Origin of the sequence: Paenibacillus glucanolyticus NBRC 15330, from assembly GCF_004000885.1 — a bacterium.
Lineage (GTDB): Bacteria > Bacillota > Bacilli > Paenibacillales > Paenibacillaceae > Paenibacillus_AQ > Paenibacillus_AQ glucanolyticus.
In genome coordinates, this window is the sequence record NZ_BIMC01000001.1 from 1 (window position 1) to 230,686 (window position 230,686).

The 230,686-nt window shown below is 47.9% G+C and carries 208 protein-coding genes, 2 pseudogenes and 4 riboswitches (1 of these 214 cut by a window edge); of the genes and pseudogenes, 149 read left to right on the plus strand and 61 right to left on the minus strand.

Going from position 1 to position 230,686, the window contains the following annotated elements:
• Positions 1 to 217: 217 nt before the first annotated feature.
• From PGL02S_RS00005 to PGL02S_RS00030, 6 genes are all read left to right on the plus strand, one after another.
• The gene (locus PGL02S_RS00005; RefSeq protein ID WP_157659630.1) at positions 218 to 1,558 is read left to right on the plus strand and encodes a phytoene desaturase family protein; all 1,341 of its coding nucleotides are present in this window, start codon (positions 218 to 220) and stop codon (positions 1,556 to 1,558) included.
• Between the two features lie 37 nt (positions 1,559 to 1,595).
• Positions 1,596 to 2,396: an RNA polymerase sigma factor SigJ gene (gene sigJ, locus PGL02S_RS00010; protein ID WP_235187349.1), complete on the plus strand. Its 801-nt coding sequence runs from the start codon at positions 1,596 to 1,598 to the stop codon at positions 2,394 to 2,396.
• Positions 2,397 to 2,756: 360 nt separating this feature from the next.
• Complete coding sequence (locus PGL02S_RS00015; protein WP_244892263.1) at positions 2,757 to 3,434, plus strand: amidase domain-containing protein; 678 nt, start codon at positions 2,757 to 2,759, stop codon at positions 3,432 to 3,434.
• Between the two features lie 15 nt (positions 3,435 to 3,449).
• The gene (locus tag PGL02S_RS00020; protein WP_036639511.1) at positions 3,450 to 3,974 is read left to right on the plus strand and encodes a hypothetical protein; all 525 of its coding nucleotides are present in this window, start codon (positions 3,450 to 3,452) and stop codon (positions 3,972 to 3,974) included.
• A 93-nt stretch (positions 3,975 to 4,067) separates the two neighbouring features.
• Positions 4,068 to 4,541, plus strand: a complete 474-nt coding sequence (locus tag PGL02S_RS00025) for a DUF4181 domain-containing protein (RefSeq protein WP_231888060.1) — start codon at positions 4,068 to 4,070, stop codon at positions 4,539 to 4,541.
• A gap of 25 nt (positions 4,542 to 4,566) precedes the next feature.
• Positions 4,567 to 5,016, plus strand: a complete 450-nt coding sequence (locus PGL02S_RS00030) for a DUF1569 domain-containing protein (RefSeq protein ID WP_036639508.1) — start codon at positions 4,567 to 4,569, stop codon at positions 5,014 to 5,016.
• 15 nt (positions 5,017 to 5,031) lie between these two features.
• Here PGL02S_RS00030 and PGL02S_RS28470 read toward each other — a convergent pair whose 3' ends face one another.
• Positions 5,032 to 5,313 carry a hypothetical protein gene (locus PGL02S_RS28470; RefSeq protein ID WP_174806169.1) on the minus strand — a complete coding sequence of 94 codons (282 nt, stop codon included), beginning with the start codon at positions 5,311 to 5,313 and terminating at the stop codon, positions 5,032 to 5,034.
• Positions 5,314 to 5,689: 376 nt separating this feature from the next.
• On the opposite strand from PGL02S_RS28470, the gene PGL02S_RS00040 reads away from it, so the two are divergent.
• The 5 genes from PGL02S_RS00040 to PGL02S_RS00060 all read left to right on the plus strand — a co-directional run bounded on the left by PGL02S_RS00040 (position 5,690) and on the right by PGL02S_RS00060 (position 10,065).
• Positions 5,690 to 6,847 (plus strand): type III polyketide synthase, encoded by a 1,158-nt coding sequence (locus tag PGL02S_RS00040; RefSeq protein ID WP_036639506.1) that lies wholly within the window; start codon positions 5,690 to 5,692, stop codon positions 6,845 to 6,847.
• Positions 6,834 to 7,547: a methyltransferase domain-containing protein gene (locus tag PGL02S_RS00045; RefSeq protein ID WP_036639503.1), complete on the plus strand. Its 714-nt coding sequence runs from the start codon at positions 6,834 to 6,836 to the stop codon at positions 7,545 to 7,547. Before PGL02S_RS00040 ends, PGL02S_RS00045 begins: the two co-directional genes overlap by 14 nt.
• A gap of 68 nt (positions 7,548 to 7,615) precedes the next feature.
• Positions 7,616 to 8,767 (plus strand): NAD(P)/FAD-dependent oxidoreductase, encoded by a 1,152-nt coding sequence (locus tag PGL02S_RS00050; RefSeq protein WP_036639501.1) that lies wholly within the window; start codon positions 7,616 to 7,618, stop codon positions 8,765 to 8,767.
• A 116-nt stretch (positions 8,768 to 8,883) separates the two neighbouring features.
• Positions 8,884 to 9,168, plus strand: a complete 285-nt coding sequence (locus tag PGL02S_RS00055) for a DinB family protein (RefSeq protein ID WP_235187348.1) — start codon at positions 8,884 to 8,886, stop codon at positions 9,166 to 9,168.
• 99 nt (positions 9,169 to 9,267) lie between these two features.
• Positions 9,268 to 10,065 carry a polysaccharide deacetylase family protein gene (locus PGL02S_RS00060; protein ID WP_036639499.1) on the plus strand — a complete coding sequence of 266 codons (798 nt, stop codon included), beginning with the start codon at positions 9,268 to 9,270 and terminating at the stop codon, positions 10,063 to 10,065.
• Between the two features lie 61 nt (positions 10,066 to 10,126).
• On the opposite strand, the gene PGL02S_RS00065 is transcribed toward PGL02S_RS00060, so the two are convergent.
• The 3 genes from PGL02S_RS00065 to PGL02S_RS00075 form a co-directional block, all read right to left on the minus strand.
• Positions 10,127 to 10,573, minus strand: coding sequence for an OsmC family protein (locus PGL02S_RS00065; RefSeq protein WP_036639497.1), 447 nt, complete (start codon positions 10,571 to 10,573; stop codon positions 10,127 to 10,129).
• A 208-nt stretch (positions 10,574 to 10,781) separates the two neighbouring features.
• Entirely contained in the window at positions 10,782 to 11,177 is a 396-nt protein-coding gene (gene mscL, locus PGL02S_RS00070) for a large conductance mechanosensitive channel protein MscL (protein ID WP_006210093.1), read from the minus strand.
• A gap of 251 nt (positions 11,178 to 11,428) precedes the next feature.
• Positions 11,429 to 12,124 (minus strand): DUF1796 family putative cysteine peptidase, encoded by a 696-nt coding sequence (locus PGL02S_RS00075; RefSeq protein WP_306085055.1) that lies wholly within the window; start codon positions 12,122 to 12,124, stop codon positions 11,429 to 11,431.
• A gap of 380 nt (positions 12,125 to 12,504) precedes the next feature.
• Here PGL02S_RS00075 and PGL02S_RS00080 point away from each other — a divergent pair, with 380 nt between their 5' ends.
• Positions 12,505 to 12,879, plus strand: coding sequence for a VOC family protein (locus PGL02S_RS00080; RefSeq protein WP_172964053.1), 375 nt, complete (start codon positions 12,505 to 12,507; stop codon positions 12,877 to 12,879).
• A gap of 199 nt (positions 12,880 to 13,078) precedes the next feature.
• Entirely contained in the window at positions 13,079 to 14,200 is a 1,122-nt protein-coding gene (locus PGL02S_RS00085) for an NAD(P)/FAD-dependent oxidoreductase (RefSeq protein WP_036639488.1), read from the plus strand.
• 247 nt (positions 14,201 to 14,447) lie between these two features.
• Here the strand turns inward: PGL02S_RS00085 and PGL02S_RS00090 are convergent, their stop codons facing one another.
• The gene (locus PGL02S_RS00090; RefSeq protein ID WP_036639563.1) at positions 14,448 to 14,939 is read right to left on the minus strand and encodes a DUF2798 domain-containing protein; all 492 of its coding nucleotides are present in this window, start codon (positions 14,937 to 14,939) and stop codon (positions 14,448 to 14,450) included.
• A gap of 477 nt (positions 14,940 to 15,416) precedes the next feature.
• Here PGL02S_RS00090 and PGL02S_RS00095 point away from each other — a divergent pair, with 477 nt between their 5' ends.
• Together PGL02S_RS00095 and PGL02S_RS00100 are read left to right on the plus strand one after the other, a co-directional pair.
• The gene (locus PGL02S_RS00095) at positions 15,417 to 18,596 is read left to right on the plus strand and encodes a bifunctional cytochrome P450/NADPH--P450 reductase (protein ID WP_036639484.1); all 3,180 of its coding nucleotides are present in this window, start codon (positions 15,417 to 15,419) and stop codon (positions 18,594 to 18,596) included.
• 273 nt (positions 18,597 to 18,869) lie between these two features.
• Positions 18,870 to 19,247 carry a winged helix-turn-helix transcriptional regulator gene (locus tag PGL02S_RS00100; protein WP_036639479.1) on the plus strand — a complete coding sequence of 126 codons (378 nt, stop codon included), beginning with the start codon at positions 18,870 to 18,872 and terminating at the stop codon, positions 19,245 to 19,247.
• A gap of 25 nt (positions 19,248 to 19,272) precedes the next feature.
• Here the strand turns inward: PGL02S_RS00100 and PGL02S_RS00105 are convergent, their stop codons facing one another.
• Positions 19,273 to 19,821 (minus strand): NAD(P)H-dependent oxidoreductase, encoded by a 549-nt coding sequence (locus PGL02S_RS00105; protein ID WP_036639477.1) that lies wholly within the window; start codon positions 19,819 to 19,821, stop codon positions 19,273 to 19,275.
• Positions 19,822 to 20,032: 211 nt separating this feature from the next.
• Here PGL02S_RS00105 and PGL02S_RS00110 point away from each other — a divergent pair, with 211 nt between their 5' ends.
• The 9 genes from PGL02S_RS00110 (at position 20,033) to PGL02S_RS00150 (ending at position 29,925) form a co-directional block, all read left to right on the plus strand.
• Positions 20,033 to 20,707 (plus strand): response regulator transcription factor, encoded by a 675-nt coding sequence (locus PGL02S_RS00110; RefSeq protein WP_036639475.1) that lies wholly within the window; start codon positions 20,033 to 20,035, stop codon positions 20,705 to 20,707.
• On the plus strand, positions 20,704 to 22,077 hold the full coding sequence (locus PGL02S_RS00115; RefSeq protein ID WP_036639473.1) for a sensor histidine kinase: 1,374 nt from the start codon (positions 20,704 to 20,706) through the stop codon (positions 22,075 to 22,077). The genes PGL02S_RS00110 and PGL02S_RS00115 overlap by 4 nt, the downstream gene beginning before the upstream one ends.
• 315 nt (positions 22,078 to 22,392) lie before the next feature.
• Positions 22,393 to 23,373 (plus strand): alpha/beta hydrolase, encoded by a 981-nt coding sequence (locus tag PGL02S_RS00120; RefSeq protein WP_036639471.1) that lies wholly within the window; start codon positions 22,393 to 22,395, stop codon positions 23,371 to 23,373.
• 127 nt (positions 23,374 to 23,500) lie between these two features.
• Positions 23,501 to 24,973, plus strand: coding sequence for an alpha/beta hydrolase family protein (locus PGL02S_RS00125; RefSeq protein WP_036639469.1), 1,473 nt, complete (start codon positions 23,501 to 23,503; stop codon positions 24,971 to 24,973).
• Positions 24,970 to 25,143 carry a hypothetical protein gene (locus tag PGL02S_RS27970; RefSeq protein ID WP_155984599.1) on the plus strand — a complete coding sequence of 58 codons (174 nt, stop codon included), beginning with the start codon at positions 24,970 to 24,972 and terminating at the stop codon, positions 25,141 to 25,143. Before PGL02S_RS00125 ends, PGL02S_RS27970 begins: the two co-directional genes overlap by 4 nt.
• 213 nt (positions 25,144 to 25,356) lie before the next feature.
• Positions 25,357 to 26,322 carry a DUF4097 family beta strand repeat-containing protein gene (locus PGL02S_RS00130; RefSeq protein ID WP_036639466.1) on the plus strand — a complete coding sequence of 322 codons (966 nt, stop codon included), beginning with the start codon at positions 25,357 to 25,359 and terminating at the stop codon, positions 26,320 to 26,322.
• A gap of 385 nt (positions 26,323 to 26,707) precedes the next feature.
• A complete protein-coding gene (locus PGL02S_RS00140; RefSeq protein WP_036639464.1) occupies positions 26,708 to 27,859 on the plus strand; it encodes an AI-2E family transporter in 1,152 nt (383 codons plus the stop codon).
• Positions 27,860 to 28,069: 210 nt separating this feature from the next.
• Positions 28,070 to 28,900, plus strand: coding sequence for a MerR family transcriptional regulator (locus tag PGL02S_RS00145; RefSeq protein WP_036639461.1), 831 nt, complete (start codon positions 28,070 to 28,072; stop codon positions 28,898 to 28,900).
• 2 nt (positions 28,901 to 28,902) lie between these two features.
• Positions 28,903 to 29,925, plus strand: a complete 1,023-nt coding sequence (locus tag PGL02S_RS00150) for a serine hydrolase domain-containing protein (RefSeq protein WP_036639460.1) — start codon at positions 28,903 to 28,905, stop codon at positions 29,923 to 29,925.
• Between the two features lie 62 nt (positions 29,926 to 29,987).
• Here the strand turns inward: PGL02S_RS00150 and PGL02S_RS00155 are convergent, their stop codons facing one another.
• From PGL02S_RS00155 to PGL02S_RS00165, 3 genes are all read right to left on the minus strand, one after another.
• Positions 29,988 to 30,533 (minus strand): DinB family protein, encoded by a 546-nt coding sequence (locus PGL02S_RS00155; RefSeq protein WP_081742760.1) that lies wholly within the window; start codon positions 30,531 to 30,533, stop codon positions 29,988 to 29,990.
• Positions 30,534 to 30,598: 65 nt separating this feature from the next.
• Entirely contained in the window at positions 30,599 to 31,546 is a 948-nt protein-coding gene (locus PGL02S_RS00160) for a helix-turn-helix transcriptional regulator (RefSeq protein ID WP_036639458.1), read from the minus strand.
• 287 nt (positions 31,547 to 31,833) lie between these two features.
• Positions 31,834 to 33,063, minus strand: a complete 1,230-nt coding sequence (locus tag PGL02S_RS00165; protein ID WP_036639456.1) for a cytochrome P450 — start codon at positions 33,061 to 33,063, stop codon at positions 31,834 to 31,836.
• A gap of 215 nt (positions 33,064 to 33,278) precedes the next feature.
• On the opposite strand from PGL02S_RS00165, the gene PGL02S_RS00170 reads away from it, so the two are divergent.
• Both PGL02S_RS00170 and PGL02S_RS00175 read left to right on the plus strand, forming a co-directional pair.
• Positions 33,279 to 33,791 carry a PadR family transcriptional regulator gene (locus PGL02S_RS00170; protein ID WP_006210113.1) on the plus strand — a complete coding sequence of 171 codons (513 nt, stop codon included), beginning with the start codon at positions 33,279 to 33,281 and terminating at the stop codon, positions 33,789 to 33,791.
• A 106-nt stretch (positions 33,792 to 33,897) separates the two neighbouring features.
• A complete protein-coding gene (locus tag PGL02S_RS00175; RefSeq protein WP_036639455.1) occupies positions 33,898 to 34,428 on the plus strand; it encodes a hypothetical protein in 531 nt (176 codons plus the stop codon).
• 25 nt (positions 34,429 to 34,453) lie between these two features.
• On the opposite strand, the gene PGL02S_RS00180 is transcribed toward PGL02S_RS00175, so the two are convergent.
• Positions 34,454 to 35,041 carry a YdeI/OmpD-associated family protein gene (locus tag PGL02S_RS00180; protein WP_036639454.1) on the minus strand — a complete coding sequence of 196 codons (588 nt, stop codon included), beginning with the start codon at positions 35,039 to 35,041 and terminating at the stop codon, positions 34,454 to 34,456.
• A gap of 219 nt (positions 35,042 to 35,260) precedes the next feature.
• Between PGL02S_RS00180 and PGL02S_RS00185 the strand changes: the two genes are divergently transcribed.
• On the plus strand, positions 35,261 to 35,632 hold the full coding sequence (locus PGL02S_RS00185; protein WP_006210116.1) for an iron chaperone: 372 nt from the start codon (positions 35,261 to 35,263) through the stop codon (positions 35,630 to 35,632).
• A 142-nt stretch (positions 35,633 to 35,774) separates the two neighbouring features.
• On the opposite strand, the gene PGL02S_RS00190 is transcribed toward PGL02S_RS00185, so the two are convergent.
• The gene (locus PGL02S_RS00190; protein ID WP_036639452.1) at positions 35,775 to 37,757 is read right to left on the minus strand and encodes a DUF4832 domain-containing protein; all 1,983 of its coding nucleotides are present in this window, start codon (positions 37,755 to 37,757) and stop codon (positions 35,775 to 35,777) included.
• A gap of 209 nt (positions 37,758 to 37,966) precedes the next feature.
• Entirely contained in the window at positions 37,967 to 38,989 is a 1,023-nt protein-coding gene (locus PGL02S_RS00195; protein WP_006210118.1) for a LacI family DNA-binding transcriptional regulator, read from the minus strand.
• A gap of 335 nt (positions 38,990 to 39,324) precedes the next feature.
• On the opposite strand from PGL02S_RS00195, the gene PGL02S_RS00200 reads away from it, so the two are divergent.
• The 7 genes from PGL02S_RS00200 to PGL02S_RS00230 all read left to right on the plus strand — a co-directional run bounded on the left by PGL02S_RS00200 (position 39,325) and on the right by PGL02S_RS00230 (position 47,755).
• Positions 39,325 to 40,680: a DUF4832 domain-containing protein gene (locus PGL02S_RS00200; RefSeq protein WP_244892265.1), complete on the plus strand. Its 1,356-nt coding sequence runs from the start codon at positions 39,325 to 39,327 to the stop codon at positions 40,678 to 40,680.
• Positions 40,674 to 41,981 carry an acyltransferase domain-containing protein gene (locus PGL02S_RS00205; RefSeq protein WP_036639449.1) on the plus strand — a complete coding sequence of 436 codons (1,308 nt, stop codon included), beginning with the start codon at positions 40,674 to 40,676 and terminating at the stop codon, positions 41,979 to 41,981. Before PGL02S_RS00200 ends, PGL02S_RS00205 begins: the two co-directional genes overlap by 7 nt.
• Positions 41,978 to 43,069 (plus strand): DUF4832 domain-containing protein, encoded by a 1,092-nt coding sequence (locus PGL02S_RS00210; protein WP_036639448.1) that lies wholly within the window; start codon positions 41,978 to 41,980, stop codon positions 43,067 to 43,069. Before PGL02S_RS00205 ends, PGL02S_RS00210 begins: the two co-directional genes overlap by 4 nt.
• 40 nt (positions 43,070 to 43,109) lie before the next feature.
• Positions 43,110 to 44,369, plus strand: coding sequence for a Gfo/Idh/MocA family protein (locus tag PGL02S_RS00215; RefSeq protein WP_036639559.1), 1,260 nt, complete (start codon positions 43,110 to 43,112; stop codon positions 44,367 to 44,369).
• A gap of 32 nt (positions 44,370 to 44,401) precedes the next feature.
• On the plus strand, positions 44,402 to 45,328 hold the full coding sequence (locus PGL02S_RS00220) for an ABC transporter permease (protein ID WP_006210123.1): 927 nt from the start codon (positions 44,402 to 44,404) through the stop codon (positions 45,326 to 45,328).
• The gene (locus tag PGL02S_RS00225; protein ID WP_006210124.1) at positions 45,328 to 46,224 is read left to right on the plus strand and encodes a carbohydrate ABC transporter permease; all 897 of its coding nucleotides are present in this window, start codon (positions 45,328 to 45,330) and stop codon (positions 46,222 to 46,224) included. Before PGL02S_RS00220 ends, PGL02S_RS00225 begins: the two co-directional genes overlap by 1 nt.
• 70 nt (positions 46,225 to 46,294) lie before the next feature.
• Positions 46,295 to 47,755 carry an ABC transporter substrate-binding protein gene (locus PGL02S_RS00230; protein WP_036639445.1) on the plus strand — a complete coding sequence of 487 codons (1,461 nt, stop codon included), beginning with the start codon at positions 46,295 to 46,297 and terminating at the stop codon, positions 47,753 to 47,755.
• Between the two features lie 198 nt (positions 47,756 to 47,953).
• Here the strand turns inward: PGL02S_RS00230 and PGL02S_RS27975 are convergent, their stop codons facing one another.
• The 5 genes from PGL02S_RS27975 to PGL02S_RS00250 form a co-directional block, all read right to left on the minus strand.
• The gene (locus PGL02S_RS27975) at positions 47,954 to 48,094 is read right to left on the minus strand and encodes a hypothetical protein (RefSeq protein WP_155984598.1); all 141 of its coding nucleotides are present in this window, start codon (positions 48,092 to 48,094) and stop codon (positions 47,954 to 47,956) included.
• Positions 48,095 to 48,197: 103 nt separating this feature from the next.
• Positions 48,198 to 49,256 (minus strand): sensor histidine kinase, encoded by a 1,059-nt coding sequence (locus tag PGL02S_RS00235; protein WP_081742758.1) that lies wholly within the window; start codon positions 49,254 to 49,256, stop codon positions 48,198 to 48,200.
• The gene (locus PGL02S_RS00240) at positions 49,246 to 49,941 is read right to left on the minus strand and encodes a response regulator transcription factor (RefSeq protein ID WP_409347450.1); all 696 of its coding nucleotides are present in this window, start codon (positions 49,939 to 49,941) and stop codon (positions 49,246 to 49,248) included. Before PGL02S_RS00240 ends, PGL02S_RS00235 begins: the two co-directional genes overlap by 11 nt.
• Positions 49,942 to 50,074: 133 nt before the next feature.
• Complete coding sequence (locus tag PGL02S_RS00245; protein WP_036639440.1) at positions 50,075 to 50,647, minus strand: class I SAM-dependent methyltransferase; 573 nt, start codon at positions 50,645 to 50,647, stop codon at positions 50,075 to 50,077.
• A 180-nt stretch (positions 50,648 to 50,827) separates the two neighbouring features.
• Complete coding sequence (locus tag PGL02S_RS00250) at positions 50,828 to 51,139, minus strand: ribosomal protein L7/L12 (RefSeq protein WP_255308597.1); 312 nt, start codon at positions 51,137 to 51,139, stop codon at positions 50,828 to 50,830.
• Between the two features lie 474 nt (positions 51,140 to 51,613).
• Here PGL02S_RS00250 and PGL02S_RS00255 point away from each other — a divergent pair, with 474 nt between their 5' ends.
• From PGL02S_RS00255 to PGL02S_RS00270, 4 genes are all read left to right on the plus strand, one after another.
• On the plus strand, positions 51,614 to 52,255 hold the full coding sequence (locus PGL02S_RS00255; RefSeq protein ID WP_036639436.1) for a helix-turn-helix transcriptional regulator: 642 nt from the start codon (positions 51,614 to 51,616) through the stop codon (positions 52,253 to 52,255).
• A gap of 581 nt (positions 52,256 to 52,836) precedes the next feature.
• A complete protein-coding gene (locus PGL02S_RS00260) occupies positions 52,837 to 53,829 on the plus strand; it encodes a phage baseplate protein (RefSeq protein WP_036639432.1) in 993 nt (330 codons plus the stop codon).
• A gap of 217 nt (positions 53,830 to 54,046) precedes the next feature.
• On the plus strand, positions 54,047 to 54,196 hold the full coding sequence (locus PGL02S_RS27985) for a hypothetical protein (protein WP_155984597.1): 150 nt from the start codon (positions 54,047 to 54,049) through the stop codon (positions 54,194 to 54,196).
• A 147-nt stretch (positions 54,197 to 54,343) separates the two neighbouring features.
• Positions 54,344 to 55,597, plus strand: a complete 1,254-nt coding sequence (locus tag PGL02S_RS00270; RefSeq protein ID WP_036639431.1) for an MFS transporter — start codon at positions 54,344 to 54,346, stop codon at positions 55,595 to 55,597.
• Positions 55,598 to 55,768: 171 nt separating this feature from the next.
• On the opposite strand, the gene PGL02S_RS00275 is transcribed toward PGL02S_RS00270, so the two are convergent.
• Positions 55,769 to 56,695, minus strand: coding sequence for an AraC family transcriptional regulator (locus tag PGL02S_RS00275; protein ID WP_036639430.1), 927 nt, complete (start codon positions 56,693 to 56,695; stop codon positions 55,769 to 55,771).
• Between the two features lie 183 nt (positions 56,696 to 56,878).
• On the opposite strand from PGL02S_RS00275, the gene PGL02S_RS00280 reads away from it, so the two are divergent.
• A complete protein-coding gene (locus PGL02S_RS00280) occupies positions 56,879 to 57,862 on the plus strand; it encodes an aldo/keto reductase (protein WP_107338789.1) in 984 nt (327 codons plus the stop codon).
• Between the two features lie 51 nt (positions 57,863 to 57,913).
• Here PGL02S_RS00280 and PGL02S_RS00285 read toward each other — a convergent pair whose 3' ends face one another.
• Positions 57,914 to 58,141: a TetR-like C-terminal domain-containing protein gene (locus PGL02S_RS00285; protein WP_255308609.1), complete on the minus strand. Its 228-nt coding sequence runs from the start codon at positions 58,139 to 58,141 to the stop codon at positions 57,914 to 57,916.
• A 163-nt stretch (positions 58,142 to 58,304) separates the two neighbouring features.
• Here PGL02S_RS00285 and PGL02S_RS00290 point away from each other — a divergent pair, with 163 nt between their 5' ends.
• Together PGL02S_RS00290 and PGL02S_RS00295 are read left to right on the plus strand one after the other, a co-directional pair.
• Entirely contained in the window at positions 58,305 to 59,276 is a 972-nt protein-coding gene (locus PGL02S_RS00290; RefSeq protein ID WP_036639425.1) for an alpha/beta hydrolase, read from the plus strand.
• 54 nt (positions 59,277 to 59,330) lie between these two features.
• Complete coding sequence (locus tag PGL02S_RS00295; protein WP_006210139.1) at positions 59,331 to 60,311, plus strand: aldo/keto reductase; 981 nt, start codon at positions 59,331 to 59,333, stop codon at positions 60,309 to 60,311.
• 123 nt (positions 60,312 to 60,434) lie between these two features.
• Here PGL02S_RS00295 and PGL02S_RS00300 read toward each other — a convergent pair.
• A protein-coding gene (locus PGL02S_RS00300) for an IS3 family transposase (RefSeq protein WP_107338749.1) occupies positions 60,435 to 61,579 on the minus strand; the annotation gives its coding sequence in 2 pieces (ribosomal slippage) (positions 60,435 to 61,285 and positions 61,285 to 61,579; 1,146 coding nt in all).
• A gap of 274 nt (positions 61,580 to 61,853) precedes the next feature.
• On the opposite strand from PGL02S_RS00300, the gene PGL02S_RS00305 reads away from it, so the two are divergent.
• The 3 genes from PGL02S_RS00305 to PGL02S_RS00315 all read left to right on the plus strand — a co-directional run bounded on the left by PGL02S_RS00305 (position 61,854) and on the right by PGL02S_RS00315 (position 65,215).
• Complete coding sequence (locus PGL02S_RS00305) at positions 61,854 to 63,308, plus strand: aldehyde dehydrogenase family protein (RefSeq protein WP_006210843.1); 1,455 nt, start codon at positions 61,854 to 61,856, stop codon at positions 63,306 to 63,308.
• 18 nt (positions 63,309 to 63,326) lie between these two features.
• Positions 63,327 to 64,202, plus strand: coding sequence for a methyl-accepting chemotaxis protein (locus PGL02S_RS29010; protein ID WP_006210842.1), 876 nt, complete (start codon positions 63,327 to 63,329; stop codon positions 64,200 to 64,202).
• Between the two features lie 197 nt (positions 64,203 to 64,399).
• Positions 64,400 to 65,215, plus strand: a complete 816-nt coding sequence (locus tag PGL02S_RS00315; protein WP_036639419.1) for a ZIP family metal transporter — start codon at positions 64,400 to 64,402, stop codon at positions 65,213 to 65,215.
• A 109-nt stretch (positions 65,216 to 65,324) separates the two neighbouring features.
• Here PGL02S_RS00315 and PGL02S_RS00320 read toward each other — a convergent pair whose 3' ends face one another.
• The gene (locus PGL02S_RS00320) at positions 65,325 to 65,438 is read right to left on the minus strand and encodes a hypothetical protein (protein ID WP_006210840.1); all 114 of its coding nucleotides are present in this window, start codon (positions 65,436 to 65,438) and stop codon (positions 65,325 to 65,327) included.
• Between the two features lie 184 nt (positions 65,439 to 65,622).
• Here PGL02S_RS00320 and PGL02S_RS00325 point away from each other — a divergent pair, with 184 nt between their 5' ends.
• Positions 65,623 to 66,276: a M48 family metallopeptidase gene (locus PGL02S_RS00325; protein ID WP_036639418.1), complete on the plus strand. Its 654-nt coding sequence runs from the start codon at positions 65,623 to 65,625 to the stop codon at positions 66,274 to 66,276.
• A gap of 312 nt (positions 66,277 to 66,588) precedes the next feature.
• Here the strand turns inward: PGL02S_RS00325 and PGL02S_RS00330 are convergent, their stop codons facing one another.
• Positions 66,589 to 67,242 carry a GntR family transcriptional regulator gene (locus tag PGL02S_RS00330; protein WP_006210838.1) on the minus strand — a complete coding sequence of 218 codons (654 nt, stop codon included), beginning with the start codon at positions 67,240 to 67,242 and terminating at the stop codon, positions 66,589 to 66,591.
• A 225-nt stretch (positions 67,243 to 67,467) separates the two neighbouring features.
• On the opposite strand from PGL02S_RS00330, the gene PGL02S_RS00335 reads away from it, so the two are divergent.
• The 5 genes from PGL02S_RS00335 to PGL02S_RS00355 are packed head-to-tail and all read left to right on the plus strand — an operon-like array spanning position 67,468 to position 71,860.
• Complete coding sequence (locus PGL02S_RS00335; RefSeq protein ID WP_036639415.1) at positions 67,468 to 68,391, plus strand: phosphate/phosphite/phosphonate ABC transporter substrate-binding protein; 924 nt, start codon at positions 67,468 to 67,470, stop codon at positions 68,389 to 68,391.
• Positions 68,392 to 68,415: 24 nt separating this feature from the next.
• Complete coding sequence (gene phnC / locus PGL02S_RS00340; protein ID WP_036639413.1) at positions 68,416 to 69,183, plus strand: phosphonate ABC transporter ATP-binding protein; 768 nt, start codon at positions 68,416 to 68,418, stop codon at positions 69,181 to 69,183.
• A 1-nt stretch (position 69,184) separates the two neighbouring features.
• On the plus strand, positions 69,185 to 69,976 hold the full coding sequence (gene phnE / locus PGL02S_RS00345) for a phosphonate ABC transporter, permease protein PhnE (RefSeq protein WP_006210835.1): 792 nt from the start codon (positions 69,185 to 69,187) through the stop codon (positions 69,974 to 69,976).
• Positions 69,973 to 70,812, plus strand: coding sequence for a phosphonate ABC transporter, permease protein PhnE (gene phnE / locus PGL02S_RS00350; RefSeq protein ID WP_036639410.1), 840 nt, complete (start codon positions 69,973 to 69,975; stop codon positions 70,810 to 70,812). The genes phnE (PGL02S_RS00345) and phnE (PGL02S_RS00350) overlap by 4 nt, the downstream gene beginning before the upstream one ends.
• A gap of 40 nt (positions 70,813 to 70,852) precedes the next feature.
• Complete coding sequence (locus PGL02S_RS00355) at positions 70,853 to 71,860, plus strand: tyrosine-protein phosphatase (RefSeq protein WP_036639408.1); 1,008 nt, start codon at positions 70,853 to 70,855, stop codon at positions 71,858 to 71,860.
• A 188-nt stretch (positions 71,861 to 72,048) separates the two neighbouring features.
• Here PGL02S_RS00355 and PGL02S_RS00360 read toward each other — a convergent pair whose 3' ends face one another.
• Entirely contained in the window at positions 72,049 to 73,398 is a 1,350-nt protein-coding gene (locus tag PGL02S_RS00360; RefSeq protein WP_036639407.1) for a glycoside hydrolase family 64 protein, read from the minus strand.
• A 396-nt stretch (positions 73,399 to 73,794) separates the two neighbouring features.
• On the opposite strand from PGL02S_RS00360, the gene PGL02S_RS00365 reads away from it, so the two are divergent.
• From PGL02S_RS00365 to PGL02S_RS00375, 3 genes are all read left to right on the plus strand, one after another.
• Positions 73,795 to 75,135 carry an alpha/beta hydrolase-fold protein gene (locus PGL02S_RS00365; RefSeq protein ID WP_036639403.1) on the plus strand — a complete coding sequence of 447 codons (1,341 nt, stop codon included), beginning with the start codon at positions 73,795 to 73,797 and terminating at the stop codon, positions 75,133 to 75,135.
• Positions 75,135 to 76,466 (plus strand): alpha/beta hydrolase, encoded by a 1,332-nt coding sequence (locus PGL02S_RS00370; protein ID WP_051449178.1) that lies wholly within the window; start codon positions 75,135 to 75,137, stop codon positions 76,464 to 76,466. Before PGL02S_RS00365 ends, PGL02S_RS00370 begins: the two co-directional genes overlap by 1 nt.
• Before the next feature lie 158 nt (positions 76,467 to 76,624).
• A complete protein-coding gene (locus PGL02S_RS00375) occupies positions 76,625 to 77,560 on the plus strand; it encodes a LacI family DNA-binding transcriptional regulator (RefSeq protein WP_051449177.1) in 936 nt (311 codons plus the stop codon).
• 134 nt (positions 77,561 to 77,694) lie between these two features.
• Here the strand turns inward: PGL02S_RS00375 and PGL02S_RS00380 are convergent, their stop codons facing one another.
• Positions 77,695 to 78,531 carry an AraC family transcriptional regulator gene (locus PGL02S_RS00380; RefSeq protein ID WP_036639401.1) on the minus strand — a complete coding sequence of 279 codons (837 nt, stop codon included), beginning with the start codon at positions 78,529 to 78,531 and terminating at the stop codon, positions 77,695 to 77,697.
• A gap of 196 nt (positions 78,532 to 78,727) precedes the next feature.
• Between PGL02S_RS00380 and PGL02S_RS00385 the strand changes: the two genes are divergently transcribed.
• The gene (locus tag PGL02S_RS00385; protein ID WP_036639399.1) at positions 78,728 to 80,410 is read left to right on the plus strand and encodes a glycoside hydrolase family 2 protein; all 1,683 of its coding nucleotides are present in this window, start codon (positions 78,728 to 78,730) and stop codon (positions 80,408 to 80,410) included.
• Between the two features lie 316 nt (positions 80,411 to 80,726).
• Here the strand turns inward: PGL02S_RS00385 and PGL02S_RS00390 are convergent, their stop codons facing one another.
• Positions 80,727 to 81,185, minus strand: a complete 459-nt coding sequence (locus PGL02S_RS00390) for an oxidoreductase (RefSeq protein WP_244892268.1) — start codon at positions 81,183 to 81,185, stop codon at positions 80,727 to 80,729.
• Between the two features lie 49 nt (positions 81,186 to 81,234).
• On the opposite strand from PGL02S_RS00390, the gene PGL02S_RS00395 reads away from it, so the two are divergent.
• Entirely contained in the window at positions 81,235 to 81,990 is a 756-nt protein-coding gene (locus PGL02S_RS00395) for an SDR family NAD(P)-dependent oxidoreductase (protein ID WP_036639397.1), read from the plus strand.
• Between the two features lie 99 nt (positions 81,991 to 82,089).
• On the opposite strand, the gene PGL02S_RS00400 is transcribed toward PGL02S_RS00395, so the two are convergent.
• On the minus strand, positions 82,090 to 82,698 hold the full coding sequence (locus tag PGL02S_RS00400) for a TetR/AcrR family transcriptional regulator (protein ID WP_036639393.1): 609 nt from the start codon (positions 82,696 to 82,698) through the stop codon (positions 82,090 to 82,092).
• A gap of 223 nt (positions 82,699 to 82,921) precedes the next feature.
• On the opposite strand from PGL02S_RS00400, the gene PGL02S_RS00405 reads away from it, so the two are divergent.
• The 4 genes from PGL02S_RS00405 (at position 82,922) to PGL02S_RS00420 (ending at position 87,220) form a co-directional block, all read left to right on the plus strand.
• Positions 82,922 to 83,680 (plus strand): SDR family oxidoreductase, encoded by a 759-nt coding sequence (locus PGL02S_RS00405; RefSeq protein WP_036639390.1) that lies wholly within the window; start codon positions 82,922 to 82,924, stop codon positions 83,678 to 83,680.
• A 200-nt stretch (positions 83,681 to 83,880) separates the two neighbouring features.
• A complete protein-coding gene (locus PGL02S_RS00410) occupies positions 83,881 to 85,884 on the plus strand; it encodes a Na+/H+ antiporter (protein WP_036639387.1) in 2,004 nt (667 codons plus the stop codon).
• Between the two features lie 126 nt (positions 85,885 to 86,010).
• A complete protein-coding gene (locus tag PGL02S_RS00415) occupies positions 86,011 to 86,469 on the plus strand; it encodes an RrF2 family transcriptional regulator (RefSeq protein ID WP_036639384.1) in 459 nt (152 codons plus the stop codon).
• Between the two features lie 115 nt (positions 86,470 to 86,584).
• Complete coding sequence (locus PGL02S_RS00420; protein ID WP_036639381.1) at positions 86,585 to 87,220, plus strand: nitroreductase family protein; 636 nt, start codon at positions 86,585 to 86,587, stop codon at positions 87,218 to 87,220.
• Positions 87,221 to 87,294: 74 nt separating this feature from the next.
• Here the strand turns inward: PGL02S_RS00420 and PGL02S_RS00425 are convergent, their stop codons facing one another.
• On the minus strand, positions 87,295 to 87,918 hold the full coding sequence (locus PGL02S_RS00425) for a TetR/AcrR family transcriptional regulator (RefSeq protein WP_036639378.1): 624 nt from the start codon (positions 87,916 to 87,918) through the stop codon (positions 87,295 to 87,297).
• Between the two features lie 169 nt (positions 87,919 to 88,087).
• Here PGL02S_RS00425 and PGL02S_RS00430 point away from each other — a divergent pair, with 169 nt between their 5' ends.
• From PGL02S_RS00430 to PGL02S_RS00455, 6 genes are all read left to right on the plus strand, one after another.
• Complete coding sequence (locus tag PGL02S_RS00430; RefSeq protein WP_036639375.1) at positions 88,088 to 90,325, plus strand: MMPL family transporter; 2,238 nt, start codon at positions 88,088 to 88,090, stop codon at positions 90,323 to 90,325.
• 256 nt (positions 90,326 to 90,581) lie between these two features.
• Positions 90,582 to 91,064 carry a tetratricopeptide repeat protein gene (locus tag PGL02S_RS00435; protein ID WP_006210816.1) on the plus strand — a complete coding sequence of 161 codons (483 nt, stop codon included), beginning with the start codon at positions 90,582 to 90,584 and terminating at the stop codon, positions 91,062 to 91,064.
• Between the two features lie 181 nt (positions 91,065 to 91,245).
• Positions 91,246 to 91,491: a hypothetical protein gene (locus tag PGL02S_RS00440; protein ID WP_006210815.1), complete on the plus strand. Its 246-nt coding sequence runs from the start codon at positions 91,246 to 91,248 to the stop codon at positions 91,489 to 91,491.
• 395 nt (positions 91,492 to 91,886) lie between these two features.
• On the plus strand, positions 91,887 to 94,778 hold the full coding sequence (locus PGL02S_RS00445; protein WP_036639547.1) for a discoidin domain-containing protein: 2,892 nt from the start codon (positions 91,887 to 91,889) through the stop codon (positions 94,776 to 94,778).
• A gap of 459 nt (positions 94,779 to 95,237) precedes the next feature.
• Positions 95,238 to 97,010 (plus strand): ABC transporter ATP-binding protein, encoded by a 1,773-nt coding sequence (locus PGL02S_RS00450; protein WP_036639544.1) that lies wholly within the window; start codon positions 95,238 to 95,240, stop codon positions 97,008 to 97,010.
• On the plus strand, positions 97,007 to 98,869 hold the full coding sequence (locus PGL02S_RS00455) for an ABC transporter ATP-binding protein (protein ID WP_006210811.1): 1,863 nt from the start codon (positions 97,007 to 97,009) through the stop codon (positions 98,867 to 98,869). The genes PGL02S_RS00450 and PGL02S_RS00455 overlap by 4 nt, the downstream gene beginning before the upstream one ends.
• Positions 98,870 to 98,963: 94 nt before the next feature.
• Here the strand turns inward: PGL02S_RS00455 and PGL02S_RS00460 are convergent, their stop codons facing one another.
• Positions 98,964 to 99,806 (minus strand): hypothetical protein, encoded by an 843-nt coding sequence (locus tag PGL02S_RS00460; RefSeq protein ID WP_036639372.1) that lies wholly within the window; start codon positions 99,804 to 99,806, stop codon positions 98,964 to 98,966.
• Between the two features lie 310 nt (positions 99,807 to 100,116).
• Between PGL02S_RS00460 and PGL02S_RS00465 the strand changes: the two genes are divergently transcribed.
• From PGL02S_RS00465 to PGL02S_RS00480, 4 genes are read left to right on the plus strand one after another with little or no spacing between them, the layout of a single operon-like run.
• Positions 100,117 to 101,496, plus strand: coding sequence for a right-handed parallel beta-helix repeat-containing protein (locus PGL02S_RS00465; RefSeq protein WP_036639370.1), 1,380 nt, complete (start codon positions 100,117 to 100,119; stop codon positions 101,494 to 101,496).
• Positions 101,496 to 102,071, plus strand: a complete 576-nt coding sequence (locus tag PGL02S_RS00470; RefSeq protein WP_006210808.1) for a nitrous oxide reductase accessory protein NosL — start codon at positions 101,496 to 101,498, stop codon at positions 102,069 to 102,071. Before PGL02S_RS00465 ends, PGL02S_RS00470 begins: the two co-directional genes overlap by 1 nt.
• A complete protein-coding gene (locus tag PGL02S_RS00475; RefSeq protein WP_006210807.1) occupies positions 102,061 to 102,882 on the plus strand; it encodes an ABC transporter permease in 822 nt (273 codons plus the stop codon). The genes PGL02S_RS00470 and PGL02S_RS00475 overlap by 11 nt, the downstream gene beginning before the upstream one ends.
• Positions 102,879 to 103,610 carry an ABC transporter ATP-binding protein gene (locus PGL02S_RS00480; RefSeq protein ID WP_006210806.1) on the plus strand — a complete coding sequence of 244 codons (732 nt, stop codon included), beginning with the start codon at positions 102,879 to 102,881 and terminating at the stop codon, positions 103,608 to 103,610. The genes PGL02S_RS00475 and PGL02S_RS00480 overlap by 4 nt, the downstream gene beginning before the upstream one ends.
• Before the next feature lie 60 nt (positions 103,611 to 103,670).
• Here the strand turns inward: PGL02S_RS00480 and PGL02S_RS00485 are convergent, their stop codons facing one another.
• Positions 103,671 to 104,159, minus strand: coding sequence for a FixH family protein (locus tag PGL02S_RS00485; RefSeq protein WP_006210805.1), 489 nt, complete (start codon positions 104,157 to 104,159; stop codon positions 103,671 to 103,673).
• Between the two features lie 14 nt (positions 104,160 to 104,173).
• A complete protein-coding gene (locus PGL02S_RS00490; protein WP_036639367.1) occupies positions 104,174 to 105,586 on the minus strand; it encodes a PepSY-associated TM helix domain-containing protein in 1,413 nt (470 codons plus the stop codon).
• 138 nt (positions 105,587 to 105,724) lie between these two features.
• Here PGL02S_RS00490 and PGL02S_RS00495 point away from each other — a divergent pair, with 138 nt between their 5' ends.
• The 3 genes from PGL02S_RS00495 to PGL02S_RS00505 all read left to right on the plus strand — a co-directional run bounded on the left by PGL02S_RS00495 (position 105,725) and on the right by PGL02S_RS00505 (position 107,875).
• On the plus strand, positions 105,725 to 106,285 hold the full coding sequence (locus tag PGL02S_RS00495; RefSeq protein ID WP_006210803.1) for a redoxin domain-containing protein: 561 nt from the start codon (positions 105,725 to 105,727) through the stop codon (positions 106,283 to 106,285).
• A 109-nt stretch (positions 106,286 to 106,394) separates the two neighbouring features.
• Positions 106,395 to 107,219, plus strand: a complete 825-nt coding sequence (locus PGL02S_RS00500) for a sensor histidine kinase (protein WP_006210802.1) — start codon at positions 106,395 to 106,397, stop codon at positions 107,217 to 107,219.
• A complete protein-coding gene (locus tag PGL02S_RS00505) occupies positions 107,219 to 107,875 on the plus strand; it encodes a response regulator (protein WP_036639363.1) in 657 nt (218 codons plus the stop codon). Before PGL02S_RS00500 ends, PGL02S_RS00505 begins: the two co-directional genes overlap by 1 nt.
• Before the next feature lie 97 nt (positions 107,876 to 107,972).
• Here PGL02S_RS00505 and PGL02S_RS00510 read toward each other — a convergent pair whose 3' ends face one another.
• The 3 genes from PGL02S_RS00510 to PGL02S_RS00520 form a co-directional block, all read right to left on the minus strand.
• Positions 107,973 to 108,320, minus strand: a complete 348-nt coding sequence (locus tag PGL02S_RS00510) for a hypothetical protein (protein ID WP_006210800.1) — start codon at positions 108,318 to 108,320, stop codon at positions 107,973 to 107,975.
• A gap of 204 nt (positions 108,321 to 108,524) precedes the next feature.
• A complete protein-coding gene (locus PGL02S_RS00515) occupies positions 108,525 to 110,231 on the minus strand; it encodes an ABC transporter ATP-binding protein (protein ID WP_036639361.1) in 1,707 nt (568 codons plus the stop codon).
• A 68-nt stretch (positions 110,232 to 110,299) separates the two neighbouring features.
• On the minus strand, positions 110,300 to 110,641 hold the full coding sequence (locus tag PGL02S_RS00520; RefSeq protein ID WP_006210797.1) for a hypothetical protein: 342 nt from the start codon (positions 110,639 to 110,641) through the stop codon (positions 110,300 to 110,302).
• A gap of 227 nt (positions 110,642 to 110,868) precedes the next feature.
• On the opposite strand from PGL02S_RS00520, the gene PGL02S_RS00525 reads away from it, so the two are divergent.
• A complete protein-coding gene (locus tag PGL02S_RS00525) occupies positions 110,869 to 111,348 on the plus strand; it encodes a nucleoside deaminase (protein WP_036639359.1) in 480 nt (159 codons plus the stop codon).
• A gap of 42 nt (positions 111,349 to 111,390) precedes the next feature.
• On the opposite strand, the gene PGL02S_RS00530 is transcribed toward PGL02S_RS00525, so the two are convergent.
• On the minus strand, positions 111,391 to 112,176 hold the full coding sequence (locus PGL02S_RS00530; RefSeq protein ID WP_036639357.1) for an arylamine N-acetyltransferase family protein: 786 nt from the start codon (positions 112,174 to 112,176) through the stop codon (positions 111,391 to 111,393).
• Positions 112,177 to 112,291: 115 nt separating this feature from the next.
• On the opposite strand from PGL02S_RS00530, the gene PGL02S_RS00535 reads away from it, so the two are divergent.
• Complete coding sequence (locus tag PGL02S_RS00535) at positions 112,292 to 113,950, plus strand: YcdB/YcdC domain-containing protein (protein WP_036639533.1); 1,659 nt, start codon at positions 112,292 to 112,294, stop codon at positions 113,948 to 113,950.
• 103 nt (positions 113,951 to 114,053) lie between these two features.
• Here the strand turns inward: PGL02S_RS00535 and gcvPB are convergent, their stop codons facing one another.
• Genes gcvPB through gcvT form a run of 3 tightly spaced genes read right to left on the minus strand, consistent with a single transcriptional unit; the run spans position 114,054 to position 117,966 of the window.
• A complete protein-coding gene (gcvPB, locus tag PGL02S_RS00540) occupies positions 114,054 to 115,511 on the minus strand; it encodes an aminomethyl-transferring glycine dehydrogenase subunit GcvPB (protein WP_036639355.1) in 1,458 nt (485 codons plus the stop codon).
• Positions 115,508 to 116,857, minus strand: a complete 1,350-nt coding sequence (gene gcvPA / locus PGL02S_RS00545; protein WP_036639353.1) for an aminomethyl-transferring glycine dehydrogenase subunit GcvPA — start codon at positions 116,855 to 116,857, stop codon at positions 115,508 to 115,510. The genes gcvPB and gcvPA overlap by 4 nt, the downstream gene beginning before the upstream one ends.
• On the minus strand, positions 116,854 to 117,966 hold the full coding sequence (gene gcvT, locus PGL02S_RS00550) for a glycine cleavage system aminomethyltransferase GcvT (protein WP_036639351.1): 1,113 nt from the start codon (positions 117,964 to 117,966) through the stop codon (positions 116,854 to 116,856). The genes gcvPA and gcvT overlap by 4 nt, the downstream gene beginning before the upstream one ends.
• Before the next feature lie 113 nt (positions 117,967 to 118,079).
• Positions 118,080 to 118,185, minus strand: a riboswitch (glycine riboswitch).
• A 3-nt stretch (positions 118,186 to 118,188) separates the two neighbouring features.
• A riboswitch (glycine riboswitch) is annotated at positions 118,189 to 118,290 on the minus strand.
• Between the two features lie 188 nt (positions 118,291 to 118,478).
• Positions 118,479 to 118,600: riboswitch (glycine riboswitch) on the plus strand.
• Positions 118,601 to 118,776: 176 nt separating this feature from the next.
• Here gcvT and gcvH point away from each other — a divergent pair.
• Complete coding sequence (gene gcvH, locus PGL02S_RS00555; RefSeq protein ID WP_036639348.1) at positions 118,777 to 119,166, plus strand: glycine cleavage system protein GcvH; 390 nt, start codon at positions 118,777 to 118,779, stop codon at positions 119,164 to 119,166.
• A gap of 100 nt (positions 119,167 to 119,266) precedes the next feature.
• Here the strand turns inward: gcvH and PGL02S_RS00560 are convergent, their stop codons facing one another.
• Positions 119,267 to 120,184, minus strand: coding sequence for a DMT family transporter (locus PGL02S_RS00560; protein ID WP_036639345.1), 918 nt, complete (start codon positions 120,182 to 120,184; stop codon positions 119,267 to 119,269).
• 100 nt (positions 120,185 to 120,284) lie between these two features.
• Between PGL02S_RS00560 and PGL02S_RS00565 the strand changes: the two genes are divergently transcribed.
• The 3 genes from PGL02S_RS00565 to PGL02S_RS00575 all read left to right on the plus strand — a co-directional run bounded on the left by PGL02S_RS00565 (position 120,285) and on the right by PGL02S_RS00575 (position 125,772).
• A complete protein-coding gene (locus tag PGL02S_RS00565; RefSeq protein WP_036639343.1) occupies positions 120,285 to 121,739 on the plus strand; it encodes an aminotransferase-like domain-containing protein in 1,455 nt (484 codons plus the stop codon).
• A gap of 432 nt (positions 121,740 to 122,171) precedes the next feature.
• Positions 122,172 to 124,238 (plus strand): catalase, encoded by a 2,067-nt coding sequence (locus tag PGL02S_RS00570; RefSeq protein WP_036639341.1) that lies wholly within the window; start codon positions 122,172 to 122,174, stop codon positions 124,236 to 124,238.
• A 253-nt stretch (positions 124,239 to 124,491) separates the two neighbouring features.
• Positions 124,492 to 125,772: a histidine--tRNA ligase gene (locus PGL02S_RS00575; protein ID WP_036639339.1), complete on the plus strand. Its 1,281-nt coding sequence runs from the start codon at positions 124,492 to 124,494 to the stop codon at positions 125,770 to 125,772.
• A 102-nt stretch (positions 125,773 to 125,874) separates the two neighbouring features.
• On the opposite strand, the gene PGL02S_RS00580 is transcribed toward PGL02S_RS00575, so the two are convergent.
• From PGL02S_RS00580 to PGL02S_RS00595, 4 genes are read right to left on the minus strand one after another with little or no spacing between them, the layout of a single operon-like run.
• Entirely contained in the window at positions 125,875 to 126,075 is a 201-nt protein-coding gene (locus PGL02S_RS00580) for a CLC_0170 family protein (protein WP_006210782.1), read from the minus strand.
• A gap of 12 nt (positions 126,076 to 126,087) precedes the next feature.
• Positions 126,088 to 127,281, minus strand: a complete 1,194-nt coding sequence (locus PGL02S_RS00585) for a Ger(x)C family spore germination protein (protein WP_086936518.1) — start codon at positions 127,279 to 127,281, stop codon at positions 126,088 to 126,090.
• 4 nt (positions 127,282 to 127,285) lie between these two features.
• Positions 127,286 to 128,410, minus strand: a complete 1,125-nt coding sequence (locus PGL02S_RS00590) for a GerAB/ArcD/ProY family transporter (protein ID WP_036639335.1) — start codon at positions 128,408 to 128,410, stop codon at positions 127,286 to 127,288.
• Positions 128,411 to 128,413: 3 nt separating this feature from the next.
• Complete coding sequence (locus PGL02S_RS00595) at positions 128,414 to 130,012, minus strand: spore germination protein (RefSeq protein WP_376167126.1); 1,599 nt, start codon at positions 130,010 to 130,012, stop codon at positions 128,414 to 128,416.
• A gap of 289 nt (positions 130,013 to 130,301) precedes the next feature.
• Here PGL02S_RS00595 and PGL02S_RS00600 point away from each other — a divergent pair, with 289 nt between their 5' ends.
• Entirely contained in the window at positions 130,302 to 132,083 is a 1,782-nt protein-coding gene (locus tag PGL02S_RS00600) for an ABC transporter substrate-binding protein (protein WP_036639331.1), read from the plus strand.
• Positions 132,084 to 132,497: 414 nt separating this feature from the next.
• Here PGL02S_RS00600 and PGL02S_RS00610 read toward each other — a convergent pair whose 3' ends face one another.
• A complete protein-coding gene (locus PGL02S_RS00610) occupies positions 132,498 to 133,421 on the minus strand; it encodes a cation diffusion facilitator family transporter (RefSeq protein WP_006210776.1) in 924 nt (307 codons plus the stop codon).
• 261 nt (positions 133,422 to 133,682) lie between these two features.
• On the opposite strand from PGL02S_RS00610, the gene PGL02S_RS00615 reads away from it, so the two are divergent.
• The 13 genes from PGL02S_RS00615 (at position 133,683) to PGL02S_RS00675 (ending at position 145,454) form a co-directional block, all read left to right on the plus strand.
• A complete protein-coding gene (locus PGL02S_RS00615; protein WP_036639327.1) occupies positions 133,683 to 134,786 on the plus strand; it encodes a threonine aldolase family protein in 1,104 nt (367 codons plus the stop codon).
• 32 nt (positions 134,787 to 134,818) lie between these two features.
• Positions 134,819 to 135,055: an N-acetyltransferase gene (locus PGL02S_RS00620; RefSeq protein ID WP_006210774.1), complete on the plus strand. Its 237-nt coding sequence runs from the start codon at positions 134,819 to 134,821 to the stop codon at positions 135,053 to 135,055.
• A gap of 328 nt (positions 135,056 to 135,383) precedes the next feature.
• Positions 135,384 to 136,898: a serine hydrolase gene (locus PGL02S_RS00625; RefSeq protein WP_036639323.1), complete on the plus strand. Its 1,515-nt coding sequence runs from the start codon at positions 135,384 to 135,386 to the stop codon at positions 136,896 to 136,898.
• A gap of 168 nt (positions 136,899 to 137,066) precedes the next feature.
• On the plus strand, positions 137,067 to 137,342 hold the full coding sequence (locus PGL02S_RS00630; RefSeq protein WP_036639321.1) for a CD3324 family protein: 276 nt from the start codon (positions 137,067 to 137,069) through the stop codon (positions 137,340 to 137,342).
• Between the two features lie 165 nt (positions 137,343 to 137,507).
• Entirely contained in the window at positions 137,508 to 138,236 is a 729-nt protein-coding gene (locus tag PGL02S_RS00635) for a class I SAM-dependent methyltransferase (protein ID WP_036639531.1), read from the plus strand.
• A gap of 343 nt (positions 138,237 to 138,579) precedes the next feature.
• Entirely contained in the window at positions 138,580 to 139,134 is a 555-nt protein-coding gene (locus PGL02S_RS00640; RefSeq protein ID WP_036639319.1) for a GrpB family protein, read from the plus strand.
• A gap of 25 nt (positions 139,135 to 139,159) precedes the next feature.
• On the plus strand, positions 139,160 to 139,672 hold the full coding sequence (locus tag PGL02S_RS00645; RefSeq protein ID WP_006210769.1) for a GNAT family N-acetyltransferase: 513 nt from the start codon (positions 139,160 to 139,162) through the stop codon (positions 139,670 to 139,672).
• Between the two features lie 180 nt (positions 139,673 to 139,852).
• The gene (locus tag PGL02S_RS00650; RefSeq protein ID WP_235187346.1) at positions 139,853 to 140,152 is read left to right on the plus strand and encodes a hypothetical protein; all 300 of its coding nucleotides are present in this window, start codon (positions 139,853 to 139,855) and stop codon (positions 140,150 to 140,152) included.
• Positions 140,153 to 140,261: 109 nt separating this feature from the next.
• Positions 140,262 to 140,642, plus strand: coding sequence for a VOC family protein (locus PGL02S_RS00655; protein WP_006210767.1), 381 nt, complete (start codon positions 140,262 to 140,264; stop codon positions 140,640 to 140,642).
• A gap of 27 nt (positions 140,643 to 140,669) precedes the next feature.
• Positions 140,670 to 141,290 (plus strand): histidine phosphatase family protein, encoded by a 621-nt coding sequence (locus PGL02S_RS00660; RefSeq protein WP_036639314.1) that lies wholly within the window; start codon positions 140,670 to 140,672, stop codon positions 141,288 to 141,290.
• Between the two features lie 178 nt (positions 141,291 to 141,468).
• Complete coding sequence (locus PGL02S_RS00665; RefSeq protein ID WP_036639311.1) at positions 141,469 to 143,685, plus strand: stalk domain-containing protein; 2,217 nt, start codon at positions 141,469 to 141,471, stop codon at positions 143,683 to 143,685.
• Positions 143,686 to 143,918: 233 nt separating this feature from the next.
• Positions 143,919 to 144,569: a type A chloramphenicol O-acetyltransferase gene (catA, locus tag PGL02S_RS00670; protein WP_036639309.1), complete on the plus strand. Its 651-nt coding sequence runs from the start codon at positions 143,919 to 143,921 to the stop codon at positions 144,567 to 144,569.
• A gap of 249 nt (positions 144,570 to 144,818) precedes the next feature.
• Positions 144,819 to 145,454, plus strand: coding sequence for a flavodoxin family protein (locus PGL02S_RS00675; RefSeq protein WP_200870094.1), 636 nt, complete (start codon positions 144,819 to 144,821; stop codon positions 145,452 to 145,454).
• Between the two features lie 62 nt (positions 145,455 to 145,516).
• Here PGL02S_RS00675 and PGL02S_RS00680 read toward each other — a convergent pair whose 3' ends face one another.
• On the minus strand, positions 145,517 to 147,349 hold the full coding sequence (locus tag PGL02S_RS00680; RefSeq protein ID WP_051449174.1) for a glycoside hydrolase family 30 beta sandwich domain-containing protein: 1,833 nt from the start codon (positions 147,347 to 147,349) through the stop codon (positions 145,517 to 145,519).
• Positions 147,350 to 147,689: 340 nt separating this feature from the next.
• Between PGL02S_RS00680 and PGL02S_RS00685 the strand changes: the two genes are divergently transcribed.
• From PGL02S_RS00685 to PGL02S_RS00725, 10 genes are all read left to right on the plus strand, one after another.
• Complete coding sequence (locus PGL02S_RS00685) at positions 147,690 to 148,925, plus strand: aminotransferase class I/II-fold pyridoxal phosphate-dependent enzyme (protein WP_036639524.1); 1,236 nt, start codon at positions 147,690 to 147,692, stop codon at positions 148,923 to 148,925.
• A gap of 62 nt (positions 148,926 to 148,987) precedes the next feature.
• Complete coding sequence (locus PGL02S_RS28605; RefSeq protein WP_063479499.1) at positions 148,988 to 149,284, plus strand: DUF6597 domain-containing transcriptional factor; 297 nt, start codon at positions 148,988 to 148,990, stop codon at positions 149,282 to 149,284.
• Positions 149,285 to 149,294: 10 nt separating this feature from the next.
• The gene (locus PGL02S_RS28610; RefSeq protein ID WP_228029974.1) at positions 149,295 to 149,639 is read left to right on the plus strand and encodes a helix-turn-helix transcriptional regulator; all 345 of its coding nucleotides are present in this window, start codon (positions 149,295 to 149,297) and stop codon (positions 149,637 to 149,639) included.
• A 118-nt stretch (positions 149,640 to 149,757) separates the two neighbouring features.
• A complete protein-coding gene (locus PGL02S_RS00695) occupies positions 149,758 to 150,171 on the plus strand; it encodes a VOC family protein (protein WP_036639306.1) in 414 nt (137 codons plus the stop codon).
• A gap of 49 nt (positions 150,172 to 150,220) precedes the next feature.
• A riboswitch (purine riboswitch) is annotated at positions 150,221 to 150,320 on the plus strand.
• 73 nt (positions 150,321 to 150,393) lie between these two features.
• Complete coding sequence (locus PGL02S_RS00700) at positions 150,394 to 151,557, plus strand: MFS transporter (protein ID WP_036639305.1); 1,164 nt, start codon at positions 150,394 to 150,396, stop codon at positions 151,555 to 151,557.
• A gap of 455 nt (positions 151,558 to 152,012) precedes the next feature.
• A complete protein-coding gene (locus PGL02S_RS00705; RefSeq protein WP_036639304.1) occupies positions 152,013 to 152,555 on the plus strand; it encodes a MarR family winged helix-turn-helix transcriptional regulator in 543 nt (180 codons plus the stop codon).
• Between the two features lie 36 nt (positions 152,556 to 152,591).
• A complete protein-coding gene (locus PGL02S_RS00710) occupies positions 152,592 to 154,046 on the plus strand; it encodes an aryl-sulfate sulfotransferase (RefSeq protein ID WP_036639301.1) in 1,455 nt (484 codons plus the stop codon).
• Positions 154,039 to 155,055 carry an ABC transporter substrate-binding protein gene (locus PGL02S_RS00715; RefSeq protein WP_036639299.1) on the plus strand — a complete coding sequence of 339 codons (1,017 nt, stop codon included), beginning with the start codon at positions 154,039 to 154,041 and terminating at the stop codon, positions 155,053 to 155,055. The genes PGL02S_RS00710 and PGL02S_RS00715 overlap by 8 nt, the downstream gene beginning before the upstream one ends.
• Positions 155,056 to 155,068: 13 nt before the next feature.
• Positions 155,069 to 155,845, plus strand: coding sequence for an ABC transporter ATP-binding protein (locus PGL02S_RS00720; RefSeq protein WP_036639297.1), 777 nt, complete (start codon positions 155,069 to 155,071; stop codon positions 155,843 to 155,845).
• Between the two features lie 18 nt (positions 155,846 to 155,863).
• Positions 155,864 to 156,640 (plus strand): ABC transporter permease, encoded by a 777-nt coding sequence (locus PGL02S_RS00725; RefSeq protein ID WP_036639294.1) that lies wholly within the window; start codon positions 155,864 to 155,866, stop codon positions 156,638 to 156,640.
• A gap of 77 nt (positions 156,641 to 156,717) precedes the next feature.
• Here PGL02S_RS00725 and PGL02S_RS00730 read toward each other — a convergent pair whose 3' ends face one another.
• Positions 156,718 to 157,272 carry a helix-turn-helix domain-containing protein gene (locus PGL02S_RS00730; protein ID WP_173937142.1) on the minus strand — a complete coding sequence of 185 codons (555 nt, stop codon included), beginning with the start codon at positions 157,270 to 157,272 and terminating at the stop codon, positions 156,718 to 156,720.
• Between the two features lie 125 nt (positions 157,273 to 157,397).
• On the opposite strand from PGL02S_RS00730, the gene PGL02S_RS00735 reads away from it, so the two are divergent.
• Positions 157,398 to 157,985: a LysE family transporter gene (locus PGL02S_RS00735; protein ID WP_036639290.1), complete on the plus strand. Its 588-nt coding sequence runs from the start codon at positions 157,398 to 157,400 to the stop codon at positions 157,983 to 157,985.
• An 83-nt stretch (positions 157,986 to 158,068) separates the two neighbouring features.
• Here PGL02S_RS00735 and PGL02S_RS00740 read toward each other — a convergent pair whose 3' ends face one another.
• From PGL02S_RS00740 to PGL02S_RS00760, 5 genes are all read right to left on the minus strand, one after another.
• Positions 158,069 to 159,001 carry an L-lactate dehydrogenase gene (locus PGL02S_RS00740; RefSeq protein ID WP_036639287.1) on the minus strand — a complete coding sequence of 311 codons (933 nt, stop codon included), beginning with the start codon at positions 158,999 to 159,001 and terminating at the stop codon, positions 158,069 to 158,071.
• A gap of 204 nt (positions 159,002 to 159,205) precedes the next feature.
• Entirely contained in the window at positions 159,206 to 159,391 is a 186-nt protein-coding gene (locus tag PGL02S_RS00745) for a hypothetical protein (RefSeq protein ID WP_006210750.1), read from the minus strand.
• Positions 159,388 to 160,698 (minus strand): Ger(x)C family spore germination protein, encoded by a 1,311-nt coding sequence (locus tag PGL02S_RS00750; RefSeq protein WP_036639285.1) that lies wholly within the window; start codon positions 160,696 to 160,698, stop codon positions 159,388 to 159,390. The genes PGL02S_RS00745 and PGL02S_RS00750 overlap by 4 nt, the downstream gene beginning before the upstream one ends.
• Positions 160,695 to 161,795 (minus strand): GerAB/ArcD/ProY family transporter, encoded by a 1,101-nt coding sequence (locus tag PGL02S_RS00755; RefSeq protein ID WP_036639284.1) that lies wholly within the window; start codon positions 161,793 to 161,795, stop codon positions 160,695 to 160,697. The genes PGL02S_RS00750 and PGL02S_RS00755 overlap by 4 nt, the downstream gene beginning before the upstream one ends.
• Positions 161,795 to 163,474, minus strand: a complete 1,680-nt coding sequence (locus PGL02S_RS00760; protein WP_051449171.1) for a spore germination protein — start codon at positions 163,472 to 163,474, stop codon at positions 161,795 to 161,797. The genes PGL02S_RS00755 and PGL02S_RS00760 overlap by 1 nt, the downstream gene beginning before the upstream one ends.
• Positions 163,475 to 163,802: 328 nt before the next feature.
• Between PGL02S_RS00760 and csaA the strand changes: the two genes are divergently transcribed.
• From csaA to PGL02S_RS00825, 14 genes and pseudogenes are all read left to right on the plus strand, one after another.
• Positions 163,803 to 164,132 (plus strand): chaperone CsaA, encoded by a 330-nt coding sequence (gene csaA, locus PGL02S_RS00765; protein WP_036639280.1) that lies wholly within the window; start codon positions 163,803 to 163,805, stop codon positions 164,130 to 164,132.
• A 122-nt stretch (positions 164,133 to 164,254) separates the two neighbouring features.
• Positions 164,255 to 164,647 carry a VOC family protein gene (locus tag PGL02S_RS00770; RefSeq protein ID WP_036639279.1) on the plus strand — a complete coding sequence of 131 codons (393 nt, stop codon included), beginning with the start codon at positions 164,255 to 164,257 and terminating at the stop codon, positions 164,645 to 164,647.
• A gap of 6 nt (positions 164,648 to 164,653) precedes the next feature.
• Positions 164,654 to 165,082 (plus strand): GNAT family N-acetyltransferase, encoded by a 429-nt coding sequence (locus PGL02S_RS00775; protein ID WP_036639277.1) that lies wholly within the window; start codon positions 164,654 to 164,656, stop codon positions 165,080 to 165,082.
• Positions 165,083 to 165,168: 86 nt separating this feature from the next.
• A pseudogene (locus PGL02S_RS00780) lies at positions 165,169 to 165,766 on the plus strand (AAA family ATPase).
• A gap of 471 nt (positions 165,767 to 166,237) precedes the next feature.
• Positions 166,238 to 166,381 carry a hypothetical protein gene (locus PGL02S_RS27990; RefSeq protein ID WP_157659632.1) on the plus strand — a complete coding sequence of 48 codons (144 nt, stop codon included), beginning with the start codon at positions 166,238 to 166,240 and terminating at the stop codon, positions 166,379 to 166,381.
• A complete protein-coding gene (locus PGL02S_RS00785; protein ID WP_036639274.1) occupies positions 166,362 to 167,333 on the plus strand; it encodes a metal ABC transporter solute-binding protein, Zn/Mn family in 972 nt (323 codons plus the stop codon). The genes PGL02S_RS27990 and PGL02S_RS00785 overlap by 20 nt, the downstream gene beginning before the upstream one ends.
• A 1-nt stretch (position 167,334) precedes the next feature.
• Positions 167,335 to 168,063, plus strand: coding sequence for a metal ABC transporter ATP-binding protein (locus PGL02S_RS00790; protein ID WP_036639273.1), 729 nt, complete (start codon positions 167,335 to 167,337; stop codon positions 168,061 to 168,063).
• Between the two features lie 3 nt (positions 168,064 to 168,066).
• Positions 168,067 to 169,005 (plus strand): metal ABC transporter permease, encoded by a 939-nt coding sequence (locus PGL02S_RS00795; protein WP_036639271.1) that lies wholly within the window; start codon positions 168,067 to 168,069, stop codon positions 169,003 to 169,005.
• On the plus strand, positions 169,002 to 169,904 hold the full coding sequence (locus PGL02S_RS00800; RefSeq protein ID WP_036639269.1) for a metal ABC transporter permease: 903 nt from the start codon (positions 169,002 to 169,004) through the stop codon (positions 169,902 to 169,904). The genes PGL02S_RS00795 and PGL02S_RS00800 overlap by 4 nt, the downstream gene beginning before the upstream one ends.
• A 141-nt stretch (positions 169,905 to 170,045) precedes the next feature.
• A complete protein-coding gene (locus PGL02S_RS00805; protein ID WP_036639267.1) occupies positions 170,046 to 170,582 on the plus strand; it encodes a GNAT family N-acetyltransferase in 537 nt (178 codons plus the stop codon).
• 24 nt (positions 170,583 to 170,606) lie between these two features.
• Positions 170,607 to 171,155 carry an NUDIX hydrolase gene (locus PGL02S_RS00810; protein ID WP_036639265.1) on the plus strand — a complete coding sequence of 183 codons (549 nt, stop codon included), beginning with the start codon at positions 170,607 to 170,609 and terminating at the stop codon, positions 171,153 to 171,155.
• A 184-nt stretch (positions 171,156 to 171,339) separates the two neighbouring features.
• Positions 171,340 to 172,293, plus strand: coding sequence for a glycosyltransferase family 4 protein (locus tag PGL02S_RS00815; protein WP_063456007.1), 954 nt, complete (start codon positions 171,340 to 171,342; stop codon positions 172,291 to 172,293).
• A gap of 29 nt (positions 172,294 to 172,322) precedes the next feature.
• A complete protein-coding gene (locus PGL02S_RS00820) occupies positions 172,323 to 173,018 on the plus strand; it encodes a galactosyltransferase-related protein (RefSeq protein ID WP_006210732.1) in 696 nt (231 codons plus the stop codon).
• An 18-nt stretch (positions 173,019 to 173,036) separates the two neighbouring features.
• On the plus strand, positions 173,037 to 173,786 hold the full coding sequence (locus PGL02S_RS00825; protein WP_036639260.1) for a glycosyltransferase family 2 protein: 750 nt from the start codon (positions 173,037 to 173,039) through the stop codon (positions 173,784 to 173,786).
• Between the two features lie 121 nt (positions 173,787 to 173,907).
• Here PGL02S_RS00825 and PGL02S_RS00830 read toward each other — a convergent pair whose 3' ends face one another.
• Positions 173,908 to 176,517: a glycosyltransferase gene (locus PGL02S_RS00830; protein ID WP_036639258.1), complete on the minus strand. Its 2,610-nt coding sequence runs from the start codon at positions 176,515 to 176,517 to the stop codon at positions 173,908 to 173,910.
• Between the two features lie 347 nt (positions 176,518 to 176,864).
• On the opposite strand from PGL02S_RS00830, the gene PGL02S_RS00835 reads away from it, so the two are divergent.
• Positions 176,865 to 177,155, plus strand: a complete 291-nt coding sequence (locus PGL02S_RS00835; RefSeq protein ID WP_006210729.1) for a DUF2642 domain-containing protein — start codon at positions 176,865 to 176,867, stop codon at positions 177,153 to 177,155.
• A 24-nt stretch (positions 177,156 to 177,179) separates the two neighbouring features.
• On the plus strand, positions 177,180 to 177,383 hold the full coding sequence (locus PGL02S_RS00840; protein WP_006210728.1) for a hypothetical protein: 204 nt from the start codon (positions 177,180 to 177,182) through the stop codon (positions 177,381 to 177,383).
• Between the two features lie 9 nt (positions 177,384 to 177,392).
• Here PGL02S_RS00840 and PGL02S_RS00845 read toward each other — a convergent pair whose 3' ends face one another.
• Positions 177,393 to 178,715, minus strand: a complete 1,323-nt coding sequence (locus tag PGL02S_RS00845; protein WP_081742752.1) for a glycosyltransferase family 2 protein — start codon at positions 178,713 to 178,715, stop codon at positions 177,393 to 177,395.
• A 212-nt stretch (positions 178,716 to 178,927) separates the two neighbouring features.
• Here PGL02S_RS00845 and PGL02S_RS00850 point away from each other — a divergent pair, with 212 nt between their 5' ends.
• Together PGL02S_RS00850 and PGL02S_RS00855 are read left to right on the plus strand one after the other, a co-directional pair.
• Positions 178,928 to 180,739: a DUF3658 domain-containing protein gene (locus tag PGL02S_RS00850; RefSeq protein ID WP_036639253.1), complete on the plus strand. Its 1,812-nt coding sequence runs from the start codon at positions 178,928 to 178,930 to the stop codon at positions 180,737 to 180,739.
• A 46-nt stretch (positions 180,740 to 180,785) separates the two neighbouring features.
• Positions 180,786 to 181,877, plus strand: a complete 1,092-nt coding sequence (locus PGL02S_RS00855; protein WP_255308599.1) for an acyl-CoA dehydrogenase family protein — start codon at positions 180,786 to 180,788, stop codon at positions 181,875 to 181,877.
• 80 nt (positions 181,878 to 181,957) lie between these two features.
• Here PGL02S_RS00855 and ureC read toward each other — a convergent pair whose 3' ends face one another.
• Complete coding sequence (gene ureC / locus PGL02S_RS00860) at positions 181,958 to 183,670, minus strand: urease subunit alpha (RefSeq protein WP_063456008.1); 1,713 nt, start codon at positions 183,668 to 183,670, stop codon at positions 181,958 to 181,960.
• Entirely contained in the window at positions 183,667 to 184,311 is a 645-nt protein-coding gene (gene ureA / locus PGL02S_RS00865; protein WP_051449167.1) for an urease subunit gamma, read from the minus strand. The genes ureC and ureA overlap by 4 nt, the downstream gene beginning before the upstream one ends.
• Before the next feature lie 290 nt (positions 184,312 to 184,601).
• Here ureA and PGL02S_RS00870 point away from each other — a divergent pair, with 290 nt between their 5' ends.
• The 4 genes from PGL02S_RS00870 (at position 184,602) to PGL02S_RS00885 (ending at position 189,616) form a co-directional block, all read left to right on the plus strand.
• Complete coding sequence (locus PGL02S_RS00870; RefSeq protein ID WP_036639181.1) at positions 184,602 to 185,384, plus strand: DUF3889 domain-containing protein; 783 nt, start codon at positions 184,602 to 184,604, stop codon at positions 185,382 to 185,384.
• Positions 185,385 to 185,567: 183 nt separating this feature from the next.
• Entirely contained in the window at positions 185,568 to 187,130 is a 1,563-nt protein-coding gene (locus PGL02S_RS00875; protein ID WP_036639178.1) for an ATP-binding protein, read from the plus strand.
• Positions 187,131 to 187,258: 128 nt separating this feature from the next.
• Complete coding sequence (locus PGL02S_RS00880; RefSeq protein ID WP_036639176.1) at positions 187,259 to 188,509, plus strand: multidrug effflux MFS transporter; 1,251 nt, start codon at positions 187,259 to 187,261, stop codon at positions 188,507 to 188,509.
• 183 nt (positions 188,510 to 188,692) lie between these two features.
• Positions 188,693 to 189,616, plus strand: a complete 924-nt coding sequence (locus PGL02S_RS00885) for a VanW family protein (protein ID WP_036639174.1) — start codon at positions 188,693 to 188,695, stop codon at positions 189,614 to 189,616.
• On the opposite strand, the gene PGL02S_RS00890 is transcribed toward PGL02S_RS00885, so the two are convergent.
• Positions 189,603 to 190,214 carry a styrene monooxygenase/indole monooxygenase family protein gene (locus PGL02S_RS00890; RefSeq protein ID WP_159063516.1) on the minus strand — a complete coding sequence of 204 codons (612 nt, stop codon included), beginning with the start codon at positions 190,212 to 190,214 and terminating at the stop codon, positions 189,603 to 189,605. The two genes, PGL02S_RS00885 and PGL02S_RS00890, sit on opposite strands and share 14 nt — an antisense overlap.
• Positions 190,215 to 190,522: 308 nt before the next feature.
• Complete coding sequence (locus PGL02S_RS00895; protein WP_036639171.1) at positions 190,523 to 191,722, minus strand: cytochrome P450 family protein; 1,200 nt, start codon at positions 191,720 to 191,722, stop codon at positions 190,523 to 190,525.
• Positions 191,723 to 192,198: 476 nt separating this feature from the next.
• Between PGL02S_RS00895 and PGL02S_RS29070 the strand changes: the two genes are divergently transcribed.
• The 8 genes from PGL02S_RS29070 (at position 192,199) to PGL02S_RS28000 (ending at position 200,272) form a co-directional block, all read left to right on the plus strand.
• Positions 192,199 to 192,387, plus strand: coding sequence for a hypothetical protein (locus PGL02S_RS29070; protein WP_164762846.1), 189 nt, complete (start codon positions 192,199 to 192,201; stop codon positions 192,385 to 192,387).
• Positions 192,388 to 192,597: 210 nt separating this feature from the next.
• Positions 192,598 to 193,227, plus strand: a complete 630-nt coding sequence (locus PGL02S_RS00905; RefSeq protein ID WP_006210712.1) for a C40 family peptidase — start codon at positions 192,598 to 192,600, stop codon at positions 193,225 to 193,227.
• Positions 193,228 to 193,276: 49 nt separating this feature from the next.
• Positions 193,277 to 196,369: an ATP-binding protein gene (locus PGL02S_RS00910; protein WP_051449165.1), complete on the plus strand. Its 3,093-nt coding sequence runs from the start codon at positions 193,277 to 193,279 to the stop codon at positions 196,367 to 196,369.
• A gap of 6 nt (positions 196,370 to 196,375) precedes the next feature.
• Complete coding sequence (locus PGL02S_RS00915) at positions 196,376 to 197,026, plus strand: response regulator transcription factor (RefSeq protein ID WP_006210710.1); 651 nt, start codon at positions 196,376 to 196,378, stop codon at positions 197,024 to 197,026.
• A gap of 416 nt (positions 197,027 to 197,442) precedes the next feature.
• Positions 197,443 to 197,925 (plus strand): RrF2 family transcriptional regulator, encoded by a 483-nt coding sequence (locus PGL02S_RS00920; protein WP_036639169.1) that lies wholly within the window; start codon positions 197,443 to 197,445, stop codon positions 197,923 to 197,925.
• 23 nt (positions 197,926 to 197,948) lie between these two features.
• Positions 197,949 to 198,947: an LLM class flavin-dependent oxidoreductase gene (locus tag PGL02S_RS00925; RefSeq protein WP_036639168.1), complete on the plus strand. Its 999-nt coding sequence runs from the start codon at positions 197,949 to 197,951 to the stop codon at positions 198,945 to 198,947.
• 155 nt (positions 198,948 to 199,102) lie between these two features.
• On the plus strand, positions 199,103 to 199,861 hold the full coding sequence (locus tag PGL02S_RS00930) for a DUF4184 family protein (protein WP_244892270.1): 759 nt from the start codon (positions 199,103 to 199,105) through the stop codon (positions 199,859 to 199,861).
• Between the two features lie 234 nt (positions 199,862 to 200,095).
• Positions 200,096 to 200,272, plus strand: a complete 177-nt coding sequence (locus PGL02S_RS28000) for a hypothetical protein (RefSeq protein WP_164481455.1) — start codon at positions 200,096 to 200,098, stop codon at positions 200,270 to 200,272.
• Positions 200,273 to 200,588: 316 nt separating this feature from the next.
• Here PGL02S_RS28000 and PGL02S_RS00935 read toward each other — a convergent pair whose 3' ends face one another.
• The 4 genes from PGL02S_RS00935 to PGL02S_RS00950 form a co-directional block, all read right to left on the minus strand.
• Positions 200,589 to 201,716, minus strand: coding sequence for a Ger(x)C family spore germination protein (locus tag PGL02S_RS00935; protein ID WP_235187344.1), 1,128 nt, complete (start codon positions 201,714 to 201,716; stop codon positions 200,589 to 200,591).
• 34 nt (positions 201,717 to 201,750) lie between these two features.
• Positions 201,751 to 203,307: a spore germination protein gene (locus PGL02S_RS00940; protein ID WP_036639165.1), complete on the minus strand. Its 1,557-nt coding sequence runs from the start codon at positions 203,305 to 203,307 to the stop codon at positions 201,751 to 201,753.
• A complete protein-coding gene (locus PGL02S_RS00945) occupies positions 203,294 to 204,397 on the minus strand; it encodes a GerAB/ArcD/ProY family transporter (protein WP_036639163.1) in 1,104 nt (367 codons plus the stop codon). Before PGL02S_RS00945 ends, PGL02S_RS00940 begins: the two co-directional genes overlap by 14 nt.
• A gap of 611 nt (positions 204,398 to 205,008) precedes the next feature.
• The gene (locus PGL02S_RS00950; RefSeq protein ID WP_036639161.1) at positions 205,009 to 207,063 is read right to left on the minus strand and encodes a GxGYxYP domain-containing protein; all 2,055 of its coding nucleotides are present in this window, start codon (positions 207,061 to 207,063) and stop codon (positions 205,009 to 205,011) included.
• A 312-nt stretch (positions 207,064 to 207,375) separates the two neighbouring features.
• On the opposite strand from PGL02S_RS00950, the gene PGL02S_RS00955 reads away from it, so the two are divergent.
• The 11 genes from PGL02S_RS00955 to PGL02S_RS01005 all read left to right on the plus strand — a co-directional run bounded on the left by PGL02S_RS00955 (position 207,376) and on the right by PGL02S_RS01005 (position 226,249).
• Complete coding sequence (locus tag PGL02S_RS00955; RefSeq protein WP_036639158.1) at positions 207,376 to 208,521, plus strand: GntR family transcriptional regulator; 1,146 nt, start codon at positions 207,376 to 207,378, stop codon at positions 208,519 to 208,521.
• A 165-nt stretch (positions 208,522 to 208,686) separates the two neighbouring features.
• On the plus strand, positions 208,687 to 210,906 hold the full coding sequence (locus PGL02S_RS00960; protein WP_036639156.1) for a hypothetical protein: 2,220 nt from the start codon (positions 208,687 to 208,689) through the stop codon (positions 210,904 to 210,906).
• Between the two features lie 40 nt (positions 210,907 to 210,946).
• Entirely contained in the window at positions 210,947 to 214,024 is a 3,078-nt protein-coding gene (locus tag PGL02S_RS00965; protein WP_036639154.1) for an alpha-mannosidase, read from the plus strand.
• 45 nt (positions 214,025 to 214,069) lie between these two features.
• Positions 214,070 to 214,996: an ABC transporter permease gene (locus PGL02S_RS00970; RefSeq protein WP_006210614.1), complete on the plus strand. Its 927-nt coding sequence runs from the start codon at positions 214,070 to 214,072 to the stop codon at positions 214,994 to 214,996.
• A gap of 12 nt (positions 214,997 to 215,008) precedes the next feature.
• Complete coding sequence (locus tag PGL02S_RS00975) at positions 215,009 to 215,905, plus strand: carbohydrate ABC transporter permease (RefSeq protein ID WP_006210615.1); 897 nt, start codon at positions 215,009 to 215,011, stop codon at positions 215,903 to 215,905.
• A gap of 72 nt (positions 215,906 to 215,977) precedes the next feature.
• The gene (locus PGL02S_RS00980) at positions 215,978 to 217,636 is read left to right on the plus strand and encodes an extracellular solute-binding protein (protein ID WP_036639152.1); all 1,659 of its coding nucleotides are present in this window, start codon (positions 215,978 to 215,980) and stop codon (positions 217,634 to 217,636) included.
• Positions 217,637 to 217,796: 160 nt separating this feature from the next.
• Complete coding sequence (locus PGL02S_RS00985) at positions 217,797 to 219,842, plus strand: glutaminase family protein (RefSeq protein ID WP_036639151.1); 2,046 nt, start codon at positions 217,797 to 217,799, stop codon at positions 219,840 to 219,842.
• A gap of 32 nt (positions 219,843 to 219,874) precedes the next feature.
• Entirely contained in the window at positions 219,875 to 223,201 is a 3,327-nt protein-coding gene (locus PGL02S_RS00990) for a glycosyl hydrolase (RefSeq protein WP_244892271.1), read from the plus strand.
• A 266-nt stretch (positions 223,202 to 223,467) separates the two neighbouring features.
• On the plus strand, positions 223,468 to 225,069 hold the full coding sequence (locus tag PGL02S_RS00995; protein WP_036639147.1) for a CehA/McbA family metallohydrolase domain-containing protein: 1,602 nt from the start codon (positions 223,468 to 223,470) through the stop codon (positions 225,067 to 225,069).
• A gap of 308 nt (positions 225,070 to 225,377) precedes the next feature.
• A complete protein-coding gene (locus PGL02S_RS01000; RefSeq protein ID WP_076151955.1) occupies positions 225,378 to 225,716 on the plus strand; it encodes an ArsR/SmtB family transcription factor in 339 nt (112 codons plus the stop codon).
• Positions 225,717 to 225,766: 50 nt separating this feature from the next.
• Positions 225,767 to 226,249: an SRPBCC family protein gene (locus tag PGL02S_RS01005; protein ID WP_036639145.1), complete on the plus strand. Its 483-nt coding sequence runs from the start codon at positions 225,767 to 225,769 to the stop codon at positions 226,247 to 226,249.
• A 319-nt stretch (positions 226,250 to 226,568) separates the two neighbouring features.
• Here PGL02S_RS01005 and PGL02S_RS01010 read toward each other — a convergent pair whose 3' ends face one another.
• Positions 226,569 to 227,099: a GNAT family N-acetyltransferase gene (locus PGL02S_RS01010; protein ID WP_218029246.1), complete on the minus strand. Its 531-nt coding sequence runs from the start codon at positions 227,097 to 227,099 to the stop codon at positions 226,569 to 226,571.
• Between the two features lie 229 nt (positions 227,100 to 227,328).
• Between PGL02S_RS01010 and PGL02S_RS01015 the strand changes: the two are divergent.
• From PGL02S_RS01015 to PGL02S_RS01035, 5 genes and pseudogenes are all read left to right on the plus strand, one after another.
• Positions 227,329 to 227,816: pseudogene (locus PGL02S_RS01015) on the plus strand (recombinase family protein).
• 137 nt (positions 227,817 to 227,953) lie between these two features.
• Entirely contained in the window at positions 227,954 to 228,178 is a 225-nt protein-coding gene (locus PGL02S_RS01020) for a DUF554 family protein (RefSeq protein WP_081742749.1), read from the plus strand.
• A 295-nt stretch (positions 228,179 to 228,473) separates the two neighbouring features.
• Entirely contained in the window at positions 228,474 to 229,424 is a 951-nt protein-coding gene (locus PGL02S_RS01025) for a carbohydrate ABC transporter permease (protein ID WP_036639140.1), read from the plus strand.
• A gap of 64 nt (positions 229,425 to 229,488) precedes the next feature.
• On the plus strand, positions 229,489 to 230,358 hold the full coding sequence (locus tag PGL02S_RS01030; RefSeq protein WP_006210627.1) for a carbohydrate ABC transporter permease: 870 nt from the start codon (positions 229,489 to 229,491) through the stop codon (positions 230,356 to 230,358).
• A 48-nt stretch (positions 230,359 to 230,406) separates the two neighbouring features.
• A protein-coding gene (locus tag PGL02S_RS01035) for an extracellular solute-binding protein (protein ID WP_036639136.1) crosses the window boundary here: on the plus strand, positions 230,407 to 230,686 show its 5' portion. Its footprint extends 1,100 nt past the window's final position; only the first 280 of its 1,380 coding nucleotides appear in the window; its start codon is at positions 230,407 to 230,409; the stop codon falls past the right edge of the window.

The window sequence follows — 230,686 nt, forward strand, 5'->3', positions numbered from 1 at the left end:
TTATATCAGGAACGTTTTCAAAGAATGAGGTGTTCATCATGTAATTCCAGCATGCATTACAATATGTCAGACGAATGAGAATACATAGACCTGGAGCTGCCGTGTAAATCGGGGCTTTTTTGGCTTTATGCTAAAATTTTTCGTGATTTTAAGAATTGGTTTGTAACAAATGATCGCCTCCAATTGTCTTAACTATAAAATTGAAGAGGTGATGAAGGTGGATCAATGGGATAAAACCTTTGACGTTGTCATTATAGGCGGTGGGCTGGCAGGTCTAACTGCCTCTATTTATTTAGCGCGGTCAGGTCTCTCCGTTCTTCTGGCCGAGAAATCGAATCGGCTTGGGGGACGCGCGATGACGGTGAAGAAGAAAGGGGCGGCCTTGAATCTGGGCGTGCATGCTTTTTACCAGGATGGGGAAGGGGAGGCGGTGTTGAATGAGTTAGGGGTGAAGCTGATTGGAGCCAACCCTCCTCCGCGCGTTGCGGGCATCTGGAATCGTAAAGTGTATGACATTCCTACGGGCCCTGTAAAGCTGCTTACCTCACGTTTACTCTCGTTATCCGGCAAGGCCGAGCTCGTTCGGTTCATGATAAAGCTTGGGAGAATCAAAACGGGGCAGTTGGAACGTCTGACGTTAAGAGAGTGGGCGGAGCGGGAAATTAACGACCCGATGATCCGGCACATCGTCTACTCGATCTGCCGATCCAATTCCTTCGTGCCCGATCCCAGCCTTCATGGGGCAAGAGAGGCTGTACGTCAACTGCAGCGTACGTTTGCGGGTAAAGCGTTTTATCTCGATGGGGGATGGGTATCGCTCATCAACGAACTGGAAGCGCAGGCTTCACGAGCAGGCGTTGTCATGGCAACCGGACTGGGTGTTGCTGAGGTTGTTCAACACGAGTCGGCGTGGATCGTTCATTTTTCAGACAACCGAACGACTACTGTTCCAAACGTGATGATGACAGGAAGTCCTGAACAAGCATGCAAGCTGGTAAGGGGCGCGGAGAAGACGAGTCTGCTCCGTTGGAAGAACGAGACTCGGCCCATGGCAGCTGCCTGCCTGGATTTAGTGCTTCGCCGGCTTCCGAATCCAAAAAACCGATCTTACATTGCCGGTTTCTGGCTGGATGCGCCAATTTTTTATAACAGTCCTTCATCTGTAGCCAGATTGAATGATGATGGAAGCTTTATCATTCATCTCGTTAAGCAGCTTGGTGAACACGCTGGGAATCCGCAGGATAATGAGCAGCAGCTTGAGGCAGCGATGGATTTAATGCATCCGGGATGGCGAAGCGAGGAGATTGCGCGGCAGTATCTGCCAAGAATTACGGTCGTTCATGATTTTCGTTCCACCGACAAGAGTGATCCCCCTCCGGGTCCGGCAGTACCGGAAGTGGAAGGGTTATATGTGGCAGGAGATTGGGTCAGCCATGGAGAAGTATTGGCAGACGCCGCGTTCGCAAGCGCCAAACGAGCGGCACATGCTATTATTAAACGCAATGATGATGAACGCAGGACTGGGGTGAGCCGCAATAGAAACCGAACATTGGTATAACGAATGGAGGCATCTGCTATTTTCTTTGTCATATCAGATGATGGGCAGTGTTATGGATGCTGAGGACATCGTGCAGGACGTATTTCTTTCGCTTGAAGAAGGGGACGGTACGCAAATTCGTAATGCCAAATCCTATTTGTGCAAAATGACGGTCAATCGATGTCTCAACAAGCTGAAGTCGGCCAGCAGGCAGCGTGAGACGTATGTTGGTCCCTGGCTTCCAGAGCCTTATGCAGCAGTTAGCGATGATCCTATGGATCAGTACATTATTAAGGAGTCACTAACAACCGCCTATTTGCTCCTTCTGCATCAGCTTTCAGATATGGAACGAATCGTATTTCTGCTCCGAGAGGTATTCACCCTGCCGTTTAGCGAGATCGCCATGATTGTTGACAAGAGCGAAGGAAATTGCAGACAGATTGATTACCGGGCACGCCGAAGTTTGGCGCAGCAACCGGAAACGCGGTCTGAGGTGAGAGCTGTGGGTGTGCGTCATGTCGAGACCTTCATTCAGGCACTTGCAACGGGCAATATGAATCTACTTCTGGATATTCTGAAGGTCGATGCCACTCTATACACCGACGGCGGTGGAAAAGCGCAAGCCGCTCTCCGGCCGATTGTCGGTTCCAAAATCGTCGCTCGCTATTTCGAGGCGATTCGGCCTAAAGTACCGCAGGATTTCGTATGCGAGCTTCGTGAAGTGAACGCTCTTCCGGGTATTGTTATCAAGACGGGTCCCTTTACATTTTCGGTTATTTCGATACAGATTGAGAATGATCTTATCTCCAATGTTTATATTGTCATGAATCCCGAGAAGCTGCTTCATTTTAATCTGTAAGATGCAATCCCCAAAAAACTGGTTGAAGAGGCCCTCAGCGATTTTGCTGCAAGGGTCTCTTATTTCATAATATCTATCTATTAATGGGAGAGGAATAAATATTTAGTAAAAAATTACAATTCAGTATAACTTTTCTCTGTTTATAAGCGTCTATATTACAAGAAGGTCAGTTGTGCCAGGTTTCAGCGGGAACATCTTAAATGTGAGAATTCCAGTTGTCCTGTTACAATATAAAAATTTTAGCACTCTTTGCTTAAGCTAAGGGTAAGGCGGACAACTCGTGATTACATAATCGGATTAGCTTTACAATTAGCTAGACTGAGAGTCACGGGAGGGGCTGGATTTTAGTTGAAACGAAAGTTGAAGTCAGCATTTGTTGCCACTGTTGTTGCCTGTTCCACGTTATTAATGTCTACACAAGCTTTCGGAGCAGAAGTCATGTTCACGAATTCCACAAGTACCAATAGCTCGTTTGACCGCGGCGGCGCCGCCGACTATGCAGAAACATGGGCAACACAAGCGAATCCTAGTTATGCTAATTATGGGAGTAACAGCGATGGAGGAGATTGCACTAACTTTGTATCCCAAGCATTGTATGAAGGAGGCGGACTGCCATTTAATGGAACCAAAGGACAGAATAGAAATACGGTGGATTGGTACTATTATGGCCCTCATGTTCCGCCGTCTACAAATCCAAGAACTTCTTCTTGGACGGGGGCACATCAATTCAGAGAGCATTTTGCAGTTATAAACGACCAAGGTGGAAAGAAGGCCTACAGGGCAACCAAATACACGTCGCAGGAATTAAGCAATAACTTCCAACCCATCTACAATGAGTTGTTTCGGGGAGATATTGTCCAACACGTGAATTCAGCCGGACATACGATCCATTCACAAATGGTAAACGGTTATGGACCTGGAAACGATCTCAAGGTTGCACAACATTCTGTTAGCAATGGAACATGGAACAAGGATATCTCGTTAAAATCTTATGTCGCTTACGGTTCGTGGATCGTATCCATCAAAATCAAAAGCTAAAGGAGCTGAGAAAAGTTGAAGAAAAACACGTGGATCATTCTGTCTGTCTGCAGCGTTTTGGCCATTGGAGGTTTTACATGGGCTAACATGAACGCAAATAAGGTTGATGCAAACAGTCCGAACCTGCAAGAGAAGGTTTCCTATGCACACGAAAGCTATGAAGCACAGAAAAAAATTGCGGATGCACCTGGAGCCACAACAGAGGATGAACAGAAGCTTAAGGAGCTGGAGAGCAGGGCTGGTGAATTAGACAATGAACTCCATCCACAAAGCGCCCTTGATGAATTTAACGAAGTTTTTGCAGGTTATAAAGACCTGTACGCAATTGAAAGTGCTTATTATGCGGACCAGCAGAATTCTGAAGACCCGCTCGTGCAGCGAGTTTTGAAAGAGCTGGAGAAAAAAGGAGAACTGATAACTCAATTTGAAAACCTGGCCACAAACCAGGCATTGAACAAATCTGATGCTGGCGAATCCCTATTGAATCAGTTCATGGCAGCAACAAGTGAACTGAATCAAGAGTTGTACCCGGAACAATAACTTGCCTGCAGATTTACAGGCCTTTCTGCGCGATTCGCAGTAGATGCAATATCTAGTGGTTCTGGTTCCATTATGCTAAGATGAGAGTTGCTCATGTTGGGTTCTGCTGTACAATGGGTGTGTGATAACTCCCATTGTACACCAATCCAGCATGGGCCTTTTGTTTTCTTACGTGTCGCAGCGTTTTTTTTGAAATTGAAAAGAGGGATGGCGTTAATGGAAGGCTTGTATTCATTCATGCTTCTTACGATTATGGTGGTTCAATGGATCCAGTATAAGGTCACGGATGTTGGGGAAGAAGAAATGCGTGATACACCTGGGTATAAACGGTATCTTATTGGTTCTTGGATTTTAATGATTGTAATCATAGCATTAATATGGATGATCGATCGAAGCGAACCTTATCCGTTATGGCCGTTCTTAGTGACCTTGGCCTTCTGCTTTCGTGGTTACATGGAATGGAAGCATATTCCGGAAGCGAGGCGCCACCGGGTTTCCATGATATTGGCAACAATCTCATTTTCGTTCACAGGGTTGATGATATTAATCCTTTTGTTAAAATATTAATTCTGGATTATAGGGGCAGGGAACCATGAAAAATATATTCAATCCTACGGATATGACCGAAATACTGAACCGAATAGATCGTTTAAGCCCGCTGTCACAGCCGCTATGGGGAAAAATGAATGTAACGCAAATGCTGGCTCACAACTCCGCGTTCCAAGACATAGCCAGCGGCATCACGAACCTGCCAAGAGGCTGGTTGGGTATGGTCGTTGGAAGGTTTGCGAGGCCTGTTTTATATAATGAGAAGCCAGTACCCCGTAATATGTCCAGCATTCCGGAAATATTGATTGCAGATCCAAGAGATTTTGAAACGGAAAGAGAACAATTGAAGGAGAAAATTATATTATTCCAACAAAATGGACCTGAGAAATGCACATCGCATCCCCATCCATTTTTCGGTAAACTGACCCCGGAGCAGTGGGGAAAAGGAATATACAAGCACCTGGACCATCATCTGAAACAATTTGGTGTGTAATACATAAAAAAACGCTTACTCGCGAGGTGATTTGGAGTGCTGGTCTGGATCATTCTTCGCCAGCTTCTCCACTTGATCGAGCACGAATATCGCATCCCCCACCCAGACCTTATTCAATTGATCCAAATACTCGTAGCCGCTATCAATAAGCGGAGAGAAATAAACCACGCGTCCATCAGGGATCAATACCGATAACAATATACCCGTGACTTGCCAGCTGCTCGATTTGGAAGGTGTTCTGGTTCTTGACGCCGTATCCGAGAGTTCAGCTCCTTCTACGGCACGCGTTTTGATCAAGCCAAATGTTTTTGAATAACATTTTAGGCATATGAAGCGCTTGGCTGTATCCATCTTCAAAAATATCGGGGTAAGCGTCGTAAGGTGCCTTGTTGCCTTTGGCCGATGGGCTGGCCGGATACCAGATCTGTACCATTAACTCACGCTTATCGTCAGGTTCCGCGGTGTTCAATTCCTCTCGCATCTCATCCTTCCAGTCATAGAGGAAGCAGGAGTTGGGGCGCTAGTTATCCTTGAGAGGTTATAGCGCATGGTTTGAATTGGATATAATTCGCCAAGTTCGGGTTATCCTAACCTCAATGAGTCTTGAACGCGTTCAAAATGCCCGGGGAAGGGTAATCATGAATAATTCCAAGACAATGCAGGAGGTTTGAGCATGAAACAAACAAACGGTATGTCCGATGCTGCGATTCTCGGGATGGGTACGGCATTGCCGAAACATTCCGTAGCACAGTCGGATATTGCAGAATTAATTGCATCTACGCTGCAGAACAGATCCGATCTGGCGCGCTTCGCCCGAAGAGTATTCAGATCCTGCGGTGTCGAGACACGCTATACTTGCGAATCGAACTATCTGGATCCATTGGAAGCATGCCGTTATCTGCCTTCCCATGACGAGTCAGCCGTTCCGACAACAGAGGAAAGAATGGATAAGTACAAGAGAGAGGCACTCCCGCTTGGCTTAACAGCAGCCGAGAAGGCTCTGAAAGATGCCGACATGGCACCGAATCGGATTACACATCTCATTACAGTCAGCTGCACAGGTCAATATCAGCCGGGCTTGGATGTTATGCTGATTCGGCATTTGGGACTGTCTCCGCGCGTCAATCGTCTGCCGCTGATATTTCAAGGATGCGCCGCTGGACTTAAAGCGATCCAAATGGCGCGAGATGTCGTTCAAGGAGCTCCAGGGTCGCAAGTACTGGTCGTATGCGTGGAGCTTTGTACTCTTCATTTTCAGCCGGTGAAGGAGAGAGAAGCGTTATTTGCAGCCTCTTTTTTCGGAGACGGCGCCTCCTCCTGTGTCATCGGCCCTCCTGAATCTCATCACCAGCATTATCTGAAGCTGGGTTCAGGTTATTCTGTTCTGCTGCCGGATTCAACGGAGGATATGACATGGGAGGTGGGCAATACCGGTTTTGATCTCTTTTTATCTCCCCGTATTCCGAAGCTGCTCGGTGCTCACCTGGAAGAAGAGCTGCGTGTATTGCTGGAGGGGGACAAGCTCCCTGAACTCTGGGCCATCCATCCCGGCGGACGGGGCATTGTGGATTCCGTGCAGGAAGTTATGCACTTAAGCGATGAGCAGACCCAATACAGCAGAGAGATTTTAAGAACCGCGGGCAATTTGTCATCGGTCACCATTATGTTTGTATTGAATGCCATGCGCCAGGACATGAAGGCGCAGGATCAGACGTTCACGGAAGGTGTAGCCATGGCCTTCGGACCCGGCCTGACAGCAGAGCTCATGCGTTTTAACTATGTAAAGGCTTACTCGTCATCGGTTAAGGAGCAGGACCATGTCCTTCTTTAGAGCTTTGTCCTCGCGGGCACAGGAAGAAGAGCTTATGGATGATTTCTCCATGGGAGGGGAAGAGCTGAGCGAAGCACTTCAGCATTTAAGGCGGCTGAACAAAATATTCGCGGCACCGGGACCCACCCTGGCCGGTGTGGAAAAGTTATGGAAAACGATGGGTAGTCCTGGAACCCTTAGTGTTTTGGATGTGGGTGCGGGATCGGGCGATGTTAATCAGAAGCTGCTGCAATGGTCGGATCAACAGGGCATCGAGCTAAAAATAACGCTTGTCGATATGACAGAGGAGGCATGCGACGAGGCCAAGCAGCTATTCCGGGATGAGCCGAGGGTTGATGTACGGCGTGCTGATGTCAAGGAACTGCCGGCTGCATCGGCAGATATCGTGACCGGTTCCCAGTTCGTCCACCATTTTATCGGGCAGCAGCTGATTGATATCGTGTCGCATATGCTGAGAGCCTCGGTTCATGGAGTCGTTATCAGTGATATCCATCGCCACCTGGTACCCTACACGGCCGTATGGATTACTACGCGGATGATTTCGCGCAATCGTTACATTCGGCACGATGGTCCGCTTTCGGTTGCCAAGGGCTTCAAAGGAAGGGATTGGAGAGAGTTAAAGAAGCAGCTTAACCACGAAACGATGACCTACGAATGGAAGCCTTTGTTCCGTTATTCCGTCGTGATTCCAAAATCATAAGACGAAATTGTCACCTAATGAGTAAAAGGCAACGTGCTAATGAAAGAGTGAAAAGGTGGTGTTCATACATGTCGAAGGAAATGGATGTCATCGTCATCGGAGCAGGAATTGCAGGCAGCAGTTGTGCGCTGCAGCTTGCCAAGCAAGGTCACCGTACTCTGCTGCTGGATCGTCAAGAATTTCCACGCCATAAGACCTGCGGTGAATTCATGTCACCCGAGACCAGGGAAATGCTTGAATACTTGGGTATCCATCTGCTCGGACATGAGGTTAACCCCGGCACCATGGAGCATGCCAGAATCATCATGCCTCAAGGCGGCGAGATAACAGCTCCATTACCCGGGCAAGCCTATGGTATCAGTCGTTATGTTTTGGATGCTCTATTGCATGAGAAGGCATTGGAAGCGGGTACGCATATTGCCACCAAAACAACCGTAATGAATATTCAGAAGGTGGAGCATCAGATGTATGAAGTAGAAACGAGGCAGGGGAATGAGCGTTTTCGATATCAGGCTAAAGCTGTAATCGGCGCATATGGTACAAAAAAGCCTCGTGGCGTTACGGCTTCCGATGATAATCGGGATGATACCGTATATGTTGGTGTGAAATCCCACTACAGCGGAATTACGCTGCCTCCTCGGGTCGAACTGTATTTTTGCGAGGGTGGTTATGTCGGGATGTCGCCGATCGAGAATGGAGCGGTCAATGTTGCCGCATTGCTGACACTGGACGCAGTACAAGGGAGCGGGAAATCGGTTCCGGAAATTCTGCACGCTGCTTCCCTGACGAACGGAAGACTAGCCCAGGGAATCGCCGCTGGGACGCCTGTTCCAGGAACCCAGGTATCGATTGCACCGCTCCACTTGTCGGACACGCCAGAGCCATGGTCTGAGTATCCGCATATCGGGGATGCACTGCTTATGCTTCCGCCTCTGTGCGGGGACGGGATGTCCGTTGCACTGCGATCTTCGCTGTTGTGTTCTCACTGGACCGACAAGTACCTCAGGGGAGAACTCAGCTATCTTGATTGGCAGAAGGAGTATACCAAGGAGGCCAATGATACCTTTACGCAGTTGCTTCGAAGGGCGAGAAGAATTCAGAAGTTCGCTTTTGCCAAAACCAATCGGTTCTACCCTGGCATTACACGGATGATTCCTGGACTGGCATCCTATTTAGTGAAAGCAACCAGGTTATCCGAATCAGGCATGAGTACACGGTAAAAGCCGCGTTTTAGCGGCTTTTTTATTTTTTTATTTTCATTTGCCGCCGAAGAGTTTCACTCGCGACCTGCTATGAAGGGACTTCACGTGCATCACGACTCTGGAGTTGGTGGTCCATGGTTTTGGATCATTCGTTTGGCAATGGATCCTTGACTCGTGAAGAGGTCCTGTCTATGGGGAACATACAAGAGACCAGGGATAGGATTAACCGGTTAAAGGACGAATGGGAGCGTGAAGTGGCTGGGTTACCGGGGGAAGCGCTGCTTTCCATGGAACGAACACGATGGCCCTTCGAAGATAGGCCATTCCATGAGCTGCTCGCATGGCTCAATATTGAACTTATGAAAAATGCGGCCGAGATCGGTTACTGCCGGTTCCTGTATGCTGTTAGCAAAAAATGATACAATTCATGGACCCATTACATCGTATAATGAAAATGAAATCGGTGCGAATGGAGATGCCTCGTGCCAATAAGAATTGATTTTTAGGGAGGTTCTTGAATGCGCATACAATATGATCGGTTTCCGGGCGGCGCAAAAAAAGCATTGACGCTTAGTTTTGATGATGGGCGTGAATATGATCGGAGATTGGTAGAAAAGCTGAATGATTACGGGATACGCGGTACGTTTCATTTAAACAGCGGAACACTCGGGAAGGAGGGGTATATCGATGAATCGGAGGTGGAGTCTCTTTATCGTGGACATGAAGTGGCTGCGCATACGGTGGATCATCCCTTCCTGGACCAGACGCCTTTGGAGCAAGCGATAGAACAGGTTGTGGAGGACCGGAAAAGGCTGGAATCGCTGGTCCATTATCCGGTAAAGGGAATTAGCTATCCGTTTGGCACTTACAACGATCAATTGGTCGGCCTGCTGCGTTCCCTTGGCATCGAATATGCCCGCATAGTAAACAGCCACGGCTTATTCCATAAGCCGGATGAGTGGCTTCGCTGGCATCCGACTTGTCATCATATAGAGATGGTGGATTATGCCGAGAAGTTTGTACATATGGAGCAGAGATTTTCACGGATGGCGATTCTGTACGTTTGGGGTCATAGTTATGAATTCGAGAATGATCGGAATTGGGATCTGGTTGATCGATTCGGAGAGAAGATTGCCGGTCGGGACGATATCTGGTATGCCACGAATGCTGAAATTTTTGCTTATTGCCGCGTACTGGAACAGCTTCGCTTCTCAGCGGATAGCCGTATGATCCATAACCCTTGTGCTCAGACCGTCTGGGTTAGTGTAGAAGGAGAGTCGCTGGAAATAAAAGCGGGTGAGATCACGCGGTTTTAAATGTAGCGAATAAGGGCTGTCATGTTGCTTCGTGCAACTCTGCAGCCCTTTATGTATTCTTCTAATTTTCAATAACGACGCGATTCCGTTTGAGCTTCACCGGTTCGGCAATCGTATCGCCCACAGGGCATTTGCTCTCCAGAAATTCCACAAAGGCCTCGACCTTTTCAACTGGCGAAGGAGTCTTGATGTAAAAAGTGTATCGAATATCGGAGTATCCGGGGCGTACCTCGGATCGGTTGAAAAATCCGTCAAGATCCAGGTCACCTTCCACATCTACCCTGAAATCCTCCAGAACTACATCGAATTTAGAAGCATAAACCCGGGCGACAATGGATTGGCATGCCCCAAGGGAGGCAAGCAATGCTTCGACAGGATTCATTCCGGTGTCAGTTCCTCCAAGGCTTTTTGGCTCGTCAATAACCAATTCAAATTGTCTTACTTGGGTCACAACTCGAACGCCTTCTTCTAAATGGGCAGTTGCTTTGAATGTTTGAACATTTGGCATGCTTTTACACTCCTCTTTGTGAGAACAGTCTCAGTACGGATAGGCAGGTTCTCCATTATTTTAATATATACTATTTAACTAGGTATAGTGAGGATTATAGGTTTGGAATCATCAACTGTCAACACCAATCATGGGTGAGGGAGAGTGAAGCCATAAAAAAAGAGAGTGCTCTCGTAGTTAACGAAAACACTCTCAGCAGTTGCAGAGCTTAATTACCCGTTTGGTTCTGCTGCTTCAGTAAATCGCGGATCTCGGCCAACAACAACTCTTCCTTGGAGGGAGCTGGAGGCTCTTCGGGCTTTTCCTCTTCTTTCTGTTTAAAACGGTTGAGCATACGAATGAACAAGAAGATCGAGAAGGAGACAATCAGGAAGTCCACAACCGTTTGAAGAAATACGCCATATGTCAGCGTTGCATCTCCGATCGTAGCCTTAAGCCCGGAGAAATCCACTCCGCCAAGCAGCAGCCCGATTACCGGCATAATGATATCACTCACCAACGAGGATACGATTTTGCCGAAGGCAGCACCAATAATAACCCCGATGGCTAAATCAAGCACATTTCCCTTGAGCGCAAAGGTTTTAAATTCTTTTAACAAATTCATTTTATTCACCTGCTTTTTAATCCATAATGTGAGGCATGTACCATTTCGCCACTCGAATTATCCTATCAGCAACTTGCCAATTGCGCAAGATCAAAATGGCAGAAAACTGTAACGTTATCAGGCAAATTCAAAGCCTTTTCTTGAATGATGAACTTAAAAAAGCTGTCCGCTATTCGGGGGTCAGTCCCGTCCCCCCCCATTCAGCGGCAGCTTTTTATCTTTCCGGTAACCTTCTTATTATAGTTCCGCTGTTACATCCCCCAGCGATTGGTCAAACGGAGGCCATCAAGCGCATAATTCCAAATGGATATATCATTCGGGCGGCTGTCCGGGACCTGCAGCGTGCAAATACCGTCCATTCCCCAATCGATTTCTTGTACATTCTCCAAATCGAGAAGAGTTTGAAGGAAGAGAACATTACATGTGCCGCGAACTAACGAAGATAACACCGCATGCAGCTCGGCTGCTTCGTCGGCGGTCACTTCCCCCCACCTGACAAATAAAACGGAGTCGCTATGTTCAAGAATTCTGAAGAATCGATCGATGCGATGATTGAGTCTTCCTCTGTAAACATCGTACGAATGCATCCAATCCTGGTTAGGCAATACGGGGAAATCATGCACGGATATGATGTTATACCGGGTATCCAGAATAAAATGGGCATCTTGATACACCTGATTTCCTTCAGACAAAACAGCGACTCCATCTTCCAACAAAGCCGAAGTACCCTTGGTCTTCTGCAGCTGTTCCAGATCCATAAATCCAACGAAGCGATTGTCCAATAATCGGCTGACATCCGAAATCGAGTTGGATATCATCCAGTCCAGCGGGAAGGCAAACCTTCTCAGTCCACGTTGCCGCAAATAAAGCGAAGGTCCGCACCAACTGCCCAAGCCGATAATTACATCGTAAGCACCCTTGACGTTTTGCAGTTTCAAATTCGTCACCACACTCTCTTGAACATCTAATCTATCCTATGCGGCTTGCTATCACTTCGCTTAGATGTTCACAGGTAAGAGGGAGCCCATTCTTATAGGGATTTCTGTTATTTTTGGTCAAGTACGGATGCGTGAACTCTAATTTTGTAGAAATTTATAAAATGCGCAATTCATAAGAAACTATGACGTTCTGTACATGCTATAATATTCAGGTAGTGACACAGGCGAGTTAGAAAGGGTAGACTGCCTGGCGTATGCGGGCTTGGCATTTATGAGGAATGATACTATAGAACCGAACTATCACAACAGGTATCAGAAACCACTACGATGGAGAGAATTAGGAGCATTGGATATTGGATATTCATTTTACATAAGGGAGTGGAAAGATGATGATTAGCCAACTTGGACAAATTATGTTGTATGTGAATAACCAGGATGAGGCAGTGAAGTTCTGGACAGAGAAGGTAGGATTTCATGTCATTTCCGAAGAAAGCAACGATCAGATGAAATGGATTGAAATTGCTCCTGCAAAGGGCTCGGAAACCAGCATCGTGCTGCATGATAAGGAACTTGTCGCTAAATTCTCGCCTGGCGTAAATCTGGGGACGCCTTCTTTAATGTTTTACACGGAAAATTTCGATGGATTAATGAGTGACTTGTCGAATAAGAATGTCAAGGTCGGTGAAATTGTAAATTTGCCTTCCGGCAGAGTCTTCAATTTTGCTGATGAGGAAGATAACTATTTTGCCGTAATGGAAAAGTAAGAGGTTGAAAAAATATAACGGGTATCTGTATAAGAGGCTCGTCCGAGTTCAAGAGTATAGAAGTATGAAGAAGTCGCCGGGATCGGCGACTTCTTTTATGTTCAACGATAATGGTGGTGCGCAGGAGCACACGCTGCCATTATACTTTCAGACTGTATTCGCTATAATGGATACAGTGATTTAGGAAAGGGATGTAATTATGAAGAAAGTCATCATCATCGGATCAGGGATCCTGGGGGCATCAACAGCATATCAGTTAGCGAGAATGGGAGCAGAGGTCCTAATCATAGATCGTCAGGATCAAGGGCAGGCGACGGATGCTGCGGCTGGCATTATCTGTCCCTGGCTATCGCAAAGGCGCAATCAAGCTTGGTACCAGCTGGCTAAGGCCGGTGCGCGTTTCTATCCCGGGTTGATCCATGAGCTGGAAAGCGAAGGAGAGACAGATACCGGCTATGCTCAGGTTGGTGCTCTTAGCATTCATGCGGATTTGGACAATATCAGAAAGATGGAGGAGCGGGCACATCAACGAAAAGCAGATGCTCCGGAAATCGGTGAAATCACCCGGTTGAATGAAACAGAAACCCATGAGCGGTTTCCCTTGCTGGCAGAAGGTTATCAATCGGTTCATATTAGCGGTGCTGCAAGGATAGATGGTCGTGCGCTGCGTGATGCGTTAATCCGATCCGCGCAGAGAAACGGGGCTGTCCTGATCAGCGGGGATGCCTCACTGGAGTATCAGGCAAACCGAGTAACGGGAGTAACGGTCGGGACGGATCGTTTCGCGGCTGACCAAGTCATTGTTTGTGCAGGCGCTTGGGCAAACCAACTGCTCCAGCCCCTAGGTATTCATTTTAAGGTGAGTTATCAAAAAGCTCAGATCATGCACGTGAAAATTCAGGGTGAGCAAGAGACAGGCAGCTGGCCTGTAGTCATACCGCCTACAGATCAATATCTGCTCTCTTTTGATAAACAGAAAATCGTGATAGGCGCGACCCATGAAAATGAAATTGAAGGTTATGATACTAGAGTAACGGCAGGCGGTATGCAGGAAATCCTCAATAAAGGGCTTGAATTAGCACCGGGTTTAGCCGACAGCACTTTTCAAGAGGTCAGGGTGGGTTTTCGTCCGTTTACGCCCGGATTCCTTCCTGTGATAGGCGTTGTTCCGGGCTGGAAAGGGCTTATAACGGCAAACGGACTTGGAGCGTCCGGACTCACCATGGGACCCTTTATAGGAAGCCAACTGGCAAGGTTAGCACTAGGAGACACGCTCGATATTGATCTACATGACTATGATCTGCGAAAAGCGATGGATTGATAGACTAAGGCATCAGACAGCTACTGGCATTGGGCCAGCGCTTCCTTCTCATATCGGCTCTGTAGTGTAGGAAGAGGATTTAGCTCGTGTTTATCGAATGGATATAGGTAGATGATAACGAATTAAGGAGGCTGACGCTATTTTTCTTCTATTAGCTCTCATTGGGGTAATCCAATTTGTGAGCAGTGGTTAGTAGCCGCCCAACTGGGCGGCTTTTTACTATTAAGGAGCGTTAGTGACAGTCAGCCTAGACGGTAGTCAAAGATTGCTTCAGCCGACTCGTTTTAATTTTACCGAATAAGAACCGTACGAGCGGTCCCATGATCAGGAGCTGAAGCGGGAAAGCAAAAACAAAATTTTTCAAGAATATGGCGAAATAACTTCCAAGCAAAGGCTCTCCTGCGAGGTGATGGGAAAGGTAAGCTGAAACTAATCCATACATAGACATAAAGAAAACCATCCCCGTCACCATACAGAATGACATTGCCAATATCGTAATCATTTTACCGGACTTATGGCGCGTTATCGAAAACACGATTCTCTGTGCTGTTGGACCGACTATAAACAGTTCTAGTAAGAAGGCAATGATAAAGCCCAGTACGAATTGACTGATTATGGCGATGAATGAAACTTCACCAATTAATCCGTTCGTGATTACATTGTAGGAGGTCATCACGATGACCATCCCGATGCACATCATCAACCCAAAATAAAAATGCTCTTTCTTTGTTGCTGGCAATTTCATCATCCTCTCTCATTTACCTTTGTAATTATAGAGATGAGGGAAAGTCTCTCGTAAGTGACAGATTTGTGAACATTTTCTGTAGCCGGATACCAGGTGCGCACTATGAGGGCGATCATCAAGGTGTCTTTTTTTGTGTTTTCCTATAGAACAGCGGATGAATTAATGGGTATTGAATAGTCCTAAAGTTTCAATAATGGAGCATATTCTGGTTGAAAAGTAATATAAAGGAGGAGCAGAAGCCTCATGGAATTATGGACCTGCGGCTGATGTGCGGGACAATCATATCGTGATAGGGTAAGAGGCAGGATAAGACCACCATTGTAAGTGAAAACAGCGATGCGCGTCGGATCCTCCTTTTTTATCAAAAAATGACCGAATTACGATTATGGTCAATCAGTATTGTCTGTGCTTCATTCAGCCCTATCCAAGGGCAAATACAAAGAGAATTATGGGATAATGGAGGGAAAAACCATGACACAAACGACACCGGTGCCTCAACCTAAAACCTACGGACCGCTGGGTAATCTGCCCCTGCTGGATTCAGCGGCTCCGATCCAATCGCTTGTAAAGGTCGCCTCGGAATTCGGGCCGATCTTCCAATTTCAGTATCCCGGGGGGCGCAAGGAACTGTACGTCTCCGGCCATGAGTATGTTAAGGACGCGTGTGACGAGAAGCGTTTTGATAAACGAATCTGGGCACCACTGCAGAATGTCCGCCCCTTTGCGGGGGATGGATTGTTTACGAGCGCGACGCAGGAGCCCAATTGGAAAAAAGCGCATAACATCCTGTTATCCAGCTTCAGCCAGCGTGCGATGCAGGGATATCATACGAAGATGATTGATATTGCCATGCAGCTTATCCAGAAATGGGCACGGCTCAATCCGGATGAAATAGTGGATATTCCTACCGATATGACACGCCTGACACTCGATACAATCGGCCTGTGCGGATTTAATTATAGGTTTAACAGCTTTTATCGCGAAGACAATCATCCATTTATCGACAGCATGGTGCGTTCACTTGATGAAGGCATGAACCAGCTTCACCGGCTGGGCATTCAGGACATGTTCATGATTAAGAAGAAACGTCAGTTTCAGGAGGACATTCAGTCGATGTTCTCGCTTGTGGATGAGCTTATTCAAGAGCGCAAGGCGCATGGCGGCGAGGAGGGAGATTTGCTGGCGCACATGCTGGAGGGCGTGGATCCTGATACAGGCGAGCGGCTGGATCATGAGAATATCCGTTATCAGATGATCACATTTCTGATCGCGGGGCACGAGACCACAAGCGGGCTGCTTTCCTTCGCGATCTATTTTCTGATGAAAAACCCGGATAAGCTGCGCAAGGCGGTAAGTGAGGTGGACCGCGTGCTGAAGGATCCAGTTCCTTCGTATAACCAGGTGCGGGAACTCAAATACGTCCGCATGGTTCTGAGCGAGTCACTTCGGTTATGGCCGACTGCGCCTGCCTTTTCGTTATCTGCAAAAGAGGATACCCGTATCGGTGGAACCTATCCCATTAAGAAAGGGGATAGTGTGACGGTGCTGATTCCCGGACTCCATAGAGACGCGCGCGTATGGGGAGACGATGTGGAGGCATTCGAACCGGAGCGCTTTGAAGATCCGAGCAAGGTGCCGCATGACGCGTACAAACCGTTTGGCAACGGACAGCGTGCTTGTATCGGCCAACAGTTTGCACTCCAGGAGGCCACCTTGGTGCTCGGGTTGGTTCTCAAATATTTTGAACTGGTCGATACCCAGCATTATGAGCTGAAAGTCAAGGAGACACTGACCCTGAAGCCGGATGCATTCCACATTAAAGTCCGTAACCGTAAGGGAGGGGCAGCCCTCTTGATTCCAGGAAGTGTTGCTGTGCCCGAACAGGAACAGAGGGAATACGCCCAGTCCGACAGGATTGCGGATAACGCTCATCATACGCCGCTGCTCGCGCTGTACGGGTCCAACTTAGGCACGGCTGAAGGCATTGCCAGAGAAGTGGCTGATGCAGCCAAGTACCATGGATTCGACAGTCAGGTAGGTGCACTGGACGACTTCGCTGGAAATCTTCCGAAGGAAGGCGCCGTTGTGATTGTAACCGCCTCTTATAACGGTCAGCCGCCTTCCAATGCCAAGGCTTTTATGGAATGGCTGGAGAATGCGGATGAATCCGAAATACAAGGCGTTCGGTATACGGTCTTCGGCTGCGGGGACCACAACTGGGCCAGCACCTACCAACGGATTCCGCGCCAAATTGACGAGCTGCTGGCAGCTAAAGGGGCACAGCGCTTGCTTGCGCGCGGTGAGAGTGATGCGAGCGGCGATTTTGAACGTGAAGTTGATGAATGGACGGAACATGTATGGCCCGATCTGATGCAGGCGCTGGGACTGCCAGTCACGGCCAGCAGCAAGCCGAAGCGCAGCGCCTTGTCTGTCGAGTTCGTCCAGGGAGGGGCAGCCGTTCCACTGGCAGCAACCTATCATGCCGTCACTGGACACATCGCGCACAGCCGCAACTTGCAGCATGCCGATAGCGGACGCATCACGCAGCATATCGAAATATCGCTGCCGGAAGGAACGAACTATGCAGAAGGCGATCACATGGGCATACTCCCAGTTAATCCGGAGAGTCTGGTGAAGCGTGTACTCCGCAGATTCCACTTGGATGCCGCGGCACATCTGGTCTTGTCCGTTCAAGGAAGAAGCAGCGCCCATTTGCCGGCAGGGGTTCCCGTGCGTCTGGACGATCTGCTGCATCGCAGCATCGAGCTGCAGGAGCCGGCCACAAGGGCTCAGATTCGGGAGATGGCAGCCTGTACGGTATGCCCGCCGCATGCCAAAGAGCTGCAGAGCCTGCTTGCGGAAGACACTTATCAGACCGAGGTACGGGCTAAACGTCTCACCATGCTGGAGCTGCTGGAACGGTATGAAGCCTGTGAGTTGCCTTTTGAACGCTTTCTCGAGCTGCTGCCAGCACTCAAACCGAGATATTATTCGATTTCCAGCTCTCCGAGGGTCAGCTGGACCCAAGCGAGTATCACAGTCAGTGTCGTGCGGGAAAGCGCTTGGAGCGGTTATGGGGAATACCGGGGCATTGCCTCCAATTATTTGAGCCAGTTGGAGACGGGGGCAGAGGTGTTGATGTTTATCCGTTCGCCTGAATCGGGCTTTGAACTCCCGAACAACCCAGCCACCCCGCTCATTATGGTCGGGCCCGGCACCGGTGTGGCACCGTTCCGGGGATTCATTCAAGCCAGACAAATCCTTCGGGCAGAAGGACAGAAGCTGGGTCCCGCGCATTTGTACTTCGGCTGCCGGAATCCGGAGCACGACTACCTCTACCGAGAGGAGTTTGAACAGGCAGCCAGAGAAAACCTGGTAGCTCTTCATACTGCCTTCTCGAGAGTGGAGGGTACGGAGAAATGCTATGTCCAGCATTTGTTGAGACAGGATGGGGAAATGCTGCTGTCACTGCTGGAGGATGGAGCGAGAATGTACATCTGCGGTGACGGCTCCCGGATGGCGCCTGAAGTTGAACAAACGCTGATTGCATCCTATCAGGATAAATACGGCGTGGACGCGGATGAAGCTGCCTCCTGGTTATCCAGGCTGGAAGCGGAGGGCCAATATGTAAAGGATGTTTGGGCAGGTTGATCTCCGCTGCGAAGGGCAATGGCTCTTGACTACGAGACGAGGCAGCCGAATGCGGTTAGTCAAGGACAACAACGAACAGGTATATGAAGCCGCGATATTCGCGGCTTTTTTTGCTAAACTGAAAAGGAGGAAAAAAGTTCGGAAGAATAAGGGATGCTGCAATTTCTCGGTTATTTTTGTGATAAGATTAATTCTCGACAGGGACCCGTGCTTTGCGGTTAGTGCCAGTTCATCTTGTCGATATCGAAACGATTCAGAAGGAGAGTGTAACTTGTGAGCGAAACCTGTGTACCGACGGGCGTGGGTGTAAAAGAGACCGGCTTTGGATATACGTTGTCCTTAATCGGCGGTAAGTACAAAATGATCATTATGTACTGGCTGTCTGAAAATAAAGTGATGCGTCATAATGAGCTGAAACGAAAAATCGGCACCATATCATATAAAACGCTAAGTGTCATGCTAAAAGAGCTGGAGGCGGATCATTTAATCGTTCGCACGGAATATCCCCAGGTCCCGCCCAAAGTGGAATACACATTATCAGAACGCGGACTTACGCTCATTCCGCTGTTAAACATGATGTGTGAGTGGGGAGAGAAAAACAGCAGCCTGCCACTGGATGCTGCGCAGCGGCAGGCTGCAAATTTGTGTTGAACATACGGCTGGATGAGAGCGATCTTTACAGGCTGTCAATAAAATTTAAGTACTCTCGCACATTTGTCTCCAGATCGCTTGAAGCCGACTCATCATTTACACCAGGCTCCGTTTCTTTACCATAATACGCAAAGAACGAGCGATAATTCGCACGGCAGTATAGGAAGGTTGTTTCGAATGGTGTCAGTAACTGTTCGAGTGTATAGCGATATTTTCCCTCTTCACGGTAATCCTCTTCTTTGATCCCGGCTGTTACAGCCAAAGCCGTTTTGCGATCCTTTAATTTATCTCCTCCACCTGAACCATAAGCCCAGCCGTAAGCAAAAACATCGTCAAGCCATTTCTTAAGAAGTGGCGGACAATTGAACCAATAGACAGGGAACTGCAGGACGAGGCTGCCATGCGTTTCAATTAATTGCTGCTCTTTCTCTGCATCAATGTTTCCGTCAGGGTACGCCTTATGCAGTTCGTGTACCGTATATTTGTCCGGATATTTTTGGAGTTCCTCCACCCACCGCTGATTAATGATGGATGTTTCTATGCTTGGGTGTGTGACGATTACAAGTGTTTTCAATGATTTGTCCTCCTTCAGGATGATTACTTCCTGAGTATAATGGGTGGACTTCGAATACGTAAGTATGCACTTTTACTACAGGTACTTACCAAAAGGTGAGTGTTACTCTAAACTCTAGTATTTATCAATGATCCACGCTTTTAGGTTTTAAATTTATTTATAGTATAATGGTGATTACTCTACAGGATGGATAAAGGAAAAGAGGGACTAGATGCCTACGATACTGGTTGCTGACGATGATCCGAACATTCGCGAGCTCGTCTGTTTATTTCTGAGAAACGACGGCTTCACAACGGTTGAAGCACGGGACGGCAAGGAAGCACTGGCCGTTTACGGTTCAACACCCGTCGATTTGGTCGTGCTCGATATTATGATGCCAATTATGGATGGCTGGACGCTGTGCAAGGAGCTGCGAAGAGCCAATCTGGATCTTCCGCTGCTTATGCTGACTGCAAGAGGTGAGACATGGGAGAAAGTGAAAGGATTCGAACTGGGAACGGATGATTATTTAACGAAACCGTTTGATCCGTTGGAGCTCACGGTTCGTGTCAGAGCATTACTGAAGCGATACAAGATTGGATCCACCCAGACGGTCCACTTTGGCAACATCATCCTGGATCGGCAGACATACAAGGTGACGAGAGGGACAGAGTCGCTCACGCTGCCGCTGAAGGAATTCGAGCTGCTCTATAAGCTCGCTGGAACACCCGGACAAGTCTATACGCGCGAGCAGCTGATTGATCAAATCTGGGGAATTGATTATGCCGGAGATGATCGAACGGTAGACGTACATATTAAACGCCTGCGTGAACGGTTCGCGGAAACGCCCGATTTTCGGATCGAGACGGTGCGCGGTTTGGGGTACCGGCTTGAGGTTTACGAATGATCAAAACGTTATATATTCGTGTGGTCCTGACATTTTTGGTCTCTGTCATCGCCGGCACGGTCATTTCTTTTTTTATGTCTACTTTAATATTCGAGGATAAACTGAACGAAAATGCTCGGATCAATTTGCGTAACTTCGCCCAAGACATCGTGCAGATTTACAAGATCCTTCCATTACATGAAGCGGATTCATTCGTAAGCGGAATGAAGCAGCTCGATTCCTATCATATTCGAATTTACGAAGCATCGGGACAGTTCCAGTCCTATGGTAAGTATCATGAAGATCAGCCTGCCGCTGTGTCGACGGAGCAGCTGCAGAAGGTATTGGGAGGAGGCGTTGTTCAGGACACTCCGAATGGTATTGCTACGGTCCTCTTAGGGCTGCCCTTGAAAACGGAAATGGGAACGAAAGCGATGTTTCTGGAAACGCTCGCCCCACCATCCTCCTCTTTTGTTGTCAAGTGGGCATTGATCTTTGCATCTTGTTCGTTGATTGTAGGGAGCATCTTGATTTTGATTGCTTCTATATTCCTAGTTAGACCCATCAAAAAACTGACAAAAGCGACCAAGCGAATCGCCGCTGGAGATTTTAACGTCAAGCTTAATATCAAGCAAACAGGGGAGCTCGGGACGCTGGCCCGCAGCTTCGAGGACATGATGCGTGATCTGCAGCAGTTGGAGCAGATGCGCAGGGAATTTGTGACAAACGTGTCGCACGAGGTTCAATCTCCGCTCACCTCGATATCGGGGTATGCTCAAGCGCTGAAGCAAGTCAATCTCGCCGATCACGAACGAAGTCGTTATCTTGATATTATCATCGCTGAGACAAAGCGGATATCCAAAATGAGTGATAGCTTGCTCAAGCTGAGTGTGCTTGAATCGCAGTCACAGCAGCCCCGGCTGGTCACACTCAGTCTGGATGAACAGATCAGAAGGGTCATTGTGGCCCTCCAGCCGCAGTGGTCTGCCCGCAATATTCATTTTGAGCTTGAGCTGCAGAATGTGAAAGTAACGGCTGATCATGACCAATTGAATCAGGTGTGGACAAATATCCTAAGCAATGGCATCAAATTTTCCAAGGATGGCGGCGGCGTGATTCACGTCAGCATCAAGCTGGATGTCAAAAATGTAATCGTCCGAATCTCCGATACAGGCATTGGGATTCCTCTCGAAGACCAGAAGCGCATATTTGAGCGTTTTTTCAAGGCGGATCGTTCTCACAGCCGCAAGTATGATGGCAGTGGTATGGGACTTGCTATCGTTAAACAGATTGTATCGCTTCATCAAGGTGATATCGTTGTGGAAAGCGAAGTTGGTCAGGGAACGACCTTCATCGTTTCATTGCCAATCACTCCACCCACCGATATTTAGACATACAGGAGAGATGAATGTACAGAACAGAATATACACTGGATTATGGTTTAAACCGAATTTTCAGGCCACGTTTCACATACAAGCTTCCTTGTATGTGAAACGTGGCCTTTTTGTTGTTAGTTCATACTCCGTTCATATTGTCGTCATGGTGAGGACATCTTGGTTGGTTAGGCTTGCATTAACGGCTTGTTACGGCCATTAAACAGATGAGCATAGGAGCAGACACACAATCGTTATAGCCATGGAAATCCAATGAGCCGCAGCAGCAATGAATGATTCACGACAAACAGTTCAAGACAGGAGAAGATGAGAGTGACGCAACCAGAGGAAAAGAAAGCGAAGAATGGATCGAGGGCCAAGAAAGTACGTAACATTATACTTAAAATATTAGGAGCAATCGTAATCGCCATTGTTCTGTTTCTAGGTATTGTTTATATCACGAATGTGATCAGTAGCAACTCAGAGGCGAAGAAGATAGAGCCATACGGCCAGCACGTGTCTGTAGACGGGAAAAATATGAATGTGTACATTCAAGGAGAAGGCAAGGAAACAATCGTGCTTCTTCCCGGTTATGGAACAGCAGCACCAGCGCTAGATTTTAAGCTGCTTATTGATGAATTATCTCCATTTTACAAAGTTGTTGCAGTTGAGCCTTTCGGCTATGGATTGAGTGATGGAACTGAAAAAGAACGAACCGCAGAAAATATCGTAAGTGAAGTTCATGAAGCTCTACAGCAGCTTAATATTAACAAATATATGCTTATGGGCCACTCCATTGCAGGCATTTACGGCATTGATTATGTGAACAAATATCCGGATGAGGTAACTGCATTCGTCGGAATTGACAGCAGTGTTCCAACACAACCGGGTATTGATGCCAAATTACCTACAAAAATGTTCGGATTTATTAAAAAATCAGGTCTCCAAAGATTAGTGGTTAAATTTGGTGGTGACCCTTATGCTGGACTCCCATTTGATGATCACACCGTCGAGCAGATGAAAATGCTGTCAAATAAAAACTCAAACAGTTCCACGATGTTGAATGAGATGGATCATATTTCTTCTAATTTTAAAGGGGCTCAAGGTTTAACCTTCCCCAAAGATCTTCCTCTTCTTCTCTTTGTACAAGGGAATAATGAAGACGTACAAGGATGGATACCTCTGCATGAAGGGCAGATCAAAGACTCGGTACATGGAAAAGTAATCATCATGGATGGATCCCATTATTTGCACCATACCAAATTCAAGGAAATCGCTGAAAACGTGAAAACTTTTATGAAAGAAGCAAAATAAGTGTACGGGGTAAGCTTCATCCGCGATTTTGCAGATGTCAATTAGTGATATGAAAAACGTCCTTTGGGACGGTTTTCCACAGTTTGTCCAATTCGGCTGATATCCGTAATGAAAGAGAGGGTTACATATGAGATTATTTGAAATACTTTTAGTTCTATCCTGTTTCGCTTTACTCGTAGATCTATTGTTTATTAAAAGAAGTGCAAAGAAAACAGGATTGGGTTTGGCTATAGGAAGTAGCGTGATATTTGTAGTTCAATTGTTGGTTGAAGGATACAGATGGCAATTACTTTTGGTATATATCATGACAGCTCTATTCATACTCATCGTTTCATTCAGGCATTCAGGTAAGATGGTGAATCTAAAAATAGGAAAGCTGTTGAAATATAGTTTATCTTCCCTAATCGTCATTCTGCTTGTTGGTTCTACCGTCTTGTCTGCATACTTACCTGTTTTTGATTTGCCGAAGCCTGATGGCCCAGAGAAAGTGGGTACTCAAACCTTTCATTTTACGGATCAAAACAGAGATGAAGTCTTAACTGAAGATCAAAGCGATAAGAGGGAGCTAATGGCTCAAGTTTGGTACCCTACTGAAAATAGGAATAACAACAAGCGTGGAACTCTTTTTCCAAGTGATACAGAAATGTTCAAAAAGTATATTCAGAGCTTCTCTACTTCTTTAAAGCTGCCCGCCTTTGTGCTCGACTACTGGAAGTATAATAGAACCAACTCTTATGAAAATGTAGAAATATTGCCTTCTACAAGCCCTTATCCCTTGGTACTGCTATCTCATGGCATGGGAACCAGTAGAGTTTTACAGGCATCACAGGCCGAGAATCTGGCCAGTCATGGTTTTGTCGTAGTCACAATCGATCATACGTACAGCACCTTTGCTACCATTTTTCCGGATGGCCGTGTAACGGATTATAAAACAAAGATGACAACCATAGATGATCGTACAAAAATCGGGAATATATGGACAGAAGACGTAGAGTTTATACTAGATGAAATCGAAAAGCTGAATTCAGGTGCAATTGAAAGTCAATTTAAAGGGAAGATCGATTTAAAAAACATAGGCGTGATGGGGCATTCTTTTGGGGGTGCAACGGCGTTTAATACAACTTATTTAGATCAAAGAGTCAAGGCCGGGGTCAATATGGACGGGTCACTAAATGAAGTGGAAAATAGAGATGATATAAACAAGCCGTTTATGTTCATCAGATCGGGAGGTTTTAAAGACTGGTTAGTCAATTTTGAAAATGATAGAAATTCGGATAATGAAGTCAATAAATTTCTCTCAGATGAGCTGCACATTATGAAAAATGTTATCGAACATGGGGGAAATGTGATTTATGTAGAAGGAACGCAGCACTTCAATTTCACGGACCTTCAATTCTATTCGGAGTTAATTAAACTGTCGGGGATAACAGGAGATATCAATGGTAAAAGAGGATCAAGCATTGTTAATCAATATGTACTCGATTTCTTTAATAAACAACTAAAAGGAACGGGTGGAAATCTGATTCAGGGACCGAGCGACATGTATCCAGAGGTGAAATTTATAGACCCGGAAGAACTAAAACATTTAAACTCAGAATGAGAAATACACTTCAGGTCTATCTCAATGCCTTTGCAGTATATGACCAGACGGGTATTTGTAATTATCACACCGTGGTCAGCGGTAAGAATGAGGTCATCTTGCCAGAGAACGGACGTATTGTATTTGCAGGTGAGGCTGGCTCCCAATTTGAAATTTCATTAAACGAGTAAGAATATGGGAAAACACAAGTGAAGATATCTTTACATTAGAAGTCGCGAGAAATCGCGGCTTTTTTCCGTTTGCCTGCGGAACTGGACTAAAGTCGGGGCTCCAATCTCATTCCCAGGCCTAATGTTAGCACTCTTTCAGGGTGATATACTGAACAGGACTTCGGATTTGCAGCGGAAGTGGAATCGTAAAGATGGAAGGACTGGAGATACGTTATGCAGAAAAAAACAGGTTTGTTGATCGTTGCGGTGGGTGTGCTGCTGCTGATTATTACGATGAACCCGATAAAAATCTTTTCGGGTATCAACTTCGGCTTTTCATTGGATACTCAAGAAATCAGCGAAGGGCAGACCTTCGACGCGAACGATTTCCGTCACTTGAACCTTCACACAGGAAGCAGTGATATCCATTTCGTTCAAGGGAATACCGATCAGATTAAGGTTAGCCTAGACGGAAAAGTAAGTCCAAAGTGGGCGGATCAAGTGAAGCTGAAGGCAGAACCAAACGGTGATACGCTGGAGCTTGGGATAGATGTACCCCAAGGTATCGACGTGGGCGTACGGATCATGCATCTGGATCTGACGGTGGAGCTGCCGGAGAAACAATGGGCATCCGCCGAGATTGACAGCAGCAGCGGCGATATCGAAATCGCGCGATTGCAGGGAGATTCGGTTACGATCAAGGCAAGCAGCGGTGATGTCGACGTGCAGCAAGTGAAGGGCGGCGAATGGGTCGTACACACCGGCAGCGGTGACATTAAAGCCGAGGAGATTGCTGCTGATTCGATCCTGTTGGAGTCAAGCTCCGGCGATATATCGGCCGAACGCTATGAGGCTTCGGAGTTAAGCTTTCAGAGTGGCAGCGGCAAGGTCGAACTGAAGGACGGAGAATCAGCGATACAAGGAAAAACGGGATCCGGAAGTATACTTCTTGAAGCGGACGGGATCATGCATGAAACCGATCTTCGATCAGGCAGCGGCCGTGTGACCATCGATCTCGCTAAAGAGCCTTCCTCGCTGGAAGTTGATTTTGAAGGAAGCTCCGGCAATTGGGATTTGAAGTGGGACGGAATCCGTTATGAGGGTAATGACCAAGACGAGAACCGATTAAAGGGAATGTTCGGCAATGGCGGCGTGATATTAAAGGTTCGCACAGGGTCCGGAAATTTCATATTGAAATAACGAATGAGTGCTCATTTGGTTTGCAAAAAAGTAGAGACATCCGGGATCGGATGTCTTTTTTGCTCGCATGGAATCGACAGCAGCCCGTATAATGGAGAGGGTTTCGCCCTAAGCCTGACGCCATCGAAACTCCATCCGAGAAGAATACATTCTTTGAAGGATATGGAAAAAGGATAATAAATGAGCAGGAATACACGTACTTTGAAGAAGGACTGTATGCATTTTTCTAGCTTAAACCTGGTGAACTGGACATGGGAGCAGGTTCAATATTATAGTTAAAAGAATGAAGTTAACGAACGTTAGTTTTAATAGCAGCTGCTGAATTTCTTCTGTATGAAGTGGCGCAACATTTTACTAAACGTTACATAAGTGAGGGAGGACATATATGGAACAACCCCGCATTTGGCCGGATCGGTTCAAGCGATTTTTTCTGAACAACAAGTTTGTACTTCTGCTGCTCATTCTGCTTCTGGGGGGAGTCAACATACTGGTGCTGAGCAAGATTTCATTTGTGCTGCACCCGCTCGCCGTGCTGATCAAGACGATCGTATTGCCGATCATACTGTCCGGAATACTGTATTATCTGCTTAATCCCCTTGTGGATATCATGGAAAAGAGGAATATCAAACGCGGATGGTCCATACTTATCCTGTATTTGGCTATTGCGGGTATACTGACGGTGGTCGTGCTTGCGGTCATTCCGGTGTTGCGCAATCAGATTACGGGACTGATTGACAATTTCCCGAGATATAGCGAGAATGTTAGGCTGCAATTCGAGGAGCTTACAGGCAGTCAGTTGTTTAGTCAGCTTCAGGATGCAGTGAGCATTAACTCTCAGGATTGGTGGAATACCCTTACTCAGAAAGCTACGGAAATATTCAACCATACATGGGCCAGAGTGGGCGGGTTCCTGGGGGCTTTTACCGAGATTGTGTTGTCGATCGTGACGGTGCCATTCGTTCTGTTTTATATGCTGAAAGACGGCAAAAAGCTGCCGCAGAAGATTTTGTCTTTCTTGCCAACGAAGAGCCGTTCCGGCATATTCCACGTACTTCAAGACATTAATCACCAGATCAGCTCGTTCATCCGTGGACAGATTATCGTCAGCTTTTGTATCGGTATTCTGCTCTATATCGGTTACATGATCATTGGTCTGGACTATGCACTTATATTAGCCATCATTGCCTCGTTTACGAGTATCGTACCTTATCTGGGGCCAGCGATCGCGATTACACCAGCGCTGATTGTGGCTCTGGTTACTTCTCCCGTGATGCTGCTGAAGATGGTGGCAGTCTGGACCATCGTACAGTTAATTGAAGGCAAATTTATCTCACCACAGATTATGGGCAAAACGCTTAAAATTCACCCGATCACGATTATCTTCGTTATTCTCACATCGGGTAATCTGTTTGGTGTCGTCGGCATTCTTCTGGCCGTTCCCGGGTATGCGGTGCTTAAGGTTTGCGCAACCCACATCTTTAAATGGTTTAAAGACACATCAGGGCTATATGATTCACCGCCAAACCATCTGAAGTAATTGAACTCCCGTCCAACGGCGATCAGCCGGAAGGCGGGAGTTTCTGCTTCATGAACAATGATCATAGTATCAACGTTCTCGTAAATATCTCAGCACAGCCAGATCTGAACCGTTGACTTTGTCCTTAGGGCAACGTGTACATTGTAATGGAACAAAGATTCGGACTTGAAGCGTTCATCCGTATACCAACAAAAAGAATGAGGTGATCCCATGCTGTCCATCGGAGAATTCTCGAAAATATGCGAAGTATCTACCAAAACGCTTCGATATTATGCGGAGATCGGATTAATTCTTCCCGATGAGATTAACCCGGAGAACGGTTACAGGTATTATTCCATCAGTCAGCTCAAAAAGATGCTTTTTATCAACCGTTTGAAATCCTATCATTTCTCCCTGGAAGAAATTAAAGCTATTCTGGAACGGGAAGAAGATCCATCTGAAGAACTGCTCTGTGCAGATCTATGTCGTAAGAGAAGGGAGATGCTGGAGAAGCTGAATGCTATAGAACACACTTTGAAATTAATGAGTCTTGATATCTCAAATTTAGAGAAAGGCGTCCCCCTGATGTCGTACCTCGACAGCATTGAAGTAGAACTCGTTGAAACCCCGTCCATCCGAATTCTTAGTATGCGTCAGATGATAAGAGGTGATGACTACGCTCTAGGATATGGAACGTATTTCGGAAGTTTGTACGAACAGATTGCAACTGAAAAACTCACCTTGCTGGGTACGCCCATGACGATTTATCACAGCTCTGAATACAAGCCTGACGGCAATGATACCGAGTTTGCCATCCCGATCGAGGAGACGGTAGAGGGGACGCGAGATTTGTCTGGAGGTCTATGTGCGAAGTCTGTCCTAAAGGGCTCATATTCGGAGCTGACGTCGGTATATGCAACCCTTATGGAATGGGTTGAACGCGAGGGATACGAATTGGAGAATTCGCCATATGAAGTTTATATAACCGACCCTAAACGAGCCACGGGTTCTGAGGACTGCGTGACCGAGGTGTATTTTCCAGTGAAGAGAAGGAGGGGCTGATGATGCAGCATTATGAATGGCCAACCGGAGAATGGCAAACTGAGGATCCTGCAGTTTTGGGAATGGATGGAGAGAAGCTGTCAGAGCTTGAGTCTGCCATTAATTCCGGGTACAGCAATATAAACGGAATCGTGGTTGTGAGGCATGGGCATATTGCTTATGAGCGATATTACAATGGCTATGGCCCGGATGATGCGATTCATGTCGCATCCGTAACAAAAAGCATATTGTCTGCCCTTATTGGTATAGCCATTGATGAAGGATGCATTCAAACGGTGAACCAGAAGGTGCTGGATTTTTTCCCTGAGTATGCTCCTGATGCTATTGATCCGCAGAAGCAGGAAATCACAATACGCCATCTGCTGACAATGACGGCTCCTTATCCATTCGAGGACTGGCATGAACCCCTCGATAAGCTGTGCATGCAGCCTGACTGGGTGAAGTATACGCTGGATATGCTGGGGAAGGGCGGAGATATTGGTGCATTTAAGTATTCAACCGCTGGGGCGCATCTGCTGTCAGCCATTCTTACTCGCAGTACGGGACAAAATGCTCGCGCTTATGCGAACGAGAGATTGTTTAAGCCTATCGGCATGAACGTAATTCCGGATTACGGGATGACATCATTCGGGTTTGAGGATCTGTTTGGGAAGAACGTGAAAGGATGGGTTGAAGATCCCCATCGTCATTCCACGGGAGGATGGGGGCTTACGCTTCGTCCCCGCGATATGGCACGAGTGGGTCTCCTCTATTTGAACCGCGGCTTATGGGATAACCGCCAGATCATATCGGGGTCCTGGATTGACGAATCTACAACGATGAATCCCCATAACTACGGTTATTTATGGTGGCTGCGCGAAGAAGACGGCGTACGTGCCAACCTGGCGTTAGGCGATGGCGGCAATGTGATTTGCTGTATTCCGGAAATGGAGCTGGTCGTAGCCATTGCCTCCGAGTTCATCATGAACCCCCGGGACAGGTGGGCACTGATTAAGGAATACATCATCCCGGCTGTTATAGACTAAAGGTAAGCGACAAATGGCCCCTATCTTGTTAAAAGCGAGGGCCATTTGTCGCTTATATTTGTTTATGTTGCTTCCCGTACCAATCCTTGTTTTAAGCGGTCCAGCTGAAGAAGATGATGCCGGTAGTGCATTTCAACAAGCAAAAACCATTCCTCCGCACACAGTCCACCGAATGACGGATGGGGCATTGTATTCTCTTTGGACGTTTTTTTAAGGCTCGGTTCGATCTCCTTCATTCTCTGGATAACCGTGTGTAACCCTTGAATGAGCTGCTCCTTGTTTGCTGGCTGCTCCGGCGTATATTGTGGGGAAGGCGGAACATGAATTCGAATGGGCGGGAAGCTTCCTTGAGCAAATACAGCCGCACCAAGCTCGGTTTTTTCCGTTCGAGGAACCAAGGGATCTTGGTTTGGCATCAAGCATTGATCCAGATTACGAAGCTGCATATCAAGCGCCGAACTGATGAGATGTTGAACCATCTGTCCGATAGACCACTCGTTGTCACTTGGCACTTCCTTCAACTGCTCTATATTGAATTGATCTAGTTCGTGAATATAATGTGTCGCAGTTTCTTCAAAACGTTGTAATGCTTCTTTTGTTGTAATCATCATGGATCAGCTCCTTTAGTCTTCTTCTTATCTAAATATACAAAAACGCTACTGACACCATTATGTCAGTAGCGTTTTAACGTTTTTTCCAGTTCGTTTCTAACCCGATGTCGGAAGGATTCCGGCTCCAGCACAACCACTCCGGCTCCCCAGCCAAGCACCCAATGCAGCAATTCCTCTGGCTGCCGAACGCGAAGGGTCACCAGCAAACCTTCCGCTTGTTCCTCTATGGTGTCTATATAGTAGTTGTTCGATTCCCTTACCTTATCGGCAATGTCAGGTTGGACCCAGATGCGCACTCTGACATTACGATCGTCTGGAGGCTGGTATACATCTAAATGAAAATCTGCTGGCAGCATAAATCTATCATCCAGTTCGATCAGCTCCGTCATTCGGGACAACCGGAAATGACGGATATCTTGACGCAATTCACACCATGCAATGAGTACCCATGATCCTTGATGAAGCACAAGTCCATAAGGAGCAACCGTACGAACACTTTGGCGGTTCCCATTAGCTTCAGCGATTCTTTTGGAATAGTGAAAACTTATTTTCCTCTCCTCCAGTATCGTCCGGCGAATCACTTCCAAGTATGTCTTCTCTTGTATTCGTGTTTTATCTTCAGCGGTTGCTAGCAAACGAAAGCTCTTGCGAATCCGGGTTGCCTCACTGCGGATCGGTTCCGGAAGAATGGCTTCAATCTTCTTTCTAGAAGTGCGAGACTTACTGCTGTAGTGGGTATCGAACCACTGCTCGATAAAATCTGTCCCAATGAGTAACGTCACTGCTTCTTCCACCGTGAAACTGACAGGCGGCAGGAAATACCCCTCCATTAAGGAGTATCCCTGACCTGGAGCCCCTATCACGGATACGCCAGCTTCACTCAAAGCCTGAATATCCCTGTAGATCGTCCTCACGCTTGTTTCAAATATAGCGGCCAAATCCTCGGCACGTAACACTTCGTTACGCTGCAGCTCAAGCACTATGGCTAATAAACGATCCGTTTTGTTCATTGCAATGCATCCTTTACCGAGAGATTCGCTACCTTTTAAAACTCAAGATCCTCCTAATTAATAGAGTACCTTAAAAGATTGTTTATATGACATCACTTCTCATTATTCTACTACAAATAGGCAAAAACTATAAATTAGCTGTTGATATTTCCAGATAGACAATTGGTGCGGATTGCATTTACAGGTGGGTAGTATTTTACGCTTATGACTAAAACGAGGCAGCCGCCCTTACACTTGGGTGGCTGCCTCGTTTTATGATGTAAGGTGTTTCTTTTTACTGAATGACTCTATCGGTATACACGAACGGGCAGGGAGGAGAGCATTTGTCCCGCTGCGGATGGAGTCAAGTTATCTTCAAGCTTAAAGCCTGGCACAGCTTCAATCCGAGAGAATTTATCCATGAAGAGGCCAATCCCGGTATTAGCCTCTAATCGGGCAAGCGGAGCACCCAGGCAAAAATGGGGTCCGTTGCCAAAGGTCAAATGTTGTTTGTTGTTGGGACGATGAATATCCAATGTGAAGGGGTTATCAAATACCTCCTCGTCCATGTTTGCAGCGCTCATCCACGCAACAACCACATCGCCTTTTTTCAAATCAACCCCAAGTAAGTTATTGTCCTGTTTGACGGTCCGATCCATTTTGGCAATATTAAACCGATAACGGAGCATCTCCTCCATGGTGTTAGGGAGCAGCTCGCGGTTATTTCGAACTTCCGCATAGATTTGGTTATTATCATACAGGAATGCATAGAATGTATTGGCTAACAGATGGCTTGTCGTTTCAATACCGGCACCTAAGATAAACATCGTGGTTCTTACGATTTCGTCATCGGTCAATCGGTCACCATCCACCTCGGCTTGAATCAAATCTGAAATAATATCGTCTGATAGGTTTGCTCTTTTCTGAACGATATGAGGGTAGAGATAACTGTAATACTCTTTAGCTGCGCGGCGTTTCAGCTCATTTACGCTTTCTGTATTTTCTTTGGGGATGGGAAGGAATAAATCGTATACCCATTGTTGAAACAATTGTCTATCCTGTGAAGGAACGCCGAGCAAGTCTGCGATCACGATCGTAGGCAGAGCGCTGGCAAAATCCTTAACAACATCAATGACCTCGACTTCTTCCATCTCATGGATAAGTTCGTTCACGATCTCCTGAATCCGGGGCTCCCACAGCTTCAAGCTGCGAGGAGTAAATGCGGCAGAGAGCAGGGAGCGGCTTTTTCTGTGTTCCGGAGGATCTGTCATCAGGTTAAACTTGCCCATATGTTTACCCTCATCATTATCTGCGCCTACGCTGATGGTTGTGCGCATCCTCACATTGGAGAAGTGATCGTAGTCGCTAAGCACTCGCTTGACGTCTTGGTAACGGAAGACATTCCAGGTATCGGTTGCCTGATTATAGCTTACCGGTTCATTTTGCAGTTTGTGTTTGTACCACACATAAGGGTTGAATTCCTCGGTTGGCGATTGAAATTGAGTAATTTCCTCTAAAGAGATAATTTCATTATTCATATCTGTCCTCCCAACTGCTAAATTTTACTAAAGTTAATTTAACACATGTTATTTTAACATATATAAACAAGGGGAGAATCTTGCTAATGGCCTAAGACAAAAGGACCCTAATCGTCTTTATTTGTCGAGTTATGATTGAAGAACGAATTCGTAGGCTGTAAGCTTACTATATTCGTACAAAAAGAACATTGAATCTAATGGAGAGGTAAGAATACATGTACATTGAACTACTTATATTGATCCAGATCGAAATGGCTCCTAAGCATGGATATGAGATCAAGAAGGAAATACAACGGGATTTGGGTTATTTAACAGATGTTAACCACAATATGTTATATCCCACTTTGCGCCGATTTACGGAACAGGGTTTGATTACTAAAAAAATAAACGAACAGGATGGTAAACCCAATCAATTCGTTTATGAAATAACCGAGGCGGGTAAAACCAAAATTACGGATCTTATCAACGCATTTTCGGAGAAAGACGCCAAGCATCAAATCGAATTTCTCATCCGAGTGTCGCTATTTCAGCGCATTTCTCGGGATAATCAACTCCGAATATTAAACATGAGAAAAAAAGACCTGGAAGCGCTTTGGGAAGATCTTAAGAAACGGGAAGGCAAACACGTGGACGATGGGTACAGAAATGAAGTTCTGCAAGTTTCCATATCCCAAGTAAAGGGAGAAATGCTGTGGATTGATGAGTTGATTCGTAAGACGGACAGCTAGAGAGGCATCTTGAAGGCTTTTTGTATGAGAGGATAGAGGTTATGACTCAAAATGTATTCGTACGATAACGATAAGAGCAGAACAGCAGCAGGGAGGATTCAACATCATGGTAAAACACAAAAAAGCAGCCATCCTCATTTTCTTATTCCTTGTATTGATATCTATCGTCTTACTTATTAACAACAAGACAAACCGGGTTAATCAAGAAACGAATGCAAAATACTACAGCGGTTTTATGTCCAATGTCATGACATTGAAGACAGTCATGGATCAAGCGGTCGATACAGACTCCGATCCTGAATCAACCGCAATCGCTATGTTTGACGTATTGTCCAATATCGCGTTCATTCATGATCGATTGAATCTGATGATGAATGAGACGACCCACGGGAATGAATATGCTTCCCTGAAGGATCAATTTTTGAGATTAAGATATTCATATGAATCTCTTGTACGGAGTCAGCTAATGAAAAGGGACAGATCCGATTCCGAAGAAAAATTAAGCTTCACGCAGCAGCAGCTTCAACTCTTCATCAATGATCTGCCCAAAGAATACGAGAATTCTAAAGCGTTTTTCATTCTTCTTCATAAAGCGGAAGCGCATATTAAGCCATTAGAATACATGAACTTCTCTTAATGGATCTGACTCTAGTGATAGGAATCTAATCATTCAATCCTTTGCCATCAAGGATGTTCTGCACATGTTTCTCGACTCTTGACTCCCGCGTCTTGGCTTGTTTGGCTTGATTAATATAATGTACGTAAGCACGCTTGCGACCAGGGGTCAAGGCTTCAAAAGCCGTTTGCAGGCCTGGGACTTCATCGAATTTATGTTGAAGCTCTTCAGGAATGACAAGCTCATCATTCTTTTTGAAATCCACGGTCAAGCCGGCTTTTTCAATTTCGATGGCTTCATGAATATAGGCTTCCAAGACAGTTTCCATTTCGATGATCTGTTCAACATGGGTGAACCGAATTTGACGACCTGCTTGTACGTTTTCTGTCTGTTGAATAAGAATGCCGTGTGGATCCTTTAACAAAGCACCTTTGATAAACAGAACCGCACAATATTCCTTGAAGCCATGGATCAATATGATGTTCTTGTTCTGAAACGTGTAACAAGGATGCATCCACTTAAAGTCTTCGGTCAGCTGACAGTCCAGAATAATCTCCCTCAGCTTCTCGGATTCTGCCTTCCATTTCTTGATTTTACGCAGATATCCATCCACCTTAGGATTAGTATTCGTCATTAAGAAGCACTCCTTCATTTATCTCGCATCAACGTTCTATATGGCTTAATTGTAATGATTTTTAATGGATTGTACAGTTTCTGTCTCTATATATCAATATGGCCACGCCCTCTCCCTTATATAAGGGGGGCTATGCATTGTGATCAGAAGAAGCGGGGAATATAGTATAATGTACGCAATACGATGAAAATATCGTTTGGATTTTAGGAGGGAAGCCACATGGACGTTTTTGCAGATTATTTGAAGGGCATCGACAACCCGGACCATCGAGCGCGAATGGAGGAAATCTTCGCCTGGATTGTTGGGAAGTTTCCGAATTTAAAGCCGAAAATCGCGTGGAACCAGCCGATGTTTACCGATCACGATACCTTTATTATCGGCTTCAGCGCATCCAAGCAACATATGGCCGTTGCCCCTGAAAAGGCAGGGATTGTCCGTTTCTCGGAGGACATAGTGCAGGCAGGTTATGACCACACGAAGGAACTGGTCCGTATCCGATGGGACGGCCCGGTGGACTATTCGTTACTTGAGAAGATGATCGAGTACAATATAGAAGATAAGGCAGACTGTTCTACTTTTTGGCGAAAATAGAGTAGTTTGGATGTCCGATGTAAGAAGCCCAATACCCGGCAAGACGTCTGGGCTATAGTGAAAAATAGTGATCATAGAAGAGCAGCAGACCTGCCCGTCTCTAACGGGTGGCAGGTCTGCTGCTCGTTGCATTATAGCGTTATTATTTGGTCCATGTACCGAGCTTATAAGCTCCATCAGCAAGCCTGTCGGTGTTCGCAAAATCAACCCCCGGACGGTTGGTTGAAGGGTCCAGGATGGCGATGGCCAGTTCATAGGTGCCGCTTGGCAGTGTGCTGGTAGAGATTGAGCCTGAGACTGTGTGCATTCCCGTTCTCCAGGTTCTCAAGTCCGCTGACGTGGATTGACGTGCCACGATGGTGCCCCCACTGCGAAGCTGAATTTCAACAGGCCAGTTGAACGGGAAGTGCTGAACGCCCTTGTTCTCTACGTGGATGGATACATCCAGTGTGCTTCCGTTATTCGCTTGCGGGTACGCTGCTTTGTTCACAACAAAGTGATAACCCATTCGTTTCTTAAGTATGTTCATATTGCCTTGCAATGGATTGCCCAGGGACAAGGAAGCTGGAGCATTCGGTCCCAGCCAGCTCGGTTTGCTGAGCTCCGTTTGCCGGAGCGTCTCATTAAAGCCGCTGCCTGTCGTAAGTGCAGCATTCATGCCATTGGCACCACCGTAAAATTCACCGCCAGAAACACGGGTGTCCCAGAAGTTGGCGTGATTGGGCTGCTGCTGACCGATATCGTCCCAATATCCGTTCTGTGTGCCCGTATACCAGCCCCATTCGGAATCGAAGCTCGGCTGATCGCCGAACACATCGTTGTACATGCCGAGAATGAGGCCTTTGTTATTATTCTTGGCCAATTCCACGCTCCGTCTGATCAATAACTGCGTATGATCCTCCTGAGCGGCAAAGGCATCAATATAGTGTTGAATGTACTGGTTGGATATGGAGTTTGGAGGGAATGCGCCTGTGTAGTTGCTTTCCCCGTTCGGCCCTACGTAGGGCCAAGTGTGAAATTCTGCCCAATGGCCCAGCGAACCGATCTGCACAAACGCAATCGGGCTGTCAGGCGTGTTGTAATGTGCAGCAATGGCCTCAATGGCAAGTTTGTGTCTCGCAATCAGATAGTCAGAGCTGTAATTCGGGGAGAAGCCCGTATTGTTGCCAGCTCCCATACCTCCGGTTGCATCTTGATAAGCGGTGCCGGGCGACTGTCCCAGACTGACCATATCGTTATACAGCCAATCGGGAATATCCCGGTGAGGCACGCCGGTAGGACTATCGAGAATAAAGCGCAGCACGACCTTGACGCCGCGGCTTTGCCAATAGCTGAAATGATTGGCCGCTTCGATGGCATCGAAATCATAGCTGCCTTTGGTCGGCTCCAGCTCCTTCCAGGTGACACCGACATAAACCAGACGGTGGTCCTGGGGATAGCTGGTGGATTTCGCTGAAGGAGCCCAGCCCTTGAACGGGTTGTTAAGCGGATCATTCAGCTCAGGCGGATAAAATTCGATCATATTTCCTCCGGGACTTCTCTCATTAATGGTATAGACGGGGAGTGATTGGTTCTGCGCCGGCAGCCGATTCACATTCGAATTGTTGTCGAGATACCCGATATTTACGGTACTGCCTACTGTGAGTCCAAGCGTGGAGAGTGGAATGGCTGCCTCGATTGTTGATGAGGTCCGTACATATTGCGAAGAAGACAGCGTGGATGACCAATCCCAATTCCAGCTGCTTCCGTCACCTGAATAACGGTATAGCGATTGATTCTCAAGCAGCCATTCAATCCCGGTTGTGCCCCAACCGTAGGCTTGATAACCAGTGGAAGCATTCCCGTCTGTATTTAGCCAGAAACTCCCCATGGTGGTGCTGAGACCTGAGCCTTCGACAAGTAAATAAAGGTTCACGTCATCGTGGGAAGCCTTTAAGACTCTGGCTGTCCCGGAATTGGTGGAGATTGCCGGAATACCTGCCCAATCGCTTGAGTCACCGTCTACGACGATAGATGCAGCTTCCGCATTCGAAATAAAGGGTGAAACAGGGAACAAGGTAAGAAGAATAGCCGTCATCGTAACAAGAATAAATGTCAATTTCATTGAATTACCGCGTGTTTTCATCAAGAACCTCCTTACAATATGATGGGTTGCCTGTACAGCCGCATATCCAGCATTCTTCCAGCTTGGAAAATCAGTCTATTGGATTCGAAGCGCTCACCCCCTTTCATAAGCAGAATGTTCATGTACTATGAAAAAAAGAGCACCGTGTCAGGGTGCTTGATCCTTGATTTGGCGCAGGTTGTTAAACCTGTACGTGTGTCGCCCCATACCTAAGTAGAGCTGCGTACGACCAAGCGGTTGGGCAGAATAACCTTCTTAGGCAGGAGAACGTTTCCGTTGATTCGGTCTAGTAAGTTATCGACAGCGACCATACCAATTTCTTTGGTTGGGATATCGATCGTGGATAGCGGAGGATTGGAATACTTGGAAACCTCGATATTGGAAAGTCCTATAACAGCCACTTCATGAGGAACAGAGATGCCGTTGTTGTACAAGCCATTGAGGGCCGCCATCGCCATCAGATCGCTGGCGGCGAAGAAGGCGGTAGGGTAATTCCTGGTTTTGCATAAATGATTGACTTTCTCGATACAGACCGCTTCATCCCACATGCAATCAATAACCCAATCTGAATTTACTGACAATCCGGCAGCATGCATGGTGGAATAGTAACCTCGATAGCGGCGGCTGTCTTTTAAGTTGCTTGTTAATCCGCTTCCCCCGATATAACCAATACGGGTATGTCCCTTCTCAATGAGATGGTTTACTGCCATAGAAGCTACATGGTAATGATCATAGCCCACATTGTCGATATCTCCGCGTTCCGTGTCAATGCCCACGATATAGGGGACCTGCTTGCGTATATACTCGTAAGTCTCGCTGTTCAAGGATTCCATAAGGATAAGGCCGGTAATCGGTTCACTGAAGGTGTTGAATAGAACCTTATTATCATTCAGCTCTATTCCTGTGCGAATAAAGGCAATGTTATATCCTGCACTGAGCAACCGCTCTTCCACACCCGATAGAATCGACATGAAATAAGGGTCGTTATATTTATCTTTTGTCACGCTCAGGATGCATCCGATTTTGATATGGGACTTGCTCTCGGCATCATCCTTGGGGGTAACCTTTCGCTTGGGGCTTGCGCTGATTTTATAGTTGAGCTGAGTAACGGCTTGCCATACCCTTTCTCGGGTTTCGTCGGTGATTTTATATTTCGTATCATTGTTTAGAACTCTGGATACGGTGGCAGTGGATACCTTGGCTAATTTAGCGACATCCCGAATCGTACTCATAAATAAACACATTCTCCTTTTAAAGTTACTAATGATCACCATTTAGAGTTTATAGGAATGTTACATTCCAGACAATGATTACTCAAATCAGGATATTTGTTACGTAATATTGTTACGTTGATTAATTTTGAGAATGTCTGCTATTTATAACTCATCATAACACATCTGTGCCGCGCTATGTTACATGAAATTTTAAAAAAACGTAAATTTATATTGCAAGGTTAGGGGTGGGTGATATAACATAAGATTACTAAACAAAATGATAAAAATCGCAACAATAACGTAACAAATAACGTAACAAAATGCAAATTCGTTTAGCACATGGTGGGGAGGTGATGCACGTGAACAGAGCAGTGACGGTTTATCCGGTGATATCCGATGACATCTTAAGCAATCCAGGCATCGGTTTTACAGCGGCACCGGGGTTAATGGGGGAGCCGGACCGAATCTATGATAATCGGGGCGAAGAACATAGCAAATATAAGTTCACCGAAAACGGCAGAACCTTCAATCATCCCGACAGCAAAGTGTATTTCTGCAGTGCACGCTGGAGGGACCTGGAAATCAGCAAAGGGGTTTTTCATTGGGAAGTGCTGGAGGAGAAGCTGGACTACGCCAAATCGATGGGCTGTACCGCCGTCGTTCGTTGTTCGCCATACGCGTTAAGTGACGAAGAAGATATTCCGGCATGGTTTCGGGCGGAATATCCGGAGGAACCCGAATTTCCATTCTGGAGAGTAGATCCACAGACGACCCCATACATAGCTTATTGGTCTGATTTTATCAAGGCGTTCGCGGCACGGTTTGACGGGCATCCGGTCATAAGTTCGGTGGATATGACGATTGTAGGGGCATGGGGAGAAGGCGGAGGAACCGAGTTTTTGAAGCCGGAGGCCATTTCGCGCATAACGGATGCCTATCTGGACGGTTTTAAAATAACGCCTCTCCAGGCACTCCTGCATGACCCGTTGTCAATCCGGATCATAAAGGAACGTAAAGCTAAAGTAGGCTTTCGTGTTGATTGCTTGGGCGATATGGGCGGGTTCCATGGCGACCAATGGTCCCATATGACGGACTTCTATCCTCAAAATATACAGAATTTTCAGATGGCCGATGCCTGGGAGAAGGCGCCGATTTTATTTGAAGCCTGTTGGCACATGAATGATTGGTATCTGCAGGGCTGGGATATTGATTATATCATTCAAGAAACGCTGAAGTGGCATATCTCTTCATTTAACAATAAAGGAACGGTCGTTCCGGAGCCGTGGAAAGAGAACATCAAGGCATGGCTGAACAAGATGGGATACCGCTTTGAACTGAGGAAATTCACATACGACTCGGAAGTGAGTGCGGGCGCAGAGCTCGGTATTGCTGCTCTGTGGGCGAATGTGGGAGTCGCTCCGATCTACAATCATTATTCACTTGTGGTAAGGCTTACAGGCAATAGTCAGACGTATACCCTTCGAAGTAGGGAAGACATTCGGGATTGGCTGCCTGATGTGGATATTGCTTGGGAAGAAAGTTTTACTTTACCGGAGGATATGCCGGAAGGAGAGTACAGCTTGGAGGTTGGCATCGAAACCGGGGTAGCCGAAATCGGCAATATCCAGCTTGCGATCGAGGGAAACCAGGACGGCTATTACCCGATGGGCAAACTATTCATTGAACGGGGGAAAGAAGCGAAATGCTGAATGTGTTGAGTTATAACGAATGTACGGCAAGCTGCAATTTTGATGATCTGCCGGATGGATTGGAAGCAAAATATAACCGCTATGAACCGAATCGTAATCCGTTTCTCATTCCGCGCGAGTTTCTGCACGAACTCTTCGATCTGTATCAAATTCCAGAACATACACAGCAATGGCTCATTCATGGGATTGAGGCGATCGAACAAGATGCCGTGTTGTTTCACTTCACCAAATTCTTAGTAGATGATATGTGCTCTGCGCGAAATCGATGCGATGAAACCCATTATACGAACATGACGCCTGGATGCATGAAGGAATACGGGGAGTTGTATTCATTTTTATTGCTGCTGGCTTGCGTTAACCCTTCCATGCAAAGGCTGCAGGAGCGCTCCGTGCCCAAAGCGTATTACGAGCAGATTCCTCATCAACCGCTGAAAGTTCAGTTAGAGAAACTGGTTTTGCATGGTGATGCGAAGGTACATGATTTTCCGTGGGTGATGAATTTCTATACCTGTTCCATCTTTCTGTTAGATCGGTTTTACTTTATTCCCTACCGATTCGGGGATTCTTTCACGATGTTTCGTCATGTGGAGACACATGAAGTGATCGCCCTTGCGCATGCGGGGGAAGAGTTCCGCAGCGATGGACAAAGGAACGGAATCAATGACGTTTACGACCCTGAAGGCAGCTTCACTACGGAATGGCAGGAGAATGACATTTTTGTTATAGCTAACCGGATCAATCCCATGGGATTCGTGGAAAGAGAACCGACTCCCATCTTAAAGGCGGAATGGGTGCCTGTTCTGGAGCAGGGAGACATGCTCTTGGCGCTTCACATTCCAGCCGGACCCGGGTACACACCGGACAGATTGAAGAATTCAATGGCAATGGCGATAGCATTCTATGATCAATATTTTCCGGAATTAGCCATTAGAGGCTTCTGGAGTGCAAGCTGGCTTTATGATACGCGGTTAGGGCTTGTTTTGGACAACGAGAGCAGCAACATCGTGCATATCCAACGGCAATTTTATAATTATCCGACGATGGAGGGAGACGGTATGCTGCGTTATGAGGTCTTTGGGGATTGGAAGGCTGATCCGGTCCTAAATCCCGGGGAATGGACTACATCACTGCAAAAAGCAGCGGCGGCATACATGAAGACGGGAGCCCGGTTTAATACACTAAGCATGGTGGTGCTAAGCGAAGAAATCGAGAAGATTGGGCTTAATCCCTACATCAAAGCCTCCGACATTGAAGAATTCCTCCAAACCGTTGACAGCCATATAAAGGGGAGTATCGGATGACTCCATACTCGCTTGAAAACTATGAAAAATATAAAACCGTAAAAATTCGGCCGGTTCCCTTACCGAATAAAAATCACGATCCAGGCCACGGACAGTTTCAATATGTCCGATTGTCATGGAGGGAGTTGGAGCCGGCAAGAGGAGAATTTAGGCTCGAAGGGATAGAGGAAGCCCTGCGTGCTGCCCTTAATCCAATTCTAGTCCTGATGCCGGATTTGCCTGTGTGGGTGAAGAATGATGCCGATGATTGCTTTGCGGCCTTGATCCGCAAAGTCGGGAGTTATATCGGCTCGGACAGGCGCCTTACAGCCGTTCTGATATCCACCCTGTCTGACAGCAAGGAAGAATGGAACGCCTATATAGAGGCGTTTGACTCACAGACAATGCTGGCTGAGCTGCAGAATGATCGATTAATCCAATATGTAAAGGAACGCAGTTGTGGATTTGGCCTGCTGGTGAGGTGCAGCGAAGCGAATTGGATCGAATGCTGCGAGGCGTTTGCCGTGCAAAAGCTGCAGCATGTATGGAAGAGCCACCCGGTTGTCCTCCATGTGACTGATCTAGCGTGTGGTCCGAATATCAGACGGGAAGCATTGCGATGGCATGCAAGCCTCTCGAATGTGAATGCAGGGCTTGGGTATGATCTTGCTCTGCGCAGGCTGACTTATCCGGAAACCGTGTCCAGCCATGGGAGCCTGCCACTGCGATTCTGGTTTGCCAACACGGGCAGTTCGAGGATTTATCGGGATTTTCAAATCTGCGTTCAGTTAAGGCAGGGAGAAGTATCCTATGAACTACCGCTGCACGCGGCTACCCATACATGGCTGACCGGGGACCATGTCCATAACGAGATGGTTCCATTGCCGGACATGTCGCCGGGAAGTTATACGCTGAGTATAGCCCTCTATTTCGAAGACCGTTCCTATGTCGCGCTGAATATACAAAACCGGCAGCAGAACGGATATTATGAGACAGGTTCAATACAAGTCGAAATCACCCATGAAGATCCACTGACGAATATATGGGATACGTATTATCCGGAAGGATATTATCCCTTGGAAGACCCTGTAGTTCCGGAGCAGGAATAGCTTGTTTGGCACAAATACGAGAACGCTGGAGGTCATAGATTTGAAGTTAGCATTAATCGGCGCAGGACAAAGAGGCATGATTTACACAAGATACGCTTACCAAAGCGAAGACATCGTTGCGGTGATCGAACCAAATGACGACAGAAGAAAGGCTGCTGCGGATGAGTTCCAGATCCCGCTGGACCGACAGTTTGAATCCGTAGATGCATTTTACCGGCTCGGAAAAATTTGCGATGCCGTCATTATCTCTTCCATGGATAGAGACCATTATGAGCAGACGATGCAGGCGCTCGATCTGGGATATGACATTTTGCTTGAAAAGCCCATTTCCCCAAGTCCTGAAGAATGCTTGAGAATCCAGCAGAAGGCCAATGAAAAAGGGCGCAAAGTGATTGTATGTCATGTGCTCCGTTACACTCATTTTTTTGCCGAGATTAAGAGAATCATTGATAGCCAGGAGCTTGGCAAGGTGATCACGATTCAGCATAACGAGAACGTTGGCAATTTCCATATGGCTCATTCCTTCGTAAGAGGCAATTGGAGAAGAAGTGATCTGGCGAGTCCGATCATTATGCAGAAGTCCTGCCATGACATGGATATTCTTTCCTGGCTGGTGGACAGCGGGGCTAAACGAATCTCTTCTTATGGCAACCTGACTTATTTTAAGGAAGAGAATGCGCCGGCCGGCAGTGCCGAGCGATGCCTGGACTGCAAGGTGGCCGCAGACTGCCGGTTCGATGCCAGAAAGGCCTATCTGCCGATGAGAGGGCAGTGGCCGGCAACGGCCATATCGGTCGATCAGAGTGAAGAGGGGCTGTTAAACGTATTGGCAACGAGTCCTTACGGACGCTGTGTATATCGGACGGACAACGATGTGTGTGATCATCAGGTGACACTGATCGAGTTCAAGAACGGGGTAACGGCCACATTTAATTTAAGCGCGTTTACCAACAAGATGTACCGCACGATTAAAATTATGTGCGAGCATGGAGAAATTCGAGGGGACGATAACCTGAACGTCATCGAAGTGACCCGCTTTAACTCCAATATGGCAGAACCCGTTGAGCAGACCGTCGTTCGGCCAGCCATGATGAGCGGCGGACATAATGGCGGCGATACCGGTCTGATGATCGATTTCCTGGATAATTTGGGGAACGCCGGCTTCAGCAGCCGATCCTCCATCGACATGTCCGTCGAAAGCCACATGATGGCCTATGCAGCAGAAGAGGCAAGGCTCACCGGCACCGTCATTGATCTGGATCAACTGAAGGAGAAGCTGCAGCACAGCATTACAGCATAATCGTTTAATCACAATGCAAAGGTAGTGATGGAATGGGTTCGGGTGTTAAGGGCTTTCTATATGAAATCAAGAAGAACAGAATACTGTATCTCATGTGCGTGCCTGCTCTGATCGTGCTGATCATGTTCTCTTACATCCCTTTTGCGGGAGTATGGATGGCATTTACCGATTTTAATGTCGTGGATGGCATCTTTGGCAGCAAGTTTGTGGGCCTGGACAATTTCAAATACTTTTTTTCGGCAAACAGCATGGGGTGGAAGGTTACTTACAATACACTGTACATCAACTTTTTCGGTCTTATCCTAGGCATTATCATCCCTGTTACGATTGCCATCATGATTAATGAGATCCGGCATAAAACCTACAAAAAGATAGCTCAAAGCATGATGTTTTTTCCGTACTTCATATCCTGGGTCGTCGTTGGGGCGATCCTGTACGGCATTTTCTCCACGGATGTGGGCGTTGCCAATCATGTCTTGGAGTTCTTTGGCGCAGAACCCATTCGGTGGTACTCGGAGCCTAAATATTGGAAATGGATCATCATTCTGTCAAGCGTCTGGAAGTGGAGCGGGTACAGCTCCATTATCTATATGGCGGCGATGTCCAATTTCGATGGGAGTTTATATGAAGCAGCCAAAGTTGATGGCGCGAACAAACTGCAGCGCATTCTTTTCTTGACTGTGCCCATGCTGAAACCAACCATTATCGTCTTAAGCTTGCTGAGTGTCGGACGAATCTTCTATGGCGACTTTGGGATGATTTATGGTATCGTCGGCAACAATCCGGTCCTGGCTGAGGAAGTAACGGTCATTGATACCTATGTGTATCAGTCGATGCGTACGCTTGGCTTTTCCTATTCGACGGCCATCGGGTTATTCCAGTCCTTGATGGGACTGATCCTGATTACGGCTGCGAACAAATCCGCTAAGAAAATAAATGACGGAGAGGGTCTATTTTAATGAAGGAAAAGAACAGATTGCTAGGCGATAAATTGGTGATCGGCGTTGCCTATGGTTTCATTGGCGTATTTGCACTCATTTGTCTGTATCCCCTTGTTCTAACCCTAAGCGTGTCCTTTTCTTCGGAACAGGCCGTGGCGAGAAACGGATATTCGATTCTTCCCTTGAGCCCAAGCCTGGATACGTATAAATATATCTTCGTTAATAGCGGAACGAAAATACTCAAGTCCTACGGCGTGACTTTATTTGTAACCTTTGTGGGTACAATGGGGGCTTTGCTGATTACCAGCATGATTGCATTTTCCCTATCGATCAAAAAGCTGAAATATCGCAATGTACTCGCTTTTATCAGTAATTTCACCATCATCTTCTCGGCCGGCTTGATTCCGTGGTACATGGTCAGTGTCAATTATTACGGACTGAAGAACAGCATTCTGGCCTTGATCCTGCCTTCGATCTTTAGCGTATGGAACATGTTCCTCATGCGGACGTATTTTGCAAGCATCTCTTCATCCCTATATGAGGCGGCGGAGATGGATGGCGCTAATTATTTTACGATTTATGTGAAAATAGCGCTCCCGTTAAGCAAAACGGCACTGTTGACGGTAGGTTTAATGTATGCGCTTCAATATTGGAACGATTGGTGGCATGCTCTGATTTTTATTAATGAACGCGATTTGTTCCCGCTGCAGTATTATCTCTACAACATTCTGTCCAACGTCAATGCGATAAGCTCCGGGCGCATTCCATCAGGGGCCTCCGGCAACATCACATTGCCTGCGGAGACCGTGAAGATGGCCATTACGGTCATTACGATCGGGCCGATCATTTTCCTGTACCCGTACATTCAGAAATACTTCGTGCATGGAATTATGGCCGGTGCGGTCAAAGAATAGACACCTAAGTGGTTACTGGCCGATACAGGCTTTTAACATAGATTAACCATTTGATTAGGGAGGGTCTTTCATGAGAACAAAGAAAATGCTGATCTTTATGGTGTTACTGATTGCGGCTGTTTCCGTTATGGCAGGCTGCAGCGGCAAAAAAGAAGGGGGAGCTGCTGCGCTGGAAACGGTTACGATTCTGTACCCGGGAGATCGAAGCGATCGGATGAGCGAATTTCTGGACAATGAATTTGCCGAGAAAATGGCTGCCGATCTTGGCTTGAAGGTAGAAGTTGTATTTGTGCCGTGGGCGCAGTATTGGGAACAAAAAGATATCATGCTGGCTGCCAACGAACCGATTGATTTATATTGGGATGGTCTCCCGGACCTCTCAACAATCGTGAACAAGAAACAAGCCATGGTTTTGGATGATTTGATTCAGGAACATGGCCAGGATATGCTCAAAGTCCTGCCGAAGGAGCAGCTTCAGGGCGCAACCATCGACGGGAAGATTTACGGTATTCCTTCAGCTTATGCGCCGTCCTCTGCCATGTATCAGTTAGTTGCCGTGCGTCAGGATATCCTCGAAGCCGTGGGGATGACGGATCTGAAGACTGCCGACGATTTGAAAGAGTTTGCGACAAGGGCGGCCAAGGATTTTCCTGATATGAAGGGGCCTGCTGACATTATCTTTAAACCGTTAACCCGGTATTTTGCCGAAGAACAATATAACTGGATTGCTGTAGAAGATCTGGTTGTGTTTGGGGAAGACAGCAAAAAAGCATATAGCTACTATGAAACGGAAGCTTTCCAGGAAGTAGCGAAATTCAACCGCGGCATGTATGATGCGGGGTTATATACGGAGGATCTGACCATTAAGTACAATGAAAGAGACTCCCGGATGCAGACCGGCTTGTACTTATGGGTTGAAGGGTCTTTGGGCAAGGAAATGGAGATTGTTGATGCGATTAAGGCAAATGCACCGGATGCTGAGGTCAAAACCTATCTGTTAGCGGCGGAGAAGCCGCGTTATATTACGGCCACAGGCGGAGAAGTGCTAGGTATCCCTGTGAATGCTCCAAATCCGGAAGGGGCCATGAAGTTTGTCAACTGGCTTTATAAATCCCAGGAAAATTACCTGTTTGCTCTCTATGGCGTTGAAGGCAAGGACTACGAGATTGTAGACGGAAGAATCAACAAGCTGACTCCTAACGAATTTTTCTATGAATGGATGTTCAGAAACCAGAACTATCAATTGTTCGGGCCGAATGTAGCACAAGAGTCCATAGATACTTATGAGAGCTGGGATGATCAGGCCGTACGATCGGCTTCACTCGGTTTCCGGTTTAATAATGAGAAGGTTAAGTTAATCGAAACGGCATTGAAGGAAGTGGCAGGCAAGGATTTAGCTGCCATACGTTCCGGCTTTGTAAATTTTGAGACCGAATATCCGAAGGCCATCCAGAAACTGAAGGCGGCAGGCATTGATGATTACGTAGCGGAAATCCAGCGTCAGTTGGATGAATATTTGGCTGGGCAATAAGCGAGAAGCTGCAAGCCGCTGAATTTATATTTAAATAGAAAAAGGAACAGGATGAGACGATTGGGGCAGTAAGAGCCGATATCGTCTCATCCTGTTCTGTTAGAGTAACTTTACGTATGGGTATATTGTCGTGAATTTAATAGAGTCAAGATAGGAATTTGTTTAAGCAGGGGATGCGGCAAGCAGAATCCTTTGTCCTCAAGGTTTTACCGTACCTGTCTGGCGATCGGAGAATACCGTGTACTCTGTTCCGTCTGCAGAGACAGCGGTGGGTGAATAGGCTGATAGAGAGACGGTGACAAATAAGGCCGCAAGCAATACAACGAATCTTCTTTTCATGGACAAACCTCTTTTCCATTGGGATTAGGTACTGCTACTACCATTTTAATCCATGTCCATTGCGCTTGAAAAGAGCCTTGGAGGTCGTTTGGGATGGATTCATTCATAAAGGAAGTATTATGCTGAACGTAAAATGTCCGTCTTGATGATGAAATTGAAGCGCTCCGCTGTGCAGCTCCATAATGCTGCGGGCTATGGAAAGCCCAAGACCGGAACCAGACTGGATTCTCTGAAAGGTACGGGCATCGTCAGCTTTGTAAAAGCGGTCGAATAGCCGGGACGCCTGCTCTTTCGTAATCGGCATTCCTTTATTTTCGATGGAGAGCTCCATATGATCATCGCTGTGGAGTAATGTTATGCGAATAACACCGGGCCTCACCGAGAACTTCAGTGCATTCATCAGCAGATTATCGATGGCTCTGCGGATCATCTCCGGATCTGCCTCGCGAACAAGGGGGGCTTCATGGATGTTCATCTCCAATCGAAGCTGGTTTTCTTTGGCAATCGGTTCAAGCTCAACCAAGAGTTGAACCAACAGTTCCCTCAGATCAATCCTCTCCATCTCCGGGCTTACTTCATTCGAAGCCAGCCGGGTGTACGCAAACAAGTCATCGATGAGCTGCTTGAGCTGCAGCGCTTTGTTGTAGGTATTGCTTACAAAACGGTCATGTTCCTTCAAGTCCTGGTACGCCTTGTCTTTCAATAAATCCAGATAGCCGATAATGCTTGTGAGAGGGGTGCGCAGGTCATGAGATACGCCCGTGATCAGTTCCAGCTTGGCTTTCTCCATCTGTCGCTCCCGGCCAATCTGCGTTTCGAGCTTTTCAGCCATGGCATTGATATTCAGCGCAATATCCCCCAGTTCATCCTTTCTTTTTACCATAACTCGGTAATCCAGCTGGCCTTGAGCGATAGTGTCAAGACCAGAGGCCATTTCCGACACGTACCGGATGATATGACGCGTCAGGAAAAAGAAGGTGAAGAAAAAGGGGAGGATGAACGACACCAGCACAACCAGCAAATTCACATAATAGACTTCTGTGAACCTAGGCGTTACCAGTGAGACAAGCAAGCCCACAAGTATACTGATGACAAAAGACCAGAGCATTCGCATCCGTAAGCTGCCGGCGCCCGTCAGCAAGGAATACCGTTTATTTTTCAATTTTATACCCTACTCCCCATACGGTTTTGATGTACTGCGGCTTGCGGGGGACCAGCTCTATCTTTTCTCGGATATTACGGATATGGACCATCACCGTATTGTCAGAGAAAAAGGGGGTCTGTTCTTTCCAAACGCACTCGTGAATCTTGCCTACGCTGAAAATCTGACCGCGATTCGCCGCAAGAAGCTCAAGAATGGAAAACTCAATAGGTGTCAGGGAAACCGCAGCACCGCGAACCTTCACCAGATGCTGTTTTTTATGAATGGACAGGTCGCCGATATGAATTTCGGAAGGTTCCTCTTCCCGAAGACTCAGGAAATTTTGCCGCCGCAACTGGGCCTTTACCCTCGCCATAAGCTCCACCGGATGGAACGGCTTCGTGACATAATCGTCCGCCCCGGTTGACAGTCCCGTAATCTTATCCAGAGATTCTACTTTGGCCGAGAGCATAATGATGGGAATCGCTGATCGCTCACGTATTTGAAGACAGGCCGCGATCCCATCCAGTTTCGGCAGCATCACGTCGAGAATGATGAGCTGAACTTCATGTTGTTGAAGAAGCTGGAGGGCATGAAGCCCATCTTCCGCCTCCAATACGTGATAGCCTTCATTGCGAAGATAGACGTGCAGGACGTCGCGGATTTCCTTATCATCATCGACGATCAGAACGTTAATGTTTTTCAAGGACATGCTCTCCTTTGCTAGTAGGCTCCCAGGCCAAGATCAAGCTTGAATGTCGGCGCAATCTAATGAAAGAGTAACATAGCGGATAAGCAATAATAAAGTATTCAACGATGAGGCTCCTCAGCACTCAAATTTACTTTTTTCGACACACGTAAACGAAGGCTGGAGGGAAGTTCTTCGGAACGAAATGAATGTTGATGATGTCAAAATGCTCCATGAGCTGCTTCTTCATCTGTTGTGAATATTGAAATGCAATAAAGAGCCCGTCCTTGTTCAAGGCTGCAACAATTTCGGTTATGATGCGGTCCCGAACGTATTGTGAAAAATTAAAAAAAGGAAGTCCGCTGATGATGCAGTCCAGTGACTCCAGGCCTTCCTGTTTAAGGAATAGACGAAGGTGACTGCCATCGGTGTAACAGGAATAGTGCGGATATCGCTCTTTCAGCTTACGGCGAAGATAAGGGTCTTTCTCAAATAACAGCACTTTTGTATCCACTCCGGCAGCGGATTGTATGTGTCTTGTAATCGCACCTGTACCTGCGCCAAGCTCTGCAATGGTCCTTATATGCTCCCAAGCTACCGGTTTCACCATGGTCTCTGCAAGTTCTCTGGAGCTTGGTGCTACACTTCCGATCTGCCCCGGCGATATAAGAAATCTGCTTAAAAAAACAGCCTGCTCGTGCAGCCAATCCATCAGCCTTGTCATTGTGTAAATCCCCCCGTAATCATGTTATGGATTCTATTCTAAGGGGGAAATCTTGGGATAAAACGAGGGGAATTCTGAATTAATTCTGAAGAACTTCTGAAGAAGCATTTCTAGCTTAGTGAAGGGGCACCACAAAAAAAGAGTGCCTCATGATCAAGAGGCACTCTTTGTACGTATAGCCTAGCGCTGATCCATGGCGTCCACGTAATTCTTCGCATCTTTCAGGGAGAGATGCATAGCCTCACGTAATTCTTTGATCGCCTTAATCTTATTTCCTTCAGCCAGCAGTTGTCGCAGGCGTTGCTCCAGCTCTGGTGAAAGCTCTGAGCTCCCCGAGCTTATGAAATGAGCATCAACAACAGCCGGCTGCTGTGGGCGGGGAGGAGGATAAACCTCCGATCGGCCCTCCAGGCGTGCAAGATCGGATGTAAGCTCATTGATTCGGGATTGCATTCTAAAGTGCTTAAGCAGAAGGAAGATGGATATTAACAATGATACTATTGCTATAATTTCAGTTCTTTCCATATCATACCCCCATCTCTTTTACTTACATATTAAACCTAATGACAGGGAAGTCAAAAGGAAACAACGGCACACGGATGGAACAAGGCATGATGATCAAGAAAACAACGGATAAAATGCTGCCTTCAATCAACACACGCATAAAATCCAATTGGATTCACCTCATTTCAACATTTTCACACCCAGTATAATCCACACATGTTTACTTAACGACAAATTGTTTCTAAATATAAACAAAATTGAGTGTATACAAATATGTTTTAATCGTATAAACTGTACTTGTGTTTACTTCATTGCTTCTGGAGGAGGGCATTACAAAAATAGAGCTTGTACTGGACTCCCCATGAGTCCTCCCTCCGTGAAGGAAATCCGGACGGATGCTGCGAAAGAGCTGCCAAGTTTTTGCCTGCATCGATGTTCTTGTTCAGAAAGGAAGGTAATTAAATGAATACACTTACAGCTCCTTTGCGGGAATCATCGACGAAACGAGAAATATTGTTGTTGCTCAAAAAATTAGGATCAACCACCATTCAAGAAATGTCAGAACATCTAGGAGTGACAGGAATGGCTGTTCGTAAACATGTAAATGCATTGAAAAAGGATAACTATATCCAAAGCTCGACGATTCGTCAGCATATCGGTAGACCAACTTATATATATAGTCTGACTGATTTAGCGGAACAGTTATTTCCTACTCAATATGATGTCCTGTCTTTAGAGCTGATGGAAGAGATTAACCATATGTTCGGTGAATTATTCGTTGACGAACTATTTAAGCGAAGAAGGAAAAGGCTTGAACAAAAATACCGATTAGCCATGACTGGACAAAATTTCGAGGAAAAAATAGTAACACTCGCCAAAATCCAGGATAATGCAGGATACATGACCTCACTAGTGAAGATTCACGATGACAAGTATTCCTTAGAGGAAGGAAACTGTCCCATTTTTCAAGTGGCTAGCCGATATCGGCAAGCGTGTCAATGCGAGCTGGCTATGTTTGAATCTTTACTGGACAGTCGCGTCGAACGTAAGGAGTGTATAGCAGATGGGGGAACAAAATGCAGTTTTACATTCGAGAATATCTGATGTCGGGGATAAGTTTAAGAACGTTCAGTTTATCGGTTTCCCAGCCAATAGCGACTTCCAGTTCTGCCGCTCGAACACCTGGATTCTTTTCGATGATATGTAAAAAATCACCCGTCCACAAACCAGCAGGGCTGGCCTGATCCAATCGCTCAAGACGCTTGTGAAGCGAGGTCAATTGTTCCTCGTCCAGCTCATCGTTTTCCCTTAATGCTTTCCGGGGATCATCCCCGACCCGAATAAACTTAATTCGGTAGACCGTGCCCTCTTGCTGTACGAGTTTAGCTCTCTCCGTAGCTGCCCTAAAGAGTCATTCCCTGCATGAGTGGCATCTGTTTCAGTGATCTCCGGTTCGGGAGCGATCGTTGGATATTCTTTTTACTGGAACGAGAGATGGTGGCGACATGTGATGACATTATCATCATCATGGCATTGGAAATCCAATCCATTTTTTGGTATGGTATTTAGTGTATGATGGTTTGCCAATCATTTTTTTGAAATACAAGATAAAGGAGGTTATACACACACGGAGTTCGATATTAGTCCCATGAATTATCATTTCGAATTCGAATGGAGGTATTGTTATGTTTCAAGCTCAAGCGCTGCGTCTTATGAGAAGGCCAATGAAATGGATGGTTTCCGCCATGCTCGCCGTTCTGGTTTTTGCCGTGTCCGTTATGCCGGTATTTGCGGCAAGTCCTGAGAAAACCGTAAATGCTTCCGCCACACTTGCTTACAATCTCAAGGGACTTAACCACAACGTGGCCGTTCAGAAAGCCTATATCGCAGACAAGTATCTTTACGTCACCCAACGCTCGGGGGGAACATGCTATCTGTCAAGACTGCTTATGAGCGGGAATGATGCCACATATGTTGATGAAATGACCATCACCAATTCAGGCCATTGCCAAACGCTTGACATGTATACCTATAATGGAGAAAACTACTTTTATTTTAGCTCAAAAGCAGATCCTTCCACCACGTATTACTGGTCTCTTCAGGTAGCCAGGCTTCAATATTCGGCCGGAACGACAGTGGATTATACGGACCTGCATCGGTTCACATATATGAATTATGCCAATACAACAGGTGCAAGATTAGGTGAGACTTATCGCGTGGATGGCGGGGGCAACAGCACCCACACGGTTTTCCGCGTACAAACATCAGAAGGAACCGTAACGTGGTCCATTTATGACACGGTAGCATTAAACAAGCTGCTAGACAGTAATGAGCAGGTGAGGATGGACAGTGCAGCAGCTGTCAACGCCGCGGTCAGCAGCTTTACGCAGTCGGGGAGTAATATCATCAGACCTAACGGTTCTTTCCAAGGTGCTGATATGCTGGGAAAAACAGAAATCTATACCTCAGGCGGCGCGGATGGCGACACTCCGCAGATCGCATTCATATCCAGCACAGGAGCTTACAAAACCCTTGTGAATATTACCAATGTGGGAAAGCGCGAGATCGAGGGAGTACAGACTAAAAATGGAAACGTATATTTCACCATAGTTACAGATCCGGTAAACAAAAAAGATACGCAGAAAGTTTACTACGTCCCTGATAGCGTATTTAAATAATCGCCAAAATGAATTAGCCTTTGCAAAATATGAAAGCCGCAGATTTGCGGCTTTTTTATTTCAGGTCTTTTTTACAGCTATCCCAAATCCCCTCTAAAGTGTACTGAACAGCGTAGTTAGCATTCGCCGTCATTTCCATCGCCAGATTAACATTCGGCGGCGCAGCAACGCTGCTGCAAACAGCGCTTGCAGAGCAGCAGGTGATAGCAAAGTGGATATGGTCATTCCAATGCGCACAACGGTATGGAATTTGGCTAACGTTGGCGGGGGAGTAACAGGAGGCGTTTTACTTGAAGTCTTTGGTGCCAGCTCTTTTCCGTGGGGATTGTTCACGCTCTTAATCCTCGCACTCCTCGTGGCCTGGTGAGGGAAACAGCATTCATTCCCTGCGAAATAAGGAGCTTTCGAGTATCGTCATAGGGAAGATCAACATGAGCAATCAAGAAGAAATATGCTCGTCAGGTTTGTGATAGAGTTAGCGTAATCGAGATGAAGGAGGTAGGAGCAGGTAACGATGTCACAATCTGAAGCAGATGAGAAAAAGCATTGGAAAAGGAATATTGTTCTCTTTTTAAGCAGCCAGACCATCTCGCTGTTTGGTTCGGCCTTGGTGCAGTATTCCATCATGTGGTATATTACGCTGACTACACAGTCAGGTATTATGATGACGTTATATATCATTTGCGGATTTATTCCGACTTTTTTACTTTCACCTTTTGCTGGGGTGTGGGCTGACCGTTTCAACCGCAAATGGCTAATTATGATCGCGGATGCCATGATCGCAGTGGTTACGCTTATTCTGGCCATCGTTTTTTTGCTGGGCTATGAAGCGTTATGGCTGCTGTTTGTCATAGCTGCTGTACGCGCACTTGGGGCAGGCATTCAGACACCTGCGGTCGGGGCGATTTTACCACAAATCGTGCCGCAAGATCAGCTAACAAGAGTAAACGGCATCAATGGCACCTTGCAGGCGCTCATTATGTTCGTTGCGCCTATCGCCAGCGCGGCATTACTCACCATGGCGACAATCGAAATAATTTTTTTCATAGACGTCATCACAGCGGCAATCGCGATCCTGACGTTACTGTTCTTTCTCAAAATTCCGCTCCACCAAAAGGCAGCCAGTGCCCAAACGACAGGTTACCTTGATGATTTCAAGAAGGGTTTGGACTATATTGGCCAGCATGCCTTTTTAAAAACATTTTTTATCTTTTTCGCCTTTTTCTTCGTGCTCATGGCCCCTGCGGCCTTTTTGACACCGCTGCAAGTGACGCGTACCTTCGGTGACGACGTATGGCGCTTGACTGCCATCGAGATCGCGTTCTCCATCGGCATGATGGTTGGCGGGGGCATTATCGCTTCATGGGGCGGTTTCAAAAATAAAGTGTACACCATGACGCTCGCCAGCATCATCATGGGCGTGTGCACCTTCGCGCTCGGCATTGTGCCGATCTTCTGGATTTACTTGGCCGTTATGGGTGTGTTTGGAGTGGCAATGCCTATTTTCAACACGCCTACGACTGTTTTGCTTCAGGAGAGAGTGGACGACAATTATTTAGGGCGCATATTCGGGGTCTTCGGCATGATCTCGACTTCCATGATGCCCCTCGGGATGTTGGTCTTCGGACCGCTTGCCGATGTCATTGAGATTGAATGGCTGCTCATGGGAACGGGGCTGTTCATGCTTGTACTTGCGTTATTTTTCATTCGCAACAAGCGATTAGTTGAAGCTGGCATGCCGCTGGTGAAGGAAGCCACGCAGGAGTGATCATCCGACACCTTCTAGTCCCATACGATTCTGATCTTTCTGTTGTAGTCCGAAGCATATCCCACTAATGAAGTGCCCTTGGAGTCTACACTCCGGGGGTGCTTTTTTTGCGATAATAGCATAGTCGTGCGGTTTACGTCGTTCGCCAAGCTATTATGCCAGATCCGTTCCTTAAAAGGTGTTGGCATCTCGCAAAACATCATACTTTTCCTTCAATTGCTTGATATCTGTTCTAGGCGGGCAACCGAATAGACGCGCATATTCCCGACTGAATTGGGATGGACTCTCATAACCAACCCGGAAGGCAACATCGGCGGCATCGGCTGATTCCGACAATAATAATCTCCTTGCTTCCTGTAATCTGAGCTGCTTTTGAAATTGCAGCGGACTCATGGCGGTTACCTCTTTAAAATGCCTATGGAACGAAGATACACTCATTCTCGCGGTCTCAGCTAAACTTTCGATACGGAGCGGTTGATCACGATGCCGGATAATTTGCTCAATAGTCTCTCTTATTCGATAAGTGCTGCTGTCTTCCATAGCGATTTGAGCCAATGCAACACCGTAAGGCCCTTGCAAGAGTCTAAACAAGATTTCTTTAGTATAAAGCGGCGCAAGGAATGATATTTCTGCAGGATGATCCAGCAAGCGTGCCAACCTAACCATGGCTTCCAGAAGTGATGCCTCCATCTGACCAACAAACAAAGCTCTTCTCGCGTTTTCCTTAGTCAGGATCGGAAGTTCGTATTCGTTGAGTACCTCAAGGATTTGATTCTGCGTAAACTCTAGCTTCAGGCTCAAAAAAGGAACTTCGTTCGAAGCATGTATGACCTGACCCACCACCGGCACATTCATGGAGGAAATCAGATAATCAGCGGGTCCGTACACATATCGTTCCTGCGCCAACAATACCTCTTTTGAACCTTGTGCAATAAAACATAGGGAAGGATTGTAGACCCGATGAACCGGCTCCGTAACTTGCAAGTGACGAATGAAAAATAATGATGGAATATCCGTCTTGTGAACCCCGCTTTGATTCGCATGTCGCTCCAATAGTTGTACCAGCACATTCCGGTGTTTGCGTATTTCCTCGGACATAAGCTCCTCCTTGTTATTTCACTTCTTTCAGTATAAGGCATGTTTCTCTACAGCGATAATGTAATGAGAGGATTAGGCAATCATTTAAGACAAATGAGATATCGATCTCCTTATAATCTATAGCATAATGAAATCATGTTATGTATGTAATCTAAACATGAATCAATGGGAGGGAAGATGATGATGCAAATGCGCGAATTAGGAACAAGCGGATTAAAGGTTACCGCCATTGGGCTTGGCTGCATGGGCATGAGTTATGGCTATGGCCCCGCAGCTGACAAGAAGGAAATGATATCGGTGATTCATGCTGCCATTGATCGAGGCGTTACTTTTTTTGACACAGCCGAAATATACGGTCCTTTCATCAACGAGGAACTGGTAGGAGAAGCGCTTGCGCCGTTCAAGGACAAGGTTGTATTGGCGACTAAATTTGGCATTAGGATGGTGGATGGCAAACAGGTCCAGGATAGTCGACCTCAATGCATCCGGCAATCCGTAGAAGGCTCGCTCAAACGGCTTGGCGTGGAAGCCATTGATCTCTATTATCAACATCGCGTGGATCCCAAGGTACCCATTGAGGAAGTGGCGGGCGTCGTGAAGGATCTTATCCAGGAGGGGAAGGTGAAGCATTGGGGTCTCTCGGAAGCAGGAGTCAAAACCATTCGTCGTGCGCATACCGTCCATCCCCTGACTGCGGTTCAGAGTGAATACTCCTTGTGGTGGAGACGTCCGGAGGAGGAATTATTGCCTGTTCTGGAGGAACTGGGTATAGGTTTTGTTCCATTCAGTCCTTTAGGTAAGGGATACTTAACCGGAAAAGTGAGTGCAGATACTGCCTTCGATGAAAATGATACGCGCCGTATCCTTCCACGATTTACGGCAGAGGCGATTCAAGCCAATCAAACATTGATTCGAGTACTTCAACAAGTATCTGAACCCAGAAACGTGTCTCTGGCTCAGGTAGCACTTGCATGGCTGCTTGCTCGGAAGCCCTGGATCGTTCCAATACCAGGTACACGAAAATTACATCGGTTGGAGGAGAATTTGGGAGCAGCCCAAGTGGAGTTGACGCCCGAAGATCTGCTTGCGATCAACTCGGCTACATCTCGAATCACGCTTACGGGTGACCGTTATCCCGAGGAACTGGAGAGAAGAACGGGTTTGTGATGGAAGAACGGGCTTTCAAGCACTTATGGCTGCTCGTATGTCAATTGGCTTTCATTCCAAAAAAGACCGTTCCACAGAACGAGTGGCTTTATCGATGAACGCTGCTACTTCTTCAGGGCTCTGGGTCATTCCGTTCTGAACCCACTCCTTAATCGCTGCTGCGCTGCCGCTGGATATAAATGAATATAAGGCTTCAGGCGTATGGACATCGATCTGCGGTGCTTGTTCCCTCCAAGTCTCGATACTGCGATCGTGCAAAATATAGATCACACGTTTCAGATAATCTCCATCTTGGTATAGCGGATTCTGCGGTCAACTTTCATGTTTTTGATTTTTTCGTTCGATAAGCGGCAATATTTATCGAACTGGCTGTTGATTATCTTACACAGTGTTACTATATTGTAAACACATTTTCAGATCAATATGTACTTGGAGGGAACTCATGAAAGTAACTTATACCATGATGGATAGGGAATTAAGATGGAGAGGAAAGCTTCTAGGTCTCTTATTGGGCACCTCCAGCGAAGCTAAATTTGTCAAAACGATGTTAAATCGAAAGAAACAAAGCGATAAACGGAAAGGCAGTCACATGGAAGGTTTAAATGTCCGTGAAGAATGGATTACACGTAAAGATGGCTCCAAACTGCGCATTCTAATTTATGAACCCCATCATACGAATGAAGAGGTTCCCGGTATCTTGTGGCTGCATGGAGGGGGGTATGCGATGGGTGTACCCGAAATGTTCGAGAATACGTACAAAAAATTAATGGACACCAGCAGCTGTGTCATCATCGCTCCCGATTATCGTCTATCCATCGAAGCACCCTATCCAGCAGCATTGGAGGATAGCTATGACGCTCTTCTATGGATGAAGAATCATGCCAGGGAGCTGAGCATCCGAAGTAATCAATTGATGGTAGGAGGGGAAAGCGCGGGGGGAGGACTAACGGCTGCCCTTACGCTTTATGCAAGGGATAAAAGAGAAGTGAACATCGCTTTTCAAATGCCGTTGTATCCAATGATTGATGATCGAATGATGACGGAATCGGCCAAGGAGAATAACGCTCCTATATGGAACTCCGACATGAACCAATGGGCTTGGAAGTTATACCTTGGGGACCGCTACGGAAAAGAGGTGTCTCCCTATGCCGCGGCTGCCAGAGCCACCGATTACACCCATCTTCCGCCTACCGTCACTTATGTCGGTGATCTCGAACCATTCCGGGATGAAACCATTCATTACGTGGAGAAATTAAAGCAAGCAGGCGTTCCGGTTGATTTCGAGTTGTACCAGGGCTGTTATCATGGTTTTGATATCATTAACCCTAAAGCGGCGGTAAGCCAAAAGGCAGTCGCGTTTTTCTTGCAATCGTATCAATATGCGGTGTCGCATTATTTTGCAGAACAAAAATAGAGAAGAAGAGTGAATGGCGTCTATAGTAACTATGGGAAAGCGAGGAGTAATCATATGAATTATGCGAAGCTTGGAAATACAGGCTTGGATGTGTCCCGGCTGTGCCTTGGCTGCATGGGCTTTGGATCGGCAGAGGGCTGGGTTCATCCATGGGTACTTGATGAAGAGAACAGCCGCCCCATTATTAAGAAAGCCTTGGAATTGGGCATCAATTTTTTTGATACGGCAAATGTCTACTCACTTGGACATAGCGAGGAAATCGTGGGGCGTGCTCTGAAGGATTATGCCAATCGCGATGAAATCGTGCTAGCCACGAAGATTAACGGACGCATGCACGAAGGTCCGAACGGCGCCGGACTTTCCCGAAAGGCCATCATGAGTGAGATAGATAAAAGTTTAAAACGACTGGAAACCGATTATGTGGATTTGTACCAGATTCACCGCTGGGATTACAACACGCCCATTGAAGAGACAATGGAAGCCTTGCATGATGTGGTGAAGGCCGGTAAGGCCAGATATATTGGAGCTTCAGCCATGTATGCATGGCAGTTCCAAAAGGCATTGTTTGTTGCCGAGAGTAATGGTTGGACTCGATTTGTATCCATGCAGAACCATCTAAACCTCATCTACCGTGAGGAAGAGAGAGAAATGCTGCCTCTTTGCAAGGAGGAGAAGATCGGCGTGATTCCATATAGTCCGCTTGCCGGTGGGAGATTGACAAGAGATCCGCAGGAATCCACGCTTCGTTCCGAAACCGATCAAATCGCAAAACAGAAATACGATGGGACCGCAGCATCTGATCGCTTGATTGTTGATCAGGTTGCAGCTATAGCGAAAAAACACGGCGTTCCGCGCGTTCAAATCGCACTTGCCTGGCTGCTGCAGAAAGAGCCGGTCACGGCTCCCATTGTTGGCGCTACGAAGCTATCCCATCTTGAGGATGCGGTCGCGGCTCTTAGCATAACATTAACAGCTGAAGAAATTGCATCATTGGAAGAACCGTATGTACCTCATCGGATCGTGGGACATCAGTAATGGGTGCGAGTTGAACAGGGGCGAAACCTATACGTTGGAGACGAGACAAAAATATATATGCTTTATAAGTCGCCATGGGACTGACCCCCGTTTGTGAGACAGGGATCAAAACACCTTGCAAGTTTAAGCAGCCAGTTGGCGGAAATGAACCGGCGACTGGTTGTTTAGTTTTGTTTGAATGCGAATTGAGTTATAGTATGTTATGTAGTCTCGAACGGTCTGCTCGACGATGGCCGTCGTCGTACAGGTTAAACCTTCGAGATAGAACGTTTCAGACTTTAGCGTGGAATGAAACGATTCGATGGGGGCATTATCAGCGGGCGTACCCTTGCGGGACATGCTCATGGTAATGCCTTTTCCCTTTACAGCTTCTTGATAAGCCTGAGAGGTGTAGACGCTGCCCTGATCGCTATGGAGCATGGCGCCCGACAGCGTGGGCAGCTGATCCAGCGTGTCCAGGACAAACCCAGTGTCTTGCTTGTCAGATATACTGTATGCCACAATCTCTCCGTTAAACAAGTCCAAGATGCTCGACAGGTATAACGTTTTTCCGCCAAACGGCAAATACGTAATGTCTGTCACGAGTTTTTGCATGGGAGCATCGGCCTCAAACTGACGCTTTAACAAGTGTTCTGCGATGTAAGTTGGCTGCCCTGTAGGTTTGCGTTTCTTCACTTTGACACGACATTGGAGCCCCTCTCGCTGCATAATCCGCTGCACGCGTTTATGGTTAATCTTGTGCTCCATCCGAAGCAGTGCCGTGATCTTCCGATATCCGTAACGAAATTTATGCTGACTACAGAGTTCACGAATCTTCTCTACCATGTGATCTTTATATGGGCTCCCGTAGGCGGCTTTCCAACGATAGTAAGTGGAGCGAGAAAGCCCGATCCATGCACACGCTTGAGCCACACTGACTTCCCCTCGAACGGACTCAACCCACTCTACTACAGTCTTTGGCGACACCTCCTTTGCATTTCCGCGAACTTTTTTAGCGGATCTAATTGTTGCTTTAGAAACCGATTTTCCGCCTGCACCTTCTCCAGCTCTGACGTATATTCAGGCCCTTTACCATAGCTGTATTGTTTACCGACAGGCTGCTCCAACCGGTTCCATTGGCCGCTGCGATACCATCTCATCCAGGTCTCTACTTGTGTCTTATTTCGTATGTTCAGTTGGTCCATGACTTCTTTCACTGGAATGCCATCTAGTCTCATTTCAATGGCTTTTTTCTTCACTTCTACCGGATAGCTAACTCTTGTTGCCAACGCAAAAACACCTCCAAGGTTGTCTCCATATCTTACGACATGGTTGCATTCTCTTGAAGGTGTTTTAATTTGTCTCACGCTATGGGGTCAGTCCCCCATATTGGCGGCTTTTTTATTTTGTACCATTCACTTGAATGTACGAGAAGAGGTTGAAGAACATTCTGGGGTGCAGAATTTTGGCAATATGAAAAAATTTACCTTAACAAACAATGGATATTTTGTCGATAAATATATGGGGTAGTAACAACAAATTTATCGACATAGGAGGCAGAATATGGACTATTTACAGTTAGGAAAGCAATTCATAGACGGGGAATGGAGAGATGGTAGTAGCAGTATAACGCTGCCTGATATCAATCCTTATAATGATGAGGTAATCACCGCATTTCAAATCGCCAGTGTTGCTGACATTGATGCTGCTTATCAAGCGGCCTGTAAAGCTCAGCTGGAATGGGACAAGGTTAATCCTTACAATAAACGCGATATCCTTGAGAATGCCGTTAAATATATTGAAGTGAATGAGGAAGAGATTACGTCCATTATTGTTCAGGAGCTGGGCGGAACGCGGCTGAAGGCCGCATTTGAAATCGGTCTTGTGAAAAATATCATAAAGGAAGCAGCTACATTCCCTCTTAGAATGGAGGGTAAGATTCTGCCTTCTGTAGAGAACGGCAAGGAGAACCGGCTGTACCGTATGCCCGCTGGCGTAGTTGGGGTGATCAGTCCGTTTAACTTCCCTTTCTTCCTGTCCATGAAATCAGTTGCACCGGCGCTGGGTGCTGGCAATGGAGTGGTACTGAAACCGCACGAGGATTCACCTATTACGGGTGGAACTCTGATTGGCAAGATTTTTGAGGAAGCCGGTGTACCGAAGGGCCTGTTGAACGTAGTGGTGACAGATATCAAGGAGATCGGCGATGCGTTTGTTGAGCATCCGATCCCGAGAATTATTTCCTTTACGGGTTCCACTAAGGTTGGGAGCTATATTGGACAATTGGCTGTCAAGAATTTCAAAAAACCGCTGCTGGAGCTTGGGGGAAATAGCGCGTTCATTATTATGGAGGATGCGGATATCGACTACGCGGTGCAAGCGGCGACATTCAGCAGATTCACGCACCAAGGTCAGATTTGCATGTCGGCCAACCGAATTCTGGTACAGAAGACGATCTATCAGGAATTTATCGATAAATTCGGAGCGAAGGTCTCTACGCTTACAACAGGTGACCCGAGTGATCCTCAGACCATCCTTGGACCCGTCATCAACAACCGTCAGGCAGAGACACTGCAGCAGCTGATTGCACAGGGCATTGAGCAAGGGGCGGTTCCGCTGTTGAAAGGTCAGATTACGGGCAGAATGGTGGAGCCTACCATCCTCATAGACGTCAAACCGGATATGGTGGTAGCGCAAGAGGAGCTGTTTGGCCCGGTTGTGTGTATCATTCCGTTCGAAACAGAAGCAGAAGCTATTGAAATTGCCAACCATTCACGTTTTGGGCTTAGCGGGGCTATTCATACCTCCAATCTGGAGCGTGGGGTAGAGATGGCGAAGAAAATCCACACCGGTATGATCCATGTGAATGATGTCACGATTAACGACGAGCCGATTGTTGCTTTTGGGGGAGAGAAACAGTCCGGGCTGGGCCGCTTGAATGGGGCATGGAGCCTGGATGAATTCACCACGATGAAGTGGATATCGGTTCATTACGGACAAAGGAAATTCCCGTACTAAGGGCTGGGGGGAGATAGGATGGTAAATGTGACTGAAGTTCAAACACAGCATGAGCTGATCCGAGCTTTTGTAAGGATAGCTCCACTGCTGAATAATCTTACGAATGATGACATCACCATTGGCATATATGATACGGAGAAACTGATCATCAACTATCCGGGCAAAACGTTCTCATTGAATGTGAGCCCAGGCGACCCTTTAATGGAAGGGGATATCGTCACTAACGCGATCAGGAATAATACGGCTCTATCCGCGGTCGTTCCGAAAGAGCTGTTTGGTTTCCCGCTTGCTGCACGCGCGATCCCGCTGCATGACGAGCAGGGCCGCGTTATTGGCGGCGTAGGCATGGGGACCAGCCTCGAGAAAGCGAATAAGCTTTTTGAGATGGCCGAAAGCTTCTCTGCTATTGTCGAACAGACAACGGCGTCCATTGAAGATATAAGCCAATCGGTTTCTCACCTCACCGAGCGTGTAACCAACGTAACGACTCAAATGAAGGACGTCAGCTCAAGTGCTCAGCAGATCGGTAAGATTTCCACCGTGGTTAAGGAGATTTCGGAGCAGAGTAACATGCTGGGGCTGAATGCTTCCATCGAAGCAGCAAGAGCAGGTGAAGCGGGAAGAGGTTTCTCCGTCGTTGCCGATGAGATCCGGAAGCTGGCGACCATCTCCAAAGAGAATGTGGATCGGATTAATGGAATTACGAAGAATATTCAGGAACTGCTGCTGGGATTAAATCATGCTTTTTCTGATATTCACACGTTAACTGACAGCCAGTCAGGGGCGATTCGAGAATTCTCGGTAACGATCCAGGAAATAAGCAATAAAGCCGAGGAATTAGCCCAGGTGGCAGAAGAAACTCTTTTCTCAAAAGAAAGCAAGCCCATTGTTTAGTATCGAAGAAGCCGCGATCATCGCGGCTTTTTTTGTTGGAAACCGACGCGGGTGAGATACAGTCACGTTAATATGGTTAATAAGTTCATAGAAGATCAGTCAGCCCGATGATAGGATATAAATACATGTAGGGCTCTTATTTAGGGGATACTATTTGTCGATTCATTTTAATATTTTGAAGAAGGAGCTCTTGCACAGTGGTAGACTTCCTAATGAAATTCAATCCGATTACGCAAGCATTCATTGCGACTTTGTTTACATGGGGAATGACTGCATTAGGGGCAGCCCTTGTGTTTATGACAAAAACATTAAACCAGCGACTATTGGACAGCATGTTAGGTTTCGCCGGTGGTGTCATGATTGCCGCTAGTTATTGGTCTTTATTAGCGCCAGCTATAACCATGTCGGAAGGAAATCCCATAGGGAACTGGTTTCCGGCAGCCTTTGGATTCTTATTAGGCGGGGTGTTTCTGTGGGGAATTGATAAAATATTACCTCACCTTCATCCCAATTCTTCGATTGCTGGTGCGGAAGGATATCTTCCAAAACGAAGAAAAAGAAGTACATTGCTGGTGCTCGCCATTACGCTTCATAATATTCCGGAAGGCTTGGCAGTAGGGATAGCCTTTGGTGCGCTCGCCCATGGGGGAACCGAAGCTTCCCTGGCTGGTGCTCTGACGCTGGCCCTCGGCATTGGCATACAAAACTTCCCGGAAGGCGTGGCGGTTTCCATGCCTCTAAGAGGAGAAGGGATGTCTCGAAGAAAGAGCTTTTTCTATGGACAGTTTTCGGGTATGGTCGAGCCCATCGCTGCCGTAATCGGTGCAGTGGCTGTCTCATTTATTGAACCTTTATTACCTTACGCATTAAGCTTTGCAGCTGGAGCTATGATCTTTGTAGTAGCCGAAGAGGTTATACCCAGTTCGCAAGAAAAAGGCAATAAGGATCTAGCGTCAATGAGTTTAATGTTCGGCTTCACATTGATGATGATTCTTGATGTTGCATTAGGATAAATGACAGGAACATGTATGTATAGAGAATTCAATTTTCTTAGAGAAGAAGGCCATGAAGGATGATTCCTTTCATGGCCTTTTACTGAGCTAGGCTGATGATTGGTTCTTATTAGATAAAAGCACTTGTGATGATAACCAGCAAGATGAACAATACCAAGATTGCTCCTACACCGTTACCATATCCACCATATCCACCATATCCACCTTCTACTACTTCTCCCATGGCTCATTCCCTCCTCCTTGTAAAGCATATGATATTCTATGATGATCTGATGGAAAGGACAGGGTGTTCCGGCAATGAAGTTTTGAAGTGGGTAGAATCAGAGCTAGAGAGCGATAATGAAGCAGCTTAATCCAGCTCGATTCTGTTACAATAGATATACTATCTTATAGAAATGATGTTGATCATGAAAATTGAACTGGGACACCAACAAATCGAAATTCATGTGGAATACGGTCCACGGAAAAAACTCTCGATCCATATCCATCCCTCAGGGCTGGTTACGGTGAAGGCACCGAATTATACGAGTGATGATGTGGTGATACATACCGTAAGGCAGTATGAGAACAAGATATTGAAGCAATTGCAAGCCATCGAAGCAGCACGTACCTCACCGAAGGTCAGGGAATACGAAGAGGAAGGCAAGTTCCTTCATCTCGGTCAATATTGTTCGCTTCATGAGTTAATCGAGACGAAGGGGCGTACGGAAGAAGAGCTTCAGAACGATTTGAAGAAGTTCTATTTTGCAAGCTGCAAGAAGGTAGTCGGTGAACGCATCAAAATCTATCAGAAGCTGCTGAAAGTCACGCCTAAATCCTTCATCATCGAGGAGTCCCGAACAAAATGGGGCAGCTGCAGCTCGGCTAAACATCTCACCTTCAACTATCGTCTTGCGATGGCGCCCATCGAGGTCATTGACTACGTGGTCATTCATGAGCTTTGTCATCTCTTGCATATGAACCACGATCGATCCTTTTGGCGGCTTGTCGGAAGTGTAATGAAGGATTACAAGGAAAAGGAAGCATTCCTCGCCAGGTATGGTCACGCCATGACATTGTAACGCTTCAAGAAGCTCCGTGGAGATGCTTGTGGACAAAACACCTCTACTCGGGGTGAATCTGTCACCCTGTATGATCTATCCGTCTACATCAATGCCATACGAAGTGGATGGGATTACACGCTTGTGAACAATATAATGGGCATAATAAACGCCGATTTTCTTAAGGATGAATTGCATTTAGATAAGCAGCTGAACAAAAATCAAGATAGAACTTCATGTGGACGATAACTCAAGTTATCACAAGAAGAGAACGCCTGAATCAGGCGTTCTCTTTATATTCTTTTCAAGCCTGTTTTGTTCCAGGACGGTCTTTTAAAACCGCCCTGTAGCCAGCATACGCTCTCTGGATATGCGGCTGAGAGAGAGGACGACCGCCTGCGCTGCTCCATAATCATGGCTTGATAGAGCTTGAAGTGTATCCCGGTTGATTCCGATCGCGCTGTAATGCTTGATATGTGGAGTTTGCTTGAAGCGGACGATCGCATACATGCATAATTTATCCCGAAATGAGTCAAACGTGCTCAGCATTACGCCGTTGCCCAAGGATTCTACAATTTCTCGCATTAATAGGAAATGATGCTTGGTGTATAACGGATAATCATCCATCTGCTCGGCGATTCGCTGTGCCTCAACATGAGCTGCAAGCGACTCCAAGTTTAGGCGAATCTCCCGCTTCGGGTCTTTCATGATTTCGAAACAATAGAAGAGCATGGACTGAATTTGTTCAATTAAATCGAGAAACTCCTTGCTGCTCACTTCCTTGACCAACACGCCGCGATTTTTGAGAGAGGTAACATAGCCTTCCGACTCCAGACGGGCAATCGCATGGCGGACCGGTGTACGGCTCATTTGATACTCCTCGGCTAATTCATTCTCCGATAGCAGGGTGCCCGGCATGAGTTCTCCGAGAACCATCCGCTCACGCAGCAGCAGGTATGCTGTGTCGACAAGCGATATTTTGTTCATATAAGTAGTTCCTTTCTGCCCACGACCAGTGTTTCTTGAGATGGTCTCTTTCGACACTCCACGTTATTTTAACATTTTACCCTATATTAACAGTCTTCTAAGAAGGTGCGCAACCAATTCGGAAATTTAACAAACCTGTTCATCTGCGAAGATATCCTTCTTACATTCAACTTGTATCCTACTTGTGTACCACAGAATATGAGATCTATTTCAGGAGGATATAGGATGCTAAAAAACAAAAGACACACAGGTCGCCAAAGTTTGATTCTAACGCTTGTCATGATGATGGTTATTCTCTCCGGCTGCGGAACTGCCGCAAGTTCCGAATCCGGGAGCGAAGGAATTCCGGAAGTCATCCGCGTGGGCATGATGCCAAGTGAAGAGGGGGAGATGAATCGTTCCCAGGAGCAGCTGGCCAAAGACATTACAGATGCAACAGGCATTCCTGCCGAAATATTTGTAGCTGAGGATTACAATATGGTTATTGAAGCGCTTCGTGCAGGTAAAATCGAGATTGGACTCATTGGTCCGTTTGGCTACATCATCGCAACGGAGCGGGCGAACGCCAAGCTGCTTGTCCGTTCTGAAAGTGGACAATCATCCAACACCGTCATTCTCGTTCGTGAAGACTCCCCTTATCAAAGTGTAAAAGATTTGAAAGGCAAAGATTTTCTATTCGTCGATCCGGCATCGACTTCAGGTAACTTGTATCCCCGTGCCACGCTGATGAATGAACTCGGCCTGGCAAACAATGAGCTGGAATCCTTTTTCGGCAGCGTCGCCTTCTCGGGCGGACATGACAAATCGCTCCTTGCCCTGGCAAATAACAATGCCGACGCAATCGGAACGTCCAGTTTGATGCTGCCGATGCTGGCAGAATCGGGTCTTGTTAAAGAAGAAGATTTCCGCGTGATCGCCGAGTCCGAGCCCATCGTTGGCGGTGCTCCGCTGCTGTATCGGCAAGATCTGCCTGAAGAGCTGGTAACCAAGCTTCGAGAGCTTATGCTGGATTATCACACTAAAAATCCTGAGTTTATGGAAAGCGTAGGCGCTTCTTCATTTGTAGAGGGGAGCGACAGTGATTTTGATCCGATTCGTAAAGTCGCTAAAGCGCTTGAAATGTCCCCTGAGGAATTGCTGAGCAAATAGAGATAAACAAGGGAGGATTTAAACATGACACTATTGCAAGTGGAAGGCCTGTCTAAAATATATCCGGATGGAACCAAAGCACTTGACAACCTGAATTTAGAGATTCGTCCGGGAGAGTTCGTTGTTGTTATCGGACCCAGTGGTGCCGGCAAGAGCACATTGCTGCGCAGCTTGAACCGTATGATCGAGCCGACAAACGGGAAGATACGTTTTAAAGGCGAGGAGACAATGGGGATCAAGGGGAAAAAGCTGCGCGAAATGCGCCGCCATATGGGCATGATTTTTCAGGGATATAATCTTGTCACCCGCGTAACGGTAATCAAAAATGTGCTTCATGGCCGCCTCGGTTATATGAGTCCGTTCAAGGGCGCGCTTGGCCTCTACTCCAAATCGGATACGGAAGCTGCCAAGAGCATGCTGCAGCGTGTCGGGTTATATGAGCAAATGTACAAACGCGCCGATGAGCTTAGTGGAGGCCAGCAGCAGCGAGTAGGGATTGCGCGAGCCTTATCCCAGAAGCCGGACTTGATATTAGCGGATGAACCGATTGCGAGCCTGGATCCGGCTTCCTCCGAGACGATCATGCATTATCTGTACACGATCTGCAAGGAAGAGGGCATCGCCTGCCTGTGCAATCTTCATCAGGTTGAAATCGCCAAGAAGTATGCCACCCGCATCATTGGTATCCACAAAGGTTCCAAAGTGTTTGACGGGTCCCCCGAGGAGCTCACAGACGATATGATCCAGCTCATCTACAACCAGAGCCATGCTAGAGTGAAGGAGACCGCCTGACATGAATGCGGCACAAATGCAATCCGCTCGTAAAATGAAACGGACCCAGACGATACTGTTCCTCATCGTGCTGCTGGCTCTTGTTATCTGGTCTTCAATCGGCGCCGAATTTTCGCTTCCCGCGCTGTTTGCAGGGGTGGGGGAAAGCTTTCGCTTTATCTTTCTCGATTTTCTGCCGCCGGATTTCTCTTCACTGCCGAAGCTCCTCGAGCCTGCGATGCAGACCATATACATGAGCGTCGTGGCGATGGTTATCGGTTCGATTGTAGCCGGACTCCTGTCCTTCTTAGCGGCAGCCACGACAAGTCCGCATCCTTATCTGCAGGTGTTTGTCCGAGCGGCTACGTCGTTGTTCCGGAACATTCCGGTTGTCATCTGGACTATCCTGCTGGTCGCAGCTTTCGGGCTCGGCACTATCGTTGGCACGATGTCGCTCATATTGATCTCGATTGGCATGCTGACCCGATCCTTTGCGGAGGTGCTTGAGGAAATCGACATGGGCCAGGTGGAAGCGGTTCGCGCGGCTGGAGGTAGTTATTTTCAAGTATTGTCTCAAGCGGTCATCCCGCAATTCATGCCTGGATTTATCGGCTGGAGCCTGTACAATTTCGAAATTAATGTGCGCGCTTCGACGATTGTCGGGATGGTTGGCGGGGGAGGCCTCGGTTTTATTCTGCAATCCAATCTGAAATTGTTTCAGTACCAGAAAGCCAGCATGGCTGTACTTCTCGTGCTTGTCATTGTTCTTGTAGTTGAAACGATCACCAATCGTGTAAGGGAGCGGATCATATGAGGGCGCAATGGAATGAGCCAAAACCATCCCTGACGGTGCTTACGTCTATGGCGGAGCCCAAAAAACCCAAAAAGAACCGCCTTCTTGTGGTGGGAATGCCTCTTGTTGCCTTGCTGTTTGTGTTCAGCTTAATTCAGCTGCAATTCGACTATTCTCGGATCGCCGCAGGTTTCATGAAGCTCATGGGCATTGTCCAAGTCATGTTTCCTCCCGACTTTACGGCGTGGCGGCATGTGCTTCTGGCAGCGATGGAATCGTTGCAGGTCGCCATTCTGGGAACCGTGCTGGGTATCCTGATTGCTTTTTTTCTCTCCTTTTTGGCAGCAAGCAATCTGACGCCCCATCCGTTCATTGCGTGGATCATCCAAAGTGCCGCTTCGCTGCTGCGTGCGATACCGACTGTCGTGTGGGCGCTTATTTTTATCGTGTCTGTCGGGCTTGGATCGCTTCCAGGCGTGCTGGCTATTACCGTGTCTGCGGCAGGCATGCTCATTAAAGTATTCGCGCAATCGCTGGAAGAGGTCGACAAAGGCGTGCTGGAAGCGATGCAGGCCACCGGCGCCAGCTGGCTTGCCATCGTCATGCAGGGTATTTTGCCAACGGTAAAGACGGCCTTTATTGCCTGGTGCGTACTGCGGTTCGAGGGGGACCTTGGAGAATCTACGATTCTTGGCGCAGTCGGTGCAGGCGGTATCGGATATGAGCTGACCCATGCGATGAAATCGTATAATTTTGCCGGGGCTTTGTTTGTCGGTCTCGTTATCTTTATCATGGTATTCAGCGTAGAGCTTGTGGCGAATCGATATAAAATGAATCTGAAAGTTCGTAAACACTAACCACTTGTTAAATAAAAATAGGAAATGAGGAGTTCTGATCATGTCTATATCAATATCAAACAACCTAGTAAAGCAGGGCCCCTTAGTTCAAGCCAAATACAGCGTCGGCAACCGGATTACGATGTCCTGGAATACGGCTGCACATGTTGAAGTCGAGGGCATCTACCTTTCATATCAACTGGAATTTGACGAGTCCCAAAGCGCGCGGCTTGAAGCTCATATCGATCTGGAGGCTGCTTCTGTAACAAGAACACAGTCCCCGGGTCGCAATTACTATCACCTAAAGTTCAACGATGGCTCTGTCTCAACAATATATGACCGTATGATCAATACAGACGGAGTGATCAATTTCCGTGATATGGGCGGATACCTTACAGAGGATGGACGGACCACTCGCTGGGGAGCACTGCTTCGCTCCGCCGATCTGCATGAACTGAGTGAGCAGGATCTGCATATTGCGGGTACACTCGACATTGACTGGATATGCGACTTGCGCAGCGATTTCGAGGTAGCGAAACGTCCGAGCCCCGCAATGGGCAAGGCAATCAATACGAATATCCCCTTTATGGCGGAAGCTAATCCGGAGGATATGCAGAAGATCGGACTTGACCTGAACGCAGGTTACAAAGCCATGATGATGAATACGGAGAAGTGTTCGCTCATTCTTCATGAGCTGTTACAGGAAGGTCGGCACACGTCTTTGTTCCACTGTGCTGCCGGCAAGGACCGCACAGGGGTGGTATGCGCGCTTATTCTTCTCACGCTGGGTGTGCCGCGCGATGTGGTCATCGAGGATTACGAATTGACCAATCTGGCGGTGGATGAACTCATGAAGCGTTTCCTGGCAGACAGCAAGGATTACATGGACCATATGCCTGAGTTAATGGGAAAGACAGGAGAGATCCCGGAAATGATGAAAGCTAACTTTATACAGGCTTCGCTCGAAGCAATTGATGAGAATTACGGATCCTTTGATCGGTATCTTCATGAAGGGCTTGGCGTTACTGAGGAAGAAAGAACGGTACTTAAAAACAAGTACTTGGTATAGATGGACGTCTTACTCGTAGAATAATGATCAGCTCAACCGTACCCATACGTTCACGTACATTCCATCCTCATAGTCTGCGGATTGTTAAACTATACGGTTGGTTTGTCTTGAATGTTCAAACACCCTCTTTAAACAAGAGGGTGTCTGGATTTTTATTCATACATGTTGGCTATAAAGCCGCAAGCTGGTTACCAGCCAACGCGGATAATGAGTCCTTTTGGATCACCCACCTCTAAATAAGCGGCTTGACCGTTGACATCATCATAGGCAAAACCGTATGCCAAACGGTCGATACTATGATCATGCCAGAATTTCGCATAAAAATTCGCTGGTGCAGCTTTATAATAGTTGGATACCGTATTCCAGTCGCTCGTTGTGTATACATGACGGTTAATGGCTGCGCAAGTGGCAGCATCTGTAAGCGCACCATCACATCTTAGAATGTCCTGCGTGCTGTAGCTTGAGTATCCGCTAAAATAATTGGCATTGGCTCCGCCTGGAGCAAAGGAGCCATGAATCGGTGCTACAATCCGGTACGGAGCCTGTATCGTTGCAAGTGATTTGAAAGCGGCAGGCACCTCATTCTGATATTTGGTGAATATCCCGGCACGGGTTTCCGATTCAAGCTCGCCAACGGTCTTATCGTAGGAGCCCGATTGGTTTACGAGACGATGTTGAATGGGGAAACCAAAACCATCAACACGGGTCGTATTTCCATGATACCCTGCGTTGTCAATCGTAAATTCCACAAAATCGAAGTAAATATTCCGGTTCGGATCGGTGGGATTGTTGATATCAGGTCCGGCAAATCCATCGTTGTAAGTCTTAATATAGAGCGGTGTGCCTACGCTTAGAAACATTCGGCCGGATGTAATTTTGGGCAGATTCACCCACGATGCGTCACTCACGGTATGATAGATATTGGCATAATGGATCCCATTTTTAGTCAGATGTCCGGGCGCATCATTCAGAGCCGTAGAAATCGGCACCAAATTTCCGCTTAAATCCAGATAACTCCACTTATTGTTGGCAGGGTTTATGCCGAGAACGCCCCAGTATACTTGGTTGTCAGCGTATGCGCCTCCTGTGCCGTTTAATATTTTCATGGATATGGAGCCGCCTGGTGCAACGGGAATGGTGGACGGATTGATGTCGTAGATGGAACCGGAAGAATTGGATGGTGGAGGAGTATTGCCAGCAGTATATGTGAATGTGCCGGTATCGTAAGCGGGAGTTCCATTGTTGTAAGTGAAGAAATAAGTAATAACGGAGCCACTGTTTATGCCTGAGATGGCCTGTTCATATCGGGATTTGCCGCTATTATTGGCCATTCGATAATTTTGCTGGGGGCCGCCATTAATTTGATAATGAACATCCACCCAGCTCGTATTCACGGTTGATTTGAACCAGACCGTCGCCACAGCCCCGGATAGTTCAACCCCTTGGGTGTAGTCAGCAGCCTCTGCTCTGGAATTAAACAAGGAAAAGGATGTAACCAGCATGAACAAGACTAGCAGGGAAGACAAGCATTTTCTCATCATTGTTCCTCCTAAGTATGAAATTAGATTACAAGATGCATCCTGCTGGGCAGGGGGGCTCAGCGACCCATTTTACACACATCACCCTCTTCATCAAAAATAATATATATAAACCAATAAATGCGCTTACAATCAGTATTATAATGACATCTCCGAAGCAATTACAGGAGCGAGATTTCGGATGAGGGATTCAAAATTCGGGTCAAATAGGATTGACAGTTCAAGAGAAAAGCAATTATACTCTGGATGAACTTAATCGTTTAAGTTAAACTTGAGTGGCCATCATAAACGTTATTTTAGTAAGGATTTACACATCATCAATGAGACAAGAAAAAGGACTATATATCACTTTCACTTAATCGATTAAGTGTTGAAATGAAAGGTGGAAAAGAACGAATGGAATCCCGGATTCTTAGCTTATCTGGTCTTAATGCAAGTCGATTGAACAACGAAAGAGATGCTTGGATCTATTTGCCTCCAAGCTACGATGACTTGCAAAGCCTAAGGTACCCCGTGCTTTACATGCATGTTGGACAGCACGTATTTCAATCCCGCAAGCGATCGGGAGAAACCTGGGGGCTTCGGGAGACGCTGGACGGTTTGATTCGAAACGGTGAGATCCAGGAGATTATAGTGGTTGCGGTTGAACATAAGCAAAACGAGGGAGCGAGTGAGTATTTCCACGATCAATGTGCGTATCCGATTCAAATGCTGGGTGAGCAATATGAATTTTTCCTGATTTACGAGTTGAAGCCGATCATCGATCGAATGTTTCGGACGCTGTCGGACGCTTCCCATACAGCACTGATGGGTTCCTCAGCCGCAGGACTTGCGACTTACAACATCGGTATGCGGAATCCTGATGTATTCGGTTTGCTCGGGATTCTGTCCCCGTTCTTTGTCCATCTGGATGAAGAGACGTTTGTCGAACAGAAGCAGTATCGGCCGCATAAGCCAAATCCCGGTCAAAAGCTATGGCTCGACATCGGTGGAGCCGAAGGTTTCTTCATGCCGATTCACGTTCGTTCGGTGGCGGAAGAACTGTTAAGCAGCGGTTGCGTACAAGGGGAGACGTTGTATTTCTACGAGGAACCTGACGCCGCGCATGCTGAGACCGATTGGGGAAGACGTGCGCAGCTTCCGCTGCGATTCTTTTTTGGCAGGGAGGGCGTCTCCCAACGAGTTGACTTGTTCGGACCTGACACGGTCGGAATGGAGGGGGCTTCCGCAACGCTAAACGCAGTTGTAACGCTGGACAACGGGTTGATGTACACCGACTTAGAAGGAGGCTATACCGTCGATCATCCCGCAATTCTGGAGGTGACGCCTGAAGGAAGGCTGCATCCTAGGAAGCCGGGAGAAACGATCGTTCGATATCAGAACCGCAATTCGCAAGCAAGCGTAAAAATCGCGGTCGTAGAGAAACTCTCGGCTACCGTCACGGTGGAAGTAGAGGTGAGTGTACCGGACACGACACCTGAGGATGCATCCATTCATGCGGTATTTAAGCTATCGAAGGTCCGAAAGGGTCTCTACAGGGGTACTGCCCGCCTTCCGAGGGGAGTCTGTTTCCAATTCAAGGTTTCACGGGGGTATGAGAAGGAAGAAGCGGATGATCAGAACCGCCCGGTACCGTACCGAAGATTAGACGCTGACAGAGATCAGAAAGTTTCGTATATAGTGGACAATTGGATTGATTTGCCTGCAGGAGAACATACGAAAGGGGAGTTATCGTAATGAGTTGTGCCAGAATCATTACGTTTCAATCGTTCTATTCAACGGTTCTGAATAACGTCCGCGACATTCACATTTACTTGCCGCCAAGTTACGACCGTGATACACAGACGCGGTACCCGGTTCTATATGTCCATGACGGGCAGAATGTATTTCATTCTGGCTTTAATGGTCAGTCCTGGCGTCTGGATCATGTGTGCAACCGGCTGATTTCGGAAGGCCGGATGGAGGAGATTATCATTGTTGCCATAGGCAATGCGGGCTTGCTCCGAAACGAGGAATACGCGCATGAAGGCTCATTTGCAGAGTTGTTGCCATATCCATGCCGTGGAGAAGCATACGAACGCTTTTTAATCAGAGAGCTGAAGCCATTCGTAGACCGATCCTTCCGAACGAAACGTGAAAGCCGTGATACGGGACTGATGGGTTCCTCCAGAGGAGGGCTGGTCACGTATCATCTTGGTTTCAATCGACCCGACGTTTTCGGCAAGGTGGCTATGTTGTCGCCCTATTTCTATCAATATCATGAGAGTTCTTTAAGCCATGAACCCATATTCAATCAATATGAGGAGAAAGGACCTCTTAAGCTCTGGATCGATACCGGGGGCATGGAGGGGATGACAGTGCTGGCGGACCACGTCCGGGAGATGGCCGCACGCCTCTTGCGTCTAGGCTATCGTTATGGAGAGGAGCTGGCTTTCGGGTATTTTCCGGAAGCAGTACATAACGAAGAGGCTTGGGCGGATCGGGTTCATGGACCGCTACTATTCTTGTTCGGTCATCTGGGGGAACCAGAAGGAGTGGAGCTCACAGGCAGCCGGGTGGCAGGGATGGAGGGTAAGCCGACCTATGTGCACCCGTTGCTCCGGTACGCAGGAGGCCTGACCATCGTGGACGGAGAAGCCGAACTCGTATTGGATCCAGAAGACAGTGCGCATATCGATGAGCATGGTTTGATCGTACCACGGTCAACAGGTGATTGCTGTGTGCGGTATGAGAAGGGCCGACTCGGCAGCGCCCTTCATCCGTTGACCGTGCTGCCTCATCTGCGGGAGAAGGCGAACGTTGCGATCCGAGTGCGCGTGCCGGCGGATACGCCAGAAGACGCCAGAATTCATGCGGGGATTCCGCTGGTGAAGAAGGGGGTTGGCATTTATGAAGCCGAGGCCGAACTTCCGTTAAATGCAGGATTCTCTTTTCATATCACCGAGGAATCAGGCCTTATGGAAGCGGATCATGAGGGAAAAGTTTCTGTACAACGACACTTCGTTGTGAATGGTGATTTAAAATTACAATACGAGGTAATCCAATGGACGCGGGGACAGGCATTCTAATCCTAAGGTAGCACCGCTTGATTGATGTTTAAATGAGCATAAACCTTGTCCGCTTCGTTCGTTGACGTACGAATGAGCATTCTTTATGATTAACCTAGCAAACACGGCTTCTGATGCGAAAGCCGCCGATTGAGATTGAGTAAAGGATGCTGAAACACATGAAAAAAGTAACTATGAAGGTGATTGCCGAGGAAGCGGGCGTATCGGTGGCGACCGTTTCCTATATTCTGAACAACGTGAATAATCAATCGATCTCTGCCGAAACACGGGAAAGAGTAATGAAAGCTGCCCAAAGGCTCAATTATAAACGAAACTTAACAGCACTGGCGCTGAAAAGCGGCAAGTCGGAGCTGATCGGCGTTCTGTTACCCGATCAGACGGGTGAACCTTACTGGGCGCGTTATCGGTATTCACAGGCATTGTATCATCTAGGGAAGCATTTGAACGACGCTGGATACCAGCTGGTCGTTTCCTATATCGACCCGCAATTTTCCAAACTTCCGATTCTGTTGGAGAGGGAGCTGGACGGGGTCTTCATTCTGAATGCTTCTTCCTCCATTTTTCATCGCATCTCCAAGCATTACGGTGTCGGGATTCCCATCATCGGGATCGATACATCGCTGGATGACCCTCTCTTCCATACGATTGTCCCAGATTTTGAGGCGGGCATCAAGGAAGCTGCAAGGCGACTTGGAGCCGAGCCGCAATTTCTTCTGGTCGACCATTATGTCGATCACGGCATGACGGAGCAGATTAGGGAAATGGCCGGCATGGACGAGAAGCGGATGCATGTTTATTCCAGTGCTTCGGAGCTTGAAAAGTTTCTCGCTCAATACTCAGGTCTACCGGGCGTTGTCATCAATGAATTCTTGTGCGAACAGGCACTCCGTTTTGACACCGCAGGCAGGCTCGCCGCTTTGTGTACAAGCGGTTGCCCAGAACTAATCTCCGGGAGGGCGAAGACCGTTGTTTTTGATGCTGACGCTTATCGGGAAGCGGCCGAAGTTATGATTCAGTACATTGCCCGCCCACAGGATAATTATCCGAACAACCATATTTTACAGAAGATCGTTCATGGGGAGACGCTAGCATAACAAGTGTAAAAAACGGCAGTCGGTTAACATCGGCTGCCGTTTTTTCGTGCTTGATGCTGCAGCTGCACACCATCAACTTTTTAGATATTGCTCTTATAAACGAGTGTGGTGCTAGGGTAGAGAGCGGTTCATTGTCAACATTTGCCCAACACCTGCGCAACACCGTTTCGAAATACCGTTGGTGCGACTCCTTTCCACTTACGAAAGGCTTTGCTGAAATGAAATTCGTCGCTGTAGCCGCAGGCTTGAGCGATTACGCGCAACGTATGATTTGTATAGGTCAGGTAGCGTTCGGCGTGCTGCATCCGGATGGCGGTCAAATAGTCTTTGGGCGGGAGGTGGATGTGCTTCAGGAATAGTTTTCGCAGATACGAGACCGAAATGGCGTGCTCCCGAGCCATCTGCTCGATATGAAGAGGCTCCGCGAAATGATTCTCGATCTCCTTCTTAATGCGAGCGTATCGTTCAAAAGCCTGCTCTTCTTGCACAGGAGCCTGTTCCTGCTGATGCAGCTTTGCGATCAATCGGAGAAGAATGGCGCTGCTCTCCAGCTCACTGTCGGGATTAGTCGGTACCCACGTATGCGTAACGTCCCTGAAAGTAGAATCCAGTTTTAGAGCAATATCCCCATTGAATTTCTTGACGAACGGCAAATCCAGTCGAGGAACAGCTGCCGGCATCTGCCATTGACCCGTGGAAAAATGCACAGCGCAGCATTCAAACAACACCATGCTCATGAGCAGGGGGGATTCGGTAGAGCTTGCCATGCGCATACGCAGCCCAGGCTCCATGTAAAACAGCATACCCGGTTCGACTTGATACGTTTGATCCGTATGAAAAACACCGCTGCCTTCGTGAATCCAATAAAAACTGTGCAGCGTGGTGTTGTTTCGTATGTCCGACCAGTTGGAGGAGGTCATCTTTTGGAAACACCAATTAATTCGCACAACCAAGTCCTGCATCTGATACATAGCAACTCACCTTCTGAAGTCGATTTTTTTGGTAAATTGATTAGAGCGTGGTTCTTTCTTAAGCTTATCCTAACCACGGGTTGAATTCCAATTTTCAAAAGAGCGATTTTGACATGTAAATGCCCTTCTTGGCTATGGTGTTCGGGAAGGGGTTCTTTTATGTTTATTAAAAAGGACGATTAAAAGGAGGCCTACTATGATTCGACTATTCAGCACGCACCAGATTCGTAAGAGCACGGAACTTGAGGGACTTTGGGATTTCACGCCTGCTGCTCATATGGGGGAAAAGGTAGGAGCGTATCGATATCGATTACCGGTACCGGGCTGTTGGGAGATGCATCCCGAGTTTGGTAACTACCGGGGGATTGGCGTCTATAGGCAGAAGGTAACCCTTCATCAACGAAGTAATCTCCGCTTGGAATTCAAAGGCGTTAGCCATACGGCTCATGTTTATTTCGATGGCGTAATGAAAGCCTGTCATTATAACGCATATACTGCTTTTGAGTGTGTCATCCCTCAGGTAGAAGCTGGTACTCATGATTTGGTGGTCTACGTTGATAATTCATTTCATGAGGATTCCGCTCTCCATGTACCCAATGATTATTACACCTATGGAGGGATTATACGGCCGGTTGCCGTAGAGGAAATAAGCGATTTATACATTCAAAATGTCATGTTTACACCCGTCAGGCAGGGTCTTGGTTGGCATGGTTCATGGAAAGCGGTCGTCCGAAACATGGGTCAGGTAGAGAGAATGGTATCGATCCGAGGGATACTTGCAGGAATAGACGCGGAGCTGGGCAGGTCCCTGGTGAAGTCGGGAGAAACTGTGGAGATTTCTTCGTGGGTGGCATATCCGGATGTGAAGGAATGGTCATTGGAAAATCCCAACCTCTATGCACTGACAGCCATCCTTACGACAGAGGAAGGCTACGATTGCGATGATTGGCTGGATCGCGTAGGTTTCCGGACGATTACGACGGATAACGGAAAAATCCAGTTGAACGGCAAGGATGTCGTTCTTCAAGGAGTCAATCGGCATGAGGATCATCCCATGGCCGGATCAGCGCTTCCTCTTCATCTGATGGTGAGAGACTTGGAACTTATCACGGATCTGGGATGTAACGCCGTTCGGACGAGCCATTATCCCTACGATGAGCGTTTTCTCGATTTATGTGATGAACGCGGTATTGCGGTGTGGGAAGAGAATCATGCCAGAGGCTTGAGTCTGGAGCAAATGCTGAATCCGAATTTTGGCTGGCAGAGCGAGCAGGTGACACGTGAAATGGTGCAGCAGCATTATAACCATCCGTCCATTCTTATATGGGCCATTCTTAATGAATGTGCAAGTCATACCGAAGAGGGGAGAGCCCATTATGAGAAACAGCTGACGATCATCGGCGAGCTTGATCCAAGCAGGCCCCGTTCCTTCGCTTCCCATCACAGGGATCAAGAGAAGTGTTTTGACTTGGCGGAGATTGTGTCTTTCAATCTTTACCCCGGTTGGTATACCGATGAGGATCCGGGAGAACTGGCGGATCAGGCAAGGCTTTGGGCAGATGCGTTAGGCGGAAAGGGGAAACCCATGATCATGAGCGAGTTCGGGGGGGACGGGTTTTACGGATTCCGCAGTCCGAATCGGGAGAAGGGCTCGGAGGAGAGGCAGGCCGATATTATCGACAGCAATTTAAGGGCTTACCTGGAACGGGATTATATATCCGGCATTTTCATATGGCAATTCAGCGATTGTCGTGTGACGGAAGGCCTTGGCTGGCTGCTGGCCCGTTCATGTACACGTAACAGTAAAGGCATTGTGGATGAATATCGACGTCCCAAGCTGGCCTATGAAACCGTTAAGCGATATTTTCGGGGACGATGATGTTAGGTGAAGCGGCACATTAAAGCGCAACTTCTACCGATGCTATAGGAAAACAGCCTGTCATGGATACGCCAGGGAAAATGCTCAGCACGAGGGGGTTTGAAGGCGTTTGATTATATCGCGTGATGGCCGGGCTGATAGTCGAACATGCGTTGGATGCGGATTTCTATAAAAGATTATGGCTGTCCCCCAAGATTGCTTCTAATTTTGGGGGACAGCCATTTGCAGGAGTATACCAAAGCGCTCCTCTTACAGCGAGGAATCCCTCTCGTGCAGGCGCTGCAAGTCCCTCACTAATTCCCTATCGGTAAAACATTTAAGCCAGCGCCAACATCTTTTCCCCGTAATTTGCATCTTCCAGCAGCGGTCGGCCAATGGCTATTAAATCCGCCATTTGATCTGCTAGAATGAAATTGGCGAGCGCTTGGGTACGGATATTGCCCACTGCAATGACGGGGATTTGTACATATTGTTTGATCATGGCAGCATAAGGGGTTTGGTAGCCTTCCGGCGTGGCTAACGGAGCAGTAGGGACTAGGCCGCCAGAGGATACATGCACCGCATCAAGCTTAGCTTCCAGGTAGGTCAAGGCTAGCGCAACCTCGGCAGGGGTCAAACCGCCATCGGAAAAATCGGAGGCGGATACCCGCAACTGCACCGGGTAGTCGATTCCCACTTCGGCACGGATGGCTCCCAGCACTTCTTGGATGAACCGAAGTCCTCGCCAATAGAGAAACAGGAATAAGATTTCATTCGGGGGATAAGAATAGTTCACGATAGAACTAAGGTAGAACTACTTATGAACCTTGTGGAGGATATGAAGCATGAGCAGATTAGCTGGAAAAGTAGCCGTCATTACGGGCGGAGCGGGTGGGATCGGCAAGATTACAGCCGAGAGATTCCTGAAAGAGGGAGCCAAGGTTGTCATCGTAGACCTCATGCAGGATGCCCTCGATAAGGCGAAGAGTGAGCTTGATGGTCATGGCGAGGTTATCGCCATTAAAGCGGATGTTACGAACGCTTCCGAGGTCGAGAGTTATGTGAAGAGGGCCATCGAGCACTTTGGCCGGATTGATGTATTCTTCAACAATGCGGGCATTGAAGGGAAAGTGGCTCCACTTGTCGATCAGAAAGTAGAGGATTTCGATCAAGTCCTCAGCGTTAATGTTCGCGGCGTGTTTCTGGGGTTGAAATATGTGCTTCCACACCTGATCCAACAAGGCAGCGGCAGTGTAATCAATACTTCATCGGTTGCAGGACTTGACGGCAGCCCTGGCGTAGCTCCCTATATCGCTTCCAAGCATGCGGTCGTCGGTTTGACCAAAACGGCGGCGATTGAGGTAGCGGGATCGAACGTACGGGTAAACTCGATTCATCCATCTCCGGTGAATACCAGAATGATGCGTTCACTCGAAAGCGGCATGAAAGTGGATGAGCACACGCTTGCCAAAACCATTCCGCTCGGGCGTTACGGAGAAACCAGCGATATCGCAAATCTGGTTCTGTTCCTGGCATCTGACGAAAGCACCTTTATTACAGGTGCTCAATATCGGATTGATGGCGGTATGGGAGCTCTTTAACTGGTTTGCAGGATCTAGCACGTTAAAAAACCATCCAATCGTTCGTTAAATCCCTGAACGGTAGATGGTTTTTTTCAGTGGCAGCCCTGCTCCAATATTTCACGGTTTATCTGTGCGTTTGATTTGGGTTTTTACGCTTCTCGGACGCCAGTTGATCATAAGAATCAGCTGATCTCTCATGTGAGTGACCGGATATTGGAAGCCGCTCTCAATCCAGTGAGACACAAGGCCAATCAAGGCATGCATGTTGTAGATGACCAGAAGCTCATGGTTGAGCTCACCGCTGGGATAGTCCAGATCCTCCATGGCGATATGCTTTAATGCCGAGAACATTTTATCCCGCACAAGCGGTAAAACATCGCTTTTGAACAGGGCGGTATACACATCTGCATTTAGATGGATATGATCGAATATTTTCACTGCATTGGCGGGCAGCTCATCGATATGAAACACATCGACTTCACCGTAAGGAGCCCTGTAGGAAGCGACCAGTTCTTCCATTAGCGGGGTGAGAATATCATCCAGCAGAGCTTCTTTGTTGTCATAGTGGGTGTAGAAGGTTCCACGATTATAATTGGCCAGCTCAACAATCTCCGTGATGGAAATGCTGGAGAAGCTTTTCTGGGACAGCAGGGATAGCAGCGCTTGTTTCAATGCTTCTTTACTGCGGATGATCCGCCGATCCGTCATGTTTTTCGAGGTTTGCATAGATTCGACTCCTTTCGGTTAAATATAAAACGAATTTAAATATATAAAAAATAAACAATTCCGTTCTTTTTGTTCATTATCGCACAGTTTCGCTTTTTTTAATGATTGTGAGTTATATCATACTATAGTTATACTAGAATTGACATATGTCGTATATTGAACAGTTGTTGAATGATGTTCGTCATTTCCATCGATTTCACAACCACTAATGGAGGTATGAAACATGAGATTATCTGGTAAAGTTGCGATTGTTACAGGTGCTGCTTCCGGCATGGGAAAAGCAATAGCTGAACTGTTTGCTGCCGAAGGGGCAAAGGTTGTTGTGTCTGACCTCCGTCTGGAAACGGCACAAGTTGTTGTTGACGGCATTGTAGCCAAGGGAGGCACAGCTCTTGCTCAGGCAGCAAATGTTGCCAAGGAGGAAGAGGTACAGCAATTGGTTGACGCTACCGTGAATGAATATGGAACACTGGATATCTTGATCAACAATGCGGGAATTATGGACAACTTTGTTCCGGCCGCGGATGTGACCGATGAATTGTGGGACCGCGTATTTGCCATCAATACAACCGGACCGATGAGAACCATCCGAAAATCGTTGCCGATTTTCCTGGAGAAGAATAGCGGAGTTATCGTGAACATCGCATCGGCTGGCGGACTTATGGGTTCCAGAGCCGGTGCAGCCTATACAGCCGCTAAACATGCTGTTGTCGGCTTGACCAAGAATGTTGGATTCCAGTACGCCACGAAGGGCATTCGCTGTAACGCGGTTGCTCCAGGCGGGGTTAGCACGAATATCAACACAACCATCAACGATCCGAATCCGTTCGGCATGGAAAGAGCAATGGCCGGTATGAACTTGAATCCCCGGGCAGGCGAACCGGAAGAGATTGCAAAAGTTGTATTGTTCCTCGCATCGGATGAAGCCAGCTTTGTAAATGGTACTGTCGTGACCGCCGACGCAGGCTGGACAGCCTATTAATAAATTATTGTTCCCCACGGGCTTTCTAAAGGATAACTCCTTTAGGGAGCCCTGTTTATTTTTTATCCAATGCGACGGATGTAACTAAACTTATCATCGGATAAATAAACCGCTATTCTTCTACGCAACCTATTGATGAGTTCATGGCTGTACATGATGAAGATACATAGAGGATCCAAATAGAGAGGAGCAGGCGGACTATGGAAATATTTCTGATGGTGCTAACATTTCTGGTCCTGGTCGGCATTTCCAACATCATTCATCGTTTTCTGCCATTCATCCCCGTTCCGCTGATCCAGATTGCACTGGGTATCGTTGCCGCCTATATCCGCGGATTTCATCATGTTCCGTTAAATCCGGAATTGTTCATGGTGCTGTTTATCGCTCCGCTCTTGTTCAACGATGGTAAGCTTACACCGCGTGACGAGTTATGGAAGCTACGATCCTATATCCTGCTGCTTGCTCTTGGGCTTGTGTTTGCTACCGTCCTGATTGCGGGGCCTTTCATTCACTGGCTTATTCCTGCCATACCGTTATCGGCAGCCTTTGCGCTGGCCGCGATACTTTCTCCTACCGACGCGGTTGCGGTGGGCTCCTTATCGGGAAGAGTCAAGCTGCCTGGGAAAATCATGCATTTGCTTGAAGGCGAAGCGCTTATGAATGATGCATCCGGACTTGTTGCGTTCAATTTTGCCATCGCAGCTACGGTAACGGGGTACTTCTCCTTAACCAATGCGATCGGAAGCTTCTTTGTCATTGCGGTTGGAGGAATCGTGGTTGGCGCTCTGTTAGGATTTCTTGTGATATGGTTCAGAATGCTGCTGCGTCGTCTTGGTATGGAGGACGTTACGCTGCATATGCTGATTATCATACTGACACCCTTCATCATTTACCTGATCGCAGAGGAATTCCATGTATCCGGAATCCTGGCTGTTGTTGCAGCGGGTGTCACCCATGCGGTGGAGAGGGATCGCATGCGATCGGCATCCATTAAGCTCCGCGTCGTATCGGACAGCACCTGGTCCGTCATTCTCTATACGCTAAACGGGTTGGTGTTTATCCTGCTGGGGCATGAAATTCCGGGAGTTATTAATCAGATATGGAGTGATCCGGCCTATAACAACGGACAAGTGGTCGGCTACATTGTACTGATAACGGCGGTGCTGATCCTGCTGCGTTTCGGTTGGGTGTGGGCTTCAACGAACCGGCAGTTTAAAACTTCTCTGTTGACAGCCCTGTCGGGAGTTCGAGGTGCCTTGACATTGGCGGCGGCTTTCTCCATTCCCTTGACACTTGCGGATCACAGCCCTTTTCCAGAGCGGAGTTTAATGCTGTTTATCTGTGCGGGTGTCATTCTGTTAACTTTGATTATCGCCAGTGTTCTGCTGCCGCTGCTTACCCGTGAGAAGAATACCGAGACGGTTTCAACAAAAGATCATGAGCGTGAAGCGCGGATGCATATGCTGCAAGCGGGTCTTCGGGCTGTGCGGGAAGAAATGACGGATGAGAACAAAGAGCAGGCCCTTCAGCTCATCTACGTATATACCAAGCGTCTTCAGCAATCTCAAATTTCGGATAAGGCCGACATGCGGGAGTTTTGGGAAGCTGCGATTGCGATTCGGCAGAAGGCGCTGGAAGCAGAACGTAACGTTGCGGAGGTTTGGCTTAAGGAAAAAAGAGTATCCCCTGACATAGCGGAGCTATTCCAATCTTCGCTCAACAGGGTAGAAATGCTGCTTAGCAGCCGTTATAAGTTTAAACTTCTGTTGAAAGCATCATGGCGGCATCTGAGAGGTCTGCTGCAAAAACCGGAGCATAAAGAGGCCCCCATGTCTCCCGGTCATCCGGATTGGGAGATGTATAAAGATCTGAAGCTGGAGGCGATCCGCGCAGCGATACATGAGATCGAAGCCATGCAGCCTATAGAGAACCTGGAAATTGCCCATGCCGTTATCGCAGATTATCGCGCGATGGAGCATCACATCGAGAACGATCGAATATGGAGCCGAATGGAACCCGAGCTGAGCAGCGAGCGCAGAGAGCTTGAGCTGAAAGCAATTCAAGCGGAGCGTAACGAGATTCAGCGAATGTTTGAACAGGGAGAGGTGGATCGTGCGCTGGCAAACCATCTGAGGATGGATGTAAATTATCGCGAGGCGAACTTATTCGAGTCTCAAGAACTGGTTGAGAACGAGGGTCATTAAGGGAGAGCCCTCGTTCTGCTTGATGGAGTGACAGGTTTACGTTACAATAATGAGAAGCATGGGGTCAGCATCTTTTGCTGCCCACTTGCCATCAGGAACAGCTAATTCTTAACGAGGGGGAGGAACATGAGCATCCATAAAGAAGCGGCCTCCAAGAAACCTGCAACGGCCTGCCCGTCCACCTTCAAAACATTCAGTCTCGCAGTACAAGCATTGGTAGCTCTCGAACGTCACTCCGGCAAATGCTCAAGCGGTGATATTGCTTCGTATTTGCACTTGGAATCCACCTTGATTCGTCGTATTCTGAAAACACTCGCCCATGCTGATATGATTGAGTCGCGTGAAGGCAGGGACGGCGGTTACCGCCTGAAGAAGAATGCCAGCGATATCACACTGGCTGAAGTATATTCGATACTCCAGGTTCATAACTCCATAAGCGACGGCATGCTGGATGCCACGACAGGGCATTGCTTTGCAGCGGAAATCAGGGAGTCCTTTGCCGGAATTTTATCCGAGATTGAGGAAAGCACGCTGAAAATATTGGAATCCCGTACCATTGCCGACATGGTAGAACAGACGATATAAAATGTGTTGACAACGAATTTATGTCTGCTATATACTGTGCATTAAACAACACAGTTAACTCGCGATATAAACTGTGCAGAAAAATGCACAATATAAAATGTGGAGGGAATAAACCATGTCTACTGTAACCAAACCTGATTTCCAAACTGTAATTCAGGAACGTCATTCTGTTCGTCAATACGATCCGTCGGTGAAAATTCCGAGAGAAGAGATGGAAGCGATTCTGAAGGATGCTACATTGGCACCTTCTTCAAGCAACCTGCAGCCTTGGCGCTTTCTGGTGATTGATGATGCTGAGCTGTTGAAGAAGCTGCACCCGATTGCCAACAATCAGGAGCATGTACTTCAAGCGTCCGCAGTCATTGCTGTTTTGGGAGACTTGAAATGGTATGAGAAGGGCGAGAAAATCTATTCAATGTCTGAAGAAGCAGGTTATATGACCGAAGAGGTGAAGCAGCGCTTTATCTATGCAGCGGAGAATATCTACGCCGGTATGGATAATGACGTGAAAGAAAGCATTATCGACGTGGATGCGGGACTGATTTCCATGCAGCTAATGCTGAGTGCACGCTCCAGAGGGTATGACACCGTGCCGATGGGCGGATATAACAAAGTCAAATTTGTGGAAGAGTTCCATATTCCTTCCCACTACCGCAGTGTGATGTTGATTGCAATCGGAAAAGCAGCCGCTCCGGGACGGCAGACGGTAAGACTACCGCTCGAAGACGTTGCTTTCTGGAATGAAATATAAATCGTTATACAAAAAAGAAGGGGATCATCATGATGATCTCCTTCTTTTTTGTGTATGGCCTGAAAAGTGAAGAATCAATGGGAAAGTTTCACGGCTCCATGCATGAACAGATCCACAATCTCAATAGCCATCTCATGGGGGCCAGCATAACCGCTGCGGGTATCTTCGCGATTACCGAGCATCAGCATAGCTGAGAAAGCCTGCGCCATCAGCATTGTGTTGCCTTTCCGAAGTTCACCGGCGAGCATCGCTTGATTGAAGCGCTCAGAGAGAACCTCATGAATACGCTGTTCTGCTTCACGGATCGCAGCCATTTGCTCCTTGGATAAGAAGGGCTCTGCTTCCCGCATCATGGTCTCCATCTCAGCGTGGGGCTTTGCAATCTTCGCTTCAGCCACCCGGATTAATCCGGATTCCAGGGTATCCGCTTCATCCAGGAACCTGCGTGTTGAAGCATATGCTTTATTAAGGATCGTGGTTACCGCTATTTTAAACAGCTCAGGTTTACTTGTGAAATGATAATAGATGGAAGCCTTGGTCACTTGGCAAGCCTTCGCGATTTGTTGCAAGGATACGGACTCGTACCCGTTCTCCATAAATAGCTTGGAGGCAGTCCAAAGAATAGTATCCTGGACTGGCGCCTGATCGGCAGCAGCTTTGGGACGTCCGGGATTTCGGGGGTTGCGTATTTTTGTCATGATGACCTCCTGTCTATAGTGTAAGACATGCGGAGTGCTTTTTCAAAATAAATATTGATAATTAACCTTTCGGTATATATAATTAATTTTGCGCTGTTATGTTCCCAGATTTATTAAGAGAGAATCATGATATGTATGAAGAATAACACCGATTGGAGAGGATCTACATATGCACGGAACAGGACCGAGCTATGGGAAATGGGTTGCTGGAAAGAGAAGCAAATGGGTCACGCTCTTGGTATGGGTGCTCATCGCATTGGCTTTGAATTTGTTATGGCCTGCTGTAGGAGATAAAGAGGATAACCATGCAGCCAATCTGAAGGAGAATGTCCCTTCCGTAATGGCAGAGGCGATTGCAGATCAAGAATTTCCCAGCAATGGGGGAATTCCGGCGTTAATCGTATGGCACAAGGAGAATGGCTTGAATGAAGGCGATCTGGCCCAGCTCCAAGAGCTGACAGCGAGTCTTGAGTCAGACCCGCTGCCTTATCAGAGCTTCGTTGTTCCCTTTCATAAACTTCCGCCGCAAGCGTTGACCGCGCAGCTGTCAGAGGATCAGAGCACACTGGTAATGCCGGTGTTGTTTGATGAGGATCAGGAAACGGATCAGCTCAAGGAAGGGACGGGAGAGCTCGAGCTCCGGACGGAACAGCTGCTTGGCAGCAATCCGTTTCAGGCACCTATTCAGAGCGGGGACGGAATCAGTGCACGAATAACAGGGCCTGTTGGAATCTCCATCGATGCAACGGGATTGTTTGCAGACGCAGACGTGTCACTGATGATCGCTACCGTGCTGCTGGTTCTTATATTACTGCTGCTCATTTACCGTTCACCAATACTCTCCTTGATCCCGCTGGTCGCAGTTGGTTTTGCTTATATGGTAACAAGCCCGATCCTCGGCTTTATGGCCGATCAAGGAGTGATAACAGTGGATTCCCAATCCATTGCGATTATGACGGTGCTGCTCTTTGGGGCGGGGACGGATTACTGCCTGTTCCTGATCTCACGATTCCGTCAGCTGTTATGGCATGAACCTGATAAACGCAAAGCCTTGTTCCAGGCAATTACAAGTTCATCGGGCGCCATTGCCATGAGCGGCTTCACGGTGGTGCTCTCGCTGTTTGCACTTCTTCTGGCCCAGTACGGGGCCTATCAGCGTTTTGCCGTACCCTTCAGCTTATCGATTCTAATTATGTTCATAGCCAGTCTGACATTGGTTCCGGCATTATTGGCCATTTTCGGCAGAGGATCGTTTTATCCGTTCATCCCGAGAACCCCGGAGATGCAAGCCGAACACGCTCAGAAAAAAGGAAAACCCGTCAAAGCTCCGCATAAAGAGAAGGAGAGCTGGATCGGTCGCGTGGTGACAACGAAACCATGGACCGTTGTTTTGGTTGCATTGGTATTACTTGGCGGGCTTGCGACATTCTCATCCCATATCAAGTTTACCTATGATCTGCTCTCGTCTTTCCCGGAAGATGTTCCTTCGCGTGAGGGCTTCGCCATCATGGGGGAACAATTCTCGGAAGGAGAGCTTGCACCCGTTCGATTGATGGTTAACAGCAACGGGCAAACTTTGGATTTGGGGGAACGGCTGCAGTCACTCGAATACGTGGATCGGGTGTCGGAACCGCAGAACGGTGCGGAGAATAACAACATTATCGGTTATGACATTGAGCTTGCCATGAATCCATACTCTATGGAAGCGATGCAGCATATTCCGGATTTGCGTGAAGTCGCAGAAGCTTCTCTTCGGGAGGCAGGCGTTTCAAACCCCGGTGAAGCGGTGTGGATTAGTGGTCAAACGGCTACGCAGTATGACACGGAAATTGCGGGAGAACATGATGCCAAATTGATTATTCCGGTTGTCATTGGACTGATCACATTGCTGCTGCTGGTCTACTTGAGATCCGTTGTTGCGACTGTGTATCTGATAGCCACCGTAATTTTATCGTACTTCTCGGCACTGGGCCTTGGCTGGATCATTATTCACTACGGCCTCGGAGCGGAAGCCATCCAGGGAGCGATACCGCTGTACTCCTTCGTATTCCTGGTTGCTCTGGGGGAGGATTACAACATATTTATGATCTCAAGCATATGGCAAAAGAGGAAGCAGATGCCGCTGAAGCAAGCGATTAAGGAAGGCGTTGGCGAGACCAGCTCGGTGATTACATCAGCCGGATTAATCCTGGCAGGAACGTTTGCCGTATTGGCAACTCTTCCGATTCAGGTATTGGTGCAGTTTGGGATTATCACGGCAATCGGAGTCATGCTGGATACGTTTATCGTCAGACCATTCCTGGTGCCTGCAATAACAACGCTATTGGGCAAGTGGGCGTTCTGGCCAAGTAAATCTCACATGGCAACAGAAGAGAAACAACCACTGCAAGTCGAGAACAACGCATAAGTTAGATGCAGCGCATCGTATAGGAATGCAACTTCTGTCTGGTCAAGTAGAAGCGAAGGGATTAGCCGTTAGTATTCGAACAGATTTGTGCCGTGACGATTAGATAAATACAACAATTCAGTAGGCAGCCACCTCTATTTCTTAGGATGGACTAGGGAATCGAGGGTGGCTGTCTTCTGTTTTGACTTGTACGGAGGAGCGCTGGTAAGATAAGGAAGAGAATGTTTTGAAAAAGGAATCGAGAGGGATGTGACCTATGTCGACGATACAAACGGCAATCGAGCTTCGGTCAGCAGGCAAGTCGGAGGAAGCCAAGCAAATTCTTCTGGGTCTGCTGGAGCAATCGCCCGAAGATCCCGACATTCTGTATCAACTGGCCTGGGTACATGATCTAATGGGGCTCGAAGGTGAAGCAGTACCTTATTATGAGAAGGCGATTTCTTCCGGGTTGAAAGATCCCGAGCGGCGCGGCGCTTTGCTTGGTCTTGGAAGTACTTACCGTACACTAGGCTTGTACAATAAATCCAAGGAGATTTTTGAACGGGGAAGGCAGGATTACCCTCAGGCGAGGGAGTTTAACGTATTCTATGCCATGACATTGCATAATCTCGGTCAATACGATAAAGCGATGGAGTTTCTGCTGAAGGAGCTTGGCGAAACGAGCAGCGATGAGGGAATCCATCGTTACCAGAGAGCTATTGTCTTCTATTCCGACAAACTAAATCAAGTTTGGGAATAAATTTTTGCAAAAGAAACATAAATTATATTATGTAAACTAATTGTTTGGGTGGGTTGGTTTGACGGATAAATCATCATTGCCGTCTTTAAAATTAATTTGTTTTTAGGTTGTCTTCATCTCTCGCTAAGGTTCGGACCTTATACTAAGTATGTCACTAAGAGTGATGGAAGGAGCAACGCAGATGAACAAGAAGAATAAAATGAATATGTGGTCTATTGGGCTGGGAAGTGCTTTCCTGATGATGATGCTTGCCAGCAATGATCATGTCCAGGACGGACAAGCCCAATCCGGCATGGCTTCAAGCGCAGTCAGACCCAACGTGGCCATTCAATCCGTGAATAAGAATTCAACAGCCCAATCGCATGAAGACCAACAGATTACAACAGAAATGATTGATCAATTCTTAAAAATCGTAGCAGAGACATAAGTAAGTTCGCCTTGCGTCCCAATACGTAACCTTTATGAAGACCAGTCCCGATGTAAGGGGCTGGTCTTTTTGACACGTTGCTGTGCAGTTCCGGATCATGATCATAAAAATAATACCTCACATCTAAAAATCAATACATTCCATAAAATGTTATTTGGCCCGATAATTGTTTCAAATGCACTGGGGGGACATTCTCATGGACGACGTAGAGAAATACGTAAACAATGAGTGTCTGGTGGAAGTACCTCAGAGAAAGAAGGTGAAACGAACGCCCGTTATGCAAGCGCTTACCTTGGAGAGGAGCCTGTGATTAAGAATATAACAGCTAGCTGTTAAAGACACCGTCGGAATCAGGAATATTTTAAGGACAAACAAGGAGGTAGCAAATCTTGAACATGAAACGGTTCGTTTCATCGATATCCATTCTGGCTATCGTACTCGGTTTATATTCAGTGAACCCCGCCGCCACGGAAGCGGCAGATGTCGAAGTAACCGCTGCGAATTCAAGTATTTTTGGACCGAATGTATATGTATTTGATCCTTCAACTCCTGTCGCCGAAATAAACAATATCACAAACACCGTGTTCAGTCAGATGGAATCGAATGAGTTCAGCAGCAACCGGTACGCTTTCCTGTTTAAGCCGGGATCGTATAACGTTAATTTTAATGTCGGATTTTATACGCATGTAGCCGGTTTGGGACAGAATCCATCGGACGTTAATATTACCGGGGGATTGAATGTCAATGCGGACTGGGACAACGGGAATGCAACGCGTAACTTCTGGCGTGCCATCGAGAATCTGAGTATTACTCCATCCAGCGGCAAAACGCAAATTGCGGTCTCTCAGGCAGCTCCCCTGCGGCGTCTCCATATTAAGGGCGAGCTGGATCTGTTTGATTTTGATAACAATTGGAATGCAGGCTGGGCCAGCGGGGGATTCTTGGCAGATTCCATGGTTGACGGCATTGTGGTACCCGCCTCCCAGCAGCAATGGTTCTCGCGGAACAGTCAGTGGGCCAACTGGAACAATGGAGTCTGGAATATGGTGTTCGTGGGCAGCAACAATACACCGACCGGGCAATTTCCTGATCCTCCGTATACCGTGGTTGACAGAACGCCGGTAATTCGCGAGAAACCATACCTCTACGTTAATCAGGCCGGACAGTATCAGGTGTTTGTTCCCTCGCTTCAAACTAACAGCAAAGGGGTCAGCTGGGCGAATGGTTCGACACCGGGCCAATCGATATCCATCGATCAATTCTATATTGCGCAGCCTGGAACAGCAACAGCAGCCAGCATTAACAGTGCGCTAAGCCAAGGCAAACATCTGCTGTTTACACCGGGAAATTATCATCTGAACGATACGATTCGGGTCAATAACCCGAACACGGTTGTACTGGGGATTGGACTCCCTACGCTCATCCCGGACAATGGAAAAGCGGCGATGTCGGTTGCGGACGTGGACGGTGTAAAAATAGCGGGTCTGGTCCTTGATGCAGGGCCTCAGGAATCTCCCGTCATGCTCGAAATTGGCCCGAATGGAAGCTCGGGATTGCATGCTGCTAATCCGACATCGCTCCATGATATTACAGTAAGAACCGGAGGAGCCACTAGCGGGAAATACGATAAAGGCATTGTCATCAACAGCCACAACGTGATTGGCGATCACTTCTGGATCTGGCGCGCAGACCACGGTGCCGGGGCAGCCTGGAACACCAATGTGTCCAAGAATGGTCTTGTCGTTAACGGCAACAACGTGACGTTGTACGGACTGTTTAACGAACACCATAACGAATATCAGACGGTATGGAACGGAAACGGGGGTCGACTATATTTCTATCAGTCGGAAATCCCTTACGATGTTCCTAACCAACCCTCTTGGATGAGCAAGAACGGAAGCGTTAACGGGTTTGCCTCGTATAAGGTGGCTGATCACGTCACCAGCCATGAAGCGTGGGGGCTTGGCGTGTACTCGTATTTCAGAGACGCCGCTGTGAAACTTCAAAGCGCCATTGAAGTGCCGAATGTGCCCGGCGTCAAAATTCACCATGCCACCACCATCTGGCTTAACGGAGTACCAGGCAGTGAAATCACGCATGTCATTAATAATACAGGCGGAAAAGTGTATGCGAACTCGCCTGCTGAAGCCATGCGGCAAACGGTAGTCGAATACGCTGGCAGCGGTTCCGGTGATACAACAGCGCCAACGGTACCCGGGAACTTAGCGGCAGCGGCTGTCAGCAGCAGCCAAATCAATCTGAGCTGGACCGCTGCGACGGATAATATGGGTGTAACCGGGTATGACATTTACCGTAATGGAGTCCTGGTTGGCAGCGCAGCACAAACCTCTTACGCCGATTACGGATTAGCTGCCGCAACGACATATCAATATGCTGTAAGGGCTAAGGACGCAGCAGGCAATCTATCGGATTACAGCAGCACGGTAACAGCCGTAACGGCTCCAGACAGTGGCGGTGGCAGCTTGCCGCTGAACCGAAGCGGCTGGACCGTCATCTCCTCTCCAACGAGCGGGGATGTGCCTGAGTATATGCTCGATGGCAATATGTCGACACGCTGGAGCACTGGAGCCGCGATGGCACCTGGACAATACATTGTCATGGATATGAAGGCCGCAAAAAGCTTTGGCAAAATCGTGATGGATTCCACGGGCAGCAATGAGGATTATGCCCGTGGGTATGAAGTCTTTGTATCCAATGACGGCACGAATTGGGGCAATGCGGTTTCCAGCGGCAGCGGAAACGGACCTGTGATTACGGTGAATTTTGCGAATCAAAATGCACGGTATATTAAGATAGTACAGACCGGTACGGCCTCCAGCTGGTGGTCGATTACCGAGTTGAATGTGTACGGTTCGGAGAATACGGGGGGAGGCGCTGCGCTTGACCGTACCACTTGGACCGCAGCGTCTACACCTTCCAGTGGAGATATACCAGCCAACCTCCTGGATGGCAATATGTCGACACGCTGGAGCACGGGTGCAGCCATGGCGCCGGGCCAATACTTTGTCGTTGATATGAAAAGCGCGAAGAGCTTTAGCAAGATTGTGATGGATTCCACGGGCAGCGATGAGGATTATGCCCGCGGTTATGAAGTCTATGTATCCAATGACGGAACGAGTTGGGGAAATGCAGTTTCCAGCGGCAGCGGAAACGGACCTGTGATTACGGTGAATTTTGCGAGTCAAAATGCACGCTACATCAAAGTTGTACAGACGGGCACCGCATCAAACTGGTGGTCGGTTCGCGAGTTCAATGTATTCCAATAGCAATTAAAGCGTCAGCAGTCCTGGATCCGCCATTCGGAGCCAGGGCTTTTTTATATGATTGGATAAAGGCTGGGGGAGGGGGGCTTTCAATTGCAATTTAATTTACATCATTAAATATTAATTAGATGAATTCAAGATTGCTGTGATTTTTTTGAAAAACGGGAACCCACGTTCTTGTCATATCTTCCCAGTAAGCTTATTATTATCAATAGGGTTGTTTAAACGTTGACTTCAAGTGATGGGGGCGGAGGAATGAACGATAAGGATCGGAAATGAACCAGCTATTAGAAAAGGCAGCATAGCGATGTTCCTGATGGATTACGGAAGGTAATGGCATGATCTTATTCAATCTTCTGTCGCTGTGTAATCCGAATAGTTTGAACGGGATTGCTGTGAAGCAGCTTCCTACGACGTGTTACTCGAAGCGGGAGGGATTATGTACGAATGCAAAGCGATCAAATGTTAAAAAGCAAGCGAAGGACCGCGGGTGTTGGTGTCTACCGGGACATGCTTGTCCGATATGTATTCCCTCACAAAAGGCTGCTGGCAGCTTTAACGGGGCTGCTGTTATTTTCCATTGGACTGCAGCTGATTAATCCGCAGATCATCCGGTATTTTATCGATACGGCACAAGGAGAGGGCAGCATGGCCTCCCTTTATTACGCGGCCGGTTTTTTTATCGTATTTTCATTGCTTCAGCAAGGCGTATCCATTGCGGCGGCCTACTACAGCGAGAACCTGGGCTGGACGACAACTAACAAGCTGCGTGCTGAATTGGCGGAGCATTGTCTCTCTTTGGATATGAGTTTTCACAAAACGAAAACGTCAGGCTCGTTAATCGAGCGGGTGGACGGCGACGTCAACGCACTTGCTAATTTTTTCTCCAGTTTCATTATCCATTTGTTCGGCAATCTGATCCTCATGATCGGGATATTGGCACTTTTGTACCGGGAGAACTTCTGGATCGGATTTGTGATGACGGTGTTTGTTATCGGAAGCATCTACGTTATTCAACGGATACGGCAGTTTGCCATACCGGTATGGAAGCGGTGGCGCGAGCTGAATGCGGACTTCTATGGATTCATTGGAGAGCACCTCGAAGGTACGGAGGATACGCGAGCCAATGGAGCCGCAGGATATGTCATGAACCGATTCTATGAGATGGCCAGACGCATGCTGCCGGTTCGCGTTCGGGCGTTCATTGGATTTTTTCTGATGTGGAGTACAACGATATTGGTGTTTGCGCTCGGAAATGCCGCCGCTTTTATTGTGTGCTTCATTCTGTGGAAGAATGGACAGAGCGGCTTGACGATCGGTTCCATTTATCTTGTCTTCTATTACACGGAACTCCTTGCGAAGCCGATCGAGAAGATCCGTACCCAGCTGGAGGATCTGCAAAAGGCAGATGCCAGTTTGATGCGGGTCCGGGAACTGCTCGCGACCGAATCACTGATTAAAGACGGCCCGGGAGCTCAGCTTCCGTCTGGTCCGTTGTCAGTGGAATTCCGCAATCTGAAGTTTGCGTATGAAGAAGGTGGGAAAGCGACGCTTGAAGATCTGCAGCTGCGTCTGGAGCCTGGGCAGACGTTAGGATTGTTAGGGCGTACAGGCAGCGGTAAAACAACGATTGCACGCCTGCTGCTGCGATTCTATGATCCCCAGGAGGGGAGCATCGAGCTTGCAGGAATGGATATCCGGGGCTGCAAGCTCCATGAATTGCGTCGAAAAGTTGCCATGGTCACGCAAAATATTGAGATTCTTGAAGGGACGGTCCGTGACAATCTGACTTTGTTTGATGAGGGAATCGCTGACAGCGATATCGTGTCCGTTCTGGAAGAACTCGGTCTCGGGGATTGGTATGCCTCCCTTCCGAATGGATTAGATACGAACCTCGCCTCAGGCGGTGGCAGCCTGTCTGCAGGCGAGGCCCAGCTGCTGGCATTCGCACGCGTGTTCCTGACGGATCCAGGCCTCGTTATCCTTGATGAGGCATCATCGCGACTCGATCCGTTAACCGAATACCGGATTGAAGCAGCCATTACGCGTTTGCTGCAGGAGAAGACGTGCATCATCATTGCACATCGTCTGGCTACCGTCCAACGTGCCGACCGCATTCTCATTCTGGAGAATGGAAGAACGCTTGAGAGCGGACGCCGGGATGAGCTTGCTTCAGATCCGCAGTCGCGGTTTAGCCGCATGCTTGCCGTTGGAATGGAGGAGGTGCTGGCATGAAAACAAGACATTTTTTCTGGCGGCTGATTCTTTACCGCCCCGGTCTATATCTTTTGAACCTGCTGGCATGGTCCCTCATTCATATGGCACCGCTGGTTCCCGGACTGCTGACCAAGGCCTTCTTCGATCATCTGGAGGGTACATATACTTTCCCTTACGGAGTCTGGGCGATTGCGGTGCTTCTGATTGGTGCAGCTTTAGCCCGGATCGCACTTATCTACGGCGGATTTATGACAGACGTGCATTTTCGGTTCCGTATCAGCACCTTGCTGCGCCGCAATATGCTGTCCCATGTTATGAAAGAACCGGGAGCACGGGCAATTCCATGTTCCCCCGGGGAAGCAATTAGCAATTTCCGAGATGATGTTGATCAGGCCGAAGAAGCCACCAGCTGGTCGGTGGATACTCTGGGACTGATCGGTTTTGTTATGGTTGCCAGCTGGATTCTCATCTCCATTGATCTGCAGCTTACGATTCTCGTATTTGTCCCGTTAATTCTGGTGGTAACCGCAGCACAAATCGCAACGGCACGCATTCAGAAATACAGGGCGGCAAGCCGGGAATCAACGGCTAAGGTAACCGGGGCGATCAGTGAAATGTTTGCCAATGTCCAGGCCATTCAGGTGGCTGGCGCCGAGAAACGCGTAGTCGACCGGTTCGTAAGCCTTAGTGAGAAACGGCGTCAATCGATGGTTAAGGATAAGCTGTTAACGGAAACCTTGTCCTCCATATTCACCAACTCTGTCAATTTGGGTACAGGGCTGATTCTTGTCCTTGCCAGCTTCAAGATGCGGAATGGCGATTTTACGGTCGGTGACCTGTCTCTCTTTGTATATTATTTAACTTTTGTTACCCAGCTCATATCCAACGTAGGCAACTTCATGACCTATTACAAACAGATGGCGGTCAGCTTTCAGCGGATTAAAACGATGCTGCAAGGGGCGCCTGCGTCACTGCTTACAGCAGCCAACTATATCGGTATCGGTCGAGTTAAGGGCAAACGCAGGAGCCATGGCGAAGAAACCGGAAGTCGTGTGGCTGAACGGGATTCAGAGGCTATGGGGATGATGGAGAACTCAGCCATCTCCATGGCTGAAGACGGAGGGGAGAGCACTTATATTCAGGCACCTCCCCTCTCGATATTGGAAGTACGGGGACTCTCCTATCAATATCCTGAAACCGGACGCGGCATCTCGGACATTGACTTCACGCTGAAACGCGGTTCCTTTACCGTTGTTACGGGGATGATTGGCAGCGGCAAAACGACACTGGTTCGCACACTGCTGGGCTTGCTGCCGGCTGAAGCCGGTGAAATTCGGTGGAACGGCGAGAAGGTTGCAGAGCCAGCGGATTTCTTCATTCCACCTCAAAGTGCTTACACCGCTCAGATACCCAGGCTGTATAGCGACAAACTGCGCAACAACATCCTGCTTGGAATATCCGAACAGCCGGGAAGCCTGGATCGCGCGCTTTATGCAGCCGTTATGGAAGATGATATGAAGCATCTGGAATATGGTCTGGAGACGATGGTCGGTCCGCGCGGGGTGAAGCTGTCCGGCGGTCAGGCGCAGCGGACTGCTGCCGCCAGAATGCTGGTGCGGGACGCACAGTTGTATGTGTTCGATGACTTGTCCAGCGCACTCGATGTGGAGACAGAGCGGAAGTTATGGGAGCGGCTCTTCCGCGATCGAGACGGCGCGACATGTCTTGTTGTGTCTCATCGGAAGGCGGCGCTTCATCATGCCGACCATATCATAGTATTAAACGGTGGAGTAATCGAAGCTGAAGGTACAGCAGAGCAGCTGCTGCGTTCAAGCGAGAGCTTCCGTCAGCTGTGGTACGGTGAAGAAACAGGGTGAGAAGAGCAAGCTCATAACGGGTAGCGTTCATTGTCCCGCATCATAGCAATGCCGCAAAGACCTTTCGTCTTTGCGGCATTGCTTATTTATCTTGTTAAAGTTGATTGATTCCACGCCAAGTAGCTTCTAAATTAGAGGCGATATATTCCAGTATCGGTTTGCTGTAGAAATAACCGCTGTGAGCGAGCGGATTCCAGCTTGTCAACCAGTTTCCAACATTAACGGCCACATCTTTACGCACGGTGCGATCATATTCTTCATTTACGTTTTTGAGGGGGTATGCGAGGATATCGTCTGCATCATAGAAATTAACCCATTCGCCGAGAAGCTGGTGATGGTAGTTCTTCAACTGCTCGGAAGGAACCTCGATCGGTCTGTCAAAGTCACGGTAGCGCATGCTCCACAGGGGCAAGGTAGTACCCAGAGTGTAGAACAACGTCAGCAGTTCGCCTCGCTCCAAGGGAGATTTCGGGTCAATGACCAGACGGTGTCCGCGGGAGGAGAATTGCAGATCATAGAAGAAATTGCTTGCGATCACGCTCCCCAGGCTATGCGAGATGACACATAACGGAGCATGGGGACCGGCGGATAAGGTTAGTCTGTGGAGGGCTTCACTGATGGTCCGATGGACGGCTTCGTAGTTCTGGTCTTCGGATTCCACGGGCTGATAAGCTACCGCATCCGCCAGATTATGAATGACGTACTGCCTGAGCTGCTGGTAACGCAAACGATAAGGCTTTATGCTGCTGCGGATTAACTCATCTTCACGAGACGCAAAAACATCGGCCCAATGCACGGCTTCCATTGCCAATTGATCATGCGGAATTCCGGATGTTCGAGAGAAGGTTTCTTTTAATTTCTGCATAAATTTATCCGCATAATCTTTTTTCTGTGTTCCCAATCCGTGTATAATGATCACTGCAATTTTTTGCTCCATGCAACGGCAGCCCCCTTCATCGGAAATGGAATGAATGGATACCTTTACCTCTTTATAAGCGATATGTACTCCGATTGTAAATAGGTTATTACAGTGCATAGCACTGTGAGGGAATATCTCAGGGCTGAAGATGACCCCATAATTGTGAAAAATCTGTCCATAAATCAGAGACGATTTCGTTAGCATATAGCTCGATATGGTCATAGGACAAATTCAATTCCATTGATATAATCAGTTCATTCCAATACGAGCAGGGAGGGAAATGAGTGATGGTCTTTGGCATTCGTCCAGTTCATGGTGTCGATGCGATATGTTGACAAGAAGGCGAAATAAAACCGCAATCCTCTGTTTCACAATGGTTGCAGCCGTCTTGATAGGACAGGCAATCATCTCTGTCTCAACTGCCGAAGCAGAACTGGCCAATACAACTTCGAGCACTGGCGAGCTGCAAGCCCTGATAGATCAGGCGCACCCAGGGGAGCGCATCCGGGTTCCATCCGGGGTTTATGAAGGGTCATTAATACTATCGAAGAAGATTACGCTGGAAGCGGAGACGGAAGGAAGCGTATCCATCGTAAACGCCAACCCTAACACGAGGTCAGTCATACATATTGCAGCAGATGATGTGAAAATTTCGGGTATTCAGATCATTAACGAGTCTCCATCTAAAATTCCTGCGCTTCTCATAACAGGGGACCGCACCGTTGTGGAGAACATGAATATTCAGACAGCATCACAAGGCATAGTCCTCGAGGATGCGAATGATGGGCAATTCAGGAGCAATATCATTCAGTGGAGTGACTCGGCGGCAGACCGGGCCGTGAAGCTGTTTGATAAGGGAAACGGGATCGACTTGTATAATTCGCATCGGAACATCATTCGCGATAATACGATTCAGCGAGTGCATGATGGGATCTATATGGAGAATAGTGATGACAATCGACTGACCTTTAATGTGATTGAACATTCCCGTTACGGGATTCACAGCATGTATTCAAAAGGAGCCGTTATTCAGAATAACCAAGGGAATTTCAATTATACCGGGGCGATGATCATGGCGAGCCGTGAGGTAGAGTTAACCGGGAACGTGTTCAGAAAACAAAGCGAGAACGTAAACTCGCAAGGAATCCTGATCTTTCAGGTACAGGACTCTCTATTTAAGGACAATAAGGTGATTGGAAACCGGGTGGGTCTGTATCTGGAACAATCCGAGAACAATCGGATGGAGAATAATGAGATTGCGAATAATTTTATCGGCATTCAGCTCTTGGGTGCACGGGACAACCTCATCACGGGCAATACCCTGTCCGGGAATGTTACCGAAACATTGGCCCAGGACAGCGCCAACAATTCACTTGATCGTAATTATTGGGACTCGTTCCAAGGGATTGACACGGACGGCGACGGCATCAGCAACATTGCGTATGCGATCAATCCTTTTTTTCAGGGGCTTATTAAAGAACGACCGGCATTCCAGCTTTTCTTCCAATCACCGAGCATGGTATTTCTGGAAGGGCTGTACCAGGCTGACCAGAATACCTGGACCTCCGATGAGGAACCGCTCATGGTTCCGTTGACCTCTGATCAAACTTCCGGCCAAAAAGCTTCGTCTACCGCAAGCGGACTTATCGGAGCAGCTTTATTGATCTTAACGTTATCTATTTTACAATGGGCAAGGAGAAGAGAATGATGAAATGGACAAGAAGTTCCAAATCGTACCGGGTTTCGCTAACTGCGCTGTGTATATTGGCCGTTTGGCTGATGACCGCTTGTGGGAGCAAGGACTATAAACCGCAGGCTATTAATGAAGAAACCGATCGCTGCGTTATTTGTAACATGGCGATAAAAGATGACGTATTTGCGACTCAAATCATCACGACTGACGGTCAGTCGCTAAAATTTGATGATATTGGCTGCATGAATGAATGGATCACGCAAAATGGTACCGATACGGTAGGCGCTACGTTTGTCAGGGATTATAACAGCAGCCAATGGCTGAAATACGAAAAAGCCTATTACGTTTATGATGCATCCATCAAAACACCGATGGCATACGGTCTGGTTTCGTTTGAACAAAAAACGGAGGCCGAGGCGTTCATGAAGGAACAAGGCGCAGGCAAACTCATGACAGCCGAACAATTGGAGGACCATTCCTGGGAAGTCAACCGAGACATGATGGATATGGGATCACATGACCATTCCCACACTGAAGAAACAGCTGATGCGGAAGAGACCCACAAGGAAGAAGAACATCATGGTAAATGATGCGGTGCATATTGCCGTCAGAGAAATGAAGATGGGGTTTCGCAATCCGTGGTCCTATTCATTCATGGGACTGTTTGGATTGTTTATGTTATGTTTGCTGCTTATTAATAACGGCGGCTATGTGGAGGGATACTCCAGCATAACGGGTACCATGCTGAATTTGATATTGTACCTGCTTCCGCTGATGACGTTGATGCTGGGCGCGTTCTCCCTGACAGGCGATAAGGAGGACGGAAGCTGGGAGCTTCTATCGTCTTATCCGCTCCGAACGTTGTCTTTTATATTAGGGAAGTTTGCGGGGCTTGCTGTCGTTCTGTTTGTTCTTGTTTCCTTCGGCTTTGGCCTGTCGGCCGTTATGGGGTGGATCACGGGCAGAGGTCTGGACGCACATACTTACATTCTGTTATATGGCTATTCGATCAGTCTGGCGCTTATGTTTCTGGCGGTATCCTTTCTGATCGGCACCGTGGCTGTCAATCGCTGGCAAGCATTGACCGTTGCTGTTGCGGTATGGTTTTTCGCCATTATCGCATGGTCACCTCTGCTTATTGCGGTGCTTGGCATGATGCCTTACGGTTGGATAAAACCCAGCATTTCTGTGTTTACCTTGTTTAATCCTGCAGAATTGTCGCGGATATTTGCTGTGGTGAAACTAGGCGGCGGCTCCGTTCTCGGACCGCAGTATTACGATTGGGTCCGATGGATTCGGCAGCCGATGGGTTCGGCGGGTTATATCATAGCCATTCTGGTCTGGGTAGGGGCATCAACCGGTTTGACTCACTGGCTGTGGGAGAGGGGGAGAGCGCGATGAGTGAAACATTTGTACAAATGACTGATGTAGGCAAAACGATCAAGGGTCAGATCATCGTCAACCAGCTAAACCTGAAGATTCCAAGGGGACAGGTTGTGGCTCTCCTGGGAGGAAACGGCGCCGGCAAGAGTACGATTCTCCGGATGCTGGCCGGAATCATCCAGCCCACCCGCGGGGACATCCGGGTAGGGGATTGGAGCTGGAAGGAGAACCGCAGAGGATATGCGGAACTTATCGGTTATATGCCTGACGATTACAGATTCAGTCCTGGACTGACGGCAAGGGAGACGATGGCCTTCTGGGCTAAACTTAAGGGACTGACGGCAAAGCACGGCGATGATATGCTTGCCCGGGTCGGATTGGAGCATACCGGAAACAAAACGGTCTCCTCCTTCTCCAAGGGGATGCGGCAGCGCGTTTTGTTTGCGCAAGTATTGTTGGGGCAGTCCCCTCTTATCATCATGGATGAGCCCACGAACGGTATGGATCCCTATTGGATGCAAAGCTTTGTGGAAATGGTTCGCGAAGCGGCGTACCGAGGTCAGACGGTGTTGTTCTCAACACACCAGCTCCACATCGCGGAGGCTTTGGCAGATCGAATATTATTTCTCAAGGAAGGCGCGATTCGTTTCGAAGGGTCCGGTGAAGATATTCGGCAGCAGTTGGGTTCATCAGGCATGGAGAAAGCATTCGATTATTTATTCGGTATAGCCGATGGTCCCAGATGAGTAAGAGCCGTAAGTGACAGTTGACCTGCTCACGACGGCTCTTTTGCTTATCGTATGTACTTAATGATGGTGGTGTCCTCCTCCGTCAGGAGTCTGGACAGCGTCACCCTTAAGGGACTGTTCGATTAGAGCTAGCTTCTCGACTGCTTCATTGCCAATCGCAAAATACCGGGAAGGCATCACCTGATAATCCTTCGAATGGACTCGGCACGTTACAACATAGAGTCCCTTATCCAGTTTCTGGCTGGCTTCATAGAGTCCCGGTTTCGTTTGGTGACCCTCAACCATTTGTACAGCTTCCGGATCGTTCTCAGGGAAAATTTCAAATTGCACCCGATCGGCATCCTGGAACGGTTGTTCATTGTGCTCGATGGCAACGGAGAAGGTTTTGTTGTTGTCCGAATCCGCCCTTGTTGTGATCTGTAAGTCAACCGACAGGTGAGGGAGAAGGCCGTCTGCCGATGGGGACGGATCATGGGAAGTGCATCCGCACAGCAAGAGCATCATGAGCAACAAACCGAATACAGCTGTTTTTATTTTAGATGGCATTTGCGCAACTCCTCCTAGGCTGTAAACCAGTGTTTTAGTTGTTTAATATGACGAATGATCAGTACATCGAGCAGCAAGACAACCAGAATGGATACACCGACCAGCGGCATGATCACCCCAAAGCACAGCATAATCGCCAGCACCCCTATGGTCAGTCGTTTGTCCTTCGCTCGGCCCGGTGCTCCAAGCTTCCCTGAAGGCTTGCGTTTACGCCACATGAAGTAGGAGCTGATCGCGATAAGCATGATGCCGATGCAGGTCAAGAGGCCAAGAATCTGATTCGCAACCCCGAACAATCGTCCTTCATGGAAGGCAATGCCGAGCGTGATCGCTTTGGCCATGATGCCATAATCCTGAAACCGAACATCGGTCAGGATGGCTCCACTATACTGATCGACATGCAGCGTAGCATTAAGACCTGGCTTCTTATGGTCGGTAGAGATGGTATACACCCCGCTGTTTCCATTCGGCATGGAGATGGTGTAAGGCTTCTGAACGTTTTTCTGGTCTGCGATTCCGGTCATTTCATTAACATCCAAACGGATATAGCTGCCGCTCATCGATGCAGGTACCGGAATGTTCTCGGCGGCCCATGGAATGTCTTCGGCAACATCTTTTGCGACCGTAACCGATTGGGGCTTGTCCATAAAACCTAATGCATACGGGGGATAATTGGTATGCGTGGCATTGGCAAACCGATCGATTTGTTTACCCAGTACGCCTGACCACGGAAGTCCGCTGAGGATGAGAATCACGATGCTGATGGACAGCCAAAAAGCAGGGACGGCATGGAGATCACGCCAGAATGTGCGGCTGCCTCGTTTGCCTAATCGGGGGAGCAGCGTACCCCATATCGCTGATTTATTGCGCGGCCACCATAAATAGAGACCTGTAATGACAAGGATGACGGCCCAGCAGGCTGATAGCTCGACGAGCCGGTTCGGCCATGTTCCGCTCATCAGCAATTGGCTGTGCATTTTTTTGAAGAAAGCGGAGAAGGTTTGGTCGCTGTTCTGAATCCCGCGGATCGTGCCTGAATAGGGATCGGCATACAGGATAACGGATTGTTCATTGCGTATGGCCGACATTCTGAACGTGGACTCCGGGTGATCAGGCAGGGTGATCGAGGATATCTTGGTACCCGGATAAGCACCCTCTGTCTTGGCAATGATCTCGGATGGACGGAGTGCCTGCGAGCCCACTTCGCGTACAGTGAGCATGTCCTTGTACAAGTACCCTTCAATCTGCGGCTTGAACAGATACATGGACCCGCTGAACGCCAGAATAATCAGAAACGGTGCGAAAATAATACCAGCATAAAAATGCCATCTCCATACCGACTGATAAAGGGAAGTCGTCCAACGGACACGCGGTTTTTTGGATCTTGTTGCTGGGGTGATAGCATCCTCTTCTAACATACTTTTCATCAATCATTACTCCCTGTTAAACTGGAATTTTTCTTACAATTGTTATTATAGATGCGACTCTATCTAGCACCTATGGCTCGAAGTAGTCATTTTCATCGGTTTTTGACAATATTTTGATGATGCTTAAAGGAGGTCAATATGATTCGCAAAATTTCCACAGGAAATATTCGAGTGATCCGGCACCTGTTGTTAGGGGGTGCACTGATCCTCATTGTCATTCTGACAATGAAGTCGGTTCTTACATACACCGCTAACGAAGCCGATGTTCGAATCGGCCATGAAGTCCCTGATTTTACGTTAACCACGATGGACGGAAAGGAGATACAACTGAGTGATTTCAGGGGATCGGGGGTATTGCTCAATTTCTGGGCTTCCTGGTGCAACCCTTGTGTTAACGAGCTCCCTCTTATGAACGAGGCTTCCAAGAAAATGCATGGCGTGGAGGTGGTGGCCGTCAATGTCGGAGAAGACGCAGCCATCGTAGAGCGGTTTGCAGAACGCTATGATCTGGAATTCAAGATCTTGCTGGATCAGGACAATCAAGTGAAACGCCTGTACCGCATCACAGGTTTGCCAGCGACAATTCTGATCGATAAGAACGGCATCATGGTTGATCGCGTCGTCGGCGAGCTGGATGATTACAGCCGTATCCTGGGTCTTATGCAGCGGGTTCAGTCAAGCCAATCCGATCTCCAATAGCTCTTTGGAGCCATACCGATATATAATGATATTGATTACAATGAGGGAATAACGAGCTTGACCAGACATCACGAGATAAGTCATGAAATTAACGAAGGCGGGAAATAACATGTCCTATAAACAAATGAAATGGTTGATCTTAATCATTCCAACCTTGACGATTGGCATCTGGGAGTATGTTCGCCATGAGTTCCTGCTGCCTTATATATCGATGGATTTAGGGAATTGGCTTGCGCCGGTGATTGTGTTTTTGGTATCCATTCTGTTTCTGACGCAGCTGTTCTCGTTGATAGAGCGTAACCAGGCGGAGCTGAATGAAGCCCGGGCGCTGCATGCATCCCTGCAGGAGCGGGAGAAAATTGCCCGCGAGCTTCATGATGGCATTGCACAATCCCTGTTTTTGCTGAATGCTCAGATCGATCGGATGGAGGCCATCGGAGACTCCGGGGAACTTCCGTATCAGGAGGTCAAAGAGAGTGTGCATCGTGCCAATACGTATGTGAGAGAGGCAATCGCCAATCTCAGATACCCTATAGATCCGGAGTCGGTCTCCTGGATGCAGAGCATGAACAGTCTGATAACTGAAATTAAGCAGGAGACCAACCTCCAATTTGATATACAGTGGGATATTCCGGACACGATGCTGTCTGCCAAGGAAAAAGTGGAGCTTCTGGCCTCAATAAGGGAATCCTTATTGAATATCCATAAACACGCCGAAGCAAAGCATGTATGCATAACGGCGGTAGAAACGGACTCAGGCTGGAAATGTTCCGTCAGCGACGATGGAAGGGGCTTTGAGTTGAACAAGCCGCTCAGCAGCAACCGATACGGGATCAAAATTATGAGAGACCGGGCAGAGGCCATGGGCTGGAAATTCATGATGGAAAGACTGCATAACAAAACGATTATTAGCATTCGGAAGGAGATCACCTAATGAATAAACAGCCTTTTCGGGTATTAATCATCGATGACAGCGATCTTGCGAGAGAAGGAATCCGCACCATCTTGAGCAGTGATTCTACCTTTGAGGTGGTAGCTGAGGGGCAGAGCGGCGAGGAAGCCCTGGAGCTCACGGAGAAATGGATGCCTGACATCATCCTGATGGATATTCAGATGCCTGGAATGGGCGGACTAGAAGCGACCAAGCAGGTCAAGGACAAGTTTCCTTACGTTAAAATCGTGATGGTCACGGTATCCGATGATATCGCCCATCTGTTTGATGCCTTGAAGCGCGGAGCGCAGGGGTATCTGTTAAAGAACCTGAATCCTGAATCGTGGCATGAATATCTGAAAGCTATAGCCGTGGACGAAGCGCCGATGAGCCGTGAACTCGCTTTTCGAATACTGAAGGAGTTCTCGCAGCAAGAGAAACCGGATCCAGGCAACAGTCCGCTAACCGCACGGGAAAGAGAAATTCTGGGCCGCGTGGCCGAAGGTTTGTCCAATCGCGATATCTCTGTCGCCTTGTGCATATCCGAGAATACGGTCAAGAATCATCTGAAAAATATTTTGCAAAAGCTGCATTTGGAGAATCGGGTTCAGCTTACCCGCTATGCCTTTGAGCAAGGCTGGATGGGGAAGAGAACGTAAGTATAGCCGCAGATGATACCAATCTCCAATACGGTTTAAGGGATGAAGAGGACACGAAATTTAAGATTCCGGCAAAAGAAACCGGTGCATGGTGTGTCTATTTCTGTTTAACAAGGAAGATGCCAACCGCAATGACTCCGATGCCGACCCAGTTCTTCCAAGTTGGAACTTCCTTCAGGAACAGGTAAGCCACTCCTAATGAAATCAGGATTTCCAGGCATTTAGAGAAGATGAGGGTGTAGCCTAATTGATCGGTAGCTTTGTATCCATAGCGGATCCCGTATCCTATGCACATATTGGCAATGAGGAACAAGGGGAGCATGAACAACTGAAACTGCAGCGTAGGCCAGAAAAGATGCTGGATATGCTTGGTTTGGTATGAAAATACGAGATTGATGATCGACAGACCGCCGAAGAGCAAGCCGATACTGTAGATGTAGAACATAAAGCGCCTCCTATAACCATAGTCATTGCGGTACGCCATTAATGTTTCCTCGCAACAACTTTTTTATCCATGGACAATTTGAACGAATGCTGTTGTGCAGTCCTGCTGAAATTTTGTAAGGCCTTCGGTGCAAGCGAAGAGTGTGCTTGGCAACATAAAAAGGATGGCTCCCTTACAACCGGGAACCATCCTTCTTTCATATGCTTAATGAACTTGATGAAGCCGGCTGTACACGCCGCCGGAATGAATCAATTCCTGATGTGTGCCCTGTTCGGCAATGCCATCGGAATTCACGACGATAATCCGGTCCGCACTCTGAATCGTGGTCAGGCGGTGAGCGATAACCAGCGTTGTTCTGCCCACCGACAGTTCTGCAAGCGACTTCTGGATTTGGGCCTCCGTCTCTGTATCCAGTGCGGACGTGGCTTCGTCCAGGATCAGAATCGGCGGGTTCTTAAGGAACATTCTCGCAATGGATAATCGCTGCTTCTGACCGCCGGACAGCTTGACTCCGCGTTCCCCGATGATGGTCTCCATGCCGTCTGGCAGGCTGCGTATCAGGTCATCCAGCGATGCGCGCCGAGCGGCTTCCCAGATTTGATGATCGGTTGCATGTAAATCGCCATACGCGATATTGTCCCGGATCGTGCCGGAGAACAGGAAGACATCCTGCTGCACGATGCCGATATGCTTGCGCAGGCTTCGCAATTGGACATCCCGGATATCGATTCCATCAACCGTAATGCTGCCTTGCTCCACCTCATAGAAGCGGGGGAGCAGACTGCAGATCGTCGTTTTGCCCGCACCGGAAGGACCGACAAACGCGACGGTTTCCCCGGCACGAATCGACAGGTGAATGTTATTCAAAATGGTTCTTGACGACTCATATCCAAAGGTTACCCCTTCAAAGCGGATATCTCCCCGGACGGAGGAGAGGGAAACGGCATCAGGGGCATCCGCGATTTCCGGATCGGTTTCCATAATCTCCAGGTAACGTTTAAAGCCGGCAATGCCTTTGGGATAACTCTCGATAACCGCATTGATCTTCTCGATCGGGCGGAAGAAGATGTTGGAGAGCAGCAGGAATGCCATGAACTCACCCATTTCAAGCTTGCCCTGGATAAAGAACCAGGCACCGCAGATCATAACAAACACCGTGATTAATCTCATTAGCATATAGCTGACCGACATGCTCTTTGCCATGGTTTTGTAAGCCAGCAGCTTGGTGGCACGGAACTGCTTATTCTCCTCGGCAAACAGCTTCTTCTCATGTTCTTCATTAGCAAACGACTGAACGACACGGATACCGCCAACGTTGTCTTCGATGCGGGCATTGAAATTCCCTACATTCCCGAACAATTGTCTATACGTTGTTGTCATCCTCCCGCCGAATTTGATGATCAGCCATGCCATGAATGGCACGATGATGAAGGTTAGCAGTGCAAGCTCCAGATTAATGTAAGCCATTAGGGAGAACGATCCGAGCAATGTCATGATGGCAATAAACACATCCTCCGGCCCATGGTGAGCTACTTCTCCGACATCGTTCAGATCATTCGTGATGCGGCCCATGAGGTGGCCGGTTTTGTTGTTGTCAAAGAAACGGAAGGATAACTTCTGAATATGAGAGAACATGTTCTCCCGCATATCCGTTTCAATATTAATGCCCAGCATATGTCCCCAGTAGGTCACAATATATTGCAGCGCGGTGTTCAGCGCATAGATGGACAGCAGGACGATACAGGCGATAAGGATCAACGGCCAATCCTGGCTTGGCAGCAGATCATCAATAAATTTGCTAACGGCCAGCGGAAAAGCAAGCTCAAGGAGTCCGGCGATGACCGCGCACGTAAAATCAAGAATGAACAATCCCTTATAAGGACGATAGTACGAAAAAAACTTTCTGATCAAGTATCATCACGCTCCAAGTTATACCTCTGTCAGGGTTATGGGTTTGAATAAACAATGTCTAACAGCCATTAACGGCTGTCACTGGGCTGCTTCGTATCATACAACTCAAAAGCTTGAATGTACTCGTGAATGATCTGATCCACGGCCTTCAGCTCTCCGCTGACCACGTCTTTAATTGCTTGAAAGTCGGGGTCATTTACCTGCTTCTTCAAGGTATCCCGTTTCACATATAAATGGTCTAGAAAAGACAGCGCACGCCCCCTGCGAAACGTCTGCGCCATCTTACCGCCTTCTCTGCCGCCGTGGTGTTCCTCAAGACGTCTTCCGTGACGCCCGCCCTGACGGTGGCTATCGCGATGGCGGAATTCCTCCCGGTTCTGGCCCGGCATATCCTGATCCTCTTTTCGCATGCAGCACGACCTCCTTCAAAATTAATTGTATACGTATGTATACCTCATAATTTGATTGTATACGTTCGTATACAATTTCGTCAATCCATTTATTTAGGATATTGGAAAATTCGAGGAGACAGAGGGAAGATATGCTATGATTATACATAATCGCCCCGAGGAGAATGTAGAGGGATTGTGACCACGGGAGCGTAGAGAGTAGAGACCATAGAGGGGAGCTTAACGCAATGACCGAACCTAATCATGAATACTGGATGCAGATAGCCATCGAGGAAGCCCATCAAAACGTTCAGAATGTGGAGGGTGGACCTTTTGGAGCGATTGTCGTTAAAGAGGGGAAAGTGATAGGCAGAGGCCGGAATCTGGTTACTGCTCTGAATGACCCTACAGCTCATGCCGAAGTGCAAGCGATACGAGAAGCATGCCTGCATATGGAGGATTTTCAGTTAAAGGGCTGTACGATTTATACCAGCTGCGAGCCTTGCCCGATGTGCCTGGGAGCTATCTATTGGTCAAGACCGGACGCCGTCTATTATGCAAGCACCAAAAAAGAGGCAGCCGAGATCGGGTTTGATGATCATTTTATATATGACGAGATTGCAGCACCCATGGAACAGCGTTCGATTCCCATGAAGCAGATTCAGACCGATGATTATTTGCTGCCCTTTCAAGCTTGGAGCTCAGCCGAGCGCAAAATTGAATATTAACATGAAGAACCCGGGTTTCCTGTAAGGGTAGCCCGGGTTTGTTTATGACTTGGCAATTTTGATGCCAAAATAAGTATTGAGCGCATTCGCATATTCCTGCTCGTTGCCTGGCTTAAAGGAATGGACGCCGCTGGGCTTGTAGATTCTGAATTCGTCATTGTCAACAGTGTTTCTGCCTTCTGCCGTACGGATGGATACTCGGGCGGTTTTGTTAAAGGGCGATTCGGGAGCATGCTCGCACCAGAATGAAGTCGTAATGAAATCTCGGGGGAGATTCGTTTCATCCGTAAAGGAGAATACGGGATCCCAGGCTTCCTTCTTCCACTCCTCAAGCATCCAGCCGTATGCTTCTGTTTGTACGAGACGGTAGGTTTCATTGCCCTGGGTTTGTTCCAGGCCATCCACCAGCTCCAGCGGCTGACGCGGACCTGCCCCTCCCACACCAACATCGGCAATAAAGCGCTGCTCCCCGATATTTATCTGCAGAATATGATGCCTGCGTTTGGCTGGAGTATCGGTTTCATCCCGCCAGAAGCGGCCGAAGTAATGAGTGACCTCAAAACCCAGCTCCTGCAGCAGCCAGCCAAACAGGGCATTCAGCTCGAAGCAGTAACCGCCGCGGTGCCTCGTCACGATTTTATCGTAAAGATGGGGGATATCCAGCGAAAGGGGAATCCGGTCCAGGATATCGAGATTTTCATAGGGTACGGTGTGCACATGCTGCTCTTGCAATCTGGCAAGCATATAGGCACTATTTACAATTGGGCCGGTGTATCCAATACGATCCAGATACTGGTTTATGTCCAGGGTATTGACCTTGTTATTCATTTCATCACCGCAACTTTCGTATTTGGTCAGCTTGGTAGAACGTAGCGAAATATAATTATATACTTTATATCATAAATCAGAACTTTCTAATAGAGAAGGAAACGGAGTGGAGATTATGCCGATGGATATGACCGCCCTTCTGACGGCAGCTAGAAAAATAACATTCATACCTGAGCATTATAGACTTGTTATGGAGGACAATACCCCTAAGGGTTTTAATGAAAGAGCAAGAACGTTTATTTGGGAGGATCCTCAGCTTAAAGATCATAAAATCGAGGTATCTTTAAGTTTGAAAACCGGACAGCTGATGAGGCTGGAAATCGAACAGGAGTCACATGAATCGATGGAGGAGGCTGTTGCAATTGAACAGGCGAAGAAGGCCGCGAAAGCGTTCATGAGCAAGTTTCATCCGGATCATAAAGGGTTGACCTCTATTCACGCTGAGTTTAAGAGAAACCGCTATGATGTCGAAATCAGGGCCGAAGTAGGAGGATTGCCTCTGCCTAATACCGGATGTGAAGTCAGACTTGATCAAAATTTAAATGTGGTCCGATATCAGGCGGACGAATACACGGGGGTGGAATTTCCCGGTTGGCCTGCTGAAATCGTCACCCCTGAGGCAGCGAAGGAGCGAATCATTCAGGATATCCATATGGGGTTAATCATTACGACATTATATCCGTCTGTGTACGAACTGGAAGGGAATGAGGATCAGCATCGTCTGGTCTATGAACCGGTTCAAGGACGTCGCAAGATCGATGCCGTGACGGGTGAGCCCTTGTTTGCTCTGCAGCACGATCTGCTGCCGCCTACGGTTCCAATTCCCCCTGCTCATGATGAGATACAGCAGCCGTCCAAGGGGACTGAAGGAGCATTGCTTGAGGCGATGGCTCATTCAAACCCCGAAACGGAGAATATGTCCTTGGATGGATACACAAGCCTGATTCGCTTCTGGGAGGCACAGCTTGGCATAGATACCACAAGGTACGTTCTGGATCGGCCTAGAGGAGACGAGGAGAACCTAATTCTATTATATTTTGAAAAAAACCTCGTGAACGATGAAACTGGGGCGGATCAGGAGAGTTGTCCCACAACGGACCCGTTATCCGTTGACGGATACATGGAAAGACGATGGGGAGATGCACTTCGAAACTTTGATGCAACTTATATGGTACATATTGATAAATCGACGGGCCATCTGGAAAGGCTGCATTATAAGCTAAGGAGCCCTGAGGGTGAAGCGGTGTTAACGCGTGAGCAATGCTGGAGGGTCGCAGAACGATTCTTGCAGCGGTTCTTCCCTGAATATGCGGCATACTTGCAATTGGAAGTGGAGTGGGATGAAGAGGAGCCGGTAGCGGATCAAGAGCTTGAGGAAGAACAAGGCGCAGCTGAACCGCGCAAGCGGGAGAACTTCTATCTACCGTTATTTGTTGATCAATACAGGGTCAGGCTCGAGCGTGTTCATATCAGCGTAAGTACCATTACAGGAGAAGTCCTTCTCTACCGCAGTGTGTCGAAGGAGAGAATTGTAGAGCTGGAGGCCTGCCGGTTTGAGCCCATGGTTTCGCCCGAGGAGGCGCTTGCCCGTTACGCGGATCAGCTCGAAGTATCGCTTAGATGGTTCATGGACGGTGACGACAACACATCATGCTACAAATTAATCTATGATCCCGTCTACAAGAGGAGAGCAGAGCTGGAAGGAACAACTGAATCGCATGTACTGGAATTCATCGATGCCATGAACGGAGAGCCTGTGTGGATGAAGATGTAAGTGTTTATAAATGTTCATATTATGCCATATCACAAAAAAGGGTGCCCAACCGCCAGAAACTGGCGAGGGGCACCTTTTCTTATATAACAGCTCAAACCCTATATTAACCGCAAGTGCAGTTCAGAACCGGTTTGCGTGCAGCGGTTGTCTCGTCAAGACGCTTCACCACGGTTGTATAAGGTGCGTTGATGACAACCTCCGGAGTGGTTTCAGCTTCCTTGGCGATCTGGATCATCGTGTCGATGAAGCCGTCGAGTGTTTCCTTGCTTTCCGTCTCGGTCGGCTCAATCATGATGCATTCTTCCACGTTCAGCGGGAAGTAGATGGTTGGCGGATGATAGCCAAAGTCGAGAAGCCGCTTGGCAACATCAAGAGTACGTACACCGTATTCTTTCAGCTTTCTGCCGGACAGGACGAATTCGTGCTTGCACAGCCCCGGGTAAGCGACCTCGTAGTATGGAGCCAGACGATGCATCATATAGTTGGCGTTCAGTACGGCGAGTTCAGAGACGCGGCGGAGCCCGTCTGGACCGTAAGTGCGAATATACGTGTAGGCCCGAACCAGGATACCGAAGTTGCCATAGAATGCCTTTACGCGGCCAATAGACTGGGGCCGGTCGTAATCCCAATAGAAGCTGCCGTCCTCGCGTTTGGATACAATCGGTTTTGGCAGGAACGGAATCAACAAACTCTTCACACCGACAGGACCAGCACCCGGACCACCGCCGCCGTGCGGGGTGCTCATGGTTTTATGCAGATTGAGATGAACTACGTCAAAACCCATGTCGCCTGGTCGGGTAATACCCATAATCGCATTGGAATTGGCTCCGTCATAATAGAGGAGACCGCCTGCCTCGTGCACGATTTCCGCAATTTCCACGATCTGCTCCTCGAACAGACCCAGTGTGCTTGGATTCGTCAGCATCAGGGCTGCCGTATCGTCGCCAACAACTGCGCGCAGAGCATTCAGATCCACCATACCGCGCTCGTTGGACTTGATCGTGATGGTGTCGTAACCGGCTACTGTCGCACTGGCTGGATTGGTGCCGTGCGAGGAGTCGGGAACGATCACCTTGGTGCGCTTCTCGCCGCGGCTCTCATGGTAAGCACGGATAAGCATTAGACCCGTCCATTCACCGTGTGCACCCGCAGCAGGCTGCAGCGTTACCTGATCCATGCCGGTAAGGGCCGCCAGATCGTTCTGAAGGGTATAGAGCATCTCCAGAGCACCCTGAATGCTTTCTTCAGGCTGGTACGGATGAATCTTGGCAAAACCGGCAAAGCGGGCAACATCCTCATTAATCTTCGGATTATATTTCATTGTGCATGAACCGAGCGGGTAGAAGCCGTTATCGATACCAAAGTTTCGTCTCGACAGCTCGGTGTAGTGCCGTATCACATCTACTTCGTATACTTCCGGCAGTTCAGCCGGCTTGCTGCGAAGCAGATCTTCTGGGATGAGGGACGCAGCGTCCGCTTCCGGAACGTCACACTCAGGAAGGGAATAGGCGACACGCCCCGGCTTGCTGAGTTCGAATATCAATGCTTTTTCCGGTTTCATACGATCGCCTCCAGTTCGCCAATGAATTGGTCGATTTCTTCCTTCGTCCGCCGCTCGGTTACGGCAATCAGCATGCATCCTTGAAGCTCGGGATAGGAGACACCGAGATCATATCCGCCGATATAACCCGCATCCAGCAGCTTCGAGTTAAGCTCCTTGATGTTAGTTCCTTCTGGCAGCTTCACTACGAATTCGTTGAAGAATGGAGAGCTGAACGGAAGGGAGAGGGACCCATGGGATGCACGCTCAGCGGCATAGTGGGATTTGCGCACATTGAGAAGTGCAACCTCCTGCATGCCCGCTTTGCCCAGCGTGGACATATAAACGGACGCACACAAAGCGAGCAGGGCCTGATTCGAGCAGATGTTCGACGTTGCTTTCTCGCGGCGGATGTGCTGTTCGCGTGCTTGAAGTGTTAGCACGAAGCCCCGTTTGCCGTCCTGGTCAACGGTTTGACCCACAATACGACCGGGAATCCGGCGCATGAGCGGTTCGGATACCGCAAAAAAACCGCAGGTGGGTCCACCAAGAGATGCAGGAATACCAAGCGGCTGAGCATCGCCGACCACAATGTCGGCCCCAAGGACGCCTGGAGATTCCAGCAAACCAAGGGAGAGCGGATTCACGCTTAGCACAAGGAGCGATTTTTTCTCATGCACCAACGGTTCGATCGACTTCACATCTTCAATGCAGCCGAAGAAATTCGGCGATTGCAGAAGTACGGCCGCTGTATCTTCTGTAATGGCGGCAGCGAGAGCTGCCTGGTCGGTAACCCCATTCACAATGCCGACTTCAACGACTTCCAGGTCGAGGCCATGAGCCGACGTGAGTACGATTTCCCGTGCTTCTGGATGAACAGCGCGGGAAATGACGATTTTCTTGCGTTTGGTCGCCCCGCTGGCGAGCGCCGCAGCTTCGGCAAGTGCCGTAGATCCGTCATACATGCTGGCATTAGCCACCTTCATGCCGGTCAATTCGCAGATATAGGATTGAAATTCAAAGATTGCTTGAAGCTCGCCCTGACTGATCTCCGGCTGGTATGGCGTATAAGCGGTATAGAATTCGGAGCGGGAGATGACATGATTGAGCACAACAGGAATTTGGTGGTCATATAAACCGGCGCCGAGAAAGCTTGTATAGCGATCGAAATCGGCATTGCGATCCGACAGGCTGCGCATATGCTTCAGAAGTTCCGGCTCACCCAGTCGTTTCGACATAGGAAGAACTCCGTTGTAACGGACAGCTTTCGGGATATCGGCAAACAGATCCTCGATCGTCTCCGCACCGACTGCGGCAAGCATGTCGGCCTGATCTTGATCGGTCATAGGCAAGTAACGATGCTTCATGATAAGGCAGCTCCTCTTTTGTAGAATGGTGTCTTGACCACTTTGGCTTTTAACTTCTTACCGCGGATTTCCACCCATACCTCGGAGTCCAGGCTTGTATAGGCGGTTTCGATCAGGGCCAGGCCTAGATTTCTCTTGAGCGTTGGGGACTGAGTACCGCTTGTTACTTCGCCGATGGGTTCACCTTCACTGTTGAATACAGGATAATGGGAGCGAGGAATGCCACGGTCGATGAGTTCAATGCCGACAAGTTTACGCGGCACACCCGCATTTTTCTGCTGCTGAAGCGCTTCCCGACCGATGAAATCACCGCTGTCCAGCTTCACGAAGAAACCCAGGCTGGCTTCAAGCGGAGAAATCGTGCTTGAAAGTTCCTGCCCGTACAATGGCAATTTCGCCTCGAAGCGAAGCGTATCACGTGCACCGAGTCCGGTTGGAATGAGTCCGTAAGATTGTCCGGCGGCTAACAGACCACTCCATATGACAGGTGCATCTGCAGCGGAGCAGTAGATTTCGAAGCCGTCTTCCCCGGTGTAACCGGTTCGGGACAGCAGCGCTGTGGCGCCGCATACTTGAGCGTTCTGAATAAAATGGAAGGAAGGGAGCTCGCTTAGTGCCTCGGAGGTAGCCTGCGCCATGATGTTTACAGCGTCAGGTCCCTGAATTGCAATCAGCGCTGTCTCTGCGGATACATTCTGGATTATGACATCACCCGTAAGATGATCCTGAAGCCACTGGAGATCCTTGTCGATGTTGGAGGCGTTCACAACCAGCATGAATTGATCCGCCGACAGTTTATAGACAAGCAGATCATCAACCGTACCACCGTTGTCGTAACACATTAGGGTGTATTGGGCCTGACCAGCCGATAATCGGGTTACATCATTCGTAGTCATCTTCTGGATAAAGGTTTCAGCGTCTGCTCCTGTGACGATAAATTCGCCCATATGGGAAACGTCGAACAGGCCAGCCTGCTTGCGCACAGCTTCATGCTCTTGAACAATGCCGGAAAATTGCACGGGAAGCTCCCAGCCGCCGAAGTCGATGCAGCGAGCCGAAGGAAAATCGGAATAAAGCGGGTAGAGCGGTGTACGTTGTAATGAACTCATCTCTTCACCTCTTCTAATTGGCATGATTAAAGGGGGGAACACCAAAAAAGGACAGGCAGAAGGATAACAAGAGGCGCTCGAAAAAAAAGCCCGCTCATTAAATCATCCTTCTGCTCTGTCCTTTGTACCTGAGAGTTACCCCACATGTCATGTTAGTATTGTGTAAATCGTGTGTGAGTTTCCCCGTGGGTGATTCTGCATTTAGAATTCTCTCCAGAGGTGCGTCCGGTAAAGGTCCTTTTGCCTGAGAGATTCACCGTGTTACGGCTTACTCCTTCGGCGTTACCTGTCAATCCTGTTGGTAATCTCTCCCGCTACCATCATCCGCGTGAAAATATATTGAGTTGTAATGATCTTCCTATGTTCTTGTGATTATTATAAACGTCTTTCTCCATAAAGTGTCAACCTTTATTTCACTTAAATATTTTCAATGCTAAAATTTTTGTTAGATATCTTGACATCGCCTCGTCCCTGTTTTATTCTGTGGGAGAATAAGCCAATCGAATATGCGGATGACGATGGATGGGAGAGACCGCCGGAAAGGGTACTACTGCCGGGCGGCACCGAAGGAGCAAACCGTTGTGCCTGCCGGGCTGACGAGTAATCTCTCAGGTAAAGGTACCGCCATCTGACGCAGCTCTGGAGAGTGCGCAAGCCACCCAAGGGGAAAGATAAGACCAAGGCGACACGTGGTCGATCACAAACTCTCAGGTACCGAGGACAGAGAGAAGGCGAATGCCTTTTTTGTGTTCTTTTTTTTCATTTATTCACCTTAATTTCATTTCTTTAAGAAAAGAGGAGTATCCGTAAATGAGTGAAATCAGAGAGAATTTGGTGTACAGCGACGATCATGAATGGGCATTGAAGGTAGAAGGAAACGTGGTGCGCGTCGGCATTTCCGATCATGCGCAATGCCAGCTGGGCGATATCGTATTCGTTGAGCTGCCTGAGGCAGGTGCTGCGGTTTCCGCAGGCGATAGCATTGGTACAATTGAATCGGTTAAAACCGTATCAGAGCTGTATTCCCCTGTATCCGGAACCATTACCAAAGTGAATCATTCACTGGAAGACCAGCCGGAGCTTGTAAACGGAGAGCCGTACGAAGGCGGATGGATTATTGAGGTTGAGGTGGAAGGTGAGCTGGAGGAAGCCCTCGGGAAGCTGCTGACTGCTGAAGCTTATCGTGCGAAAGTGGACTAAGAATTGAATCATAATCTGTGATGTTAAAGCATAAACAGCTGCGTTCGTAACGAAGGTTACGAGGTGCAGCTGTTTTAATTTTATGCTCCAAATGCTATTTCTAAAGCGTGTTTGATGCCAAGCGTCTTGCGCTCATGCGTGCTCGAAGTTCGGGAAGATTGATGACGACGATCCCGCCAATAATCAACAGACTGCCAAGGATTGAATAGAGTGAAATGCCCTCAGCATACAGGAGCACACCCAGTCCCAGCGCTATAATCGGAGAAACAAACAGCCAGGTGGAAGGGAAAAACGCATTCGTTGCTTTCAGCAGCCAGGCATACAGGCTATGGCCCAGCATCGAGCCGATGATCATCAAATACAATACAGAGCCTATAGCAGGCAGGGTCAGAATATCATGCAACCGAACTTGTTCACTGAATACCGACAGCAGCAATAACGCAGCTCCGCCATACATCATCTGGACCGCATTGATCGTGATCGGCGAGATATCGGGCATGTCAAATGACAGTTTGCGGGTAGCAAGGGAGCCTACGCTGTATCCGATCTCCCCGATTAGAATGACGATACAGCTCAGAAGCCAAATCATATTGCTCCCCAGCACCAGATTTGGCATGATGAGCACGCAGACCCCCGCAAAACCGACGGCGCATCCCCAATAATCGCTGCGCCGGGCTTTTTTCCTCATCACAACCGATTGGATTATCAGAATCATCATTGGACCTGTTGCCGACAGAATGGCAGCGATTCCTGAAGTAATATGCTGCTCAGCCCAGTACAGTGTTGCAAATGTCATAAACGTGCTGGTCATTCCAATCAGAATGAACTCCTTGCGCAGGAGCAGGTTCAGCTTCACTTTACGCCGTGATATCATCCACAGGAAGATGAGTGCGCCTGCCAGAAGGAATCGAAGCCCCGCCGAGAAAAAGGGCGGCAGTCCGGCTTCAACGCCAACCTTGATGGCGAGAAATGTTGTGCTGAAAATAGCGCACATTAGCAAGTAGTTGAAAATAATCATGTAGCATCCTCCTTTTTCTATACTATAATGAGTAGTTAGTAGACCAGATCGCCAGAAGATAGAACAGATGCGGAAGGGTATAGATCGGGGGGAAACACCTATGGAATTTACAACGCCGGAGGCTAAACAGGAAAAGCGGAAGCTGCAGCAGTCTGTCTATGACGCCATCGTGGATGGCATAAGCCAAGGCGAGTGGAAGGAGCTGGATAAGCTGCCCTCCGTGCGAGTGATGGCCGAGAGAATGAACGTTCATCGATTGACGGTGCTGAAGGCTTATCAGCAGCTGCTGGAAGATGGGGCTGTTCATGTAAAATACAAATCGGGATATTTCGTATCGGCATCGGAAACGGCAGCCGCCGATGCATCGCCAGCATCGCATCGGGACAGCCGATCATGGGATTATCAGGCCAGATCGCTGTATGTCCATCGCAGCCGGTTATCGGACATTCACAGGCAGCAAGTGGAGTACCAAATGTCCGAAGCCCTGATTGATCCTGGTTTGCTGCCGAATGCCTACCTGTCCAATCATGTCAAACAAGTGTTTGATATGTACCCGAAGGTGCTGAGCACTTATTCCTCGGTGTCCGGAGATATAGAGCTGCGGGAGGAATTGGCCCGGTATTTTATGGAGAAACAAGGCATAACGGTACATCCGGAAGAACTGCTGATCACAACGGGCTCTCAACAGGCAATTGACTTGATTTCACGTTCCTTGGTGAAAGACGGAGATCGCGTATTGATTGAACGGCCGACATACAGTTCGGCGATTGATTTGTTTGTGCAGCAGAATGTGAAGCTGCTTCCCATCGAGATTACGCCGCAAGGATATGATCTCGAACAGATTGAATTTCTTATGCGCACAGAGCAGCCGAAGCTGTTCTATATGAACCCTACGTTTCAGAATCCAACGGGATATACGGTTCCCGTGACGCAGCGCAAGGCGCTCGTTGAATTGGCGGAACGATATCAATGCATTCTGGTGGAGGATGAGGTATATCACGACATCTATTTCGGAGCTCCGCCGCCGCTGCCCTTTTTTTATTACGATACCGAAGGGTATGTCATTCACATTCGAAGCTTCAGCAAATATGTGGCTCCCGGCTTGCGAATATCGGTGCTGGCTGCGCGTCCGGAGCTGATGAATGCCATTATTCCGATCAAGGCACTTTCGGACAATGGAACGCCGCTGCTGACCCAGAAGATATTCCAGCATTATTTCTTCTCCAGCAGACTTCAGGAGCATGTGGCTAAGCTTCGAATTGCGCTGGAGCTTCGTAAAGCCAGAATGGAGAAGCTGCTGGCGGCTACGGATTGGCGATGGACCAGCCCGGGAGGAGGCTTGAATCTGTGGATAGAGCTCCCGAACAACGTCAACGTGGATGAGTTATTGCGGCAATGTCTTGCTGAGTCGATAGCCTTTGTTCCCGGGCGTATTTGTGATCCTCTGGATAGGATGGACTCGTGGATCAGGCTCAGTTATTCGTATATCAGTGAGATCCAGCTGGAAGAAGGCATCAGGCGTCTGATTCAGATAGCGGATCGTGTGAAGGTATAAGAGATACACAGAATCAATGCATCTGCCATCAAGTGACAGGGCAGCAGAGTCGGCTGAGCCGGACGGGTGGATTGAGATCATTTTTTCTTCTGTATGGTGTCACAAAACATGCTCCAATCTCGTGTTATGTGCAAATCGCATATAAAAAAGGAGATGGGCTGCCAGCATCGGAGGTATGAACTACTCATGCCGGAAGGCATGCGGCTCAGGTTATAAGCAGTCCAGCTCTTCGGAGTGGGCTGCTTTTTTGGTTAATACCGGTGGGGCTGGAACCGCTGGCGTTCATTCCATGAGCATTTTATGAAGGAATGATGAAACTGGATTCGCATTCCATTTTGCAGGGTAATTAAATCTCGGGTTCACGAGCGGATCTGTTGCCAATCGCTGCACTCGTCAGATGCTCATCTACTACATACCAGGAGGTTCCGACAAATGGACAATTCAAATTCCAATCCGAATGCTAACAACCAGAACAAGACAAGCAAGGACCAACAGCTGGAGCAATTCACGGTAGACAATGACGGCAAGAACTTGACAACCAATCAGGGACTTAACGTCTCAGAGGATGAACATTCGCTTAAAGTTGGTGAACGCGGTCCGACATTGATGGAGGACTTTCACTTCAGGGAAAAAATGACGCATTTTGATCATGAACGAATTCCGGAGCGAATCGTGCATGCCCGCGGTTTCGGGGCACATGGTTATTTTCAGGTATATGAATCGATGAAAGACTATACAAAAGCCAAGTTCCTTCAGGATCCTTCCGTGGTCACACCGGTATTCGTCCGTTTCTCCACGGTTGCAGGTTCCAGAGGCTCAGCTGACACGGTCAGGGATGTACGCGGTTTTGCGACCAAATTTTACACGGAAGAAGGAAATTATGATCTGGTGGGCAACAACATGCCGGTATTCTTTATCCAAGATGCGATGAAGTTCCCCGATTTCATTCATGCGGTAAAGCCGGAGCCTCATAACGAGATTCCGCAGGCCCAGTCCGCTCATGATACCTTCTGGGATTTTGTTGTTCACAACACAGAAAGTGCGCACATGATTATGTGGGCAATGTCCGACCGCTCGCTCCCGCGAAGCTTTCGGATGATGGAGGGCTTTGGCGTGCATACCTTCCGTTTCGTGAATGAGGAGGGAAAAGCGCATTTCGTGAAATTCCACTGGAAACCGGTACTCGGCACACATTCCCTCGTATGGGACGAAACGCAGAAGCTGGCAGGGAAGGACCCCGACTTTAATCGCCGTGATCTGTGGGATGCCATCGAGTCCGGGAATTATCCGGAATATGAGTTTGGCGTGCAAATGATCCCGGAGGAGGCCGAGTTCGATTTTAACTTTGATATCCTCGATCCGACGAAGGTATGGCCTGAAGAGATCATTCCGGTAAAAATCATTGGCAAAATGACACTGAATCGCAATACGGATAATTTCTTTGCCGAAACGGAACAAATCGCATTCCATCCGGGACATGTCGTTCCCGGTATTGATTTCACGAATGATCCACTGCTGCAAGGTCGTCTGTTCTCTTATACCGATACGCAGCTATCCCGGCTGGGCGGACCGAATTTTCATGAAATTCCGATCAACCGTTCCGTTGCGCCGGTTCACAACAACCAGCGGGATGGTATGCACCGCATGACCATCAATAAGGGACCGGTCAGCTATCACAAGAACGGCATCGCCGGCAATACGCCGAAGCCGGTTCCGCCTGAGAAAGGCGGCTACGAGCACTATACGGAGAAGGTTGAGGGACGCAAGGTCCAGGCCCGCAGCGATAGCTTCAAGGATCACTTCAGCCAGGCGGCGATGTTCTGGAACAGTATGTCGGATGTGGAGAAAATGCATATCGTATCCGCTTTCCAATTCGAGCTTGGTAAGGTGCAGCGGAAGGAAATCCGCCAGCAGGTCGTTGATCTGTTTGCTCATGTCGACAGTGATCTCGCAACCCGCATTTCGGAAGGCATCGGAACGATTCCTCCCCAAACCAGCGGTTCGGCTTCCAGTGAGTCTTCGCCTGCGCTGAGCATGATGAATACGGTAAAGCTGCCCTTAACGCGTAAGGTGGCTGTGCTTGCAGGTAACGGATTCACAGACGAGTTGCCGTTTGTGTTATCCCAGCTGCAGCAAGCGGGCATCATCGCCGAAGTGGTTAGTCCGAAGCTGGGGACCATTAAGGGTAAAACCAGCGGGGAGCTGGAGGTTCAGCATTCCCTCCTCGGGGCTGATTCGGTCTTGTTTGACGCGGTGCTTGTCGCAGGGGGCGCCTTAAGCGTGTCGGAGCTCCTGACTGAGCCGAAGACTCTCGATTTTATCAAGGAAGCCTACCAGCATTTCAAGCCAATCGGCGCTATTGCGGAAGGGGCTAATCTGCTGCCATCCGCAAATGGAGAAGGTATCGTGATTGCTCAGGAGAATGAGGAGCTTAAACCGTTCGGACAAGCCTTCATGGAGGCAATCGCTGCGCATCGTCATTGGACGCGCGCTATTTAACTTTGGGTATTGCTTGAATACAGGAATGGATTAAGGTATAATTCCCTTTAATCATTTATGGAGTGAAGGGGATTATATCATGATGAACATCCAATGGAATCAACTTCATCATCACAAGCAGCGTTAGCACACCTGTAACCAATCAGGGTGGGCTGACGCTGTTCGCGTTGGCCTCCCTGCCGCATAATAAGGCGCGCGGGACCAAGAGGTCCGGCGCGTTTTTTATTTTCAGAAGAAGAAAGGATGATCTAAGGTGCAGAACGTAAAAGGGACATACGACTATTTTGGCAAGGAGCAGGCCGTTCGGCGAAAGGTGCAGTCCACACTGCGCGACGTGTTTGAGAGCTATGATTATGAGGAGATGGAATCCACCATCCTGAATGAGCGGGAACTGTTATCTTCGAAGTATGCAGGCGGAGAAGAAATTCAGAAGGAGATGTATCAGCTGACCGATCAGGGAAAGCGAGACCTGGGTCTACGATACGATTTGACGATTCCATTTGCCAAGGTGATTGCCTTTAACCCCGGTATCGAGCTGCCGTTTAAACGGTTTGAGATGGGGAAGGTCTTTCGGGATGGACCCGTTAAGCGGGGAAGATTGCGGGAATTTCTGCAATGCGATGTCGATGTGGTGGGGATTCCGGGTCCGGAAGCGGAGGTCGAGCTGATGCAGCTCGCAGTTGAAGCGTTTCGGAGATTGGAGATTCCGGTTCTCCTCCGATGGAATAACCGCCGATTTTTGGGGGAGGTACTTGAATCGATGGGCGTTCCCGCAGAGATGAAATCAACGGTAATGCTAACGCTCGACAAGATCGAGAAGATTGGCAGGGAAGGAGTTCGGCAAGAGCTGGTGAGCAAGGTGCTGGCTCCTGAGGTTTGCGATCACATCCTTGAGTTTGTTGATCTTAAAGAGCCGTCCTTCGAACAGATTGTCGGGAGATACCGCGTAGGCGACAACCCCGGTGCACGTGAAGTCCAGATGCTGCAAGACATGCTGCAGCGAGTAGGGCTTGAGCAGGATTGTGTGTTCGATCCATTTCTTTCACGCGGATTGTCTTTCTATACGGGTACCGTATATGAAATCTTTGATGTCTCGGGCAGCTACCGTTCAAGCCTGGGCGGAGGGGGACGATATGATGCCATTATCGCACACCTCGTCGGAAGGGATGATATTGCCTATCCGACGGTTGGGCTGTCGTTCGGAATGGAATCCATCATGGAAATGATCCGCAACCGCCCAATGGGAACGAGCAAGCCGGAGGTGATTGTTATTCCGATAGGAGATGCCATTCCGGAAGGGCTTCGAGCAGCTGCAGTCCTCAGAAACCAAGGATTACGTACCGAATTCGCTCATAACGGACGGAAATTGAAAAAGACGCTGTCGAAGGCCTCTTCCGATGGCATCCCGTATGTCATTCTGATCGGCGAAGAGGAAGCGGCTGCGGGACAGGTGCGATTGAAGGATATGCACGAGAATACGGAGGTTCAGATGCGGCTTGAAGAAGTCGTGGCATTCATGAAGCAGAATTCATGAATCAACACGCATGAACCAAGCGGTTTGCATCAGCTTGGATACACGAAGACCCCGCTTTGCCGGAAGCGGCAGCGCGGGGTCTTTCCATCTACATACCATCGGTCAAGTATGAAATATCGTAAAGTAACTCCAGATGGCAAGGACGGACAGCACGATCAGTAGTACTCCTAAAATGATGGAATAGCGGTACTCCTTTTTCATATTTCTTGCTTTATAATTTTTCCGGTCGACCGTCAGCATCATTAGACCCGATCCAAGGAGCATCACGCTTGCATAAGCTGCAGAGTTAAACACAGAAACCATATCAATTCCCCCCTAATCTACCTTCATGCCGACTCTTCTTATATCGGAGCTCACATGAATAGTGTACGTCATGTTGGAGTACAACAGGGCCCAGTCATTTTTGTCACGAATGTGTTTGTGCCAGTAATCCCGGTTGTTTGCTCTTACGATCTCACCGAAACCTATAATATCCGATTTATCTTTTTGAGTTTTCTCAAGTAAACTCGTGATCATTTCTTTGACAAACCGGTTAAATCCCCTCTCAGCCATGTTCAACTCTTCCTGATCGTCCATCCCTGGCTTGGGACTGTATTTCTCGGCCAATTCAGCCTGGATTCGGACGTTTATCGTTGCATGAGGTTTACCATTCCGTATGTCGACTTTGATGCTGGACTGGCGCTCTGTAGCACGGATCGTAACAAATCCAATACCCGGAACATTGTACATTGCGGTATAACCCCCGGGATTAAATCCCTTAGCCGCCATGTAAGCACCGATTTCGATGGGTGTGGTCGTACCGACCAGCTTATTGGAATTAAAATAGGCCAAGCCTTTAATCAGAATGTTTTCTTTTTGACGAATCGATACGTAGGGCAGGTAGGCGTTCTGCCCCAGCTTCGATTCACTATTCCAATAGTTGGAGAGGGAATTCTTCGGGAACTTCCCCATGTCGGCAGCCTTCTCAAGCATGGCCAATAAATATAAGGTAGGTACCCGCTCTAATGGCGGAGCAACTCCCATTAAATCCGCCGCTTTGTTATCGGTTATCAGCAGCCATGTGGATCGGCGAACCTCCTGATTACGGCGCAAATAATCATTCAGATCGTCCATGCCTCTACGTGCAACGTTCTCATTGACAACAATGACTCGAAGATGAATCAATGACCGGGGATCCGCAATTTCCTGCTGCAGATTATTCATGGCATCATTAATGGTATGTCCCACGACACTAACCACCCAGACCGGTTCTTCCTTGCCCTCGGCCGAGCCTCCATTACCGCCAGGACCTAACGGAATACGGCCGGGTACGGCAATCTGCGCCGTTAATCGAATCATGCGATTGTCCAGTGGCGCTGCTTCTTCCCTGGAATGGGTAGTTAAATCTTCTGTACTGCTTGCCCCTTCCTCAGCCTCATCAATGCCAATCCCCAGAATCAAGGCCCGGTCCTCGATTTCAATTCGATCCCAGCAGCCTGTCAGTGAGAGCACTAATAAAACCAGAAGCATAAGGCTAATCTGTCTCTTGCACTTCGCTAGAATTCCCATGCGGTTCACCTCTAACTTTCCTCAATAAAGCCACGATCAGTAATATGAAGGGATAGCCTATGGTCAGCGCCAGTCCGATTATTCCCACAATCTCCACAAACACGTACAAGGAAAACACGCTTTTGGGGATCATCGCCAGAATAAAGACGAAAGGGAGAAAGAAATGGCTAATGAAACGATGATCCTGACTTCCGAATACCTTCTGGGCACCATTAATCGATATATAGTAGCTTGCTGCGAGTGAGGTAAAGACCGAGACCACCCATACGATGATAAAAATAGCATCGAGGCGCTCCAAGGTGTCACCCGGAATGGTGGTGGCCCGCGCGAGTTCCAGAGTCGGCCACATGAGATGATTGATCTCATGCGGTCCGAATACAGCTACAGCGGCGCAGACAATCAGCATATACAGCGTACCTGATATGAAAATGCCGCCCAGAAAGGATTTGATTGCTTTTTTTGGCGTTTGCATAGCCGGGATCAGCAGTGTAACGATAAAAGCCGGCTGGAACAAGGCGGCAATCGTTAATGCCCCTTTTCCGTATCGTGCAGGAATGTTCCCGATAATCGGCTGAAGATTCAGAAGTTCAGCATTTTGCAAGGACACCAGGACGATGGCAAGCCCCGGGACTAATATGAACGGGAGATAGAAGACATGGAAGTATGTGAATTTCAACAGCTTCTGTCTTGTAGCCATTACGACTAATATCATCATGGTGATAATGGTGACTTCTGTTGGAGTCCGCCGGAGGACGGCTGATGTAATGACTTCTCCGAATTCGCGCACCGCCAGAGCGGTCAGCAAGATGAAGAAGACGGCCAGACATGTATTAAACACATAAGCCAAGGGGCGCCCTATAATTCTCTGTCCATATTCGAAAATACTCTCACGAGGGAAGCGAATGCCCAGCAGCGTGAGCAGGAGCAAACCGATAAACGCGATTCCGATTCCAAGCAGTGTGACAAGAGGAGCCCCCGTGTTGGCTTCTTCTGCGGCTATTCGCGGCAGGGCAAGTATGCCCACACCAATAATGGCACTAATGACCACTGCACCGACCTGCCGCTCCGTGATATGTGAGGAAGCTTGCATGACTTATTCTCCTTGCTTGTTGGATTGAAGAACAGGTTCAGCTTTCGGCACTCCTTCGTAGCCTAATCGATCATCATCCAGGGTATGCAGATGGCTGGGCCGCTTCTTGAAACTCCAGAGCGGTCCTCGAATCAAGGAATCCTTCAGCCCTTGTTTGCTTACCGGAGTTACCGGGTTCATATATGGAACGCCAAACGAGTCAAGGAACAGCAGGTGATTCATGATGATGATCAGACCGATCATGAGGCCATAAAGCCCGAACATCCCACCGGCGATCAGCAAAGGGAATCGGAGCATTCGGATCGAGATGGCAGCATTGTAGGCTGGTGTAGCAAAAGAACCGATCGTGGTCAGCGCGATGACAACAACCGTGATCGGACTGGCAAAGCCTGCCCCTACGGCGGCCTCGCCAACAACAAGCACGCCGACAATGGACAATGCACCGCCGATCTGCTGCGGTAATCGAAGCGTCGCTTCCCGCAGCACTTCCATAGACACCTCGATGAGTAATACTTCCACAACGGCAGGGAAGGGGACACCGGCCCGCCCACCGGCCACGGCCACGGCGAAGTCTGTCGGAATCATCTCCGGATTGAAGGAGATAATGGAGACGTACAGGGCAGGAAATATAAGGGAGAAGACGATCGCCAGAAGCCGGATAAATCGAACCAGGCTCCCCATGATGAACCGTTCCGAATAATCATCCGTCACTTGATAGAATTGGTTGAACACCGCCGGAATGATAAGGGAGAAAGGGGACCCATCGACCATAATGATAACTCTTCCTTCGAGGATGGAGGCAGTGGCCTTATCCGGTCGTTCTGTGTTTTGAACCTGAGGGAATGGGGAGTAGGGATGATCTTCTATGAACTGCTCAATATAGCCGGAATCCAGGATGCCATCGATGTCAATCTTGGAAAGTCGTTTCTCCGCTTCCTTCAATAGTTTGGGATTGGCAATGCTCTCGATGTAACATAAGGCGACTCGGGTTTTCGTTCTTTTTCCAATGCGAACAATTTTTATTCGAAAATCGCCCACTTTGATACGAGCACGCAGCAGGGAGATGTTGGAATCCAATACCTCGATAAACCCGTCCTTCGGACCTCGAATGGAATGTTCGGTTTGGGGCTGCTCGATACCTCGTTTCTCAATTTGCCTAGTGTCGAGCACAAGGCCGCCGGGAATGCCATCGATGAGCAGCACGGTGCTGCCTTCTGTAATGGCATCCAGAATGTCAGCTCCATCAGATACCCGTGCCGTTTCGCTAATGTACAAGGTCTCATTCATCAGGGTGTCCATCAGATTATCCAAATGAATAGACTTGTCCTCCAGATGACGAGGCTTATACATCAGTGGTTTATGAATATCACGATATATGGATAGGGTGTCGACCAAGGTTGTGTAGTAGATGATAACGCCTTGAAATTCATTGAAAATATGCAGATGGCGAATTTCGATGTCGTCACTGTCTCCTAAGCAGGAGCGTACGATCATTAAATCAGACTCTAAGCAGCCCGTCAGTTTCTCTGGTGTACCAGGCGTTCTGCGAGTGGTCAGATTCGGATTTTTTTGCGGTTTTTTTCGATTTCTAAATCGTATCATGCGGATAACCACCTTATGATGTTGCTCTAGATACAGGTAGTCTTGCATGATTAAGGAAATTTATTCGTTCTGGCTTAAAACAACAAAAAGGCCGGTCGTGGAAAATAATGCTCTACGTTTTGAGGAGGTCCTTTATAACGTGTAGGAAGATTGTCCCATGCAAATATTCATTGAACTCGTTTTTGTCATGTTTGACTATAATTGATTTCTACCGAAAAGGCACTCGCGCTCCCATCGATCTCCGAGTAAAATAAAACGTATAGAATTTACCAGGAGGGAGCGGATTGCAATGCTGCACGAACAATATTTTATGCTGCACCAAAAGCTTGCTGTTAACGCTCCAGCCAGCATGGCTACGGAAGTAACACTTGAACAGATTGCCAACACGCTGTATTGTTCAGCTCGAAACGCCAAGCTGGTTCTGCGCAAGCTGGAAGAGAAGGAATGGATCATCTGGAAGGCAGGTCGTGGAAGAGGGATACGTTCCATGCTGACTTTTCAGGCGGATAAGGAAGCGCTGCTGCAGGAAGCGGCACAACAGCTCACGGAAAAAGGAGAATATAAACAAGCCTTTGAGCTGATGCGCAACTACGGTGAGGAAATCCGCACGCATGAGTCTTATGTGGAATGGATGAATGGGCATTTCGGGTTCTGCAAGGAGGAGAAGGAGGGAGAGGAAGCAAGGGATTCCTTGCGGCTTCCCGTCTACCGGTTAATTGATACGCTGGATCCCGCAGAATGCTACTACAGCTTTCCGGCTCATATGATCCAGCAGATATTCGACCGATTGGTGATCTATGAGAACGCTACGGATCAGTATCTTCCGGCGATTGCACATCACTGGGAGAACAACAATGACGCAACGGTCTGGACCTTCCATCTTCGGAAAGGGATTCTGTTTCATGACGGCAAAGAATTAACCGCAGATGATGTGAAATTTACGATGGAACGCTTGGGACGAAAAAGAAACCGCTGGATCTTACGCGAACTGAAAAACGTTGAAGTGGTCTCTCCTCGCGAAGTTCGATTTATCCTCAATAAACCGAATCGGATCTTTATACGGTATCTCTCTGCCACGTGCATGTCGATTGTGCCGCAGCATTTGCTCCGTTTCAATGAGGAGCAATACTGGAAGCTTCCTGTGGGGACGGGACCTTTTCAGGTAGAGGAATGGACGGAGGATCGATTGTCTATTCGGGCGAGTCCCTATTATTATCAGGGGCGGCCGCACTTGGACAGCGTCCAAATCATCTTCATGCCGGAAGATGCAGAGCACTCTGATGTCAGGTGGGAGCGGTTGCTGCAGGATTCGGATCCAAGCGATCCTACGGAAGAGATGAGTGGCATGGACACCGTTGAATCTCTGAACGGCTGTACCACCTTGATTACGTGGAACATGAGGAAGCCGGGGCCATATCAATCCATCGAATTTCGACGTGCTTTCAGCCTGATTCTCAATCGGTCCGGAATGGTACGTGAATTAGGGGAGTACAGACTGTATCCGGCCAGAGGTTTTCTGATAGACGATGGAGCGCCTTACCACAAAGATCGATTCGATCCGGATTTGGCTAAACAACTGCTGCAGCAGTCAGGTTATGACGGTTCCCCCATTCGAATGGGTTCTCTCGCTCATCATATGAAAGATGCGGAATGGGTTCAGAATCAATGCGCTGCCATTGGCATTCTATTGATCATCTGCGAAGAGAAGATGGACACCATTCACAAACCAGAAGTGATGAGTAATATGGATTGTATCCTGCAAGGTCTTGTTCTGCCTGGTGAAGAAGTATGCTTGATCGAAAATTACGAACAGGAGGACAGCGTTGTCAAGGAATTCATGGATCCGTCGCTGCACGACTGGGTGAAAGAATGCATTGATGATGCGCTTGCCAGGGAGGAGTGCAAGGAAAGGCTGAATCTCTTGGCCAACATCGAGGAAAGGCTTCGGGAGGAGGCACAAGTCTCATTCTTGATTCATTCCAAGTTTCAAGCGCAGTTACATTCATCATATAAGGGTGTCGTCATTAATAATCTGGGTTGGCTCGATTTTAAGCAAATTTGGCGGGTGTGATCCGCCAACAAAAAGAGCAAGCGAGAACATCCTCGCTTGCTCTTTTTGATTTATAAAGATTTATGATGGCTTCTTCGTGATCTGCGTTTTCGAAAGAAGCCATAAAGCTTATCGAGAAGACGGACATTTTTGGCGGCGCGTTGGGATTTGCTTATTCCTGTCTCGTCATAAATAACGAATCTTCCCTGACGATCAAGTTCATCCAATCTTGTCTGTTGGTACTCATGTAACTTCTCCAGCGTATATATATCGTGGTTCATGTGACCTCCCTGCAAGACATTCATAAATTCGCTTCATCCATGCGGAATGTCTTGATACTTTCATTATGGAGGTCCACCGAACTTGTAAAAAGTGTAAACATGAGCAGCAGATTTTCCCCTTTTAACGAACTACAGGGCTGCCGCAGGGAAGGGCTCAGACTTTATTCTTCTTATGAACGATAGCGGTATTCTCAATCTGAATCGTGGCATGTTCGATGTGAAACTGGGTGTCCAGAAGGTCGATGGCTTGCTGTAAAACATCAAAGCTATCTATGTCATCTGCGATAACAACGTGGCAGCTCAAGGAGTCGAAATTGGACGTAATCGTCCAAATATGAAGATCGTGGATACCTGTAACCCCTGTAATGGATAACAATGACTTCGTTACGGCCTCAGGGTCTACGGATGCCGGTACCCCTTCCATTAGAATATGAACCGTATTCTGTATGATTCTCCAGGCACTTTTGAGTATTAATATCGATACCAGGATGGAAATTATGGGATCGGCAATATACCAGCCGAAAGCAATCATGACAATCCCGGCGACAATAGCACCCACAGAGCCAAGCGCATCCCCAATGACGTGAAGGTAAGCACTGCGGAGATTTACATTGTTCTTCACATCACCCGTTCGCATTAAGAACCAGGCACTGAGAAGGTTCGCTAGCAATCCGATAACGGCGATCAGCATCATGCTCCCGCTGGCAACAGTCGGAGGGTCATTGAAACGCTGGATCGCCTCCCACACGATAAATCCGGCAATGACAAACAATGCGACACCATTTAAAAGAGCCGCCAAGATTTCAAAACGGTAAAATCCATAGGTTTTATTCGGTGATGAAGGCTTTGTGGCAAACCATAGAGCTACCAAACTGAGCAATAAAGCACTGGCATCACTTAACATATGGCCCGAATCCGATAACAGAGCCAGACTGTTGGTCAGCAATCCTCCGACAAACTCCAGAATCATGATGCCAACCGTGATGATCAAGGCAATGCGAAGTCCTTTCTTATTCCCTGACCGGGCATGATCATGATGGCTATGATCATGTCCGTGTTGATGGTTATGTTGATGCATAATCCAAAACTCCCCTTCCAAATGAATGATGTTAACATTTTGATTAAATGGTTGTAATACAAGCATGATTTAAATATGAGCATATGTTCATATATAATGTTATTTCTTTAATTGGGAGTTGTCAAGTTTTTCCGGGAATTATTCAATTGAAATTAATTTGATTCTCACTTGTTTCGTTATCTAGTATGCTTAAGGGGCAGGCGATTTCATCATCCGGCACGGCCATATCCATTCAATTGAACAGAAGGAGTGACTGACCTTATGAACGAGCAACATAAATCTCTTGGCGAAGCTTATAATGAGACTACATATCCATTGATTGGGCATAGCCGCAGGAATGTCGAGGTGTTATTGGAGGCATTTCAGCCTGTGGACGGGTCTCAGGCGGGAGATATGTACGGCAATGGTGCCGTTATTGAAGATTTTCAGAAGTTTATGGCAGACGAATTAGGGAAGGAATCGGCCGTGTTTTTTCCAAGCGGAACGATGGCGCAGCAGATTGCCCTGCGGATATGGTGTGATGAAGCCGAACTGAAACGGGTAGCGTATCACCCGCTGTGCCATTTGGAGATTCACGAAGAGGATGGGCTTAAGGAGCTGCATCAGATTGAGACAATTCTCCTTGCTGGCGAGGATCGTTTGATCACACTCGAAGATGTTCAGAATCTGAATAGCGACATTGCATGTTTGCTGCTTGAACTGCCGCAGCGTGAAATCGGAGGGCAGCTGCCCGATTACGCGGAGCTTGAGGCCATTTCGGCCTATTGTCGATCTCAAGGCATAAAGCTGCATCTGGATGGGGCAAGATTGTTTGAAATTACGCCTTATTATCAGAAAACCGCTGCAGAGATCTGCTCGCTTTTTGATAGTGTATATGTGTCGTTCTACAAGGGCATCGGAGGGATTGCCGGAGCCATTCTGGCTGGCGACAATGATTTCCTGGCTAAGTCCAAAGTATGGAAGCGACGTCATGGCGGTGATTTGGTCAGTCTGTACCCGTATATCATCAGCTCGGAGTACTATTATAAACAGAGAATAGAGAAGATGGGCCGTTATTATGAAGAGGCCAAAGAGCTGGCGGCGATGTTTAATCAGTGTCATGCCATTGTCACTAAGCCTATAGTTCCGGTATCCAACATGTTTCATGTGTACTTTCAACTGGGCAAGAATCAGCTTGAACCGATCCTGATGGATATTTACAATACGACCGGCATCGGATTTATCAGTTATCTTAAAGAGGCAAGTGAAGATCATTGCCAATCTGAGGTTCATATAGGGGAACGATACGGCAAGACGCCGAGGGAAGCCATTCAAGAAGCCTTCCGTGTGTTGAATGAGAAGCTGCTAGAGGCTGTGCAGCCATAAAAAGGACCTATATGGAGAGGAGCTCATGGAAAATGATCGCCATCGGCAAAGCAGAAATCGGGGATTTACCTGCAATACTTGACCTACAGCACGATGCTTACATGAACGCTGTTGAGAACCATTATAGTGATGTTAACCGGGCAGAGCTGTTCACAGGTCACAAAAGCACGAAAAATCTCGCATTTTACGAAAGATTAGGTTATACCAAGTTTAAGGAAAAGGTTATGAATCATAACCTGACAGTGATCTATTTAGGTAAAGATATTTAATCAGCGTGTAAAACAAATGGATCGTGTTGTTGATCGTAGCCTGAGGATATAGATCCTTAGGCTTCTTTTTTGTCACGTATACAACTATACTTGTTTCAAGTTTTCCACATATCGATCCTGACTCGCGTATAGGGGACGAGGCCCGGGTTCGTACATCCCAAACTCTTCTTGATCCCTCTCTTCTTAAATAGATAAGCGTCAGAGAATAGTGGTTACTTGTAACCGTACTACAAGGTATCCCGTGTGGGCACGTCGAATGTCCAAGATTACAAGTTGCACAAAATCATTGTGATCGAATGAACGAAGCGTGAAGGAGGGGGCCGATGATATGAGTGAGTTATTAACCGGTATGGAATCATTGAACGGGATCCATACCTATATCGAAGAGCAGATGAAGGCGTGGAAGGTTCCCGGATTATCTGTTGCGGTTGTGAAGAATCATGAGATCCTCATGATGGAGGGTTATGGTCATCGAAATATCGATCAGGGACTTCCTGTGACAAGTGAGACCATCTTTGCCATCGGTTCATCCACGAAAGCCTTTACTGCGCTCGCTGCTGGAATCCTGGCGGATGAAGGGAAACTGGATTTGGACAAGCCTGTAAAGGAGTATTTCCCTACCTTCAAAATGTTTGATGCTTTTGCAACGGAGAGAATCACCATCAGGGACATGTTGTGCCATCGTTCCGGTTTACCCAGACATGATCTGATGTGGTACAATTCCGCCCTGACGAGAGAAGAGATCATACATCGTCTGCAATATCTGGAGCCGAATGAGGATTTCAGGGCGAAGTGGCAGTATCAGAATATAATGTACATGGTGGCAGGATATCTTGTGGAATATGTAAGTGATTCTTCTTGGGAAGAGGTTGTGCAGAACCGGATATTTACACCGCTTGGTATGACCTCAAGTCAGTTCTCGGTGGATCAGACGCAGCTTCAGCATGATTTTGCAATGCCTTACATACTTCTCGAAGAACAAGCTAAACCAATACCATTCCGCAACATCGATACCATTGGTCCGGCGGGTTCAATTAATTCCAACATAAAGGACTTGGCACACTGGGTAAAGTTTCAGATGAATCATGGGATCTATGATGACCAGCACATCGTGTCAAAAGAAATGCTGCAAGCTATACATTCGCCCCACATGGTATGTGACATGACGGAGATCAATCAGAACCAGACGAATATGGCGAGTTACGGTCTTGGCTGGGCAATCGAGCCATATCGCGGTTCACGCATGGTATATCATGGAGGTAATATTGATGGGTTCACTGCTCATGTCGCCTTTATTCCGGCGGAGCAAATAGGTATCGTTGTTTTATCGAATCTCAATGGCACCCCCCTTCCCGTGCTGATTGCCAATCATATTTTTGACCGTATGCTGGGTGGAGAGGTAGAGGATTGGAGTGCGCAAGCGCTGGAAAAAATGAAAGCATCCGAGGTGGAAATTAAGCCGACAGCAGAGGGTGAGACACTTCCGGACGTGAAAGCACCCGTCATTTCATTAACGCTCTCATTACTGCATTTTACGGGAACCTATGAACACCCGGGATACGGCAAAATGGTTGTTGAGCTGGATGAGGGAGAGCTTCGGGCAACCTTCAATTCCATGCAGTTCCCCCTCACACACGTTAGCGACCTTCAGTTTGAACTTTATATTGCCGTGTTTAACATTAAAACGTCCGTGACCTTTCAACTGGGTTCAAACGGGCATGTTTGCCAATTTTCTACCATGTTGTTATTTGAACCTGGCACGAAGGAAATTGAATTTGTTAGAATAGAAAATAATAATGAACGATCCCATTCTTTTCAGCGAGGTGAAATGCATGGCTCATAGTAGAAGCACAACCGTTCAAACCGTTAAATCAGGCTCCGAGCAAAGCAGCACGGAGATAAGCGAACAAAGATTTGTTCGGAGCCTATTTCTATACCCATAGCGGCTTATATTTCATGTGAGTGCTTTGCTCGCTATTTACACGATTCTATGTAGATAGGAGCAGTGAGAATGAGATATGAAAAAGCACAGTTTATTTTGCCCGAACACCTAGTCGAAATGATTCAACAATATATTGACGGCAGTTATATCTATATCCCCAGAAAGTCGGAGAATCGGAAGGCATGGGGGGAACAAACCGGGATCAAGAAGGCTCTGAATAACCGGAATCAGATGATTCTGGAGAGCTATCTGAAGGGTGATTCCATTCAAGCCCTATCCGCGCGATATTATTTAACGGAGCCATCCATCCGTAGAATTATTCGGAGTGAGAAAATGAAACTCTAGAATTAAAGCGACATTTGATGATACCCACGCGGATTCATCAGATGTCGCTTTATGTCTTCTTTCGCGCGATCCTGATTCATTCAGAATTAAACATGAACTTGAGTTGTCAGCCTAAAGAAGCTAAGTTTAGATCAGGTATAACTAAGAAGGGAGAGCTTCATGTTTATGACTCAAAACATATATGATAATGATGAATTCTTTAAAGGGTATAGTCAACTTAGCCGATCTGTCCACGGACTGGATGGTGCTCCTGAATGGTCGAGCCTGCGATCCATGCTGCCGGATCTAACCGGAGCTCATGTGCTGGATTTAGGCTGCGGGTTCGGATGGTTCAGCCGCTGGGCCAGACTACACGGTGCCACTAAGGTGTTAGGGGTCGATGTATCCGAGAACATGCTGACGCGGGGAAGGGCCGAAACGCAGGATTCTCATATTACTTATATTCGAGCCGATATGGAGGTCCTGGAATTAGAGCCGGAGTCGTATGACTTGGTCTACAGCTCCCTGGCTTTTCATTATATTAAGAACTTGTCGGGTCTGATGGGGGAAGTGTACTCATCACTCAAACCTGGGGCAAGCTTGGTGTGCTCTGTTGAGCATCCGATATACACCGCATCGATCCGTCCTGAATGGATCCAGCATCCAAATGGATACAACACATGGCCTGTTGATAACTACCAATATGAGGGGATGCGTACGACGAACTGGTTAGCCGATGGCGTTGTTAAGCAGCACCGGACGATGGGAACCTACTTGAATATGATGATAGGGCTGGGTTTCACGATTACCCATGTAGAAGACTGGGGGCCGTCCGATGAACAGATCATGTCCCATCCGGAATGGGAAGAGGAATGCCATCGCCCCATGTTTCTATTGATATCGGCAAGAAAATAGGGGCTAGACGGGCCATTGTTGCAGTATACGTGGAACGCGGTATAGGATCTGGTATGGTACAGGAGGAAATGGCGTCTAAGACGAGTGTCTTGGCCGCTTTTTATATGGAACCGCGCTTTATACTGTCAGAGAAATGGTGACAAAATTATAAATATTGTTTCTTAATGATTTACCAACATCAGGAAAACTATTAAAATAGAGGTTAACGGCATTTGCAAGAGGCTTTGCATGGGCTAGAGCATCAAGATGCGGAAGCGATTGAGGCTGAAATACGGTCTTACAGGTAAATCATCATAGACCTGTTCGTTACACATTACACAATTACTGGAGGCATCTCGTACATATGAGTCCAAAACCCGTAATCATCGAAGAGTACAATCCGGAATGGCCAAAAAAGTTTCTTGAGATCAAAACCATACTTGAGCATACGCTTGGTAACGATGTATTGAGAATCGAGCATGTAGGGAGCACCTCCATCCCGGGGCTGGCTGCAAAACCTGTTCTGGATATCGATGTAGTGATCGATTCTATGAAATCGCTTCCTACAGTTATAGCGAAACTCGAAACCCTAGGTTATTATCATCAGGGGAATTTAGGCGTCGAGGGCCGAGAGGCTTTTGGGAGAAAGGATGATTATGTCCCCTACAGCGATGGGCTTGAATTGAAACTTGCTCAACATGTATATGTCTGCGATCAAGAAAGCCGTGAATTGCATAGGCATATTGTTTTTCGGGATGCACTCCTTCATCATCCAGAATGGGTTGTGGAATACGCCATTTTGAAGAAAGAGTTGTCCACCGTCTTCCGGCATGATCGCGAGGGCTATATGGTAGGAAAATCAGATTTTGTAAACCGAGTATTGGAGTTATCCGGAGGACAAGGAAGCCTCCTCCCATAAAATACATATCAGTGAGGTACATCGTATGGAAATTATATTGAAAGTATTAGATAGCACGGAGCTTAAATGCACCTGGAAAGAAGGATTCCAGCAGCAAAATATACACCGTTCGGAAGAGTATTATAATCTGTGTGAATTTGAAAACCAGATTGGTATTCGTGTCACCATGTTAGCTTTTGTTAATGACAAATTGGCCGGAGTTGCCCACTTGAAATATGAATCGGACTATCCGTACTTTCGAGATCAGAACATTCCGGAGATCAATGATCTGAACGTATTTCCTGAGTACCGAAGGAACGGTGTAGCGAACAGGATCATTGAACAATTCGAAACCATCGTGAGTAAAAAGCTGCCGCGTATCGGAATTGGTGTGGGCTTGTACAAGGACTATGGTCCAGCACAAAGAATCTATGCCCGGCGCGGTTACATTCCCGACGGAAACGGCATTATGTACAACCTTGTGCCTGTTGTTCCCGGCGAAATGGTATGCGCTGATGATGATCTGAATTTATATCTAATTAAGGAGTTAGGGAAATAAATCATTTTCCACTGAGGATAAATTCTTCAATTCTTAGGATTGCCGGGAGATGGGTACATGAGATTCTTCATTCGATTAAATGTTTCGAGTTTTTTGTATGCAATGTTCCCTTTCGCAGTCCTTGAACTGATGGCCAATGTTTACCGAATCAGTCGAGTAACAGGTTGGGAGTTAAGTCATGTGAACAAGCTAATCCTGGCCTTCTGCGTGGCTGGCATCACCGTATCCAGCATTGCGTTTCCGAAGCTGATCAGGCATTGGCTGGATGGCCGTAAAGCAAGTTATTTTTCGCTTATCCTGTGGTTTCCCTATTTCGTGATACTGGTCAGTATTCTCGTTTCATGGCTGCCGATCACCGAACCAGCAGATCAACCTAACCCTGTGACAGGACTTATTGCCATGGCTGCATTGGCCTTGTACCCATTCTACTTAGGTATCCTTCATCTGTTTGGTACTACAGCAAAAAACATGGATAGATGAAAAGAAGCAAACATTAAAGATGTCCAACTGATCATGGCTAAGTGACCGGGAATTTTAAGCGAGAAAACGAGAAAGACAAATAATTGATAACAAGACAGGAGATAGGATCATGGATAGAGGTTTTACGCACTGCTTGCAAATCTTTCCGACCGCTGATTTTCAAAAAACAATCGAGTTCTATGAGCGGATTGGGTTTCGTGCGGTTGCCTATCTGGATTCAGGAGAACCGCATGTGTGTCTCTATCAGGATTCCATAGAGATCGTGTTAACCAAGTCGGAGATTGAAGTCGTGCCGAATCGGATTCGTTATGGCTACGGATATGATGCGTATTTTATTACTTGTAATCAGTACGAAATTCAGGAAGATTTAATGAACCTGGATGTGAAGATTGTCAGACCATTGTCCACGACGGATTATAACAACCATGAGTTTGTGTTTGAGGATGTGGATGGGCGCTGGATTGCCGTTGGCAAGAAACAACAAACCTGAGTGCGGATGTTAAACGGAGGCTTACACATGGTTGAGATTATGGTTGTACGACACGGACAATCGGAAGCGGATATTTTAAATCGGTGTGAAGGACGGGCTGACTTTTCTCTTACCGATCTCGGGTTGCAGCAAGCACAGCTTCTGGCCGAGTGGATTCAGCGTAATTACGCCTTGGATGCGATTTTTTGCAGCACCTTGATTCGGGCCAAGCAAACCGCGGCAGCTATTGCTGAATTGACGCAAGTGCCTGTAACCTATGACAATGATCTCATGGAGCAGAATAATGGCGTCATCGCTGGGATGTTGAGAGATGAAGCATTAATGAAGTATCCGATACCGGCCGGGGGAAGAAAGCGGCATGATGCCATTGAGGGCGGAGAATCTGAAGTACAGTTCAGAGCAAGGGCGGAACACTTCATATCCAAGCTGTTTACGACAATGGATAGCAAGCCTGAGTTACAAAGAGTCTGTATTGTTTCCCATGGTGGCATGATCTCGATGTTATTTCGAAGTTTCTTGAATCTTCCCTATCATTCCGAGATATTCATTCCTACTGGCGATACGGGCGTCCATCTATGGCAATATGAACCGAGTGGGAAAAAGGTCATAATGGCAACGAATTGGCAAGAGCATTTGGCTGCGACCTGATAGGTTCAGTCTCTCCCGTAACGGTCACATTGGTGTTACGGGTTTTTTACTAAGTTTGTGACACAGTTCTACATCATCTTAAATATTATTAACGGATCAGAGAAACTTTTTTACCAAAATTTACGTCTAATAGTATGACCTCATTAAATATCAAAAAAGGATTAGAAGGAGTTATGGAATGAAACTGAAGAAACGATCATTGCTTACCGTACTGGCTGTTGCCCAATTAGCTGCAGCTTATCCGGCGAGCGCGGATGCAAATGCCGCAGACAAGACACAGCCACCAGTCACCCAAGAAGTGTATGAGCAAAACACCGCGGCATCTAACGCAGTGAAATCCGGGGCCAACGATACGACTCAAGAGACACCTGAAACAACAGAGACAGAAGGGGCTCAAGAGACGAATAACTCAGGAACAACGGACGTGCCTGTCACTGAGGAAACCGGTGAAGTTAAAGACCCAGCCACGGCAACGGAAGTGCAGGGCAACCAGAACAACAGCAATAGCCAGCAAGTCGCAAGCGGAAAAGAACTTATTCTTTTTTTTAACAGCACAAAAATGATTCAAGACGGCGTCACCTACAATGCACCACAACCCATGCAAGTCAAAAAGGGAGTATCCTATGTTCCCATTCGTGCTCTTGTGGACCGCGTAGGCTTCAAGGTCACTTACGATAAGAAGACCAAGGAAACGGTTATCACAAAAGGAACTAACGAGCTTCGTTTTAAGACAGACAGCAGCAAGTATACCGTAAACGGTGTATCCAAGGATATGAAAGGGACTTCCTATCAGACCAACAGCACGTTCATGGTTCCACTGACAGCGATTACGCAGGCGCTGGAAATCCCGTATAAAGTGGATAACGTAGGTAAACGTGTCATCATGAGTTTGGTTAGCAAGCCAGTCGCCAAATTTACGGTAGGGCCTAAAGAGATTTTCGCAGGAGAAACTACAGTTACCTACACACCGCAAGTTGAGAATGTGCAAGGCGAGATTATCAACGAGCGTTGGGAAGGCAATCAGGATATCTTCGACGCACCAGGTCAATACATAGTCACGTACTCTGTACAGGATTCTACCGGAACGTGGAGTGATCCTTACAGTCAAACGATCACGGTCATTCAGCCTAATCTTCCGCCTGTGGCAATGTTCGAAACTGACAAGTCGGAATATAAAATGGGTGAGCTGATCACGTATACGGACAAGAGCTCGGATGATCAAGACAAGACCGAGGATCTGACGTATAAGTGGGAGAACAAGGGCTATGCCTTCTTTACACCCGGCGTTCATACCATTAAGTTGACCGTTACCGATAAGAAGGGACTTAGCTCCAGTTATGAATCGACGGTTTATGTAACCAATGAAACACTGTATACAGAAGAAGATTTTAATATGCTCTTCATTCCGGAAGGGGAGAAATTCTCGTTCCTTGGCAACGTGACGTCCCGTCCGAAAATCAATTATGATTTTAACGATGAGCCCAGCACGCTGATTCGCAGCAACAGCCCTGAAACGGTAAATTCAGAAGGTATCGTTTATCGTGAGACAGCGGTTGGAGACATGCGCTTCATGATTCACCATGTGAACAATCTGAACAAGAATGTCAAAATGTACGTAATTGCAACGAACAAGAACAGTACACCTGTGACATTGAGACAAGATTACCTGGGATTTGCTGGGCCATCCCCGATTGCAACGGCTGCAGGCAAAAAATCCGTACAATACTATTTCCAATCCATGCAGGATGGATCGAAGAGAACATCGGTTACGCTTGCTCCAGGTGAACAGAAGCTGGTTATGACAGAGCTGAGCGAGATCCGAATGAAACAGGGACATGTTATTTCCCTTTACTCGGATATGTACAGCGACCAGCCGATTCAATTCGATGTCGTTATGATCGATGAGAAGTCCGATCCATTGAAGGTGCTGGGCACACTGCCGATCCTGGACCGCGATGGGGTGCATAACCGCGGAACTTACCCGGATTCAACACGCATTATCCGTTATTCCGAGCTCGTTGGTGCGGAATCCCAGCGTCTCGTTCTGGGAGATAACCAGGATGACCCTAACTTGCAGGGAATGGATCCTATGGTCGGAGATATTACGCACAATACAGGCAACTTCGGCGTCTTGTACAAAATCACGCTGGATCGCGTGGCTCCAAATACACTGATCTCCTTTAACCCTAGGGGCGGTAAATACTCTGGCTATGCGATGATGAATGGTACGATTGTACCAATCTATTCCCTCGGACAGGTATCTCCTGGCGAGCAAGCGGTTCTGTATCGCACAGGTGATTACGAGCAAAAGGTTGAAATTATGCTTACAGCAGCGCCGGGAAGTAACCTGCCCGTCAATCTGCTGTTTACCCAGATGCCAGACACGGTTCATTAATACACCATACGGAAGACTTCATCCCTTCAGTTTGTACCTGGTTCAAGACCGGGTCACAGGTTGAAGAGTGATGAGGTCTTTTTTTTATTGGAAAATGAAGAGATGAATGATAAAGTGTTGGGTATAGACTCCGTCGGGTTGACGGACCATACTGGAGTGATGAATGGTGGTCAAATCAGTGGATGTACCCTCCTAAAATGAAATGATTTATATTTTTAGGAGGGATAAGACCGATGAATTTTAATGTGATTGATATTAAGCAGTGGCCCAGAAAACCGTATTTCGAGCATTATACGTCCGTTCATGAATGCACGTACAGCATGACTTTAAACGTTGATGTATCTCTGCTGCTTCAGTCGTTGAGGGCTAGGGGATTAAAGTTCTATCCTGCTTTTATTTACATGGTAACTAGAGTGGTCAACGAGCGGGTAGAGTTCAGAACTTCATATCATCCCAAACCGTTGTTAGGTTACTGGGATTCCATGACACCGAGCTACACCTATTTTCATCACGATGACCAGACCTTCTCTTGCGTATGGACTGAGTTTTCTGATGATTTCTCTCGGTTTCATAATCGATATGAGCAGGATATGGAACGCTATCGTGATGTGAAGGGAATCTTCGTTAAAGAAAATCCCCCTCCGAATACATTTTTCATATCGATGATACCCTGGGCAAGCTTTAGCGGTTTCAATCTGAATATGACGAACGGGAACACCGATTTTCGGCCGATCATTACCGGGGGCAAATTTGCCGAGCAAGGCGGTCGCATGTTGTTACCCATCGCATTGCAGGTACATCATGCCGTGTGCGATGGATATCATGCAAGTTTGTTCTTCCAAGATCTGCAGACCTTAGCTGATTCGTGCAACGAATGGCTATGATAAAGTAATTGTACATTTACTATTCGATAAACGACTGCTCACGCAGTCGTTTTTTGTGTTTTACAGAGGGGAGCATCGGTTATATACAAGATTTCAAGTCGACATGGTCATCAAAATGAATGATATCGTCATGAATACAAACGATTTTACAACGATTCCCAATGACCTTATGCTAAAAGATAGAATTAGACCACGCGCATGAAGGGATGGGATCGGATGATGCTTGAGAACCAGAACATGAACCAGAACATGAACCAGAAATTGTTAGTGCTTGTTGGAAGCCCGAGACGAGACGGGAACTCTGCCGCGCTGGCTGCCGCAGTTAAGCGAGGGGCCGAGAAGAAGGGCACGCAGGTGGCTTTGCATTTTGTAGATGACTTCATCTCTAGTTTTCTTCATGACTGCCGGATTTGCCGGCTCCCAAGTGGAGAATGCTCGATACAGGATAACTATGAATCCTTAATCATGGGAGAGTTTGTCCCGGCGGATGGCGTAGTATTCTGTTCCCCAATCTATTGGTATGGCTTATCTGCCCAGATGAAAGCATTCTTCGATCGCTTGTTCTGTTATTACGCGGCCTCGTACAAAAATTCGTCTGTGATATCGGAAGGAATGTCTAACAAACGGATTGGTTTGACGCTTGCATCGGAGGAAACCTATCCGGGTGCGGCCTTAGGCATTATTCATCAGATACAGGAATACGCTCGTTATACTCATTCTGAATTCGTTGGGGCAGTTCGTGGAGTAGGTAACAGCCGTGGTGAGGTAGCACTGGATATCCAATCGCCGCTGATGGCTGCTGAACAGTTGGGGTATGATATTTTTGAACGGAAATATTCGGACTATCAGAAGGATTCTGTTCGAAGCACTAAGGTCTGGTCTTGATCGCAACAAGAAAAAAAGCGTACACCGCTTGTGAGGCGGTGTACGCTTTTTTGGATCATACATTAATGAACACTGATCTGGAAGGTTTCCCATCCCGATGCGGTGCTCCGATTGGCAATGAGGGGAGAAGCCCCGGCATTATCCGCGCTGACAAATTGGCTATTCGCAGCAGCTCGCAAGGTAACGCCGCCGCTAACGCTGGCAACCTGGAACGTTTCCCATGTCCCGATGGAGCCGCTTCGAGCGATTAATGGCGAGGCCCCCGCGTTCTCTGCAGCAACAAACCGTCCGTTGGCCATGGATTTAAACGCATAATTTCCGATGCCCAGATTGATTCGTTCAAAGGATTCCCACGCACCGCCCACAGCATCGCGATTGGCGATCAAGGGACTGTTGCCCCCGTCCTCAGCAGCGACGAATTTGCCGTTAGCCGATGCTTTTAACGAGATCACGTCCCGGGTTGTCTCCCCGTACCACTTGAATGTCAGAGCAGAACCAGCGGGAATGGTGTAGGTGAATGATTGATTGCCCCAGCGGGCCTTGAAGGTCTGGTTCTGATTCTCGGAGTTCGCCACTACGAGCACTTTGGACCCGTCCGGATTTTGAAAAGCGACATTATCCAGGCTGTTAGCATACGTATTGGTATCCACTCTGTATGCTCCAGGTACGACAAATTTGCTTAAGTGTCCCATCGCATAATATTGATTGTTATAAGTGACTTGATCTTGCGCATCCGAACGAATTCGCAGCATACCATAGTTAATGCTGTTGGAGAGCAGGGAAGGGCCGTTATTCTGATCCAGCGCAATGTTCCACAAAATGTACGATTTGGACCAGTTCCGGGTAACGTTAATCATCTCCCGGATCTGGTTCTTAAAGCCGTCATTCCATGAGCCGAAGCCTCCCTCGGTAAACCAGATATCCTTGTTCGGATGCAGGTTATGAAGCGTCGTCATGGCAGTGACATCCCCGCCGTAATGGTGGAAAGCGCTGCCGGCAATATAAGAGGCGGCGGCCGTGTTATTCAAGACGTCCCGCGGATACGTATATTGATCATAGTTATGGTCATAAGCGATGATTTTGGTCTGTAAACCGCTGCCGCGAAGGGCAGGCCCCAGATGATCGCGGATGAATTTAGTTTGATCATCCACCGACATATACATGGTCGGATATTCGTTCGAACCGTTAAACAACGGTTCATTCTGAGGCGTTATGGCATAAATCGGAATGCCCTCCGACTGGTAGCTTTGAATGAATCTACGAAGGTACTGTGCGTATACCTCGTAAGAATCATGGTTCAGATAGCCGCCTATCATGGAACCGGTGGATTTCATCCAGCCCGGCGCACTCCAAGGAGAAGCCATCACCTTAATCTGTGGGTTTTTCGTCAGGGCTGCTTTGACCATGGGAATGATGTAAGGTTTGTCGCGGTTAATGCTGAAATTGTTCAGGTTCCAGTCCCAGGCTGTATCTGCATAGCTGTACATTTCCCAGTTGAAATCCGAAGCGCCAATCGTTTGGCGCAGCATGCTGAGTTCGATGCCGCTCTGACCGAATAATCGCTCCATGACCTCGGCACGTTTCGAATTCGACAGCTGATGGCTGATTAGCCATGCGGATGAGTCGGTCATGGAGGCACCGAAACCATCCATTTGCTGATATTTCAAAAAGTCATTCACATCAATGGTTCGCTGATTACTGGGACTGTCCTGCTGGAAGACGATATCGCCCTGCCTTTGCAAAGCAGTGCTAAGATTATCGCGAGTCATCCAGACCTCAACCGATGGTCCCGCCGCCTTAATCGGCAGAGAACTCAGGGCCGAGCCGCTCCATATTACGGACAGCATGGATAGATAGAGCAGCGGCTTTTTCATATTCAACTTGAACTTTAACATGACCAAACCCCCTTCAATTCATTTGGATTAAGCGTTTGCAAAAGTACAATTCCTCCTTTCTTTGGATTAGTTTACCATCGAATTAAAACGTTTTTAGTGTATCATTTTTTCGAAAAGGTATTTGTTTTTACGATGATATATGGTCTTGGGTATGCTGGATTCCATTATGAAGCTTTAACTCCAGATGTTTTATGCCTATCAATGTTCTTGATCCAGCCTATGACAACGTGACGTTACGGCAAATACACCTACAGCTAACGCGACTGCAGCCCCAGGCAGGTATTCGAGACTGATGGGGTTCATGCTATAATATGAGGAAAAAACGGAGTAGGTGGAAACCTTGAGTAAACATACATCGGAGCGATCATGGCGTGCGGACAAACTCTCACAGTTGGGTTCTTCCATATTCTCAGAGGTTAGCGAGTGGAGGCTGGAGGCGCTTCAGTCAGGACGACATATTATCGATTTGAGCATTGGCAGTCCTGATCTTGGTCCTTCAGTTGAAATTCGTGAGTCGCTGAGCCAGGAGGCGCTGAAAGAAGAGAACTATACATATCCGGGTACAAGAGGAAGCGCGGAGTTCCGCGGACAATCAGCAGCATGGATGAAGCACCGATTTGGCGTGGAAGTCGATCCAGAGACCGAACTTCTGTCTTTAATGGGTTCTCAGGATGGATTATCGCACCTGGCTCAAGCCGTATGTAATCCTGGAGATATTGCGATTGTGCCGAATCCGGGATATCCGATCTATACGAGAGCGCTTGCGATTGCGGGTGTAACTCCTTGGTATCTTCCGTTGAAGGAAGAGAACGAATTTCTGCCCGATTTGGATGACATCCCCGAGGAGATTTGGACAAAAGCGACTTTTATTTTGTTGAATTTTCCGGGGAATCCGATATCGGTGCGGGCGGATTTGGCTTTTTTTGCAAAATTGGTGGGCTTGGCGAAAAAATGGAACGTGCTCGTGGTGCATGATCTTGCTTATTCTGAAATGGGCTTTGACGGTTACCGTCCTGTTAGCGTTCTCCAGGTTCCAGGCGCCCGGGAGATTGCGGTTGAATTCCATTCCTTCTCAAAAAGCTTTAACATGGCCGGCTGCCGCATCGGATTCGTTGCGGGGAACGCAGATGCGGTTGGAGCACTCCGGGAGTTAAAAAGCAACATTGATTTTGGCATATTCAAGCCGATTCAGGCCGCAGCTATTTATGCGTTGGAACAGGCAATGGCATATAGCGAAGAGGAGGATGGCGTGGCATCATTGTATCAGCAGCGCCGCGACATCCTGGTAGCCTCACTGGCCGAAGCAGGATGGAACGTACTGAAGCCGGAAGCCACGATGTTTCTATGGGCTCGGCTCCCAGAGGGGTTCCGCAATTCATCGGCGCCATGGAGCTCACGCCGTTTCGCCCGCGAGCTGCTGCTTGCAACCGGGGTAGCGGTTATCCCGGGAGATGCCTTTGGCAGCGAAGGCGAGGGTTATGTGCGGATAGCACTTGTCCAGGAAGAGGCAGCCCTGCAGGAAGCAGCACAGCGGATCGGGAAGTTTATTAGGGAGCATGGGAGTCCCTCCACGTAAAGGACTTACAGTAAAAAGTCATACGGATCAATTAGCTAATCCATTGATTAAAGGGTGAGCACATGCGGAACTATGTCCCTGTACAAGCACCGACGCTGGAGAATCGATCTGCTGATTCTTCTTATACCTATCAGGAATACCTGCCAAGCTGGCCATTGACTCCTTATGTGGCCTGTTATTGGACAATGCATTATGAAGTTTTACCGTTTCAACATCATCGTCTTCATCGTATTCTTCCGGATGGTTGCGTAGATATTATATTTAATCTGAAGTCGCTGGAAGCCTCAACCTCTGGATTTATTGCCGGTCTGATGTCCGGTTATGAAGCTATAATACTTACGCAGGATCGAACTGATTGAAACGTTTTTATTGAACGTCATCAGACTGAATCATGTCCGTTCCGAGCCGCTGCTGAAGCATGGCATGCAGTATTTGTACGCGGCAAGAGGAAGAATGACGATTCATGACTTGGCCGACAAGCTTAATTATAGCGAGAGAAATATACGAAGAACGTTCCAGAAGGAACTGGGAGTCAGTCCGAAGGAAATGACGGATATTATTCGATTTCAAAATTTGCTGCAGGAGATGCGCCGGACCAAACCCACCCGGTTTCCCGAAATCGCTGCACAATACGGCTACTATGATCAGCCTCATTTTATTAACAGTTTCAAGCGTTTATACGGCATGTCACCTAAACAGGCATTTATGCCCTAAGGGATAGAAATGAAGGTGTGAAAGCTTCAAGGATGTCCGTTTTTTACAATCCTTTATTGCCGAAATCAACGAAAATGAGTAAGTGGTTATGATAATGATGTACAGGAGGTCATGCAAAATGAGAGCAAGCATATCCGTATTGACACTTGGCGTTGATGATCTTGAGCGCTCACTAAAGTTTTATCGGGATGGGCTCGGTCTTCCGACCGAAGGGATCATTGGGACTGAATTTGAGCATGGAGCGGTAGCGTTCTTTGACTTGCAGGCGGGCGTGAAGCTGGCGATATGGAATCGCAAAGACCTGTCGATTGAAGCGAATGTTCCTTTGTCTCCTGTGAGTTCCTCAGAGTTAACCATCGGACACAATGTGGGCAGCAAGGAAGAAGTGGATGAGGTGATGGAACAAGCCAAAAGGGCGGGAGCTGCGATTACCGTGCCGGCACAAGACACATTCTGGGGAGGATACTCCGGTCATTTTCTCGATCCGGACGGACATCTCTGGGAGGTTTGCTGGAATCCTAATTGGGCTTGACTATGTTGTAAGGGATATGATAAATTAATCATCGATTGTTGCGCAACGGAACTGAATATTTGAATTTGAATGTATAACCTCATTAATATGGTCTGAGGGTCTCTACCAGGAACCGTAAAATCCTGATTACAGAAAATGTATCTCATTTTTTGTAATCGGGATTTATTTTTTTTGGTTGACTATAAGCAAATTTGACTTCGAAGAAAGGGGATTTCATTCCAGATGAATCTGAAAGTATTAATTCTAGCGATTTCAACCATATCCGTGGGATTGGTAGAACTTATTGTTGGCGGAATTCTGCCGCTGATTGCAGATGATTTAAACATTTCGCTTGGCACGGCAGGGCAATTGATTACGGTATTCGCATTGGTCTATGCGATTTCGGGACCGGTTCTCCTTGCACTTACGGCAAAGGTGGAACGCAAACGGCTCTATATCATTTCCTTATTTGTATTCTTCATCGGTAACTTGCTGGCGTACGTGAGCCCGAACTTTGTGCTGCTGATGGGTGCCAGAATATTAACTGCTATGAGTACTGCTCTTATCATCGTCTTATCGCTTACGATTACAGCTAAAGTCGTTGAACCCGCACATCGTGCAAAAGCACTGGGCGTTATCTATATGGGGATTAGCTCGTCATTGGTGCTTGGGGTGCCGCTTGGTATTTTAATCAGTGAAGCTTTTGGATGGAGAGTATTGTTCCTTGGCATCGGCATTCTGTCCATCGGTTCCATGGTGCTGATCTATATGTTCCTGGATCGGATCAAGCCTGAAAATGTAATACCGTTGTCTCAGCAGATCAAAGCGCTGGGCAAGTCCAAAATCGCTGGTGCCCATCTGGCGACCTTGTTTATGCTGGCAGGGCATTACACCATTTACGCTTATTTTACGCCATTTCTCGAATCGGAACTCGGCTTGACTCCGTACTGGATCAGCATTTGTTACTTCCTGTTCGGACTGTCGGCCGTTGGAGGCGGGGCGTTCGGAGGCGCACTTGCCGATCGGATCGGATCACACAAGAGTATCGTGATTATCATCACTTCTTTTATCCTGGTGCTGTTCCTGCTGCCCTTCTCAACGTTCTCGATTGGTGTATTTTTAGTCGTGATGATGGTATGGGGCGCATTAAGCTGGAGCCTGGCTCCGCCACTGCAAAATTACCTGATTCAAGTCGATCCCGCTTCGTCCGATATTCAGCAGAGCTTCAACAATTCCGCGCTGCAAATCGGAATCGCGATGGGATCAGCAATCGGAGGGCTCGTATTGGAACAGGGCGGCTCGGTTGCCAGCACGGCTTGGGTAGGCGGAGGAGTCGTTATAGTGGCATTGGTCTGTGCTGTCTATTCCTTAACAAGACCTGCGCTGGCATTGAAGGCTGACAAATAGTCTATGATGTAATTGATTGTTATCAAAGCAGTTGTCATCATGGCAGCTGTTTTTTAACATCCTCGCTCCAAAAAAAGCAGGTGCCTATCTAACCATTGCTTGTTATCGAGATACTCGAACGAATTCTGACTGAGAGGGCGCTTAAACAGCAAGTCCTCTTTTTTTAAAATTAATCCCTACTTGACAGGTGTCATTAATTGGTTTAATCTAAGCGACAAGCAATTTCATTTAGCCATCATTAAATGATGGTTCATTATCTCAGTATTAAACAATATGATCAGCCGATTGGTCCACCAAAGGCTCCTGTTTACTGTTTTTCGTGATGCAGCGAGAAGCGTAAATAGGGGCCTTTCTGTATATTTATAACGACCACACCAGGTTGTAGTGAGAACAAACCCATAGGCTGATACATAGGGGTTGGCATACGGAGGTGTATGACCCGGGAGAGGAGCGGCATGGAAGAGAAGGATTGGGCATTGCTGGAGGAAGCCGATTGGCATTTTCGCAGGATGGTTCGCAGATTCGTGAAGGAGCGCGACAAAATATCAGTGGAAGGCATTTCGTTACCCGGCCTGTTGATTCTAAATACGATACATCGCGATGGGGAACAGAGACTGGGCGAGTTAGCCGAAGAGCTGGACTTCACATCCGGGGCGGTCACGGCTTTATGTGACAAACTGGAGGCTGGCGGGTTTGCGGTTAGAAGGCGGAGCGAGACCGACCGGAGATCGATTGCGCTTGCCATCACGGATGCGGGAAAAGAGATGCTGAAGCGTAACGAAAACATGGGCGGGTATATGATTGAAGTCGTTTTCGGGGCGTTCTCGCAAGATGAGTTAAGTGATCAAATCGCTTTTTTTAAACAGCTGAATAATCGTCTGGAAGGATTTGCGGACTCCGTACTCGAGCAGACCCATTCATCTGATAAATTATCCGCAGACATTTCACAGACGAACGTAAGCCATCCGAAGCGTACGAACAAATTTATCTCTTATTGAATCTATTCATTAATCAACGAAAGGGAGTAGAGAACGATGGGACATCCGACGATTTATCCAACAGGTACAACGGTATATAACCCTGCGAAGGCATGGAGCGGTTACACGATTTATCAAGCGGCGGAGACAGGTGCGCTATTAATCGACATGAACGGCAGAGAGGTTCATTTGTGGAAGGGGCTTCGCGGGTTTCCGAATAAGCTGTTCCCGGGAGGGTATGTCCTTGGCAGTACATCCGAGCGTGATCCGAAATACGGATTTCAGGATGAGACCAATCTGGTGCAGGTGGACTGGGACGGCAATATCGTCTGGAAGTTTGATCGCTATGAATACATAGAGGACCCCGGACATCCGGCTCAGTGGATGGCTCGCCAGCATCATGACTACCAGCGTGAGGGGAATCCCGTCGGTTATTATGTTCCGGGGCAAGAACCGAAGGTAGATTCCGGTAACACCCTTATTCTGGCGCATAAAAATGTGAAGCGTTCCGATATATCCGATATTGAGCTGCTCGATGACACGATTATCGAAGTGGATTGGGAAGGAAACGTAATCTGGGAGTGGGCGGTCAGCGACCACTTCCATGAGCTCGGATTTGATGAGGATGCCAAGCTGGCATTATCCCGTGATCCCAATACCCGTGGCTTCGGCGCCCACGCAGGGGATTGGATGCACATCAATTCGGCCTCGGTGCTCGGCCCTAACAAGTTCTATGACGCAGGAGACGAACGGTTCCATCCCGACAATATCATCTGGGACGCACGGGAGAGCAATATCATTGCCATCATTGATAAAAGCACCGGGAATATCGTGTGGAGACTTGGCCCCGACTATTCAACCGCGGAAACCAAGCATATCGGCTGGATCATCGGCCAGCATCATGCCCATCTCATTCCGAAGGGCCTTCCGGGAGAAGGCAACATCCTGATCTTCGACAACGGCGGCTGGGGCGGGTATGGACGGCCAAACCCCGAATCGGAGGATGGGTTGAAAATCGCCCGTCGCGACCATTCCCGCATTCTGGAGATTAACCCGGTCACTTTGGAGATTGAATGGCAGTATACACCAACAGAGGCCGGCTTTCAGGCTCCGCTCGATTCTTATCGCTTCTACAGCCCCTATATCAGTTCGGCCCAGCGGCTTCCCAATGGCAACACATTGATAACCGAAGGCGCAGACGGTCGGATATTCGAAGTGACAAGAGAATTTGAGCTGGTGTGGGAATATATCTCTCCTTATAAGAACAGCCGCAACTCCAACATGGTGTATCGAGCTTACCGGGTTCCATATGAATGGGTGCCTCAGCTCGATTTGCCTGTGGAAACGGAAATCGTGCCGATCGATGTTGCCGATTACCGCCTTCCGGGCGCGGCGCCCAGAGGTGCCGTAACCAGTGTGGAGGTTGAGGGTACGATCTCGTATGGAGAAGGCGCGCTTTGCGTAGCCCGAACGGATGAAGTCATGCAGAAAGAAAGGGAGCGCGATGAATAGAAGCCGACATATTTGGAAGCGTTGGAGTGTTCTGCTGCTGGGTACAATTCTCGCGGCCAGCGTACTTGGTGCTTGCGGAAACGCCTCAGGCGATCAGCAAGGAAGCCGCCTCAAACTGAAAATCGCCGATATCTCCACAAATACCGTATTCCGAGTGGCAAAAAACAAAGGGATCTTCGAGAAGCATGGAATTGATGCGGAACTGGTAAACTTCGCCACGCCGGCAGAAGGCGTTAACTCCTTATTCATCAAGCAGGTGGACGTGGCATTCGGAGCTGATTTTCCACTTCTGAATGCTGTCAGCAAAGGCGATTACTCCATATTCGCTTCGTCCGGGACAGCGACGGACCTGAGTGCAAGTGAATGGAAGCTGTTCGTTCGTCAAGAAATCGGCAGTGCAGCTGAGCTGAAGGGTAAAAAGCTAAGCTTCTCCAGGGGGACGTTCGTGCCTTATCTATGGGACGTTTACCTTGGGGAAAACGGGGTGGCCCTGTCCGATGTGGAGTTAATCGGTCAGGGTGGTTTTGACGAAGCTTACGTAGCGCTCAAAAAAGGCGAGATTGACGCGGCTTGGGTATACGGTGCGGTGCTGAACGAGAAGTTTGGCGCGCTTGCGGAAGCGAAAGAGCTGTCGGATATGTCGAAAACCCCGGTACGGCTCGGAACAGGACTGATCGCTTCAAACGAGCTGCTGGAGGGCCATAGGGAAGTTTTCGTCCAGTTTCTGAAGGCGCTGGATGAAGCATCAATTTATGCCCAGGCCCATCCGGAGGAAACCGCCGACATCATGTATGAGGAAGTCAAGCAGCCGAGAGAAGCCACCTTAAAGGATCTGCCGAAGAATCCATGGAAGCTTGGATTTACGGATAAGGCCTATGCAGGATTACAGGGCCAGAAGGATTATATGGTAGCTAACGGGATGATCGAGCAAGATTTTGAGTTGAACGATAAATTGAATTTGGATTTGGTAAGAGAAGCATTCCCGGAACGTGTAATCGATTTAAAGTAAGGAGATGAAGGCGATGAGAGCCGTGTCAAGGCAGAATGAAATCCATATCGAACGGTTGAATAAGAGCTACGCACAGCCCACAGCCGGTGATTTGCATTATATTATCCAGGACGTCAATCTGGCGGTAAAGGGCGGGGAGTTCTTTGTGCTGCTGGGTCCGAGCGGGTGTGGGAAGTCGACGCTGCTCAGTCTGATTGCGGGCTTCGTATCCAAGACCTCCGGTCAAGTGAGAGTGGGGGAGAAGGAGGTAGAGCGCCCGGGCCAAGACCGCGCGGTTGTATTCCAGCAGGCAGATTCTTCGTTGTTTCCATGGCTTACCGTTAGAGAAAATGTGGAATTCGGTCTCCGCATGAAACGAATTCCTGCGGCGAAGAGAAAGGAAATATCCAATCAGTTCATCTCGCTGGTGGGGCTTTCAGGCCATGAGAGCAAATATCCAAGAGAGCTGTCGGGCGGGATGAAACAGCGCGTACAGCTTGCTCGGGTACTATCCAATGATCCCGCGATTCTGCTTATGGATGAACCCTTCGGCGCATTGGACGCCATGACAAGGCGAACGATGCAGCGGGAATTGGTGCGGATATGGCAGGACACGGACAAAACCGTTATCTTCGTGACGCATGATATTCAGGAGGCGCTTCTGCTGGGGGGACGAATCGGCATCATGTCAGCGGGTCCATCCTCCCGGATAACGGACATCTACGAGGTGCCGCTTGCCTATCCGAGAGACTTGTCAGATCCCGACTTTCATACGCTGTACAACCAAATCCAATCGCACTTTGATGAGTAGAGGGAAGGTGAAGACCACATGAGCAACAGACTAAAAAAAGGGTTGCTGCACATCCTGTTCTGGTTGGCCGGACTTGGGATATGGCAGCTGCTGTCCCTTGTGTACGGACCCGAAATTCTGCCGGGACCGATCTATACTGCGAAAGGCGGATACGAACTGTTGATGGATGGCACCTTGTTACAGTACATCGGAATCAGTTCATACCGGGTGCTGCTCGGGTGGACGCTTGGGAGTCTGATCGCGATCCCGGTTGGACTGGTTATCGGCAAGGTTGGGACGATTCGGGTCTTTGCGGAACCGTTTCTTAATTTCATCCGGTTCATTCCGCCCATCGCATTCATCACTTTATTCCTGGTATGGTTCGGGATTGGAGAGACATCCAAAATCATGCTTATTCTGTATGCGACCTTTTTCATCGTGGTCCTGAACACGTTGACCGGAGTCTTGGCAGTGGAAGAGGATAAGATAAGGTCCGCCCGCAGCATGGGTGCTTCGGAGTGGCAGATTGTGCTTCATGTGATCATACCTGCAACGGTACCGTACATGTTCACCGGCATTCGGCTTGCGATGGGAACATCGTTCATGGCCATCATCGGAGCAGAGATGATTGCTTCCAATGAAGGAGTGGGTTATCTGATCTGGAATTCACGTTTGTTCTTCCGTACGGACTGGATTTTTGTCGGGCTGATCTGCCTCGGATTCATGGGATTCTTGACAGATCGTACTGTCGGATTGCTGGGCCGAAAGCTGCTGTCCCGATACGGCGTAGTCAGCGCAAATTCATTGCGACGGTGAAGAGATGGCTTCATACACAACGTAACGCACCCTCTGATAGAGGGTGCGTTTTGCGTCTATGAAATTCACACTCACTGTTACTTGGGATAATGGATAACCATGCTCAAGCGATTCATGGAATCGCCGGAATTGTGGTACACATGGGGCTTGTCTGCTGTGAATCGAATCGCTTCACCATGGCCCACCGTATATTCTTCGTTATCGATGCGCACCGTAAGTTCTCCTTGGAATACGGTGATAAACTCCTCAGTACCTTCGATATGGGACTCGGCGGTAAGATAACCGCCCTTGTCCATTTCGAGGGAATACATCTCAAAGCGCCGTCCGTCCTCAAAAGGGAAATGCGGATAAATCCGAATTTTTCCATTATCTTCTATTAGTGCCTGCGCGTCATCCCTTGATACCACGACCGTATTCGAGTAGGGTTCATGGATCAGGGAAGTGAATGAAAGCTTCAGCCCGTTCGCAATCTTCCATACGGTTGTGATGGAGGGACTGGATTCGCCGCGTTCAATCTGCCCCAGCATGGTCTTGCTGATTCCGGACAGTTCCGCGACTTTATCCAGACTGAGCTTTCTTTGCTCTCTGAGACTCTTCAAATTATGAGCCAATATAAGATGAATGGGTTTCAACGTCATCAACCACCTTCGTGCACATATTGTACGCTATAACATACTTATGTATAATCATAACGTACGGACGTTATAACGTACAGTTCATTACATTATATCATACATACAAGAAAGGGGTGGGTAGTTTGTTTATCGTTCCGCTGTTGACCTATGCGATTGTCGCTTCATTCACGCCAGGTCCCAACAACATCATTTCAATGACCAACGCACGAAGTCATGGTTTTAGAAAAACGCTGCAATTTATAGGAGGGGTAGCCGCCGGATGTTTGGTCATTATGCTGCTCTCCAGTTATTTCAATCTGGTATTATATCAATTCATCCCGAAGATCAAATTCACAATGAATATCATTGGATGTCTGTATATGCTCTATCTGGCCGTAAAAATCATACGCAGCCAACCACAGGAGCAGGACGATAAGGAGGAGGGCTTCAACAGCTTTTTCTTCGGATTCGTCTTCCAGTTCATCAATCCCAAGGTCATTTTATACGGAATTACGGCGATTTCAACATTCGTTATTCCTTTCTATTCATCGCATGCCCATCTGGCATTATTCTCGATGATACTCACGCTTGTCGGCATCTGCGCTAACATGACCTGGGCTTTATGCGGTTCGCTGTTTCAGAGCCTTTTGTCCCGATATGAACGCCCATTCAATATACTTATGGGGCTGCTTCTCATTTATAGCGCCTTTTCTGTCTTTACGGTGAGCTGATTTTGTCATCAGTGATCATAACATTATCCCTGTGCTGAACGAAAAAAGGCCTCACGGATCATGGATCCGCAAAGCCTTGGGCGTTATTCAAAGATTTTGGAGATCTGTTCCTTCAGCTTATTAGCGGAAGCGTGAAATTGGGTCAGTTCCTCGTCATTGAACTCAAGATTGAGAATTTCCCTTACCCCTGTGCGGTCAACCACACAAGGCACGCCGAGGTATACGTCAGACACGCCGTGATAATCGGTGAGCAGTGTCGACACATTGAGCACCGATCCTTCATTTTGCAGTATGGAGACGATGATCCGGTCAAGCGCTAACGCGATTGCATAAGAGGTCGAGCCTTTAGCATTGATGATTTCATAGGCTGCATTCTTGGTCCGGTCAAAAATATCATCTCTTTCATCATCTGACAAATCAATGCTGATACCAGCTATGTTGGCAATGCTCCACAGCGGCAGCTCGGAATCGCCATGTTCTCCGACAATATGGGCGTGAATGCTGCGCGGATTAATTCCCTTGTTCTGTCCGATCAAATAGCGGAATCTGGCGCTATCCAGAAGCGTACCCGAACCGATAACCCGATTTACAGGGAAACCGCTCTTTTTCAAGGTAACGTAAGACAGAATATCCACCGGGTTGGTAGCTACAAGAATGATGCCGTGGTCATTGTATTTCACGATGTTCTGAATAATATCGTCAAATATGGCCGTATTTCGCTTCAGCAGATCAATCCGTGTCTCGCCGGGTCTTTGGTTGGAGCCTGCTGCAATGACAATGATATCTGCATCCTTGCAATCGCTGTAATCTCCAGCCCACAGCTTAACTCCTCCTGCAAAGGGGAGACCATGGTTCATATCCAAGGCTTCACCAAGCGCTTTATCGTGATTCGCATCGATCAACACCAGCTCAGATACTCTCTCTCGTAAGAACAAGGTATACGCAGTCGTTGCTCCAACCGCTCCTGTCCCGATAATAACCACACGAGACGGTCGCTGAGTTTCATTTTGTGCCATAGTGCATCTTCTCCCTTGTCGTCAATTAAAGAAACCTTTGAATTTGCTTTACGAGGAACTGCATGCAGCTGCGCTTTAAAGCATCCTCGGTAGTAATGATAACATAAACAGGAAGAATTAAGCAGCAAATGCAGCCTGATGAGGGAGGTCTCATACTTTAAGAAGCAGAGATAAATCTCTGCTCCGCTTGATTGCAGGGATGGACTAGTATTCATTCAGCAGCGTAAACAGGACTGGCACGACCATGGTCATACCCGCAAGAACCGCAGCACCGATGGCTCCGCGGTAATTTTTTTGACGCCATAGCTGAGGGGTCAGACTTCCAACATAGAAGGCTGCCCACAAGGAAAAGATTCCGACCAAAGTAAGCTTGGCAATCTGAAGCATCATTCTGTCATCTGGTCTCCTTCAATGACGGGACCGACTTGGTCTCCGTACGTTCTCATCTTGAATTGGATATTAAGGTCGTATTTGGCCGTGTGGATGTGATCTCTCCATTTGTAGGCGTACCAATCCTGAAGAGTGGGAAAGCTGCCGCGAATCTGATTCCCGATGTGGAAGCAATCGACTTCCCATTTATACAGCATTTTATTTAGCAGTTTAGAAGCTCTTTCCTTTAATTGCTCCTCGATGGATGTTTCCAGCTTCTTCGTATTTTCCGACTGGGTATAATCAACATCGGAAACCGAACCTAACAGATCACCTTCCATCGTTATATTGAAGGTTATCTGAATATGATCATCGAAACGTTGTGCATGCATGACTTTATTGGTGAGTGTGCCCATGTTGATACTGATGTTCAGCTTCGGATCGGAAGGGTCGCGAAATTCCCATACGGTTTTCTCGAACTGGCCGCGCAGCATATTCAGTGTTTTGGTCTCCATACCGTTAAGGAATCCTCGTAATTTCTGCCCCTTGTACACTGCGGCGCCAAAAAAATCGATAGGAACTTCTCCAGCTCTCGGTAAATCTCCCGCTTTATGCTCACTAGCCATTGGCTGGCTTGTATTTGAATTGTTGGCAGATTCACCATCATGCAAGTTCTCACTGCCCTTGTCGATATCAGGCCGCGCAGCCGTTAAGATGGACGTTGCACCGTTACCCGGCTGTTCCATGTCCAATATAAAATCATGAAATCGTGCCTGCTTGGGTGTAATTGCCCCTATATTGTGAGGGTCTAATTCCAGTTCGAACCATAGATTAATGTCATTTTCCATCTTGGGTTTAATGTAATGCATATATTCCTGGGCACGACCCTTCGTTGTCAGGATGTTAACGTTCCGCCTAAACTCCGTATTCCGAACAACCTCGCCAACAACAGGAAGGATGCCTTGACGCGCAAGCTCTTCCCCAAGGACAAGGGCTTTGGAGTGGATCAAGGTTAGTCGTCTGGCGACAAAACTTTGACTTGTCAGCAGGGCAGCAGACAAATTGGCTCCTTCCTCAGAGAAGATTGTGACGACCTTATTGCTGCTCTGATCCGATCCACTTACGCTTGAAGCAGTTGCTCCGCTGCTGGCTTTCGGCATGGCGACGGCAAATGTATAGATATAGTCATTTTTCGGGCCGGTGTCCACTCCAATTGCCATAATAAAGGCCATGTTCTCTGGATCCAGCCGATCCCAGCAACCCGTCAGCATGGGAATACATATCGCAGGGATGAGAAGGCAATGAATGATCCGTCTCATAAGTTTCATGCAGTTCGTCTCCTCATTCTGTGCCTCATGATTCCGGCGAACCAGGTCAACATGGGTAGAGCTATGGAGAAGATAGATCCATAGGTACGCAAAAACCCACCATCCCATGACACGGCTGTCATTTCATTGTTCGGGAGCAGCGCAAATCCATAAACAAGCAGTGTAAGTGGAAAGATGAGGGTTTGGACCTTGGGTAATCGCAGAATCTGAGACATGGTGGCCGCGGTGCAATATAATCCTATGGCCAGTTTAAGGGCTGCGCTAATCAGCCAGGCAATCAGAAACAGACTCTCCAGGCGTTGAATCCATCTGCCGAATATAATCAGTCGGCTGACTTCGAACATCGGAACGTTTAATCGAATGGCGGTTGGATACGGGAATACATAAAGATAGACAATAGTGGTGCTGAATAGGGTGATGGATGAGATTGCGATGCACCACCAGACCGCACGTCCCCATTCCCGGGATTTGCGCATTCGGGGCAGCAGGAAACCAAAGACCAGCATCTCCGAGAACAGTGAGCTTTTGGCAATCCCGCTCATCATGATCCTGGATTTCCCCGTTCCCCAAAAAGGGGACAGCGCATTGGGCTCTGCGTGTGTCAGCAGACCACCAATCAGCACAATCAGCACACTTCCGATAATCAAACCAATGGTAAGCCAGCAGATTCGGCCCAATGACTCGATTCCGCAGTACGCTACAAAGGCGATCGGAACGATCAGAAAGATCAGAATCATATTCATCGGCGTACGCGGTAAAATATCGGAGGATAGAAGCTCCGAAAATTCACGCAGCACGAGAAAGGTTATCGCAAAGAAAAAGCAAAAGTAAGCGAGATTCAAAAAGGTCCCCACCCAGGGGCCCCATATTTCTTCCGTAGCTTCGATCAGCGTGGAGCCTTGCTTCGCATTCCGGAGAACGCCGCGGATCGCCCACCACGTCAACGGACAGAAGATGGCGGCGATAATGGCTATCATCCATCCTGCCGTACCTCCTGCTTCCGCCAGTGATCTCTGAAAAGGAAGGAATATCTTGGTGATGATGAAAATGATCCCAATGGATGCGGCTTCCCTTACTCCGATATGATGCTGGTACATTAGTTTTCTCCCCCTTGCTCGGGAGCACCGTCTTGTCCATCCGGCTTTTTCTTTGATCGTTGCGGGCGCACAGAGAAGGGCCGCGCGAGCGGTTTCTGCAGGGGGCCGCGAAGCAGTGTATTTTCATTTTTAGGGTGAGGAGTAAGGGGTGCCAGACTCGGTACGCCGAATCGGTTCACAGACATCCAGCTTGTCCAGAGAATGATGGAGAGCAAGACGATGCCGATTAATCCCATAAAAGATGCGAATGCCAAATAAACGAAACGGAGGATTCGCGTTGTGAATTGCATATTGTAATTAGGAATGGTATAGGATGCGAGCGCCGTGGCGGCTGTCACGATAACCATGATCGGACTTACAATATTGGCTTGGACAGCGGCTTGTCCCAGGATAAGAGCGCCGACAATACCGATTGTGGGACCGATGACACTCGGAATGCGGACGCCTGCTTCCCGGATCAGCTCAAACATGGATTCCAGAAGAAATGCTTCTGCCGCCACGGGAAGCGGAATCGATTCGCGTGTCCCCGCAATGGCAAGAACGAGAGTAGTCGGTATCATCTCATGATGGAAGTTAGCAATCGCCACGTAAACCGCTGGTAAATAAAGGGACATGAGAAATCCAATCGCCCGTATGATTCGCAGGAAGGAACTGTATTGCCAACGAAGATATCTGTCTTCGGCGGTTTGCAGGAACAGCGGGAATTGTGTCGGTACGATGAGAGCGAAGGGCGAGTTGTTAACCAGAATTGCAACATAGCCATCCGCAATTTGAGCTGCCGTATGATCCGGACGCTCTGTACTAAGCATCCCCGGGTATATGGAATAGGGCTTATCCTCAATCAATTGTTCTAGCATTCCGCTATCCCCGATGTAGTCGATCCGAACTGCGGCTATACGCCGGCGAACTTCGTTGACCAGTTCGGCATTCGTGATAGATTTCAGATACACAATAGAAACGGCTGTTTGGGAGACCGTGCCTACAACACCGGATTCAACGATCAGATCGGAAGTGCTAAGACGTCCTCTGAGCAAAGACAAATTGGTTTGCATATCTTCAGTGAAGCCTACCTGTGGACCGCGCACTACATTTTCCGTTTTTGGACTTTCAAGACCTCTTTTCTCACCGCCTTTGACATCAGCCAGAATCGCAGTATCTAATCCATCGATGATAATAGCGGCGGAACTGTTCAGAATCTCATGGACGATTTCTCCGAAATAAGAGGTTGATGTTAAATGACAGTCTGTGACAATATGAGTTTTCAAAGTATCCACGCTTAAAGGCTGATCCTCCGTCAGCTTGGCATTGATCAAGGGATGAATGACGAATTGGTTGAGATGCTGCGAATCCACCTGACTCTCCAAGTGGACAATCATGCCCTGAACCACCGCCCCTGTTTGTTCGATGACAAAAGGACGAAAGACCAATCCGCTGTTCTGAGGATATGAGAAATGCCCCTTCAGCCAATTGATATTCTGCTCTAATGTCGACGTCATCGCGAGGGGACCATTATCCCCAAGCAAAGGCTTGATTTGTGGCATGCTGGCAGGTTCTTGTCCATTCAACAATCCGGCATCTTCATCATTTTTTAAAGGTCTCAATGCGAATGGAGCATTTGGATTTTGGGTCTGAGACAGGTCAGCTACGAGGTATTTTTTAATTTTATGCCAACCCTGCATAATTCCATCTCCTGTGAGGTGAGTCAGGGACTCACGTTTATTTGTTCCTAGGTTTTGTACATACAGGTAAAATTATGCGGATATGATTGCGATGACTATGCTCTTCGCGGATGGTTTTAAGGTATAATTCAGTAAGAATTCCAGCATGAAGTCATAAATCATAATGAGAGCCTGAGGTGGTCTCTTGTTTGATTTATCAGGGACAAAACCTATTTAACGGATCTCTCCCTTGAAGTGCCACGTACCCCAATGATAAGATGTTTCATAAAAAATTTCGTGTTGTGGAGTGTACATTACATGCTTCATTACTCACTAAGGAGATATCGTTATGGCAACTATTGAGGATTTCACCCAACTGGACATTCGAATTGGGACGGTTATAGAGGCAGAACCCTTCCCTAAAGCCCGTGTTCCGGCTATTAAGATGAAGATCGATTTCGGGCCGCTTGGGATTAAACGAACCAGTGCGCAGATTACGAAGCGGTATGATGAGAATTCGATCGTAGGACAACAAGTGGTAGCTGTCGTGAATTTCCCACCTAGGCGGATCGCGGGCTATGATTCTGAGGTTCTCGTCATCGGCGGAGTTCCGGAGCAGGGGGATGTTGTGCTCCTGAAGCCGGATTTCGACCTCCCCAACGGAACTCCGATTGCTTGAGCTCCATTCATCTGCCGGTCTGGATAGGTTGAGGGCGGAACGGCTACCACTTACGGAAAGTTCTTGTTAAGCGAACTGGACGGTTGTATTATGGAAGAAAAAATATAGCTGGAGATGATCTAATGAGCAAAATTCAATTCTCGGTTCAAGTTCGTTTAGTATCAGACCTTACCCGTTCCAAGTTATTTTACGAAGAGGTGCTTGGATGTGACGTGAACGACGTCTGGGCTGTGCGGGATGATTTTGCGCTCGGCTTCAAATTGCTTCAGGCGAATTCTGCTACAGACGTAACGCCAAACCGAGCAGGCAAGGATCAACATACGCCATGGGATACATATGCATATGTGGATACACATCATGAACTTGATGAATTGTATGAAGAGTTGACCTCCAAAGGGGCAGAAGTGGTACAGGAGCCAGTATTAATGGAGGCGGATTGGGGCGTATGGAAGGATTTTGCGATTAAAGATCCGGACAACTATGTCATCGCTTTTGGCTCGGGGAAAAAGAGTTAACGATCTATGAAGGACATCGACACAAAACAGGTCTTGATTAGCAGTGACCCCGCACTGTTGGATGTTGAGGCGATTGTGCACTTTCTTCGGCAGAGCTATTGGGCTAAGGAACGGTCAGAGGAAAAAATCCAAAAGTCGCTTGAAGGTTCTACATGCTTTGGGGCTTATTATAACGACCGTCAGATCGGCTTTGCCCGAGTCGTGACCGATGGTGCCACGGTATATTGGTTATGTGATGTGTTTGTGGATACTACCTGCCGCGGACTGGGTGTGGGTAAGAAATTAATTGAGACGATTACCACCCATGAAACTTACCGCAATTTATTTGGAATCTTGTCAACGCAAGATGCCCATGGTCTCTATGAGCAATATGGTTTTGTCCGTGACCACGGGAAGACGTTGACCCGGAGACCGGATTTTCTTAAAAAAGAGTAATTGCCTACTTAAAGATGTATGATTCCGGTACTGAAGGGATGTCATAATCCTTACGCGTAACCCTGCTTAGAAGGGAGGATTCACCGATGATTATATGGGTTAACGGAGCATTCGGTTCCGGTAAGACCCAGGCTGCGTACGAGCTTCACCGAAGAATTCCGAATTCGCATGTGTATGATCCTGAGAATGCCGGTTATTTCATTCGGGACAATCTGCCAGCCGATGCCAAACACGATGATTTCCAGCACTATCCCATGTGGAGGGAATTCAACTACGCCATGTTTAAGTATCTGGATCAGGAATTCAATCAATTAATCATTGCACCGATGACGATAACCAATGCTGATTATTTCGATGAAATTGTCGGTCATTTAAGACGCGATGGGGTTGCAGTGCAGCACTTTACACTGTGCGCATCCAAGGAAATACTCCTCCGACGTTTGCGAAGCAGAGGGGAAGGTCCAAACTCATGGGCTGCTGGGCAAATCGATCGCTGCATCGACGGTCTCTCAAGTGAAGTGTTCCGGCATCATATTGATACCGACCATTTAACGATGGATGCAGTGGTGGAGACAATTGGCGCTTTGGCGCATGTGGATCTTATACCCGATCATCTAAGCCCTGCTAAGAAAACAATGGACTGAAATAAGAACCCACTGGACACATATCCGTTTTTTTGGATAGTCTGTGGCTAAACAAGGAGATGGATGGAATGGAAACATCAATGGGGAAAAATCCGATCTTGTTGTCTTTTCCAGACATGAACGAAGTGTCAGAGTCGCGGAGAACTGCGGTTTCGCATTGGAAGGTGTATCGCGTAATGTCAACCCCAATGATTCCGGCGGATTTTCTCACTTGAAGATCTATTCTAAAGTGCGTGGTGTGGAATACTAAACTAAACCTGAATCAGGATTATCAAAGAAGACGGTTTCTCTTCATGAGAAGTCGTCTTTTTGCGGTCGCGGAGCTGATTTCATTCCAATCATATTAAAATATTTATATAAAGCTAAATATGTTGCGCATATGAAAAAACAAGCTGTAAATCATCAATTAAACTAATGAAAACAAACTTTTCGTAAAAGAAAAGGAGGGGTGAAAACCAAAAAAATTAAAATTTGCATTGACAAAAGCCTATAGATGGATTATTTTTTGTACATGGGAATTAAAGTTGCACAAGAGCAAAATAATTGGCAAATGGCAGGACGGGTTTTAGGGGATTATATATTTTATCTAAATGAATGGAGCGAACTCATCATTTATTGGAGTGGAGGAGAAGAAGATGAAGAACAAGAAGACTAGGAGAACCAGGATATTGATAGGAGCTGCCATACTGAGTTTGCTGCTGGTATTATCTGCATGCGCAACGGGGGAAGTTGATCAGGAGGGTGCGGCAGGCGAGCAGCCCGATAAGAAAATTCGTGTAGTCACGACCATTGGACAGATTGCGGAACCGATCTCCGTTATCGGGGGAGACCGCGTGGAGGTACTCAGCTTGATGGGACCAGGCGTTGATCCGCATTTATATAACGCAACTCAAGGTGATATCAAGAAACTGGACAGCGGGGATGTCATTTTCTACAGCGGGCTGCATCTGGAAGGAAATATGACGGAAATTTTCGAGCAGATCGGCAAGAATAAACCTGTACTGGCCATTGCGGACGCCATTCCGAAGGATCAACTGCTGCAGGATGATACACAGGCTACAGACCCCCATGTGTGGTTTGATATCGATTTGTGGAAAACCTCCCTGGATTCAGCCGTAGAGAAGCTGAAGTCTCTGTCACCGGATGATGCGGCGTATTTTGAAGAGAACAAGCAGAAGTATTTTGCACTATTAGACGAATTGAAAGCAGAGGCCCAGGATAAATTGAGTCAAATTCCTGAAGAGCAGCGGATCATGGTTACCGCGCATGATGCCTTTGGATACTTCGGCCGCATGTATGGGCTGGAGGTAGTGGGCCTGCAAGGTCTTAGTACGGAGGATGAAATCGGCCTCTCGGATATCAATGGAACGATAGATATTTTGCTTCAGCATAAAGTCCCTGCCGTATTCGTTGAGAGCAGTGTCAATCCTGCTTCCATCAATGCCGTCATCGAAGGTGCCGCCAAGAATGGCCTTAATCTAAAGCTAGGTGGCGAGTTGTTCTCCGATGCAATGGGTGAAGCAGGAACAACGGAAGGAACTTATATCGGAATGTACCGCCATAATGTCGAAACGATCTACCATGCACTAACAGGAAGTGGTGAATAAAATGTCTGTACTCCAAGTCCAAGGCCTCAATGCATCCTACAGAAAAAATAAAGTGCTTCACGATGTGTCCTTTGAAGTGGGGCAAGGTTCTCTAACCAGTATCGTCGGACCGAATGGTGCCGGTAAATCGACACTGTTAAAGGTCATGCTGGAGCTTCATCCGAAGCTATCTGGCGATGTTTCCTTCTTCGGTTCAAGCTTAAGCAAGACCAAAACCCGCGTTGGCTACGTGCCGCAGCGCGGGTCCGTGGATTGGGATTTTCCAACAGACGCACTGGATGTTGTCATGATGGGTTTATACGGCCGGGTGGGATGGCTGAAACGTCCCAACAAGAGCCATAAAGAGAAAGCGATGGCGTCCCTTGAGCAGATGGGCATGGCCGATTTTGCCGGCCGACAGATCAGCCAGCTCTCCGGCGGACAGCAGCAGCGGGTGTTTCTCGCCCGGGCGCTTGTACAGGATGCCGATCTGTACTTCATGGATGAGCCGCTTGCAGGTGTTGATGCAGCGACCGAGAGAGCCATCATGACCACGCTGAAGGATCTGAAAACGGCAGGTAAAACCGTTATGGTTGTCCATCACGATCTGCAAACGGTTGAGGATTATTTTGACCATGTTCTGCTCCTGAACCGTACGGTCATCGCGCACGGCAAGACGGAAGAAGCATTCACGAAGGATCATGTATACCGTGCATATGGCGGTACGCTTCGCTGGATGAAGGAGGCGTAACCTGTGCTGAACTCACTACTATCACCGAACACGCAATGGGTGCTGTTAAGCACATTGATATTAGGCATGGCAGCAGGCATGATCGGCTGTCTGGCTTATTGGAAGCGTCAAAGTCTCATGAGTGATGCATTGTCCCATGCAGCTCTGCCTGGTGTTGTGATCGCTTTTGCATTGACGGGGAGCAAGAATCTGCTGGTTATGATTCTCGGAGCAGCCGTGAGCGCATTGATCGGGGCATGGATGATCCAGTGGATTCGTTCCTCCAGCCGCATTAAGGAAGATACGGCAATGGGCATGATTTTATCCGTATTTTTCGGTTTAGGCATTATGCTGCTCACGATTGTTAACCGTACGGCTGGCGGGAATCAAAGTGGTCTTGATAACTTTATTTTTGGTCAGGCGGCGTCCATGGTCCGCAAGGATGTCTTTACGATGCTAATTCTGGCTGTATTGGTTATCCTGGTTGTGTCGATCGGTTTTAAGGAATGGAAACTGTTTCTGTTCGATCCCGATTTTGCCCGTGGTTTGGGGCTGAACAGCCGACTGATGAACAGTCTTTACATGGGGGTGCTGGTTCTCGTGATTGTCATCGGCATCCAGGCCGTTGGCGTCATTCTCATGGCAGCAATGCTGATCATCCCTGCAGTCAGTGCAAGATACTGGACACAATCGTTTAGAACGATGGTCATCCTGTCTGCTGTATTTGGCGGCGGCTCCGGATTTATCGGCACGTTGATCAGCACACTCGGAAAAGGATGGCCGACGGGGCCATTCATCGTAGTTGCTTCCTCTGTGTTATTTACCGTTTCACTCGTATTTGGCGCAGAGAAGGGACTCCTTATCCAGGCGATGCAGCTGCGCTCCCAGAAAAAGGATCATACCGAATCCAGCAATCAAGCCGTTATAAAACCACAGCTGTCGGAGAGGGGGAACCATCAATGACGTATACAGGATGGATATTATTGACCGCCTCACTTGTCGGTTTGTCTTGCGGAATCGTTGGTGTGTTCCTCATTCTGCGCAGAATGGCGATGATGGCAGATGCGATCAGCCATACGGTGCTGCTTGGAATCGTAACAGCTTTCCTCATCACAAGGGAACTAAGTGGTCCTCATATGTTAATCGGTGCGATTGTGGCGGGATTGCTTACCGCAGTGCTCGTTCAATGGTTTAATTCCCGGGGCGTCCAGCAGGATGCATCTATCGGTGTTGTATTTACTACGCTGTTCGCGATCGGTGTGATCCTGATTGCAACCCAAGTAGGCAATGCCCATCTGGATACCAAGCATGCCCTCATGGGGGAAATTACATTTGTGCCATGGGATTTGATGCATGTTCCGTTGTTAGGTGAGGTACCGAAAGCAACCTTTATGCTGGGTGCCGTATTACTTGTCGTTATCATTGTGATTTTAGCATTCTACAAGGAATGGAAAATCACATCCTTTGACCCGGCTCTAGCCGCCAGCATCGGAATTCCCGTGGTGTTGATGCATTATGTATTCATGTCGCTGGTATCGATCACAACCGTTGCCGCGTTTGATGCCGTGGGGGCAATCATGGTGGTGGCCATGCTGATAACACCTGCAGCGGCTGCCTATCTGTGGACGGATAAACTCTCGACTATGCTGGTGTTAAGCGGAACATTCGGCGTGATCTCCGCATTCACGGGTTACTATATCGCGGTATGGCTGGACACCTCGATCTCAGGATCGATGGCTTTTGCAACAGGAATCGTATTTCTCATCAGCTTCCTGTTCTCTCCGAAACATGGCGTGCTTTCCCGTTATCTTCATAAATTCAATACGCACGGCAGCCAGGAGAAACTGGATGGTACATCCTGACATTACGTGTTGCAAGAAGCTTGGGCGAATAGGATACTCAGGCTTCTTTTTTTATAACGCAACCCCCAATGCCATGTGGTATAATTAGTAAAATTTCTGTAACGGCATAAAATGATAGCCGTTTTCAAGGAGTGCGTCCATATGCAGATGGAGTCGAAAAGACTAATGATCCGGGATTTTCAGGAAGAGGATTGGGCAAGCATCCACGCATATGCTTCAGATCCGTTAGTGACTGAATACACGATGTGGGGACCGAACACGGAAGAGGATACATCGAATTATTTAAAAGAGATATTTCAGATGATGGAGCAAAACCCGAGGGACAGCTATGAGCTAGCGATCGTACTGAAGGAAAACGGCCGATTAATCGGCGGTGTGGGTCTTCACCGTTCCAAGACGAATGCGGAGCTTGGATACTGCTTGAATTCTCATTACTGGCGTCAGGGATATGCTACGGAAGCTGCAAGAGCCATGTCTGAGTTCGGCTTCAGAGAGCTGGGCGTGAACCGGATATTCGCTACGTGCCGGCCCGGCAATGTCGGGTCAGCAGGTGTGATGCGCAGCATTGGAATGAAGCAGGAAGGGCATCTGCGGCAGCACTTATGGTTTAAAGGCGGATACCACGATTCTTATCTGTTCTCCCTCCTGAAAGAAGAATTCGAAGCTCGAAATACATAGGGTTAAAAAGGGGATTCTACCGTTATGGGAAAAACGGAATTGTTGATTCGTCATCATGGGATATCGATTTACGAGGAAGCGTCAGGTAAAATCTATTATACCAAGGAACATCATCAATCCGTTGTTGTTCTGGCTAAGCAGGGTGAGGAGTTTCTGCTGATCCGCCAATATCGCGCTGCCGTGGATGAAGATGTTATTCAGCTCCCGGGAGGTGGCGTTGATGAAGGGGAGGATCTGGAATCTGCAGCCCGCCGGGAGCTGCTGGAGGAAACAGGCTGCACTTGCGGCAAGCTTGTTTATCTGGGCTGGCTGTACCCGGCATCCTGGAGATGCAATGAGATTGCGCATGTCTATTATACGGATGACGGAATCAGTCAAGCTGAACAACAGCTCGAAGGATATGAGAACATTGACGTGGTCCGGCTGAGCGTGCAGGAATGCTTGCGGCGGATTCAGGCGAACGAGCTTCAGGATTCCGAGCTGGTCTATGCAGTGCTGCAGAGCTTGCTTAAGGGATTTATTCAGCTAAGCGTTAACGAAGTGAACAGGCATATCGTGGATCAAAGTGTCTAGTCGATAGTTGATCCAGCTTGATCATTATTTCATCTAAAGAGCCGTTACTATGCAGAATATCATCTGCAAGGGGCGGCTTTTTTTCATGCAAATATGGACCAATTCATCATTTATGTCCAAGGAGCAAACTTGGAGGCTCGAAGACGAATATAATCTATTATGAGTAAAAAGGAGTGTGCGATTCATGGGAAGGCATCTGCTGATCTATGATGTGGACTGGTGGATATTAGGGAAACATGCAAAGGTCATACAGCGTCATCATCCTGATCTATACCTGATGTCCATTCAGGATCTGGATCGGTATTTGGAGCAGCACAGCAGCGAAGAGCTTAATCAGGCTTATGACCGAACATGTGCGATGTGTCTGGGCATCGCCGCCTATTGTATATTCAAGCATATTCGTATTGATGCCTCTGCCGCAGTCTCCTATTATTACTTCAGTCAGAATTACGAGACATATCGCGAATGGACGAATGATGAGCTCATCCCCGATCCGGAATTCCTCAGGTTAGTCATACCCCGAGTTGGAGTCATAGGCGCGATGAATGAGCGGCTGAGCCGCGCTTTGCAAGTGGCTGCTCCGCAGGCAGACGTGCAGTATATCGGGCATTTTGTGGATCACCGATTATTTCGACCGTTAGATACGCCCCGCGAGGGCCGTGCTCACTTGGTGGTTGGCTGGGCCGGGGATCCTGCCAAACGTTCCAAAAATTATAATACATTATATAAACACATCCGAGAGCACTTCCGGAATGATGAACGGATCAGGTTCGTGGAAACAGCCGGAGCGTATGCATATGAAGAGATGCCGAGATTCTATCAACAGCTGGATCTGCTGCTGATCACAGCAGCCAATGAGGGGAGCGGAGCACCCGCGCTGGAGGCCTATGCATGTGGAGTGCCTGTTCTAGGCACTCATGTGGGCAACATAAAGGCCGCGGCTCATCCGGATGCGTATGGGTTGATACTGGATAGCGACAACCCGGAAGATTTTATTGCTTCGATCCATCAGTGGATCGGACAGAAGCACGAGCTGGCTGGTATGGGGCAGAAGTGCAGACGTCACATTGAATCATTTTGGACCATGGATCAAGTGATCCCGCTCTGGTTATCCGTATTATTCAATTTAAAGAAATAGGAAGCGCCTAGGAGTAAGGAGGGAAGGATGTGTTTGACCGCGTATCGGTACTGATTCCGTATCAATCGGATGGTAACGGACCCAGAGATTGTGCATTGGAATGGGTGTTAGGCTACTATGCGAAGTCCATGCCGGAAATCGAGTTATGCATAGGCGAAATATCCGGGACCGAGGAGCCCTTCAGCAGATCCAAAGCCATCAATCGAGCCTACACTCAGGCTACCAAAGAAATTATTGTCATTGCAGACAGTGATATCGCTTATGACCCGTATCTATTGAAGGAATCCATCGCGCTCGTGAACAGCAGACAGTGGGTAATCCCCTTCAGCCGAATTCTGCGTTTATCCGAGGATATTACCGGGCTTGTGCTGCAGCAAGCAAGCGAATGGCCCTTGTCTATAAAGATTGACATGCCAGCAGAACAGGCATCTTCTTTTGTAGGAGGGTTTAATGTGCTTGGCCGCGAGGCATATGAAACGGTAAGAGGTTATGATGAACGGTTTATCGGCTGGGGCGGGGAGGATGAAGCATTTGCGTACGCGCTGGATACGCTGATTGGCCAACATGTTCGACTGGACGGAGAAATGGTTCACTTGTGGCACCCATTCGTTGGGCCTTCCGGGAATCCCAACTACGATTCAAATTACGCGTTATACCAGCGGTATCAAAAGGCACGCGGCCACATGTCCGCCATGCTGAACTTGATTCACGAACAAACTTGTTAATAAGGAGGTACCCTAGCGATGAGACTGTCAGTCATTGTTCCGGTATTAAATGAAATCACTTTTATCCCCTTATATATAGAAAGTGTAAGCCGATACGCCGATGAGATCATCATCGCCGATGGTGGCAGTACGGACGGAACGTTAGAACAAATAGACAGTCTGCAGAATCGGTATCCGATCCGGTTGCTGCATGTTCAACAAAAGGGCTTGCCCTATACCGAGGATTGGAACGAGTCCGTGGTCCGCAATGTTCTGATTGAACAGGCTCAGGGAGACTGGATCATGAATCTGGACATCGACGAGCTCATGGATGACCGTTTTGTCGAGGTTTTGCCAGAGCTCATGAATCGTACAGATGTGGACGTCTATCAGTTTCCCTTCGTCAACTTCTGGGGAGATCCTTGGACGATTCGGGTCAACAGTCCCGGGGATGAACGCTGGTCCAACGACATCACCAGAATGTGGCGGGCTCATCAGGGCATACGTTATCGCGACGAGAAGCATCATTGTACGCTGGAAGCTGCGGAAGGGCGGAGTATATGGAGCATTCCCCGCGGGCGCTGTGATGTGAACGTGTATCACTATCACTATGCACTGGGCAACAAAATCAAATTTAATGACAATCGAAGAGGCGACGTAAATGTGCAGCTGAATGACGGACAGCCGGATTGGAATTACAGACCCGAGGAATATGAAATCGTCACCAAGCCTTATCAAGGCCAGCATCCGGAAGTGATCATCAACCATTTGAGTCGGCAGGGGATTTGAGGGTCTGAACAGCGTGTTTCGGATAAAAGAATACAACAATAGAAGAATAGAAGAAAGAAGGCCCCTCCTAGAGCTGAGCGGAACTCAGTCAGAGCGGAGGCGCCTTTTTTTTAGAGTATCTTTATTTTGTTACATGATCCACAGAGCAGCGCAGATCGTTTACGACTTGAGATACTGCGATCCGCTCCAGTATCCGGAGATTCGGTAATCGAGTCTGCAAGGATGTAAGCTGTTGCTCATGATAGCTTAGGGGATCGGCCCAGTACTGTTCGGAGTGAATCTGCGCATGAACAACTGGGGATCCGCAGTAGATGACCTGATCGAATAACACCTCAGAGAACAGATCAATCCGGTTCGTAAAATAAAGCTGTGGCCCGATCTTCCGAGTGCCCACAATAAGATTGCCATGGTATAAGTGGGTATACACAATCACCAACAGATCTTCATCTTCGGTTAATCCCTTCACGATCTGCTGCCATCGCCTTGAGTTGGTCTCCCATAGAGTGAGTCCGAGCACCAGCACAACGTGCTTACCGGTTTGCCGGATCCTGGACGCTATTTCCGAAGGTTGATCCACCATATGAAAAATGCTATGCGGTCCTTTTGGCAATCTCCACGACTTGTTCCATTTCTGCTCGTAATATGCTTTGTTCTTGTTCCATAGCGAGTTGTACACGCTATTCTTCAGCTTCTTGATCGTAGCGCTGCCGTGATGGTATACAAAAGCGTCCTCGACAATCGCCAGGCGGTACCCGGCATTTCTTACGCGCTCGCAATAATCATCATCCTCAAACATCCCCAGACCAAATGCGGGATCCAGAGTTCCTACACGTTCCCAGACACTCCGTTTAATAGCCACGCAGAAGAATCCTAGGAGATCCGTATAACGGGTTCTTCTCCGGTACCGCTCGTAGAACTCGCTAAGCCAACGCGGACTGGCGCCTTGTACAGCATCCCCTATGAAATGATCGAGCGCTTGATCATTTCCCACATGATTGGACATCGGTCCTGTCATGGCAAGCGAGGCATCCTCTTGAAAAGGTCTGAGCAGACGGGAGATCCAGCTCCCATCCGGAACAAGGGTATCGTTATTGAGCAATATGATGAATTCTCCCGTAGATGCTTCACACCCCATCGTATTTCCGGCGGCGAAGCCAAGATTCGTAGTCGAGGTTATAACCTTGATCAGCGGATTGCTCAGGCTTCTAAGATAGGAGGAGGTTTGGTCCCTTGAGGCATTATCTACAATAATAACCTCCAGGTTAGGGTAATGACCCGGCTGCATTAGCCGGTGGAGGCATTGCTGCGTGTAGGAGCAGTTATTATGAACCACCAGGATGACACTGACCTTGGGATACAGCTTCTGCACAATATGGGTATTCAGTGCTTCATAACGATGCTCCCAATTGTTATGCTCCGCAAATTGCTGCCGCTGCTTCATAACGCCAGCTTCGGCTTCAATCAGTGCAGCTTCAATTGCCTCCTCATACTCGGCAGCCGTATTGGCAATCGAGATCATGTCGCCCGCAACGGTCTTCACTTCAGGTAGCTCTGTAGAGACAACCGCCTTGCCGGCCGCCAAATATTCGTATAGCTTGACGGGATTGGTAGCTTGCGTCAGTTCATTTTTTATGAACGGGATTAACGCGACCTGAAATCGATGCAGATAAGCCGGGAGTTCATGATACGGCTTCTCCCCGAGCAGCAATACGTTGCTTAGATCCTCAATGCCTGAGGTATCGCAGCCAAAGGTGTGTCCGATGAGGACAAACGTCCAATCCGGCCGATGTCGAGCTAGCGATTCGATCAGCTGAATATCAAACCAGTCGGAGATGGCGCCATAATAACCAATGATCGGCTGATCGATCCCTTCAAGCTCGAACAGAGGTTCATTATCATTAGGCGGTTTGGAGAAATGAACAGTATCTGCTGCATTGCGAATAAGTACTGTGGACGGATTATAGGGAGCGGCCCAATCGTACAGATGCTGTGAGGTGGTTACAACAAGCTCGGCTTCACGCAGAAGCTGTTCTTCTTGATGGAGCATGGTCTGGTCGTTGGTTGAAAAACCGGCATGGTGATCCATGCAATCGTAAACGATATGATGCTGATCCATTGCCGTCACGAGTGGAGTCCAGAACGGAAGATCCACGATGGAGACCAATTGAAACAGTCCGAATTTATCCCGGACATACTCAACTGACCATTTCAGGTACTGGATATCCCACAGATCCATTTCGTCCTGGTACAAATTTAACGGTTGATTGGCACATAAGGTGACAAGCCAAACATTCCGATCAATATTTTTAACCGTTACCTGGCGGCCGATTTCTTCCTTTGATGCTTCCTCTTTACCTAAACCAACCATCTCCGTCGTTACATAAAAAACCCGATGTCCTTGCTGCGCAAACTGCTCCGATAACTGCTGGGGACGCTGCCATCGAAACTGCCAGTCAATTACGGGAAAACGCATGATATCGTATAGAGGCGCGGATATAGGTTCGGTCTTCTCGGCTGTCTGCAAGTCGGCTTCTCCAGACTTTACAGGCTCAGGTTCAGTATGCGATAAAGACCGCGAATATGTCATTGGCAGCGAGACAACGGGGGACACCCTGGAAGCCAACCGCTTCTTTCGGTTGAACATCAGTCTACTGTGGCGGGCTTTCCACTGACGTGAGGCCGATCGATTGGAAGAAGACTTGCGGCGGCGGTGTTGCTTGATTTTATTCAAGATTAGCCTCCTCTCTGGTGCAAAGGTCTATTTAACAAAATATGTATCATCTAAATCATCTGTATGGGTAGATCACCATTTGGAACGGAAATACCCAAAATGTTCGGGGTCTCCTTATGGCTTGATTGAACCCTAATGTCCCTCGGAGTAGGCCATTTTCTTATCTTTGGCATTCTAGGTTGCCATTGTCCTGACCGTAACATAAGGTACCAATGAGTATATACAGGGGGGATGCACTAGTGAGGAGATATTGGAGCCGGAGGCAGCAAGGGGAGTGTAAGGAGATCACGGGGCGAAGAAAGAAGAAACAGGGGCGACCTTCACATTCGATATGGTGTAAACTCCGGATGCTTCATCGTAAGCTCATACGGAATTTGGCACAGATCCGGTTGCAGCTTAGCCGGTTAACTGCCCGGGTTCAAGCATTACAGGAGCAGGTGAACGAACGGCAAGGAGGTCCAAGCAGCAGTGTCACCGCTTTGTTAACTGGAAAATTGAATACTCGGCTGACGGTTGAAACGACGGCGGGCTCCGTATTCGGAACGCTGATCGCGATCGGTGAGGATTTCGTTCAGATCGCAGAGCCGAATGGCAGTATTGCCATCATACCGATGCGCAGCTTCTTATCTATTTCTTGATCACAGTCCGAGGAGGGGAACACAATGGATTTTTCGGAAATTCTGGCGACTTTCATAGGCAGGACGGTAGAGATCATCCAAACCAATCAATTTCTGCAGGGACAGTTACGATCCGCAACGGATGGATTCATTACAGTGGAGGTTGTAAGCTCAAATTATATCCCTACATCACAAGTGGTCACAGTACTTAATGAGAGCATTTCATTTGTTCGCATTTTGCCTCTCTGAGTGATCGGCTTATTCCAATTCATTGAACACATCTTTTGTAGAGTTTCTCCATGCTGAATAGTGCAGAGGATGGCGATGAGTGGTGCTGGAGCTTCGGAGTCTGCGGTGGTATATCGACTCTGGCACATGGTACAGTTTGTGATGAAGGGATAGTCTGGACAGCAGATCGATATCTTCATAGAGTCTTCCTTCAAATAGCATGTCTTCGTTCCAGCCTTTCACCTGTTTAAGCGAAGAAACATTAAACATGCGCGGAGCTATAGCATATGCATCGTTTCGCAGACTATCGCAAGACAGGGAAGAGGGGGCCGTGTGTACTCTTTGATACACCAGCTGTTTGTTTGCACGCTCAAGCCATTCTACATGATTGCCGTAAATAACGTCAGCATACTGCACCCTATGGGCTTCCCGCAGAAGGACTTCAAGCGCATTTGGTGCCAGCCAATCATCGGCATCCAGCTCTAGCAGCCAGCGGGCATGGGATAGATGCAATATTCGGTTTAATGCATGCGCTTTACCCCGATTCTTTTGCTGTCTTACTATTGTAATGCGGGAATCTTCGGGCAGATGCCGCAGGCAGGCTTCTGTCTCTTCAGACGTTGAACCATCATCGAGGATTACAAGCTCCCAATCCTTACAGCTCTGTACCAACACGGATCGGACAGCCCAAGTCAGATACTCGCTGTCATTATAAGTACACAGAGCAATTGTGACAAGCGGGGGGCTAACCGCTTCCGTCCGCTGTGAATGGGTATGGGCAGCTGCAAGAAGAAGCGGCGACACCGCCAACCATTCTTCTGCTTCCTTCATCCAGGCAGGGGCCCTGCGATGATGACACAATATGGCTTGGCAATCCATTTCAGACCATTCATATTGGCCGGATAATTGGAGCTGTTTATCAATTAACACATATTTCTGAAACGGAAGCTGATCCTTTGTTGCAAAACCCTTTTGATGGCCGTTCATTACAGCCTGCGTGCGCCATATCAGGGGTCCCCTGGGAATACGGAGAGGTGAAGCGGTCCTGGAAGCTGAAACATGTGGCTGACCTATCATATGGACGGGATTCAGAATAAAACCTGCTAGTTGGTCAGAGGCGGTTCGCAGCCATCGTTCCAGCTCGATTTTTGCATGAGGCTGTACATCATCACCGGCGTAGAGTGTCATAAACCAGGGAAGCGTCTCTACTGACAAGGCTTCATTCATGACCCAGGCAGCGCGTTCTTCGCTTGGAATCACAATCGGACGAGCGTCCGGAAAAACGCGTTGAACCGAGGATACGGTGCTCTCGCTTAATTGAGAATGTGTTCCCGGTAGAATAAATACCAACATCCGCTCACGTTCCTTTCCCTCGTCTTGTCCTTAAGGCTGCTTATGTACATAGTTGCAATGGATATGATGCCGGTTCCTTGTTATCGTATGCCCCTACATGAGGGGCGGATACAAATTGCATCTCACATTCTCTTGGGTTGCGACCACCTGGTAAATGGGGAATAATAGAGCTTAGTGTCCGGATTTATAGATGGAGGGGGTTTACGAATCTAATGAAGTCAAATGAGCGTCAGATCATATTGCAAGCCCAGGAGTTTACACGTTCGGTTCTTGAACGGGATTCGAGCGGTCACGATTGGTGGCATATCCAGCGCGTCACCCGCATCGCCCGTATCCTGGCGAATCTTGAAGGTGCCAATGTATACATATGCGAGCTGTCGGCGCTGCTTCATGACGTGGCGGACGAGAAGTTAAATGAATCCAAGGAAGCGGGTTACGAGCGGGTTCAGAATTGGCTGATGCAAGCCGGTGTTGAGACCACTGACCGGGAATTAGTGCTTGAAATCATAAACACGATGTCATTTTCAGGCGGAACGGGAAATACAATGCGGACCCTGGAAGGCCGAATCGTGCAGGACGCCGATCGTCTGGATGCGCTTGGCGTCATCGGCATTGCCCGTACTTTTGCTTATTCCGGCTGGAAGGGGCAGAAGATGTATGATCCTTTCATTCCTCTTCGAGAGAAGATGACGCGCGAGGAATACCGGTCGGGTGAAAGCACGGCCATCAACCATTTCTACGAGAAGCTACTGAAGCTGAAGGATCGAATGAACACGGAATCAGCGAGACTTCTTGCAGATAACAAGCATCAGAGTCTCGAACTTTTCCTGCAAGCATTCGACAAGGAATGGGCGATCGGGAATAACGCATACCTGTCTGAATCTCCAATTCACCGAGGCAATGTAACCAGAGTCCATATTGCGTTTGATGACTCTACCGCCGGCTCGTTAAAATTAATGCTGCAATCGAACCTCGGGGAGATTGTAGTTACACTGGGAGATAACCTCATGGTCGGACCGCTTCCGAACGACCGTGATTTCTCCCATTCGTTCTCCGGCAGAAATGAATGGATTCAGGAGCGATACAGCACTGCATATGCAGACGACAGGAAGCAGAGCATGCTGCAAGCGGCGTTTAGTTGGCACATATGGCCGCAGCAGTTGATGGAGGTGCCTTGTCTTATATGGGCGGGAGATTCCGCTTCTGAACAATTAGGTCTGCGCAGGCTGTTGTCCTTGATGCCAAACCATCCCGATGCCATGGTGATCAATGCAACAAGCATTCTTCATGAACAAGATCCAAATACCTGGTATAAGGGAACATATGAGATGACTCCGAAGAAACTCCAAACCGTACTGAACGTATCCGAGCTTGTGAGGCTATCGCCAGAAGAGCAGGCTGGTTACCGCGAGGAGTGGAGTCGGCTGTTGAACGAAGACGGGACACTTCGGGTGCTGAAAGGCAAGGAGCTGCACACGGTATCGGAGTCTGATTATGATGCTGATATATTAGAAGCTGCATATCGGGTTGAAGCCAGACACGGGTTCTTCAAGAAATCAGCCCGTATCATTGGCGATGTGATCGGCAATGGCGAACTGACCGTTCCGGACTCATTCGTTGAGTACAGGGTTCGCCACCTGATTCGGGAAGGAGCTTTAGTTCATACCGGTGATCTGAGTACAATGCGTAACTACAGCGTGTCTCTTGTGGATACTTCGATACCTGAGGAGCAATGGAGCCATGAACAGCGATTGGCCAAGGTCGTGAAGGTGAGGTCGCTGCTCCATGAGATGATGGAGATCAATCTTTCGGAAAAAGACGTGATGGAGCAATTGAGCCAGTTGGATGCTGCCGCTCTCGGCTTACCTCCTTCTGCTCAGCCGGAAGTGGATGAAGGTGGTATCCAAGCTCTATTAGATGAACTGTTGATTACCTACCAACAACATAAAGAACAACGGATATCCATCATGGAATCGCTGGGCAAGATGTTAAACCACATGCATCAGGATACTCATAAAGAGTAGGCCAGTCCGTACAACCTGGGTGCGGTGTCAATAGAATAGACAGAGAATGACGGAAAGTGGTGGCGATATGTTATTTACGAATCAGCAGCTACGAACCATTAGAGAGCATGCGCTAAGTATGGACAAGGAAAGACAAGTAACTCAGGAAGTATTAGATATCCTATATGATCATCGTCTGTTTCACTTGTTTGTGCCTGATGAGCTTGAAGGTCGAATGACTCCGCTTCCCGAGGCAACACGTATTTTTCAGGAGAGCGCCAGAATCGATGGGAATTTGGGGTGGCTGGTTACGATTGGGGCAGGCGGTGGGTTCTTTGCAGCCATGATGAATCCGGAAGTCAGCCGCGGCGTATTCGCATACCGGGAAGCTGTGATTGCCGGCAGTGGGATGCCGTCCGGGACTGCAACAAGGGTAGAAGGCGGGTATGTTGTGAACGGCAGCTGGAAATATTGCAGCGGTTCTACTTATGCGACCACCTTTACAGCCAATGCTGTCATTGAGCCAGCGCCCAACCGTAATGATGCCGTATCCTCTTCAACACCTGGCGAATCCGAGATTCGTTCCTTCATCCTGAATCCGGAGCAGATTGACATTCTGGCAGATTGGAACGCCTTCGGTCTGCGAGCAACTGGAAGCCATACGATATCGGCGGTGGATGCATTCGTACCGGATGACATGACATTCTTGCTCACGGAGACCAAGGGATATGAGCAAGAAACCATCTATCGCTATCCCTTCCTTCCTTTTGCACAAGTTTCTTTTGCAGGTGTTGCGGCCGGGATCGCAGAGCATTTTCTGGAGGCGGCAGAGGCACTTGCGGTCCAGCGGGGAAGCTCATCTTACGTCATCGGCAAGCTGGAGGAATGTAAGGCAGCGCTGGAGCAATCCATGTCAGTCTTTTATGTGACGGTAGAGAAATCATGGGAGGAACTGCTTCGCGTCGGCGGATTGTCAGCTGAGACAGAGGCCGAGGTAACGGCGAAGAGCATAGCAGCGGCAAATACGGCTTTATCCTGTGGTCAGCAGTTGTTTCCACTGCTGGGACTGTCCGCAGCTATGGAGGATGCGGAAGTGAACCGCTGCTGGAGGGACCTTCAAACCGCATGCTCGCATGCGCTGCTAAGAAACTTCTCATGAACAAAAAACCATGAACTGCGTGGTAAGCCGTTCATGGTTTTTTAGTATTACTATCCCGAAGCTTCTTATATATCTTGGGGTTAAACGAGGAAATAACGCTGTGACAGGGGGAGATTGGCAGATGGTGCGCTTGTCAGCTTCTCGCCGTTCACGGTAACTGCGTAAGTCACAGGATCCACCATAATTTCCGGCGTCTCACCATTGTGGATAAGATCCGCTTTTCTCACGGTCCGGCAGTTCTGAACAGGCAGGAGCTGCTTTCGCAATCCTAATGGATCAAGCGTCCCCATTTCTAGGGAGGATTGCGAGACAAAGGTCGCGCTAAGTGCAGCCTGCGCTCCACCGTAACTGCCAAACATCGGCCGATACATATAAGGCTGCGGTGTGGCGATCGAAGCGTTCGGATCTCCCACGACCGCATGGACAATCATGCCGCTTTTCAGCACCATCTCCGGTTTGGCGCCGAAAAAGGCGGGCTTCCAGAGCACGAGGTCGGCCATTTTCCCCACTTCAATGGAGCCGACATAATTCGAGATGCCATGGGTGATGGCAGGGTTAATGGTGTATTTGGCAATGTAGCGCTTAATCCGGAAATTGTCAGCAATTGTATCCGGACCTAACGGACCGCGCTGTTGTTTCATTTTGTCCGCCGTTTGCCATGTGCGGATGGCGACTTCACCAACACGGCCCATGGCTTGAGAGTCGGAGCTGGTCATGCTGATGGCTCCAATGTCATGTAGGATGTCTTCCGCGCCAATCGTCTCTGCCCGGATTCGGGAAGCGGCAAAGGCAACATCCTCCGGGATGCGCGGATCCAAATGATGACATATCATCAGCATATCCAGATGTTCATCCAGCGTATTGACGGTATATGGCATCGTTGGGCTGGTAGAGGAGGGGAGAACGTTCGGCATGGAAGCCACCCGAAGCAGGTCAGGTGCATGGCCGCCTCCGGCGCCTTCGGTATGATAGGTATGAATTGCCCGACCGTTAAAGGAGCGCAGGCTGTCTTCAACATAACCGGCTTCGTTCAGTGTATCGGTATGAATATTAACCTGTACATCCAGCTCTTCAGCGACATTCAGGCATTTATCGATGACATATGGCGTGCTGCCCCAGTCTTCATGAATCTTAAGTCCGGCAGCGCCTGCATGCACCTGTTCCGCCAGCGCTTCAGGGCGGCTGCTGTTCCCGCGCCCCAGAAATACCATATTAATCGGCAATGCATCGGTTGCCTGCAGCATGCGCTGCAAATTCCATACCCCTGAAGTACAGTTCGTAGCCAGCGTACCCGTGGCGGGTCCGGTGCCTCCGCCAACAAATGTGGTCACACCACTTTGAAGTGCAATTTCCACTTGCTGCGGACTGATGAAGTGTACATGCGAATCCACACCGCCAGCCGTTACAATCAAATTTTCGCCTGAGATGACTTCGGTACCAACTCCGATAATCATGCCGTCGGTAACGCCATCCATCATCAGGGGGTTCCCCGCTTTACCAATGCCGCTAATGAATCCGTCCTTAATCCCGATATCGGCTTTGACGATGCCCCAGGTGTCGATGATGATGGCATTCGTAATGACCAGATCCAGTACGCCTTCCGCACGGGTCGCCAGTGGATGCTGACCCATTCCGTCACGAATGACTTTACCGCCTCCAAAAACACATTCATCCCCGTAAACGGTAAAGTCCTTTTCAATCTCAAGCCAGAGGGAGGTATCGGCGAGTCTTACGCGATCTCCTGTCGTAGGCCCATACATACTGGCGTAGGTAGCGCGATCAATCTTTGTCATAAGCTCACCATCCCATTCGTTTTTCCGTTTATCAAACCAGCAAAGCCATGAATTTCTTGACTGCCTCCAATCTGCACAAGGACAACCTCTGAAGTTTCCCCGGGTTCAAACCTTGTGGATAAACCAGAAGCAATATCGAGCCTGTATCCTTGCGTGCCGTTCCGATCGAATTGCAGGGCCGGGTTGCATTCGTAAAAATGGAAGTGTGAGCCTACCTGGATCGGGCGATCACCGGTATTCGTTACTTCACGCTTAATGCGGGGCCGATCAGGAACCAGCTCGATGGGCTCATCACGAAGATCGTATTCCCCGGCAATCATACCCGTTGAAGCGAGAGTGCCTTGGATCGGATCATGAACACTGACCAACTTGGTGCCATCCACGAAAGTAGCTTCCACCTGGACTTCTGTAAGCAAATGGGCAACTCCATCCATGACTTGATCCGCAGACAGGACATGGCGCGCCTCTTCCATTAGCTCCGCTACAGACTTGCCGTCACGAGCACCTTCAACAACGTAACCTGAAATAAGTGCGGCCGCTTCAGGATAGTTTAATTTCAACCCGCGGGCCAAACGTTTCTGCGCTAATTCAGACGCTAGAAAAAGCAATAATTTGTCTCTCTCTTGGTAAGTAAGATGCATCCAAGTCACTCCCTTTGTAATAATTTGAGTCAGAATACATAACACATAATTGTGAATTCAGACTGACACGCTGCGTAACGGTGTTTATTTTGGATAAATGTAGCACTTCATAGAAAGTTAGTCAATATTTATGTTAGATAAATTAACATATAATTAACAGAAAATGTTCTAGTCCTCTTAAAATATATCTAACGAATATCCAACGAATACCATGTCGCGCATAGGAACATCTTTAGCGGGAACCTTAGGCTCAGACAGGGTTGACATTGAGGACAAGCAGGAGGGGTTACATGCTGAACAGCATTTTTTTGACAGGGATATTATTGCTCGGGATAAGTCCCGGTGATCATCAGAGCATGGAAGAATCCTCGATTAATGACTACCAGCAGGCCATTCTTGAATCCGGCGCCCAGCTCGTGGAAGAGGCCGTGAGGACTTGTGAGGTACATTTCGGGAAGAAGATCCTTTTGCCTCCGCAGCTGCCATCCGTATCTTTCACGCATCAATATGGTCGCTGCTATGACGCACAGGGAGGATTGGACGAGCATCTGGAGATTCGTTATCAACATCAACACAAGCCTGAGAATGAGTATAAAGTCGAGCTGTATCCAAGAAAGAACCGACAACAACTGAATTATCTGTCGTTTGATGAAACGGAGCTTGCGGATCATAATGTGGCCAAGTTCTACAAGGGACCCATCAACTCAATCCAGCTATTGGCATTCGAAAAAGGTGACTGGCAGTATCTGTTGACGGCAGCCAATCAAGCCTCGTCGGCAATCGGTCAACAGGAGTTGACAGAAATCGCGCAGTCTCTAATTCATGTCGTTGATAGCAAAGACCCGGCTTATGCGAAATGGGGGAATCTCGCAGTAAATCAAACGAAGGAGCATTATCATATGGACGTAATTGATTATCTCTATATGGGGAGAACCACGAAATCCAGCGAATTGGCGGAGGAGAAATTCAAGCTTTGGTTGAAGAAGGGAACCCGTGAATTCGGCGTTTATGCGATCGTTGTGTTCAATCCGACCACGGATCAATTCATAACGATACGATACGAGGAATTCTAAAAGGAATAACGGTTTGGAAGCAGGGATAACACCATTTTCAGGAAAAAAATTACACATGCTTTTCTGAAAGTCGTGTTTTCCTGCTGTTCAGACGTCTGCTTATGGTGTACCATATTTGGTGATACTTGCCTCCGTTATTTCTACATTTTGCGCCAGTATATAGCGATTTAGGAGTGATTCGCTTTGCCGTTTATTGTCCTTAAGCTCCTATTTGTTCCTTTGATATCGGTCTTTATTATCGTGTCGTCGGTTTATCTGGATTACCAATCATCCATCCCTTTGATGCTGTTATTGGCAGCACTATTGTATTTATCCGTCGTGTTCGATCGAAAGTATGAATGGCTCCGCAATGTTCAATTTCTCTTCCTCGGGGCCTTTCACTATGTTAGCCAATTGAATTGGTGCATTCTCTTGTATTACATATTTATTATTAATCTCATTCATAAGAAAGAGAATTTTAGAGACTCGATGTCGCTGTGCTTTCTCATGATTCTTCAATATTCCGTCATTCGTCTGACCTATTTGCCGTTAACGAAGTATCATATATTGGTCTCTGTGTTTGATACCTTGGCGTCTTTTGTCATCGTGATCTCTTTTCATTTCGTGAACTTTCTCGATTCGGAGAAGAAGAAGTTACATAAGCAGAATGATTATCTGACGTATCACGATCCTTTAACGGGTTTGCTCAATTATGATGGATATTTGCATAAAGTTCAGCATTTAATTAAATTGAACAAACCTTTTCAATTGGTGCTGCTGGATATCAACAACTTCAAATCATTGAATGCCAAAGATATATCGACCGCCAATGAGATTCTTATCAGTTTCTCGCGCGCACTGCGCAAGCTGTTCCTGAACGATATGCTTGCAGCTTCCCGGTACGCAGGAGATCGCTTTGCTATACTGCTCCCGGAGCATGTAAACATCGAGAGCAGCATGTTTAACTTTGAGCATATCGGTGTTCAGGTGACTTACAGCATTACGTGTTATCCCCATGAAGCGTTAACCTATCAGGAGATGCTCAGCACCGCGGAGGACCGGATATTTCAGATGCGGCGCAATTCCTGGATGAGAAGCCAGGAGGAGATCCTTCGAACGGAAAAGATGAAGATGGTGGGAGAGCTGGCTGCCGGGATGGCTCATGAAATCCGGAATCCCCTCACCTCGATTAAAGGCTTCATACAACTTTCCAAAAATCAAAGCTATAACATACAGCCCTGGTATGAGGTGATTATGGGCGAAATCACGAGGGTAGGGGAATTGACAGCGGAGTTTCTGCATTTTTCCAAGCCGCATGCCAGCAACATGAGAGTTGAGTCGCTTACGGATTGTATGACCCGTGTCTATTCCCTATGTGAATCCGAAGCTGCTTCCCATGGACATCTATTTACGCTCGATTTAAGCGATGATCCGATCCATATCGTCATGGACCGCGACAAGATCATTCAGGTGCTGATTAATTTGATCCGGAATTCATTTCAGGCGATGGAGCATACCGGCACGGTTCGTATCTCGCTAGAGGCAGTAGAAGCGCTTGCAGTGGTAAGGGTCGAGGACACAGGTAAAGGGATTGCTGATGAAAATCTGGCAAAGATTTTCGATCCGTTCTATACAACCAAAGAAGAGGGCACGGGTCTCGGACTGTCCCTGTGTCAGAAAATTGTAGAGGATCATGGCGGGAGAATTACCGTACAAAGTGAGCTTGGTAAGGGTACGACATTTACCTTGCGGATTCCGTTGGCCTAGAAAAAATGGATAGCAATATCGTGGAATATATCCTATGATAGGATAGTTATTTAGCAGTCGGATGTTTTAGAGAAGAGATTAATCATGATATGCATCGTTGTGTTGCAGGAAAGGAAGTAACCGTTCGTATGTCGATTTCCACCAATGAAGCCAGCTCTACGATGGTACTAACGCGCAGAAAGAGGCTTCAGTTTGCTCTGATTCTCGGATCACTTTCAGCATTTGGGCCATTATCTGTTGATATGTATTTACCGGCGCTTCCCAAGCTGTCAGAAAGTTTGGGTTCACCTGCCTCATTAGCTCAGCTCAGCCTGACGGCATTCTTGCTCGGACTTGCACTCGGACAATTGGTAGCCGGACCGTTAAGTGACATAAGGGGGAGGAAAGGGCCGCTGATCGTCTCACTGATTATTTATTCGGTGACCTCCTTGCTCTGTGCATTTGCGCCTAGCATATGGGTCCTGGTTGCACTTCGTTTCATACAGGGAGCAAGCGGAGCGGCGGGCATTGTTATCTCCAGAGCAGTCGTCCGGGATTTATACACCGGTTCCGAGCTGACCAAATTCTTCACTTTGCTGATGTTAATCAATGGTTTGGCACCGATTATTGCGCCTGTGTTCGGAGCATTTATCCTTAACTTTGTTTCATGGCGCGGGGTTTTTGTTGTATTGTTCCTGATCGGTGTGTTGATGCTGCTTGCTGTCCTCTTCGGTCTTCCCGAGACGCTGAACCGGGAGAAAAGAGCAACCGGTGGCATTAAGCAGACATTTCGCACATTCGGTACACTGATCCAGGACCGTGTATTCGTTGGCTATGCGCTATCTCAAGCGTTTGTATCCGCCGCAATGTTTGCTTATATCTCGGGATCTCCGTTCGTTCTGCAGGATATATTCGGTGTTTCCCCTCAGATGTACAGTCTGTTTTTTGCCGTGAATGGAATTGGTATTGTTTTGTTCTCGCAGATAACAGGCAGATTGGCTTCTCGCACCGGTGAAACGAAACTGTTAATGACAGGACTTGTGATTGCCGCATTTGGAGGGACCTCGTTATTCGTCATCACATGGCTTGGCGGAGGATTATTATTCATTGCACCGATGCTGTTCCTGATTGTATCGGCCGTCGGTATGGTAAGTGCTACGACAACATCGCTCGCGATGCAGAAGCAGGAAGCCCGTATAGCGGGAAGCGCCTCGGCACTGCTTGGTTTGCTGCCCTTGTTGTTAGGTGCAGCGGCCAGTCCCCTGGTGGGACTGGGTGACGGCACAACGGCGGCACCGATGGGAACGGTAATCGGCATTGCAGAATTGCTGGCGATCAGTTCGTTTTTATTCCTGGTCATGCCGCTCACCCGCCGCAAAGACACTCACGTTGCACTATAAGTACCTTGTGTAGAAACCCGACCTTTCATGGTGCGGGTTTCTTTTTGCATTTTATAAGGCTTTGCATGAATTGTCTGTTAAGCAATCATAATACCATAGAGAAGAAATATACGGAGTAGTAGACCGAGCAAGCACGGACAGAGGATAACCTAAAGAAAAAGCGGGTGAACTGGTTTGAGATGGATGTCGGTTGTAAGCCTATTGTTCTTACTCTTGCAAGAGAATGAACCGGATAACAACAATTTAACGATTATGCAAGAAGGAAAAGTCATGACCAGTGTAAGTCGTAGCGAACACGCGCTTGACGTGTTCCCGCTGCTGGACATGGATAAATACGAGCAGTGGGTGGATATGCTTGATCGGAAAACATATCTTGAAGCACAGAATGCCCGCATTGGCAGCAGCGGACAGATTGTTCCCGGACAGAACGGTCATCGGCTGAACCGTCGTAAGCTGCTGGAGCAATACTATGCTTATATGTACGGCACCGGCTCTGCTTCCATCGAGGCTCCATGGTACCCGACCTATCCCAAGGTGGACACGGAGCTTCTTGCGGCAATCCGGGTTAAACCCATCGGTTACTATGTCACTTATTTTAATTCCAGTAATAAAAATCGTTCCCACAATATTGCATTAGCTTCAAAAGCGATTGATAGTGCCGTCGTATTTCCGGGCGAAACCTTTTCCTTCAATGAGGTTGTGGGCATGCGAACGATAGACAGAGGTTATAAGCGTGCAGGCGTTATTGTAAGAGGTGAACTGTCAGAGGGAGTGGGGGGAGGAATCTGTCAGGTATCCTCCACACTGTTCAATGCCATCGACCGGGCTGGATTGCAAATCGTCAAGCGGTACTCCCACAGCCGTAATGTTCCCTATGTGCTTCCGGGGCGGGATGCGACGGTCAGCTGGGGCGGACCTGACTTTGTGTTTGAGAATGCATATAACCAGCCTATTCTAATTCGGGCCTACGGTAGTGGCGGAAGAATGACGGTATCCATATTTTCCTCTGAGCTCATTGAATACAAGCCGCGTAATGTGCCTAGCATATCGAATCGATTGCCGGAGGAAACAAAAGACAGCTTGCACAATCCTGTCAGCGGGGATTAATGGAATTGCCCAAGAAAGCTTCCCTTGCCTTGATGGGGTCTTCGAACCAGACCGCGATTTCATCAGCCGTCTGTTGGTCAGCGGCGGCCTTCATGAGTAGTCCTGCAATATGCTCGGGAAGCGGCTGTGTCATTGCGTTGGTCCATTCCGTAACCGCAACGATATAGGCCTTTACCCGGTTCCAATAAGCTGCGCTAACAGCTTCATCCCATGCGGCTTCCTTGTTTGTTAAAAGGGTTTCATAGATTTGCTCAGCCGCATAGGATGCCGTATTACAGCCATGACCTGTAATCGGATCAGTCAAAAAGACACTGTCGCCGCATCCCAAAATAAGGGTGTGATTCTCCATGACATAAGGGCGGTGAATGATCGAAGTGATCGCTGTCTGAAGATAAGCCTGTTCATCAAGGAGCCCAAATGAAGCAGGAGTGATACGAGCAGCGATTTCAGGAAAATATTCCTCGACCTCGACAGTGATGTGCATACGTTCTTCGAACGCTTCGGAAGTTTTAATCTCCTTGAATGTGTCCAATATCCCATCTGGAACAGCTTCAATAAACAAAATCGTGGCACGACCGGAATCGGTGACGGCCGGGATTTCAAATCCTGAGAAGTTACACGACCGGGTACAAAGGTCACGCCTTGCTGCTCAAGATCCTTCATCGCGCTGGAAAAGCGTAAACGTTGATCGGTTGATGTCGCAGAGCCAGCCAGTTGTCTCGTAAATAACCGCTGCTGACCTATACATTAGTTTACATAATATTTATTATGGTATATATGTGAAATGCACTTAAATTAGTTGTGGAAATCGATACGGGTATCCCGTGTTGTTTTCTATAAGTAAGAGGCGAATCCCGTTTAGCGGATTCGCCTCTTGTTATTTGAAGACTATGATTCCAGGATTGCTCATGATTCAGGGTGGAGGGCCAGCGGTATTTCTTCCACGCCCCGGACGATCATGCCAGGTCTCCATCTAAGTTCATCCACACCAGCCTGAAGCTCAAAATGAGGATAGCGTCGGAGCAGCGTGTTGATTGCAATTTCGCCTTCAAGTCTGGCTAGCGGCGCCCCCAGGCATAGATGTATCCCTTTGCCAAAAGCTAAATGCTGGCTCTTCTCCCGCGTAATATTAAAGAGATCGGGATGTTCAAATGGACCGGCATCACGGTTTGCGGAGTTCAGGGAAACCACGACCAAATCGCCTTTTTTCATCTGAACACCATGAAACTCCATATCCTCCGCGGCCCAGCGGGAGGTGCTGAATTCAACCGGACCGTTATAACGAAGCATTTCTTCAATAGCGCCATGAATGAGTTCGGGTTGTTCCTGCAGCAGCTTGCGCTGCTCCGGATATTCAAGCAGCGCAAGCACGCCATTGCCGATCAAGTTAACCGTAGTTTCATGGCCGGCAATAATCATAAGTGTAACTACGCCATACAGCTCCTGTTCAGATAAACGATCCCCTTGATCCTCGGCCATGACCAGCTGACTGATCATATCATCGCCCGGATTCTCGCGAACCTTGGCAAACCAATCCTTCAAATAGGCGATAAATTCATGCATATGCTGAATGACCTCTTCGCTTGTTTCCCGATTCGAAGCACCGATGATGGAGTTGGACCATATCCGGAACTTGTCCTGATCCTCTGTAGGTACACCAAGGATTTCGCTGATCACGATAATAGGAAGCTTAAAGGCATACTCATCAATGAGATTCATCGTATCTTTGGTAGAGGCTTCATGCAGAAGGGTATCGGCAATGTCTTGTATATGGCTCCGCATATCAGCAATTCTCTGGGGAGTGAAGCCTTTCTGCACCAGTCCGCGGAGGCGTTTGTGATCCGGCGGATCGGCGAACAGCATGTTGGTGCTGAATACACTGGTATGTTCTGCTCCGTAAGCTTTGGTAATGTCTTTTATAAACCGGCCATCCTTCAGCGCGGCAACCGCCTCATCGTAACGGGTGATCAGCCATCCATAGCGACCATCAGGAAACTTCAGATTCAGAATCGGTTCGCTTTGTCTTAACTTCTCGTAAACGGGATAGGGGTTTTGGGTGAATTCCTCAGTAAACAACGCATTTTTCAGAGATTCGTTCGCACTCATACATTAGGTTCTCCTCTCGAAAATGTTAGCTTCTTATCCAGTATAAGGGATGGGGAAGGTCATAACCAAATTTCACATTTAGTCTATCACTTTGTAATAATTGTCATTTCCATCGAATGAAATCAACATCTCTTTTCACCTTTTGCGAATATCGCTGGTCCGCAGCTTCCATTAATCTGTGATAGAGCACAAAAAAGCTCAATCTGGTGCTTGCCAGCGAGGATTATCTTGATGTGATCTTGGGTCTGAACATTTCGCCTGCGCAGCAGATGATCTACGCTACGTGAACGGGCCGACACGCCGGTATCGCATTATCCAACTATTCCATGCCTGCTAATTTGTCAGGAGGGCAGAGATGACTTTGAAGCAAAAGTTGAGCGGATTAAACGCCATGTGGATACGGTTCGCAGGTTAGGAATCAAGCACATGCGTCATGATGTGACGGCATTCACGCATTCACGCTACCTCCAGAGAAGATGGGCATCGATTATCTGGAACCCCACCTGAATAGATTGGGGAAGGATGCCGGCAGATCGCCGATTATGCGGCCCAATTCGATAACGAGTATGGGAGGAAGTCTAGCAGCAGAGGCTCGCGAATCAGCGAATCGTAAGGCGAATGTGACCGTGACTATATACATGAAGCAGGCCTGCCACGAAGTATAATCCTGGCTGGCCTTTTTGTGCAGATTCACTGATGAATCGACTGCTGCCCAATACGAAGTGAAATCTACCTGTATCTAGTAAAAATGGATGCTGAAATGGACAAATAGGATGCGAGAGACCAATATCAGTGATTGACAATTTATGGGTTGCGTTTAGTATTAAACTGAAGGATAAATTTTATGGTGATCATCACCAGCCAAGGGGGATAATATGAACCAAACCACTGTGCCTTATAACGAGATTGAGCCGCAGCTGCAGACCGGAGATATTCTGCTCGCTCACGGTGTAGCCAAGGGAAGTTTGCGCATTGAAGAGCTGGAGCACTGCCCATGGTCACATGTTGCGATGGTCGTACGTGCGCCGAACGATGAAGTGCTCTTATGGGAATCCACATCGCTCGATAATCTGGAGGATTCATGGTTACATGTCAAAAAGTCAGGTCCTCAGATTGTGAAGCTTCGGGATCGATTGTCAACGGATGTTAGTAACCATTATGATACGATGTTTGCGATCCGTCATCTGCATGCTGATCGAACACCTGAAATGTATGAGCAGCTGGATCATTTTATCGAGCAGGTGCATGATGCCGTGTTTCCGGATAAAAAACAGATGTATTGGGAAATCATCGAAGGCAAGTTTGGCATTACATCTTCCTTCCGCGACTTTTTTTGCAGTAAACTGGTGGCGGAAACTTATATCCAATTAAAACTGCTATCCTCAGCTAAGGCACCTAACAGTTACGAACCCAAAGATTTTACGTCGAAGCGACATCTTTCTCTGCTGGGAAATGCTCGATTAAGCGATGAAATTTACATTGATGCAGCGTCAATTCTCACATGAAATGGCGTAGACACGCGGCGGCACTCATTTTTTTTACCTGATCCTGTCTGTGGATTGCCATTCGAAGGTTGCGGCAGCCGAGTCCTCCACTTCGGTGAAGGACGGTGAGTTACAGCTTGCAGAATGGAATTTTGCCACAGATGGGAGTTTGGAGCTGAACGGGAAGTGGGCATTTTATTGGAATCAGCTGCTAGAGCCTGCTGACCTGAAACAGGGAACGATTCCTTCGGTCAGCGCCTACGTGAATGTCCCCGATTATTGGACGAACTATACCTTAAATGGAATGAAACTTCCAGCCGACGGATATGCAACGTTTCGTTTGAGGATTAATGGACTTGATTCAGAACAGTCCATTGCACTCAAGCTGCGTAATACATATTCCTCTTACAACTTGTGGGTGAACGACACCCTGGCAGCTTCGGCCGGAAAACCAGGATCAACGCCTGATTCCACCGTTCCGAAGTACGGTGCATCTTTAGTCGTACCCGTGCAGCCCGACTTGGATGGACGATTAACACTGCTGATACAGGTTGCCAATTTTACGTATCCCAAGGGAGGAATTAATAACGCCTTTGAGCTTGGAGATGCCAAGCAACTGCAACTGGAGAAGTCAAAGGAGCTTGTACGAGACAGTCTTGTCATCGGCTCCCTGCTGGTTATCGCCGTTTATCATATAATCCTTTACATGTTGAGGCGCAACGACGTCACTCCGCTCTACTTCGGGTTGTTCTGTATTTGCATTGCAGTTCGAACGATGCTGGTTGGCTCGAGATTTGTACTGGAAGTATTCCCAGCGTTCTCATGGGAATGGTTTGCCAAAGCATCGTATTTAACGATTTACGTCGGCGAGTTTTTTTTGATCTCATATATCTATCACTTGTTTCCTCAATTTCTGTCCCGCAAGGTATGGCGTTTGACGCAGTTATTCACGATGGGCTTAACTGTGCTGGTGCTTACAACCCGTATTCGGGTGTATGATTATTCACTGATCCCGTTTCAGATTTATTCCATAGGGCTTGTCCTGTATGCCGTCTATGCATCCATTCGGCTAGCAAGACAAAGACAAGAAGGGGCTGTCCTTCTCATACTCGGGTTCAGTCTCATCTTCCTGACAGCGGTTAATGATACCTTAAATCGCAATGGAGTCCTGGCCACACCAGCTTTGCTGCAATTCGGCGTACTCGGGTTTGTCTTTTTGCAGGCATTATTGTTGTCCATGAAATTTTCCCGGGCATTTTCCCAGGTGGAGCGTTTATCGGAGCGATTGTTAACGCTGGACAAGCTGAAGGATGAATTCCTGGCAAAAACTTCGCATGAGCTGCGTACTCCGCTCCATGGCATTATCGGTTTAGCGGATGCATTGATTGATGGGAGCTCCGGCAAGCTGCCATCCCCCGTTGTCGATCTGTTGCGGCTAATGAAGGTTAGCGGTCAGCGGCTTGCGCATTTGGTAAACGATATACTGGATTTCTCAAAGCTAAAGCATCAGGAGATTGGCTTGGTCATCGTGACGGTTAACTTGCGTCTGTCCGTAGAGCTGACCCTTCAAGTGCTGAACCCATTGGCCCAGAAGAAAGGGCTCCTATTATCTCACCAATTGCCGGACGATATCTACGTGATGGCAGACGAGAATAGGCTGCAGCAAATATTGCATAATTTAATCGGCAATGCGATTGCATACACGGAAAATGGAACCGTTACTGTCACGGCGAGGAGAATGTATGGACAGGTATCGGTTCAGATAAGCGATACCGGAATCGGGATCGCAGAAGCAGATCAGGTCCGCATCTTTGAATCCTTCGAGCAGGTTGATCCCTTGCATCGATCGCAGCAAGGCGGTACCGGGATTGGACTCTCCATTACTAAGAAGTTAATCGAGCTGCATGATGGCAGCATTGGAGTAACGTCCAGACTTGGTGAAGGATCAACGTTCAGCTTTACACTTCCCTTGGCTGGTGAGGGAAAACCGAAGGAATCTCCTCTACCCGTTACAGACTATATCCAGACCGAGTCATTCCCCCATTGGGAGATCGTTCAGACCGAGAGGGAGCCAGCGAACTCTAACATGCAGCTGCCCTCCGTGCTTATCGTGGATGACGATCCGATTAATGTCCAGGTGCTCTTGCAGTTCCTGGGCGGAAAGTATTCACACAGGTCGACATGCAGCGGTCAAGAGGCCTTGGAGTGGATCGAGAATGGATATAAACCGGATATCGCGCTGCTGGATGTTATGATGCCGTATGTATCCGGACTTCAGCTAGGAGAAGAAATACGCAAGCATTACAACTCGGGGGAATTGCCTATCTTGTTCCTCAGTGCAAAAAGTCAAATGACGGATCTCGTTGCCGGTTTCGAACACGGCGGCAATGATTATCTTGCCAAGCCCGTTGCCAAGCAAGAGCTGTTGGCCCGTCTGGAGCTGCATCTCCAACTGGCACGCTGGAATGCAACGCTGGAACGCGAAGTGGAGGCAAGAACCATAGAGCTTGAGCATTCTTTGGAAGAACGGGCCAGGGCTATGTCGAAGGTTTCCGTTCTGGCAGAGCGGAATCGGATTGCTGGAGATATCCACGATCACGTGGGGCATATTCTTACAGCCAGCGTTGTTCAGCTGGAGGCCGGTTTGAAAATGTCTGCCCATAACGCACCGGAATCAACAGAGAAACTGAAGCATGCATCGGACCTGCTCCGCAGAGGACTTCATGAAATGCGGAAATCCGTGCATATGCTTGCCGAGGAGGAGGCTGCCTCGGCAACGTTCCGGAACTCCTTGCTGCAGATTATCAATGACTCCCAGCAATATGCGGAAGTTACAGTGGAGCACAAAATTGAAGTTTCGGACGGCAGCCTCGAGCCAGAGGCTGAGAAGCTGATCCGCCATGCCCTGCAGGAGGGGATCACCAACGGAATACGTCACGGGCAGTGTACAATCTTCCGGTTTGAATTAATAGAGACCGAAGAATCCATTCGGTTTACACTCGAGAATAATGGACTTCCCTTCGAATCCGAACGGCTTGGATTCGGTTTGACTATGATGCGCCAAACTACCCGGCGAAGGGGCGGTACCTTCCAGGTCAGCACGAAGGATGGAGCAGGCTGTATGCTAGTACTCACCATGCCCCGATCCACGCTTAAGGAGTGATCAGATATGTCAAGCATAACCATACTTATTGTAGAGGATCAAACCATTGTTCGTGAGGGCCTGGAGACGATTATCAATCTGGAGCCCGACATGGATGTTGTTGCCACCACGGACAATGGACAGACCGCCTGCGAGCTGGTGGAGCAGCTGCGCCCTCAGCTTGTGTTAATGGACATCGAAATGCCGGTTATGAACGGAATTGCGGCGACACGCCAGATTAAGCAGTCACATCCGGAAACCATCGTGCTGATCCTCACGACGTTCACAGAAGAGGATTTCATTATAGAGTGTCTTGCCAATGGAGCATCGGGATATTTACTTAAGGACTTCTCTTCCAACAAAATTATTACTTCGATCCAAGAGGCGGTCCGCGGCGAGATGATGCTCCCCTCGAAGGTGGCGGCAAAATTGGCAGCCCGGTTAAGAACAACCGGAGCTCCTCAGTTTCCGGCACAACATTATAATCTGACACCACGAGAGTTACAGATTGCAAAGCTGATGACGGAATATAAGAATAATCGGGAAATCGCCGATATGTTATATATCACGGAAGGAACGGTTCGGAACTACATTAGCGTCATCTATGAGAAAATCGGCATGAATGATCGGACCAAGGCCATTCCACTGCTTAAACATGCTCTTAGAGATTTTGATTGACATTTTTTTGATCTTCAAGAACACCGCTTTCTATGGAAAGTGGTGTTTTTTTGTCATGCGTATCTACGAGTATAGGGTTTGATCATCGTTTGGAACAGTTACTCCTGTCATATAAAAGTCATATAAGGATCATACAAATGTCATGCCTTTTGTCATGTAATGGTCATACCAATTGGCCCCCTCATTACTTATAGTAGTTATGCGAGGGAAATACGTTGAAACTGAACAAGATGGCGTTTGTAACGCCATCTTGTTCTTTGTTTCTATCAGAATTCATTGCATTTGAGCTCAGTGAGGTTTTACTTTCGGGGCAAACTGATATAATATATAACGTGGATAATGATTATCCGTTTTAAGCATGAATTGAGAAACTGCAATTTGAGTCATGCTACTTACCTAAAATCGAGGTGCTGTTCATGCATATGAAAACAGGGGTGGAACAGTCGATGTATGCTCTGGTCCTGCTCAACATGCTGCCCGACAAAGCAGTGCTGCCTGGAGAAGCGATTAGCCAACAGCTTGGAGCATCGGCAACCTATTTTCAAAAACTGTTAAGAAAGCTGGTCACAGCCGACATTATTACGTCTGTGCCTGGCATTAAAGGTGGCTTCAGGTTAAAGAAGAAGCCTGAAGATATTCGTGTATACGATGTTTACCTCGCGGTGGAAGGACAGCAGTCGCTGTATTCATCCCACGGAATTCTGGTGGACATGCTGGATTTGGAAAAGGAAGAAAGCTGCTGCCTGTTAACGAATTTGATGGAAGAAGCTGAATCCTCCTGGAAAGCTGTATTGAAGCGGGAGACCATTGCTTCGCTGTCGGAGGAGATGTGTGGTGAACGCTTTAAGGACAAAGTGGCAGCTTTGGAGGAATGGATTAACAACAAAATGGTCGTCTAACCGAAGAAGGGGATGGAATTTGCATGAGATTAAGCGTATTGGATCAGGCCCCCGTGACAAGTGGCAATACAGCGGAGGGTGCCTTGAATAAAGCAGAAGAACTGGCTGTCTTGGCCGATGAACTGGGATACAGCCGAATGTGGATGGCAGAGCACCATGGCGGTAATACCTTTGCCAGTTCAGCACCGGAAGTAACGGCAGCCCGGCTGGCCGCCAGAACGAATCGTATTCGAATCGGCACCGGCGGCGTGATGATGATGCATTATTCTCCGCTCAAGCTGGCGGAAGTGTTTAAAACGCTAAGTGCTTTTTCCCCGGGCAGAATTGATTTCGGCGTCGGACGGGCTCCCGGCGGCGATACAAGTGCCATGTATGCACTGTCTGAAGGGCGCCAGTTAATGCTGCACAACATGTATGACAAACTCGGTATTACGATGCAGCTGCTTCAAGACCAGATTCCGGAAGATGAGCTGTATGCGAAGAATCTCGCGGCTCCAACAGATGTAGCACTCCCGGAGGTGTGGCTGCTCGGCTCCAGCGGCAATAGTGCACTCAAAGCTGCGCAGATGGGAGTGGGGTATTCCTTCGCGCAATTCTTCAACGGTGCGATGAGTAATGAGATATTGGACCATTACCGGGATCACTACCAGCCTTCTGTTTTCATGGACAAGCCGGAGATTAATGTATCCTATATGGTGACTACAGCTGAAACGAAGGAAGAAGCCGAGTATGAGGCGCTACCGCAGGATATCTTTCGCCTGATGATGAGTAAAGGCAGAATTACTCAAGTGCTGACACCCGAGCAGGCTCAAGAGGTATCCTTAACGGAAATCGACCGGATGGCCATCGCAGAAGGGCGCAAGATCCATCTGGTTGGGGCGGTTAAAGACATCGCCGTACGCCTGCAGGAAGAACAAGCCCAGTACGGATTCCAGGAAGCGATGATATGCAGCATTCCCCATTCGCAGGAGAAACGGCTTGAGGTATATCGGCTGCTGGCTCGCGAACTGCTGGGCTCGTGATAGATTCCATCAAATCAAACGCCAAGTCCTCGACTGAAGAGACTTGGCGTTTTTTTCATGCATTTGTGTTGTAGGAACAGGTTGGAAGCAGATGCAGGAGAGCAACTTTGTTTGCGTGTGGAGCGTTAAAGATAAGGAACGCATTCGCTTAAATTATGAAGAAGTTAGGAGAAGCCATGCCTTTTACATTTGCTCATCCTGTCATTACCATGCCCTGGTGGAGGAAAAAATCACTGCCAGTGTCTGCTCTCGTAATCGGCTGCATGGCACCGGATTTCGAGTATTTTATCCGGTTTCGAGCGGCTTCGGTATGGAGCCACGAGGGCTTAGGCGTTATTTTGTTCAATCTGCCCATGATCGTGCTGCTTTACCTGTTGTTTGAATGTGTCATAAGACCGGTTCTACACGTGTATTTACCTTCATGGTTCCCATATCGCTGGAGTAGGGAAGGGAAGCTGCCCATATCATTAAAAGGCTGGCTCCTCGTTCTCGTCATGGGAATGACAGGTGTTGCCACACATTTGCTGTGGGATCAGTTTACGCACAAGGGAGCATGGCTCGTCAATCATATTCCCTTGCTTACACAAACATTTCAAATGGGATCTATACATATCCCGGTGTATAAGCTGTGCCAGCATGGCAGCACCCTCCTCGGTTTGGGTCTGATCGTATGGTGGATTCATCGCCATTTGTACGTGATGCCTGAGAAAAGGAAATATCAGCATCCGATTTTACCATTTTGGTGTGTGGGGGCAGCAATCTTTATCGTCATAATGGTTATGGCGATGATTACGGTGGTGGATGGAGATGGCTTGGCATTTATATTGCAGTTAGTCGTACCGGCGATCAGCAGTTTCTTGCTGGCCTTGCTTATGACATGTCTTGTTTTTTGGAGTAGAGCTAGACAGAATTAATAGAATTAGCAAATAACTGCAGGGAGCCCTTTCTGTCCATAACGCCTCAGGACGGTGAAGGGAAATGGAGCCGCTACAGTCTGTACTTGGCTGGCGATGGGTGTAATCAGATCAAAATACCGGAGCTGTGCATGGACTCATGTCACGAAAACTATAAAAGCGTAGTTTGCCTAACAACATTTTCATATTGGAATCATAATTTATGGTAAGGCAGGGAAGTGGGAGGTATGTAGTATGGGCCAAGGAACGCAGGGCAAAAATCAAAAAAACCAGCAAGCAACTTCGAATACGGCTACACTTAAACAATTAGCATTTATTGCGGCACTTCTAGTGCTAATCGCCGCAGGCATAGGCCTTTATATAGCATATGATGACTTGACCTCGGAAGAAAACGTGGAAATTATCATATAACAGCGAAATCAGGAATTATCTGAAACTATCAAAAACTTGCGATACACATATATGATCTGATCTGTGACCCTTATCTCTAACTCCTCACGAGCCATAAATGGATCCTCACAAATAGCTGGAAATGGTGATGAAGATGGAGCAAGGCCGCGCATATTGGAACAGCATACGGCCAGTCGTCTTGCATACAAGCATGGCTGTATTTAGCAATATTCAGAAAGGGACCTTTCCTCATTGTTTCATGCAAAAAGCCAGCCTGTTCTGCGTCGATGCTGAATATGGCTGGCTTTTTTTGTTTTGCTGTAAAACTCAGGCGACCCTAATCCCGACGCGGCAGCAGTTTCATGCCGACATGGTCCAAATGAATATCAACTTGAACGACAGCCAATGAGTCCTCATCTATAATGAGAGGCGAGGTTTGTTTCAGTTTTTTCCACAGAGCCGGTTCTCGTTTAAACAGAATGTGCTCAAGGCTATAAATGTCAGTTTTCGCTTTCAGCCCATTTCTGAAGGTATCGATGATCTCTTGTCTTACAATCTTTGCGGCTTCCCGTTCATAGTCGCTCTTGGTGAAATCGACAAGCGCTTCAACGACGTTTCCGTTTAATTTAACATGGAGTTCGTATTTAGGCTCCCCGTTTACGATCTTTAACTCCTTGCGAATCTTGGGCGATTGAAGAACCACGACTCCAGCATAGTCTTCATCTTTCATGATCAGAACGGGTGAACGTTTCGTGTTTGCCTGTACCCAGCGTAATCCGTTAAGCTTATCGTTGGTCAAGATCGCACTCATGGTGTCCTTGACGATGGTAAATACACCGTCAACACGTAATTTGGGATTAGGTTTTCTGTCCTTCGCCCAGGTTTTCTGGTCCACGGTGAGGTTTGGAAGCAAGGCCGTGTAGGCAGGCTCGGTCATAAGAGCCAAAAAATCGAAGTACCGAAGGGGAACGATAAACGATTTCTGTTTATACTCCTCCAGTGGTTCATGGGACAAGGTGCTTAAGGGGGAGAGATTGAAAAACGCCGGCGCCGCCAGGAGATCTTCAATGGATTCCCTTGTTCCGAACACCCAGGGCGTCAGGCGGACTTCCTGATACCGGGCGATGGTATCGAGTTGAGAAATGATCTGGGTTTTCAGTACTTTTTCACTGATAATGATACTGGAAATGTGGCTCCAGATGGTCCGCTGCTGAGCGGTATCGTACAGTTGATTTATGGCCATATCCAAGGTTTTGCCTCGGGAGGTGGAGGTCCAAACTTGTGCCGGTTTCCCGGAGTTTCCGGTCTCTGTTTTGGCAACGGACGTGAAATCCGCCATCTGGGTATACACAACGAAATGCCCATCCTCATAATCGATGCCAATGGCCGTAATATAATTCAAGTCCTGAATTTCTTTGATGTCCCAGCAACCGGAGAGGACGTTTAACGTTAGGAGGACCAACATGATTTTTACTAAGAACCGGAGGCAGATTGTCATCTCATGATCCATCCCCTTCTTTGGAGGTACCATCTATCGGATTAAGCATTTCCGGTCTCCTCCTGCTAAAAAACCAAGGCTTCTTAAGAACGGCGCTTACCACATCCTTCGGCGTTAACGGCGACAAGGGGGCAAGATACGGAAGGCCAAAGGATTCCAATACGGATAGATAAGCGATGATGCTCATCATCCCCATGAAAAAACCGAGCATCCCGAGAAAAGAGGACCATGCAAGCACGTACAGTCGAATGACGCTAACGGTTCCACTCAGCGTCTGATTGACCAAGGTAAACGTAGCGACGGCAGTCGTGGCTGAAACGACAAGCATCGTAGGCGATGTAAGACCCGCCCGTATTGCAGCGTCACCGATAATCAACCCTCCAAGAACGGCAATTGTCTGTCCGACCGCCTTGGGGAGGCGGATTCCCGCTTCCCGGAACAGCTCGAACATGCCCAGCATAATCAAAATTTCCATAGGGCCAGAGAAGGGGAGGCCAAATCTGGAATTGGTTACCGTAGCAAGCAGCGGGAAAGGGAGCTGGTCCATGTTAAAACTGGTCAATGCGATCCAAAAACCAGGCAGGAATATGGCGATGAGCAGACCGAATAACCGAAGCAACCGTTCGAATGTGACAAAATAAAACGGGAAATACGAATCTTCGGGGGATTTTAACAGCTCAATGAGATTACACGGACCGATGATGGCCATCGGCGACCCGTCAACCAAAAAAACAAATCGCCCGCGAAGCAAGCATTCAACCACGAAATCGGGTCTTCCGATATAATCAACGAGCGGAAACAGGGACAGTGATGACTTACAGATGCCTTCCTCCAACTGACCGCTGGTGACCAGAGCATCGACTTTAAGTTCATCCAGGCGTTTCTTGGCTTCCTGGATAAACTCCGGACGCACAATATCGGAAATATAAAGGAGCGATACTTTGGTTTGACTGCGGACTCCGACGACTGACTGCTCATGATGCAGCGAGGCGGTGCGCAGCCTTTTGCGGATGAGTGCCACATTGGTGCTAATATCTTCGGTAAACCCGTCTCGAGCACCCTTGATGGCGACCTCAGTGTTGGACTCCTCCGGCTGTCTCTTCGGCATCTTGGCAATGTCGATGGAGTAAAAACATTGATGGGTTGAAAAGAACAGAATCAGACGTCCCGCAAACAATTGCTTCATCACTTCGACATGCTGCTCCACCCGGTTCCATTCCATCGACGTATCCAGCATGTTGGAAAGCTCATCCCATTCCGATGAGTCCCCCAGCTTATGCTCCAGATTCGGGAGAACATACTGCGTAAGTACCATCGAATTGATCATTCCTTCGCAATAGAGGAGGAGAACAGGAACCGCCCCTTTGTCCTTACCGGGGTATGAGGTGATGATGACATCGGCGGAAGAGGAAAACATGGCACGCAAAGATTCTTCATTCAATGATTCCAGATCAGCTTTTTCCTCATCTGCTGTCGCATCTGGGGCTGATTTCACTTCATCTCCGCTTGCTTTAGACTGACGCTGGAGCATTCGATTTCGGATTTTATGGTGCTTCATGTTTTCTGCCCCCCTTGTTCTTAGCTTTGATTAAAACAGCGACAGCAATGACTAGCGTTAAAGATGCAACAAAACAGAGGAAAGCCAGCGAATATTTTCCCAGAACGAATAATTCGATCTGTCTGTCAATTGTAGAATTCAGAGTCAGTATGGAGAGGGTTACCCCGAGCGCTAACAACGTCCAAGCCCGGTGTTTTGGCTTCTTGAGATCCATGCCGTCGGTGATAATGAACAGAAACAGGGAGATTCGGATGAGTGTACCCGAGATCCACTGATACAATGCCAAAAAGTCGACATGCGTTATATATTTCGTGATCGTTACGAGCATCCACTGATCGTATGCTGGGTAGCGTGCCTGCATGGCAGGAGTGGGTCCGAATGTGGCGATCGCTCCCATTAACGGGCCGAGTGTTAATCCACCTAACAGCAGTGACAGTAACACGATATAAAAATAATTCATCCGGCGTTTCATGTGATGCTGAAAGAAAATAAGGACAATCATCTCCATAAAACCGCCTGCGGCGATGACCATGCTGTTCAGCATGGGAGTATAACCCTCGACAAACAGCGGTGTTAACAAGGAATAGTCTTTGTACTCCAGATTGGATACAGCCACAAAATGTCCCAATAACCATACGACGGGCAGCAGAATTCCGGATATGATGGCTATCGAACGAATTCCGTTATAGGTCACATATACGCATAACAGCACAATGACCAACGAAACAACCGTTTTGGGAGTTTGAGGCAAGTACGTGACCCTGATCCACGTTGTGGTTTCTCTTAATATGACCATCGCCATCACAAAAAAGTAGAAACTTGAGATGGTAATGAATATCCGGCCAACCGTCTTTCCAAAATGCTCTTGAAACCAGGCAAATATGGATTGGTTGTGGGTTCGCTTCATGATGAAGTAGAGAATATACACCCAGCCGATGTGAAGAATCATGGTCACAATCGTGCCCATCCACGCATCACGGCTTGCGGCTTGCAACAGCAGCGGAATCAAGATGACATGGTTGGTAATCCCTAAGGAAAGCAGCATGATAAAGAAAACGTCGATGATGGATATCTTTTTGCTAGTGGGCATTATACTAGTCTCCATGTGTGGGAATACATGCTAATTCAATACAGTGAGTATTTACCATTTGCTGAAATTTATGTACGCAGGCTGGAGGAGTATTCTTATCCCATCCGTTATGTGAGCCAATACGAACCAGTATCTGCTCTGCTGGCTCAGTGAGTATGACGGATGGTTCATTTCTGAGCAACGACATGCCTTATGTCGAATGTGTGTGGTTTTTGCGATTACCCAAGAAATAATTATTGGAATCATGGGCTACAACCTGGCTGGGCAAAAAAAGAAACAGGCACGCTTGCATCGCGCCTGTACATTGAGCATCTCAAACCAGGTCACAGTTCCATCAGAAAGGGCACTGAATGGATGGAATCAAACTATAAGGAGGACATTACATCAATAGTTAATGTAATTAACTATTACAATTAATGTGATTAATTATTTATATTTAACGTGATTAATTAACTGTAATTAATGATATTAAATATATCTCCGAAAATGCCGTTGCCATCATGTTTGGCAGGTGTTTATCGTAATAAGCACCATGTACAAAAGGCGTCGCAACCCGATTTCTCAGGTTAGGACGCCTCTATGAATTTTCCTGAGTGCTAGTAAGCCACCAACTACTTGGCAGCCGGTAAGTTGTAGCTTTCTCGTATTAAGGAGAAATAATGATCGGCACGGACCACTTTGAAATCCGTTCCGAGCTGCTCGGTAAGCGCCAGTGCATCGGAAGGGGTCATGCTCCATGCGAGCAAGCCGAAGGAAATAAACAGCGGCGATTTACCGTCCCAATTCGCTTTCGCTTCTTGAAGGACCTTTAATCCGTCTTGCGCGGTGCTAATGCCGCGAATCGTAGAGACGGGCATGCTCCCGCCAAGGATTTCTATCCCATAGTTGTCTTCATAGCTAATGAAAAGTCCGGGCGCCTTATAATCCTTCTCGTAAGCGGATGCTTTAAACGGGGTGAGCGGGATGTTCTGACTGTCAACCCGATTCAGCACGTAAGGGATCGTCATTCCTGTCTTTTTCAAATATTGTTCTGTCTGCTGCAGGAATGGTCGGAAGCTTGCATCAGGCCAGGGACCCGGATAGAAGTAGCCGGCACCGGAAGGTCCTGCAATCAGCAGATCGTTCTCGGTTGCCGTGTTCAGATAATAATTCAATATCGCAGGGGCACCCTCGTAGAGCAGCGGGCTGGAAGTCCAGTTAATCGGAACTTTGCCTCTGGCCGGATCATCCCACATCACGCGCATGCGATGCTGATTATACTGAAAATTATCGCCTTCGGTAAAGGTATAGGTCACATAGATTTTGTTCTCAAGGGCGGGCCGGGGAGGCGTTTTCGCCAATTTGAAATTCGGCTTGGTTCCCGAGAAAACAGTCAGATTGCTGAACCAATCCGCCGCCAGAACATAAACGCCATAACGGGACGCAATCTCGACCGAGCTGAACTCGCCTTCTACATCATTGCTGAACCAGCCGAGATAAGGGGTACCCGGTTTGACATCAGACATGATTTTCTCGAAGAGCGCTTTCTGCTCAGGCACGTTGGAATCCAGCCAGAATACCATTGCTTTATTGGCGACAGCGTAATCTCTTAAATACGCATAAGGTTCACGCTGCTCGGCGGAGGGTGGCTGAATATTCCCGGCTGAAACCTTGTACTGGTTCCACATATCCACTTCGGCGGTCAAGCTCTTCGTTCCGGCAGGAGGGGAGAATTTATATACAAAATAATTGCCGTTGTCGGCGAAGCGGTGACCGCCTTGACCTTCGGCAAATTTGGAATTCTGTCTGTCATAGAGATAGGCTTCTTCTTCCGGGGTTCCTGCAATGAAGTGCGCAATCTCTGTGCCGTCAGCTTTGACCGTTACTTCGTGTACCGCAGGCCCCCAACCATCCTGGGTGAAGGCATCATCAAAGCGAAGATAAACTGCTGATGTTCCCAGGAGAGAGGACAGGTCGAGTGAATACGTATTCCGATTGCTTGCATCCCGAACCTGCTCCTTCTCCTCGGCAATCGTAACAAATGATTCAGGAAGACCTGGAGGAATGCGAATGGCTGTATCCGGATCAAGTCCGATTAACATCTGATGTGTCGTCTGCTTCCACAGGTTCTCATACTGCCAGGTGTAAGCGTCAATTCGATTATCGAATTGACCTCGCAGATCATCAAGGATCTTCAATTTATACGGAGCTTTCGACAATTTGACGGCCAGCTCCGGGCTGGCAACCACGGCATTCTTCAGTCCTGCGAGCGTGGTAGCGACATTAATCGTATCAGGTACCTCAGGATCATATACAATCATGCCTTTGGCTTCGCTGCGATAAGCAGAGAACACTTCCCAATAATCTGGATGAAGCGTGTAAGGCACGTCCATATCCTCAAGCCAGGTCCATTTGCCTTCTTCCTGGGATTCAATCAGATAGATTCGGGGTTGTTCCCTGTTAACGATTCCCTGCAAGGTCCCTAGCAGCAATTTGACATCACCTGGCGCATCATAAATATCGGCAACGTCCAGATGCTTCGGCTTCTTGAAACTTGGCAGTTCGCGTTTTGTGGAGCCGTCAGGTTTAGCGGATTGTACATCCGCTTCGGAAGCGAAGGCTGCGCCAGCGGTTAAGGAAAAAGCGCAGAGGAAGGCTAAACAGAGAAGCGTGAATCTACGAGCCATGGCGAATTCACTCCTTGTTATGGTTCAAAATTGGAGCGTGTGTATCTGCAACATCTGTCCTCCTTTTGCGGCCGGTTGGCCATGAACACATCGCATCACAACACATATTAAATATATACAAATATAACTTTTCAAGGGATTCGACAAAACTTCCTACCGTTCTTGGGAATCAGTCATTTATAAAAAAGAGGATGATAACGGGGTTGTGACGTTTCTAAATGCGGATATGCTCACGCTTGTTTATTGCGCTTGTATGTGTAAGGATATATTATATATTTCAAATATTATGAATGAATTGGTGATGTGATTAGAATGAGTGCAAATGATCGTATTCCACTGTATCAACAAATCCAGGACTATATCAGACACGTTATAGCATCAGAAAATATGAAGCCCGGTGATCGCATACCGACAGAGAAGGAACTGATGGATCAGTTCCATGTCAGTAAAATCACGGTGGCGAATGCCTTAACGGGATTAGCGAATGAAAAATTGATTGCCCGCGTACCGGGGAAAGGCAGTTTTGTAGCGGAAGAAGCGGATATTCCGCCGGCGACATCAACGGCCGCGGTTGCGATTAAGGGGAGGGAAGGAACAACAACCGGATTGGTTGGCGTGATTATGCCGACCATCCATGATTATTTTGCCATCAGGCTCATTGATGGCATTGAGCAAGCTCTGAATGAGAAAGGCTATCGCAGCATGATCATGTTGACCGACGGGAAGCTTGATAAGGAAAAGAACGCCATTAAAGAACTGAAAGCGCTGGGCGCAGAAGGACTGCTTATCTTCCCGGTTGATGAGGAGAATTATAACGAAGAGATACTCGGCATGAAGTTATCCGGTTTTCCGTTTATACTCATGGACCGGTATTTGCCCGGAGTCGAGACACATTATATTGCGGCCGATGGAAGAATCGGCACAAGGCTCGCGGTTGAGCATCTGTGGGAGCTTGGTCACCGGGATATTGCCATCTGCTCGGATTCTCCGCTTCAAACCGTCACGGTACAGGAGCGGATCGAAGGGTATATGGACGGATTGAAAGACAAGGGCGCGCTGATCAATCCGGCTCATATGATTACGGACTTCAAGCCGCTCAGCGTGCTGAAGGATGCGGAAGCCCACCCCTTATACCGCTATATCCGAAACAGAATGGTGACGGCATACATATCGCTTAACGGAAGATTGGGTGTGCAGATCTATCAGATGGCGAAGCAAGCGGGACTACGCGTACCGGAAGATGTATCGATTGTAAGCTTCGATGACCCCACTTCCATCGTGGAGGAATTCAGCATCTTTACACATGTTAAGCAATTCGAGCGGGATATGGGATACCGGGCGGCCAGCAAGCTGCTGGACATATTGCGTGACCAAGGAGAAATGAAGAGTTACAGCAAAGTGTTGATCGAACCCGAACTGGTGATACGTCAAACCTCGGGGACCGTTCCCAAAACCTGATATGCTCGAAGAAGAACAGCCTTTTCCGTATAAAAGCGGAGAAGGCTTTTTTCATGCTGATATAAAAAACATATTGAATATATTAATATTATATATTATATTCTAGAAAATGATGGATAATCATACACGCAACCCATATCCAACACGAGCAGGGAGGCTAAGCATGTGACAAGAGATCGAAAGGAAGAACGGACCGGATTTCAGGAATCGGCTGCGTATCATCCCGATTATGATCTGCAGACCGACTTTGTGATGGTCTACGGGATTGATGATACGATGCCGGAACGTATTCAGACATGGAAGGAAAAAGGATACGTCGTCCATCTGATGACAGGAGTCGCTTGGGGAACATACAACAGCTACCTGGATGGCGAGGTTGATGGCCGTTCGCATTGGGATGAAGCCCAAATGGACCGTCACGGGGAGATGATCCTTCACGGCGATCAGCCGGTTATTCCTTACATGGTGCCCACCATTTCCTTCGGCCGCTATATAGCAGATCGAATACGCATTGCCGTTGATGCCGGCGTGGAGGCCATCCATCTGGAGGAGCCTGAATTCTGGGTGAACGGGGGATATTCAGAGGCTTTCAAACGGGAGTGGCAGTTGTATTACAAAGAACCGTGGATTCCACCTCACGCATCGCCTGATGCACAATATCGAGCTTCGAAATTGAAAGCGTATTTATATACCCGCGTTCTGGACCGCTTATGTGCCGAGATGAAGGATTATGCGTTAAGACGCTACGGCCGCGTGCTTCGGTTCTATGTCCCGACCCATAGCCTGATCAATTACACGCAGTGGCGAATTGTCAGTCCGCAATCCGGGCTCCTTGAGCTTCCATCCATCGACGGCTATATCGCCCAAATCTGGACGGGTACATCGAGGACCTCCAATGTGTATGAAGGGGTGCGCAAGGAACGCACTTTTGAAACCGCTTACCTTGAATACGGCGTCATGCAGGAGCTGGTGCGGGGAACGGACCGGCGCATGTGGTTCTTGCATGATCCGATCGAAGATAATCCGAATCACACCTGGACGGATTACAAACAGAACTATTTAAAGACCGTTGTTGCCTCGCTTCTGCATCCGGGTGTCGCCCATTACGAAGTCTCACCTTGGCCGCGAAGAATCTTTAAAGGAACTTATCCATCTGATCATGGCTCTGGCAAGGAGCATATCCCGGCTGACTATGCAACAACGCTGCTGCAGGTCATGCACACGCTCGGCAATATGGATCAGGATGTGATGGAAACAGAAGGCGATTCGTTACAAGTGGGTGTTCTGATCGCAGACTCTGCAATGTTTCAGCGGATGAAGCCCGACCCGAAAGCACCCGAAGCCGGTAAATACGATGGCACGGATCCTGAGGGGTTCCAGGAGAATGGCGATACGGAGCTGCTGGATTTCTCCCCTTTTTACGGTCTTGCGCTGCCGCTGCTGAAACACGGAATTCCGGTTCGTCCGCTCCAGCTCGATAATGTGAGGCGGTATCCGGGTTACCTGGCATCCTATCGCGCGCTTGTGCTGAGTTATGAATTCATCAAGCCGGAGTATCCGGACATTCATTATGCACTTGCGCAGTGGGTGCACGATGGCGGGGCGTTAATCTACGTCGGCGATGACAGTGACCCTTATCACGGCATTCGTGGATGGTGGAACCATAACGGCAAGGACAGCAAAGTGGGAGATAACGAAACGACGTACATCTCCCCTCGAGCGCATTTGTTTGAACAGCTTGGCCTTGAGGGGATGGGAGAGGGCGTTCATCGGATAGGAAAAGGAGCGGTTTGCTGGCTGGATGAGCATCCGGAAAGCTTCTCCCTATCCAAGACAGGGGCTGACCGCCTGCGCCAGTCCGTGAAAGAAACACTTCAGACCCTTCACGGGCCAGATCTCCAATGGCATCCGAAGCCGTATTTTAAGATCAAACGCGGGCCTTACATTATCGCCTCTGCGCTGGATGAATCGGTCAACGATGAACGGCTGGTCATTCCAGGCCCGGTTGTTGACTTGTTTGACTCGAAACTGCCTGTTCTGCGCCAGGTGGCTTTGAATGCCGGAGAACAAGCACTGCTCTATGATGTTGAAGCCGGACGTCCACCAGTTGGGGAAGTATCCGTCATGGCTGCTTCCTCCCGCATTGAAGGTCTGTCCAAATCCGCCGCAGGATTCCGATTTGTAGCAAAAGGTCCGGCCAACATGCAAGCAACAGCGCGGCTGTATTGTCCGGCCGAACCGATATCCGCCCACTATGTGGTCCAAGATCAAGCGATACCTGCGATCTGGGAGTGGGATCCAGAGTCGATGACGGTGCATCTTCGATACGAGCATGGGAACGAGAACAATGCAGAGCTTCATGTCAATTGGGCTCCTAACTCCTGATCCTGCAACAGATTGATGTAATAGAGAGGAGTTGATCATCATGCCATACGAACCGATCAGACGAGAGCCGTTAAAACAGATGTTGGATAAACTTCGGGAGGCCATTTATAAGCCGGTTGCCGAGTTGGACGTGACGGCATGGGTGACTCCCGAGCCGGTAACTTACGAAGAGCGAATGTCCGGCACGGAAGTTACACTCGCTCATGGAGAGCGATGGGGATTGTTGTGGGACTGTGCCTGGTTTCGATTTTCAGGCAGGATTCCGGAAGCTAGCCCAAGCGAAAACGTTGTCCTGCTGCTGGATGTGAGCGGTGAGCTGTGTTTGGTCGATCAAGAAGGATCACCTGTACAAGGATTGACCACCGTTAATTCTGAATTCGATTTTTCATTAGGGCTCCCCGGCAAGCGTGTTGTCCAGCTTCATGAGATGTTTATGAACGGGCAGGAAATTGAAGTGTGGGCTGATGGGGGCAATAACGATTTATTCGGTAACTACCGGGGAGGAACATTGAAAGAGGCAGTGATTGCGGTCAGCCGGGAGGATATCCGAAGCCTCTACTACGATACGGAGGTGCTCTTGGAAACGGCAGAGCAGCTTCCTGACGGAAGCGCCCGCAAGGAGAGGATGTATCAGACGCTCTATGACGTCTCTATGCTGCTGGCAGAGTTTTCAGAAGAGTGCTTAGAGCAAGCGAAAAAACGATTGGGTGAGCAGCTGAGCTTGCAGGGAGGCGATCATGTCCTCACGATCAGCGCCGTTGGCCATGCGCATATCGATTTAGCATGGTTATGGCCGATCCGGGAGACGATCCGTAAAGGAGCCAGAACGTTCTCAACCGCGCTGCGCATGATGGAACGCTATCCTGATTATGTGTTCGGCGCAAGCCAGCCCCAACTGTATGAGTGGATCAAACAGCGTTATCCCAAGCTGTATGGCCAGATCAAGGAGCGGGTACGCGAAGGCAGATGGGAACCCCAAGGTGCCATGTGGGTGGAGTCGGATACCAATGTACCCGGGGGCGAATCTCTGGTGCGCCAGATTTTATACGGCAAACGTTACTTTCAGCAGGAATTCGGGCTGGAGATGAAGTCGCTCTGGATGCCGGACGTGTTCGGATACTCCGCCAGCTTGCCTCAAATATTGAAGAAATCCGGCGTCGATTACATGATGACCCAGAAGCTTTCCTGGAGCGAATACAATCGGTATCCGCACCATTCCTTTCTGTGGGAGGGGATCGACGGCTCGGCTGTATTGACGCATATGCCGCCCGAGGATACGTACAACAGTCCGGCGGCACCGCGTTCCATCGTGAAGGCAGAGCGAGAGTACTTGGATAAAAACGTATCCGGTCATGCGCTGATGCTCTTCGGGATCGGAGACGGTGGCGGCGGTCCCGGTGAGGAGCATCTGGAGCGGCTGTCACGAGAGAAGAACCTGCTGGGCCTGTCCCCCGTCACGCAGGAGCCTTCGTGGAAATTCTTCGAACGGCTGAATAAAGAGCGGGCGAGATTCCAGACTTGGCGCGGCGAGCTTTATCTGGAGAAGCATCAAGGTACCCTCACCAGTCAGGCTAGAAGCAAGCGGTATAATCGCAAGATGGAGAAAGCGCTGCGCGAATTGGAGTTCGCCTCCGTACTGGCGGCCGCCCGGTTAGGACGGTCATATCCATCCGAGCCCCTGGAGACGATCTGGAAGGAAGTGCTTCTCTATCAGTTCCATGACATCCTTCCGGGCTCTTCCATCCAGCGTGTGTACGATGAGTCGCTCATACGGTATGAGGAACTATTACAGCAGACAGAAGCCATGATCACGGACACCTACAGCTTTTTAGCCGATCACATTACATCTCAAGACGATGGCTCCGCAAGGATCGTGGTATTCAATTCACTGCCTTGGACACGAGAGGAATGGCTTCACATGGAAGGACGATGGCGCAAAGTGCGGGTTCCGTCTATGGGCTATACCGTGATCGCAGATGGAGTTGATCAAAGCTCAGAGGATGAAGCAGCGTCCAGCATTGAGATGGTTCCGGAAACCTGGGATTCGGGAATACGTGTTACAGCTGAAGGACACAGCATAGAGAGCGATACCTTTATCGTGCAATTTGATCAAAACGGTGCCATCCTCTCGATTCTGGATAAAGCCGAGGCTCGTGAAGTCATCCCGCAAGGCCGTCTGGGCAATGACCTTCGCGTCTATCATGACAATGGGGACGCTTGGGATTTCCGTCATGACTATGCAGTAAATCCGGGCATGCCGTTAACTCTGCGCCGCATCCGCGAGCTTCGCGATGGTCCACGAATCGGGCTGTTCTTCGAATACAGCTACGGGGAGTCCTCGCTCTCCCAAACCGTTGTTCTGACAGAGGGCAGCCGGCGGATTGATTTCGAGACCCGCGCGGACTGGAGAGAAGACGGTAAAATGCTGCGCACCTCTTTTCCGGTTCATATCCGTGCCGATCAGGTCCATTGCGAGATCCAGTTCGGCAGCTTGAGTAGGCCGACTCACCGCAATACGATGTGGGACTTCGCGAAGGATGAGATATGCGCACATCAATGGATCGACTTGTCCGAACCGGATTATGGAGTCGCACTGCTCAATGATTGCAAGTATGGCCATAGGGCCATCGAGAACGTGCTGGATCTGAACTTGCTGCGCAGCAGCTCCTATCCGGATCCGGCAGCGGATCGTGCAGAACATGCGTTCACGTATTCGTTATATCCGCATCCAGGAAACCATGTGCAGGCCGAAGTCTATCGAAGAGGTCATGAACTGAACATCCCGCTTCGAACGGTTTCCATGTCATCTCCGCCCGATCCGGAGAACGGACAATTGCCTTATACGACAGCATTTGTGGAGCCGGACCATCCGTACATCATGGTGGAATCCGTCAAGAAAGCCGAGGATGGCGATGACATCATCATCCGGCTGTATGAAACTTCCGGAACTCATGCCAAAGCAGCCCTCCGGCTTGGATTCCAGGCACTCGAAGCCTGGATGGCTGATCTGATGGAGAACATCCTTTCACCGCTTCCGATTGCCGATTCATCGGAGATCGCATTAGCCTTCACGCCATTTCAAATCATCACGCTGCGATTAAAATTACCGCAGGTATAAGCAGGGGCGACTATCCGCCCCCCATGAGAAAGGAGAGGTGGGAATGTGATTAAGCAACGAATAACAAACCATCGATTGATGAAGCGAATCTGGCAGCACAAGCTTTTCTATTTGTTCATGCTGCCCGGCATTGTCTGGTTTTTCCTGTTCTCCTACGTGCCTCTGTATGGAATTCAAGTCGCCTTCAGGGATTATACCTTTGTCGGCGGATTCACGGGGAGTCCATGGGCAGGCTTCAAGTACTTTGAACAATTTTTCAATTATTATCAATCCGGCGACATCATCCGCAACACCGTCATCATCAGCCTCATGAAGCTGCTGATCGGATTTCCGATGCCGATCATTCTTGCACTCCTGTTAAATGAAGTCCGGAAACTGAAATTCAAGAAGACGATTCAGACCCTATCTTACTTGCCGTACTTCGTATCCTGGATCGTGGTGGTCACGTTGATGCAAAGACTGCTTACTCCGTATGGTGGTCCGGTCAATGACTTACTGGGTTCATTAGGAACGGAATCGATCCAGTTTCTCAACAACCCCACCTGGTTCTATCAGATGATTGTGGGCTCCGATATCTGGAAGAACATCGGTTGGAATTCCATTATCTTTATGGCCGCCATTGCGGGTATCGATCAGCAGCTGTACGAGGCAGCCAAGATGGATGGCGCAGGCCGATTTCGGCAGATGTGGCACATAACCCTTCCAGGTATCCGCAATGTGGCCATCATATTATTCATTCTCGCCGTAGGCAATCTGATGAGTGCGGGTTATGAGCAGCTGCTCCTCCTGAATGGACCTGCAACCGCGAGCATGGGCAGCGTACTCGACGTGCACGCGATCAACTCCGGTATCCGGGAAGGGCGTCTCAGCTACGCCGCGGCTGTCGGACTGTTCCAAAGCATTATCGGGCTTATCCTGGTTCTGACCGTCAATCGGATCGCCCGCAAAGTCAGTGATGTATCCCTGTTCTAAGGAGGTGACGTTATGAAACGCAAATGGTCCCTGTTCTCAATCGTGAACTATACCTTTCTTGCTTTGGTTGGTTTCTCCATGATCTACCCGTTTATTTATATCCTGGCTTATTCCCTGAATGACGGCAAGGATTCGATGCAGGGGGCGATTTATTTCCTTCCTCGTAAATTTACGCTTGAAAACTATGCCCAGGTGTTCGATAACGCCCGCATTTGGAAAGCGTATCAAATTACGCTCATGCGCACCGTGCTGGGAACCTTCCTGCATGTGGTCCTGTCTACGCTTATGGCCTATGCGCTTTCCAAAAAGACGCTGCCGGGCCGTTCCTTTTTTACCTTTTATATCTTTTTGCCTACGATTTTCAGTGCCGGGTTCATCCCGTTCTTCATTACGCTTCAGAAACTGCATCTGATCAACAGCTTCTGGGTATACGTGCTGCCCATGCTGTTCAATTTCATGCATATCGTCATCATTCGGACGTTTCTGCAGGGGATCCCGGAGGAACTGGAGGAATCGGCCCGCATCGACGGGTATGGCGATTTTCAAATCTTCCTGCGGATTATACTGCCTCTTTCCGGGCCGGTGCTGGCCACCATCTCGCTCTTTATCGGGGTGTCGCATTGGAATGACTGGTTCTCGGGTGCTTATTACGTATCCAACAAGGATTTGATTCCGGTGCAGACTCTATTGCAAGAAATGCTGACGGAAGCAGAGGCGCTATCCAATTCGATGCAGCGCGCAGCCCAGCAGGGCGGACAGACGATTGGAGGTACCAGCGGCGCAGGAGCAACGCCAGAATCGCTCCGCATGGCCTTGCTTGTCATCACGGTCTTCCCGATATTGTGTATTTATCCATTTCTGCAGCGGTATTTCGTAAAGGGGGTTATGATCGGTTCGGTTAAAGGTTAGGTCATCCTGACCCGGAATTTGCAAAGGCTTGTAACAAGATCATGGAAATCCATATTCCAGGAGGCGATTGGTTTGAACAGGATTTGGTCGAAAGGCATATCCCTATTGCTCGTGTCCATCATGGTAAGCGGTTTGTTGATCAGCTGCACGAATTCATCAGGGAACGGAGATAACGGAGAAGGCGCTGAAGGAGAGAATTCATACAAACTCAAAATACTGCACAATTGGAACGGTTCCAACGGCTCCGATACGATAACTCCTGTGGAGGAAGTCATTAAGGAGAAGACCGGTGTTACCCTTCAGTGGGAATATACCAAAGGCAGTGAAACGGAGAAGGTCAACCAGATCTTCGCCACGCAGGATTTGCCGGATATTTATACCGGTCCCGCATGGGGAGGGGAGCTGGACGGCATCATCAAGGCGGCCAAGGAAGGACAATTGGTTGATATATCCGACAAATTGAAGGATTACCCGAATCTGTCCAAATCCATAGCGGAAGAAAATGTACCGCCTGCTTTATACGAAAAAGCGATTGATGCTTATGACGGCAAAAAATATTTACTCCTCCAAAATCAGCCTGCGACCAACGAGGACGGCATGGATTGGCTCTACGGCTTCTACGTTCGCAAGGACATCGCCGAGAAGGTCGGCGTCGATCCGCAGTCTGTCGTGACGAAGGAGGATTTCTATAACTTCCTCAAAAAAATCAAGGACGCCAAGCTGCAGGAGAACGGCCAGCCGGTCTTTCCGCTTGGCGGGTTCAGCAACGGCTGGGCCGTGGGTATCGGCAACACCATGTTCTACTCAGGGGCCAGCTATGTTGACAAAGGCGATGGAACGGTAGAACGTGACTTCTTCACCAAAGGCTATGAAGAATACACGCTATTCTATCGTAAGCTGGTTGAGGAAGGGCTGTTGGATCCTGAAGCCTTTACTCAGACAGATCCGATCGCCAAGGAGAAAATCAATCAAGGTCGCATCGCCATCCTAGCCGCGCATTACCCGGCTATACTGGACGCCTCCAAGGAATATGTCACCTCCCATCCAGAAAGTGACTACATTCCACTCGGTCCGTTGGAGCGGGCGGACGTTGAGCCGAACCGGCCGGTGGATCTTGGTATTCAAGGCAATAACGTGACAGCGATCACGAAGAACTGCAAGGGCGCCTGCGTGGACGCAGCGTTGAAATTTCTCGATTTCATGGCTTCGGACGAAGGCTTCATGCTGGCCCGGTACGGGGTGCAGGGCGTCCACTGGGACATGAAGGACGGCAAGCCTGCTGCCAATCAAGAATGGTTTGACAAATTCAGCACGGACACCAACATGAAGCAACGCAAGAACGAGGGTATCAGCATCGGCCTTGAATCACTGACGGGTCTGGACCGTATTAATTCCGCTGCCGGGGGAGATATCTGGGCCGAACAGGAACGGCTTGATGCCATGGAGCAAGCTCGCAAAATCCTCCGTCCGAACGGTATTCATGTCATTACAGCGTATAATCCGGGTGATGTGATTACGAAAGCACCGGAATGGGAGATGTTGAAACCTTCGATGGATCGAATGGGAGATGCCTGGAAGGAAGCAGTGTTTGCCAAATCGGATGAAGCTGCGATGAGCATCATTAACGACCTTCGCGAGCAGCTCCGAAACACCGGATATGAGAAAGCCATGCAGTTCACGAACGAAAATCTGCAAGGAAAAGAAGTAGTGACTGTCCAAATGCCGAACTGACCGTAATCATGACTTCCCTTAATAAGGGAGTCCGGCAAACCTCAAAAGGCTTCGCAGCACCTTGACGCACAAGGAGGGCGAGGCCTTTCGCCGTATTATGTTCCCAATCGCAAGGATATCCTTGGCGTCATGAAGAATAAACTAAAGGAGTTGAATGTAGATGACAACAAATTTCAGACCTTTTAGACCTCCGTCCGTACCTCTGGTAACCGTAGATCCTTATTTCAGCGTATGGTCCGCTGCGGATCAACTGTACGATGATCATACCCGGCATTGGACGAACAAGATCCATGGTATGGTGGGACTTGCGATCATTGATGGCAAGACCCGACGCTTTATGGGGAGAGTGGGTATGCAGGATTCAACCCATTTCCAAGAACCTGAGACGCTTGATCAAACCGATCTGACGGTCGAGCCAGTAACCACCCGGTATACGTTTCAGGGGGAAGGCATCGAGCTTCAGGTTCGGTTCACCACACCTCTATTGCTGGATGATCTCGATGTGTTATCAAGGCCAGTCACCTATGTGACGTATGAGGTTCGTTCTATGGATGGAGCATCACATCAAGTGAAAATCTATTTCGATGTGACAGGCGAATGGTGTGTACATACACCGGATCAACAGGTGACTTGGGAGCATCATGTGATGGATGGGCAATGGAATGCCATGTCGATGGGCACCGTGGAACAGCCGGTTCTAAAACTTGCCGGGGACGATACGAGAATTGATTGGGGATACGTCTATTTGGCGGTTCCTCGTACGCCTCATATCCAGACGGTTATTCATTCCGCATCAACTCGCGAGTCGTATGTTCTAAGCGGTCAATTACCAGCGGAAGATGATACTCAGAAGCCGAGAGCTGTTTCCGATAACATGCCGATCATGGCAGCAGAGATTGATATGGGTGTCATCCAGGAAGAGCCAGTGACTCAGTACCTGATGCTTGCGTATGACGATGTTCACGCTATCGAATATTTTCACAAACCGCTGGATGCGTACTGGAAACGAAGCGGGTTAACGTTCCGCGACATGCTGTTAATGAGCGCCCAGCAATATGAAGAGATCCAGCGAAGATGTGATCGCTTTAATCGGGAACTGCTGACCGAGAGCCAAGCCGCAGGCGGTGAGAAGTATAGGGATATCCTGGCGTTAACGTACAGACAGGCGATTGCCGCGCATAAATTGGTAACCGATGAAGCGGGATCTGTTCTATTTTTCTCCAAAGAGAATTTCAGTAATGGATGCATCGCTACCGTCGATGTCAGCTACCCGTCGATTCCGTTGTTCCTTCGATATAACCCTGAATTGATTAAAGGCATGATGCGTCCGATTTATAGATATGCCATGAGCCGTGATTGGACGTTTGATTTTGCCCCGCATGACGCAGGGACTTATCCTAAGGCTAACGGACAGGTTTACGGCGAGAACAAGCTTGAGTACCAAATGCCGATTGAGGAATGCGGGAACATGCTCTTGATGGCTGCGGCGGTGAGCAAGTATGAGGGAAATGCGGAGTTTGCCCGGGAACACTGGGGTCTTCTTACGAAATGGGCGGGGTATTTACTTCAGAACGGACTTGATCCTGAAAATCAGCTGTGTACCGATGATTTTGCCGGACATTTGGCACACAACGCCAACCTCTCCATTAAGGCGATCTTGGGCATTGCTGCTTATGCGTATATGTGCGACAAACTCAATTTACAGGAAGGAGCCGTTTACCTTGAGGCCGCGCAGAAGATGGCCAATGAATGGGTAGCCATGGCTGATGCCGGAGATCACTATAAACTGACTTTTGACAGTCCGAACGATTCATGGAGCATGAAATACAATCTGGTGTGGGACCGCCTGCTTGGTTTGCACCTGTTTCCGGAAGAGGTTGCGGTTCAAGAGCTGGCATATTACCAGCAGCAACAGAATCGATATGGCTATCCGCTGGACAGCCGCGATACGTATACAAAATCCGATTGGCTGGTATGGTGTGCTTCTATGAGCACTACGCCGGAGTTGTTCCAATCATTGATCTCGCCTTTATGGGATTTCATGAATGAGACCTCCGCTCGCGTTCCGGTAACGGATTGGTATGACACGATCTCCGGCAGGCAGATGAATTTCCAGAATCGTTCCGTTGTCGGGGGATTCTTCATCCAACTTCTCATGAAAGAGTTCATGAATGAATCAACCGCAAATTCGAGTGAAGACAGGTGATGCAGGTGAATAACGTTAAGCCGGAAGCTCGTATGGACTTCAACCTATTGAAGCGGGAATTTATGAATCCGCAAGCCGCGTATCGTCCGCAGCCTTTTTGGTTTTTGAACCATGAGCTTGAGAAGGCGGAACTGGAGAGCCAGATTCAAGCGATGTTTGAAGCGGGTGTTGGGGGTGTCGTTCTGCATGCTCGTCATGGTATGCAAATTCCATACCTGTCGCCAGCATTTATGGAGGTACTGGAATTTTGCACAATGGAGTGCGAGAAACGAAATATGGTGGTTTGGCTGTACGATGAGAATAATTGGCCAAGCGGCACGCTGGGCGGTAAGCTGACGCGGCAGCATCCGGAATATCGCATGCATTACTTAAGGGTGGAGGAGAAAAGGCATTCGCGCGCGGCAGATTCAGAAGCGTTACGGCTGGATTTTGCCTGCCATGATCATAATGAGCTAATCGCCATTCTGGCTTATCGTGCTACCCGGAGTGACGAGGAATGGCTGCTGCATGACGATCCCGAAGATATTACACATTTATGGGGACGGGATTGGACTCCGACTACGGAGGACGCCTATATCGTGCTGGCCTGTTGGTCCTGCGAAATCGCGGAAGGCATCACGTTTGCCCAAGGGTATTATCTGGATACACTTAATCCGGAAGCCGTTCAGACCTTCATTCAGATGGCATATGAACCGTTTCTGCCTCTGCAGAAATATTACGGCTCCACCATTCAAGGTGTGTTTACCGACGAGCCAGGGCTTATGATCCATGATGGTTTCTTCGGCGTGGAGGCGATCCGAACGGCGGTGAATGATGTAGGCGCTACCTTGCCGGGCATGGTTTTTGCTTGGACATTTGGGATGAGGGAGCGGTTTCAAGAGGAGAACGGGTATGATCTGGTCCCAAGACTAGGCGCTTTATTATATGGCATGGCGGATGGCAGCCGCTCAACCAAACAGCAATATTATGATTCGATTACCCGCTGGTACGTTGAGGGCTATCATGCAGCTATCCGGACATGGTGTGAGCAATATGGCTTGTTATACATCGGTCATACGCTGGAGGAGCCGGTCTGGGGACAGGCCCGATCCCAAGGGAATCAGACGCGGGTGCTGCAGCAGTTCCATTACGCAGGGGTGGATTATCTCACGGCGGGCATCGGCACGAAGGAGAATCCACACCGCATCGTGTCCGTTAAAACAGCGGCCTCTGTCGCACAACTGAACGGGAAGGAACGAGTGATCTGCGAATCCTTCGGTGCAAGCGGTCACGGCTACTCCATGCGCCAACGGCGGCTGGATGCGAATTTCATGGCATTTCTGGGTGTGAACCTGTTCATCCCTCATGCATTCTATTATTCATTTGCAGGATACCGGAAGACCGATTTCCCGCCGACCGAATTCAAACATGCGCCGCATTGGCCGCATTATCAGTCCTTTGCTGATTATATCGGACGTTTGAGTGTACTGGGTGCTTCGACGAAGCGGAAGCCCGAAGTGCTATTGTTGTCCCCTATCCACACGGTGTACGAATGTATGTTCCTGTCCGGGCAATCGGATCAACATCCTTCTGCTGACAAATGGTTCTCAATCTTGTCAGATCGCCTGCTTCGCAGCTCCATTGATTATGATTATGTCGATGAATGCCAGCTGAGAGAGGCAGAAATCGTTCCTGGAGCAGGGTATCGATTCTGCGGGGGTGAGAACATATATTCGGTTTTGATCATGCCGGGGATTCAGGTGATGTCCAAGGATGTCGCCGCGAGGCTTGTTTCCTTCGTTAAACAGGGTGGAACGCTCATTGCGGTAGGGGCTATTCCGAAGCATAGCGAGCGTATGCGGCAGGATCCAGAGCTGACGAAGCTTATGAATGAGCTATTTCAGCCGCATCCGCGGCATGGTGAAATATATGCAATGGGGAAGGGATACACACAGTATTATTCCCTAGAGGATACGGCTCATGAAGCGTCCATGATCATGGATGACAATCATAGTTCTGTATGTGACCATGACCAGGAAGAGGGAGTATGTAACGACCGTGCTGCAACTCTTGATGAGCAAGAGAAGGTACCACTGCCAGATCTGTTTGAGCGATTTTGTGTTCATGTAAGCAGGCTGCTAAGGATTTCACCGACCCTGCGTTGGCAGCTTGAAGATGGGCGAAATGGGGATTTGATCTATGTGGAACGTATGTTCGACAACCAACTGCATACTTGGCTGATGAATTGGTCAGAGCAGTCTGTCACGATCAGGCTGGATCCAGGAGCAGCGAAGGATTGTATAGAAGAATGGGACTTGGAGAGCGGAAAGGTTCAGCAGTTGAGCCATGGTGCAACTCTATCCTTTGCGCCTGGAGAGCTGCGCATATTCTCGGTTACATCTGGTGAGAGTTCGTATATGCATCAAGAACATACGTTCTTTAACAGGAGCGAAGAGAACAGCATCTCCGAAGTTGTGGCTATTCTGCAGGATCCATGGCAGTTCCAAACTACTGAGCCGAACGTTCTTCTGCTCGATCAATGGCAGGTCACTTTGAATGACCGACAGTCCAAAATGAATGCAACGATGCCCGGACAGGTGAATACGTATCGGACTACGTTTACCATGACACAGGAATTGATAGGCCTTGTGCAGTCTGCGAGTCGTTCTGGTCCTTCGAATAAATCCGGAAGTGACAGGCCGACTGAGATAGAGCTGGTTCTGGACGATGTTAAGCAGAACATCCCTTCACATATCGGTTTCCTGCAGCGCAGGCGGAATCTTGAGATTTTTGTTAATGGCGTCCGGCAAGATGCCCTGCGCCCATCAACTTGGCAGGACTCCCACTATAAGCGTGTAGATATCACTAAGCATTTGGTTGCGGGCGAGAATGAGCTGGAGATTCTGACGGTATCTTTATTGGAGCCGATGGCGGCGATCTCGTTTCCAGCCTTTCTGTTAGGACCATTTATAATAGAAGGTCATATGACACTAAATGCGGAGTCGGAACATATGTTTGGTTCTTGGGATTCGGCCGGCTATCCTTATTATTCAGGAGCGGGAGATTACACTCAGCAAGTAAATTTGGATATGGCTCAACTCCGACTAGGATCAGATGATGAGTTATGGCTGGAAGCCGAGGATATCAGGGAGACAGCTTGCTTATATGTGAATGAGAGGGAGGCCGGTGTCCGTTTATGGCCGCCTTATCACTGGAATATCACGTCCTATGCAGGGCAGGGGAACAACCAAATCACTATACGTGCAGCGAATACACTTGAGAATTTATATGGAAAATCAGCATTGCCTTCTGGAGTGAATGGACAGGTAAAGTTGGTGCGTCGTTCACGAATCCGGGAAAAAGATCGCAGTCAAAACTAAGATATCCCCAAATGACTATAGCCCTGCGTAGGTTATAGTCATTGTCGTCATCTCATAAGTTTACATAATATATAATATGTATACCATTACTGTGTTGAAACTTTAAATATCGGATATTCAACCTGCTGGAAGGCATCGAGATTTAGTAGTCGAAAAATTGAAGACTAGGTTCTTACACAATCAACGATTTGTGATGACAATCTCCTAATCCTGGAGCATTAAGCTTAGATGGTTCGGTGACTATTTCAACTCGGAGGTGCCATTAAGTGCAGCTGAAGAAGAAAACCATCATGGTTTTGGCGCTCAGCTTGTCCATTCTTTCGCAAGGCATGGTTGTCCATGCGGCGAAGGAAGAAGGTTACAAGTTTAAGCCGGAAGGTAACGGTAAATGGATGACGGGTGAGTACCACGCACATACTTATCAATCCGATGATGCCAGTCAATCCCTGCAAGAAGTGCTGGACCATGGATTTCAGGAGTACAATCTGGACTGGATTGCAATTTCTGATCATCTTCGAACCTCTACACGGGATGAAGATGGGAATGCGATTGCTGGCGGACCTATTCCGCTCTCTCAGGGACTGGCCCAGTACCAGGTTCCCGGAATCAAGCAGCTTCAGGCAGCAGGGAAATATAAGAACAAAATTATCTTCTCGGGGTTTGAATGGGATATGCCTACCTATGAGCATGTGGGTATCGGTATTATTGCGGGCAAATTCGGCTCAGAATCTAGCCTGAAGGCCGTCAGTCAATTTGAGTATCTGTTCACCAACCGTGAAGAATCGTTGTTCGACCCCGCAGATGTTGCGAATTGGAATAAACAAGGAAGCAGGGCATTTACGACACGGGAGGATGCTCGCACGGCACTGGCTTGGCTGGAGAAGAATTATCGGAATAGCAGTTACGCCTTGCTCAACCATCCCTCTAGAAAAACCGTGTACACCACTGCGGACATTCGCGACTTCAATAACATGGCTCCGAACGTCGTATTTGGAATGGAAGGCATGCCCGGGAATCAGATGGAGCCGGATCGAGGCGGCTTAAACCTGACAACGCCGGAAAACAGAACTTATGGCGGCGCTGACTTCATGATCGCCAAGGTTGGCGGCGTATGGGATGCTTTGCTCGGAGAAGGACGCGAGTTCTGGAATTTCACGAATTCGGATTCGCATTTTGAGATTAGTGAAAACCGGTTGTATTCCAGCGGATATTGGCCAGGTCAATACGCCAAGAATTACACTTGGATACAAGGCCAAGACATGCAAAGCGTATTGGATGGTATGCGTTCAGGTAAATCATTCTCTGTCTTCGGCGATTTGATTAACGCACTGGACTTCCAGGTCCGTCATGGTAACAAGCAGGCAGAAATGGGTGGAGATCTTCATGTTAAGAAGGGAACGCCCATCGAGATCACCATCCGCTTCAAAAGCCCGAAGAAAAATAACAATGGCGATGCTGTAAAGGTGGATCATGTCGATCTGCTCGCAGGGGATGTAACGGGTAAGGCACAGCCAGGCACGGCTGCATATAGCAAGAGTACCAACGATTCTACCAAAGTCGTTAAACGGTTTACAAGCAAAGACTGGAAGACCGATCGGGACGGATACAACGTGATCACATATCGAACCGTAGCCACGAAGGATCAATATTTCCGTCTAAGAGGTACCAACCTTGGGGTCAATGTAGCAGGAGAAACAAGCAACGGTAATCCGTTAATGGATCCTAAGACGGACATCGAAGACCATGAGATGCGTTTTGCGGAAATTAACAAACGAAATTATAGTGATCTGTGGTTCTACTCCAATCCCATCTTCGTTTCTGTAGATAGTAAACCGAACAAACATGGGAACCATTCGGAACAAAACTGAATACATGCAATGCATGAAAGAGACTGCCGATCTGTCGGCAGTCTTGTTTATTCATGACATTAATTATCCCGCTGCTTATGAAGGAGCGGATTGGGAGTGGGGCAGTTTTAGCTAATTGTTATGGTACTTAACAGCTCAATAAAGCCACCTACTATATGGGGCATTGCCGACAAAACACAGATAATATATGGTAATACATTTTTTGGGAAGATAAAACCCTAATTTTTCTAATCTAAGTAGAAAAATCAGGGTTTTAATATTTAACTGAGTGGTTGACTTATTATTGTATATTCATTATATTTAACCATATGGTTGAACAAAATAATAATCTAGATAGTGTTTTCCACGCCTTGGCTGATCCAACACGAAGAGAAATTGTTCGTCTTATTGCCTCTCAAGAACGTACAGTATCGGAATTGGCCGCACCTTTTGATATGTCTTTAGCAGCTATTTCTAAGCATATTAAAGTCTTAGAACGGGCAGGCATTCTTGATAGGAGTGTAAAAGGTAGAACACATACTTGTCGCCTTAATGCCGAATCCTTATCATCTGCAACGGATTGGCTGCGCTTTTACGAACATTTTTGGAACAGACAGTTTGACGCTCTTGAACGTGAGCTTAGTAACGCTAAAAAGGAGGAACATTAAGGTATTTGCAATAAACTTACGATAAAATTATTATGAATAGGATGATTGAGATGATCACTTCAACAACTACCCTAACAATGACACGTCGTTTTGAATTCACTGCGGAAAGAGTGTTTGATGCGTGGGTAAACCCAGAAATGATGAGTAAATGGCTATTTAATCCAGAAGAAAAAGCTAATTTTGTAGAGAATGATTTTTGCGTCGGAGGGTCTTATAGGATTAGGGACCCCAAAGAAGGAGAAGCTATTGGGAAATATCTTGAAATCGATAAACCCTTCAAATTAGTATTTACATTTCAAATCCCAAAATATAGCGAAACGATAGACCGAATAACCGTATTATTAGAACCCATAGATGGTGGCTGCGAAATGACTTTCACACAAGAAATAGTGGTTCCTCATGAACAAGGATGGACCACAGAAGACATTGAAAAGGCGCATCGTGAATTTAGAGATGGTTCTGAACAGGGATGGAACAACATGTTTGATGTTTTAGTTAAACATTTATCGAACAGAAATAACCCCCAAAAATAACTAATCAAAACAGAAGCATGAACTTGAACGTCTTTTTTAGATTGAATAGTAGTCTCACTGTTTCACGGTTGGAAAACAATATGACATTTGGAGAAGTTTCTTCAACAAACGGGCTCGATTGTGGAATAAAACTTTATTTTACCTCCATCAAAAACTGGACGGGGGTATGCGTTTTGAAAGTATTTAACATGAAATCGGAAAGTAACCTTGTGAAAAAGTGAAAGATCTGTGTCGTAACAGGGTTTTCCGTCATAAAAAGTTGCTGATTTTTTCACAAAATAAACAGGATACTGATTAAGAATCACTCTTTTTATGATATTTATCCTTGGAAATTATGACGATCCAAACTCATGAAAAAAACAGGTCCAGGTTCTTCTGGGATATCTGGGACCATTTTAATAATCTGAAACCCAACTTTTTCATAGGCTCGTATAGCTATACTATTGTTAACCTCTGGATTAATAATACACCTATCTACACTTTCATCGGAAAAAACAAACTGACTTAGAAAACGTGACAGAATTTTTGTGCCAAGTCCTTTATTTCTATACTCCTCTTCTCCTATAAATAGGTCTAAACTGGCTGAATTAGTTAGATCAACATACTTTTCAAATACTGGATAATCACTCCAATTGAATGTTTGTATATAACCAATAGGAGTATCATTATAAAGAATTAGATACGGATCAGTTGGTTCAACCCTTTTGATATAATCAGAAAACTCTTGGGTTACCTTTTCATAAGGTTCTTTTTTGTTGTAAGCCCAAAAACGGTTAACAAAACGGTCATTTCTAATCCAGTCATACAGAAGTGGTAAATCTTCAAATATAAGCCTTCGAAACTTAATCATGTTTGGATCCAATTTCATATTTCCCCCTTTGAACAGGTTAACGTGATGGTTACTAATTTTTGGCCTAATAAAATTATTTTAAATTTTCAATCTTAGTACAGCTATTATTCCATAATCTGGCCCTCTTGCTTAACAATATTGTATCAGAATTATCTTTATAAATGCCACTTAGTATTGAGGGTTAACGTATCAAAAACGACCGTTTTTGGTATGAAAGGGGATGTTTGTATTGAAATTTGGTTATGCACGTGTTGGCACACAAGATCAGTCATTATCATTACAACTCGATGCATTGAATCAATATGGGGTTGATGAGACCTTTAAAGAAAAAGACATAACCGTCCACAGTTAGATGAACTTCTTAAAGTTTTGCGCAAAGACGATACAGTGGTTGTCTATAAATTAGACCGAATCAGTCGAAGTACCAAGCATTTAGTTGAACTTATGGAACATTTTGAAGCAAAAGGCATTAATTTTGTATCCATTCAGAATAAGATTGACACGACAACAGCAATGGGACGATTCTTCTTTAGAATGTTAACTAGCATAGCCGAATTGGAACGAGATATCATTAGTGAAAGAACAAAAGATGGACTGACGGTAGCTAGAGCTAGGGGAAGAAATGGAGGGAGACCGAAGGTTGAATCAAAAAAAATCATGCTTGCCATAAAGATGTATGAAAGCAAAGACTATTCTTTATCCCAAATTAAAATGTAAAGAAAGAATCTTCCAGCGAGACCCCTGATCGAACAGCGATTTAAGCATGCGGTGTCCAGATTTTCGACAGGCAATCTAGCGGAAGGATTATCTACCGCCTGGCGTCAACCTTTGGTATCGGTATTATTTTATCAGCCATTGTACTATTTTGTTGGCAAGGATTATTCTATGTTCTGGCCGGTGCTGTGTTGGTTTTTATCACACCGGAGCTGTTAACCGAAATATCCATTGTTAGGGGAATCTTGATTCTGAGTTCTGGCTTGAGCATACTAGGCATCCGGCATTTCAAAACGATGAATCTAATCCCAGCGCTGCTGATTCCGGTTGTGTTTATTACGCTTAAGACGATGCTGGGTATGTGATGATGAACCGTCAATTTCAGGTTAGATATCTGAGATGGACGGTTTTCTTCGTTTTTTAGTTTACATAATATTTATTATGATTCCTTATTCGGAATAGGCATACACCTAGATGTGGGCCATTGCATACACTGCCGATGAGGAGTCGTCACACCTATGTTGTTCTTACGTTCGCATCTGTGAAAAAAAGAATAACACATAATCCGGATTCGTCCACATAACCATGTACAGAATGGACATGATCGCTTGTCCAATCACCGGCATGAATCCGGTTATTAACGAAAGGAGGAGGATCAGTTTGTCATCCACCCCAGAAGGGAAATGGACTGCGGATCATCGGAGTATGGCTAAACGAAGATTCAGGTTTACACGCAATGACTGGATGGGCTATCTATTCAGTGCCCCGCTTATTATCGGGGTTGTGGTATTTGCCATCTATCCCATGTTCGCCGCGCTGTTCATGAGTTTTCATCAGACATCTGGGCTCAATTTATCGGGCGCTTGGGTGGGCCTCAGCAACTACCGATACGCACTGGAGGATTCCTTATTTTGGCAAGCGCTTACAAACACATTTATGATGGGGATATGGTCTGTTCTGCTTGGTATTGTACTGTCTTTTATTCTGGCCAGCCTCATTAACAACTTGAAGTGGAATCTGGGACGTAATTTTTTTAAAGCCGTATATTTTCTGCCCAATGTGGTATCCGGAGTTGCGACAAGCCTCTTGTTTTCGTTCTTGTTCTTTCCGTCCAAGGAGGGACTGATCAACTTTGTTATTGGCTTGTTTGGCATGGATCCTGTTGGATGGTTCACGAATCCTGAAGTCGCACGGTACAGCATTGTGCTGATGAGTTTGTGGGGCGCGCTCGGGTATAACACGATCATTTTCCTGGCCGGATTACAAAGTGTTCCTCGGGATCTTTACGAAGCAGCAGATGTGGATGGAGCCGGAACGTACCGGAAGTGGTGGTATATCACGATTCCTTATTTGCGTCCAATCTTTGTGTTTATGCTCATTATGGGAACCATTGGCGGCATGAAGCGGTTTACCGATGTCTGGTTAATCGGGGGAACGGCTGGCAATCCAGGAGGAAGCTTGATGACGGTCGTGCTGTACATTTACCGGAATGCGTTCCTTGCTTCACAGATGGGTCTGGCCACTGCCGTATCCTACTTACTGTTCTTGATCATACTCATTCTGACGGCATTCCTCATGCTCCTTAACCGCCGTAAAGACAGTTTAGACTAACTCGGTCGCCTTGCCGATTCGGGAACCTTAGGGAACCGTAAATTCACAAGACAGGAGGGTAACTATGATCGATTCAGCCTTACCCAAGGAACCTGTACGCCGTAAACGAATCACACTTCAACAGCTTATTTTAACAATGGCCCTGCTGCTGGGTTCATTTATTATGATTGTGCCGTTCCTATGGATGCTCGTGACCAGCTTCGATTGGGGGGCACGACTCAATATCTCTTTCCCGCCCAAAATATGGCCGGAGGAGCCTTCGATCCGAACTTATGAAGCCGCTTTCACTAACATCAATATGTTTCGATATATTGGCAATTCAACACTTGTTAGTGCAGGGGTCATTGTCATCAGCTCGTTGTCAGCGCTTTTGTCCGGATATGCCTTATCCAAACTCCGCTTCAAAGGGGCAAACTTCGTTCTGCTGCTGGCCTTAAGCACGATGATGATTCCATTCGAAATGACGATGATTCCTCAGTATCTGCTGTTCAGCAAGCTCGGTTTGGTTGACAATTATCTGGCTTTTTATTTGCCGGCGATGAATTATGCTTTCGGTACTTTTTTAGCCAAGGCGTTTTTTGATCAATTACCCGGCAGTTTAAGGGAAGCCGCGGTATTGGATGGGGCCAAGGAAATTACCGTATTCAGCCGGGTTTACCTGCCGCTATGTACTCCCATTATCGCCACCATGGTTATTCTGCTGTTCCTTGGCGTCTGGAACGATATGCTGTGGCCGCTGCTGATTCTGAAATCCGCTACCAAATACACCATTCAGATTGGTCTGGCGATGTTTACCTATAACAACGGGATCAATCAACAGCCTTCGATCATTATGGCGGCAACCACAACGAGTCTGATTCCGGTTATCGTCGTCTATATGTTCCTGCAGCGTTATATTATCGAAAGCATTGCGCTCTCCGGTATCAAGCAGTAATCCCGCGTTACGCGAATTTCATATATTTTTTACGGAGGTGTGTCTGATATGAAGAAGACGGTACTGCTTATTCTGTCTTTTGTACTTGTGTTTACGATGGCCGCTTGCACTGGCAGTTCGGGAAAAGATGTTACCGGCGGCGTCCAAATTGAGAAAGTGTCTGATATGCAAGGAACGGTTCGCGTTGCGCTGGCAGGCTGGCAGCTCGAGAACGGGATTGATGCGTTGACAGGGAATCCGACGATCGGCCTTAACGAATATTTGGATAAAACGTTCAAGAAAATGTATCCGAACATTAAACTTGAGGTATATCAAATCCCATGGGAGA

Coding starts and splice junctions, on each gene's coding strand:
- sigJ (WP_235187349.1), top strand. CDS start 1,596: ATGATGGGCAGTGTTATGGATGCTGAGGACATCGTGCAGGACGTATTT.
- PGL02S_RS00025 (WP_231888060.1), top strand. CDS start 4,068: ATGTTGGGTTCTGCTGTACAATGGGTGTGTGATAACTCCCATTGTACA.
- PGL02S_RS00030 (WP_036639508.1), top strand. CDS start 4,567: ATGAAAAATATATTCAATCCTACGGATATGACCGAAATACTGAACCGA.
- PGL02S_RS00040 (WP_036639506.1), top strand. CDS start 5,690: ATGAAACAAACAAACGGTATGTCCGATGCTGCGATTCTCGGGATGGGT.
- PGL02S_RS00045 (WP_036639503.1), top strand. CDS start 6,834: ATGTCCTTCTTTAGAGCTTTGTCCTCGCGGGCACAGGAAGAAGAGCTT.
- PGL02S_RS00050 (WP_036639501.1), top strand. CDS start 7,616: ATGTCGAAGGAAATGGATGTCATCGTCATCGGAGCAGGAATTGCAGGC.
- PGL02S_RS00055 (WP_235187348.1), top strand. CDS start 8,884: ATGGTTTTGGATCATTCGTTTGGCAATGGATCCTTGACTCGTGAAGAG.
- PGL02S_RS00060 (WP_036639499.1), top strand. CDS start 9,268: ATGCGCATACAATATGATCGGTTTCCGGGCGGCGCAAAAAAAGCATTG.
- PGL02S_RS00065 (WP_036639497.1), bottom strand. CDS start 10,573: ATGCCAAATGTTCAAACATTCAAAGCAACTGCCCATTTAGAAGAAGGC.
- mscL (WP_006210093.1), bottom strand. CDS start 11,177: ATGAATTTGTTAAAAGAATTTAAAACCTTTGCGCTCAAGGGAAATGTG.
- PGL02S_RS00080 (WP_172964053.1), top strand. CDS start 12,505: ATGATTAGCCAACTTGGACAAATTATGTTGTATGTGAATAACCAGGAT.
- PGL02S_RS00085 (WP_036639488.1), top strand. CDS start 13,079: ATGAAGAAAGTCATCATCATCGGATCAGGGATCCTGGGGGCATCAACA.
- PGL02S_RS00095 (WP_036639484.1), top strand. CDS start 15,417: ATGACACAAACGACACCGGTGCCTCAACCTAAAACCTACGGACCGCTG.
- PGL02S_RS00110 (WP_036639475.1), top strand. CDS start 20,033: ATGCCTACGATACTGGTTGCTGACGATGATCCGAACATTCGCGAGCTC.
- PGL02S_RS00115 (WP_036639473.1), top strand. CDS start 20,704: ATGATCAAAACGTTATATATTCGTGTGGTCCTGACATTTTTGGTCTCT.
- PGL02S_RS00125 (WP_036639469.1), top strand. CDS start 23,501: ATGAGATTATTTGAAATACTTTTAGTTCTATCCTGTTTCGCTTTACTC.
- PGL02S_RS27970 (WP_155984599.1), top strand. CDS start 24,970: ATGAGAAATACACTTCAGGTCTATCTCAATGCCTTTGCAGTATATGAC.
- PGL02S_RS00130 (WP_036639466.1), top strand. CDS start 25,357: ATGCAGAAAAAAACAGGTTTGTTGATCGTTGCGGTGGGTGTGCTGCTG.
- PGL02S_RS00140 (WP_036639464.1), top strand. CDS start 26,708: ATGGAACAACCCCGCATTTGGCCGGATCGGTTCAAGCGATTTTTTCTG.
- PGL02S_RS00145 (WP_036639461.1), top strand. CDS start 28,070: ATGCTGTCCATCGGAGAATTCTCGAAAATATGCGAAGTATCTACCAAA.
- PGL02S_RS00150 (WP_036639460.1), top strand. CDS start 28,903: ATGCAGCATTATGAATGGCCAACCGGAGAATGGCAAACTGAGGATCCT.
- PGL02S_RS00155 (WP_081742760.1), bottom strand. CDS start 30,533: ATGATTACAACAAAAGAAGCATTACAACGTTTTGAAGAAACTGCGACA.
- PGL02S_RS00160 (WP_036639458.1), bottom strand. CDS start 31,546: ATGAACAAAACGGATCGTTTATTAGCCATAGTGCTTGAGCTGCAGCGT.
- PGL02S_RS00165 (WP_036639456.1), bottom strand. CDS start 33,063: ATGAATAATGAAATTATCTCTTTAGAGGAAATTACTCAATTTCAATCG.
- PGL02S_RS00170 (WP_006210113.1), top strand. CDS start 33,279: ATGTACATTGAACTACTTATATTGATCCAGATCGAAATGGCTCCTAAG.
- PGL02S_RS00175 (WP_036639455.1), top strand. CDS start 33,898: ATGGTAAAACACAAAAAAGCAGCCATCCTCATTTTCTTATTCCTTGTA.
- PGL02S_RS00180 (WP_036639454.1), bottom strand. CDS start 35,041: ATGACGAATACTAATCCTAAGGTGGATGGATATCTGCGTAAAATCAAG.
- PGL02S_RS00185 (WP_006210116.1), top strand. CDS start 35,261: ATGGACGTTTTTGCAGATTATTTGAAGGGCATCGACAACCCGGACCAT.
- PGL02S_RS00190 (WP_036639452.1), bottom strand. CDS start 37,757: ATGAAAACACGCGGTAATTCAATGAAATTGACATTTATTCTTGTTACG.
- PGL02S_RS00195 (WP_006210118.1), bottom strand. CDS start 38,989: ATGAGTACGATTCGGGATGTCGCTAAATTAGCCAAGGTATCCACTGCC.
- PGL02S_RS00200 (WP_244892265.1), top strand. CDS start 39,325: ATGCACGTGAACAGAGCAGTGACGGTTTATCCGGTGATATCCGATGAC.
- PGL02S_RS00205 (WP_036639449.1), top strand. CDS start 40,674: ATGCTGAATGTGTTGAGTTATAACGAATGTACGGCAAGCTGCAATTTT.
- PGL02S_RS00210 (WP_036639448.1), top strand. CDS start 41,978: ATGACTCCATACTCGCTTGAAAACTATGAAAAATATAAAACCGTAAAA.
- PGL02S_RS00220 (WP_006210123.1), top strand. CDS start 44,402: ATGGGTTCGGGTGTTAAGGGCTTTCTATATGAAATCAAGAAGAACAGA.
- PGL02S_RS00225 (WP_006210124.1), top strand. CDS start 45,328: ATGAAGGAAAAGAACAGATTGCTAGGCGATAAATTGGTGATCGGCGTT.
- PGL02S_RS00230 (WP_036639445.1), top strand. CDS start 46,295: ATGAGAACAAAGAAAATGCTGATCTTTATGGTGTTACTGATTGCGGCT.
- PGL02S_RS27975 (WP_155984598.1), bottom strand. CDS start 48,094: ATGAAAAGAAGATTCGTTGTATTGCTTGCGGCCTTATTTGTCACCGTC.
- PGL02S_RS00245 (WP_036639440.1), bottom strand. CDS start 50,647: ATGACAAGGCTGATGGATTGGCTGCACGAGCAGGCTGTTTTTTTAAGC.
- PGL02S_RS00255 (WP_036639436.1), top strand. CDS start 51,614: ATGAATACACTTACAGCTCCTTTGCGGGAATCATCGACGAAACGAGAA.
- PGL02S_RS00260 (WP_036639432.1), top strand. CDS start 52,837: ATGTTTCAAGCTCAAGCGCTGCGTCTTATGAGAAGGCCAATGAAATGG.
- PGL02S_RS27985 (WP_155984597.1), top strand. CDS start 54,047: ATGGTCATTCCAATGCGCACAACGGTATGGAATTTGGCTAACGTTGGC.
- PGL02S_RS00270 (WP_036639431.1), top strand. CDS start 54,344: ATGTCACAATCTGAAGCAGATGAGAAAAAGCATTGGAAAAGGAATATT.
- PGL02S_RS00275 (WP_036639430.1), bottom strand. CDS start 56,695: ATGTCCGAGGAAATACGCAAACACCGGAATGTGCTGGTACAACTATTG.
- PGL02S_RS00280 (WP_107338789.1), top strand. CDS start 56,879: ATGCAAATGCGCGAATTAGGAACAAGCGGATTAAAGGTTACCGCCATT.
- PGL02S_RS00290 (WP_036639425.1), top strand. CDS start 58,305: ATGAAAGTAACTTATACCATGATGGATAGGGAATTAAGATGGAGAGGA.
- PGL02S_RS00295 (WP_006210139.1), top strand. CDS start 59,331: ATGAATTATGCGAAGCTTGGAAATACAGGCTTGGATGTGTCCCGGCTG.
- PGL02S_RS00305 (WP_006210843.1), top strand. CDS start 61,854: ATGGACTATTTACAGTTAGGAAAGCAATTCATAGACGGGGAATGGAGA.
- PGL02S_RS29010 (WP_006210842.1), top strand. CDS start 63,327: ATGGTAAATGTGACTGAAGTTCAAACACAGCATGAGCTGATCCGAGCT.
- PGL02S_RS00320 (WP_006210840.1), bottom strand. CDS start 65,438: ATGGGAGAAGTAGTAGAAGGTGGATATGGTGGATATGGTGGATATGGT.
- PGL02S_RS00325 (WP_036639418.1), top strand. CDS start 65,623: ATGAAAATTGAACTGGGACACCAACAAATCGAAATTCATGTGGAATAC.
- PGL02S_RS00330 (WP_006210838.1), bottom strand. CDS start 67,242: ATGAACAAAATATCGCTTGTCGACACAGCATACCTGCTGCTGCGTGAG.
- PGL02S_RS00335 (WP_036639415.1), top strand. CDS start 67,468: ATGCTAAAAAACAAAAGACACACAGGTCGCCAAAGTTTGATTCTAACG.
- phnC (WP_036639413.1), top strand. CDS start 68,416: ATGACACTATTGCAAGTGGAAGGCCTGTCTAAAATATATCCGGATGGA.
- phnE (WP_006210835.1), top strand. CDS start 69,185: ATGAATGCGGCACAAATGCAATCCGCTCGTAAAATGAAACGGACCCAG.
- phnE (WP_036639410.1), top strand. CDS start 69,973: ATGAGGGCGCAATGGAATGAGCCAAAACCATCCCTGACGGTGCTTACG.
- PGL02S_RS00355 (WP_036639408.1), top strand. CDS start 70,853: ATGTCTATATCAATATCAAACAACCTAGTAAAGCAGGGCCCCTTAGTT.
- PGL02S_RS00360 (WP_036639407.1), bottom strand. CDS start 73,398: ATGAGAAAATGCTTGTCTTCCCTGCTAGTCTTGTTCATGCTGGTTACA.
- PGL02S_RS00365 (WP_036639403.1), top strand. CDS start 73,795: ATGGAATCCCGGATTCTTAGCTTATCTGGTCTTAATGCAAGTCGATTG.
- PGL02S_RS00370 (WP_051449178.1), top strand. CDS start 75,135: ATGAGTTGTGCCAGAATCATTACGTTTCAATCGTTCTATTCAACGGTT.
- PGL02S_RS00375 (WP_051449177.1), top strand. CDS start 76,625: ATGAAAAAAGTAACTATGAAGGTGATTGCCGAGGAAGCGGGCGTATCG.
- PGL02S_RS00380 (WP_036639401.1), bottom strand. CDS start 78,531: ATGTATCAGATGCAGGACTTGGTTGTGCGAATTAATTGGTGTTTCCAA.
- PGL02S_RS00385 (WP_036639399.1), top strand. CDS start 78,728: ATGATTCGACTATTCAGCACGCACCAGATTCGTAAGAGCACGGAACTT.
- PGL02S_RS00395 (WP_036639397.1), top strand. CDS start 81,235: ATGAGCAGATTAGCTGGAAAAGTAGCCGTCATTACGGGCGGAGCGGGT.
- PGL02S_RS00400 (WP_036639393.1), bottom strand. CDS start 82,698: ATGCAAACCTCGAAAAACATGACGGATCGGCGGATCATCCGCAGTAAA.
- PGL02S_RS00405 (WP_036639390.1), top strand. CDS start 82,922: ATGAGATTATCTGGTAAAGTTGCGATTGTTACAGGTGCTGCTTCCGGC.
- PGL02S_RS00410 (WP_036639387.1), top strand. CDS start 83,881: ATGGAAATATTTCTGATGGTGCTAACATTTCTGGTCCTGGTCGGCATT.
- PGL02S_RS00415 (WP_036639384.1), top strand. CDS start 86,011: ATGAGCATCCATAAAGAAGCGGCCTCCAAGAAACCTGCAACGGCCTGC.
- PGL02S_RS00420 (WP_036639381.1), top strand. CDS start 86,585: ATGTCTACTGTAACCAAACCTGATTTCCAAACTGTAATTCAGGAACGT.
- PGL02S_RS00425 (WP_036639378.1), bottom strand. CDS start 87,918: ATGACAAAAATACGCAACCCCCGAAATCCCGGACGTCCCAAAGCTGCT.
- PGL02S_RS00430 (WP_036639375.1), top strand. CDS start 88,088: ATGCACGGAACAGGACCGAGCTATGGGAAATGGGTTGCTGGAAAGAGA.
- PGL02S_RS00435 (WP_006210816.1), top strand. CDS start 90,582: ATGTCGACGATACAAACGGCAATCGAGCTTCGGTCAGCAGGCAAGTCG.
- PGL02S_RS00440 (WP_006210815.1), top strand. CDS start 91,246: ATGAACAAGAAGAATAAAATGAATATGTGGTCTATTGGGCTGGGAAGT.
- PGL02S_RS00445 (WP_036639547.1), top strand. CDS start 91,887: ATGAAACGGTTCGTTTCATCGATATCCATTCTGGCTATCGTACTCGGT.
- PGL02S_RS00450 (WP_036639544.1), top strand. CDS start 95,238: ATGTTAAAAAGCAAGCGAAGGACCGCGGGTGTTGGTGTCTACCGGGAC.
- PGL02S_RS00455 (WP_006210811.1), top strand. CDS start 97,007: ATGAAAACAAGACATTTTTTCTGGCGGCTGATTCTTTACCGCCCCGGT.
- PGL02S_RS00460 (WP_036639372.1), bottom strand. CDS start 99,806: ATGGAGCAAAAAATTGCAGTGATCATTATACACGGATTGGGAACACAG.
- PGL02S_RS00465 (WP_036639370.1), top strand. CDS start 100,117: ATGTTGACAAGAAGGCGAAATAAAACCGCAATCCTCTGTTTCACAATG.
- PGL02S_RS00470 (WP_006210808.1), top strand. CDS start 101,496: ATGAAATGGACAAGAAGTTCCAAATCGTACCGGGTTTCGCTAACTGCG.
- PGL02S_RS00475 (WP_006210807.1), top strand. CDS start 102,061: ATGGTAAATGATGCGGTGCATATTGCCGTCAGAGAAATGAAGATGGGG.
- PGL02S_RS00480 (WP_006210806.1), top strand. CDS start 102,879: ATGAGTGAAACATTTGTACAAATGACTGATGTAGGCAAAACGATCAAG.
- PGL02S_RS00485 (WP_006210805.1), bottom strand. CDS start 104,159: ATGCCATCTAAAATAAAAACAGCTGTATTCGGTTTGTTGCTCATGATG.
- PGL02S_RS00490 (WP_036639367.1), bottom strand. CDS start 105,586: ATGAAAAGTATGTTAGAAGAGGATGCTATCACCCCAGCAACAAGATCC.
- PGL02S_RS00495 (WP_006210803.1), top strand. CDS start 105,725: ATGATTCGCAAAATTTCCACAGGAAATATTCGAGTGATCCGGCACCTG.
- PGL02S_RS00500 (WP_006210802.1), top strand. CDS start 106,395: ATGTCCTATAAACAAATGAAATGGTTGATCTTAATCATTCCAACCTTG.
- PGL02S_RS00505 (WP_036639363.1), top strand. CDS start 107,219: ATGAATAAACAGCCTTTTCGGGTATTAATCATCGATGACAGCGATCTT.
- PGL02S_RS00510 (WP_006210800.1), bottom strand. CDS start 108,320: ATGTTCTACATCTACAGTATCGGCTTGCTCTTCGGCGGTCTGTCGATC.
- PGL02S_RS00520 (WP_006210797.1), bottom strand. CDS start 110,641: ATGCGAAAAGAGGATCAGGATATGCCGGGCCAGAACCGGGAGGAATTC.
- PGL02S_RS00525 (WP_036639359.1), top strand. CDS start 110,869: ATGACCGAACCTAATCATGAATACTGGATGCAGATAGCCATCGAGGAA.
- PGL02S_RS00530 (WP_036639357.1), bottom strand. CDS start 112,176: ATGAATAACAAGGTCAATACCCTGGACATAAACCAGTATCTGGATCGT.
- PGL02S_RS00535 (WP_036639533.1), top strand. CDS start 112,292: ATGCCGATGGATATGACCGCCCTTCTGACGGCAGCTAGAAAAATAACA.
- gcvPB (WP_036639355.1), bottom strand. CDS start 115,511: ATGAAACCGGAAAAAGCATTGATATTCGAACTCAGCAAGCCGGGGCGT.
- gcvPA (WP_036639353.1), bottom strand. CDS start 116,857: ATGAAGCATCGTTACTTGCCTATGACCGATCAAGATCAGGCCGACATG.
- gcvT (WP_036639351.1), bottom strand. CDS start 117,966: ATGAGTTCATTACAACGTACACCGCTCTACCCGCTTTATTCCGATTTT.
- gcvH (WP_036639348.1), top strand. CDS start 118,777: ATGAGTGAAATCAGAGAGAATTTGGTGTACAGCGACGATCATGAATGG.
- PGL02S_RS00560 (WP_036639345.1), bottom strand. CDS start 120,184: ATGATTATTTTCAACTACTTGCTAATGTGCGCTATTTTCAGCACAACA.
- PGL02S_RS00565 (WP_036639343.1), top strand. CDS start 120,285: ATGGAATTTACAACGCCGGAGGCTAAACAGGAAAAGCGGAAGCTGCAG.
- PGL02S_RS00570 (WP_036639341.1), top strand. CDS start 122,172: ATGGACAATTCAAATTCCAATCCGAATGCTAACAACCAGAACAAGACA.
- PGL02S_RS00580 (WP_006210782.1), bottom strand. CDS start 126,075: ATGGTTTCTGTGTTTAACTCTGCAGCTTATGCAAGCGTGATGCTCCTT.
- PGL02S_RS00585 (WP_086936518.1), bottom strand. CDS start 127,281: ATGCTTCTGGTTTTATTAGTGCTCTCACTGACAGGCTGCTGGGATCGA.
- PGL02S_RS00590 (WP_036639335.1), bottom strand. CDS start 128,410: ATGCAAGCTTCCTCACATATCACGGAGCGGCAGGTCGGTGCAGTGGTC.
- PGL02S_RS00595 (WP_376167126.1), bottom strand. CDS start 130,012: ATGATACGATTTAGAAATCGAAAAAAACCGCAAAAAAATCCGAATCTG.
- PGL02S_RS00600 (WP_036639331.1), top strand. CDS start 130,302: ATGCTGCACGAACAATATTTTATGCTGCACCAAAAGCTTGCTGTTAAC.
- PGL02S_RS00610 (WP_006210776.1), bottom strand. CDS start 133,421: ATGCATCAACATAACCATCAACACGGACATGATCATAGCCATCATGAT.
- PGL02S_RS00615 (WP_036639327.1), top strand. CDS start 133,683: ATGAACGAGCAACATAAATCTCTTGGCGAAGCTTATAATGAGACTACA.
- PGL02S_RS00620 (WP_006210774.1), top strand. CDS start 134,819: ATGATCGCCATCGGCAAAGCAGAAATCGGGGATTTACCTGCAATACTT.
- PGL02S_RS00625 (WP_036639323.1), top strand. CDS start 135,384: ATGAGTGAGTTATTAACCGGTATGGAATCATTGAACGGGATCCATACC.
- PGL02S_RS00630 (WP_036639321.1), top strand. CDS start 137,067: ATGAGATATGAAAAAGCACAGTTTATTTTGCCCGAACACCTAGTCGAA.
- PGL02S_RS00635 (WP_036639531.1), top strand. CDS start 137,508: ATGACTCAAAACATATATGATAATGATGAATTCTTTAAAGGGTATAGT.
- PGL02S_RS00640 (WP_036639319.1), top strand. CDS start 138,580: ATGAGTCCAAAACCCGTAATCATCGAAGAGTACAATCCGGAATGGCCA.
- PGL02S_RS00645 (WP_006210769.1), top strand. CDS start 139,160: ATGGAAATTATATTGAAAGTATTAGATAGCACGGAGCTTAAATGCACC.
- PGL02S_RS00655 (WP_006210767.1), top strand. CDS start 140,262: ATGGATAGAGGTTTTACGCACTGCTTGCAAATCTTTCCGACCGCTGAT.
- PGL02S_RS00660 (WP_036639314.1), top strand. CDS start 140,670: ATGGTTGAGATTATGGTTGTACGACACGGACAATCGGAAGCGGATATT.
- PGL02S_RS00665 (WP_036639311.1), top strand. CDS start 141,469: ATGAAACTGAAGAAACGATCATTGCTTACCGTACTGGCTGTTGCCCAA.
- catA (WP_036639309.1), top strand. CDS start 143,919: ATGAATTTTAATGTGATTGATATTAAGCAGTGGCCCAGAAAACCGTAT.
- PGL02S_RS00675 (WP_200870094.1), top strand. CDS start 144,819: ATGAACCAGAAATTGTTAGTGCTTGTTGGAAGCCCGAGACGAGACGGG.
- PGL02S_RS00680 (WP_051449174.1), bottom strand. CDS start 147,349: ATGTTAAAGTTCAAGTTGAATATGAAAAAGCCGCTGCTCTATCTATCC.
- PGL02S_RS28605 (WP_063479499.1), top strand. CDS start 148,988: ATGCGGAACTATGTCCCTGTACAAGCACCGACGCTGGAGAATCGATCT.
- PGL02S_RS00695 (WP_036639306.1), top strand. CDS start 149,758: ATGAGAGCAAGCATATCCGTATTGACACTTGGCGTTGATGATCTTGAG.
- PGL02S_RS00700 (WP_036639305.1), top strand. CDS start 150,394: ATGAATCTGAAAGTATTAATTCTAGCGATTTCAACCATATCCGTGGGA.
- PGL02S_RS00705 (WP_036639304.1), top strand. CDS start 152,013: ATGGAAGAGAAGGATTGGGCATTGCTGGAGGAAGCCGATTGGCATTTT.
- PGL02S_RS00710 (WP_036639301.1), top strand. CDS start 152,592: ATGGGACATCCGACGATTTATCCAACAGGTACAACGGTATATAACCCT.
- PGL02S_RS00715 (WP_036639299.1), top strand. CDS start 154,039: ATGAATAGAAGCCGACATATTTGGAAGCGTTGGAGTGTTCTGCTGCTG.
- PGL02S_RS00720 (WP_036639297.1), top strand. CDS start 155,069: ATGAGAGCCGTGTCAAGGCAGAATGAAATCCATATCGAACGGTTGAAT.
- PGL02S_RS00725 (WP_036639294.1), top strand. CDS start 155,864: ATGAGCAACAGACTAAAAAAAGGGTTGCTGCACATCCTGTTCTGGTTG.
- PGL02S_RS00740 (WP_036639287.1), bottom strand. CDS start 159,001: ATGGCACAAAATGAAACTCAGCGACCGTCTCGTGTGGTTATTATCGGG.
- PGL02S_RS00745 (WP_006210750.1), bottom strand. CDS start 159,391: ATGATGCTTCAGATTGCCAAGCTTACTTTGGTCGGAATCTTTTCCTTG.
- PGL02S_RS00750 (WP_036639285.1), bottom strand. CDS start 160,698: ATGAAACTTATGAGACGGATCATTCATTGCCTTCTCATCCCTGCGATA.
- PGL02S_RS00755 (WP_036639284.1), bottom strand. CDS start 161,795: ATGTACCAGCATCATATCGGAGTAAGGGAAGCCGCATCCATTGGGATC.
- PGL02S_RS00760 (WP_051449171.1), bottom strand. CDS start 163,474: ATGCAGGGTTGGCATAAAATTAAAAAATACCTCGTAGCTGACCTGTCT.
- csaA (WP_036639280.1), top strand. CDS start 163,803: ATGGCAACTATTGAGGATTTCACCCAACTGGACATTCGAATTGGGACG.
- PGL02S_RS00770 (WP_036639279.1), top strand. CDS start 164,255: ATGAGCAAAATTCAATTCTCGGTTCAAGTTCGTTTAGTATCAGACCTT.
- PGL02S_RS00775 (WP_036639277.1), top strand. CDS start 164,654: ATGAAGGACATCGACACAAAACAGGTCTTGATTAGCAGTGACCCCGCA.
- PGL02S_RS27990 (WP_157659632.1), top strand. CDS start 166,238: ATGGGAATTAAAGTTGCACAAGAGCAAAATAATTGGCAAATGGCAGGA.
- PGL02S_RS00785 (WP_036639274.1), top strand. CDS start 166,362: ATGAAGAACAAGAAGACTAGGAGAACCAGGATATTGATAGGAGCTGCC.
- PGL02S_RS00790 (WP_036639273.1), top strand. CDS start 167,335: ATGTCTGTACTCCAAGTCCAAGGCCTCAATGCATCCTACAGAAAAAAT.
- PGL02S_RS00800 (WP_036639269.1), top strand. CDS start 169,002: ATGACGTATACAGGATGGATATTATTGACCGCCTCACTTGTCGGTTTG.
- PGL02S_RS00805 (WP_036639267.1), top strand. CDS start 170,046: ATGCAGATGGAGTCGAAAAGACTAATGATCCGGGATTTTCAGGAAGAG.
- PGL02S_RS00810 (WP_036639265.1), top strand. CDS start 170,607: ATGGGAAAAACGGAATTGTTGATTCGTCATCATGGGATATCGATTTAC.
- PGL02S_RS00815 (WP_063456007.1), top strand. CDS start 171,340: ATGGGAAGGCATCTGCTGATCTATGATGTGGACTGGTGGATATTAGGG.
- PGL02S_RS00825 (WP_036639260.1), top strand. CDS start 173,037: ATGAGACTGTCAGTCATTGTTCCGGTATTAAATGAAATCACTTTTATC.
- PGL02S_RS00835 (WP_006210729.1), top strand. CDS start 176,865: ATGCTTCATCGTAAGCTCATACGGAATTTGGCACAGATCCGGTTGCAG.
- PGL02S_RS00840 (WP_006210728.1), top strand. CDS start 177,180: ATGGATTTTTCGGAAATTCTGGCGACTTTCATAGGCAGGACGGTAGAG.
- PGL02S_RS00845 (WP_081742752.1), bottom strand. CDS start 178,715: ATGTTGGTATTTATTCTACCGGGAACACATTCTCAATTAAGCGAGAGC.
- PGL02S_RS00850 (WP_036639253.1), top strand. CDS start 178,928: ATGAAGTCAAATGAGCGTCAGATCATATTGCAAGCCCAGGAGTTTACA.
- PGL02S_RS00855 (WP_255308599.1), top strand. CDS start 180,786: ATGACGGAAAGTGGTGGCGATATGTTATTTACGAATCAGCAGCTACGA.
- ureC (WP_063456008.1), bottom strand. CDS start 183,670: ATGACAAAGATTGATCGCGCTACCTACGCCAGTATGTATGGGCCTACG.
- ureA (WP_051449167.1), bottom strand. CDS start 184,311: ATGCATCTTACTTACCAAGAGAGAGACAAATTATTGCTTTTTCTAGCG.
- PGL02S_RS00870 (WP_036639181.1), top strand. CDS start 184,602: ATGCTGAACAGCATTTTTTTGACAGGGATATTATTGCTCGGGATAAGT.
- PGL02S_RS00880 (WP_036639176.1), top strand. CDS start 187,259: ATGTCGATTTCCACCAATGAAGCCAGCTCTACGATGGTACTAACGCGC.
- PGL02S_RS00885 (WP_036639174.1), top strand. CDS start 188,693: ATGTCGGTTGTAAGCCTATTGTTCTTACTCTTGCAAGAGAATGAACCG.
- PGL02S_RS00895 (WP_036639171.1), bottom strand. CDS start 191,722: ATGAGTGCGAACGAATCTCTGAAAAATGCGTTGTTTACTGAGGAATTC.
- PGL02S_RS29070 (WP_164762846.1), top strand. CDS start 192,199: ATGGGCATCGATTATCTGGAACCCCACCTGAATAGATTGGGGAAGGAT.
- PGL02S_RS00905 (WP_006210712.1), top strand. CDS start 192,598: ATGAACCAAACCACTGTGCCTTATAACGAGATTGAGCCGCAGCTGCAG.
- PGL02S_RS00915 (WP_006210710.1), top strand. CDS start 196,376: ATGTCAAGCATAACCATACTTATTGTAGAGGATCAAACCATTGTTCGT.
- PGL02S_RS00920 (WP_036639169.1), top strand. CDS start 197,443: ATGCATATGAAAACAGGGGTGGAACAGTCGATGTATGCTCTGGTCCTG.
- PGL02S_RS00925 (WP_036639168.1), top strand. CDS start 197,949: ATGAGATTAAGCGTATTGGATCAGGCCCCCGTGACAAGTGGCAATACA.
- PGL02S_RS00930 (WP_244892270.1), top strand. CDS start 199,103: ATGAAGAAGTTAGGAGAAGCCATGCCTTTTACATTTGCTCATCCTGTC.
- PGL02S_RS28000 (WP_164481455.1), top strand. CDS start 200,096: ATGGGCCAAGGAACGCAGGGCAAAAATCAAAAAAACCAGCAAGCAACT.
- PGL02S_RS00935 (WP_235187344.1), bottom strand. CDS start 201,716: ATGTTGGTCCTCCTAACGTTAAACGTCCTCTCCGGTTGCTGGGACATC.
- PGL02S_RS00940 (WP_036639165.1), bottom strand. CDS start 203,307: ATGAAGCACCATAAAATCCGAAATCGAATGCTCCAGCGTCAGTCTAAA.
- PGL02S_RS00945 (WP_036639163.1), bottom strand. CDS start 204,397: ATGCCCACTAGCAAAAAGATATCCATCATCGACGTTTTCTTTATCATG.
- PGL02S_RS00950 (WP_036639161.1), bottom strand. CDS start 207,063: ATGGCTCGTAGATTCACGCTTCTCTGTTTAGCCTTCCTCTGCGCTTTT.
- PGL02S_RS00955 (WP_036639158.1), top strand. CDS start 207,376: ATGAGTGCAAATGATCGTATTCCACTGTATCAACAAATCCAGGACTAT.
- PGL02S_RS00965 (WP_036639154.1), top strand. CDS start 210,947: ATGCCATACGAACCGATCAGACGAGAGCCGTTAAAACAGATGTTGGAT.
- PGL02S_RS00975 (WP_006210615.1), top strand. CDS start 215,009: ATGAAACGCAAATGGTCCCTGTTCTCAATCGTGAACTATACCTTTCTT.
- PGL02S_RS00985 (WP_036639151.1), top strand. CDS start 217,797: ATGACAACAAATTTCAGACCTTTTAGACCTCCGTCCGTACCTCTGGTA.
- PGL02S_RS00990 (WP_244892271.1), top strand. CDS start 219,875: ATGGACTTCAACCTATTGAAGCGGGAATTTATGAATCCGCAAGCCGCG.
- PGL02S_RS01000 (WP_076151955.1), top strand. CDS start 225,378: ATGGTTGAACAAAATAATAATCTAGATAGTGTTTTCCACGCCTTGGCT.
- PGL02S_RS01005 (WP_036639145.1), top strand. CDS start 225,767: ATGATCACTTCAACAACTACCCTAACAATGACACGTCGTTTTGAATTC.
- PGL02S_RS01010 (WP_218029246.1), bottom strand. CDS start 227,099: ATGATTAAGTTTCGAAGGCTTATATTTGAAGATTTACCACTTCTGTAT.
- PGL02S_RS01030 (WP_006210627.1), top strand. CDS start 229,489: ATGATCGATTCAGCCTTACCCAAGGAACCTGTACGCCGTAAACGAATC.